Raw genomic sequence first — 230686 nt, 5'->3', positions numbered from 1 at the left:
CGTGAGTATCAAAAAATTGCATGGCATTTCTCCTATAAATAAAAACTTTCGAAGAACGTATGTTTTCGAAAGTACACGCAGCGAATCGGAAATATACCGATGTTATTGTTTCTATAAAGATACCACAGCTTTTGCGTGAAGTCAAACTATTTTTACGAACGTGTTGAGCGTACATTTGACCCGGATACGGCGCATTTTCCTTTCTGTGTATATCTGCACTTCACTTTTCCAAGAGCGATGCGAGCTGCTGGGCATATTTTTTTACCGCTCTTCGTCCGAGCGGGGTTGCGCTGTACAGTGTCACGGGCTTTCGATTTACGAACCGTTTTTCGACCGTCAGATAACCGGCGTTTTCCAATTTTTTGCAGTGAACGGTCAGATTGCCGTCGGTCGCATGTACCGTATCGCGCAGCGCGGTAAATTCGATTTTTTGGCAGCCGAGGAGAACGGACATAACCGCAAGGCGCAGGCGGGAAGACAGCTGCTCGTCGAGCAGGCGGTGATCGAAAAAATCGACTTGCCGATCAGCAGCGGTCATCGGACGACTTCTTTTTTCGCATGATGATGAGAGCGGCGAGGGCGGGGATTGCAAGCAAAACGAAAGTTGCCGCGCTTATGATGAGCGGAGCTGTGTGCGGCCCCACAAAGAGGCAGGGCAGTGCGGACAAGAGCCAGAGGACGCCTTCCGCGTACATGATAATCCTTGCGCGCCTTTGTATCAGCGTTCCGCTCGTAACACATCCGACCGCTATCAATATGCCGATGATGAAAAAAACGGCGGAAAAATCGAGCTTGCCGAAAAACGACAGTACAAAATTCAATACGATGACAAAACCGATACTGCCCCATAGAGCGGCAAAGATGCGGTCACTTGCCCTTTGTATTTTTTCCTGCCGTTGCCGGCGGAAATACAGCGGTAAAAAAAGCTGGCAAAATCCGATGACGAAAAGCCAAATGAGCCACACGTATTTTGCCGAACCGAAAAACAAACAACCGTACGTTGCACCCGTTCCGACGGGAATGGCAATGCCGTATACCGAAAACGGCACGAGCATCGATTCGAAACCCGCTTCGGCGTCTTCCGCCAATGCACCGATTAAAGACAGCTGTTCTTCTATCTCTTCGTCGTTCATACTGCAGTACCTTTTTGCAACATCCTCAGAATATAGAAAACGCCGATTAAAGTCGAGTGCACATCGGCGCTTTTATATTCGATTGTGTGTTTTATCGGTACATCGGGAGCGTGTAGCGCATACCGGCTTTTGCGTGAAAGCCGAATCCGCCGCCTCCGATTTCGGTAAAAAAGCTGAAGTTGACCGGCTTTTGGGTCATAAAGAATTCAAAGCCGAAAAATCCCTGACCCGTTATGGCAACCGTATACTCTTCGTCGAGGGGAAAACGTGCCATGGGCCCGCCGCCGCCGTACAAGCGGATATTTGCCGTTTGCATCAGATGTCCGCCCATTATCGAAAAATCGACGACAGGGTATCCGTATGTGTACTCGCTGTCGGGGAAATAGTATTCCGCATTTAGTCGGAACGCGAACGAATTGTCGAAAAACCACGGAGACGTGACGGCGGTCGATAGAGCGAAATCGCTTTTGAGACCGGACAGTGCGAAATCGAATCCCATGCCGGTTTCCGATTTTTCCCTTCCTTCTTTTGCAAACGTGCACGCGTATGCCGCACATAGAAGGCATATACCGCATAAAATCTTTTTCATAAAATACTTCCTTGTGTGTCTGAAAATCTTGCCGTCGAAGCCGGATAAAAAGCTGCAGTCTTTTATACTCGGTTTCGATTTCCGGAACAGTATAACTTATTTACTTTATTTTGTAAAGTGCTTTATAATTTTTTATGTCGAATTTCGAAGACGTCGATTGTCGGTCGGTGCATACAATCCCTTGCAGGTATTCTCGCGTGTCGGTCATTTCGGAAAAAGATATTGATTGACGTATTTGTAATGACGTATTACAATTACTTTGGGTCGGAAAAAGCAGCTGACTTTATTCTTTATGTTGATATTTTATACAATGAAGCATATTATATAACCATAAATAACTATGATGAAGATCGTATTCGAAAAAATCAAAAAAAACGGGAGACAAATTGCGGCTTCTCCCCTGACTTTCAGAGTGCTGTCCCTTGTCGTTCTTGCCGAACTTATGCTGTTTCCTTTCAGCATGAACCGAATGGATTTGTTTCATCCCGAACAAACTTCGCGCTTGCTTTTCCCGTTTACCGTATTGCTGTCGGGGACGGTAACGAAAAGTTTTAATTTTTTTTATATTTGCTGTCTTTCGTTTTTTCTTTTGCCGATAACGTTTATCATCACCGTGCTGTCGTTTTTTCGAAAAGAAATAACTAAGCCCATTGTGTATCTGTGTTTGCTTGTTTCGCTGATGTTTTATTTGGCGGCGTCGGTTTGCGGAATCATTTTATTTGCGGATACGGCCCGCTGGTTTTCCGCGCTGAGTCCACTCGCATATATTGCATTCTTTTCGGCTTTTATTTTGCATTCACGACTCATCACCGTCGGAATAATTTCCATAAAAGCGCAAAACGAATCGTATGTGGAATATAAAGAATTATTAAAAGAAGAAGAAAAAAAAGAAGCCGTCCTTAGGAAAAAGGCGGCGGAAAAATTGAAAAGACGAAAAAAAAACGGAGCCGATGCGCTTGAAAGTTTTGATACCGTAAAAGCGGTGTTAAAAGAATGGATGCATAGAGTAAGAACTTTTAAAATCAAAACGCGCATAAAAACGAAAATAACCGTCGTTATTCTTTTGACGATCCTTGTCATCCTTTCGACGTTTATCTACACCGATTTGAAAAATTATAAAATGCTTGTTTCGCAGACCGCTGATAATACGGGCAAAAATCTTGCGGAGCAGGTTGCCGCGATTTACGATTTTTCCGACGGGCTGCATACGAAGATAAGCGCGTTTCTCGAAGGCATAAAAAAAACAAATGCGTCTTCTCCTTTTCCTTGTCAAAGAGCGGATATTATTACGACAAGCAGTAAATCGAATGTCTTTCTCGACGAAATCGATTATTCTACGGAGCTGCCGGAATTCGACGTTTTTTCGTATACGACGGCTGCCGTGCAGATAAATCAAATTCCTGCGGAAGAAAAAAGGATTTTACCGTCGGAAGCCATTCAGTACATAACGCATTATCAAAATATAAATACGAGGGGTAAGCCGATTTGTAAGTCGGAAAAGGACACGTGCATCTACGTCTATCCGGTAACTTTTTCGCGCAGAGAGGGACAAAAGCTCGTGGGATTTTCGGTCGTTACGTATTTGAAAGAAGTCTTAAACCGGCCGTATTTTCAGGCGAAAGTTTTTATCCTTTCGATTTCGGTGATCTTTTTCTATGTTTCCATAATCGTCACGCTGTTTCTCGCGGACTTTATAGTAAATCCCGTTCTCTTTCTTTGCGGCAACATCAGAAAAACGGCGAACAGCCTCAGCGATATGCTTGCCGGAAACGCAAAGATCGAATCCGGTAAATTGATTTTTGAAGAAACCGTCCATACGAACGATGAGATAAAAAATCTTTCCGTCGAAATAAAAAATATCGTATCGCTTGTGCGCGGGATGCTTCCCTATGTGTCGTTTCACACGGTGCAAAACGCTGAAAAAAAAGCCGGCCGTTTGAGTACGACGCGGGAACTGTGCTTTTTGTTTACGGATATCCGCGGTTTTACGAGCCTTTGCGAAAAAGTACCGCCGAAAGAAGTTATACGGCTTTTAAATCATTACCTCGACATAGAAACGAAAATCATTTTCGATAACGACGGCGACGTCGATAAATATGTCGGCGACGAAATAATGGCGTTTTTTTCCGGTCCGAAAAAGGAAATCAATGCCTGTAAAGCCGCGATGGAAATTCGCAAAGCGATGTATCGCGAAAAACAGCTCGCGTTGGAAAAAGGTGCGGCCGCTATTGCCGTCGGTATCGGAATCAATTCCGGATCCGTCGTATTCGGCTCGGTCGGCTCGGAAACGCGCAAAGATTTTACATCGATCGGAGATACCGTAAATCTTGCAGCCCGGCTTGAAAGTGCGAATAAGGAATACGGTTCGAAATCGATTATCTCGGAAACCGTTTATAAAAAGCTCGGAAAAGACTTCGTGTGCCGCGAGCTCGACTATATAACGGTTAAAGGGAAAACGAAACCCGTGCGTATTTATGAAGTGCTGCAATCGAAAGAAGGAACGACCGATAAAATTCTCGATCTGAAACGGACGTTTGAAACCGGTTTGTCGTATTACCGAAAGAGAAAATGGCAGCATGCAAAAAAATATTTTTCCGAAAATGCGAAAAAATACAACGATGCACCGTCAAAAGTATTTTTAAAAAGAATTGAGCGCTATCAGGTATCGCCGCCGAAACAGGAATGGAAAGGCGTTTTTGTAATGACCGGGAAATAGCGAGATGATATGTTTTTAATTGACGGGGAATGATACTCTACATACTGCCGTACATTGCCGTTCGTTCGAGTGTCATTCTCATAAGGCGGTTGCACTCGCAATGAAGCCCATTTTATTACCTCCTTAAAGTGAAAAGGGCTTTCATTGCTCTATACTTTTATGATATCCGTTCATTCCGCCGCTTTGCGTGCCGTCCTGTTTTCCTTTCGTTGCCGGTTCGATCACTATCCTGCTTGACATATACCCCCTAGGGGTATTATATTGAAAACGTCTTTTACGGGGGAAACTATGGCAAAGGAAGGTAAGGAAAAGGCGGCGTCGAAAAAAACGTGTACACGCTGCCAATACAAACACACGCCGCGCGGGGAAGCATCCGTCCGTGCGCTTCATTCGCGCTTAAACCGGATCATCGGCCAGCTTAACGGGATCAAATCGATGCTCGATGAAAACCGCTACTGCGGAGACGTGCTCATTCAAGTTTCCGCCGCCGAAAGCGCGTTTCGTACCTTCGGCTACATGATTTTGCGCGACCACTTGGAAAGCTGCGTTACGGAAGAGATAAAAAAAGGCAATACGAAAATCATCGATGAAACGATGCGGCTAATAGAAAGACTTCAATAACGAGGCAATGTATATGGTAAAATTTTCGGTAAGCGGCATGACGTGCGCGGCGTGCAGCGCCCATGTCGAAAAAGCGGTCGCCGCAGTTCCCGGTGTCGAAAGCGTTTCGGTAAGTCTTTTGACGAATTCGATGAACGTCGATTTCGCATCCCCTGCAAGTGCCGAGGCGATCTGCATTGCAGTCGATAAAGCGGGTTATAATGCTTCCCTCGATACGAAAGATGTGCGCTCGGCGGATGCGGCGTCCAAACGCGCGTCGCTCGAAGACACGGAAACGCCGCGCCTCGTAAAGCGCCTTATTGCGTCTCTCGTTTTGCTTGTGCCGCTCATGTATGTGTCCATGGGACACATGATGTGGAAGTGGCCCGTCCCGCTCGCCGTGCACAACAATCCTGCATCGATCGCGCTCTATGAAATGCTGCTTGCGCTTTCCGTCATGCTTATCAACAGGCGATTTTTTACGAGCGGTTTTAAAAGCTTTGTACACGGAGCTCCGAATATGGACACGCTCGTCGCGCTCGGAAGCGGAGCTTCATTCGCATACAGCACGACCGTTTTATTTTTGATGACCTTTGCGATGGCTTCGGGCGATATGAAGAGCGCACATGCGTACCTGCACGATCTGTATTTCGAATCGTCGGCGATGATCCTTACGCTCATCACCGTCGGCAAAACGCTTGAATCCTACAGCAAAGGAAAAACGACGAATGCGATCAAATCGCTTATGGATTTGGCGCCGGAACAAGCGCACGTCATGCGTGATGGAAAGGAAGTAACGATTCCCGCGTCCGAAGTAAAAGTCGGTGATGTGTTTATCGTGCGGCCGGGAGAGCGCATTCCCGTAGACGGAACGGTGACCGAGGGAGCGAGCGCGGTAAACGAGTCCGCTCTTACCGGAGAAAGCCTCCCCGTCGATAAAGAGCGAGGAAGCGGCGTGAGCGCTGCGACATTGAATCAAAACGGATTTCTCACGTGTCGGGCAACCCGCGTCGGAAGAGACACTTCTTTAAGCAAAATTATCGATATGGTGGAAAACGCCGCCGCAACGAAAGCGCCCGCGGCAAAGCTCGCGGATAAAGTGTCGGGTATCTTCGTCCCCTCCGTCATTATTTTAGCGGTCGGTACGGGGATCGTGTGGCTCGCTGCGGGCGCGGAAGCAGGCTTTGCCCTTGCTCGTGCCGTGAGCGTGCTTGTCATCAGCTGCCCCTGTGCGTTAGGCCTTGCTACTCCCGTCGCTATCATGGTCGGAAGCGGACTCGGCGCAAAGCACGGCATTTTGTTTAAAACGGCCGCCGCACTCGAAGCCTGCGGTAAAACGGACGTCGTTGTGCTCGATAAAACGGGGACGCTGACGGAGGGGAAGCCGCGCGTTACTGACATATACACCGACGAGAGCGAAGAAAAATTATTAAAAATTGCCGGAAGCCTCGAAGCGAAGAGTGAACACCCGCTTTCACGCGCGGTTATGGAAGCCGTTGCGGAACGGCGCATTGCCTACGAAACCGCAGACGACTTTGCCGCACTTCCGGGATTCGGAGTGCGCGGAACGGTCGCGGGCAAGAGCGCGTTCGGCGGGAATGCGGCGCTTATGGAAGAGCATCATGTACTTTCGGCAAGCTTAAAAGAAAAGGGCGAAGCTTTTGCCGAAGAGGGGAAGACGCCGCTCTATTTTGCCGAAGACGAAAAAGCGCTCGGCATCATAGCCGTAGCCGATGTTGCAAAATCCGACAGCGCCGAAGCGGTCCGAACTCTGTACGATGAAGGCATAGCCGTTGTCATGCTTACGGGTGACAACCGCCGTACAGCGCGGGCGGTTGCAAAAACGGTCGGCATACGCTCGGTCGTGTCGGACGTACTTCCCGACGGAAAGGACGAAGTTGTTTCGCGTCTTCAAACATACGGGCGCGTCGCGATGGTCGGCGACGGCATAAACGATGCGCCTGCTTTGACGCGGGCGGATATCGGTATCGCGATCGGAGCCGGAACCGATGTCGCACTCGATTCGGCCGACGTCGTGCTCATGAAGTCGACGCTTACGGACGTAAGCGCGGCCGTAAACCTGTCGCGCGGCGTTTTGACGAACATCAAAGAAAATCTTTTTTGGGCGTTTTGCTACAACGTCATCGGCATTCCCGTCGCGGCGGGAGCGCTGTTCCCCGCGTTCGGCATCGCGTTGAATCCCATGCTCGGCGCGGCGGCGATGAGTTTGTCGAGTTTTTGCGTCGTCACAAACGCCCTGCGTTTGAATCTCTTCGACATATACAAAAAGCGGAAGACGAAAAAGCGGCCGGTCGAACTGCCGGACGAAGCGTTTACGGCGGACGGCAAAGCGGCAACTGCGCTTTCGCCTGCACCGGACGGCAAAGCGGCAAATACGTTTACAGCTGCAGACGGCGCTGTAAACAACGATATAACGGAGGAACCGAAAATGACAAAGACGATTGCAATCGACGGAATGATGTGCGACCACTGCCGCCGGCATGTCGAAAAAGCGCTTTCGGCGATCGACGGCGTGACGAAAGTAGACGTAAGTTTAAAAGACAAAAACGCGGTCGTTGCGCTTTCAAAAGATGTGGGTGAAAAAACGCTTTCCGATGCCGTAAGCGAAGCGGGCTATACGCCGCTCGGCGTCCGCTGACGGAGAAGCGATCGGTATACGTGTGTGACGGTGTACATTAAGTTGCATCCGTTGACGAAGGGCGGGACGCCGTCGTGCAAGGGTGCCGGCATACCGTAAAATGGGGCAAGGTAACCGCAGCGGAAAATATATTCTCCAAAAAACGTATACGCTCCGGTTGCCCGACACGGCGCAATGCGCTATGATAGCGTAAAGTCGTGCGCTGCTTGAACTTTACGCTCGTCGCGCAGGCGTGTGCATGATTGATTTTTTTTATAAGAGGTAAATATGAAATTGGTACTTATTCGGCACGGTGAAAGCGAATGGAACAAATTGAATCTTTTTACCGGCTGGACGGATGTGGAATTGTCCGAAAAGGGGCAGGAAGAAGCGAAACAAGCCGGAGTCACATTGAAAAAAGAAGGCTTCGATTTCGACATTTGCTACACGTCGTTTTTAAAACGCGCGATACACACGCTGAACTTTGCGCTCGCTTCGATGGATCGCGAATGGCTGCCCGTTATAAAAACGTGGAAGCTGAACGAACGGCACTACGGCGCGCTGCAGGGGATGAACAAAGCCGAGACCGCCGAAAAATACGGCGAAGATCAGGTAAAAATCTGGCGCCGCTCCTTCGACGTAACGCCTCCGGCTTTGACGGAAAACGACGAGCGCAGTCCCCGATTGCAGGAAGCATACCGCACGGTAAAAGACAAATCGGTGCTGCCCTTGACCGAAAGCCTTGCGACGACGATCGAACGCGCCGTTCCTTATTTTGAAAGCGAAATCAAACCGCACATGCAAAAAGGCGAGCGCGTGCTCATCGTTGCGCACGGCAATTCGCTTCGCGCCCTCGTAAAATATTTTGAAAACCTGACGAAAGAAGAGATTTTGGAAGTGAACATTCCGACCGGCGTTCCCCTCGTATACGAATTCGACGACAACTTCAAAGTGATCGGAAAAAAATACCTCGGCGACGAAAAAGCGATCGCCGAAAAAATGGCGGGCGTCGCGAATCAGGGCAAAAAGAAATAATCGCACTTCAACGGAACGGCGGATTTTGAAAACCTGAGTTTTTAAAGGTATCCGATAAAATGCGCGAATTTTTTAATCTCGTCGTAATTGCATTGACGCGCTCGCCGGCCGCTTGCACAAAAATTCGAAAATTAATAATACGGGCGTCTCCCGCCGCACTTCGTGCGGCGGGCCGCGTCTTTCAGGATTCCGCTTCCGTATGTTCCGATTCCGGTATGACGGAACCGTCGTTTTCCGCCTGCGGATCCTGTGTTTTTTTCATGTTTGCCGCTTTTTTATCGAGTTTGCGGATATACGTATACCGATTTTGTTTTCGCTTGCTGTATCTGCAGCCGAGCTCAAGCTGATATTGCCAAACAAAATCATAGGGTGCAATCGCACGGTTTGAACCGATATTGCCGTAATCGACGGCGAATATCCCGTTATTGATGACAGTCCATCGTTTTAAGACCGGCAATTCCAAGCCGAGAAGGACGGCGCCTCCGAGCTGTATATGATGATATTCATCCGACAGCTCATATAAAAAATGCGGTCCGAAAGAAAAATTGATATAGACGTATTTCCACATATCCGTTTGAAAAAACGGTCCGTAGTATACATCGAATGCATATAAAATCGGCTGAGTCGCTTTTTGATCCATGCCGTTGAAAGTATGCTTGAACGGGTAATACACGGCTATACGGAGCAGACTGTCAACGGGTTTTATATTTTCGGTTTGCGCTTCACAATACAATCCGACAAGATAATTTTGCCATACGAAATTGCTTCTGTTGTACTTGTCCTGCTTTATGAGGCGCGTTATCTGTGATACCGTTACGCCTTCGTTAAAAACGATAAACGGCTTTTCTTTGATCGCAGGAAATTTCGTTTTCGGGTTAAGCTCGACGGAATCGTCCTGTCCCACATCCTCTTGATCTGCGGAGAAAAGCGGAGACAACGATAACAGCGGAATGATCATCAACAGCAATATATATTTTTTCATAGGTATCCTATTTTGAAATATGAAAGAGCGTCAATGCCTGCGTTTCATTATTGTTGTCTACCCAGTTGAGATACAACATTGCGCCGCGAATATCCCATTCGGTATCAATTGTTCCGCCGGAATTTTTTGTCAAAATAAGCACATTATCGAAAACCGTCCACGATCCCTCATACAAGGTTTTTTGTCCCGTTTCGTCGATGATCGATGCGGAATACGATCCGTCGTTTACAAAGGTTATTCTGTTTCCTTTGTTATCTGCCCATGTCCCATACAGCGGAGAAGGCGTATAGCACGACAGTATGACAAACTGGATGCAGCAGATAATCGAAAAAAATAATAATTTTTTGCACCGTTTCATTTTTACGCCCCTTATGATTTATTCAAGACCGATCGCATAGCTTACGTTGCCTGCAGGAAATCCTTCAGGCGTTACAACATAATGGCCGCCGCCGGCATTACCGCCTTTTATTTCGATATTATCGTATACGATCGTTCCGGGATACATACCCGTACAGGTGACCGTTCCGTCCATGCTTCCGTTGGCACTTATGTTTGCGCTTGTGTTCGTATTTCCGGTAAGTGTAAAATAAATGCCGAGTTGTACACTGCCGCTTATGTAATAGTCGCAGTAGCCGTTGTAGTACATCGTTATGCGCGCACCGAGTCCGCTCATTTTCGCCTCGTATTGCACTTTGCCGCCGATATCGCCTTGTACCGTTTCGCTTCCCAGCGCGCTTGTTCCCGGTTTGTGCATCAAGGTAAGTTTTTGATGCGAACGTTTTATCGTTTTGTTGTATTCCCTAAAATATTGGTCGTAGGTGAGCGCACCGTATCCGCACACCGCATCGGTAAAATTTATTCCTTGCAGCAGACTGTTGAGCGAGAGCACTTTATAATAGTAATAGGTTCCCGTCTTTGCCGTATCGTTTTTATCGATATAGGACAATTCGGTTACCGGCGTTTCGGTGATCCGCCTGAAGCCGTTTGTCTTTTGTGTCGAACGATATATATAATAACCGCCGTCGGCTCCTTCATCGGGCGTATCCCACGTGATCCGTACGGGGTATACTCCTGAAGAGTTAGCGCTGCCGGCATCGCTAAAGCCCTCTATGGCTTTATGCCGTGTCGCCGTTACGTTCTTTGCTTCGTAAGGGGCGGGAGCCGCTACCGTGCTCGCTGCGCTTTGTTGGGTTCCGTTCACCGTTGCAACCGTAAAAAATTTATGGCTGCCGGGATCCGCTTCGACTTCGTAATAGCCGTTTATCGCCGCCGGCATAGATACCGGTATTTTCGTGCTGACGGTATCGGGCGTCGTGCCGCCGAACAAGCGATACGTATAGGTATTGTAATCGTGGTAGATATTCGAATTGGTAAGACATTCGGACGAGCCGAGCGCTGCCGGAAATTTAAACAGCACTTTTGCCGGGCTTGATCCGCGCACTTTCGACACTTCGAACGATGCCGGCGGACTGAGCAGATACGCTTCTGCGGGATGCGCATCCGTCGGCGACGACGCCGAAAACGGTCCTTTTGTAACAGTCGTCGTTCCGTCGCTGTTGACAACCGTTTTGACAGCCTGGACTTGATAATAATAGTACACGTTCGGCTTCAACGACTGGGTATCGGTATAGGATGTCTGTGTTACGGTGTTGCTGCACAGCAAGTACGCGCTGTCGACGGAACTCGTACGATATACCGCGTATGTGATATCGGTGCCGCTTGAGGGATCCCATGTAACGGTGATGTGATCTACGGCAGTGCCCCGTCCGTCCGTAACGCGTACGTTTTGTACTTTCGGAGGTGCGCCTGCTATGAGCGTAAAACCGAGCGCCGGTGCGCTCGCGACGCTTAGATTTCCCGCAGCGTTTTGTGCGTACACGGTATAATAATATTCTTTTCCCTGTTGGGAGGACGGAATAGTATCTTTGTATTGGTTTTGATTTGCCGCAACCCTGCCGAGATACAAACCGTTCGTTCCGTCTCGGTTTTCGCTTCGGTAGATCCGGTAATATGAAACGCTGTCGCTTTTTTCCCATGTAAACATGATGTAATTTTCCGAATCGCCGAGACTCGCACGAGGAGAGCGGGGCGGCGCAAACAGTGTACCCGCTGTAGATTCGGTAAATACGCTCGGATCGTATTTTTTGTATGCGTTTTCTGCGCTTACACGGTAAAAGAAGCCGTATGTATATTCTTTATCCGAATATTTTGCACTTTCGGAATTGAGGATGATATCGGTATAGGATGTTCCCGTAATATAACTCGATGTTATCGGGTTTGTACCGGACGCTTTGATGATTTCAAATTCGCTTTCGTCGGGACGGGTAAAAGTACCGTCGTCGTTTGCCTGTGCAACTGCCCGTTCAAGCCGGTACGACGCCGCTCCCGTTACCGCGCTCCATGTTATGTGAATTTTTACCGCATCCGCATTTTTGCCGTGCGAAACGAAAATCTGTGCCGGTTTATCGAGCTGCGTAATCGGTTTGGCATTCGACAAAAGATCCGTCAGCGTTGCGCTCCTGCCCTTTTGCGTCATGTCTATTTTGCCTTGAAAAAATTGATGGCATGACGTAAAGCCGAACGCAAGGGCGGACAAAACCATACATAATCGAATAGGTGTCGTATGTTTCATAGTATCATTTCCATTTGTTTTCCGTTGCAGACCAATCTAACGCTTCGGGAGGTTTAAGGTCGCCGTAGCTGAATATCGACGAAACGAATTCTCTGAAATTTTTACCGTTTTCTTCCGAACGGTATTTAACGGTATAGCTTCCGCCTCCGTTTTTCATAGACGTAATCGTCGCCGAGCCCGTGTATATGCTTTGCGATGCGAGCGTCAGCGTACAGGGATCGGGATCTCCGCCTCCTCCAAGATCACCCCAGTTTTTATTATCGTAGTGACCGTATTTTTTCGGCATTTTGGGGCCGACCGCGCTGGCATAACAGCGCAGCGTTCCTGATATCGTTTGGAAAAACGGCCCCTTATTTTTATTAAAATAAAAGATCCTTCTCGTCCACCACGTGCCTTCTTTGCTGTATTCGAGAAACTCCGTCGTTTCATTTTTCATGTCGCGGTACATTGCCGTAGCGAGCGACAGCGCCGAAACGAGGGCGAATTCTTTCGGTGTGATTTCACGGTATGCGAACGGATCTCCGTCCGAATACGATGCGGTGATATGCGTTCCGTCCGAAAGAGTTCTCGTTATTTCCATCTTTGCATAGTGTTTATAGTCGCGCAGCACTTGCAGCAAGCCCGAATGCGTGTCGTTTGTCAGTATGGGGATGATGCTCAAACTTTCGTTTGACGGTGTGATCGTCACCGCGTACTCCGATTTATTGTTTAGGGTAACGCTTCCGTCTTGCGAAACCGTTGCGATTTTATTCCAGTTCGCATTATAGTCGCTGTTTTTGATGTACAGCTCATACGTTTTTCCCGGATCGGGTCCGACCGCGCGTTCGTCGTAATTCCACAGCGTCCACCCGATCCGTTCTCCGAATCCCGCTGCGATGCCGTTTTTTATGTTATCCGCGGTACACGTGATCGCAAATGCATAGCCCTTGTTGAGCGGTTCCGACGGACTTTTCGGATCGGAGACGGAAAGCGATGTGAGGTATGTCGCGTGCGGCGCTTCGTCGCTGTAGACGACGGCATAGCCGTACGGAACGGTACGTTCGTTTCCCGTCGGAGCGACGACAAAGTTGCCGTGCGCATCGACAAGTTCCGTCGTTTTTTCCCATTGCGCCCCGCTTCCCGTCATGCGTTTTCGCCACAGTTTCGGTTCCTGCGTCGTTATTCCGTACGGCTTTTGCCATACAATCGTAACGGAATCGGGGCTTTCGGATTTTGTTGCGGTGACTGCAAAGCCGCAGCCGAGCGTGGAACCGGCAGCAAAAATCTTATCGACGTTTTGATAGACGACATCGCGTATCGTTACCTGTGTACGCTTTCCGTTTTCCGAAACGGCTGAAACGTCGTAGACATCGTCTGCGCTTTTCGCGGGGAATACGGTATAGCGATACGGGTATCCCCATGCGAGTTTATCCTGATTGTCTTGCCAAACGGTCATACCCGTTGCCGGAGATGCCGTATAGGTGTCGGTCAGCGTGATTGTATTGCCGGTTATGACGGCACTTGCACCGGAGATGATTTCTTTATTCGCTTGTATTTCATTTGTACTGCCGGTCGGAGTTGCCGGTACGAAATATACGTCGCTTGAAAGAATCTTGTCATTTAAAATATCGCATCGGTCGCGCAGTACGAAATAGCCTGCCGCACCTTGCACCGTATTCCATGTTGCCGTGATTCGATCGGCGGATTGTGCAAGGGTTGCCGTGACATTCGTTTCGGCAGGCCCGAGCGTACGCACTTGTATCGGAGCCGACGCTGCTGCGGCTTTACTGTTTGAAGCCGATACCGTACAGGTAAAAGGTTTTCCCGAAATCTGTGCGTCGGCATATCCTGCAGGTTTACCGATCGTGTAGATGATTTGACCGGTTTCGCCTATCGTATATGAAGTGTGTTCGGACGCCGTATATGAAGACCCCGTCGTATTTTTTTCGAGCGTGCCCGTTACCGTTATACTGCCGCAGGTCAACGTGACGGTATAGATATCCGCTTTTTGTACCGGCTTCCATGAAATCGTGATCGCGCTGTATGCCGGAGAATCGGCATCGAACGTTACGAAGGGAACGCCGAGCGTATACGCAGTTACGGGATCGGATAGAATGGTAATCGTGCCCGTCTTGTATTTTGCACACAGCACATAGATATATGCTTTTCCGTTTTCAAGCGTGGTATCGGTGTAGCTGCCCGTTGTACCGAGTGCCGCGTTATCGGTTTCTTTGAGCGTGCCTTCGATTTTGTATCCGTTTTCGTCGGCGGTATAGCGCTTAAGCGTATAGTCCGTTTCGCTGTCGTAATTCCACGAAATTACCGCTTTGTCCCCGTATCCGTCATCGACTGTGATAGACGCTTTCGGTAAATCGATTTCCGATGTAACAAGTGCGCTTTTTTGCGCCGGAGCGGAGTCGAGCGCATTGTGTACCGCGGTTTCAAGTTCGGCGGCGCCGTGAGGAAAAGTTTTTGAAACGATATACATCGTATACGTATAGTACCCGCAGTTTGTGCTTGCCGCATCTTGGGTGTCATAAGTAAGCACGGCGGCGTTTACGCCTGCGAGGGATTCGTACAGCATATATTTTGAGCCGCTGTAATTATCGGCAATATCGTTGTGATCTTCTTTGACGATAAATACGTAATCGCTTTCTTTACCGTGCGACGTCCAAGCCGCTTTAAATCGCACCGATGTTTTGATGTTCTTTGTCGGATGCGATTCGTTATCGGGAACGGACGTAATATTCGATAATTCGAACAGCGGAACGGCAGCTTCCCAACCTACCGCAAATGAAGATGATGAAGATGACGTCGTATTTTTTTTATAGATATACGATTGGATTTTATATTCGTATTTTATGCCGCGCACAAGATCCGATGTATCGATATACGTGACGGTAGCACCTTCCGTATATGCCGCATTATATGCTTCAAGGGAAGTCGGTTCCGTGTTTGTCCATTTATTTGTCGCTGACTGAGAATAATAAATTTTTTCTTCCAGCGGCATCCATGAATATTCCGTGCCGGTATCACCGGCTGCGATACGCCGGGCGATTTTGAAATATAGCGGATATTTGCTGTAGATTGACTGTTGACCGCCCGTACCCATATCCGTTGTCTGTTTGACATTCGCTTTTTCAGGAAGCGTAAACGACAGCGAAATCATATTTGTAAGAACGCCGCCCGTCGCATGCATATTATCCGGTGCGCTCGGTTTTAACGAAGCAGCCGTTTCCGCATCGACCGCATCGCTTGTTTCAACGGCTTCCTGTGCGGTTTTTAAAAACGCTTCGACCGTGTATTTGTATTTTGTATTTTGCTTCAGATTTGTAAACGTATACGACGTCGGTGCGGATATTCCGTTTGCTCCGCCCGCAATCGTTTCCGTCCGTATAACATCGGAATTGCCTCGGCACGTAATCGTATATTGCAGCGCATCGCAATAGGCATCGGTATTTTCCATATACCAAGAGATCGTTACGCTGTCAGTATTTTCGGTTTGCTGTATGTCGTTGATGACGGGTTGTGCGAGCGTTGTTCCGGAAACAGTTAAGCTCGGTTTCGATTCCGTGCCTGCGTAGGATACGGCCGTTACTTTAAAATACCGTGTCACGCCGGGCATAGCGTCATAAGTATACAAACGTGTGGATGTTTCTCCGACTTTCGGAAAATTACCGAAGGGTGTCGGAGAGGCATACACATAGTAACGCACGGCTTTATGTACTTCCGTCCAGCTCAGTGTGATGGTACGTTTTTCACCTTGTGAGGCGAAAAGGTTTTGCGGAGATGCGATAGTATTGTTTGTTCCTCCGCTCTGTGAACCGTCCAATGCCTGCATCGTCGGTGCGGTGACGAGTTCCGTACATGATAAAAAAATACCGGTTGAAGCCGCGAGCAGCAGAACTTTCAAATAGGAATTACATTGCATTCTCATATAAATTCTCTTCTAATTATATAATACCGATTTTCATTATACTTTCCAACCGTTTGTATTGATACGCGTTTACCGGATAACACCGAACACGCCCAAGCTCACGAGCGCCATGATGACGCCCGCCATGATGACGCCTGCGGTAACGGCGAGCACGGTTTCTTTAAAATCCATATCGAGGACGCTCGCGGCAAGCGTTCCCGTCCATGCGCCCGTTCCCGGAAGCGGTATGCCGACGAAGAGCATGAGCGCGACAAAAAGTCCCCGTCCCGCTTTTGCCTGCAGTTTTTTGCCCGCTTTTTTTCCTTTAATAAGAAAAAACGTACAGATGCTTCCGATGATTTTTTTGTCCGCGCCCCATTCGAGAAATTTTCTCGCAAAAAGGTAGATGATCGGCACGGGAAGCATATTACCCGCGATGCAGACGGCGTACGACTGTAAAAGCGGCAAGGGCGGCGTAAACGCCTGCGATACGGGAATTGCGCCGCGCAGTTCGATAAGCGGTATCATTGCAATAAAAAAAATCCACAGATAGTGAGAAAGCATGAGTATAAGTATAGCGTATTTTGCCGATCGATAGAAGCGCCCCGTAAAATGCTCGACTTAGTTTTTATAAAACGATATACTGCAAAATACATATCGAAATCGGAGACAATACGGCAGGATATGATGGAGCGCAGATATTTCGCCGAAGCGGCAAAAATCACTATTCCGGTTTTGTTCGGTTATACGGCGATCGGGATCCCCTTCGGTTTGATGATCGTAAACGCGGGCTATCCGGTGTGGATCGCGCCGGTTATGAGCATAACGATGTACGCGGGTGCGGGACAATACGTCGCCGTCGGCTTGTTTGCGTCGAGCGCGCCGCTCGGTGCGATCGCGTTCACGGAACTCCTCGTCAATATCCGCCACATCGTGTACGGTCTTTCGCTTATCACGCGTTTTAAAAACGTCGGTGCATGGAAACCGTATCTGATCTTTGCGCTGACCGACGAAACCTATTCGCTGCTTACGAACTGTACCGTACCGGAAGGCGCAAACGCAGGCGCGTTTTACGGCACGATCGCCCTGCTCGACCACCTGTATTGGATTTTGGGCGGCGTCATCGGAGCCGTTGCGGGGCAATTCATTCCGTTTTCGCTCGCGGGCGTGGACTTTGCACTCACCGCCCTCTTTATGGTGCTGCTCATCGAACAGCTTGCCAAATCGCGCGACGCCACGCCTCCGCTCATCGGAGCCCTTGCCGCGCTCGCCGCCGTTGTCCTTTCCCGCTGCGGTCTTTTTCCGTCGGGGCATATACTCATCGCTGCAATCGCCTTTGCGCTCGCCGCCCTCGTCGCAGTACGCGGCAAAAAATTCAAAACCGAAACGGAGACTCCCCTATGACCCCGCTTACTCTCGCTGCAGTGCTCATCGCGACCGGCATATCCGCGCTCATCGTCTTTGCGACGCGCGCCTTTCCGTTTATACTGTTTTCGTACCGCGATCCGCCGCGCATCATCACCTTTGTCGAAAAATATATCCCGCCGATGATCATAGCGATCCTCGTCGTATACTGCTTTAAAGACATCGAGTTTACGTCCCGCCCGTGGGGGCTTCCGTCCGTCATTGCGCTCGGAGCGACGGCGATTTTACACGTATGGAAACGGAACGCGATGGTGAGCATCTTCGGCGGCACACTGCTGTATATGGCGCTGTCTCGGCTGCCGTATTGACGAGGATTGGCGAGAGCCGTATTGACGCCGGAGATGTGATGATTTAAAATAATTATAATATGGATATGGTACTCTTTCGCGAAATATCGACAGACGATCTTTCGTTTAATCCCTTTTCGAAAGTTTTAAAACAATGGATGCTTATCTCCGCCGGAACCGAAAAAGACTGCAATACGATGACGGCGAGCTGGGGTATGTTCGGCGGCTTGTGGCGAAAAAACGTCGTGCAGATTTTTATCCGGCCGCAGCGCTTTACAAAAACTTTTATCGATTCGTACGATTTGGTAACGCTCTCTTTTTTGCCGGAACGATATCGGGAAGCGCTGAAAATCTGCGGTACGATTTCGGGCCGCGATACGGATAAGTGGAAAAAGGCGGGCATCAGTCCCTATCCGATAAACGGCACCGTCGCCGTAGCGGAAGCCGAACTCGTCATCGTCGGGAAAAAATTGTATTCGCAGTTTTTCGACCCGAAACTTTTTGTCGATAAAACCATCGACGCGGACTGCTATCCCGACAAAGATTACCACGAAGCGTACATATACGAAGTGTGCCGCGTTTTTGAAAAAGCTCGGTAGCGGCATATCGTTTGCGTCTTGTCTATAAAAACACCGTTTACTTCGGCAATTGTACGAATAAGCTCGAAAGCGTTGTTTTACCGAGTTCCGCCTCCATCGCGCCGAACGCGCTTTCCAATACCGGATCGAGGATACGGTGAATGTTTTTCCCTATCGGACATTTTTTATTCGGCTGCGGATGAAAAGCGAATACGTTTTGCGCTTCTCCGCTTTCGTTGATCGCTCGGTATACATCGAGCAGCGTGATCGCATTCGCATCTTTTGTAAGACGCGAGCCGCCGACGCCCGCAGCCGTTTCGACAAGTCCCGCCTTTTGCAGCTGCAATAAAATCTTTCGTATAATAACGGGATGCACGCCCGTACTCGACGCGATAAAATCCGAAGTAACGCGGCATTCGTTTTGAAAATACCGGATGCACAGCAGCGTGTGTATCGCCGCCGTAAAGCGAACACTGATTTTCATAGGCTGAATGTCTCCGGCGCCCTATACTGCAAACCCAAACGATTGAGACAAGCGGCGGCTTCTATAGTAAGCGTTTGATCTTTCATACTTCACACAGTATACCGAAAAACGCCGCAGGCAAAAAGCGCCCGCGGCGAACGGTAACACCGTGCATTAAGAAAGCTGCCCGAAAACCGGAGTGTTCTGACAGCTCCTATCTTCGTCGATCAAATTTATTTTGCGTAAAACATACCCGCGGTCATATCGAGGTAGTTGGGTCCGCCGTACGATCCGTATTTTTCTTGAACCGCTTTTTTAAACGCCGACGCATCCCTATTTTTCAGCGCGATATTTTTAAGGTCGCGAAGGTATGCGATCTTTTGCTTTGCGTCCGAAAGGTCTTCGATCGTGTAGTGCGACGTGAGAATAAAGCCGACACCGCGATTGATATAGTCTTCAAGCTGGGCGATAATCGCATCGGCGTGAGCACTGCCGGCGACAATCGAGTGTACGTCGTGACCGAGCATATGCGTATACACCGCATTGATTTCCGGCAGTTCGATATCGAAGGCATCTTGCGTACGAACGATTTTCAATTCGACGTCCGCGATTTTAAGCGTATCGCCCTCGATAAAGTTCGTCGTCTTATACAGCGATTTGTCGAAGGCTTTGCCGAAAGTCGCGGCAAAGTTGTTCACCAATGCTGCACCTCCGCCGGTATGACCGTACGCGTCCGCATTTTTTGTTGAATAAACAGGCTTTTCCGGCATAAAGCTTCCGCCTGCGGCATGGTAGGCGATGACGGTGCCGGCATAGTCCGCGCCGATATCCCCAATATACTTTGTCAGCTCGGCGATGTTGTCGAAAAAGCACGGAGATTCGATCATAAAAACCTTGCCGTTTTTTTCGATCAAAAAGCATTCGTCGCTCATCGGGTCATTCGTCTTAAACGCATGCAGCTTGATCGCGCCGAAATCGTACACATCCATCGTCCCTTTTGAAAGCTGAACCGTCTTGCAGTCGCGTTTTCCCATTTTCATAGTTTCCATCTTTTTCTCCTTCGGACTGTCCGCCGTCCGTCGCGCTTGCTGTTTCCGCGTACAGTGCGAAAACGAGTCAACCAACACTGCAGTGATGTTCTTTTGTTGTTACATTAAATAATATACGATAGTCTTATTGTAATGTCAATAGAACTTTAAATTTTTTTTATTGAACAAATGAAATCGCTAAGGGGAAAATGCTTTCGGAAATATACGGAATTTTTGTTAAAAACTGAGAAATTTCAATTGACAACCCGATAATCTGTGTTATACTGAATATATCTGATGACAGACATCAGATGCCATATGTCAACAAAGATGGATCGAAAAACTATCGAAGGAGGTTTTGTCATGGCAACAAACATATACTATGACAAGGATGCGGATTTGAAGCTGGTAGCCGATAAAACAATCGCGATAATCGGCTATGGAAATCAGGGACGTGCACAGGCACTGAATATGAGGGATTCGGGATGCAAGCACATCATCGTCGGAAGCAGGGAAGATAGTTCATATGAACAGGCAAAAAGCGACGGCTTTGAAGTATTTTCAATCGCCGAAGCATGTAAAAAAGCAGATATCATTTTTATTTTATTGCCGGATGAATTTGCCCCAGAGATTTTCAAAGAGCAAATTGCTCCCGGACTGAAAAAAGGCGATATCATTAATTTTGCATCTGCATACAATATAACGTTTCATAAAATTACTCCTCCCGAATTCGTCGATATCGTTATGGCAGCGCCGAGAATGATCGGCGACGGCGTACGGCAACTGTATTTACGCGGACAAGGATCACCGGCATTCGTCGGTGTCGCTCAGGACGCGTCGGGCAAAGCGCTTGAATACGGCAAAGCACTTTGCAAAGCGATCGGTGCAACAAAAAAAGGTGCAATCGAAGTTAAATTTATCGATGAAACGATGCTCGACTTGATGACCGAACAAGGTATTTGGCCGATTATCTACCACGTATTCGTAGAAGCATTTAAACTGCATGTCGCCGAAGGACATCCCGAAGAAGCTGTTCTGATGGAAGCGTATATGTCAAGAGAGCCTATGTATATGATGGAAAAGGCAGCGGAGATGGGAATGTTCAAGCAGCTCCCCTTTCATTCACATACGAGTCAATACGGACAACTTACGAATTACGAAAAATTTGATCCGACGCAAATCCGTAAATTTCTCAAAGAAAAATACGACAACATCAAGAACGGCAATTTTGCTGAAGAATGGGAAAAGGAACAAAGAGAAAAGGAATTGGCAACATTAAAATCACTGAGCGATAAAGCGCTCAATTGTGAATTAACAAAGGCGGAAGAAAGAACACTTAAAAAATTAAAGTGATTACCGCGATGTGCAATCGCACATTTGGAGGTTGTATGTCAGAAATTACCAAAATCATTCTGGTACTCGTTATTGCAATCACAGTAATATTGATTTCGATCGTAAAGCTAAAACTGAATCCGACGATCGCTTTGATTTTCGGATGTCTCGTAATGGGACTTGGCTGCGGTATGGGATTGATGGAAACCGTCGAATCGATCGGCAAAGGATTCGGAAATTTGATGGGTGCCATCGGTCTCCCTATCGGACTCGGATGCATTTTAGGAAAACTTCTTGAAGAGAGCGGCGGAGCACGTATCATCGCGGAAACGCTCATAAAAAAGACCGGACAAAAATATGCGCTATTTGCACTGGGCTTCGCAGCATTTTTACTTTCGATTCCCGTATTCTTTGATATCACATTTATCATTTTAATACCGCTCGCAATCGAAATGAGCAAAACGCTTAAAAAACCGTTGCCCTATGCGGTCGGAGCCGTCACAATCTGCGCGGCGGGCGCACATACGCTTATACCGCCGACGCCGAATCCTCTTGCAGCAGCATCCATACTCCATTTTGATTTAGGTATTATGCTTATCGCCGGTGCTGCGGTTTGTCTCGGTGCCTGTCTTTTCGGGCTGATTATCTACTTTAAAATGCTCGATCGAGGATTTTGGAATAAAGAAAAAGACGAAACGGGTATTATCACCGTTGAAAAGGGCGAACCGATTCCTCCGAACGCTCCATCTTTCGCAGCTGCACTTGTTCCGCTGGTACTTCCTGTCATCTGTATTATCTTAAATACCGTAAGCGGTGTGTTCGGCGTCAAATCGGTGTTCATTTCCTTTTTGAGCAACCGGGTGGTCGCCATGCTTTTGGGAACATTGGCGGCATATATTATCGCACATAAAGCATTAAAAAATCGGCTCGGTGATATTGTCGACAGTGCAGTCGCTTCATCCGGCATCGTATTGCTCATCACCGGTGCCGGCGGTTCATTCGGACAAGTGATCAGTCAGACAGGATTCGCAAAACTTGTCGCACAACAATTTACGACAGTCGGCGCATCTCCCGTCATAATCGTGCTGTTCGCATTCGGCATCGCCGTTTTATTCAGAGTAGCGCTCGGTTCCGGTACGGTAGCATCCATCACTACGATGAATATTATGGCCGGATTTACCGGACTTACAGCGCTGCATCCCGTATTCATTGCACTTGCCTGTCTCGCCGGGGGTATCAGTATCGGACATGTGAACGACAGCGGCTTTTGGGTTGTAACGAATATGTCGGGATATACCGTAAAAGGCGGTCTTAAATCGTATACTATCGCCGGTGTATTCCTCGCCGTCTTTACGATGATTGTAGTTCTCGTCGCAGCGATTATCGCATAGCATTTTTTCGAATACGGCCTTGCATGCGTACATAAAACCATGTGAGGCTGTTTAATAATTTATTTTTATAATAAGAAATGAACATACTGCATTCTTTTTCATTAGAAGGTAAGACGGCACTTGTTGTCGGAGGAAGCGGAGGTATCGGGAAGGGTATAGCAGAGGGACTCATCGACGCCGGTGCACGCGTTATCGTTGCCAGCAGAAATTATGCAATGTGTAAAAAAATCGTCAACGATATCGCTCAAAAGACAGGCGCACCTATATTTGCCGCAACACTTGATATAACGCATGTAAAAAAAATACAGCAAGCAATCGATACTATTATCAAACAAACAGGGCAAATTCACATTTTAGTAAATTGCGCCGGCATCAATATACGTAAACCTGCTTTGGAATATACGGCGGAAGATTGGGATATAGTACAGAACACGCAATTAAAAGGCGTTTTTTTTACTTGTCAGAGAATCGCAAAGCATATGATAGAAAATAAGACCCACGGAAAAATTATTAACATTGCCTCAATAAATGCAAAAACTATTGCCCGACCGCATATTGTTTCCTATGTAGCAGCAAAAGCTGCAGTTGTGCAATTAACAAAAGCACTCGCAGTCGAATGGTCGCAATACGGTATCAGGATTAACGCAATCGCACCGGGTTGGTTTGAAACAGAACTCACAAGTGTCTTATTCAAAGATTCAAAAATAAAGGAAGAGATACTTCGTCACATACCGATGAACCGTCTAGGTAATGCCGAAGCTGATATTGCAGGCATGGTAATCTATTATGCATCCAATGCATCCCCGTATACAACAGGACAAACAATATATATTGACGGCGGTTATACGATTATCTAAAATATAACCTATAACAGAGGACGTTGTCTTAATAAATTATCGATAAGTTTCTTCTCCCAAATCGTTTTTAAGATATAATGCATCTTTTCAAAGCATAATTTATTTTTCGAGAGAATAGATGTACCATTTATCAAGCGATTTTTCAATCGCATCTTTTATCGCCTGTTTATCGCGTGCAATCAACGCACCTAAGATCTTTTCATGATCCGCGATAACGGTTTCAGGATATTTTGTGTTTGATGTTATAAGCGTATTGTGAAATAATTCCATTATTGTTTTACCAATGTATGCGATAAAAGAATTATGCGTACTTTCATACATTATCATATGAAATCGTTTATCGAACTCAATCGTCGGTATTTTTTGTGCGAACGCATTTTTTGTAGCGTCTAAATTATTTTTTAACAATTCTATATCACTATCCACTGCATTGTCTATTGCAAGCATACTGCCGGATATTTCAAACATAATTCTAAATTCAAGAAGCTTCTGTCGACTCTCGGTGCTGTTAATAAGCAATAGTTGGAATACAAGCGGATTCAATACGGAAGAATCGATGGAGTCCACGATCTGACTGCCATATCCTTTTCTAATCTTAACGACTCCGAGCGCTTCAAGCATCTTGACCGCTTCTCTTACACTTGACTTTCCGACTCCGATCTTTTCGGACAATTCATTCTCCGATGGAAGAAAATCACCAGGATTTAAAGTTTTATTAATTATTCCTTCTTTGATTTTATCTACAACAAGTTTTGACAAATTCGCTTTTTGTATAGGTGCGAGCCAGCTAGGGGCAGCGTTTTTTTCATCGATTTCCTTTTGTCCCTGTTTTTCAATTTTCTCTTTCGTCGTCATTGTAACAAAAAATATAGCTGATGAAACGGCAAGGGTCAATAACCGGTGTTAGAAAATTATAAAATAAATATAGAGTCACAGGGAACTTCGTGCTAACGCGCTCGTTGCAAGTCCCGCACTGCTCGAAATCGCTCGAGGAAGTCGGGAGTCGAAAAACGGCCAAGCCGTTTTTCTTTTATAGGAGACGCTCGCGATTTCTCCGCACTGCTCGAAATCGCTCTGATAAGTCGGGAGTCGAAAAACGCTTGACGCGTTTTTCTCTCATAGGAGACGCTCGTAAATCCTGCGCACTGCTCGGATTTACTCTTTTTAACTCGAGAGTCGAAAAACGCCTGTAGCGTTTTTCTTTTATAGGAGACGCGCATAATTCCTCCGCACTGCTCGGAATTATGCGCTCTTGCATACCCTATTCCCTTTGTATATAATGTGCCTACATTTGAGCCGTTTTGAGCGCGGCTCTGTCATCCCATTATACCGAGGTTGCTTGAAGTGAAAGGGAGCCGGGTTACCATCGAGCATGTCTCGAAGAGATTCGATAACGATTTTATCGCTCTCGACGACATCAGCATTACAATCGAGCCGGGAGAATTCTTTTCCCTCCTCGGTCCTTCAGGCTGCGGCAAGACGACGCTGCTGCGCATCATAGCGGGCTTCGAATATCCCGACGAAGGCGCGGTACTGTTCGATGAAACGAACGTCGCCCCTCTTCCGCCGGATAAGCGCCATTCGAATACGGTTTTTCAAACCTACGCACTTTTTCCGCATCTTTCAATATACGAAAACGTCGCGTTTCCGCTGCGTTTAAAAAAAGTGCCGAAAGAAACGATCGATGAAAAAGTGAAGCATTACATCCACCTCGTACAGCTCGATCAGCACATCTATAAAAAACCGAATCAGCTGTCGGGCGGACAAAAGCAGCGGGTTGCGATTGCACGCGCGCTGATAAACGAGCCGAAAGTGCTCCTGCTCGACGAACCGCTTTCCGCACTCGACGCAAAGCTTCGCGCAAATCTCCTCATCGATCTCGACAATCTGCACGATAAAATCGGCATAACGTTCATCTACGTGACGCACGATCAAAGCGAAGCGCTTTCCGTATCCGATCACATCGCCGTTATGAATGCGGGGCACGTGCTGCAAGTCGGAACACCCTTCGAAATTTATGAAAGCCCTGCGACGCAATTCGTTGCACAGTTTATCGGCGAAACGAACCTCTTCGAAGCGCAGGTCGTCGATTGCGTGCCGCATCAAACGCCGGGAAAAGATCCCGACTACATGGTTACCTGTTCCGTTCCCGCGCTCGGTCATCAAGCGCCGCTTGCGAGCGATACCGAAGCGACGGCGAGCCTCGACCGCTATATGCAGGTAACCGACTACGGTCCGACGCAAAAGGGACAAAAGGTCGCTTTTACGATCCGCCCGGAAAAAATCCGCATCACGAAAGAACCGCCGGAAACGCACGGCCGCACCGACATCAACGTGTTCAAAGGTATCGTCGAAGAACCGGTGTATTCGGGATTTCAATCGAAGTTTTACGTGCGGCTCGAAAACGGCGCGCTCGTCAAAGTTTTCAAACAGCATACGATTTATTTCGATGACGGACCGGCCATCCAATGGAAAGACGACGTCTATATTTCGTGGGCGGCGGAAGACGGCTATATCGTCGAGGACATACAAAAATGAAAACGACGGATACGAAACCTTCCGCGGCAAAAGACGATACGATCAATCAGGGTACGGCATACGCATGGCCGATGGGCGTTTGGCTTTTTATATTTTTTATCGCGCCGCTGGTCATCATCTTCATCTATAGTTTTTTGAAAAAGGGATTGTACGGCGGCGTCGAAGGGCGGTTTTCGCTCAACGCATACCGTCAGATGTTCAACCCGAATTACGGCATACTCGTGCTGCGGACGCTCAAGATCACGATCGTTTCGACTGCGCTCACCGTACTCGTTTCGATCCCGTGCGGATACGCGATGGCGAGAAGCCGCCGGCAAACGCTTTTGCTTTTTTTAATAATCATTCCGTTTTGGACGAATTCGCTCATCCGCGTTTTCGCGTGGATGTCGATCCTCAACAACGACGGCATCTTAAATCAAATTCTCATATCTCTCGGCATCACAAAAGATTACATACAATTTTTGTACAATCAAAACGCGGTCATCCTCGTTTCCGTGTACATGTATTTGCCGTTCGCCATATTGCCGATCTTTACCGCAGTCGACCGCTTCGATTTTTCGCTGCTCGAAGCCGCGCGCGATTTGGGTGCGAACAAAGTGCAGGCAATGATAAAAGTGCTCATTCCCGGAATCAGAAGCGGCATCGTAACGGCCGTCATCTTTACGTTTATCCCGATTTTCGGCGCCTATGCCGTGCCTCTTTTAGTCGGCGGCAAAGATTCGTATATGCTCGGAAACGTCATCGTCGATCAAGTGCAAAAGACGCGCAACTGGCCGCTGTCCGCCGCTTTTTCCATGATCATAACGCTTATCAGCGTCGCAGGTATTTTATGGATCAGCCGCGCAAACAAACGCGACGCCAAACTCAAATCCTCGAATGTAAAAGATGAGGTCTATTCGGTAAACGGAAACGCTCACGGTTTTACGGGAGGGGTGACAAAATGACGAATATATTTTTTCTGTTATTTCCTGCGGTAAAAAAACGGCGGCAGTCCGAACCCGCGCGGCACGCGAAAAAATCGTGGAAAAAGCGCGCTGCAATATTTTCATTTGCAAATGTAATGCTCGCGCTCACGCTCGTTTTTTTGTTTTTGCCGCTCGTCGTTATCATCACGTATTCGTTCAACGACAGCAAGGGCGCCGACTTTACGCGCCTTTCGCTCAGATGGTACAAAGCGCTCATTTTCGATTCCCGATCATTGTGGGAGGCGCTTTTAAACAGCCTCATCGTCGCTTTTACGTCGGCCGCCGTTTCGACATTGCTCGGCTCGCTCGCAGCGATCGGCTGCAGCTGGTATAAGTTTCGCGGACGGAAATTTGTCGAGGGCGTTACGTATCTGCCGATGATTTTACCCGAAGTCATCGTCGGTATCTCCACGCTCATCTTTTTCAGCCGCGTGCACATACCGCTCGGACTCTTTACGATATTTGCGGCGCATACGACATTTTGTCTGCCCTTCGTCTATCTCATGGTAAAGGCACGGCTCGACGAATTCGATTTTTCGATCATCGAAGCGGCGCACGATTTGGGCGCGACGGAATTGCAGACGCTCGTCAAAGTCGTCGTTCCTTCTCTTTTGCCGGGCATCCTGTCGGGCTTTCTCATCGCGATCACGATGTCGCTCGAAGACTTCGTAATCACCTTTTTCGTGTCGGGACCGGGTTCGACGACGCTGCCGCTGTACGTCTATTCGATGATACGCTTCGGCGTCTCTCCCGTCATCAATTCGCTTTCGTGCGTAATGATCCTTGCAACCTGCCTTATCGCCTTCGCGCTTCGAAAGGGACTCAAAACGGTAGCGGCTTCTCATTAAATATTTTCTTTGCTGCAGCCGGCATTTCGTATCATAATGACAAACGGTACGGTGCATGATGCAAAGACGGCGCACCTTTCGCGGCGCTATTTTATTATTTTGAGGAAACTATGAAAAAAATCATCGACGGCATTTTGATTGCAGCGCTTGTATGCTGCGTTTTCGGTTTTGCATCCTGCTCGAAAGAAAGCGGCGGACGCAAACGATCGAACGTACTCTATCTTTTTACATGGACGTACTACGTGCCCGAAGCCGCACTCCGCCGATTCGAAAGCGAATACGACTGCCGGGTAAAAGTCGATACCTACGACTCAAACGAAGTGATGTATGCAAAGTTCATGGCCGGTGCGTCCGGCTACGATATCGCCTTTCCGTCGCAGGACTACGCGTCGATCATGCTCAAACAGGGTATGCTGAAAGAGATCGATTTGAATCGATTTGAAAATAAAAAATACATCAACCCGCTCGTTCTCGAAAAAGCCGTATACGACCCGACGATGAAGTTCTGCGTTCCGTACTATATGGGAGCGGCGGGCATCGCCGTAAACAAACTGTACTTTTCAAATTACGAGCGAAGTTGGAATATCTTTTCCGACGCGCGCATACGGGGTCATGCGTCCATGATGGACGATATGCGCGAAGTTATCGGAGATGCGCTCGCGTATCGGGGATATTCGGTCAATTCGACGGGCGATGCCGAACTCAAAAGCGCTGCGAATTTAATAATAAACGATTGGAAACCGAATCTTGTCAAATTCGATGCGGAAGGATTCGGCAAATCCTTTGCCGCCGGAGATTTTTGGGTATGCCAAGGGTACGCCGAAGTCGTATACGGGGAAGTCCCTGAAGATAAACAAGCCGACACGATCGACTTTTTTATACCGAAAGAAGGCGGCCCCATGTATATCGATTCGATGGTCATCTTAAAAGGCGCAAAGCATTACGACCTTGCGATGCAGTTTATCGATTTTATCCATCGGCCGGAAATCTATGCGCAATTCCTCGATTGGTTCCGTTTTCCCCCCTCGGTCAACACGGAAGCTGCGAAATATATGACGACGACGCCGATGTATACGACCGAAGAGACGGCACACTGCGAGCTGAAACTCGATATCGGCGAAAACCTTGAAAAGTACGACGAGCTGTGGCAGAAAATCCGCTTTTCGGCGAAATGATTCAGATTGAACGGCGGCTGCTCGGAAATTTTAAAAGCGCATCGATAGCTGCGGAATCTTTCACCCGTGCTGCGGTGCGCTTCCGTGGGGCATTTCAATCAGCCGTTTTTTTCGACGCCGCAGTCTCTAAAAATATGTCCTCTTTCCGCCGATAATGATAGCAACGTATCCCACCGGATGCGCAAAAGTTTTTATCGGAGTTGCCATGTCCTTTTTTTCGATCGATAAAAAAATCCGCTGCTTTATCTGGTGCGCCTTTATGTCCGGCGCGCTCTTGTTTCCGCAGGCGGCGGGAAGCAAAACTTCTGAAAACGAAACGCTTATCACGCAGAGCGTCCCGTCTGCAACTTTATCGTTTAAATATAAAAAAGGCGATTCATACCGCACGCTTTCAAAAGTCCACGAAGACGTTTTCGTCAACGGCAAAGAAAATCATCACGCGGAAATCGTAACGCGCATTTCCGCAAAGATCGTCGACGTACACAACGACGGAAGCGGCGTGTGCGAAGCGACGTTTATGTCTTCCGAAGATTCGACGAGCAGCGCAAACGGCGCGCATTTTTCGTGGGGCGATGAATACAAAAGCGTATTTACGCGAAGTGCGCGCGGCATATACTCGATGGACGATGTGTATTTTATGCCGGTCGTCCGCGATTGCCCGATCTTTCCCGAAACGCCCGTCAAGCCGGGCGACACGTGGAGCGCCGAAGGGCATGAAGCGCACGATCTTCGCCGTACTTTCGCTCTGCAAAAGCCGTTTAAAGTACCGTTTACGGCTTCATACCGTTATAAGGGAATTGTTAAAAATTCCGACGGCAGGATTTTCAACGTTATCGACGTCCGGTACAATCTGTATTTCGAAAGTCCGAAAATCAATGTACGGCAGGGAGATATTTCCGCTCGAACTGCGGAACTGCTCAATCGCCCGAAAATCACGATGGGTCATTCGCATCAAACGCTCTACTGGGACAACGAGCGCGGCGAAATCGATCACTATCATGAAAATTTCAAAATCGTCATCGAAACCTATTACGGCGACACGTTCACGTTTCAAGGGACAGCGGAAGCTGAAGTGACCGAATTCGAGCGCGTCAACGACGACAGCACGATGCAGAAAATTCAAGACAGCGTCGCGGAACTCGGACTCGAAGACGTGTCGGTAAAAAAAGGCGAAAAAGGATTGACGATCAGCCTCGAAAAAATTCAATTTCTTCCCGATTCGGCCGTTCTCCGTGCGAGTGAAAAACGAAAACTCGAAAAGATAGCCGACATCTTAAAAGCGTATAAAAACGATTTGCTCGTTACGGGGCACACGGCGCTGCGCGGAAGCGAAAAAGCGCGGCAAATACTTTCCGAAGAGCGCGCCCAATCCGTCGCCGATTATTTGATCGTCCTCGGGGTACGCGATTCGTATCACGTATTTACGCAGGGAAAAGGAGCGGCGGAACCGATTGCAACAAATCAAACCGAAGAAGGCAGGTCGCGAAATCGCCGCGTCGAAATCACCATCATGGACGAATAGCGCGCCGCTCGTTCGCAAATAATACGGAACGTTCGATCGGCGGGGCATCTCAGCTTACAAGCGTTTTTTCGTCGGCGAGCACATCGAGGATCGATGCGAAAACGAAAAAGCTTTCGGGAGTCAGCGTCCGCTCGGTATCGTTTTCCGTGTTTATCAGCTTCCACGTTTCAGGCACCATCGCCTGTAATTTTAATAATTTTTCTTTCTCTTCGGCATCGCTTTTTGCATCGACGGTATGATTGACAATGTAGTTTTCGAGCGATTTTTCTTTTATGAGCGCGGCGAAGTATTTATCCGCTTCGTCTTCCGGCAGCATCGTCACAGCGACGGCGGGAATGCCGCACGCGATAAAACCCGCATTGTCGCTGTATGCGAACGGAAGCGTAAGCCATCGCCGTGAAGTCGAACGGCGAAGCAGCGCTTCGGCTCTGTCTTCAAGTGCGCCAAAACGCGTCCGAAGGGTATAGGGTACGGCAAGCGGCAAAACCGTTTTGCGAAGGATCGGAATCGTGCCGCGCCCCATACAATCGAACACGTACACGTCATCGTTTGTGATGCCGAGCCGTTTAAAAAGGGAAGCGAGCGAAAACGCGCCTTGAGAAGCGACGCTGCCCGATGCGAACTCTTCACCGTCCGAAAAGAGGAGGCGGACATTGTGAAAATCGAAGCGGCTCGCAAGGCGCTCTGCCCAATCCATGAGACAAAAATTCGCCGCGCTGTTGTCGTTCGCTCCGGGACTTCCGGGGACGCGGTCGTAATGCGCGATCACCGTTTTTATTCGAAACTGAGGATTATACTGCGACGTTGGAAATTTAACATATACGTGATTTTTCCCCGCGACGGGCAATACGACGCTTTCAACGCCGCGCCGTGCAAGGTAGGATCGGATAAACGAACACCTGTCGCAGCCGTCGGTAACGTAATCGGAAAAACCTGAGGGAATACCGTTCATAAGACGGAGTATAGCATAAAAAAAGCCGGAATGCATCGCCGCAGCCGGCTTTCTAAAATCTTTTAAATGTAAAGCGCGGTGAACAACTACTGGCGCTCTGCGCCGTTATCGAATCTCGGGCGGCGTGGCGGGCGCTCTTCGGCGACATTGACGCGCACACGGCGGCCGTCGATCTCTTTGCCGTTCATGTCGGCAATCGCTTTGTCAGCCGCACCTTCGTCCGCCATTTCGATAAAGCCGAAACCTTTCGACTGATCCGTAAAGCGGTCTTTAATAATTACTGCTGAAGTGACTTCACCGAATGCGGCGAAGCTGTTTTTCAGAGTATCCTCCGTGGTGGCATAGTTAAGATTGCCGACGTAAATTTTTTTGGACATATACGATGTTCCTTTTGCCGAATACGGCATTTTTATTTGCTGATGCCAGCTGCAATCTGCGTTTTCTGAATACCGTAATCTGAAGAAACATACATTCATACGAAAGAAAGCTTTATCAGAACCGTCTTTAGAGAACCAGGATTATATTAAAATTAGTAGAAAAAATAAACCGTGTCAAGTATGCATGTATGCAATCGCGGAAATCGATTTTTGTGGAATAAAGGTAATAACTCATACGGATTATGAGAGCGCGGAATATAATGCCGTTCAAGAGGCATGCCCGAATGAGAATGAGCGTTTTTGCTTGCAATCGAATCGCCCTTTACGTTACAATAGAACGCTATGAAAGCTTCTCAAACGATTATTTCAACGCTGCGCGATTCTCCCGCCGATGCCGTCATCGAAAGCCACAAGCTTATGATGCGCGCGGGTCTTATCAGAAAATTGGCAAACGGATTATACGCGTATATGCCCCTCGGTTTGCGTGCGCTTCGAAAAGCGGAAGCGATCATCCGCGAAGAACTCGATGCCGCCGGCATGCTTGAAATAAAACCGCCGGTCATTCAACCTGGCGATTTGTGGAAAGAAAGCGGGCGCTGGCAGACGATGGGGCCGGAAATGCTGCGCGCAAAAACGAGAGGCGGACAGGACATGATCGTGAGTCCCACTGCCGAAGAAGCGTTTACGGCTCTCGTGCGCGACGGTCTTACGTCGTACAAACAGCTGCCGATTTTTATCTATCAAATCAATACGAAGTACCGCGACGAAATCAGACCTCGCTACGGCGTCATGCGCGGCCGCGAATTCATCATGATGGATGCGTATTCGTTCGATGCGGACGAACGTTCGCTCGATGAAAGCTACGAAACATGTTCGCGCGCATACCGCCGTATTTTTAAGCGTATGGGTATCAACGTGATTCGCGTACGAGCCGATGCCGGCGCTATAGGCGGAGACGTCTCGGAAGAGTTTATGGTCGAAAGTTCGGTCGGCGACAATACGCTCGTGCTCTGTCCTTCATGCGGTTATGCGGCAAACGTCGAAAAAGCTTCGTGCAAAGCCGATACCGCCCTCGACACCGCAGGTAAGGTGCAGGTTGCGGCCGAAAAACCGATCGAAAAAGTTTTGTGCCCCGGCGTCGAAACCATTGCCAAGATGGAAACGTTTTTTAAAATGAGCGCTTCGCAGTTTATCAAAGTGCTCATTTACAAAGCGTATAATTCCTCCCTCGATTTGACAAATGCGCCCGGAGGCGCCGTGTTCAAGCGCGAAATAGACGAAGGCGGAAACGAATATTATCCGGAATGTTTTTTTGCCGTTGCCATTCGCGGCGACCTCGACGTAAACGAAACGAAACTCGCTGCTGCCCTTAAAGCGAGCGGCGCCGAACTTGCAGGGGAAGAAGACGTCATAAAATATTCGGGGGCGCCGCACGGATTCGTCGGGCCGGTCGGATTGACGAAAGTGCCGCTCCTCGCCGACGAAAGCGTTATGGTAAAAAAGGACGACGGTTCGTACGACGTGCGTGTCCACGATACGGTAACCGGCGGCGGCGAAAAAGACATCGACAATATGCACGTCGAACCGCTGCGCGATTTTACGCCTTTTATGACGGCCGACGTGCGCACCGTAAAAGAAGGCGATGCGTGTGCGGTCTGCGGTAAAGCGCTCTATACGAAAAAAGGCAACGAGCTCGGCCATATCTTTAAGCTCGGCGTAAAATACACGAAGTCGATGAACGTTTCGTACCTTGACGTAAACGGCAAATCGCGTACTCCGCTCATGGGCTGCTACGGTATCGGCGTCGATCGTACGCTCGCGTCGATCATCGAAGAGCACCACGACGACAAAGGCATCATCTGGACGATGAGCACCGCGCCTTACCACGTCGCGATCGTGCCGATAAAATACGAAGGCCGCATGAAAGAAGTGTCCGACGATATTTACGATGCGCTTACGAAAGCGGGCATCGAAGTGCTGCTCGACGACAGAAGCGAGCGGCCGGGCGTCAAATTCGCCGACATGGATTTGATCGGCATTCCGGTGCGCATCGTCGTCGGTGAAAAAAATCTTCCGAACGTGGAGATAAAAGAACGTTCCGCAAGCGAAGCGTCCCTTGTTCCGGCCGGCGATGCGGCGCGGCAGGCGGAAAAGATCGTGCGGGATGCGCTCTCTGCGCTCAATGCGTGACGAACTACAAGGTTCGCAAGGTGCAAAAAGGGGAGATGATGCGGGAGCTCCTGCGCTCGCGTTCGGCATCCTCTGAAATCGATGTTTTATTCGACTGCCGAATCTTAAGGAACTGCAATGCAATCGATAAAAAAAATTAATAATTATTATAAGACGATCGCCTGTGCCGTAGTTTTTTTGTGTATACAGGCTGCACACGCGCTTCCCGGATTTACGCCGCATATCGAAGATGCGCCGGGCGAATACGTTTATTACGAAGATAAAACTTTTACGCGGAAATCCTATGTCGGCTTTTTGCGCTATGATAAAGCAACGTATGCCGCGCGCTATTATGCGCCGAAAACGGATAAAGACGCACCGCTTTCCGTAACGATTTTTGTAATGCTCGATCCCGCATCCGATCACATGGAGATCACCGGCGAAAAGCAGATTGTATCCGGCTCTCCGCGAGACGGCGAAATCGTCAATTATCTTGAAGACATGATGTACACGCTGAATGCGCACCGTATCAAAGCCGGCAGCATCGTCCGTGAAAGCGGGCGGATCGTGCCCGACGATATCATGCAGTTCGGCGGCAATGTCGTCGTCGAATACGATTACTTCGTCCCGCTTTTCAATCTGAAGCGCATCGCACGGGGAAGCGATATGACGATCCTCTTCGATGTCGTAAGCGTCGGAAAGCTTGCGTCTTCGAGCGACGGAGCGTTTTCGAATTTTACGGGTTTTCCCGGATCCTACGCGGACAAAAAAAAGCGCACACAGCGAAAAAAAACTGCGGCAAAAAAAACGACGCTTTCGTTTGACGGACAAAAACTTGACACCGACGAAGACTGGGTGCAAAAGATGGACAATATGTGGATGCTCGGAAACGATGCGGTTATTTCCATGGCCTCTCTTCCGAAGCCCGCGGGAGCTTTGCAGAACGCAGAAGCTCTCATGATTCGGCGCCTGCTCGAAGGGAGCGGCACTTCTTATGCGGATTGGAGGTGTGCTTCGGTGAAGGGCGCTGCGGGAACTTATGCGCTCGGTGCGGTCTTTTACGATGCCGAAAAAAAGCGGGCGACGCGAATCGTCAGAAAATTGACAAAAAAATCCGATGCTTCGTACGCGTTTTTTACGCTGAGCGTTTTCGAAGACGCATACGCGGCGGACAAATCGTATTTCGACCGCATCGTCGATTCTTATACCGTTTCGGCATTTTAAGCGGGAGCGAATCGGATCTGCCCGGATAATTTTTATTAATTAAATTGAGTTTCGCCGATTAATAAATCTTTATTGAAAGCTCGAACGCGACAGCGGAGAGCCTATCCACGTACCTTCGCTTCCGAGATAATCTTCGCGCTGCCCTTCGATGATAAACTGCACACTGTTGACGGTGCTGAACGAAGTCGCCGTGTAAACGATCTGCATGAGCTGTGCGAGGTACCCCTGCACGCCGACGCTGTTGAACGAAAAAGCTTCGCTGAAATTGAGCGTTGCGATGCCGTTGTTTACCGAAGCGCCGAGTAGCTTTGTGCCCGAAGGGATCAGCGTCATCGTATTGCGCGATTTTTCTTCCGCGCTGGGGCCGGCTAAAAGCGCGTTCAGCGTATCGGTGAGCGGAGAATCCGACTTCGGCAATTTGCGCGTTACGATTTGACGGCTTACCGACCCGTCGGATCCGATGACGACGAAGCAGAGCGGCACGTTTATGGTTGTCGCAGGCTGCGGTACGCTTTTCGGAGTTTGCGTTTTATCGGCGTTCCGTGTATCCGTTTTCGGTGTTTCCGCCGTCCGCGTTTCCTTGCCCTTTTCCGCTTTCGGTTTTTCAGCAGGTTTTGTTTCACCGCTTTTTTCGGCATTCGACCGATCGGCAGGTTTTTGTGCGTCGGGTGCCGATGTCGGTTTTTGTGCAATGCTTTCGTTTTGCTTTGCAAAGTTCGAGCGGTTATTTTCAATGACGGACGGCTCGGTCGAATTCGCTTCAGGTAAAATATCTATTTGAAATGCGTCGCCGCCGCTTTTCGGATTTTGTTTTTGTTCGTGGTTTTGGACGAATTCCGGTGTCTTTCCGAACACGCGGCCGAAAAAATCGGTGTTTTGCAGGTTTGAAAGTATGGTATCTTTTTTAACAAAAAAGAATACGAGCAGAATGAGCGCGACGAGCAGCCAGCACGCAAACGCAAATCCCGTATTCTTCTTTTTTGTATTCCGTTCAGCCATATCTATAGTATCGGCAGCGGATGCCCGCACTATTAGGGCGAATGCAGGGCAGCCGCACCGAAACTGTATTCTCTAAAAAATAACATATAACGAAAAAATCGGCAGCCCTCCCGGCAGCAGCCCTGCCGTTTCGTGTGATTCGTCAGCCGGCCAGATATTCGTTTATGCTCGCAGCCGCTTTTCTGCCTTCACCCATAGCGAGGATGACCGTTGCCGCTCCGAGCACGATGTCGCCGCCCGCCCACACTTTCGTTTTGCTTGTAGCCTGTTTGTCGTCGACGACGATGTGACCGTGTTTATCCGCATCGAGGCCGGGCGTCGTGCGCACGAGCAGGGGATTGCTGCCGTTGCCGAGGGCGACGATGACCGCATCGCACGGGATTTCGTGTTCGCTTCCCGGAATCGCGACGGGGCTCCGTCTGCCCGATGCGTCGGGTTCGCCGAGTTCGTATCGCAGCGCTTTGATACCGCGCACGCGGCCGTTCAGCGCTTTGTCTTCGCTTTCGATGCCGAGCACTTCGATCGGGTTTTCGAGGAAGCGGAATTCGACGCCCTCTTCTTCCGCGTGACCGACTTCTTCTTTTCGAGCGGGCATTTCATCGCGCGTTCTGCGGTACACGATGCTGACGTGTTCCGCGCCGAGCCTGAGCGCCATGCGTGCAGCGTCCATAGCGACGTTTCCGCCGCCCACGACGATGACGTTTTTCGCTTCGTAATACGGCGTATCGGCAGTACCCTTCATATACGCTTTCATCAAATTGGCACGCGAAAGGTATTCGTTTGCGCTGAATACGCCGATGAGATTTTCTCCCGGAATATTGAGAAATTTCGGAAGTCCTGCGCCCGTGCCGATAAAGGCGGCGTCGAAACCCTTTTCCGTCAAAAGCTGATCGAGCGTGTCGGTGCGTCCGACGAGAAAGTTCATTTCGAATTTGACGCCCATCTTTTTCAGATTTTCGACTTCCTTTGCGACGATGTCTTTCGGAAGACGGAATTCGGGAATACCGTAAAGCATGACGCCGCCGGCTTTGTGGAACGCGTCGAATACGGTAACGTCGTGACCCGCTCTCGCGCAGTCGGCCGCGACCGTAAGCCCCGCGGGACCCGATCCGACGACAGCGACTTTTTTGCCCGTCGCTTTTGCGACCGTCGGCAGCGTCGTTTTATTGTTCGTGCGTTCCCAATCCGCGACGAACCGTTCGAGCCGTCCGATCGAAACCGCTTTGTCGACCGTTTTATGAATCTTTCCGACCGTACATTCTTTTTGGCACTGCTTTTCCTGCGGGCACACGCGGCCGCAGATAGCCGGTAAAAGGTTCGTCAATTTAATCGTATCGACTGCAGATTTGAAATCCCCCTTTTGAATTTCTCCAATAAACTGCGGGATCGCGATGCCGACGGGGCAGCCCGCAACACAGGGTTCGTTTTTGCACTGGAGACAGCGATTCGCTTCGTTGATCGCCATCTCTTTTGTATAGCCGAGCGCTACTTCGCCCATTTCGCGCGCGCGTTTTTTCGGCTCCGCGACAGGCATTTCCTGAAGCGGAATCGCCATACGATCTTTCGGAGAAAGAGGTGCCGCTTTTATCTTCTGTTCGATTTCATCGAATTCTTTTTTCGCCTGCGCTTCCAATTCATTTGCTGAAATATATTCCGTCATGATATCGTCCTCTATAAAAACTTTTGCAGGAAATTATTAGGTTCAATTTCGACCTATTGAAAATTATGCTTGAGCTTTTTGCTCGATCACGCTTTCCAATTTGCATTTATGGAAATCTTCCTGTTCCTGCGCTTTGAACGTGCCCATGCGCATCATCATATTGTCCCAATCGACTTTATGCGCGTCGAAATCAGGCCCGTCCACGCACACGAATTTCGTTTCATCGCCGACCGTAACGCGGCAGCCGCCGCACATACCGGTACCGTCGATCATAATCGTGTTGAGCGAGACCACCGTCGGGATATTGTATTTTTCCGTCGTCTTTGCGGCGAACTTCATCATAATGGGAGGCCCGATCGCGATGACTTCCGCGGGCGGCGTTTCGGATTTGCAGAGCTCATCGAGCGGCACCGTGACAAGCCCCTGCCTGCCTGCGCTTCCGTCGTCGGTCATGACGATAACTTCGTCCGCAACCTTTTTCATCTCATCGACGAAAATGAGCAAATCCTTGTTTCTCGCGCCGATGATCATAATTACTTTATTGCCGACCGCTTTAAGCGCCTGCACGATCGGATAACACGGCGCAACTCCGAAACCGCCGCCTACGACGACGACCGGCCCGTCGCGCTTTTCGATAACCGACGGATTTCCGAGCGGGCCGAGCACCGCAGCGATGGAATCCCCCGTCTTTTTTTGCGCGAGTTTATACGTCGTCGCTCCGACCGCCTGAAAGACGAGCACGACCCAGCCTTCTTCCGCATTCGCATCCGCGATCGTCAGCGGAACGCGTTCTCCGTAATCCGTGTCGAGCTGCACGATGACGAATTGCCCCGCTTTGCGGTTGCGCGCAATTTCGGGAGCTTCGAATTTCATGTAGTAGACGCCGGCGGAAATTTCTCTCTTTTCAAGAATTTTGAACATAGCATACCTTCGATAGAATAGATATCCGTTATTGTATAGGAAAGGGGAAAAAAAGTAAATCGAATTAAAGTTTTTAAAAATTATTTATCGAGTAAGATCTTTTCGGGATTTAAGGGGGAAAGCCTTCCCCTCGCGCGCACTCCGTTGCGCGCTGCCCCTTCCGGCGGGGACACCCCGCAACGCCCCGAAACCCCGCTTCATCAATTTTTCAGCAGATCCGCAAAGGGATTGTACGTCATACCGTCGTTTCGCACGCCGCCCGTTTTTGCGCCTGAGCTTTGACGGTTTTTGCCGTCGTTCTTCTGCCGCGTGCCGTCCGCATTTTTCGAAAGCGCTTTTACGACGACCGCTCTCTTTGCGCTCCCGTTCGGTTTTTTTTCATGCGGTGTTTTTCCGTTTCCCTTATCGCCGGATTTCGCTTCCGGCGGATTGAGCGCGCGTGATGCTGCGTCGCTTTTCAGCGACAGGCTGATGCGTTTTCTGTCGGGATCGAGCGCAAGAATCGTAAATTCTTTGACGTCGCCGACCTTGACGATTTCCATCGGCTCTTTGACGAAATTGTCCGAAAGCTCGCTGATGTGGATGAGTCCCGTTTCGTGCAAACCGAGGTCGACGAAAGCGCCGAAGTCGACGACGTTTTTGATTTTTCCGGTAACTTTCATGCCCGGCTTCAAATCTTCGAACTGCACGACGCCTTTTTGCATGATCGGAGCGGGATAGTCGTCGCGCGGATCGCGGTTCGGCTTTTTCAATTCTTCTGCGATATCCGAAATCGTCGTTTCCCCGATGCCGTATTTTTCTTCGAGTTTCTTTTTCAATTCGGCGGAAACTTCGCCTCCCGATTTGATGACGGCAAAAAGCTCGCGCGCCGCTTCGTAGTTTTCGGGATGCACCCACGTGTTGTCGAGCGGCTCTCCGCTTTCGGGAATTTTTAAAAATCCCGCGCACTGCTCGAAAGTTTTCGGACCGAGTCCGCTCACTTTTTTCAAATCGTCGCGGCTTGTGATCTTTCCGTTCGCATCGCGGTATGCGACGATCTTTTTCGCCGTCGCAGGTGTAATGCCCGAAACGTATTTTAAAAGCGAACTGCTCGCCGTATTCAAATTGACGCCGACTTTGTTTACGACGGAACCCACCACTTCGTCGAGCATGTCGGAAAGTTTTTTTTGATTGACGTCGTGCTGATAAAGTCCGACGCCTATCGCTTTCGGATCGATTTTGACGAGTTCGGCAAGCGGATCCTGCAGCCGCCGCCCCATACTCACCGCTCCGCGGATCGTCAAATCCAAGTCGGGAAACTCTTCGCGCGCGATGTCGCTTGCGGAATACACCGATGCCCCGCTTTCGTCTACGACCGTATAGCGCACGTCGGGATAGTTTTCACTTATGACGCGGCTTACGAGTTCGCGCACTTCGGGACTTCCCGTTCCGTTTCCGACGGCGACGACTTGAATATCGTATTTTTTGATCGCAGCTTTAAGCGCTTCATAGGAACCCGAAACGTCGGCGACTTGCTTTATTAAAAAGCTTCCGAGATATTTTCCCGTTTCGTCGAGAGCGGCGCACTTCGTTCCGGTTCGTATGCCCGGATCGACGCCGAGCACGCGGCTGCCTTTGATCGGCTGCGTCATCAAAAGGTTTCTGAGGTTTTCGCTGAATATGCCGATACCGTGCTCGTCCGCTTTATCCGTTTCGTCGCTGCGGATTTCGCGCACGACAGCCGGTGAAAGAAGCCTCACGACGCCGTCTTTGATCGCGTCCGCGTGATACGCGTTGTTGATCGCTTGACGCTTTTGCAGCATATCTACGGCCGCATCGACGTCCACGTTTACGGTAACTTCGAGCGCTTCTTCCCGCTCTCCTCGGTTTATCGCGAGAATGCGGTGCGGCTTTATCTGATTGAGCGGCTCCGCGTAATCCCAATACATTTGATACGTCGACGTCTTTTGCTTTTCTTCGTCTCCTATACCTTTCGAAACGATCGAGCCGGTCGCCATATAGAGGTCGTACACCGCTTTGCGGTTTGCGCTGTCCTGAGCCGTCCTTTCCGCGATGATGTCTTTCGCACCCGCGATCGCATCCTCTGCAGTCGGAACCGAAAGTTCGGGGTTGTCGTCGTTTATGTTAATAAATTCTTCCGCCTTTTTTTCGACTGCCGTATCGTCGAGCGTGAGCATCGCATCCGCAAGCGCTTCGAGTCCGCGTTCGATCGCGATCATGCCGCGCGTTTTCTTTTTCTTTTTAAACGGCGCCCATAAGTCTTCAAGCGCCGTGAGCGTAAGCGCGTTCATTACCGCGTCGTACAGAGATTCGGTGAGTTTTCCTTGAGCAAAAATACCTCTCGCGATTTCGAGGCGGCGCTCTTCGAGATTTTTATGCGATTTGAACAGACGGTCGCAGTCGCGTATCTGCATTTCGTCTAGCGAACCGTGTTTTTCTTTTCGATAGCGCGCGATAAACGGAATTGTGCAGCCTTCATTTACGAGGTCGATGACGGCGCGCACCTGCGTTTCGCGGATGCCGATTTCCGCCGCAATTTTTTGTACGATGAGCGCTTCATCGATTGCGAGCGCGTCCATTGTGTCTTGAGTAAATTCCATAGGCGCTATTGTACGGAAAAGAGCGGCGCTTGGCAAGAAAGGCGACGATTATATAAGTTACGATCCGATCGCTTGACAAAGGAAATTATTAATATACAATTATCGGTATGAGGTTGACGTTTTCGAAAAACACGTTTTGTGTGTATGTTGAAAATTGCCGCTTTGAAGCGTTTTCAGATGCAGCAAAGCGGCTTTTTTATTTACTCATGCGTATGAATTGCCGTTATACAAGGAGGCTCGGATGAAAAACTTCATCAAAAATTGTATCGGTTTAAGTATCGCCGCTTTGGCGATTACGCTTATATCCTGTTCGCAGCCGGCCGGTGGGAATTCCGATACAGGGAACGGCGATACCGAACCGGCGCTGAAAACCCCTGTTGAAAAAGCGCTCAAAGAACTTTCGGTCAATCCGAAAAAAGTTTTCAAACAGACGAACAAAGTTATGCTCCAGACGACGACAAGCGTGTCGGGAGTCACGATCACGTGGACGGCAAGCCCGGAAGGCTATATCGAAACGGCAGGAACCGACATAGGTAAAATCAAAAAGCGCGATACGGAAGATAAAAGCATTACGCTGACCGCAACGGCTGTAAAAGACGGCGAAACCGGAACAAAAACTTTTACGGTTATCGTTTGCGCTGAAAATACCGAGCCTTCAGCGCAAGATTTTGCCGATGCCCTGATGATTTCCTCTTCCGTTTCAAGCGATATGCCGCTGCCGAAAACCGTAGACGGTTATACCGATGCGGCGATAACATGGGAAAGCGCCGACGAAGACATTATCAAAATCGAGACGGTAGGAGACGATGAAAAAGGCGTCATTACACAGGATATCGTCGACAGAAAAGTGAAGCTTACGGCGAAAGTGGAATATAAAAGCGAGACGGCGACAAAAGAATTTGATGTGAACGTAAACCATATCGCAGAGATAAGTTCCGAGACATCCCATTCAATTTATAAATACGAGTTTACCGGTACGGAATTTATATATACCGTAATTAATAAGGACGATAATAAAATAAGTTACGGTTATAAATACGGATATTCAGAAGTAGAACCGAAGTCGAAAAAAGCAGTATTTATACAAACCGCATCATATATGAACGGAAAGTGGATGACAAAGCAGGATTATGAATCGTTACTGAAACAAATGACAGTCGAACTGAATAGACTCGAACATAAAAATCCGCTTACGCTCGGAGATTTTAAAACGCTTGTTTCGATGATATCGGAAGAGATGAAAGACGCTACGGATGACAAAATCTTTGCATGGCTCGATACGTTGACCGATTTGTTAGGAGATAAAACCGATTTCGACAAATTATCGGAAACGGAAAAGACCGCAAAGCTTAAATCGTGTATTTCCGTTTTAAAAGAGCTTTTCCGTATGCAAGAGTTTTTGACAAGTGAGCAATTTTCTTCCGCTCGCTATACATACGATCTCATGAAAAAAGTCGACGGTACGTATGAAAAATTTTCTGCAAAAGCGCTCTATGACAGCGGCAAAAGTTGGTACGAGCAAAAAGGCGACTATAATTATGAAGGTGAATCCGAAACGATTAAATGGATTGAACTTCAGGGTTGTAAAATCGATTCGGGAATATTCTTGTCCCTGTCTCTTAGGAAAAACGACAACAAACGTTATGAAACCGGTAATGTGCCTGTTCCATTCAATGAAGGAACTTCGATAACGCTCACCGGTTCAGAAGGTTCTATTTCCGTTGTTATAACAAATATAACCGTTTCCTCCGCCGGTACGATGACCGCGGATATAGGTATTGACAGCGGCACGGCTCAATCTTATACATTGAATTTTGACGGCATGTCTCTTTAAGCGCAAGCTTAAAAAGCATCGCTCGGACAATATTCTGTAAAGCGGAGGCGGCATTGTATACGCCCCCGCCGTTTTCATACATCATATCCGTTTTCGAATTGCCCCATCCTTCCGTCGCCTTCCTTTACCTTTCCCGCACTCGCCTTTACATTTTTCTTAATTACTGTTAAAAATTTCACAGTAAATGTGGGTTTTCCGTCTTTTTTCGATTTTTCGGCTTCGAATCAAGGGAAAAGGCCGAATTTTCCGTTGACCGGAAAACCTGACATCCGTTACTATCGGGAGGATTGCAATGAACGAAATGCTTGCCGCGCGGCAAAAGCGCGTTTCCGAACCGTCGAAGAAGCGGCTCGTGCTCTTGGCAGAACTGCTTTCGCGCACGAACAAAGCGCGCATTACGTCGGTCGAGCTCGCATCTTTCGTGCATTGGAGCTCCGCGCTCATCAGGCACGATATAGCGTCGATCGGTTTTTGCGGCGGCGTTTCAAACGGCTACGACGTGCGCCGTCTCCGCGATGCGATTTTGCGTTTTTTCGAAATCGTTCCCGCATCGAGCAAAAAGAAGTGCTGCATCGTCGGTTTGGGGAGGCTCGGAACGGCGCTCCTCGACGAAGCGATATTCGACGGCACGGGCTATAAACTCGTCGCGGGATTCGATCCGAACGTAAACCGGACGGAAATCCTCCGATCGGCGTTTCCGCTCTATCCGGCATCGCGGATCGAAGCGGTCGTCGCTACCGAGTGCATCGAATACGCGATCCTCGCGTCGCGCAACGAAGACGCTCCGTCCCTTGCCGCCCGCCTTGCTTCTTGCGGCATACGCGGCATCGTCAATTACACCGATGCCGTGCTGGGATCGGCCGTATCGGCTCGGGTGGAAAACGCCTCTCCGGTGACGCTCCTCCGAACGCTTTCCGCCCGTACTTCGGGCGCTTGGAGAAAAGTTTTATGAAAAGAAGAGTTATTATATTATTTATTATAATTTTCACTATAATTGGAATAACATCTTGTAAAAACGGTGAAAAAGAATTATTTGAAAAAATAATCGAAACAGAAAAAAAATTACTTCAAAATAATATTTCCAAAATTCTTGATGAACTGGAATTTCAAGATAAATATTCGATTTCGATAATTTATCAAAAAACACAAGAATATTCCAAAAGAGCAGTTTCCGAACAAGTTATAACTAAAAGGGTTTTTGGCAAAGCTGATTTTTCGGAAAATAATAGTAATCCGGATACTGTTGATGGAATGTGGGAAGAAAAAGCATATACAGCCAATTATAATGACAAAAAAGAAAATGATGATTTAAAACACGGTTATTTTTCTGTAATAATTATTATTGATGAACCGGATAAAGAAAAGCGAGATAAAATAATGGCTTTAATGAATTACTCTGTTGCTAATTCAACTCGTGGTGATTTGATAAATGTAATATCAAAATCGGATTTTTCAAATAACAAATGAGGTATAACTCGGTAAGAAATATTTTTACATAACACGGTTTTCAAAACCGATACGCGGTCAAGCTACCTGCGGTTTGAAATAATGATAGGCCTATGCTCATATTGGGTAAGAATAAAGACTATGAATATGGTTGAAGTGGAAAAACTTTTATCGGAAGCTGAAAAAATAAAAAAAGATTCTCTTACAAATATACAAGATTTATTAAATATTTCTAAAGGATATTCATCACAAAAAGATAAAGTTATTAAAGAATATGATTTAAATCTTACAGATAAATTTAATATTTTTGAAACAATATCGGATTTATATAGAAGAGAAAAATTCCATAGTGATATTTTATATACCATTTTGAATCCGACTACTCCGCAAATCGGTAAAATCGCAAGCTTAACCTTTATTGATAATTTTGTAAAAATGCTGGATTTGGATTACGAATTTATTATAGATAATACCGTCAAAATTTCAAAAGAGGAATATAATTCTGTATGGGATGGAAGTGAAGAAAAAAAAGGTTATATTGACTTATTGATAACAAATAATCATAACCAGGCAATTATTATAGAAAACAAACTGAATGGCGCTCCTGACCAACCGAATCAAATTGTCAGGTATATGAAATATGTGCAGGAACAAAAATTTGGAAAAAACAGCAAAGTTGATATGACTGTGGTGTATCTTACGTTGATTCCCGGAAAGAAACCTGATATTGATAGTTATGATTCAGTATTTGAAGATTATACTAAACTTATCCGTGATACAAAGTATGGAGATGGAAAAGTTTTAAAATATCGTTCAGCTATTGACAGGGACAAAAACAAAGGAAGTTTAATCAAGTTCTTAAGAAATTGTCTGGAATCTCCTGAATTAAAAGATGTGACCAACTCAGAAGTCATGCTTACAAAAGTTTATTTGGAACAATATAAAATCTTGTTAGGACATTTAGGAGGCGATGAAGCCATGTTGGAGTATCAAAAAAAATTGCTTGAAAAGATTTATTCCTCTGAAGAGAATTACAAGGCTGCAAAAGATTTAGTTGCAGTTTTTGAACAGGACAAAAATGATGTATTAGGTTCAATTATCACTGATCAATTAAAAAATTTACTTGAGCCGCTAGGATTTTGTTTTGAAAGTTGGGAGTATAGCGACTGGGGCTGCTATATCTTTACAAAAGATACAAGTTCGGATTATTTATATATATCAGGTCTAGGCGGCCAATTACAACTCGGTTTTGGAACTCATAACAAAATTTCTAAGCAGAATCAGAAAATTTATCAAAACATTTTGGAAGATATTTATAAAGTAAAAACAGAAACTGAAGAGGATAAGTGGGTGTGGCTAGACATAGAACCGTTGGATGATAAAGAAAGCCTTAAGGAGTTTTTACAATTTTATACAAGCTTACTTCCTAACGTAAAAGAAAGATTTTTAACAATAAAATAGGCCTAACACGGTTTTCGTCGCCGACAAACGGGACGAGAGCGTTTGCGCTTACAATGTTTGCGGATCGATAACGCGAATTATCGAAAATATAGGAGTCACTTATGGGACGTGTGTACAATTTTTCGGCGGGACCGTCGTGTTTGCCGGAAGAAGTGTTGAGAGAGTGTGCCGATGAAATGCTCGATTACAAAGGCACGGGGCAGTCGGTCATGGAGATGAGCCATCGTTCGTCGGCATTTAAGCCGATCGTTGAAGACGCGGAAGACATGGTGAGGAAACTCATGCGCGTGCCCGACAACTACAAAATCGTGTTTTTGCAGGGCGGCGGTTCGACTCAGTTTGCAATGGTACCGCAAAACCTCGGCATACGTTCGGGCAAAGCGGTATACATCGATACCGGCGTGTGGTCGAGTAAAGCGATCAAAGAAGCGAAAAAATACGTTTCCGTCGATGTCGCCGCGTCGTCGAAAGACCGCAATTTTTGCTATATCCCGAAAATCGATAAAATCACGGGCGATTACGATTACGCGTATATCTGCCTCAACAACACGATTAAAGGCACGCACTGGAATTATATTCCCGATACGGGCAGCATTCCGCTCGTCGCCGATATCTCTTCGTGCATCCTGTCCGAGCCGCTCGACGTGAGCGCTTTCGGCCTCGTCTTTGCAGGCGCGCAAAAAAATCTCGGGCCTGCGGGCGTTACGCTCGTCATTATCAGGGACGACCTCATCACCGATTCTCCGCAAAAAGGTACTCCGACGATGCTCACGTATAAAACGCACACCGATGAAGATTCGCTGTACAATACGCCGCCGTGCTATGCGATCTACGTCGTCGGTAAAGTGCTTCATTGGATAGAAAAAAACGGCGGCGCGGAAGGCATGAAAGCGCGCAATTATGCAAAGGCCGGGCGCCTGTACGACTACCTCGATTCGAGCGCCGTCTATCGTGCAACCGCCGACAAAGACAGCCGTTCGATCATGAACGTGCCGTTTTTGACAAAAGAGGAAGACGAAGCGAAGGCCGACGCGATCAACAAAAAATTCACAGCCGAAGCGGCGAAAGCGGGGCTCGTAAACCTTGCGGGGCACCGTACCGTCGGCGGTATGCGCGCGTCCATATATAACGCCATGCCGATCGAAGGCGTCGAACGTCTTATCGAATTTATGGATAAATTTGCCGCTGAAAATTTTTAAGCGGACGAATGCCCGCCGAAAGCATATCGTTTTGATACGGCTTTCAAAACGCGGCATCCATATTAATAATTATTAAAATTGAGAGGCAATATGTTTAAAATTCAAACGCTCAACAAAATATCCTCTGCGGGGCTCGAACGATTTCCCCGCGACGATTACGAAATCGCATCTTCGATCAACGATCCCGACGCCATCCTCGTGCGCTCTCAAGATATGCACGGCATGACGATTCCCGATACGGTAAAAGCCGTCGCACGAGCGGGTGCGGGCGTCAACAATATCCCCGTGCAGGAACTGACCGAGCGCGGCATCGTCGTGTTCAATACGCCCGGTGCGAACGCGAACGCGGTAAAAGAACTCGTCATACTCGGCATGCTCATCGCAAACCGCCCCGCGATCGCCGCCGCCGAGTGGGTAAAAAGTCTTGCGGGCAAAGGAGATGCGATCCCCGACCTTGCGGAAAAAGGCAAATCCCAATTCGTCGGACCCGAACTGCAGGGAAAAACGCTCGGCGTCATCGGTCTCGGCGCCGTCGGAGCCCTCGTTGCAAACGCGGCCGTCGGTTTGGGTATGACCGTTGCGGGCTACGATCCGTTTATCTCCGTCAAAAACGCATGGCAGCTCGACACGCACATCAAACAGGCGGAAACCCTCGACGCGCTGCTTTCAAAATCGGACTACATCACGATCCACATGCCGCAGACAAACGACACGAAAGGCTTTATCAATGCCGACAGATTGAACGCGATGAAAACCGGCGTACGCATCGTAAACTTTGCACGCGGCGGACTCGTCAACAATGCCGACATGCTTCAGGCGATTGCGAACGGAAAGGTTTCAATGTTCGTCACCGATTTTGCGGCGGAAGAATTGCTTGCAAATCCGAAAGTCATCTGCTTTCCGCACCTCGGCGCATCGACACCCGAAGCCGAAGAAAACTGCGCCGTCATGGCCGTCGCAGAGCTCCGCGAATTTCTCGAACGAGGCACTATCGCCAATTCGGTCAACTTTCCGAAAATCGTTACCGAAAACGAAATCCCCTCCGGCGGTACGCGACTTTGCATTTCGAACAAAAACATTCCCGGCATGGTATCGAAGTTTTCGACGATTTTGGGTGAAGCCGAACTCAACATCGCGGGTATGATAAACCAAAACAGCGGCAACATCGCCTACAATATCATCGACGTCGAAGGCAATGTGAGCGACGATACGCTTGCAAAACTTTCCGCAATGGAAAACGTCACGCACGTGCGCGCGATCCCAGGGTGAGCGGGTATTACCGTAACTTTGGCAGCATTTGGAAATTCCTTGACTTTTGGAAAAACCGATGTATAATGCGCTTAAGGAGGCGTATATGAAAAAGGTAATAAGCGCAATAATGATTTCATTTTTTGTCGCAACAGGTATTTTCGCAATGGGTGCGAATGATTCAAATTCCGCCGACGGAAAAAAACATTACAAATTCGGCTTTACCTGTATGGATCAGTCAAATCCGTTCTTTGTGCTCATCGAAAAGACGATCCGGCAGGAGGTTGAAGCCCGCGGCGATCAGCTTATATCCGTCGACCCTGCGAATAACGTTACCCGCCAAATCCAACAGGTGGAAGATATCATCGCACAGAAAATCGACGGTATATTTTTGAACCCCGCTGAAGCGGAAGGGATCATCCCCGCGCTCGATCAGCTCAAAGCGGCCGGTATTCCGATCGTCAATTTCGATACGGAAGTTGCGGATATGAGCTATGTTGCGACATACACCGGTTCCGACAATTACAATGCCGGCAAAGTGTGCGGCGACGATCTCGTAAAAAAATGTCCGAACGGCGGCAATATTATCATACTCGATTCGCCGACGATGAACTCCGTTGTCGATCGTACAAACGGTTTTCTCGATGCGATTAAAGGGCACGGCTTTAAAATCGTCGGCCAGCAGGATGCAAAGGGCAATTTGCAGGTTTCGATGGGTATCGCGGAAGATTTGCTGCAAGCCCATCCCGAAGTCGTCGCCATTTTCGGCGGTAACGATCCGACGGCGCTCGGCGCGCTCGCGGCGGCAAACGCTGCAGGCATTAAAAAAGCGCTGATCTACGGCGTCGACGGTTCGCCCGATATAAAAAAAGAGATAGCGACGAAGGGTTCGTTGATCGAAGGATCGGGCGCTCAGTCTCCCGTCAATATCGCAAAAACATCGGTCGAACTTATGTATAAAATCATGTCCGGTGAAAAAGTCGACGCCCGCTATCCCGTTCCGACATTCCTCATCACAAGCGACAACGTAGCGAAATACGGTACGACAGGTTGGCAGTAATCGGATAAACGCAAAGCGCGTTTTGTCAAAAAAGCGTCGGATGAACTGTATATTTTGTGCTTCCTATTTCACGGTTAATGCGGCGACGGTACGGCAGCAGTGATGCTGCCGTACTGCTTGTTCTGCGTTGGTTCGACCGGCCGCTTTAAACGTCATACATCAAAATAGGTTCCGTCTCATGGATGAAAATTTATTGCTTCAAATGAAAAACATCCATAAACGCTTTCCGGGCGTTTATGCGTTGAACGGTGTCGATTTCGAATTGCGTGCGGGGGAAGTGCACGCGCTGATCGGCGAAAACGGCGCCGGTAAATCTACGCTTATAAAAGTTTTGGGAGGAATCATCAAAGCGGATGAAGGCGAGATGTACATCGACGGCAAAAAAGTCGATATCGATAACGTATTCGATTCCCAAAAAAACGGTATAGCGATTATCCATCAAGAGCTCGTGCTTGTGCCGCACATGACTGTTGCGGAAAACATCTATCTCGGCAGAGAACCGATGAAAGGCAAATTCATCGACAAAGCGGCGATGAATTCGGAAACCGATAAGCTGCTGCACCGGTACAATGCCAATTTTTCCGCGCAGACGCTCATCGTCAATTTAACGATCGCGCAGCAGCAGATGGTGGAAATAATAAAAGCGATTTCATTCAATTCCAAAATTCTCGTTATGGACGAACCGACTTCATCCATATCCGACAGAGAAGTCGAATTTTTGTTCGGTATCATGCGTACGCTTGTAAAGCGCGGCGTCGGAATCATCTATATTTCTCATAAGATGAGCGAGTTATGGGAAATCTGCGATAGGGTTACGGTGCTCCGCGACGGCTGTTTCGCAGGTATTTCGGACGTTGACAAAATAACGCGCGACGAGCTTATCGCGATGATGGTTGGACGGACGCTGGAACAGTATTATACGCGCGACTTTCAAACTGCCGGTGAAACGGTTTTGCGCGTCGAACATCTGTGCGATAACGACATGGTAAAGGATGTTTCGTTTGAGCTTCGGAAAGGCGAAATCCTCGGTTTTGCGGGGCTTATCGGAGCGGGCCGAAGCGAAGCGATGCAGGCCGTATTCGGGTTGAAGAAAAAATACGACGGTAACATAACGCTGTTCGAAAAAGCCGTTCATTTTACTTCTGCTGTAGACGCGCTCGACAGCGGTATGGCCTTTGTTCCCGAAGACAGAAAGCTTGAAGGCTTGTATCACGTACAAAGCGTAAAATACAATGCTACGATCGAAGTATTAAAAGAATTTATTAAAGGATTTGTTTTTAATAAAAAAAAAGAAACCGAGATTGCGGATAAATATACGGCGATGATGAAAACGAAAACGCCGTCGCTCGATCAGCGGATCGGAAACCTTTCCGGAGGAAATCAGCAAAAGGTAATGATCGGACGATGGCTTGCGGTAAATCCGTCGATTCTCATACTCGACGAGCCGACCAGAGGCGTCGATGTCGGAGCGAAAGCGGAAATCTATGCCATAATGAATGAGCTCGTCAAAGAAGGCATATCGATTATCATGATTTCTTCGGAATTGCCGGAAATCATCAATATGAGCGACCGTGTATATGTCATGGCAAACGGCAGGGTAAAAGCGTGTTTGCCGCATGCTGAAGTATCGCAGGAATCGATTATGCGGTTTGCTGCAGAATAAGGGATTGGGGGATTGCAATGAACAACGATACGGCAAAACAACTGGTAATGAAGCAGGGATTCGTACGATATTTCAAAGAAAATTTAGGTATCATCGCAGCGTTCATCGTTTTATTTTTGTTTTTGTCGCTGAATCCGAGCACGTCCCGTGCCTTTGTGACGCGGCAGAATATGTTCAATGTGCTTCGTCAAATTTCAACGAATATGTATTTGGCGTGCGGCATGACGATGGTCATCATCCTCGGCGGTATCGATCTGTCCGTCGGTTCGATTATCGCACTTTCGGGCTGCGTTGCGGCTGCGTGTGTCGCTCGCTACGAATTGGCGATCCCCGTTGCACTTATCATCGGAACCGTTATCGGTGTCGTATTCGGAATGTTTAACGGTTTTGTCATTTCAAAGACGACGATTCCTCCGTTTATCGTCACGCTCGCCACGATGAATATCGCGCGCGGTTTTGCCTATGTGTATACCGGCGGTTCTCCCGTACGCGTCGTGACAAAGGCGTGGCAGTTTATCGGAGCGGGATATATCGGTATATTTCCCGTTCCCGTTATTATAATGATCGTCGTGCTTATCATAACGGGCTTGCTTATGAATAATTCGAAGCTCGGCCGGCATATCTATGCGGTAGGCGGAAACGTACAAGCCGCCGTTTTTTCCGGTATTTCCGTAACCCGCGTAAAATTTTGGGTGTACGCATATTCCGGTTTAATGGCGGGTATTGCGGGTATTGTGCTCGCATCCCGCATGTATTCCGGCCAGCCGACGGCCGGCGACGGGGCGGAAATGGATGCGATCGCGGCCGTCGTTGTCGGCGGAACTTCCATGGCCGGCGGTTCCGGTAAAATCGGCGGTACGATAATCGGTGCGCTGATTATCGGATTTTTGAACAACGGTTTGAACTTGATGAACGTCAATTCGTTTTGGCAGTATGTCGTAAAGGGTTTGGTCATTTTGCTCGCCGTGTTCCTCGACTTTATCCGCAACAGAAACAAACGCTAATTATTAATTTTAAGATGATGGGGGTTGTATGCTTGTATCGCTGCATGATGTTATGAAAATCGCCGAACGCGATAAAATTGCAATCGGCGCCTTCAACGTTCCGAACTGGGAATCCGCTGCCGCGATTATCGGAGCGGCGGAAGAGACGGATATGCCGGTCGTTTTGCAATATGCGCCCGTTCATGCGCAGTTTTTGAGTATGGAAGACGCTGCGGAGATTATGCTATACTTTGCGAAAAAAACAAAAGTTCCCGTATGCGTACATCTCGATCACGGCGACGGTTTTGAACGCTGTATGCAGGCGATCCGGCTCGGCTTTACATCGGTTATGATAGACGCGTCGGCCTGTCCCTACGAAGAAAACGTCGCAACGACTGCAGAAGTCGTACGGGCATCTCATGCAGTAGGCGTTTCCGTAGAAGCGGAAGTCGGTCATATTTTCACATCCGTTACGGGGAGCGCCGAGGGGCCTGCAAAAATCGAAACGAAAGATTCGTTTGCCGACGTAGACGATGTATATACGCGTCCCGAAACCGCAAAAGATTTTAAAGAAAAAACGAACGTCGATGCACTCGCGATAGCGTTCGGCACTTCTCACGGTATTTATGTTGCAAAGCCGGTGCTCGATCTTGACAGAATCACCGCAATAAAAAAAGCGGTCGATATGCCCTTTGTCATGCACGGCGGATCCGGTTTGAGCAAAGAAGAATTCCAAACTGCAATACGCAACGGCATCAGAAAAATCAATTATTATACGTATATGACGATGAGCGGCGGAAAAGCGGTTAAAGCGCAAACGGATAGGATCAAAGCCGATGATCACGTCTTTTTTCACGACATTCCCGGTATTGCGACACAAGCGATGAAAGAAGACGTAAAGCAGGCGATACGTATTTTCAACAATACCTTATAAACGGGTGCACTATGCAAAAGGGTATCATCGTTGCGGGGCCGCTCATCCTCGATCGGCATTATGCGGTCGATACGTTTCCCGATGAAGGCCGGCTCGTAAGCGTACACGACATCCATGAGGACGTCGGCGGTACGGGCAATTTAATAATCGATTTGGCAAAAATCGACGCGGCGCTTCCGGTACGGGTGAGCACGGTTCTCGGCCGCGGCAGCGCGGGACGCAGCATTATTAAAGCGCTCGACGCATATCCGAACATCGACAAAAGCGGCATCGTAAAAAGCGATGAAGGGCATACGCCGCTGACGATCGTCATCGATGCGGACGATACGCATCAGCGCACGTTCTTTTATTATGCGGGCGTATCCGACACTTACGGCGAACGGCATATCGACTGGGATGCGCTTGAAGGCGATATCTTTCAGCTCGAATACCTTTTGCTTACAAAGGGTATTGATGCGCCCGACGGCGAATACGGCACGCATGCGGCGCGCATTCTCGCACAAGCGCGCCGGCGCGGCATGAAAACTTCCATCGATATCGTTTCCAGAAAAGGCGCATACGTTAAAGATATCGTTTGTGCATCGCTCAAATATACCGACTACTGCACAATCAACGAGCTTGAAGCGCAGGAAGTGACGGGGATCCCGCTCGAATCGGACGGAAAGATTATTAAAAATGCCATGCGTCCCGTTTTGGAAAAAATTGCCGAATACGGCGTGTCCCGATGGATCATCATCCATGCCGCTTCGTGCAGCTTCGGTATGGATTGTGCGACGGGTGCGTGTTTTACAATGCCGAGCCTTCGGTTTCCGCACGAAAAGATCAAAGGCAAAACGGGTGCCGGTGACGCATATTGCTCCGGCGTTTTATATGCGGCGTACCGAGGGCAATCGATCATCGATGCGATGAAGCTCGGTACCGCCTGTGCGACGTGTTCGCTTTCCGAAATAAACGGTACCGACGGCATGCGCGCATACGGCGAAGCGCTTGCCTTATACGATGCGTACAAATGCCCCGTCGAATTTGAAAAACTGTAAGTCGTTGCCGGCTTTTTGCAGAAAAATTATTAAGGGGGGGGGAAGTCTCCCCCTCGCGCGCACTTCGTTGCGCGCTGCCCCCTCTGCGGGGACACCCCGCAACGCCCCGTGCGGCACGCCGAATTCGCTTACCGGCTCTTTGCGGTTTTCGCGCTCTTCGTGTTTTTTTTCGCTTTTTTTGTTTCGGTCCGCCTATCGCTTTTGCCGTTCGTCTGCGTGTTGTCGCCGCTCTTTTGCTCTCTCGCCGAACCGTTTTGCTTTGCCGCCGTATCGTTTTGCTTTACCTCTTTTACGCCTTCTGCGGGAGCCGGAAATTTTTGCGGCGTGAGTAAAAACGCGAAGAGGCTTCCGCACAATCCTCCTGCTATGTGAGCGGCGACCGAAATACCGTTATGCTGCAGCGTGTCGAAATTAAAAAACTGTCCGCCGATATACAATATGAATACGAGGATAAACGACAGCGGTATTTCGTTTTTTGCAAACGACGTAAATGACGCGAGCATGATCATCATAAATACGACGTCGCTTGCACCCATTTCCGGATGTGTGATCAAGCACGCGTTGATGACGCCGGTGACGAACGCGGTTATCGTTATGACGAGCGCGAGGACGCGGGAACCGTAGCGGCTTTCGATGATCGGGCCGAGCAATATGACGAGCGACATATTCGAGATGAGGTGCTGCCAATCGGCATGCCCGAACACGTGCGAAAAGAGGCGGAAATAGTCGAGCGGCGCTTTCCAATCGAACGGATGGCTGCTGTACTTTCCGCCCGGTATGATAAAAAGCGCCGCCGCAAGGTGCCGGTCGAACACGTAACTGTCGAGCAGCATAATTACCGTACAGATGACGACAAAGGTAAGCGTAACGGGCGCGTTGTAGGTTACGCGGATTTTTCGACTCACTTCGGTATGTTCCTGCATGGCGACAGTATAGTGGAACGAACGTCGCGCCTCAAGCGATTTTTGCGTATATTTTTGCGTATATGGTAGGGTAGGGATACCGGAGACTTCGTGCACATAGCAAATGCCGCTGTTTCGCGTTCCGCTTCTTTTCCGCGTATGCATTTCCGCTGGATTCCCTATGTATGTAAAAATTTCACTTGCCGATACACGGAAACCGTGATATAATCGACGTATGGAAAGAGTGCGTATCGGCTGCAGGCAAAGCGAAAAATATTTAAAAAATTTGCCCAAATCGCTTGACAAAGATTGGGGCGCGCTTATAATTTCGCAACTCGCAACTCGCAACTCGCAACTCGCAACTCGCAACTCGCAACTCGCTTAGGCGTACTCCGTTCTCAATATTTTTTTCAAAACAATACAATCGCCGCTTGTACGCCGCACAGGGAATTTTTCTCTGCGCGGTTTTTATATTTGTCCTATCCATACCCGTGCGCTTTTGAAAAAATCTGCGGCGCAGAGTATACATAAGGTTTTAGACGAGGGTACGCGCGCGGCTTAGGCTGCATCGCTCACAGAGTACGCGGGTATCGCTGCCGGCATTGCCGGGGATACATATTTTGGGAATGAAAGTTCCTGCAATTACAAGTCTTTATACAGGAGGAAACGATGAAGACTACGATTTTTAACCGAAAAGCTCAGGCTTTTTTCGCAGCGGCGGCTGTGCTTGCCGCAGTATTCACAGCGGGTTGCAAAACCGAATCGGACGGAGATTCAGGACCGGGATACGTTAAGGTCGACTTCGGTACAAACGGCGACGGCTTAAAAGAATATCTTAAAACAAAGGCATCACCTGTCGAAGTGAATTACATCGAAATAACGGGCCTTGCGAAGGAGGACTTAAAAGGCACAACCTCCCCTAGTACGGCAAGCAGGCTCGGAAAAATATTGATCGACAACGATGCAATAGACGTCGCTCTTAAATTCGGAGAAATACCGGATCTTACCGATATGTCACGCTGTTTTTACGAGTGTAAAAATCTCGTAAAGGCTCCCGAAATACCTGAAAGCGTTACGGATCTGGATTTCTGTTTTTGCGGGTGCGAAAGGCTGATACGGGCGCCTTCGGTTATACCTAAAAACGTTCTGACTATGTATGGTTGTTTTTCCGAGTGTAAAAAACTCATGCAGGCTCCGGTAATATCCGAAGGCGTTACTGATATGAAAACCTGCTTTTCCCGCTGTGAAAGTTTGACAAAAGTTCCTGCGATCCCTGACAGTGTTAAAGAGATGGCTGTTTGCTTTTCCGGCTGCAAAAAGCTGGCGGAAGTTCCTGCGATCCCTAAAAACGTTGAATTCTTGAGGCAATGCTTTTATCAGTGCGGAAGCCTTAAAGCCGTTACGCTTAAGTGCGATTACAATCCTGCAACCATTCTTGGCAACCAGGCTTTTGCCGCCGCCTTTTACGGCTGTACAAGCTTAACGGCGGGCAGCATAAAGGTTCCGTCGGGACAGCTGGCAGCGTATAAGGCTGCCGCCGCCACAATGTCTGCGCAGGCGGAGTGGTTCGCAGCGGAATAAGCTGCAGCGCAGGCTGAAATTTTTAAAATCGAGTTTTCTTTTGAAAACTCGCTACTATACGCATGCGCTTGCGTACACTGATTGTACGGCTTCAAAATCTGAAGATTTAGTCGCCGTACAATTTTTTTTGAAAATAATGCGCAAACGAAAAACCGCGGCAATAATACGCGAAAAAACGCTGCATACGCGTCTTCCAAAATACGTTCGGCGCGCAATCATAATGCCCGAAGCGCAAGGAGAAGTGTGCAGTGCATCGTGCATAGACGACACGTCGTGCACGCCGCCGTTTAAAACGACGGAACGAACGTCGCGCCTCAAGCGATTTTTGCGTATTCGCGGCCATTAAGCGAAAATTTTCGGATTTGCACATATCCGTTTTCACAGTATTGATTTTTTGAAGTTTCTAAAGATATTGGACAAAAGCTATTGGATTAACGGCAAAAATTCTGTATATTATAAGCATGGCTGACAGCGATACGTTCGGAAGCGGCGAGTTTTCGATCGAAGCGGTCGATGCCGTCGATTACGATATTCCGCCGAACGGCCGCGTCGTTTTTTTTAACGACGACTATACGACGAAGGATTTTGTCGTCGACGTGCTTATGTCCGTTTTTCATAAATCGGAACACGACGCGTGTATTATCATGGAATCCGTACACAAAACGGGTACCGGTATTGTCGGCGTGTATGCGTTTGATATAGCGGCGACGCGGGCTTCGATAACGGTGCACCGTGCGCGAGAAGAGGGTTTTCCGCTGAAAGTTGAAGTGCAGGAAGTGTAGGCGATATCGATTAGCCGAAGATAAAATTAATCGATAAGCGACTTTATAGCGCTCGATGAAAATTGCATGCACGTGCGGTTTTTGTTCGGCTCCGAATTGTGCCGCGTACCGGAGCGGCCGGGAGTAGTGAGATATGGAAATAAGTCCGCAGCTGCGAAAGATATTATCGGTTTCGTTTTCCGATGCAAAATATGCCCGTCACGAATTTTTTACGCCGGAACACTTGCTCAGCTCTGCGCTCGCATTCGATTCGGTGCGCGAGCTGCTCGAATCGTGCGGGGCAGACGTCGCGACAATCCGCGATTGCGTCAACGAATACATTAAAAAAAATGTGCCGGTGTCCGCAGTGCAGGGAAACGGACAGAGCGCCGAGCCTGTCGAAACGCAGGGCTTTCAGGAAGTGATGAACCGCGCCGTCTTTCACTGCGCATCGAGCGACAAGCAGATCCTCGACATCACCGATGTACTCGTCAGCATGATAGAAGAAAAACGCAATTATTGTGCGTATTCGCTGCGCATGGGCGGCGTCGACAAGCTCCGCCTTATCGAAGAGATCGGCGCACAAAAGCTTACCGATGAAAATCAATTTTTTTTGGACGGTGCGGAAGCGCAGCAGAAATTCATGCCGGGTATGCAGACGGGAGACGACGCGCGCCAAGACAATTTGCGGAATACGAAACGGACGGCGCTCGAACGGTTTTGCGTCGATCTGACGGCGGAGGCAAAGCAGGGCAAAATCGATGCGCTCATCGGGCGGACGGATGAAATCGACCGTACGATCCAGATTCTGTGTCGACGGACGAAAAACAATCCGCTTTACGTCGGAGATGCGGGTGTCGGCAAAACGGCGATCGCAAACGGACTCGCGCTCAGAATCGCACAAAACGACGTGCCGGATGCGATTAATAATTTTTCCATCTATAGCCTCGATATGGGTTTGCTGCTCGCCGGTACGAAATTCCGCGGCGATTTTGAAGACCGTCTCAGAAAGATCACCGACGAACTGATGAAAAAGCGGCACGCGATTTTGTTTATCGATGAGATCCACATGATCATGGGCGCCGGTACGAGCGGCAACAGTACAATGGATGCGGCAAATTTGTTAAAACCGGTGCTGTCGTCGGGAAAGATCCGCTGCATCGGTTCGACGACGCACGAAGAGTATGCGAAAAATTTCGAAAAAGACAGGGCGCTCGCGCGCCGTTTCCAAAAGATCGATATCAAAGAACCGTCGCCGGAAGACACGCTGGCGATTTTAAAAGGACTCCGCGATAAATACGAAAGTTACCACGGAGTTACGTACAGCGATACGGCGCTGAAACTTGCAGTCGACTTGTCGGTGCAGTATCTGCCGGACAGGCGGCTTCCCGATAAAGCTATCGACGTCATCGACGAAGCGGGTTCGTACATGAAGATCAAAGCGAAGGGCGGATTCGCCCGCATGCGCAAAGCTCCCGCTCATACGCAGGAAGTCTCGCATACGAACGCGCTTATGAAGAAACCCATCGTGTCGACTTCCGTTATCAAAGCGGTGACGGCAAAGATGGCGCGGGTGCCGCTTGAATCGGTGACGAGCGGAGAAAAAGAAAAGCTCCGCGACCTTGCCGACACGATGCGCTCGGAAATCTTCGGACAGGATGAAGCGGTCGCTGCGGTGACAAAGGCGGTAAAAAGGGCGCGCGCGGGATTTAACAATCCCGAACGGCCGGAAGCGAGTTTTTTGTTCGTCGGTCCGACGGGCGTCGGTAAAACGGAACTCGCCCGTTCGCTTTCCCGTACGCTCGGTGAAACGCTCTTGCGTTATGATATGAGCGAATATCAGGAAGAGTATACGGTGAGCCGTCTCATCGGTTCGGCGCCCGGTTACGTCGGCTATGAAGAGGGCGGTCAGCTTACGGAAGACGTGCGCAAAAATCCGCATTCGATCGTGCTCTTCGACGAAATCGAAAAGGCGCATCCGAAAATTTACAATGTGCTGCTCCAAGTTATGGACTACGGATTTCTCACCGACAATCAGGGACGCAAAGCCGATTTCCGAAACTGCATCATCATCATGACGAGCAATGCCGGCGCGCGTGAAATGGAAAAGAGCAAAGTCGGTTTCGGCGCCGAAAACGCTTCGGACGAGGGAGATGCTCTCAGTGAAGCGGTTGAAAAAACTTTTTCGCCGGAATTCCGCAACAGGCTCGACGGCGTTATCGCGTTTTCTCATTTGGGAAAAGCGATCGTCGACGATATCGCAAAAAAAGAAATCGCAAAACTCGCCGCCCGCCTCGCGCAAAAAAAAGTCAAGCTGGAAACGACTCCGCGTGCGATTGCCTACCTTTCGGAAAAAGGCTATTCGCGCGAATTCGGAGCGCGGAATATGGCTCGTACCGTCGAAGAAGAAATCGCATCTCCGCTCACCGACGAAGTGCTGTTCGGAAAACTTTCCGCAGGCGGCGAAGTGCGCGTCGACGTATCTCGGGCAGACAGCAGTACGGAAATATTGACCTTCGACTATGGAAAACGTTGATTGGCAGGAAAAGCTCGGCGCAGAACGTTTCGGAAGCGGTTTTGAATACACACATTTTTTCGTATGCGACGCAAGTCGAAACGGTTTGCTCGGCTATACGGAGCACATAACGCCGGAGCTCGCGTTTTCGGCATATCTGCAGGGGATTTTCCCGTGGTATGACGAAGATTCGGGTGATCCCGTTTTGTGGTGGAGTCCCGATCCGCGTTTTGTGCTTCCCGTAAAAGAAATCCGCTTTCCGCGCAGTGCCGTAAGATTTTTAAAACACAGCCCGTATACGTATACCATCGATGTCGCCTTTTCCCGCGTGATCGAAAATTGTGCGCGCGTGCCCCGCGCGGGTCAGGACGGTACGTGGATAGGGGAGCGTATGATCGATATCTACTGCGCGCTGCACGAACGCGGTATCGCGCATTCGGTCGAAGCGTGGCACGGAGGCGAGCTTGCGGGCGGACTCTACGGAGTGCTCATCGGAAAAGTGTTTTGCGGCGAGTCGATGTTTACGCTTCAGTCGAACGCCGGCAAAAGCGCGTTTATGCTATTTGCAAAAGCCTTCGAAAGATGCGGCGGCGTTTTAATCGATTCGCAAGTATATACGGAAAACATCGCGCGATACGGCGGCCGCAATATAAGCCGCACTGCGTTTTTGCGCATGGAAAGCGAACTCTTATCGCAAAAACTTTCAGGCGACTTGCACAAAGTTTTTGCCGAAATCGCGGCGGAAACCGTGTGCGCTTTCGCGCACGAGTGCGGATAAAGTCGGTATCATCGCAAAAGTGAGCGGCTTTCTCGCCGAGCACAAAGTCGATAAAGTATGATTAATTATTTCATTTCGTTGCGGTAAATAAAAGAAAAACGCGTTACGAGTTTTTCAACTCTCGACTTAATCGGATATCATTGTAATATCAGCCGGTCGCTCGTAAGCGCCGTTTTCTTTATGGAGCGGAAGCGCTGCACGATATCGTCCATCGTCAAATTCTTTTTTTCGCTTCCGGCTATGTCGAAAATGATTTCGCCTTTGTCCATCATGATAAGACGATTGCCGTATTCGAGCGCGTGCTGCATATTGTGCGTCACCATCATCACGGTGAGATTGTAGGATTCCGCAAAGCGCTTTGTCAAATTCATAACGAGGGCGGCGTTCGAAGGATCGAGGGCGGCAGTATGTTCGTCGAGCAAAAGGAGAGCGGGACGCGACATAACCGCCATGAGCAGCGTCAAGGCCTGACGCTGTCCGCCGGAAAACTGTTCGACATTGTCGGAAAGGCGCTCTTCAAGTCCCATGTTCAGCTGTTTGAGTTCGCTTCGGAAATATGAGCGCGTGCGGGCGTTCAAACCGATCTTCAAACCCTTCCAGCCTTTTTTGCTGCATATCATCATATTGTCTTCAAGCGACATTTTCCCCGCAGTACCGAGCAGCGGATTTTGAAAGATGCGCCCGATGTACAGTGCCCGTTTGTATTCTTCGTCTTTCGTGATGTCGCGTATGGAGCCGTTCATCGAAAGCGAAATCGTTCCGGCAGTCGGAGAGAGCGTACCGGCGATGACATTGTACAGCGTCGACTTTCCCGCTCCGTTCGATCCGATCACCGTGATAAAGTCGCCCTTATTGATCGTCAAGTCGATATGTTTAAGGGCCGCATTTTCATCGGCAGTGCCGGGATTGAACGTTATCGCGATATTTTTCAATTCAATCATGCTTCGCCTCCCGCTTTCGCCGGCCGTAAAAGATGCGATTTAAAATTCGCCTTGCCTTTCAAATTGGATATGAGGAGGCACAGGATGATAAGCAAACCGGTGACGAGTTTCAGATCGTTGCTCGTCAAGCCGATCCGATAGCCGTAGCTTCTGCCTGCGAACATGAGCGCGCGGTATAAAATCGATCCGAGCAAAACGCGGAGCGTCTGCATCGAAATCTTATTTGAACGGATGATAAACTCTCCGAGCATGAGGGAGGCAAGCCCTCCGACGATGACGCCCGTACCGCTTCCCACATCCGCAAAGCCGTTGTACATTGCGGCAAAGGCACCCGAAAGGGCTGCAAGTCCGTCCCCGAAAGACACGCCGATGCCGCGGAGTATTTTCGGATCGACGCCCTGCGAAACGACCATCTGTTCATTCGCTCCGAGCGCACCCATCGTCAAGCCCATGTCGGTGTGAAAAAAGAGATCGAGGAGTCCTTTTAAGACGACGACGAAAATTATTAAAAACAAAAGGATGCCCGCTTCAGGAGGAAGTGCGGGAAAGACGCGTTCCGTCCATGCGGCGCTCTTTGAAAAAATCGTTTCGATGCGCAAAAACGATATGTTCGCACGGTTTGACATGATACGGAGATTGATCGAATAAAGCATCGTCATGACGAGGATGCCGGCGAGCAGATCGGGTATGCGAAAGCGCGTATAGATGAGTGTCGTGACGAGCCCTGCAAAAGCGCCGCCGAAAAATGCGAGCGAAAGCGCGAAAACGGGCGGGAGGCCGTGCAGCAAACACGCGGCAAGGATGCAGCCGCCGAGCGGAAAGGCTCCGTCGACCGTCATATCGCAAAAATTGATAACGCGGAAGGACACGAAGACACCGAGCACCATAATGCCGTATATCAAGCCTTCGATTAAAATACCGTAAATCATGCAGACTCCCCATAACCTTCTTGTAACTATTGATAGTAATATTTTTTTTCATTTATGTGAATAGGCGGCAAATCCGAAACGGCAAGCGCAGATGCGTATCCGTTTTAATACAATCGCCGCCGTTTGACAAAAGTTTTTATAGGGGTTTTTATGAAAATAAAACACATCGTGTATTCTGCAGTGCTTGCGTCTCTCGTATTCGCAGGATGTCAAACCGCATCTCAAAAGGGAGCGGCTCCTTACAAAATGACGACGGTTTCCGAAAAAAACGCCGTCTTCGAAGCGGAAATCGCCTATCCTCAGTTTGCGGGATTCGACGATCTCAATTCTCTTATCAAATCGCGCACGCTCGGCGCGTACGATGACTTCAAATCGTCCGCACAAAAAACGAGAAAGGAAATCGAAAGCGCGAAGAGCGCTTCCGCCGAAAAAATTCCGCCGTTCGAATATAAAGCCGTATGCGATTCGATCATCGTAAGCGACAACTATATTTCGATGCTCTTTACGGCGTACCGCTATGAAGGAGGCGCACACGGAGAAACGCTGCTCGACTCGATCACCTACGATAAAGCGCTGAAAAAAGAAGTGTCGATTACGGAAGCGTCCGGCTTATCGGTCAAAGATATCGCAACGCAATGCAAAGATTATTTTATGAAGCACTTAAACTACGGAGGAAACGAAGCGGAAGCGCAAAAAGCGCGCACGGACTGGATCGCCGAAGGCACCATACCGGAAGCGAGTAATTACCAGACGTTCACGTACGACGGCAAAAAACTCACCGTTTATTTCGAGCCTTATACGGTTGCGCCGTATTCCGAAGGCGTGCAAAAAGTCACGATTGCAGCTGTGAGATAAAATTGCCTGACGCAATTTTTTAATTAATAAATAATTTCGACCGCCGCGCACTGCGGCGGTTTTCTATATGACGCGCTTTCCTTTCCATTTGCCGCTTCGGAAGCGGTACACAAAGCACGACGAGCGCACGATCCAATCGAGTATCATCGCAAACCAGACGCCGAGGGCGCCGAAGGAAAGCGGCCAGCCGAATTGTGCCGTAAGACCGAACATCCCCGTCCACTTGAGTACATAGCTCATGCCGATGCGTACGACCCACATCGAAATCATAGAAACGATCATCGTAAACACGGCGTCTCCGGCGGCGCGGAGCGAGTTCGGAAACGTAAACGACACGGGCCAAATGAGCATCGCGCACACGCCGTGCAAAAGCGTCATATACCAGGCTAGGCGCGTCGTTTCGGTTGAAAGCGCATACAGGCTTAAGATCGAGCGCGAACACAAAAGGAACGGGATATTCAGAGCGGCAATCGAAACGAATGCGAGCGCGAGCAGTTTTTTCGTATAGTATTCGGCTTGTTCCATTTTTCCCGCTCCGATGCACTGGCCTACGACCGTGAGCATGGCAAGACTCATCGCCGAACCGGGCAGTGTTTCAAACGAAGCGAGCGTATTCGCCGCGGCGTTTGCGGCGATCGCCGTCGTACCGTACGTCGCGATGAGCGAAAGCACGAGTATCTTTCCGATTTGAAACATGCTGTTTTCAAGTCCGTTCGGCACTCCGATCGAGAGGATGCGTTTGACGATTCCTCCGTCGAATTCGAAACGGAATATGCCGCGTATCGAAACGGCCGGATGACCGTTGTATTCACCGCCTTTGTACAAAAGCGCAAGCAAAACGACGGCCGCCGCCGTGCGCGACACGAGCGTCGGAAACGCCACTCCTTCGACTCCTCGGTGAAAGCCGTAGAGGAGGATCGCATTGCCGCCGATATTCAAAACATTGATCAAAAGCGAGATGAGCATCGACACGCGGGAATTACCCTGAGCGCGGAACAGCGCCGCGCACGCGTTGTACAAACCGATCGAAGGGAGCGCAAAAATCGTAATAAAAAAATACGTGCGGGAAGCGTTCATAACGCCGTCGTCGATACTGCCGAACAAAAACGAAAGGAGCTGCCGGTTAAATACGAGACAGAGCGCCAAAACGGCAAGAGAGGCGGCGACGATCGTATAAAGAAGCTGCTTTGCGGTTTTGGATGCCATATCGTGAGCGCCGTGCCCGATATACTGAGAGGCAACGACGGCGCCTCCCGTGCCGAGAGCTGCAAAAAGCTGGACGAGCAATACGTTCAGGGAATCGACGAGAGAGACGCCCGACACCGCTTCTTCGCCGAGTGTCGACACCATAACGATATCGGCCATGCCGAGAAATATCGAAAGGAGCTGTTCAACGATGAGCGGCAAAATGAGGCGCCGCAAATCCTTCGGCGAAAATAACAAACCGGTCTCAGGCATAGGATTAATAATTTTTACAAAACCGATTTTAAAAACTGCTGCAGACGTTCGCACTTCGGCCGGTTGAAAATATCGTTCGGCGTTCCCGATTCCGCGATGACTCCTCCGTCCATAAAGAGCACGCGCGTGGCGACTTCCCGCGCAAATCCCATTTCGTGCGAAACGACAACCATCGTCATTCCTTCTTCGGCAAGCCCTTTCATGAGGCTGAGCACTTCGCCGACCATTTCGGGATCGAGCGCGCTCGTCGGTTCGTCAAAGAGCATCACGTCGGGGTTCATCGCGAGCGAGCGCACGATCGCTATGCGCTGCTTTTGTCCGCCGGACAATTTCGACGGATAAGTCGAAGCTTTATCGGCAAGGCCGATTCTCGCGAGGAGTTTCATCGCGTTCGATTCGGCCTCACTCTTCGTCCGGCGCTTGAGCGTGACGGGCGCGAGCGTGATATTCTGTAAAACGGTCAAGTGCGGAAAAAGATTGAAGTGCTGGAATACCATGCCCATCTTTGCGCGCAGTTCGTCGACGTTCGTCTTTTCGGCGGTTATATCGACTCCGTTAAAAAAAATGCTGCCGCCGTCCGGGCGTTCGAGGAGATTAAGACAGCGCAAAAACGTACTCTTGCCTGCACCTGAAGGCCCGATGATAACGATCTTTTCGCCTTTAACGATCGTTTCGGAGATATCGTTGAGAACCGCGTCTCCTCCGAATTTTTTTATTAAATTTTTAACTTCGATCACTGCGCGCCATCCTTCTCTCGAAAATCGAAAACAGTTTTGTCAATCCGACCGTCAGACAGAGATAGACCGCCGCACACGACAAAAGCGGAAGCCATGCGTTATACGTAGCGTTGCGGATATTGTCGCAGGCTTTTTGCAGATCGACTACCGCGATAAAACTTGCAACCGACGTTTCTTTGATAAGGGCGATAAACTCGCTCGTATACGTCGGAATGATGACGCGGAACGCCTGCGGCATAACGATTTTAACAAGCGTCTGCCGCCACGAAAGACCGAGCGAGCGGCCCGCTTCGGTCTGCCCCGCATCGACCCCCTGAATGCCTGCACGGAATATTTCCGTACAGTAGGCTCCGGAGTTGATGCCGAAGGCAATGATCGCGACGAGCACCGCATTGCTTATGCCGATCGGAGAGAAGATCACAAAATAAAAAATCATCAGCTGCGTCGCCATCGGTATGCCGCGTATAACCGTTGTATAGATCTGCGAAATCTTTTGCAGCACTTTATTTTTTGAAATTTTAAAAAGAGCGAAGGTACAGCCGAGCACCGAACCGATGAGGACGGCACAGATCGCAATGAGCAGCGTCGTGCCGAGCCCGTAAAATATGAGCTTCCATCGCATATTCGCAATCATCGTGTCATAGAATATTTGAAACACAATCCGCTCCTCGTAAATCGATTCGAGCCGAATGCGATATCCGGCTCAAAACGTTGCAATTAATTATTTTCGAACGATGATGACCTGATTCGACGAATAATACGGCTCGGAAAAATCGACGTTTTTTCTGCGCTCGTCGGTTGCAGTCATACCTGCAGCAATAAAATCGATCGCGTCCGATTGAAGAGCCGCGATCAGTCCGTCGAACGCCATATCGACGACTTGCAGCTTTTTTCCCAAGTCGCGCGCAATCATCTGGCTCATCGTTACGTCGAAGCCGACAGGATCCGTACCTTCGATATACTCGAATGGGGGAAAGGCGGCGTTCGTTCCCATTTTAATAATTTCGCTTCCGTTCGACGCAATCGCTTCGGGAACGACGATGGCGCCGTCGGCAGGCATAAACGCCTTTACGAGTTTTTCATAGGTTCCGTCCGTTTTCATCGCGGAAATCGTTTTGTTGATCGAATCGAGCAAAGCTGCGTTTCCTTTTTTTACGGCGATCGCGTATTCTTCGGTTGCAAAGCGGATATCGAGCACCCTTAAGTCGCGGTTTCGCTTTACGATTTCTTTTGCAGGCAGTTCGTCGAGAACTATCGCATCGATCGCGCCGTTTTTCAAATCGAGAGCCGCGTCCATGCCCGTCTTAAACGATTTCAGCGTTGCGTCTTTTACGTTGTCCTGAACATAGATTTCACCCGTCGTTCCCGCCTGACATCCGATTTTTTTGCCGTTCAAATCTTCCGCCGAAGCGATGTTCACCTGCGCTTTTTTCGAACACGAAATCAGACCGAATAAAGCTGCCGCAGCAAAAAGTGCAAACATAATTCTTTTCATACTGTTATGTCTCCTGTACAAAATGAAAAAAGGGACAAAAGACTGCATATGCAGTTTTGTCCGTTTACGAAAGTATAAAATTCGGTACCCAAAATGTCAATTATTAGCCGACGGTCTTTCAACGCTCGCGATGAAATAAACGCGTATGCCGTCCGCACCCGTTACACGTACGCCGCATTTCGATATAATGACGGCATGGCAAAAAAACGGATCGACCGCGATAAAATAATACAAGCCTTTCTCACGTGTGCGTTTGAAAAAAGCGCGGGCGCCGTCTCCCTTGCCGACATCGCCTCTCTCCTCGGCGTAAATAAAGCCTCTCTCTATAATCACTTTTCGAGCAGGGATGCGATCTGTGAAGCGGCGATCGATTTTTGCGCCGAGTATATGAGCGGCGTCCGCTTTATTCCCGAAAGCGCGGATTCACTCGTTTCGCTTCCGTTTTCCGACGCGCTCGCAAAAATCGTCAAACAGTATTTCCGTTCGTACGAAATCGAACCTCTCTTTCAAATGTACGCATTTATCCATTCGAGCAAATTCTTTTCATCCGAAGCCGCCCTGTCGGCGGAGCGGGAAACGCAAAAGATCGCGGACGATACGGCATCTCTCATTGCGCGATTCGCTGCTTGCGGAAAACTGCCGGGCACGGAAAGAAAAGCGGAACAAACGAGCGCGCTCGATGCGGGAAGCGCAGGGAATGCAAACCGTACGGGAAATATGCGGCAGACGGACGGCGTGCAGACTGCAGATGCAACGGAAAAAAATGAACGTCCTGCAAACGGTGAGCGCGGAACGGCAGGCGATGCAAACGATGCACCGCATACGCTGCAGACGGCGGCATCCGATACGTTCAAAGAACGCACCCTCTTTTTTGCGCGTGAGCTGAGTGCGGAGTTGGGTGCGTACATCGTCGAAAAAAAAGAAATGCTGAGGCGAAATCCCGAAAGCGGCGCGGGGAGCCTCTTTGCTCTTCCCCCCGACGATTCGGCGCTTGCAAAAATCATCGCGAGAGCCGAAGCGTATTGGACACGCTGACGGCTATTCGAACGTTACGGCAGGCGCTTCGAGCGAACCTTCAAGCGCTTTCGATGCGCTTACGCTTCCGTCCTCTTCGATAAATATGCCGAGCACTTGCGCGTGAAGCCCCGGAATCTCGGCAAGAGGCGTACCGGCCGACGACTGTATCCTGTGCAGCAGCTCCATACCGCTTTCTTTGCCGAGCACGAAAACGCTCGTCGAAAGCGCGTCCGCCGCCATGCTCGATTCGCATACGATCGTCGAAGAAAGCAAACCGCTGGCTGCAGGATATCCCGTCTTTACGTCAAGTATGTGATGATAGCGTACGCCGTTTTCCGTAAAAAAACGCTCATAGACGCCGCTCGTCACGATCGTCGAATTTGCCACATTCAAAACGATAGCCGGCACGCCTTCGGGATCGTTCGGATCTTTAATGCCGACACGCCACGGAGAGCCGTCCTTTTTTTTGCCGTACACGAAGATGTTGCCGCCCAAATCGACGATGGCGCGGCGTACTTTTCGCGCTTTTAAAATTTTCGTCAATTCGTCTGCAGCGTAGCCTTTGACGATGCCGCCCAAATCGAGCGCCATACCGCGCCGTTTGAGCATGACGGTATTGTCGTCCGCTGCGGAAACATCGCGCCAGTTTATCAAGGGCAGCACCGCATCGATTTCGCTTTTTTCGGGTACGCGCGCGTGATCGGTATTGATGCCCCAAATCTTTACGAGCGGGCCGACGGTCGGATCGAAGGCGCCGCCGGTGAGTTCCGCAAAGGCGAGAGCAGATCTAACGACGTAAGCCGTATCGGAAGAAACGGAAACGCTTCGTTCACCGGCAGCTTTATTTATCGCGGAGATTTCCGACGAGTCGATAGTGACGCTGAAGGTCTCGTCGATTTCATGCAGCCGCGCAAAGAGTTCGTCGTACAGCGATTTTGTGCCGTCGTCGTACGCGTTCACCGTGCACACCGTTCCCATAAGGGCTTCGGTACGCGGATCCGCAGTACGCTCGCAGGAAGTAAAGCAAATAGAAAAAATAATAATTAATAAGGCGAATATCGATTTTTGAAAATATTGTCTGAACAAAGGCACTCCGAAACAGCGTTTTATTAAAGCGCGATTTTCTCCGATCTTATTAAAACCGAAAACGTTTTTCATACGTCTTTTGCATCTTCCTTTTCGGTTACCGCGATGTGCAGTTCATCGAGCTGTATCCGCTCCACTTCGCTCGGACTCTCGTCCATCGGAGAAGCGGCCAAATTATTTTTCGGAAAGGCGATCACTTCGTGGATGCTCTCTTCCCCTTCCATGAGCATGATAAGGCGGTCGAGACCCGGTGCGATGCCGCCGTGCGGAGGAGCGCCGAATTGAAATGCGCGCACGAGAAAACCGAACGCTTTTTGCGCGCGCTCTTCGCTGTAACCGACGATTTTAAAAATGCGTTTTTGCAGTTCGGGATCGTTGATACGCATGGAACCGGATGCAAGCTCGTAGCCGTTGAGCACCAAATCGTAGAGATCGCCTTTGACGGCACCCGGCTCGCGCTCAAGCGTGTCCCAATATTTTTTTTGCGGAAGCGTAAACATGTGGTGTTCCGTTTCCCACTTGCTCTCGTCTTCGTTCCACGCAAAATATGGAAAATCGATAATCCACACAAAGTGAAACCGATCACGGGGATCATAGAGGCCGAGCTCTTTACCGAGCTGCTTGCGCACGGCACCGAGTGCGACGCAGGCGGTCTGCCATCTTTCGTCGCTTACAAACAAAAGCAAATCGTTTTTTTCGGCGCCGAGCTTTTCGCAAATCTCTTTTTCTTTGCCCGCGTAGAATTTAGAGATGCCGCCTTCGAACGCACCCGAACCGTCGACTTTCATCCACGCGAGCCCCTTCGCTTTATACGTCTTTGCAACCGCTTCGAGCGCTTCGATCATTTTCCGGCTGTACTTGTCGGCGACGTTTTTGACGACGAGCGCTTTTATCGCCGAGCGTTTGTGCCGTTCGATATCGCGCCCTGAGTTTGCAGCTCCCGCTTTGAACGCGTTGAAGTCCGAGAGTTCTGCCATAAAAGCCGCGTCCCGCATTTTCAAATCGAAGCGGAGATCGGGTTTATCCGAACCGTACAAATCGAACGCGTCCTCCCACGAAAGCCGGTCGAAGCGCAGAGGCAAATCGAAGTTCATCGTCTTTTTAAAAACCCAGCCCATCATGCCTTCGGTTACGCCGAGCACTTCTTCGCGGTCGGTAAAGCTCATCTCCATATCGATCTGCGTAAACTCAGGCTGCCGGTCGCCGCGCGCATCTTCGTCGCGGTAACATCGGGCGATCTGGAAATATTTATCGAAACCCGAAACCATCAAAAGCTGTTTGTACAGCTGCGGGCTTTGCGGCAGCGAATAAAATTTCCCCGCATGCACGCGCGAGGGCACGAGATAATCGCGGGCACCTTCCGGCGTCGATTTAATAAAAGTCGGCGTTTCGATTTCAAGAAAGCCCTGCTGTGTAAGATATTCGCGGACGGCAAAGGTCACTTGAGAGCGCAATATGATATGATGCTGCATCGGAGCGCGGCGCAAATCGAGATAGCGGTATTTTAAACGCAAATCTTCATTCGGCAATACGATACTTCCGTCTTTTTGGCGCACTTCGTCGATCGCAAAGGGCAGCGGATCGGAAGCCGTAAAGATTTCGATATCGCAGGCCGCGACTTCGATTTCACCCGTCGGCATATCGGCGTTGACGTCTTTATCGCCCCGCGCGGAAACGGTGCCGTGTACTGCAATGCAGTATTCGCTTTTGAGCGAAGCCGCAGTTTTTTTGACGCTTTCCGCTGCGCCGGGTCCGACGAGCACTTGCGTTATGCCGTAGCGGTCGCGCAAGCTGATAAAAAAGATGCCGCCCAAATCGCGAGTACGATGTACCCAGCCGTTTAAGACGACGGTTTTACCGACATCGCTTTTTCGGAGCTCTCCGCAGGTAACGCTTCGTTTTAAATTTTCCATAATGTCGCATTGTAATACATTGCGCTTGAAGTGGGAAGAGAATCGGCGGAGGCGTCACGCGAAAGAGTGTCCGCCGCATGATTATACCGCAGACAGCCTTGAAAAGTAGATAGGAAGAGCAAACTGACAGTAAAAGCAAGGGTAACTGCGGTAAAAATTCGGGGCTGAGAATGTACACGGATGTATAGTTTCAGCCGATTTATCCCTTCCCCTATGTGATTACACTTGAAAAACATCATTTCCTTATAAAAACATACCGAGATTTTTCTACGGAACTGAAATTGCTCAAGCCGGAGCAGGCGATGTACGCAAAGCTGTCCAACGACGTCTCGTGCCTTATTCCATCCGTTTTACACACCAAACTCGGCTAATTAATAATTTTAATGTACCGGTACGCTTTATTTTTCCGTACGTCCGCTTTCCGTATCGGTTTTCGGCAGCGCGTCGGAAACGGGCGGCTGAATGTCGTCTACGACTTCGACTTCATCGACGACGATCGGGCGATCGTGCCATTCGAATAATATATACCCCGCGCTTACCGCAAGCAGCAAAAGGCCGAGGATGCGCACGAGTATGAGACCGATTTGCTGCGGTACGATAAACAATACGATCGCGCCGACAAACGATATGATCACTTCGAGCATATAGCGCCGGCGCTCTATATTCGTATCGCGGAGTTTTGCGAGCATGTACAGTTCGAGAAAGGCCGATGCGAGGAGGTACGCTGCGAGTACATAGAGCATAATCGTCCACATCGCTTCGGCGAAGCGCAGCGGCAAAACGATCGCGAGGATGCCGATGACGATGCTGATAAGGCTCCGAACGAGGACGGTGAGCTGAAACGATTTGTCATCGACGAGCTGCCGTATTTTAATTAAATTGAATATGCCGTTTACGACGGCTTCGATACCAAGGGCGATAACGGCGACTTTTATACATTGTTCCGGCGCTATGATCATCATGAGCGCAACGACTGCAAGCAGTGCGCCGAGCATAAAATCTGTTTTTCTCATAATGTAAATATACTCGATTATGTGTAAATCAACAAGGTTTCGTTTGTCACGGTCGCAGAAATCGCCGATCTTATACTTGACACAAAAAGTGATAATTTGATATGCTGATACTACGTCTTTTGGAGCGATGTCCGAGCGGTCGATGGAGGTAGTCTTGAAAACTATTGAGGAGCAATCCTCCGGGGGTTCGAATCCCTCTCGCTCCGGACAGCAAAATCGCCTGTGATTTTTATCGCATCGGTTTTCAATGGGCATCGCTCGTGCATCGTTTACGGCGCCGTCGGACGAATCGGAAGCGTGGTAGAGCGGTAATACAACGGATTGCTAATCCGTCAGTTCCGTAAGGGCTGGGCAGGTTCGACTCCTGTCGCTTCCGTATTGTTAATTTTTTTTTGAGACTATAGCTCAGCTGGATTAGAGCACCACCCTGCGGAGGTGGGGGTCGCACGTTCGAATCGTGTTAGTCTCGTACGGCTTATAGCCGCGTAAGGAAAGATGCGAGAGTGGTCGATCCGGACGGTCTCGAAAACCGTTGAACCCTTTTGGGTTCCGGGGGTTCGAATCCCCCTCTTTCCGCTTAACGGGTGTTGTAAAAATCGTTAAGGGATTCGAACCGGAGCGAGCGCCGAGCAAAAATCGTTTTTATTATTCATCTTATTATTTTATGCTGGAAATATTTTAGGAAAGATGTCCGAGTGGTTTAAGGTACACGCTTGGAAGGCGTGCGTGCCCAAAAGGCACCGGGGGTTCGAATCCCCCTCTTTCCGTTATGCCCAGGTGCCATGCAGCCGAACGCCGGCAAACCCCGTCAGAGCAGGAATGCAGCAGCGGTAGTCGGATGTGCGGCGTGCCGTGGATTACCTGGGCTTTTTTGTTGTTTCGAATGCAGGGATTCATGTGCAATTTTCGGATAGCTGCGTTCCCATAATCAAAAAACGGTGTTCAACGCCGAAAAAAAGGCTGAAAGATGATGAAAAAGAATATCACACTGATTTTATTGCCGCTCGTATTGAGTGCATTCGTTTCCTGCGCGTCGAACCGAGCGGTAAAAAACACAGCGTACGTTACAGAACGGGCACGCATGTTTTGGCAAATCGACGGCGTTGACGCAGACGGCAAACCCTCCGTCGTATACATACAGGGGACGATTCACGTCGGAAACAAACGCTTGTATCCGCTTGCGCCTTCCGTCGTCGAAGCGTGGAATTCCGCGGACAGGATCGTCGGAGAGATTTCAACGGCCGATTGGGCGAAGTTTCAAAACGAACTGCAAAACCGCATACGCGAAAGCGTCCGCAGCGCGGGCGGGAGGCGTATCTCGGACGCGCTCACGAGCGAACAAAAACGTGCGCTCTATTCCGTACTCGGCAAAGCCGAAGCCGAACAAACGGATCTCTTCGAACCGTGGGTAACGAATCTTTCGCTTCAATCCCTCGTCTATACGAACTCCGGTCTTTCCGCAGAGCAGGGACTCGACGGTCAATTTATGCTTTTGTCTTATCGGCAAAACAGGGAGATGGAAGGTCTCGACGATTTGGAAACGCAGTTTGATGTGCTGGCATTCGGCACATACGATGAACAGCTGGTCATGCTGCAAGACGTACTCGACGATATCGCCGGAGCGAACGACATCGAGCAATTCGTCCGTAAGCTCTACGACGCGTACTTTACAGACGATGCCGCTTCTCTCGATGCGCTTCTAAAAGAATCGTATCGAACCGACGGCGAACCGGCCGCCAAAGCAGCGCTGTACAAAGCGTACTACGAAAAAACTTTTACCGAAAGGAACAGAGCATGGGCGAAAAAAATCGCGGTATGGCTTTCCGAAGGAGGGACGACTTTTATTTTTGCCGGAGCAGGACACTTTATCGGAGAGGATTCGGTCTTTTCCTATCTGCGGAAAAACGGAAAACTCTCTCACTGACATCGATTCGCCCGCTCTTATCCCGCATACGCGGCTTTTTCCCACTTCGTTGAGGCAAGCCGCACTAAAAAAATCGTACCGCGAAAACAGAGTTCGATGCCCATCGCGATCCACGCGCCGTACAATCCGAATCTCGGCACGAGTAAAATCGTCAGTACGATGCGCACTCCCCACAGACTTACGAGGTTCATGATGCCGGGAACGAGGGTATCGCCCGCTCCGCGAAGGGCGCCGGAGGCGACAATGGAGGCGGCGAAAAGCGGCTCGGCAAACAGCTCGATGCGCAAAACGCGTACTGCAAGCGTTCGCACGGCTGCGTCCGTCGTAAGAAAGGCAAACACGGCAGGGCAGATCGCGTACATGAGCGCACCCGTCGCCGTCATCACGATCATGCCGCTCGCCGTCGTGAGCCGGGCAAAACGTTTCGACAAATCGCTATGCCGGGCTCCGACGCTCTGCCCGACGAGGGTTACGGCCGCTTCCTTTATGCCGAAGCCGGGCATATAACACAGCGACTCGGCCGTTACGGCAAAGGAATTCGCCGCGAGGGAAACGGCACCGAGGGGTGCGATAAAACGCATCGATGCGACGACGGCTCCGCTCCACGCCGTCTGTTCGGCACCGACGGGTACGCCGATCTTCAGAGCGCGCTTAAAATCGCCTTTATCGATTTTCCACGTATCTTTTTCGATAAGCGCAAGTTCGGAAGATTTTCGAAGCGTGTAATACGAAATCAAAACGGCGGTCACAAGGGCTGCGCACACGGAACCGTACGCCGCACCCGCCGCTCCGAGATGCAGTATGACGATAAACAGATAATTGAATGCGACATCGAGAGCGCACATGAGCGCATTCAATACGCCCGGAGTTTTCATATCGCCGGATGCCTGCAGCATACCGCTCATCAAATACACGATTTGAAAAACCGGGAGCGCGAGCTGGAAGAGCGAAAAATAAAATGAAGCGTCGCCCCTGATCGCATCTTCGGCTCCGAGCCACGCGGGCAGCATGCCGCTTACCGAAACGCTCAGAGAGGCGACGACGCTCGAAAAAATCGTACACACGACGATCGCTTGGCGTAACAGGCGCTTTGCTCTCCGTCCGTCACCGGCACCGACCGCCTGTGCGGTCTGCACGGTAAAGCCGGTCGCAATCGAATGCGTCAATCCGCCGAACATCCACAGTGCCGGTGAAACGAGCCCTATCGAAGCCGCCGCTTGTGCACCCAATCGCCCGACCATCGCCGCGTCGATATACTGCATCAAAATGGAAGAAACTTGAGCGAGCATACCGGGTACGCTGAAACGCCACACATACGACAAAAGCCGAGCGCTCGGAACAGCGTTCCGTTCTTTTAATAATTTTGCAAGGGCGATCTGTCCCCGCGCTTCCTTCAATTTTCTTCCTGTGCGGCGTACCAGTCGATTTTGCGCGTCAGCACCATAAGCAGCGTAACGACGAAGAACAAACCGAGACTGCCGATCAAAAGCGCGTAATCTTCGGCTTGCAGCGTGCCGAACAAAAATATATACGACGTCATCTGTACGAGCGCAAAGCAGGCTCCCCATTTCGGTTTTTTGAAAATCGCGGATGCATAAAACAGCAAAAGAAAACTCACTGCAGCCGAACTGATCCAATAGGTCGTACCGAACGGAATGTGCTCTGAAACCGACAGGAGCAGCAGGTAAAAGATCACATCGGCGAGACCTATCAAACAATACTGTACCGGATGGATTTTTATATGTGTAAAAATTTCAAAGATAAATATCGTGATAAACGGAATTATTAAAAAGAGGAGCGCGTATTTTATACTCCGCTCGGTTTTTTGATAATTGTCGACCGGTGTTACGAAATCGATCTGCACGGTTTCCGCGTCGTCGCTGTCGTATGAATTGTACGCATATTTTTGATTGGACTTGCGCGACGAGGAAGGCGCGTCTTCTTTTTCGGATGCGATCCACTCTTTCGGAAAAGCGGTCGAAAGACCTGCGATATTCCACACTGCGGAAAAGCCCGCATCGGAAATGCTGCGCTCGGTCGGAAGCCAGCCGCCTGTAAAGCCGGGCGTCGGCCACGTCGATTCGACGGAAAACGTATTATCGCCGGCAAGCGGCATCGCGGCAAAATACTGCCCGCCTTGGATAGCCGTTTCCGCAGTAAAAGCAAAGCCTTTTTTGCAGTATTCGGCAGGTACGTTGTAAAACACCGTATTTGAAAACGGACTTGCCGCATCGGGCGACATAGGCGACATTTCGAGCGGTGTTCCGTCGGCCGTGACGGCGGGCAGTTTTGTTAAATTCTTTTTGTTTGAAATACCGAGCATCAAAACGCATTCGCTCCACACGATATCGCGCTCGTCTATTTTGTTATACGAATAGTCGGCTGCGGAAAATGCGCCGTCGGAATAGACCGTACCCGAAAACACCGGCGCTTTAAAAATGCCGCGTGTCAAGTATTCGGGTTTTGCGGAAAAGCGCATGTTCCACATTTCCGGTACGCATACGATGTGGCTCGTTTTCCGCTCCGTCCTCTTCGTCCCGTTTTCCCATACGTCGACTGTCTTTTTAAACGGTACGGCGAGCGCAAAGCCTTCGATGACCGGAGCGCCTCCCTTCGGTTCGAGTATGGAACGCACGGCGTCCCTTTGATACGATTTTCTATCGTCGACGAGAGAATCGAGCATGTGCAGCGGAATTAAAAACAGCAGTACGAGTATGAGGATGATAAACGGTTTGACGCCGATTTTTCCGACCGAATTTAATAATTTGTTTTTGTCCATAAAAAAACTCCGTAAAAGATATTTAAACATAGGAAAGCCTCAAAAAATTGAAGTTTTTCGAGACTCACTTTTATTTTTTTTGATATGCCGTGCGTATCGCTTCGGCAAACAATTTATTTTGATCGTGACGCTCCGGTACCGAAAACTGAGGTTTGCCGTCCTCTTCCGAAATGCGGTATATCTGCGTCGGGGGTACTGAATATGCGGGACTGTCGGGATTGTTGAGCCACCAGTCGAGCACGGCGACGATGCACAGCGTGTATTTTAATAAATTTGCATTTGTCGCATTTGTCGTCGCCGTCGTGTTTTGTGCGCCGAGCAAAACGTCGAGCCGCTTTGAAATTTCATTCGGAATATCGAAGCGATAATGCTCCCATGGATTGCGTATCGAATCGACGGTTCCGTGCACGTGCGCTACGGCGTCGCATGCGTTTGCGGCGCGGGTAAGGTATTTCCGCACAAAGTCGACACGCTTATACAATGGCGGATATTTGCTGTCGTTTGCGGGACGCTCGAGTACGAGCGGCTTGAATTTCAACTCGGGTAAAAACTGATACTGCGCCTGCCATAAAAGCGCCGTAATCGATTTTTTGCCGAACGACGAAGCTTCGAAATCGCTTTGAGAATATATTTGATTGGTGAAGTAGATGAGCGGTTCGGCATATAATTTATTAAAAACGTCTTCCCTGTATGCCGACCACGTATCGAGTACCGCATCGATCGAATCCGATTGAGCGCTGCCCGTTTCCTCTTTAACAAAAGAGATGTTACGGCATCCCTGAAAAAAATCTTCAATGATGCGAAGCAATACGATCGTCAGCTGTATCGGATTCGACGGCGATAAAATATTAAAGCCGTCATCGAATTTATAGAGCGGCTGAAAATACGGAAACAGATCGGGGTGCATATCGAGTTTTTGAAAACCGGCTTCGGGAAACAGCCGGTCGAGCAAGTTTAACCCCGTGTTGACGGTTTCATCGCGCTTGCCGCGCACTTCGTGTACGATGTTTTCTTTTCGTTCGGGTGCTTTGGCTTCTTTCGGTTTATCGGGAAGCAGTAAGTCGAATTTGTGAAGACCGATAAACTGCAGGATGTCCGCAACTTTTGCCGAAAAAAATACCGGATACGCTTCATAGGTATCGGAACACATGCGCATGAGCAGCGGATATAATTTCCTGATGATTTCCGTATCGATGTAGAGCCACTTGGTGATCGCTTCTTTTGCGAGCGATTGGAGCTTTTCTTTGTCGGTATCGGGATAGACGATTTCGTCGGCGTAAATCTCCTTAATAATTTTCGGTATCTTTGAACTGCCGTAATAATAAACCGTCATGAGCGGGCGATATACTGCGCGGATAAAAGGTATGAGATCGCATACGAGCAGCGGCTGCGGCAGCGCGAACAGATCGTCGTATGAGAATTTGATGTCTTGCATCGTCCATCCGGCAACCGTTCGCAGGAATTTGAATTTGATATCGGCACCGCCGGCGATCTTCGCTTTGTACGTATTCGGCGCCATCTGTATGAGCATCTTAATGACGGTGATAAAGGCTTCCATCTGATCGATGTAGAGCTTCAGCGTTACGTCGTAAAACGCCGGCAAAATTTTTTCCGTTCCGTCTTTTTGAAAGCGCCGGATAAAATTAAAGATACCGTAATTCGCTTTGATTTGATATTCGTCCGACATCATAAGCTTGTCGATTTCCGCGCAGAGTTTCGGAGGAAGCATCTGCAGATCGTTTTTTCTCCTGTGCTTTACGACCGTATGCTGCGAAGTTCGCGCATCGGATGGTTTTGCACGGTTTCCCGAAGATGTACCCGAAGCGCTGCGGGACGGAATAGGCGCGGGGCGGCGAGCGTGCGTTATTCCTTTCGAAGACGGATCGGTAAGAATCGAGCGTTCATTTAACACTTCGCCTCCGAGTTTTTTCGCCATCGTCGCCGCTTCTTGCGGATCGATATCACCTATAGCCTTTCTCGTTTTATCGAGCGTACCGGGCGCCCAATCAGCGGTTTTATTGAGAGATTCGTTGGCCATTCCCACACCTCCGTTGGAAAAAATCGCGACCTACCCGAATGAAGATCGATCGCTGCCCGCTTTGAAAATCTTCAGATACGCAGTCTGCTTTTTTTCACGATACCGGGAAAATTTTTCAGCGTAAGTTTTTCTCCGGTACCGGTGAGCAGTACGCCGTCGAAAGTACCGAAAATTGCGCTGTAATCGGTACGCATGACGAGGATGCTCAAAACGCGTTTGCTGATCGACACGGGCGTAAACGTTAAATCGACCATAGATTCGGTATCCTGCACGATCCACGTTTTGCCGCTGCCGAACGGATGCGTGATCGTCACGGCGGGCATCGGCGTCAACTTTCCGTCGAATACGACGACGTTTTCGTTGCAGTCGTCGGCTTCTTCGGAATCCATATTCGTCATCGTAAAGCGGAACAGCAATTTTCGTCCCTCATAGTCGCCCAGACCGCACATCATTTTGCTTTTTGAATGGTAACGGTAATACGTGCGGTTCATCACCATAAACGCGAGCCCCGACATATTCCGCATCGGAACGGCGGGCGTCTTTTTTCCCGCGAGGAGATTGAGCGAACCTTCCGTACACATCGCGGTGAGCCAAGAAGCCGAACAGCGCCTCGTTGTCGGAGCGGGTGCAACGACGACAAGCTCGGAGTGCAGCGGATCGCTGAAGTGAGACACGAACATACCCGTCGCCGCAGGACGAGAGGCATCGCCTTTTACGCTGAACACGAGCGATATGCGGTCGCGCTTGCGGTTCCACGAAATGCGGATATAGCGCGATTTTTTGTGATTGACGCAGGCGGCTTTATCGAGCCGTATCGGAACGAAGCGGAAGCGCGGGAGCATGAACGTATGATAGACGAATTTTTTGCCGGTGGATCGGTACCAAAATATTACTTCCGCGAGTCCGAACAGCTTATCGTCGAAAAATTCGACCATGCCGATATAATCGCCGATCGAAAACATATAAGCGAGCCGGCTTTTGATTCGGAAATTCGTTAAAAACGCAGGGATCGGAATACCGCCGAACGGAGCTTTAATCCCCTTGATGTCGAGCTTTTGCGGCGGATTTGAAAACGTACCGAACTGCGCGGTACCGTCGGCGACAATCGATTCGGGCGATTCGCTTACTGTCCTGGAATACAATCTCTACCTCTGAAACGGTAAACTTTTATACTCGGGGCTGTCCAAAAACTTCAGTTTTTAAAAACACCCATTCTATTATATATCAAAAATGCCGGTCCTGCAATTCCGCGCATTGGGTTTGCTTTTTACGTGAGTCGATACGTGAGGCGCGCATTTTTGAGCTGTACGCTTCGATTGCGCATTTTACTTGTTTCAGCTATGATACGCCTATGGTGCATTCCGTTTTCGGCGATCTGCTTGCGGCGGTTTTGCTTGCGTGCTCGAGCGCGCGGATTTTTTTTCTCAAATACGAACGCGTCGACACTGCAGCCGTTCTCGTACCGGTATCTCTTGCCGTCGTCGTTTTGCAGATTTTTTCATGGAATATCGATTGCATTTCTGCCGCTCTCTTCGTTCTTGCCGTGATCGCGCTTTTTACCAATGCCCGCGCGCTTTTCCGCTTTGCGTCGAAGCTCTACGTCGATCATTATTCTTTCGTCTTTATCGTTTTGTCGGTATGCATTTTCATCGCTTCTCTGGCGCTTGCAGGCGTTATCGTACGGTATATACCCGTCGCACTCGACCCCGCAGACTTCGGCGTCGCGGAAACGAAAACAAGGCTTGCCGGATCCTTTGCATCGGGCTTTACCGAAGCGGAATACTTTGAAAAGACTTCCGCAATGCTCTATATATACGAACCTGCAGGCGAAAAAAAATCGTCTCCCGTCGTTATCGTCGGAAGCGATAAGCGTGCCGATGCCGCTTCGTACCGGCCGTACATGGTACTGCTCGCCGCACAGGGCTATACGGTGCTCGCCTGCGATTTTTATGCTGCCGACGGACGCTGGTTCAATTCGTTTGCCGATCTGCGCATCTTCCGCAAATATTCGATGATCGCGTCCTATCTCCTGCAAGCGGAACGCTTTTCCCGCCAAAAGGATTTTTATACGTTCGGCATGATCCGCGAATTCGGCGCGATGCGGGATATCGCGAGACGAAAATTCGGAAGCGGCGTCGAATTGTTTATCGCATGCGACGGTATGGCCGACGGAGCAGCCGTCGATTTTATCAGGCAGACGAACGGAAACGTAACGGGGGCGCTTGCACTCGACAGCGTTCCCGAATACCGTACACCCGGTTTCGGCTGTATCGAACAGACCGATCCGCTGCTCGCTTCTTTTTTCGGCGTCGAACGCGATACGGCTTTGCGCGTTCCGCGCTCCCTCGTGTCGGAGACGGTTCGGCGCATTCGATAAGAGACTGCGGAAGCTGCTGTAAAAGCCGACCGGTTTTCGGCAGCTCCGTTTTAATAATCGGGAGGCGAAACTATGACGCTCGCAGAACTCGACAAATATTTTAATTCGTTTTTACACCCGGAAAATTTTCCGCACGACGTATCGCGAAACGGCATCCAAATTCAAAACAGCGATCCGGAGTACAAACCCGTCGATAAAATCGCATTTGCCGTCGATGCCTGCGAAGCTACTGCGCTCGAAGCGGCCTCTCTCGGCGCGCAGGTGCTTTTCGTGCATCACGGATTGTTTTGGGGCGACTGTACGGTTTTGACCGGCGTGCACTACAAACGCGTCGCCGCTTTTATTAAAAACGATATCGCGCTGTGTGCATATCACATTCCGCTCGATGCACACGAAAAGGTCGGAAACAACGCGGGACTCGCCGAACGCATCGGCCTGAAAAAAACGGAACCCTTCGGCGAGTGGCGGAATATGACGATCGGTGTAAAAGGCGTGCTTCGAAAACCGCTTACCGTCGACGAACTCGCTTCCCTCGTCATGCGTCCCGAAAAAAAAGCGTCCGTCTTTCCGTTCGGCGTGCGAGACATACGCACGGTCGGAATCGTTTCGGGAGGAGCGGGCGAAGACGTACAACAGGCGGCTGCCGCGAAGCTGGACGCATATATTACGGGAGCTTTCGAGCATGAAGATTATCACTATACAAAAGAAGCGGGGATCAACGTTATCGCCGGAGGGCATTACGAAACCGAAACCGTCGGAGTCAACCTCGTGCGCGCAAAGCTTGAAAAAGACCTGCACATAGAGACGGTTTTTATCGATATGCCGACGGAATTGTAAACGGCGGGACGCGCCGCTTCACTTTGAACACTCAAACAATGCGGGACTGTCTGCCACGGATGGCAGCAAACAATTGCGAACTTAAAGCCGTCTGTATGCGATGTGTGCACACGCAGACAACACCCGTTGTTATCTTCCGGCTATGTATTCATGCCAAAAGCCTTGTCGCTAAAAAAACGGATTACAGATTTTCCACCTCTTCTCTGGATAGACCAGTAGCTTGCGCTATGTTTTCAACCGACAAGCCTAAATCAAGTAAATTCTTTGCCGTTTCGAGTTTTGTTTGGTACGAACCGTCGGCAAAGCCTTGTTGTACGCCCTCTTCCCTCGCGTCCATCTCAAACCCCGACATAAAGCGGTATTCCTGCCGTGCCTGTTCATTATTCTTTACTGTCTGTATCATCGTTTCTATCCTCCCGGTATACTCCGTATTCACCGTTCCGGTTTTGACGTACTCCAAAAAACCTTTCAGTTCTTTGTCTTCGGCTTTTCTAAATGCTTGTGCGTTTATTATAACCTTTTTTGTCCCGTCGCGTAAGGGTGTGTGCTGGTCTTCAAGACAAATATTCTCAAATGTATAAATCGGTTTATTCTTTCCGATTGCATCGAACACGCACACAAAGATAATGTAGCTGTCGTTTAATGCTTTGTAGTGCTCGCCCTTGTCTAAGAATGCGATGTCGATTGCCGCTTGGTAGTATCGCATGCGTTTCGGAAGATTGTGTTCGTTGCTTACTTGCATTTCGATGTCGTAAGATTTCCCCGCCTCGTCTTTTACGAGCAAATCAAGACGCACCGATTTTGCTTCGATGCCGGTTGTCACGCTGTTTTGCGGCGACAGGTAGATGATTTTCCCGATTTGCCCTACCAAAATCATTTCAAGAAATTGCTTGCAAATGCCTTCGTCCTGCATGACTTTGCAAAACATAAAATCGTCGGCAATCGTTAAATCGTCAAAACTTTTTCTCATACATACCTCCGTACCTAATTATAGGCGCAGACGGTATAAAAACAGGAACAAAAGGGAAAAGTTTTTGCAATTATTTTTCCACTATAGTTGGCGTATAAAACCGGCAACGAACGAGGTGTCGAACACGAGGCGTTTTGGCATTGAGCTCATCCCTCGCACAAAAAAACAGCTTAAAAATGTACATCCAGAGTACATTTTTAAGCTGCGAGTTTTCTGTCGAAAACTCGACGGACTTTTCCCCGTATGGGCGTCCTGCCCACTTTTACTCCCTTAAAAAAAGCCGAAGTTTCTTTTAGGGGGAGAAAACACCCCGTTTAGGGCACAAATGGGAACCCATTCCGCAAAAAGGCTTCCGCGCTTCGCTTGTGCAGAATTTTTTGCGGGCTCGGAACCCCATCTGTGCCGCAACCATAGGTTTTCTCTTCCCCCAAATAAATCTTTTATCCGTTCCGACACGAGGTCGGGAACGCTGTACGTAATCGACGTTTTTGCAAAGCCGTCAGGATTTGCAAAAACTCGAGGTTTATCCCCGACACGGAAGCCGGGAATAAACCGAATTATAAATTAGCTAATCGATTCCACTTCTTCTTGAGTTAGACCGGTAGCTTGCATTATCTTTTTTACGGAATCCCCAAGCTGTTTTAAAATCCGTGCCGTTTCAAGAGCTTTTTGGTATGAACCGTCGGCAAAGGCTATTTGTCTTTCTTCAGCTCTCTGTACTGCAATGTCCGTATCATAATCATATTCGGCTACTAACATGTTTATTACCTCCCGTGATTTTCTCATTAAATATTCTTTTAAGATTCCTTTTTCTATACATATCTTTACCGCATTGGTAAAGCCGTTTTCTGGGTCTAGTTGGGTTTGCTTTCTTACCTCTTCTACAAAGAGGCTGTATTCTTCAAGCGGTTTGCAGGCCGTTAAAACTTTATTTGCTTTGTCCGTGTTGATGTTTAAAACCTGCACCGTCAGTTCCAGCGGGGCGTATTCAGGCTTTGTTATAAATGCATCGGACAGTTTTAAGGCTGTAGTTTCAGGATAGTCTTCCTTGCCGTTGTAAAAGACGTAGAATTCAGGCGTGGGGATTTTTGACAGCGTTCTTAAATACCTGTCTGTCGGTGCTTGCAGTTTTTCGTAGAGCCGAGATATGTATTCCAAAAAACGCAAAGGCATATTTTCGTTTATAGTTGATTGATGTTCAGCCAACACGATGATTTTACCATCGACAAGGCAGGAAACGTCATTGATTATGTTCATGTACATAACATTATCGAGTTTTATATTTTCGACCGGACAAGACATTGGTAGATTTGTACCGTGCAAAGCATTATAAAGCGACAAAAAATTCTCTTTTGCTTTTTCGTCTTCACTGAAAAGGTCGACAAAAACGGAGTCTTTATATTTTCTGTTTGAAGTACTCATAACTGCCCTCTCACTTGTCATATTATATCACAGATTAAAGGACTTTAAAAGGGAGCGATGTAAATTTAAAAGTAGAAAGCGCTTCCACGCACACAAAAAAACTGCTGAAAAATGTACATCCAGAGTACATTTTTCAGCTTAAAGTTTTAGTCTTCGTCTAAAACTTTCAAGTTTGTACCACCGCCATCCTGAGGCGGGGTACAAAACAATTACCAATTACCCATTACCAATTACACATTACCCATTGAAATTACGGCAGTGCCACAAACGGCTTTTTAAAGTCCTTCCAGAACGGGGCATTTTCGTAGGCGCTGACCGAGACGGCGGGCACTTTTAATGTTACGCCGGACAAGGTTACGCCCTCAAAAGCATAGTCACCCAATGCCGGAGGGGTTGCCCTCTTGCAGGTAACGCTTTGCAATGCCGTACATTCATAGCAGAATGACCAGTTCGTTGTACTAAGGGTAGACGGCACTTCAACCGTTTTAAGCCTATTGCACCTGTAAAGAAAGTCTCGAGACAGGTCGGTAATGCCTTCGGGAATCTTAACATCTTCCACCTTGCTGTAACCGAGGAATCTCAGCCCTATGGAAGTGAGCGTAGAAGGAAGGTTGATCGTTTGTAAATTCGGACAATAGTCCAAAGCAGAATCTTCCACCGTTGTAAGACCTGTCGGCAAAATAAGTGAAGTAAGATTGTCACTGTTGTAAAAAGAGTATTCTCCCAGCACCCTGACGCCGTCGGGCACCCTATAAGAGGTGCCGGTTTTACCGTTCGGATAGCGGATCAACTTTGTTTTAACCTTATCGAATAAAATGCCGCCGTCTACGCTTAAAAATGAACTTTCGCTGCTTAAGGCAAAGGCTTCTAATGAGGGGATTAACTCACCGAACTTAGTTATACAGGAGCCGCTGAAACCGGTGAGGGTGTAGGTAATACCCGAGTACTCAACCGTTACGTTGACGGTATAGACGGTGCCGCTAAAATCGTTTTCCCGCTTTGTCATTATTACCTGCTTTTGCGCCTTGTCGGTTACTTTATACTCTGCGCCGTTTGGGAGCGTAAAATTATCGGGAATAGTTACGGAAGACACAAAGGATACACTTATATCCGCCAGCTGTGTTACAGTGTGCTCGTAGGTGGTTGAGGTATTGCCCGGTACGGCTGTGCCGTTTACCGTCCATTTTTCCACCTTGTAGCTTGCTGAATCAGGAGAGGCCGTAAAGACGAGTACGGTGTTTTCGGCAACCGCAGTGCCGGAAGTAAAGGCTGTCCCGTCCGCCTTGTACTTTGCGCTTATGCTTCCGTTAGTGCCTGCAACGCCGAAGCTGACGGTATATGCGGTAGGAGGCTTTAACTTAAAGCTCACGGCAACCGTTACCGGCTCGGTTATTTTTACCATAGCCGTGCTGCTTCCAGGACTTCCGCCTGAAAGGACTTGTCCGCCCGTAATCGTCCACGCGTCCACCGTGTAGCTTGCTGAATCAGGAGAGGCGGTAAAGACGATAGTCGTGTCCTTATTTACCATACCGTCTGCAGGAAGGGCGGGTTCGGCACTTATGCTGCCGTTTGCACCGGCACTCATCGTTACCAAGTGCTTCGGAGTAAGCGTTTGCACTTTAAAGCTCACCTTTACGGTAAGATCGGCTTGAAGATTTACCTTCGCCGTGTTGTTTCCCGCAGTTCCCGTACCCGCTTCAAACGCCATTCCCGTGCCGAATATCTGCCACTCCTTTACCTCGTAGCCCGCAGCCGGAAAGGCCGTAAAGGTTACCGTTTTGCCTTTTTCGACATTTATGGGGCTCACATCCGTTTCGGGGACGCCGTCCGCCTTTGCTTTAAGCGTACCGTTTGCGCCTTCCACACTGAAAGTTACGGCGTACTGCGGAAGCGGCGTGCTGTTGCTTTCAAAGCTCACCTTAACCTCGGCCGCCTTGGTAACAGGAAATGAATAGGAACTGTTTGTGCCGTTTACGGCCTTGCCGTCAAGCGTCCAGCCCTTTACATGAAAGCCCGAATCAGGTGTTGCCGTAAAGACAATCGTTTTACCCTGTTCCACCTCAGCACCCGAACTGATTTCGGTTCCGCCGACTGCCGCTGTAAGCGTGCCGTTTGGCGTAGTGCTGTCCACGCTGAATGTTATGGCGTATTTAGTCGGCGGTATGGGCGGGGTGCCGCCTCCCGAATCGCTGCCGTTGGAGCAGCCTGTAAAAACGAGCGCTGCGGCAAAAAGCAAAACGCCGGCCGCTGCAATCGGTACTTTTTTTAAAAGGGCTTTACCGAGCTCCCCCCCCCCTATACAGATGTACAGGGTTCGATTTTACTTTGTTCATCATAAACCTCCTCTTCGACGGGATAAACCGCCGTTTATTATTATAACATATTCCGCTGATTTTCACAACTTTTATTAATTATTTATCAAGGACACGTGATATTTTCATTTTATTAATTATTGTTTTCAGGGCAGGTGCGCCGAATCGAGATATGACGAATTGTTACCGCGCGAGACGGCTCTGTTTACAACTGTTCGATTTCCGCTTCGGTGAGACCGGTCATCTGCATAATAAAATCAAGTTTGCAATGTGCCTGCTTCATCAGCTTTGCCGTTTCAAGCTTCGCTAGATACGAGCCTTCGGAAAGGCCTTTCGCTTCGCCTTCTTTCAAGGCAATTTCTCTTTCTTCCTCCCGCTGCACGGCTATGTCCACGTCGTAATCGTATTCGGCAATTAACATGTTCATCACTGCTCATTCTGAAAGATTTTCAATTTCTTCAGCAGAAAGGCCGGTCATCGTGCAGATTTCGGCAATCGGATAGTTGTGCGTTCGCATGAGCTTTGCCGTTTCAAGTGCTTTTTGATATGAGCCTTCCTGAAGTGCGATTTCTCTTTCTTCTTCCCGCTGCACGGCTATGTCGACATCGTAATCATATTCGGCAATTAACATGTTCATCACCTCCCGGCTTTTTCGCTGTAAGTATTCCCGTAAGATGTCGTTTTGTATGCACTCTTTGATCGCATTTTGGAAGCCGTTTTCACTGTCGAGTTTCGTGTGTTTCCGTACGGCATCTACGAACAGCGTGTACTCTTTCAGCGGTTTACATGTATGTAAGATTTCACTTCCCTTATTATAATTGATATTCGTCACGCTGACAACGACTTCGAGAGAGGGTTTTTCGGGTATCGTCATAAAGGCATCGGAAAGGCGTAATGTCGCGGTTTCGGGGTAATCTTCTTCCCCATTATAGAACACATAGAACTCCGGCGTAGGAATCTTTTTCAACCTGCGGAGATAGCGGTCGCGCGGGTTTTGAATGCGTTCATAGAGGCGTGCTGCGTACTGTAAAAAGCGGAGCGGCATGTTCGCATTGACAGTCGATTGATGCTCGACCAATACGATGATCTTTCCGTCGACGAGGCAGGCGACATCGTTGCGGAATGCCATATACATCACCTGTTCGAGACGGAGCGGCTTGAGCTCGACAGATATGTCGAGGTGAGTCCCGTGGAGCGCGTTGTAGAGGGCGAGGAAGTTCACTTTTGCGTTTTTGTCTTCGCCGAAAAAATCGACAAAGACGGAATCTTTATACCGACGATTGTGTATTGCCATAAAACCTCCGGGATAACATCTCTGCTATATATATCGCGGAGATATTGCGATTTCGGAGTTTTTTGAAGTAATTTCGGAGGAGAATTATTTCATCTTTATCTGTTTGAAAGATCCGTTCAACGCAGGCTTACCCGTATATACGTTCCATAACGTGTGCAGTGAAGACGGCAGTATTCTTTTTGCTGACAATCGTATAAGGTGTTTTATAATGTGAACGCCTACAGTAAAGAAGATGAGCCTGAATTATGTGCATTGCTGCAGTATCTTTGCGAGAGGCGGACGGCGAGCGGTTTTACGCAGCGGATCAATGCGTTTGTCGAAAAAGCGAAACGGAACGAAAAGTTCAGGAGCTTATATATGTCTTTTTTTATACAACGAATGACCGGCTTCTCGGAAGCCGAAATCAAAAAAATGTAATTGTATTTACCCTTTAAACTCGCCATTCGGCTTTTTCAGGTAAAAATTGATTTCCGTGTATCCTGTGTCGGAGTGCTAGCCGATTGCGTATTTTATCGATATACTTGTACTATTATGGATAATCGAACGAAGGCGGCAAAACTGTGGCCGCTCGTGTTGACGCTCGTCGTCGTCGCCGTCGACCAAATCACAAAATATGCAATCGTCAAAACGATATCGCCGTTTACGATCGGTTCATCGTTTTTCGGCGGCATACTGCGCATCGTGCACGTATCGAATACGGGCGTCGCATTCAGCGTCGGCGACAGCCTGCCCGATACGGCCAGGCGATTTTTGTTTGCGATCCTTCCGCTCGTCGTAATCGGCGTCGTGTTTGCCGTATACTTCAGAAACGATACGTTTACAAAGCTGCAGCGGTGGACGATCTGCGGCATCGTCGGAGGAGGGCTCGGAAATCTCATCGACCGATTTGCGCGAGCCGAAGGCGTCGTCGACTTTATCGATGTCGATATCCCGAATATCGCCGTGCCGGGATTGTTTTCGCTTGAACGGTGGCCGACGTTCAACGTTGCAGACGCATCGATCGTCGTTTGCTGTGCGATTCTTATCGTTTCATTTATGAAAACGGCCGGTGCGGAAAGCGGGAGGAAGCCCGATGGAATATAATAATTATTCCGATATCGATCGTATGGAAATCGAAGCTGAAAAAAAGCGGCGCGAAGAAATTATTAAAAAAAGCGAGCTGAAGCGCAATACGATTCTTTTTACGATCGCAAGCTGCATCGTTCAAGTGATCCTCATGCTCGTCTTGATGACGGTGCTGTACATCCTCGCCGCCGTCCTGTGCTATCGCGTTTTCAATTTGAAATCCGCGCTCCCGATTCAAATCGCCTCTCCGCTCGTATTTATCGGCGGAATGGTTTCCGGTTTTATCCTGCACAAAAAGATCATGACTGTGATTATCTATAAATTGAATCTGTACGACAAACTGCAAAAGGGACTCGGTGATTATTATCGTCCGCGCAAATCGCGGAATGAAAAGCAGGGCAATTCGTAAATCGGAGTATCCATGAAAAAGATCGGCATTATCGGAGCGATGGAAGTCGAAGTGCAAACGCTTGCATCTTCCATGACCGGAGCAGACGGAAAGGGTTCTCCGCAATTAATAAAATCGGCACACTTGTCGTTTTACGACGGTATGCTTTCCGGTGTCCGCGCGGTCGTCGTAAAAAGCGGCGTCGGTAAAGTAAACGCCGCTCTCTGTGCCGAGCGCCTCATATCGGAATTCGGCGTAACGCATATCGTAAATACCGGTATCGCGGGAGCGGCCGCTTCGTCTCTCGGCGTATTCGATGTCGTCGTTTCAACCGACGCGATGTATCATGATGTTGACGCAACTCTTTTCGGTTATAAACCCTGCGAAATCCCGCAGATGGATGCGTATTGTTTTCCGGCGGATAAAAATTTAATCAGGGCGGCCGAAAAGGCATTTGCAAAAACGGATGCGGCAAAAAAATATACATTAGTAAAAGGGCGCGTCGCTTCAGGCGACCGGTTTATCGCGGACGGAAAAGCAAAGCGGCGCATAAAAGAGCTGTGCAATCCCGCGTGTATCGAAATGGAAGGAGCCGCTATCGCGCATACGTGTTATTTGAACGATGTACCCTTTGTGATCATCCGCGCCATGTCGGATGCCGCCGACGACAACGGGGGAAAAGCGATTGCGTTCAACGAAAAAGCGGCCGCCGAAGAGAGCGCGGCCATCGTTATCGAAATGATGAAATTATTATAAGCGGAGTGTGTACTTAAGCATCTATGAACCTTTTGGAAAAATTTAAAGAGACGGCGTCGTCCGTTCTCCCCGTTATGGCCATCGTGCTCATACTCGGAGTCACTGCAGCTCCGCTCGGAAACGATCTGCTTTTGCGATTTTTTGTCGGCGGCATTTTGCTCATCACGGGCTTGACGATTTTTTTGCTCGGCGTCGATGTCGGCATTCTTCCGCTCGGAGCGCAGGGCGGTTCGGAGTTGACAAAGCGGAGGAACCTTCCGCTTTTGCTCGGCGCGTCTTTTCTCATCGGCTTTCTCGTCACCGCATCGGAGCCCGATATCCAAGTGCTCGCCGATCAAGTGCGGAGCGTTTTTCCGCTCGTAAACAAACTGATTTTTATCATGATGATTGCGCTCGGCGTCGGTCTGTACGTTATGCTCGGACTTTTGCGTACGGTTATGCGCCTGTCGCTGAAGATAATCCTTGCGATTTCCTACGTCGTTATTTTTATACTGGCCTTTGCAGCTCCGCAGAGTTTTGTCGGGATCGCCTTCGATTCGGGAGGAGCGACGACGGGGCCGATGACGGTGCCCTTTATCATGGCGCTCGGTATCGGCGTTTCATCCGCACGCTTGAGTTCGAAGGGCGGATCGAGCGATTCGCAAAGCGATAATTTTGGGCTTACGGGGATGGCGTCCGTCGGGCCGATTATGGCGGTGCTGTTCTACGGTTTGATGCTTTCGCATCATGCATCCGTCGTTTCCGAAACGGCTGCAGCGCTTGCGGGAGGAAAAGCGGTACAGGGGCTCCGCGCATTTACTGCGGTGCTGCCACATATCGTACAGGAAGCCGCTTTTTCGCTTCTTCCGGTTCTCGTGCTCTTTGTCGTATTTCAGTTTTTTTTGCTCCGCCTGCCGCCCAGGCAAGTTGCCCGTATGATTGTGGGTTTTATCTACAGTTATATCGGGCTCGTCGTTTTTCTCGTCGGCGTCAACGGCGGTTTTATGACAGCGGGGAGAAAGCTCGGTGAACTGCTCGGCATGCGCGCAGCACAAAGCGGCGGGCTTTGGACGGTGCTCCTTATCGGCACGGGGTTTTTGATCGGTGCAGTCGTCGTGTGCGCAGAACCCGCCGTATGGGTACTCACCGATCAGGTCGAATCGATTTCGGGCGGTACGATAAAGCGAAAAGCGCTGCTCGTTTTTTTGTCGGCGGGAGCGGCGATTGCGATAGGGCTTGCGATGATGCGTGCGCTCACCGGATTCAATATCATGTATATCCTCGTACCCGGCTATGCGACTGCTCTTATATTGATGATCTTTTGTCCGAAGCTCTTTACCGGCATCGCCTTCGATTCGGGGGGCGTCGCGTCTGGGCCCATAAGTTCGACCTTTGTGCTTTCGTTTGCTCTCGGCGCGTCTCAGGCGGCAGGAGGCAGTTTCGACGCATTCGGTGTTATCGCACTCATCGCGATGACGCCGCTTATTGCGATCCAAGTGCTCGGCCTTGTATTTCAGCATAAAAAAAGGGGAGGTGATAAAAAGTGATGACGGCATACGATTTAATAATCTGCATCGTTCCGCACGACGAAGGCGAGTTTATCACAAAAACTGCGGTGACTGCGGGTGCGGGCGGCGGGACTGTTATGATGGGGCGCGGCACGACGGCAAGCGGCGTGCTGCATGCGCTGGCCCTCGGCGATATGCCGAAAGACATCGTATACATACTCGTTCCCGCAGAAAAAAAATCGGACGTTGTCGGTGCGATTACCGCAGCATCGGAAGCGAAAAAGAAAAAATTCGGCGTACTCGTTACGGCCGAATCGGCAAAATTATTAAAAACCGGAACCGTTTCGGGAGGCGGAGATTATATGGCTCAAAAAACGACACATCAGATGATCACCGTGATCGCAAATAAAGGTTATGCGGACGATATTATGGCGGCAGCTCGGAAAGCGGGAGCCGGAGGGGGCACGATCATCAATGCACGGGGAACTGCGACGCCGGGAGATGCGAAATTTTTCGGTATGGAAATCGTCCCCGAAAAGGAGATGATTTTTATTATCATCGATTCCGAAAAGCTCGACGGCGTTTTTGAAGCCGTTCGTACGCTGCCCTGTCTTGCAGAGCCCGGAAGCGGCATCGCATTTTGTACTCCGGTCGGAGACTTTACCCTGCTCGGGAAAAAATCGTGAAAACCGCCGATGCCGTACTGTGCGCGCTTTCAAAGCCTGAGACGGCAGACGGTTTTATTTCAGGCGAAGCGCTTGCCGAAAGATCGGGTGTCTCTCGTCAGGCGGTGTGGAAAGCGGTAAGGCAGCTGCGCCTTATGGGTGCCCGAATCGAAGCCGTAACAAACAGGGGCTATCACCTTTTGGGTACGGGCGGCATCCTTTCGGAAGAAGCCGTCGCTTCGCTTATCGACGAAACCTTTCGTGCGTGCGTTTTCGTCTATCAAAAAATCGATTCGACGAATACCGAAGCGAAGCGGCGTTTGGCGGAAACTTCCGACGTGCGCTCCCTCAACAACACCGTGATTATCGCGTCTTCTCAAACGGCCGGCCGCGGAAGGCTCCGCCGTACGTTTTATTCGCCCGACGGTTCGGGTTTGTATCTTTCGATCATCTATGCGCCGAAGGAAAAAATCGAATCACCTGCGCTCCTGACCGCGACGGCGGCAGTCGGTGTGTGCCGCGCGCTTTTTTCGCTTTACGATGCCGATGCAAAGATCAAATGGGTAAACGATATTTTTATGCGCGGCAAAAAAGTGTGCGGCATCCTCACCGAAGGCCTTACCGATTTTGAGCGCGGCGGCATATCGTGCGCGGTCGTCGGCATCGGCGTAAATATCGCGCCGCAAAATTTTCCGCGCGACATCGCAGACATTGCAACTTCCGTGCTCGACGACAAAAAAGCGGATACGAAACGGAGCGCGCTTGCGGCGGCGATCGTAAACGAAGTGCTTTCGATTTACACATCCGGCAAAAAAGGTTTCGCCTGTGCGATGGAAGAATACCGTGAGCGCTCGCTTTTAACGGGAAAAACGGTAAGGGTACACCCCGTTGTAAACGGCGCGGGTTCCTACGATGCCCAAGTGCTCGGCGTCGGTGAAGATGCGAAATTGATCGTAAAAACCGAAGACGGAAAGGAGCGCTTTCTCGACAGCGGAGAAGTGACGCTTCATTCGAATTGAACGAAATACGGTTTTGATAACCTATAATTTTCGGCGCCGACGTTGCGATAATGCCGGCTGCATGGTATACTGTAATTGATATCAAAAAAACGGAGTGTGGCATGGACGAACAGGAATTGGATCCGTCAATCGCGGCGTTGCTTGCGGAAGCGGAACGGTCGCATCAAATCAGCGAAGCGGAATCGAATACGGCAGAGGCGGATGTACTGCCCGAAACGCAAACTGACGACGCCTCCGAACGGAGAGTGCCGAAAGGAATTCACGATGTCGATCTGGGCATCAAAGCTTTCGGACCGCAGGGAAAAATGTTGAACGATGCTCCGTCCGATGTTTTCGACGACCCGCAGTATTATAAAACGGCACTTTCCGGAGAAAACGAATCGGCGCAGCGCGTGCACGTGCAGCTTTCAAAATATCTTACGAGCCAGGATCCGAAAGATCGTTCGGTTTTTCGCCAAAATATTATTTCGGCGTATTGGGAATTGTTGCGCGGTATGTCGGAAAAATCGGGCAATATACGTTTACCCATGCCCAAACGTATGCTTATGCGTTTCGGCGTTTTGCTTCCGTCGCTTTTTAAGCCCGAACAAAAGGATTTTTTTTCGCGCATCATATTCGAAAATCTGACGAACGAACCGATCCTTTACATGGATGAATGGTTTAAAGAAGTCCTCTCCGGCCGTATGAATATTTCAATGACGGACGAGCCGCCGTCGTCGCGCAAGATCAGCAAAAATCCCGATGAAGCACAGATGCAGGAGCAGACGCGGCTCATGCAGCTGCAGTCGAAAAATTCCGGCAAACTGCAAAGCGCGGAAAGTATGCTCACGATGAAAGAGCACGAACGCGAGATGCTCGAAATCGAACTGAAGCGTCTAGTCAACGATATATGCGAACACCAGCCGTATTTCGGGCTCGAACCGCATCTCGCGCCGTATACCGAATCGCAAAAGCACGAGTTTTCCGAGATAAGCGACAAGCTGCGAAACCTTTCGCGCAACGACAAAGAGCTTTCAAAAAATTTGCGGGAGTTTGAAGAAGCGAAAGGTATTTTCGACAGCGTACAGGAAAAGCTCGATGCTGGACCGGAAATCGTCGAAATGAATACGGGCGATTTGAAAACCGAATTCGATACGGTGCGTCAGATGGCAAAGATGACGGTCGGTCGGCAGGGAAATCAGTTTCCGATTTTTACGCGCGAATTTTTTCACTGCACCGAAAAGGGAACGGGTACGCGCGAAAACGTGCTCGAAGTTATGCGCTGGATCGAATCGATCGACCCGGGTGCGTTTTGCCGCATTCACAAAAGCGTACCGAACAGAATCATTCCGTATACGCTGCTCGTGCCGACTTACGGCGACCGCGGTTTTTGTTGGCAGCCTTTCGACCGCTATAATCTCGTGACGAGCCGCGGGCGTATCGTTATTCCGATGTATCCGCGCGATCTGCACATAGCCGTGTTGACCGCAGTTGCAGACCTTCGTTGGCAGGTTGCAAAAGAAAAAGCGTCGTATTATTGGATGGAAGAAGGTCTTACCGGACAATATTATCAATACATCGATCGGCAAAAATTAAAAGGCGACCTCAAACAATTCTTTATCGAAGACTACATCTTGTGGATGACAAAAGAATCAACGGGCGTGCAGCGGCTCGATAAAGAAGTGCGCGGCATCTTTTGGCGCAATATGCCGTTCCCTCAAGCGCTCAAAGAAGAGCTTAGGAAGCGGAGCCTCGTGTACGACGAGTTGTGCATCAAAGATAACAACCGCGCGATGTCGGACGGATATTGATCGGCAGTCCGTGCGGCGTTTATCGCACGGTTACGATGACTTTATCGACTATCGTTTTCGCCGTCGTCAATTTTGAAACGTCCGTGTAAATCTTTCCGTCGCTGCCGTCTTCGGATCCCGTTCCCGTAAGTGAAAGCGCGATTTCACCGCCGGCACCCGAAGGAATCTTCGCTTCGTATACGACGGAAGGCTGGCCGTTGACGCCGGAATTTTTCTTCGTATAAAAATCGTTGTAGTCGAAACTCGTGTTGAACTCCGCTTTGATAACGTATGTTCCGTCGCCGATTTCGGCGGTGAACACGACACCTCCTTTCGGCGTTGCGGCCGTTACGGCGTCCACGTCGGAATTGCCCGGAGCGCCTTTCGCGCTTTCGTAGTGCGCCGCATGGTACCATACCGGAAGCGATTCCGGCCGGCCGGCTTTCGGACCGACGATCCAATTACGCTTGCTTGCGCGCTGCGTGACGTAAAGCGTGCGCACGTAGTTTCCGTTCGCATCTTCAAGCCAAACGGCGCATTGAGACGCCATCTTTTCTTTCCAATTTTTTCCGGCTCCGATACTGACGGTCGCTTCTCTTGCGAAAAGCGCCGTGCCCAAAAGCAGGATTCCCATAATTGCACATGCTTTTTTCATTATATACCTCCAAAAATTGCATTCATCCATATAGCGATAAAGCGATCCGTATATCGCTTTCCGTTATTCCAATATTTTTTATCGCATTTTTTTTAAGATGACCGATTCGATGCAGCCCCACAATCCCGAAACGAGCACACCCACGTCGAGGGCGGGATTCGCCGAACGCGCGATACCGCTTTGAACGCATTCTTTGAGCAGGGCGGTTCCGGTTCTGTTGCACACATAATACCGTTCTATAATTTTATCGTCCGCATCCGATGCCGATTCGATACCCTGCATGACCAGCAGCGCTCTCCGCGGATTTTCAAAGCACCATGTGCGGAACGCATCGATCGCGCCGTACAGCCGCTTTTTGCCGGGCCGCGAACCTTTCGCCCCGTCTGCGATTCGGGCGTTGAGCTCGTTTAAGCAATCGAGACTGATCGCTTGAAAGAGTTCGTCTTTGTCTTTGTAATAGTGGTAGATATTTGCCGCCGTAATTCCGCAATTCGAGGCAATATCGCGCATGGCGATCTCGTCGGGGTTTTTGTGCATGAGCAGTTCAAGCGTTTTCGTCTTTATCGCCGGAACGATTTCCGGATTCGCGTTCCGCATGTCGCCTCCTTGTAAGATTTTTGTAAACAATGATAATTTAACGCTGTTCAATTATTCTGTCAAGAGGTGCTGTAAAAAAACTGTGTTTTCGCGGGCGTTATCGCGCTGCCGCGAGAGCGGGGGCGGTGAAGGTTTTGATTGATGTTCGGAATATAGAGACTGCCGAAAAAGCCGAGTGCTTTTTCGGCAATGCTCAGTGCGCGGCAAAAAACGCGCCGAAAGATTTTACGATATCGGCTCCCGCGATAAAAGTGCCGGCAGAGCTTCCGAGTGTCGAAAGCAAAAACACGAGGAGCACGCGAAGGAGGCGGTTGCGGTACCAGCCTTTTATGCTTCCGGCATCGGTTTGAAGATTTTCCATATCGGACACTTTCGGTTTGCAAAAATACGTCTGCACGATGCCCGTGACGAGTCCGACGCCGATAACCGGTGTGAGAGACGTGACCGGAGCTCCTACGGCTGCGGCCGCAATCGTAATCGGGTGTCCGCCGGCCGCAAGCGTGCCGAGCGCCGCAAGAGAAGCGTTCCACAGTATCCAGCTTCCGATCATTTCGCTTCCGACGTGCTTTCCGCCGAGCGCAAAGCCGAGGGCGACGAGGGCGATTATCGCGAGCGGGATGAGCCAGCCGGCGTATTTTGCAATCCCCCTTTTCGGCGGCGCTTGGTCGATGTCGCTCGTGTCGGTCGTCTCGTCTCCGGCTGCGATTTTTTTGAGGTGCGCTTCTACGCCGGGAAGGTGCCCCGCACCGAGGACTGCAAGTACGTGGTCGCCGTTTGCTTCCCAAATGCGAGAAGCGAGGTAGCGGTCGCGCTCGTTTATGAGCACTTCCTTTACCGCGGGCAAATATTCTGCGAGCTCGGTCATCATCGAATCCATTTCATTCGATTTTTTCAAAGCTTCGATCTGTTCGGGCGATATTTTTTCTTTGTCGAATGCGCTTGCGATGAGTGCGGAAATCAATTTGCTTTTTCCCCACAGCGAATTTTTCGCCCATGCCCGACGGAGCGTTACGGCTATCGGCCGGTCGACCATGATCGACGGAATGCCGAGTTCGGAAGCTGTGTTCATTGCGGCGAGCATTTCGTCTCCCGGTTTTACGCCGACGTTTTCGCCGAGCCGCTTTTGAAAAGACGCGAGTACCAAATTTGCCAAAAGCAAAAAACCTTCTTTACGCTTTAGCACCGCGATGATATCGAGCTTACGGTAGCTTTCGGGATCGGTCATGGAACGGCTGCGCTTTTCGTCGAGCTCGATTGCGACGCAGTCGGGCTTTTGCTTTTTAATCGCGTCCGTCACTTCTTGTATACTTTCGTTTGAAACGTGCGCGGTTCCAAGCAGCGTAATCGTCCGTCCGTTCAGTAAAATCGTTTTTTGTGTATTGCTCACTTTCCGAGGCTCCATTCGGCAAGCCGGTATTCGAAAAACATCGGGGCTTGCATTTTAATAATTTTCGAATAATATTCGTTTGCGAGCTTTGCCGAACCTTTGAGCTCGTAGAACAATCCCATGTAGTACCACATCCTGCCGCGCTCGGACGGTTTGTCGATTTTATCGATTTTGAGCCTGAGCGAATTTTCCGCGTTGAATCCGCCCTGATCGTGATAGAGGCGCATCATTTCGTAGGCGAGCGATGTGCGATCAAAGCCGCGCATCGTCTGCGCTAAAAATTTTTTGCAGTCGATGACGTTTTTTTCTTTGAGATACGCGGCGGCTGTCATGAGCACATAGGAAAAATCGCTTTTGTTGTACGAATACGCTTTTTGAAACGCGGTGCGTGACGCCGCCCAATTCCCTTCATGCCATTCGAGCAGGCCGATATCTTTGTATGCGTAAAAATAGGCGGGATTCGTTTCGGCGACTTTATTAAAATCGGCGAGCGCTTCTTTATATTTTTTTTGTTCGTCGTAGAGCCCTGCCCGGTACACGTATGCAAGAAAATACGACGGATCGAGCGCGATTGCTCTTGTCCACGCAGCCTCCGCTTCTTCGAATTTGCCGCGGTAGCGAAGGTAGGTTCCCAAATCGAGGTAAAAGTCGTAATTCGAATCGTCGACTGCAATTGCCTTTTCTATGTATGCCGATGCTCGAAGATAATTATTATCGTCGGCTTCGATCTTCCCCAAATACGAGAGGGCAAGCGCATGGGAAGCGTCCTCTGCGAGGATCGTTTCGAAGGATTTTTTCGCTTCGGCTATGTTGCCGATATAAAACGCTGTCTGTCCGAAACCGAAGAGCGCGTCGATATTGCCGCTTTCGCTCTGCAGGGCTTTTTTGTATGCGGCGTTTGCAAGTTTGAATTTGTGCTTGAGCGCATATTGCTCGGCGAGCGCGATGTTTGCCGCCGCATTGTTCGGATCGGAAGCGAGAAGACGTTTGATAAATGCGTCCGCTTTTCTTTTGTCGCCCGATGCAAGTGCTGTCTGCATATTGAGTTCGAGCACGTCGATATTGTCCGCATCCCGTTCCAAAAGCGCCTCACCTGCGGCTTTCGCTTCTTCCGTGCGCCCTGCCGAAAGAAGGAGTGATGCGCGGAGGATTTCGATTTCCGTGTTTTCTTTGAGCGCATCGGGAAGATTTTCAAACGATGCGAGCGCGCCGTCCGTATCGTTTGCTGCAAGATACGATTGCAGGTGCCGAACGAATGCGACATCCGCAGGAACGACCGTCTCTTCGCTCTGTACGGCGGTCGGCTCTTCTGTAACGGAAGGAGAGGATGCTTTCACTTCGGTAATTTCGGCTTTGCTCTCCGTGCCGCCCGTTTCCGCATTAACCGTATCGGACGGCTTTTCCGTCTGCATCTCCGTTCCTTCGGAGGGAACGGCTTTCGTACTTTGCGGAGGAGAAAGCGCTTCTGCGCTTTTCTGCAGGCCGTTTGCGTTTTGCCCGCTTTTCGGCGTACTTGCGCACGATATAAACAATACGGTGAGTACGGCTGCGAATATGCCGCCTACGCGGCTGAGGGATTTTTTCATCGTGTATTCCTTACTGTTTTCTCATATATAATACATAAAAAAGAGCAAAATTACACCGGCGGTTGCAATTCCTTGCGCCATTGGGTACACTGTCGGCAATGTATAGGAATTTTGTCCGGAAGTCACTTGGGCTCCTTTTTGCGTATATCGTTATAATTGTCGGCATTTTTATCCTGCAATTTAGGAGTGATTCCGTCATATCGGAAAAGATCGGAAATCTTCGCATATCGCTTGCCGAAACGCGCGGAGACGACGGTATGGGTGTTTTGCGAAATCGGATGATCGTGTCGTTTAACGGCATTACGTTTACGGCCGACGATACGCATCCTTTGACACTTGCCGTGCGCGGCGAGCGGACGCCTCGAAACCTTGCGCTCGTATCGTGGAAAAAGCCGACCCCGCGTTCCTGTGAATTTTCGTTCAGCGACGGCGTTTTGCTTTCGTTTTCGGTGACCGGCAGCGCGGAAGCAGAGCGCTTGACCGTACACGCTTCCCTTCCGGAAAACGCCGCCGACCTGCGTCTGCACTACGAAATCGTTCCGGGAGCCGCGGTCGTTTCCGAGACGGATACGCACGTACAGCTCGATATCAGAAACAGCCGATGGGAATTTGAAGCGGCTGAAATCTCAGGCGGCGCGGTTGCATTTACCGACCGCGCATCCGTCGCGTCGTATTCGTATTACGATGCGACGAAAAAATTCTCGTTTGAAAACACATCTCGTTTTGCGTCTGCGGAGCGGAGCGCGTATTCGGCAACGATCGTCGCTTTAAAGCAAAATTTAATAGCGGCGTTTGCCGGTCAGCAGGATATCACCGAACAGGAAGCCGTTTCGTTTGTCGCGGCTATGTCCGAGCGCGGCCGTTACAATGAAGCGATCAACGCGGTGCCTTCCTCGTTCAGGCGCGGCGTACAGCGTACCTATCTTTCGTCTCCGTATTTCGATACGCTTGCGACGATGAACCGTTCGCTCGAACAGCAGATCGCACGTTACCGCGATATCGTTTCGCAAAATACGATCGACGCGTTTTCCGTTTCCGGCATCGTCGACTATATGTGTATGCATCCGGGATCGGACGCAGTCAGAACTCTGTTGGCGACCGCTGCCGATGCGAACTCGCTTACCGTCTCGCAGGCGGCATCGATTCTCGCGGCTTACGATTTGCTTCTTGCCAAAAACGCCGATTTGGCGGCAATCGTGCAGAGCGCCGCTCAAGTCTGCATCGATAAAATTACCGAGTCTTGTTCCGTTGAAAACGAGCGGATTACGATTTCCGAAAACGGCGCTTTCGTATCGGTCGTTCAAGCGGCGGAAATAGGAGATGCTCTTGTGCGTTATGGGCAGGCGTCCGGAGAGGCGGCGCTCGAGCGAGGCGGCTACGTGATATTAAATTCGTACCTTGCGGAAAGCGCCTCGTTCGATCTCCGTACGCTTGCCGCTTTGTATCCGATCGTCGTGCACGACAATCCGTACTATCCGCATTTTGCGCTGCTCGGTTTCGACGGCGGAGATGCGGTATGGGCATGGACGTGCGCTGCGAATATGACGTATCAAAACGACGGCAGGGGAACGGTTACGGTGACGATAGATTTTCCGCAGTCGTATACGCATTACGTTATCATAAACGGCATACGGCGATTCAGAACGATTTACATTTACGATATGGCATTCCGCACCGATCCTCGCTTCGAAACGTACAACTCGTCGGGCTACGTGTACAGAGCGGATACGAATACGCTGCTCTTGAAGTCGCGCCACAAATCGCAGATAGAGACGATACGCTTTATCTATTCCGATGCGGCGCGCGAAGCTGCCGAGCGCAGGACGATCACTGAAACCGATGCGGCCGGTAATGTCATAGCTCCTCCGCCCGAGCCGTCCGCTCCCGCAAGCGCGCTGCCCGAAGGCAATATCCCGATGTCGACCGGCAACGCGTCTCCCGAATCTGCAGAGTGACGGCGGTACCGAGCGGAAGTTTCGTGCGGATTTTAGCGAGGCGCTTTCGAAAACCCGATTGAAATTTTTAGAGGGTCGCATAATTATTTTGAATACGGAGGGCTTCTAATGCCGCAAAAAATCGCAAACAAGATTATGCTCATTACCTATGCCGACTGCATGGGAAACGATCTGAAAGACCTCCAATATGTGCTTGAGCGGTATTTGGACGGAGCGGTCGGAGGTCTCCATATTTTACCGTTTTTTCCATCGTCGGCCGACCGCGGGTTTGCACCCTTAACATACAAAGAGGTCGATCCGCGATTCGGCACGTGGGACGATATCGCCTCTCTCGGAAAAAAATATTATCTCATGTACGATTACATGATAAATCATCTTTCGTCGGCGAGCACGATGTATAAAGATTTTTTGGCAAAAAAAGACGCTTCGCGCTATCGTGATTTTTTTATCCGTTATAAAGATTTTTGGGCGAAGGGGGAGCCGACTGCCGAAGATATCGACAGGCTCTATAAACGCAAAAATATTCCGTATATCGAAGCCGAATTTGCCAACGGTTCGAAAGAAAAACTGTGGACGACGTTCAGCGATTATCAAATCGATATCAATCAATATTCCGAAGAAGCGAAAAAATTTTTAAAAGACAATCTCATCTTTCTTTCCGAACACGGCGCTTCGATCGTCCGCCTCGATGCGGTCGCGTATGCGTCCAAGCGCGAAGGTACGGATTGTTTTTTTGTCGAACCAGAGATTTGGCGGCTGCTCGGCGAATGCGATGAAATCCTTTCTCCGCGAGGAGTGGCCGTTCTTCCTGAAATTCACGAACACTATTTTATACAGAAAAAAACGGAAGCGCAAGGATACTATACCTACGATTTTCAACTGCCGATGCTCACGCTCAATGCGCTGTATTTCGGAAAATCGATGTATTTGAAAAATTGGCTCCTCGTCTGTCCGCGAAAACAGTTTACGACGCTCGACACGCACGACGGTATCGGCGTCGTCGATGCGCGCTATTTGATGAGCGACGAAGATCTTCTTGCGACGAGGCGGAAATGTTTCGAGCTGAATCCGGGAACTTTCGAACTCTATGAAAAATTCGGCATCCGTATGGATCTCGCTCGATTCGATACGTATCAAATCAACTGCACGTATTATTCGGCATGCGGTAATGATGATAACAAATATTTTATCGCACGCGCGCTGCAGTTTTTTGCGCCCGGTATTCCGCAAGTGTATTATGTCGGCGTGTGGGGCGCCAAAAACGATTTCGAGCTTTGCAATAAAACGGGCGTACATCGCGATATCAATCGCCATTATTATCCGCTCGATGAAATCGATCGCGTTTCGGCTTCTCCTCTTGCGCAAAAGCTCGTTGCGCTCATGAGATTTCGGAACTCTCATCCTGCGTTCGACGGCGAATTCCGTCTTTTGCCGTCTGATGAACACAGTTTGCGCATCCTCCGAAAAAACGGCGCCGACTATGCATACCTTTTTATCGATTTCCTCACATATTCCTGCGATATTGCATATTCGGAGGATGGCGGTGAACGCCGCTTTCCGTGCGGCTTTTAACGCGACGCTTTCGGTTGCCGTTTTGATCTGCGCGCTGCGTAGATCCGTCGTATGTACCGGCTACGGAAAATAAAAAAATCTCCGTTTTTATAAAAAATATTTTGCGTTTTTATAAAAATGTGGTATACTGGTAAAGACTACTTTCGTACAGCAGTTGCAGGAGTACCAGTGAATAAACACGATTTTCCGAAAATTCATTTTTACGATCAGGATTTTGTAGATATTTATAATAAAACGTGGTCGATGCTTGCAGATTTTTGGATCGACCCTGCGACGTCAAAAGAATCGCCGTCCGGTTGTTTTTTATATCCCGAAAGCGGAAAGTGCGTCATTGATCAATTCGAATCGATTTTTTCTTCTTTTTTTCTCGTGTATTCGAACCGTAATTTCAATGCGAGCCAAAACATCGATTATTTTTACGACAAGCAGGAAAAAAACGGTGCGATCCGTTGGCGTTACGATGCGAAAACAGGAAAACCCGTTCTGCCGCGCACGAATCCCGAAGGCGCCGGCATGCCGCTTTTTGCGTGGGCGGAGTTCAATCTCTACCACAAATCCGCAAACAAGCGGCGCATCAAAGAGATCATGCCGAAACTGCAAAAATACATGGCGTGGCTCGACGAAACGTTTAAACGGGAAAACGGCTTATATGCGGTCCCGTTTAGCGCGAGTACGATGTTCAACGCTCCGCGCGAAAAGAGCGTGTACCCCGTCGATTTCAATGCGGCTATGGCGATCAACGCGTCTCACATGTCGGCTCTCGGCGATATCCTCAACGATAAGGATTTGAGTTTCCAATACCGGCGCATGTACTTTTCGATTAAGACGCGGATCAATTCGCTTATGTGGGACGATGCGACGTACTTTTATCATGATCTCGACAAAGACGGAAAGCGTTTGAGCGAAAAAACGATCGCGGGGTTTTGGCCGCTTCTCGCCGAAATCCCGAACGCCGATAAAGCGGAGCTGCTCATCTCCCACTTGAACGATCCCGAAACTTTCGGTACCGATCATCCGTTTCCGACGCTTTCGGCCGACAGCAGATCGTTTAAAAAATCGGGTGAAGGATTTTGCGGCAGCGTATTTCCCGCATTCAATTTTATGGTCGTCAAAGGACTCGAAAAATACCGCCACTACGAACTTGCGCGCGAGTGCTCCATACGTCACCTCTACTATATCCTCGAAGGGCTCATGCCGAACAATCCGAAAGAAAAGGGTGACGTGTACGAAGCGTACCTGCCGACAAAAGAAGGCAAAGCGTCCATGGCAAAAGATTCGGGCTTTCCGCGTCCGCACTATCTCATCACCGTCGGCCTTTCGACGATTGCGCTGATGATAGAAAACGTCATCGGTCTTTCGATAAGTCTTCCGCGCAAAACGGTCGACTGGATTATCCCGAACCTCGAAATCATGGGTATCGAAAATCTGTCGCTCAAGCGCAACCTCATAACGATATTGAGCAATAAAAGCAGCCGCGGCTGGGAAATCCAAATGGAAAGCGAAAAGCTCTACTACTTTACGATCAATATTCTGGATCAAAAGAAAAAGACGCTGCCGATTCCGTCGGGCAAGTGTTCCATGCTCATCGACAAATTGTAAATCGGCCGAATCGGCAAAGGGAATAATCTCATAATGAAAGCATTGATTCAACGCGTAAGTTCCGCATCGGTATCGGTTGACGGTGAATGCTGCGCTTCGATTTCACGCGGCTTTCTCGTCTTTTTAGGCATTACGCACGGAGATACGGAAACGGCCGCCGAAAAACTCGCGGAAAAAATCCGAAAGCTTCGCATCTTTGAAGACGAAAACGGCAAGACGAATTTGTCGATCGAAGACGTTGCGGGCGAACTTTTAGTCGTATCGCAGTTTACGCTGTACGCCGACTGCAGGGGCGGCAATCGGCCGGGCTTTGAAAACGCGGCGAAGGGCGATTATGCGGAGCGCATGTACGAGTATTTTTTATCGTACTGCGAGAGCCGATTCCGCTCTGTCGGGCACGGCATTTTCGGAGCCGATATGAAAGTTTCGCTCGTAAACGACGGTCCCTTTACGATCATGCTTGAAATCGCCTAATTGCACATCGCCTAATTGTACGCTTGAAGTTGCGCGGCGAATTATATTATACTGACGAAAGATGCCGAAAGTTCAATTTATTTTTTGAGGTTTTTTGTTAATGAAAGAAAATTGCATCGACTGCATTTTACGCACGGATACCGACATAACGCCCGAACAGCTTTTTTTTATGACGCGTTATGTTCCCTATCGCGTCGTAAAAATGATGGGCGAATCGCCCTGTTGCTTTTTCGAACGGACGATAGAAAAATTCCAGGGCGTCATGGTATACCTCGATATCATCGGCTTTACGAAAATCGTCGACGGCTATATGAAAACCGGGCGCGATGTCGCTGATTTGACGAATACGCTGTCCGATTACTATTCGGTCGTCATAGAAACCGTTCGCGGATTCGGCGGCTCCGTATTTCAATTTGCAGGCGATTCGATCCTCATCTGCTTCGACAGATTAAAAGACGAAAGCGACGAAAACAATTTACGGCGCGCGCTTGCAGCGATGATGCTCATCATCGATCTGAGCAACAATTACAATACTGTTTCCGAAGAATTTGTTAATTTTACGCTGAAGCCGAAAATCGGTATGGGGCAGGGGGAAATCTTTCAGATATTTCTCGGCGATACGGAATATTCGATGACGCCGGTGCTTACCGGAGCAGCCGTCATCCAAGCGATCAAAATGGAAGAAGCGTGCACGACGCAGGAGATCGTCGTGAGTATTCCCGTGTGGAATCTTGCGTGCAAAATGGGACTTGAGCGCTGCTTTGCCGAGCAGGAAGGGTTTTATCACCTGACTGATATTCCCGAAGATTTCGCCTCGTCGGTCGAACGCCCCGAATATATCGACGTGGAAACGTGGTTTACAAATCCGCGTTTTTACAACCGCCTCTATTCATTTATAAATCCGATCATCTTCAGTCAGATAAAAAACAACGTGCAGGGTTTCGACGGCGAATACCGCAACGTAACGTGCTGCATGGTTCGCTTCGACGGCGTCTTTCAACAGGCTGTCAGCGAAGCGTCGATCGCGGAAGGTTATGCGAGTCTTAATAAAATTTATAAAGATCTGCAGGACATCGCAAACCGCTTCAGCGGCTATTGCGGCAAGCCCGATTTAAGCGACAAGGGCATCGTGTTTCCCGTCTTTTTCGGTATGCCCGTCGCGATCGAATACAAAGAGCGCATGGCGATGCTGTTCGCCAATAAATTGATCGAAGAAGAGCAAAAAGAGGGCGGTAAGATCATCGTCAACGTCGGTATTGCGACGGGCGTCGTCTACGCCGGAGAATTCGGTGCGAACATGCGCAAGGATTTTACGATCGTCGGCAATGCGATCAACTTTGCCGCGCGCCTCATGATGAACGCGACGAACCACGGAGCTTTTACCGTCTTTATCGATGAAGCGACAAAGGTGAAAACCGAAACGATAAGCGAAACGGAAACGATGCCCGGCATCATGCTCAAAGGCTTTTCCGAAATGCAAACCGTGTATCACCTTTTGACGATCAGAAAGGATACGGGAAAAGTACATCATAAAACCGAGCTGTTCGGGCGGAGCGGAGAACTTGCGGCGATCGCATCGTTGTATGAAAGGAGCAGGGCGGGGGAGTTGTGTTTTGCTCCGATCATCGGCGATATCGGCATCGGAAAATCCTATCTCGTTGAGCGATTTGCATCCGACGTTATGACAGCGTATGCCGATACCGTCGTTATGTACGGCCGGGCGTATTCGTATGAAGCTTCGACGCCGTTTTTTTTATGGCGCGATATCATAAAGCGCGTCGTCGGTATAACCGATTCGATGCAGGGCGAAATGCTTTTGCTGCACGTCCTAAATAAATTTGCGCGGGATCTCCCGTCCGATAAAAATTGGGTATCGTATTTTTTGACGACGCTCGGTTACAACTTTGCGGAAAATCCTGTGACGGCGCGTCTCGATGCGGCAACAAAGCAACAGCACTTTTTTGCCCTCGTGTATACGCTGCTTGTGAATTATGCGGAAAATCACCCGCTTGTCATCGTACTTGAAAATTTGCAGTGGAGCGATAATCTTTCGCTGCATCTGCTTTCGTACTTGTTTCGAAAACCGAAGACCGCGCCGATTCTCATCGTACCCGTATCGCGCGAATCGAAAACGATCAAGCGTCTCTATTCTTTAAACAATATGAAAGTGCTGCGCCTTGCGCATTTGCGCGATGCGACAGCCGCTCAGCTTGCGGCAAAATTACTCGATTTTAAAACGCCCGATAAATTGCTCATCGCGAAGATAATCGCGGCGTCCGGCGGTAATCCGATGTACATCGAAGTTATCGTCGAAAGCCTTAAATCGAGTAATAAAATCGGCAAAGATAAAAGCGGACATTATTGCCTTATCGATCACGTAAACGATATAAAGATTCCCTATACGATCGAAAATGTGATCCTCGTACAGCTGAATGCGCTGTCTTACGAAGCGCAGGTTATATGCAAAAACGCTTCCGTTATCGGCAGGACGTTTTCACTCGATGTGCTGGAAGCCCTTGTCTCCGAAACGATTCCGCACAGTGTCGTCGAACACTCTCTTGCCGAACTCGAAGAGAGCGGTTTTATACTCTGCGACAACGCAAAGCGAACGCTCTTTACGTTTAAAGATGCGACGATGCGCAGCGTTATCTATAAGACGATTATCGAATCGACGCGGAAGAGTTTGAATACCGCGATCATCAATTATTTTGAAGAAAAATACAAAGACAATATCCGGCCGGCCGCCGGCAAACTGCTCTACTATGCGGCGGAAGCGAAGGACGACGATGCGCTCGCAAAGTATACGAAACTTGCTGCGGAGAGCCAATGCAATGCGTGAAATTATTTTTGTGAATCCCGTTTTAAAAGAGACGGTGTGGGGCGGTAAGCGCCTCGCAGAATACGGCTATGAACTTCCGAGCGGTCATGTCGGAGAAGCGTGGGCTATCGGTGCGCATCCGAACGGCGACTGCACGGTTGCAGGCGGTGCTTTCGCCGGTATGCACCTTTCGGAGCTTTGGAAAAATCATCGCGAGCTTTTCGGCGGATCGGCGGGAGAGCGTTTTCCGCTTTTGACGAAGATCATCGATGCGGAGCGCGACTTGTCCATCCAAGTGCATCCCGACGATGCGTACGCAAAGCTGCACGAAAACGGCTCTCTCGGCAAAACGGAATGCTGGTACATCCTCGATGCCGCGCCCGGTACGAAGATCGTCATAGGGCACAATGCGAAAGACCGCGGTGAAGTGCGCGATATGATCGAACAAAAGCGCTGGAACGAGTTTATCCGCGAAGTGCCGGTGCACAAAGGCGACTTTTTCTTTATTGCGCCGGGAACGGTTCACGCGATAAAGGGGGGCACGCTTTTGCTTGAAACGCAGCAAAACAGCGACGTCACTTACCGCGTCTACGATTACGATAGACCGGGAAGCGACGGGAAGCCGCGCGCGCTTCATATTGCCGAGAGCATCGATGTTATAAAGGCGCCGTTTGAAGAGAGTCTGCCGCAAAAGAATCCGCATAAAACGATCAATAAAAACCTCGTCGAACTCGTAAGCTGTCCGTATTTTTCCGTGTGGACGCTCGGCGTGCACGGGAGGGCGGAAATCGTGCAGGATCAAAAGTTTATGCTCGCATCTGTCGTCGAAGGCGCAGGGACGGTTGACGGAAAAACCGTTCGGAAAGGAAGCCATTTTATGCTTCCGTATGAGTACGGGCGGGCGGTATTCGAAGGCGATATGCAGCTCGTCATATCCGCAGTGTAAGCGCGGGACGTATGCAGTTGACGGCGCACGATACGGAAAGCGCGATGTGTCATACAGAATCCGCGATGAACGCCGGAGGAGTCGAATGCGCTCGATCCGATGAAGATCGCTTTTCACGCACGAGGATGCTCGTCGGAGAGGACGGCATCGAAACGCTGCAAAAAAGCCGCGTCATCGTGTTCGGTATCGGAGGAGTCGGAGGCTTTGTCGTAGAAGCGCTTTCGCGTGCGGGTATCGGTTCTCTCGATATCGTCGATAACGATACCGTTTCCGCTTCAAACATAAACCGGCAGATATACGCGCTTGACAGCACGGTCGGCGCGTATAAAGTCGATGTCGCTGCCGCGCGTATCCGCGACATCAATCCCGAATGCACCGTAACGGCTCATCGCTGTTTTTTTATTCCCGACACGGCCGATCGCTTTGACTTTTCCCGCTGGGATTACGTCGTCGATGCCGTCGACACCGTCGCGGCAAAGATCGAAATCATCAAAAGAGCGAAAGATGCGGGTACGCGGATCATAAGCGCTATGGGTACGGGAAACAAACTCGATGCATCGCGTTTTCGCATTGCCGATATAGCGGAGACGAGCGTGTGTCCGCTTGCGCGCGTCGTGCGGCGGGAATTGAAAAAGAAAGGCATAGAAAAAGTTCCGGTGCTCTATTCGACGGAGCTGCCGTCCGTCAGCGGAAAGGTACCCGCAAGCATTTCATTTGTGCCTGCGGCCGCGGGGCTTTTGATCGCGCAAAAAGTCGTGTGCGATTTGCTTGAAAAAGCGTAACAGTTAGGGCTTACGCATGAGAATCTATATTCCAAAAAAATAACGGTTACCCTAAAAAATAGGCTGCACTCCCGGCAGCAGCCCTGCCGTTTGCGCGGGGAACTTCGCGCTTCGCGCTCGTTGCAAATGTCGCGGCCGCCGTGTCGTAAAGGGTCTGCTTTCGACGGTGCTTTTACACCGTCAGCCTACGCCCGCGCGGAGCGGTGCCGAAGGCAGACGCCGGAGCGAGCGCAAGCGAGGGACGCGGCCGAGCGTGAGCGAGCCGCGGAGGGCGGGTTCTTCCGACCGTTTCGTCCCGATTTTTATTTTATTAATCCTGCAGGGTTATCCACAACGATAACTTTTCCCGATTTGATAGCTTCGAATGCTTCGGTTGCGCGTTTTTGGGCTTCCGCCGAGAGGTTCGGGTTTTTCAAGGGGATGCCGACGCCGTCGTTATTCGCCGTGAACTCGAGTTCTTTGCCGCCGGGGAATTGGCCCGCGAGTTCGGCTTTGATCATGTCGTACGAAGCGCGGTCGAGGAATTTCATAGCGGATGTGAGCACGGCGCTCTTTTTGTTCGGCATCATGCCTTCGTTGTATTGATCGACGTCGACGCCGACGACCCATACGTCTTTGCCGGTAGAGCGCCTCGTTTTCGCTTCGTTGATGACGCCGACGCCGACACCGCCTGCGGCAGCGTGGATGACTTTGACGCCTTTATCGAACATGGAAGCTGCAAGCTGCTGACCTGCCGCGACGTCGCTGAAAGTTCCCTGATAGATGACGTTTTCGGCTTTGATCGTTATCTTCGTGCCGAAGTTTTCGTTCGCGTATTTGATGCCCTGCTGCCATCCCCAGTTGAATTTTTGAACGGCGGGGATTTCCATGCCGCCGATAAAGCCGAAGCTGCCTTCTTTGACCTGCACCGCCGCCGCGACGCCCGCGATAAATGCCGACTGCTGTTCAAGCCACGAAATGGCCGCGACGTTCGGCGCCGTTTTGAATACGGAATAATCGGCATTGTGCGGTTTTCCGTCGAGGATGACGAATTTGACTTTCGGGTATTTGTCTTGCGCTGCGAAAACGGCGGTTTCGAATTTGAAGCCCGGGCAGACGATCATCTGATAGCCCGCATCCGCGAGGTTTCCGATTTCTTTGAGATAATCGGCTTCCGTCGTTCCCGCAGGTTTCAGATATTTACATTCGATGCCCATATCTTTTTGTGCACGGAGAATGCCTTCCCACGTGCCTTGGTTGAATGATTTGTCGTCGATGGTTCCGGCATCGGTTACCATGCCGACGCGGAGCGATTTTTTTCCGGCTGCCGAAGAATCGGCGTCTCCCATTGCAAAGACTGCACCGGCTGCAAGCAGTGCGCACAGAACTGCGATTGTTTTTTTCATTGTGTTCTCCCATAAAAACTTTTGCAGGAAATATCAATTTCCGAAAAAGTTTTTAGCCGTGCGCGTATGCGCACACGTTCAATAGTCGAGTTTGCAAAATAAAGTGTATCGTATTCATGCGATTTTTATCGAAACGACACGTATACACGTCTTCTGCAAACATCCAAGCAAACTCGAAATAAAAAGTGTCGGCGATATTTCAGACGACATTTTTTATCGTACCTCCTTGATATGTTTTATTACGAATAAGCAAGTATCGTGAAAATAGTATACCGAGCGAAAGCGTTAGTCAAGGGAGCGCATTGTATCGCCCGGCTTTGAAAACGGTGCCGGGCGATGATTTTACTTTGTCACAATGCATCCGCATTCCGATACTTTTTACAATACCTTCATATTCGACGACTTTTACGCTATTTTTTCAGAATAATAAAGCTCTTGGCAGCAACTTCCGAAGGAATCGTCGAAGACTCCGTTACGGAACCGGAACTCACATCAATAAGTTTTGTATAGCCTTCATGGCTAATAGATTGTTTTTCTGCGGTAGCATTAAAGTACACCAGGAAATCTTTCGTTGCATACTTCGTCAAGCCTGCCTTAAGCGTTTGTGCAGTTGCAGAAGAATTAGCGCCGAATGCGTCATGATTTCCCTTTCTTAAAGCGATTAAACCTTTGTACATATTATATACATCGGAGTAGGTGGTTTTAAAACCGAGATCGATAGCATTTATCGCATCGGGTTTATTGTAACTGTTTTCATCTCCTTGCTTTGTACGCAGGAATTCTTGTCCTCCGTTTATAAACGGCGTACCTTGAGCCAAGAATACGTATGCCGCAGCAAGCATGTCTTGCTTTTTAACGTCCTTCAGACCCTCCGCACCGATTTTGCCGAACAAATCGACGGGAGCTTTAGGCGGCGTTGTATAAGAACGAGAAATTGCCAGTTTATCAAACAGAGTATAGTTATCGTGACATTCGACATAATTGATAAAACGACCGATGACATCTACATCATACTTTGAGCCCAGCAAACCTTTTATTACAGCAGAGTCGGCAAATGTCCCTTGAACATGACCGAGCTTAAATCCGCCGAATTCGGCACCTTTAATGGCGTTGCGGAAATCGTCATCGAAGCAGGCAACTCCGTTGTTCGAATAAGTCTCATCAGCACACTCGTCTATACTGCCCTTTGTTCCTGCCGTGATTCCGTTTTTCACGCCGCTGGTGCCGCCCGTCCACGGTTCTCCGTACACCATAACGTTTTTATCGATGGCTGAAAGTTCTTTATAAATTTCTTTCATAGTCGATTTCTCTATGCAGCCCATTAAATCGAAACGGAATCCGTTCATGTGATAATCAAGCATCCAATGTTTTAACGATTCGATTATATACTTTTTGGACATAGGAGCAGCCGTATCGATTTCATTTCCGCAGCCGCTGCCGTTTATATAAGTTCCGTCCGCCGCCATATTGTAGTAATAGTAGGGAGCGGTCATATCATAAAGAGAATCCGTTCCCGTTCCGCTTGTGTGGTTGTATACGACATCCATAATCACGGCAATACCGGCTTCATGAAGTTTGTTTATCAAAGTACGCAGTTCAAGGACTGCTTGCGTTCCGTCCGTGTAACTGGCCGAAACATAGCGTCCTTCAGGGACATTATAGTGATACGGATTGTATCCCCAGTTGTAGTCGGTATTTGAATTCTTTTCCGCATAGTCAAAAACGGGAAGAAGCTGAACGTGGGTAACTCCTAAATCTCGAAGATGCGCAATAACTTTAGTCCCGTTTGCAATTTCAAGATATTTTCCGGTAGTGGCTGCATTTTCCACTTTTGACCAGTCGCGGATATGCATTTCGTAAATCACCGCATCCGTATAAGATTTTGTCTGTGTACCGTTATTGCCGAACGGGTTTTTGTAGTTTTCCTTTGTGCCGTAGTGCGCACCGGAAGGAATCGCAGATGTATCCGAATTTATATCTGCAATCTGCGCCGCAACGGAGTCCGCACCGGCAACTTTGGCATAAATATCACATACATCGTTTGATACGCCGCCGTTTGTAATTCTAAACTTATAATACTTGTAAGATGCAACGTTTACATTTGAAGCGGCCCATATTCCATTGCCGTCTTTTGTCATAGGTTGAATATGAGCGGGTGTTTCAAGTGAATTTGAATTATTAAAAAGTAAAAGTGTAACATCGCTTGCTAAAGGAGCCCAAGTTTTGAATGAAGCCGTAGACCCGTTCAGCGTAAGTCCCAAATCGGTTCCGGGATATTCATAATCGCCGTACTGGGCTTTCGTTGCAGCCGTCATTTCGACTTCCAGCCCTGTCGACGGTTTAAACTTGGGATGGCTTATAAACCACTTTTTGGAAGGATCAAGATTTCCGCCGGCTTTTATGTACAACGTATCGGCAAAATTGTTGCTGCGATCGGAACTTGACTTGTAATCATAGTTTTTTACGTCAACAACGGAGATTTCTCCCCCATTATCGGATTTCAAAACAAAACCGTTGGAAGCCGCACTTGTTTCAAGTCCGAACTTAACGGAAAGTTTCAGTTTTATGATATTTACATCTTCTGTCGCAGCGGAAACCAAACAGGGGTCAAAAGTCGGTTTAACGGAATACACGGAAGGATCCTTATTTATAACCATAAAATGTTTACCGTCGGTCAAAGACATAAAACGGTCGCCATCAACGTCCTTAATCCAATCTGCATTACGAACAATAAAATTCAACTTATCCTTAGTTGCAATAACATTTTGTATGTCGGTCAAACTTGAAGTCAGTGTACTGATATCCCAATAGGCAACAGTTTTTCCGTCAATAGTGCGTGAAACGGCTTTGCCCTTAGTCGCCTCATATCCCGGCCCTCCTTCGCCGCCTTCTTTCCAGAGCCACAGTCCCCAGTCTGCATATGTACCGTCAGGACGATAGTAGAAAAGAATTACTTTACTATCGGCAGGATCGATTTCCTGCGCCAATTTCGATGCGGCGAAAAGAGATTCGGGCGGCTGTCCTATGGTACCCGGTTCAACGGCTTGCGCTATTTTATTGCCGTCATCGGGACTTCCTGCACAGCCCGCAAAGAAGATGGCCGATACAAAAAGCACGGCAGCTCCGAATTTTAAAAACATGTTCTTCATAGAAACCTCCTGAGGAAACGCTGATTAACAGCTCATCTTTTTGATATTTTTCTCAAACCTGTTTTTCGTTGCATACTACTTCTCATAATTATGATTTTTGCGTACTTCGTCTCGGGGCAAAGTGTGCATATATACAAAACGCTCCGATACGGACTGACCGCACGGAGCGCTGTTTGAGATTGGAAAAGCGTTGTGCCGGCGTTACCGTACATAGGTCCCTCGTCATACACAATCGGACTGATCAAACTGTCCGCTATAGATATTATAATCCGTTTTCGCGCAGATTGCAATGCGCCGGCTTGCGAGATATCAAATAATGCGCTACACTCGTTTTATGAATGCAATTATCACCGTCGTCGGCTCGGATAAGGTCGGCATCATCGCAAAAGTGAGCGGCTTTCTCGCCGAGCACAAAGTCAATATAGCCGATATTTCGCAGACGATCCTTTCCGGTAATTTCGTTATGATGATGATGGTAGATCTCGACGGCGCCGATATTTCTATAGAAAACCTCCGCGCTGAAATGGATAAAACCGCAGACGCTATGGGCGTCGAAATCAACATCATGAGCGAAAAAGTGTTTTCCGCGATGCACCGGATTTGATCGTACCCGCAGGCGGATTTTGCGCCGAAAAAAAACGGATATTTGTCTTGACATATCGATTGAGATGATTATACATTTTATATGAGAGCTTCATGCAGTTTGAATGGGATGAAAAGAAAAATAATGAAAATATAAAAAAACACGGCATTTCATTCCTGCGTGCGGCACAGATTTTCTTTGATCCGAAGATGATCGATATGCCCGACATAGCACATTCGAATGAAAGCGAAGAACGATGGAACGGTATCGGTATGTGCGGGAGAGTTCTTTTTGTAGTGTATACGGAAAGAAATAATAAAATACGGATTATTTCAGCGAGAAAAGCGAATGAAAAGGAAAGAATCGAATACTACCGTAATTATGACCTCAGATGAAATCAAGAATCTTCCGCCGATGTCGAAAAAAGAACTTAAAGCGCTCGACGATGCAAATATAGTGTACGATGAAGATTGTCCCGAACTTACGGACGAACAGCTTCGACAGTTTAAGCCGCGATACGTAAATCATCCCGCTTCCGTACACGAAAAGCGGAAAGACGGAAAAATCTGTATCCCTATTGATTCCGATATTTTAAAGGCTTTGAAGTCGCCGCAAAAAGATTACGAAAAACGGATAAATACTATTTTGCGCCGCGTCGTATTGGGGTGATAAAAGCGCACTCGTTTTCCGATAAAAAAATACGGGCGATTCGAACCGCGTGATTCCATAGTGCGCACAGCCCGTCCGCCCGTACAAACGATTTTTCGAATTGATTTACGCGCCGCCGACACCCTTGTCGATCGAAGCGCCGGTCGCTTTATTTACGGTAAAATTGATAAGCAATACGAGTACGATGATCATGAGGTTGATCGCGTTGCCGTACTGCGTATAGCCTTTTTCGTTGAACTGCATGAGCATCGTCGTAAGCACTTTGTTTTGCGGCGTGACGAGGAGTGCGAACAGCGAAAGCTCTCTCATGCACGAAATAAACGGCAGCAAAAATCCCGACAGAAACGTCGCCTTTTGAATCGGAACGATGATGTGTGACATGCGCTTTATCCACGGCACGCCGACGATGACGGCGGCTTCTTCGATTTCGTTTGAAAGCTGCAGCATGGCGTTGACGCCGCTTCTCGATGCGAAGGGCAGATATTTTACCGAACCGATGAGCGCGAGGATAAAAAACGAACCGTATAAAAAAGGGATCTTCGTCGCAATCGAAAGGTAGATCGCGCCGAACGCCATCGACGGCATGAGGTACGGGAAAAACGCGAGGTTGTTGACGAAAGTTGCTAATTTCGATCCGCGACGTTTTCCGATCGCATAGCCGATAAGGATGCCGCTTGTGCCGGCGACGACGGAACACACGACCGACAGGCGGAGGCTGTTCCACAGCGTACGCCACACGTCGGCGCTCATGAGAATGCCCGCGTCCATGCCGTTTTCGAGGGCGGATTCGCCGCGTCCGATCCAAAAGTCGAGCGTAAAATTTTTCAGCGAATAATCGCCGGGCAGGAGAAGCATGGACTCAAGGGCAAAGGTGATGAGCGGCACGATCGCGATAAAGCACAAGAGGACGACGAGGACGGCAGAAAGCGGCGTCCTTGCGCCGCGAAGGTTCACGAGCGAAATCTGCGAAGATTTTCCGGTGATCGTCGTAAACGATTTTCGCCTGCCGGTAAACCATTGATTCAATCCCAATATGCCGATACCGAATAAAATCATCGTAAACGCGATGATGTATCCCTGCCCTTGGAAATTGCCGTTCATCATCGTGTACATCTTTGTCGTGAGCACCCAAAAGCGCACGGGCGATCCGAGAAAAACCGGAACGGCGTATGCGCTCATCGCGGAGGCGAACACGAGCAGAAAAGTCGAAAGAAGGGCGGGCATGACGATCGGCAGCGTAATTTTCCGCATGATCTTTGCGCGGCTCGCTTTTAAAATCGTCGCGGCTTCTTCGAGGTTTGCGTCCATATTGCGGAGGATGCCGCCGATGAGGATGTAGGCGAACGGCGAATAGTGAAGCCCGAGTACGACCGAGCAGGGAAAGATTCCGTAGACGAACCATTCCGGCATTGCGATGCCCGTAAGCGCCGTAAAGATGCCCGTGATACCCATACCGACGTTCGCATTTCTGAAAAAGTTCGTCCAAAACATCGCAAGCGTCCACGACGGCATGATATACGGAAAGACGAATACGAATGAAATGAATTTTTTATATTTGAGATTCGTTCTCGTAATGAGCCACGCGACCGATCCGCCGAAAAAAATCGCAATGACGGACGCGATGATCGCCATGAACACCGTGTTCAGCAGCGGACGATAAAAATTATTAACGGAATATTCGCCGCCGGTGAGCAGTCTCTTCCAGTGGTACGGAGTGAGTGCGCCGATCGGTTTGCGTATGAGCTGCATTTCCATCGGATGAACGCTGTAGGTTTCCAATACGAGCGAAAGCAGCGGATACAACGTCAGCGCCGCGAGCAAAACGAAAAATACGACAAGGATGACGTTCGCGGGGTTTTGAAAAAATGTCTTTATATGATTCGCCGCTTTTTTTGACATGACAGCTCCCATCAGGCTATTTGGTCAGATTTTTTGAAATGAATTCGAAAACGTCCGCGTACGCTTCATTGATGTATTCGGGGTCTTCCATGACGAGACGCGTTTTCCAATACGAAAGCGGCTGATCGCCTTTGTTTACCGGAATACTCGTATTTGAAGAATATGCGCCGATGTCTTTGCCCCACGGAGCGAATCCCGCAGACGATACCAAATGTTCGACAAAGAGCATGGACGTGTAGGGCATCGTCGTTGTTTTGACGATCTGGGCATAAAGCGGATACATAAAGCCTGCAAAGGGCTCAACCGTCGTATTTTTGCCGTCCGCATAGTACGAAGCGACTTCGAGATTTTCGGTACGCACGGTTTTCGAACGGAGCTTGCTCAAAACGAAAAGACCGATTTTTCCCGACGCTTCGGCATTTGAAATCTGTTCGGCCATCGTCGTATCCGAATTGCCGAAGGAGCAGTTGTGCAGGAATTCCGCGATCCATTTATAGCCGGCGTTTTTATAACTGCCGAGCTGAATGTCTTTTCCGTATAAGTTTTTATACGCTTTTGCAAGCTTGTCCGACCATGTTTTATTCGTCAGCATGATAAGAAAATTTTCGTTTACCTTTTCCGTTTCGGGGCTCTTAAAAAATACCCTGCCTTTCATCGCGGGTTCGGTCAGCTGCCATACGTTCGTGATTGCCGGAACGTTCGAACCGACGGTGTTGAAGATAAACAATTTATCGATGTATTGCTGTACGAGCGGCATTCTGTCCGAAGCGTCGATATTTGAAGCGACGGAAGAAGGTACATAATTCAAAAGATTGCCCGTATCGACCATCTGTACTTTCATAACCGCCCCGTTTTGCGTCAGCACGACGTCCGCACCGTCGATTTTGCCGCTGATTTCAGCCTGCAGTTTCGTATAGATTTCACTGTCTTTGACGTTCGTCGTTTCGACGTCGATGCCGTATAATTCGGTAAAGGCTTTTGCCGCCCTTGCGATGCGCGAACTCGTTCCGTACGCTTTGAATACGGTACCGGCAGATTTTGCCGCCGCCGCTTCTTCTTTCGCTTTTGCGACGAGTTCATCGTGCGACATGTTTTTTGCCGCGTCGATCGTTTGCTTGACGTTCATCTTTTGCGCATTTTTTGAACAGGAAGCGAGTACGCACAGCGATGCGCATAAAACGATTCCGGTCAGTATTTTTTTCATAGAAATCCTCCAAATAAATTTCATAACGATTTGATTTTTTTATATGGCGGGCTGAAATTACCGTTCAGCCGACAATATTTCATTGTACTACGGATTTTTGTTATGTGTCAAATATTTCATTTTTTAAAATGTGATGATCTCTTCATACACTTGAATTGCGAACTGATCGGTCATACCGGAAATATATTCGATGACGCATTTTTGGTACGACTCGTTGTCGTTTATATCGAAGACGTCGGCGGTATTGCAACGGAGAATCCGTTTTTTATCCGGGTGCCCGAGCGGCGCATAGTTTGCATATTTGACGAGCCAGTCTTCATAGGTTATGCACAGAGAGGGATAATAGCGCAGCGCTTGTCCCGCACGCCCGTTTTGCGCATAGGGTTGTACGCGCATGAGCACTTCGTACAGCGTTTTGATGATATTCGACGCGTAGTGCATGAATTCTTCTATGCGCCAGTGCGCATAGATCCGCCGGTAATTGAATTTTTTCAGTTCGATGATAAAACGGAAATACTCGTCCGAAAAACGCAAGCCGCCTTCGGGACTCGACTGCGTACACAAGTCGACGATTAAATCGTTTATCAACACGGTCGTATTGACCGCTTTACCGCTTCGGAACGCACCCTTCGCTTTGCCGTCGATGCCGAGCGTCGTCGCGACGATTTCGCGCAGTTCGCGGTACGACGTCATATCGAGCATGTGGTATGTCCGCGCGTCTTCGATGTCGCGTCCCAAATACGCGATCTTGTCGGCGATCTTTACGACGCAGCCTTCCCACGTGTACGGCTGTACGATGCCCGGCCGCTTTATCGAATAGAGATCGATCGCTTCAGTCCGCGGCACGATGCCCTGCTGATCGATTTCGCCGCAGTGGCAGATAAGCCCGTCTCGCACCGCATACGTCAAATTGAGCGGCTGTTCTATCCCGTCGGGATCGGCAAGCGTTTCGATATAGTCTGCAAAAAAAAGACTGTTCCGCTCATGCCAAAATTTTTTCGGCGCGTTCACGCCCGTTTTTTGTTCAAGCAGCGAATTGAGGCAATTTTCTCCGTGATGACCGAAAGGCGCATGTCCGATATCGTGACCGATCGCGATTGCAGCGGCAAGCTTTTCGTTCAAGCCGAGATATTTTGCGATTTCGGATGCGACCGAAGCGACGTGCAGTACGTGTTCCATGCGCGTACAGGTGTGATCGTTGTGCGGCGCAAAAAAAACCTGCGTTTTATGCTTTAAGCGGCTGAACGCGCGGGAGTGCAAAAGCCGTGTATAATCGCGCTCGAAGTCGGATCGGATTTCGTTGCCTCTTCCGTACAACGGCACTTCGCGTTTTATACATTCCGCCCAATTTTTGCTTTCGGGACAGCATCGCACATCTTTAAAAGAATCTTTCATACAGCGGTTATTATATCACGGAAAAAGAACGGGAGTAAGTGCGCGGTTAAAAAAATAAGGCCACTGTTAAAAGGAGGAAAAACAGTGACCTTTGCGTTTGCATATAATGCTTACATTCTATAAACGACGGATACGGAAAATAGTTACAACCGAAAGAAATTTTATGAAAATTACAAAGCGTAAGGTCGATAAATCTGCGGCACGTAGGTTCGCAATACAATCGTGTGATTTACCTGCGGCTTTTTTTTCTGTATACTTTTTTAACTATGGAAATGAAATGGGTCGTGCTCGCGCTTGCCGTTATGATGTATGCGCTCGTCATCATCGTGCAGCATAAAAAAATCGTATTTACATCGGCGGCGGCGCTCGTCATCCTGCTGCTGGGTGCGATATTTCCGGAAAGCATTTTTTCTTCCGGCGGAGTTCCGCTTCGCGCCTATCCTTTCATACACGCGTTCACATCCCTTGTCAACTGGAACGTGCTCATGATCTATGTGGGGAGCATGATAATAGCCGCGCTCTTTATCTATTCGCGGATGCCCGCGTATATTGCGGACATCATGGTGGAAAAAGCGCCGAACACCGGAATCGCAATCGTGCTCATCCTCGCGATGACAGGGATTATTTCGATCTTCGTCGAAAACGTTGCGACAGTGCTCGTCATGGCGCCGATAGCGCTTGCGCTGTGCAAAAAGCTTAAAATCGATCCGACGTATTTTATGATAGGACTTGCCGTCATGTCGAATCTTGAAGGAACCGCGACGCTCGTCGGAGATCCGCAGTCGATGATCTTTGCAAGTTACGCGGGGTATACGTTCAACGATTTTTTCGTACACGCGGCAAAGCCGTCGATTTTTTTCTTTATCCAAACGGGTATGATTACCGGCTGCCTGTATTTTTATCTGTTCTTTGCAAAGCAAAAAGAAAAACCCGATTTGGATAAAAGCGAAGTGATTTCGCCTCTTCCGTTCTTTCTCCTGCTCGCGATGATCTTCGGTCTGGCCGCAATTTCGTTTTTGCATTTCGATTGCGAATTTTTGTCGGGACTGTACGTGCTTGCACTCGGCATTGCGGGTGTGCTGTGGTTCCGATTTGTACAGCGTCGGTCGCTGCGAGAAACGTGGCTGCTTATCAAAGGACTCGATTGGGAAACGATCGCGTTTTTGATCGGCATATTTATCGTCGTCGGCGCCATTTCGGAAACGGGGCTGCTCTCCGATTTTGCTCATACCCTTGCGCGCATTACCGGAGGCAATGTCTTCGTCGGCTTTATGCTGATCCTTACCGTATCGGTTGTGATTTCCGGCTTTGTCGACAATGTACCGTATATTATCGTCATGCTGCCTGTCGCGCAGACGCTCGCTTCCCGGATGGATCTCGCCGCCGAATTGTATATGTTTGCACTCCTCATCGGTTCCTGTCTCGGCGGCAATTTGACACCTTTCGGAGCGAGTGCAAACGTCGTTGCGATGGGTATTCTCAAACGAGAAGGGTATCCGGTCGATTTTGCCGGTTGGCTTAAAACAGGAGCGCCCTTTACGATTTTGACGACGGCAGCTGCAGCCGCGGCACTGTGGTTTGTGTGGACCTAGCGTACATTGGGATATTGCAAAATGTGTATAAGCTTTGTGTCCCGTGTGACGGTAACGTACTTCTCGCTTTGCGTCTTGTGTGTGTAATCAAACGTCACGATACGGGGCATCGAAACGCAGCAGACGGATTTTCGCCGAAAGCATAGAGGCTGTCTCAAAAGTCGGTTACTTTTTCGACAGCTCTTTTCGAAGCTCGGCTTATTAATTTTTATTTTTTAAGATATCGCGGATTTCTTCGAGCAGCACGATATCGGCGGGTTTGGCGACAGGTGCTTCTTCTTTCTCTTCCTTTTTCTTAAAGCGCTCGAAGATTCTGACGACGACAAAGATACAGATTGCGACGATTAAAAAATCGACGACGGTTTGAATGAAATTGCCGTATGCGACCGTCGCTTCGCCGATCTTTACGCTTAAGCTCGTAAAATCGATGCCGCCGATCAACAGACCGATAAGCGGCATGATCATATCGTTGACGAGGCTCGAAATGATTTTGCCGAACGCGCCGCCGATGATGACGCCGACCGCCATATCGACGACATTGCCGCGCGAAATGAATTTTTTAAAAGCCGTCGCTTCTTTCGAAGCTGCGGAAAAACCGCCTTTCAAATTGAACTTGTTTTCCGAATTGTTTTCACTCATGAGATACTCCTCTTGCTTGCTTAATACGATAGTGTCAGAATATGCTTTGTTCGACGTTCTGTCAATGAGGGATCTGTATAAAGAGGCAAGCGGAATATCTGATCGGCGTCCTGTTCATATATTGATCAAAACTAGGCCTTTGTGATACTATTGTTGACAATTCGGGCCATTAGCTCAGTCGGTTAGAGCAGAGGACTCATAATCCTTTGGTCCCCGGTTCAAGTCCAGGATGGCCCAAAAAAATTAACAAAAAACCCGCAAGGTAATCCTTGCGGGTTTTTTGTTAAAACGGTGTACACTATTTCAATACTTTTGAAATGATGTATTTGGAAACGTTCATGCCGGCTTTTTCAGCAAGCTTTTGGATTTTCTCCCATTTTACATCATCGCATGAAATAGAGTGCGATTTTGACGCTTCGGCAGGATTCTTTGCTTTGCGTGGCGTTTTTACGACCGCTTTTTTTACGGCTGTCTTTGTTGTTGCTTTCATATTAATAAATATACCCTAACGCGAAAAATAAATCAATACGGAAAAGAAAAATAACAAATTATTAATATTAACGAATTTGAGGCGCGCTTGCATCGCCGCGCTTAAAACAAGTATAATGTACCGTGCACGATTATCCCGATCTTGTTAAGCAGCTGCCGATCGCTCCGTATCTGGACGATATCTGCGTCTCTCTTAAATCTTCCGGTTCTCATTCTCTCATACTTACGGCGGAAACGGGTGCGGGAAAATCGACTGCGCTTCCGCTCGCGCTTCTCAATCACTTTTCGGGGAAAATTATTATGCTCGAACCGCGGAGGATCGCATCTCTTTCCGTCGCATCTCGTGTTTCGACGCTGCTCGGAGAGGAGATCGGGAAAACCGCAGGTTATGTGATGCGCCTCGAATCGAGAGTATCGGAGGTTACGCGCTTTACCGTTATGACGGAAGCCGTTTTGACGCGCATGCTGCAGGATGATTTGCTTTTGGACGGCGTTTCCGTCGTCGTCCTCGATGAATTTCACGAGCGATCCGTGCAGGCCGATCTCGCGCTTGCGTTTTTAAAAGAGACAATGTCACTTCGCGGCGATTTATACGTCGTCGTCATGTCGGCGACGATCGATACGGCATCGCTGTCGTCGTATCTCGCAGCCGGAGGTGAAGCTGTACCGGTGTTTGCCGTACCCGGCCGTCAATTTCCGGTCGACGTCGAATACGCAGGTGCCCTGCTTCCGTCGGATGCGGTGATGCGGGAATTGAGGAAGCGGGATAGGGGAAGCATCCTCGTATTTCTTCCGGGTATAGCCGATATTCGAAAAACCGCGGCGGAACTCGAACGCGAAAGTGTCGACGCGGATATTTTGCTTTTGCACAGTTCGATCGATTTCGATGAACAAAAAAAAGTGCTCTCTCCTCCGAATGACTTTTCTCGCCGCCGCGTTATTTTATCGTCGTCGATCGCAGAGACGTCTCTTTCCGTTCCCGGCGTAAGCGTCGTCATCGATTCTGGTTTGGCAAGAATCAATCGCATGAACGTCGCCGCCGGTATGGAGATGCTCGTCACCGAAACCGAAAGCGTCTTTTCGGCGGAGCAGCGGAAGGGCAGAGCGGGACGCATGAGAAGCGGCCGGTGCGTGCGCTTGTGGTGCGAAAACGACGTACGCGTTGCAGAGACGACTTCCGAAATACTTCGCACCGATTTAACCGAACTCGTACTCGAATGTGCCGAACGGGGCGTTTACAGGCGCGATGCGCTTTCATGGCTCACACCTCCGAGTGCTGCCGCTTGGAAGAGCGCACAAAAATTATTAATTGCGCTCGGCTGTTTGACTGCGGAAGACAAGACGGATGCGGAAAATTCCGTGCGTATCACTTCACTCGGCAAAGCCGCTCTCACACTCGGTCTGCACCCGCGCCTTGCCTGCGTTGCGCTTTCGGTACTCAGCTTCGGAAACGTCGGCGAAAGTGCAGATAAAAAAAGCGGGATATCCAAAAAAGAGCGCGGCGGCCTTGCGCCCTGTGTCGAAGCGGCGCTTCAATGCGTGCTCGCGTATTCTCCTTATGCGGATTCTCCGGCCGCCTTGCAAAAACGTTTTTTTTCCGATCTTGTAAAGCGGCTTGCAAAATGCGCATACCGTTTTCCCGATCTGTGCGGAAATTCCGGCTCGGAGGACTCGAGCGATGTTACCGCCGCCGTTTTGCTGCTTGCAGGATTTCCCGACCGCATTGCGCATTTGGAAGGGGACGGTACGTATCGATTTCCGTCAGGCCGCGTCGCATCCCTTCCTAAAAAGGATCGTGACGCTTTTCGCGTGTTTTCCGAGTGGATCGTTGCGCCCGTCGTGGATGCGGGAGAAAAGGAAGGCCGTATCTATCGATGGGAAGCGCTCTCTGCGGAAGAAGCGGAAGCATGGCTTTCGGTGCGGAGCGAAACGTATACGGAAACGGAATTTGCGGAAGGAACTCATTCGCTTCGAAAAACCGAATACACTTGTTTCGGAAAAATCGTATTGGCGGAAAGACGCGTCGCCGTGCAGGATGGAGATTTTGCATACGCCGTGTGCCGTGCAGTCGAAAAGAACGGCATTACAAGGCTTCCGTTCGGTGAAAAGACGAAAGCGTTTTTAGCGCGTGTGCGTTTTTATGAAGCTCATACGAGAGCCTTCCGCACAGTCGACGACGGCTCTCCGGTAAGCGTTGTCGGTACGTATACGATCGCAAAGTCGTCCGAAGAAAATTTAATAAAAACCGTACGCGAATGGCTCCCGCCTTTTTTGACGGGAACTACGCTCCGCGAAAACGCGGTATACGATGCGCTTTATTATTATCTTGACGGAGCGAAGGTCGATAAAAATGTGCCGCAAACGATTGTGCTCGCGAATGGAAAATCCTGTACGCTTTTATACGATACGGCCGCGGAAGGAATTATTCGACCGACGATCGAAATAATCGTCCAGAAGATTTTCGGCTGTTTTGAAACACCCCGCGTTATGGGTGTGCCGGTGCTTTTCAAACTGCTTTCTCCCGCGAGACGCCCGCTTCAAATTACCGACGATCTTGCAGGTTTTTGGAGCGGCGCGTGGCCGGAAATCTGCAAAGAGATGAAAGGCCGATATCCGAAACACAACTGGGATTACCGCGCCGCCGAGAGGGAATAACTCCGATCGGATTCTATTTGTGCATCAGGCTACGTTGATTAAGTTTGCCGCTCATCTGATAGACGATGCCGGTTTTTCGAGATACTCCATTATAAATTTTTGATTTCCGCTTCCGAGAGGCCGGTCGCTTTTGCTATCGCTTCAAGACTCATCTGCATACCCGATAAAATTTTTGCCGTCTCTCGCTTTGCTTGATAAGCTCCCGCAGCAATGCCGTCGCGTCGACCTTGTAAGAGTCCGTCTCTCCTGCCTTTGCGTATTCCCGTAGCAACGCCCCGCTCAAAGCCGATCTTTTCACCCAGCTGTAAACTTTCTCTGCGTAAGTCATCTTCATGAATATTCAACGACATATACCAGCTCCTGAACTTTTCGTTCCGTTTCGCTTTTTCGACAAGCGCATCGATCTGCTGCGTAAAACCGCTCGTCGCCCGCCTCTCGCAAAGATACTGCAACAAGGCGCTCAATTCAGCTTCTCTCTCTTTACCGTAGGCACCCACATTATAAAATACTTTATACGATTTGTCATCAAGAAAAAGAGTGCCGTCGGCGGTACAGATATTGCGGAATTCGTAGACAGGTAAGCTTTTGCCGAAGGGATCCTGCGTACAGATAAAAATGACGTAGCTCTCTTTTAATTCCGCATAGCTTTGTCCGCGTAAGAGGTTATCGACATCCATAAGGCTTTGGTAATAGCGTGTGCGTTTGGGAAGAAAAGGCGGAATCGACGTTTGAATTTCGATATCAAATACACGCTCCGAGTCGGAAACATAAACGTCGAGGCGGATGCCCTTGCTTTCGTAAAACGGAGTGATCGTTTTTTGCAGCGAGGGATATTCGATTTTACCGACTTTGATGTGTAATAAGCGCTCCAATACGCCTTTACAAATTCCTTTGTTTTTCATGACCGTACCGAACATAAAGTCGTCGGTAAAGGTGAGTTCTTCGACGGGTTTATGGGTATATTCCATAGCTGCACCTTCGGTTATTGAGATAGCGCGGCAAGGGAGCCGCTGATCTATATATCGCCGATAAAGTGATAAATTACGCGGTTTTTTATGAAAAATATACGGAAATATTCCGAACGGCGGTTCCGTAGCTCCTTCTCTAAAAGTGCTTCAAAAAACTCCGAAATCGCAACATCTCCGCGATATATATAGCGGAGGTTTTATGGTAAAACACAATCGCCGATATAAAGATTCGGTGTTCGTCGACTTTTTCGGCGAAGACAAAAACGCAAAGGCAAACTTCCTCGCTCTCTACAACGCATTGCATGGGACAGAACTTGACGCATCGACTGAATTGGAACCGCTGCGGCTCGAACAGGTGATGTATATGGCGTTCCGCAACGATGTCGCCTGCCTCGTCGACGGAAAGATCATCATATTGGTCGAACACCAATCGACTGTCAACGCGAACATGCCGTTGCGCTTTTTGCAATACGCAGCCCGTCTCTACGAACGTATCCAAAATCCGCGCGACCGCTATCTCCGCAGATTGAAAAAGATCCCGACGCCCGAATTCTACGTGTTCTATAACGGGGAAGAAGATTACCCCGAAACCGTGACATTACGCCTCTCCGATGCCTTTATGACGATGCCTGAAAAACCTGCTCTCGAAGTCGTTGTCAGTGTGACGAATATCAATTATAATAAGGGAAGTGAAATCTTACATACGTGCAAACCGTTAAAAGAGTACACGCTGTTCGTAGAAGCCGTGAGAAGACATACGAAGCTCGACAGTGAAAACGGCTTTCAGAACGCGATCAAAGAGTGCATACAAAACGACATCTTACGGGAATACTTACAGCGGAAGTCAAAGGAGGTGATGAACATGTTAATTGCCGAATACGATTACGATGTCGACATTGCCGTGCAGCGGGAAGAAGAAAGAGAAATTGCACTGAAAGAAGGCATTGCACAGGGTGAAGCGAAAGGCTCACATCAAAAAGCGCTTGAAACGGCAAAGTTGATGAAGCAGGCACATTGCAAACTTGATTTTATTACGCAAATTACCGGCCTCACCGAAGCGGAAATCGAACAACTGTAAGCCGAGCCGTCCCGCGCGGCAGCAATTCGTCACATCTCCGATTCGGCGTGCCCGCTCTGAAAACAATAATTGATAAAACGAAAATATCACGTGTCCTTGATAAATAATTAATAAAAGTTGTGAAAATCAGCGGAATATGTTATAATAATCATAAGATAGTGGAAAGGTTCGGCATCGGAAGACGTGCATCTTACAAAAGTTTTCAGAGGAGGTTTATGATGACTGTAAACAAGATGAACCCTGTACATCTGTATAGGGGGGGGGGAGCTCGGTAAAGCCCTTTTAAAAAAAGTACCGATTATAGCGGGCGCCTTGCTTTTTGCCGCAGCGCTCATTTTTACAGGCTGTTCGAACGACAGCGGTTCGGACGGAGGCGGAACCCCGCCCACGTCGTTCGCCGTAACCTTCGGTGTAGACGGGGGGAACGGCACGCTCAAAGCAGAAGTCGGGGGCACCGAAATCAATTCGGGTGATGCAGTCGAAAAGGGCAAAATCGTAACCTTTACGGCAAAGAAGAATGACGATTTTGTCGTAGACAAGTGGTCGGTTTCACACGGCAGCTTTGAAAGCGGTACCGGTACGGAAGGTAACAATACTGCAAAAGTGACAGTAACGGCAGCCGTAACGGTAAAGGTGAGTTTTAAGGCCAAGCCTGCAGGAACCGTTAAGTATACCGTAGAGCACCATAAGCAAAACGTTACGGGCGATGAGTATACTAAGGCGGAAGAAGAAACCAAGTACGGCAAGCCGGCTGAAAACACTCAAGCAGAGGCCAAAACCTATGAAGGCTTTAATGCAAAACCCATAATTCAAAAAACGATAGCCGAAGACGGCACAACAGTAGTAAAAGTTTATTACGACAGAAAAGAAATCAGTCTTAGTCTTAATTTGGACGGAGGCGGCACGAGTACACCTCTTACTGACGGCAAACTTAAAGGCAGGTTTGAAGCACCTGTAACGGTAGCGGACCCGACAAAAGCAGGCTATGCCTTTGACGGCTGGACACCGCCTCTTCCCGCAACGTTCCCTGCCGAAGACGGCACACACACTGCACAGTGGAAAGCGCTTACTAAAATTACTTTCAGCGTAGAAGGCGGGAACGGCACGCTTAAAGCGAAGGCGGACGGAGGCACGGAAACGGAGACGAGTCCCATAAGCGTCGAAAAGGGCAAAACGGTAACCTTTACGGCAAATCCCGACTCCGGTTACAAAGTAAAGGAATGGAAGGCAGACGGCGTTGCCGTTCCGGGCAACACGACGAATTCTTATGCCTTCACCGTTACCAAAGCGGCCGACGTAAAGGTGAGCTTTGAAGCGCTTCCGCCCGGCGAAGCTTCGTATACGGTAAAGCACTATCAGGAAGGAACGGACGGGAACTATCCTGCAGAGCCGACGGAAAGCGAAAATAAAAGCGGCACATCGGGAGACCCCGTCGTATACACGCCGAAAACCGGCGGAGCCTACGAGGGCTTTACCTACAATTCCGCTCTCACCAAAGTAAACGGAATCGTACAGACAGCCGGCACGATAGCCGCCGACGGCAGTACCGTTGTAAAACTCTATTACGAGCGCAATACGGTGAACGTAACCTTTAAACTTGCAGGCGGTAACATTGCAGGCAATGCGACCGATGTCGTAAAATCCGGCAAATACGGCACAGCTTTGGAAGTTCCCGCCGATCCCGTAAAAGCGGATTCCGTTTTTAAAGGATGGACACCCGCACTGCCTTCACCTTTAGTCTTCCCCGCTGCAAATGCGGAATATACCGCAAACTGGGCGCTGCTTTATACTATCAATTTCAGCGTGGACGGCGGAAACGGCACGCTCACGGCAAAAGTTGACGGCAGCGGAATCAGTTCGGGCGATACGGTCGAACAGGGTAAAACCGTCGTCTTTACCGCGACGCCCGCCAACACCAACTTTGCCGTAGACAAGTGGACAAACGGCGGCAGCGACATACCCGAAGCGGGAGCGAACGAAACGTACAACCACACGGTAACGGCGGATGCAAACATCAAAGTAAAGTTCAAATATACGGGAGCCGATCTCGCGCTGAGCGATCAGGAGTTTACCAAGGAGATGGGGCAAAGCTTTACCTATAAGCTGGTAACGGCAGGCTCGGGCAGTTACACGGCAACGCCTGAAACGGCGGGTATCATCTCGCTCGGTACGGCAAACTTGAACAGTCATGGCAACATCACGGTAACGTGCATCAACGCCGGTACAACGAAAATACGGATAACCGATACGTCAAGCGGACAAACCGCCCTTTCAGGTACCATTACCGTAACGCCCGCCGTCGTCATACCAGACTACTTTGCAGAAGCCGGCGTGCGCTACCACGTAACGGATAAAACGCCCGGCCAGAGAAAGGTGAGCGTAACTGCCAAGACAGGTCCCGGAACTCATCCGCCGTACACGGGAACTACGCTTTTCATACCGAAAGAGGTTATACACAACAGCGTAACCTACACGGTAACGGGCGTAGAGGAACTTGGCTACTGGGGAACTACCCTGCAAAGTGTAACGGTCGCACCCGATAATGCTTACCTTTCTTCCCAAGACGGCGTGCTCTTTAACAATGATAATAACAATAAAACCGTACTCCTTTGGTATCCGCGCGCTAAAACGGATGCTTCTTACTCCGTTCCTCCAGGCGTAATAAAGTTGGAAAGAGGGTCTTTTAGAGATGTTCCCGCACTGCAAACCATAACGCTGCCCGGCAGCTTAAAGCGTATTGAAGCCTATGTATTTACCGGCTGCCCAAACATTGCAACGCTTGTGCTGCCGACCTCGTTGGAATTTATCGGCGACAATTCAATGAACGGCTTAAAAGTGACTTCGATGGTTGTGCCGGAAAACGTAAAAGCTCTTGACGGCTACTGTCTTTCGAGCTGTAATAATTTGGCATCAGTCGAACTGCCTTCAACACTTAAACAGATAACCTGGTATTCCTTTTCTCACTGTCCTGCCCTGACAACGGTAACGTGCAGAGCGGCAACCCCGCCGGATATTGCAGCGGGCGGTAATGTGTTTGGCGGAAGCACGCCCATCGCATCCGCAACGCTTAAAGTGCCTTCCGGCACCGAAAGCGCCTACCGAACCGCAGAAGGCTGGAAAGACTTCGGCACGATTGTGGCAATAACGCCGTGAGGAACGGGTAATGGTTTTAATTGGTAATGTATAATTGTTAATTCAATTACACATTGAAAAACGGATTGACCGCTCTCAAGTCGGAAAAAGCTTCGGCTTGAGGGCGGTTTTTTGTGTGTGAGGGGGCAATTGCCGGCCGGCGGCTTTATTGTTTTGCATCGGGGTATGTTTATTAAAAAATCGAAGTCTTAATAAGTTTTATATTGGCGGCTCTGCCGACGGAAAGCGTCGCCGTTTTTTTTGTCGCTTCGATACGCACGGTCGTTTCCGCATCTCCGCTCGCTTTTGAAAGCGAAAGCGGCGTACACAAAATCGTTTCGAGTTTTGCCGAACCGTCAGCTTTCGGCATACGCACTTCGATCATGTCGCCGGATGCGATCGCGCTTTCAACGAGACGCACTTTGCCGAGAAAATCCATGCCGCCCGCTTCGGCACCTTCGGAGCGAACGGTATCTTTGCCGAGCTGTTCCGCCGACAAAATGATTTTATTGTTTATTCGGGCTGAAAGATTTTCTTTTTGCACTTTGGAAAGATCGAGCGAAGCGAGCGTGCGGTGCAGATCCGAAAGCAGTTTGTCGCGCTGTTTTTTTTCGGGGCGGGCGGCGTTCTTTTTCCGAATGTTTTTGAATCGGTTTTCACCACTTCCGATCGGTGGAAATGACGGTGGCGTACGGTCGGCTGTGTCGCTTTTCGTTCGTGCGGATGATTCGATACTTCGTTGCTCTGCGTCGAGATTATTGATTTTTCCGATGCAATCGAAGCCCGCCTCTTTACCGAATGCCGCCGCATCTTCATCGTTCCGAATGTTCAAGAGATAGATTCCCTCCGCCAATTTTGTTTGAATAAAGCGTGCCGCCTTAGGATTTTTTTCGATGAGCTTCGAATTCTTTTCGTCGAGTTTTAAAACGTAGCCCGTATACAAAATCGCCGACGAATAGAGCTGCTGCCAGTCTTCGATGCTGACGCGGAGATTTTGAGGAATGCCGTGCGAGGCGTATTTTTCGAGCAGCGAGCAGATCGTCTCGGCCGTGTATCCGAAATCGAAGGCTCGGATCACCGACGCTTTATCGATTTCGAATTCGACCGTCGTATCGAAATTGACGATGCGCAAAAAAATCGACAGCGGCAAAAGCGTTTTGAGCGGGAGCCCCGGCAAAAGCCTGACCGTAAAGCCCGAATTGATCGAAACGAATCGTGCGCTCGTATTCGTTTTTTCTTCATCCGAAAGCGCTTTTCCGACGCGGTAAATCGCATCTCCTTCTTTCGTCTTTCCGGCGACGGAAAAGAGACCGAACGTTTCCGCAGCATCGACGATGCGTTCAAAAGGCGGCCGCGCATCGCTTCCGTCGTCGTTTTTGCCGTGCGACCGATCGATGAGCGCACGGAAACGGCTTTGCGTCCGTTCGGAACTTCCGAGCAGCGACATACATCTGAGGAGGGTGCGTTTCGTAACGCCTGAACCGGGAAGGGATGCAGCAAGGTCGAGAACGAGTTCGGCGTACGAGCGAAGTCCTTCCCGATCGAGCGAAGCGCTTGATGCAGCCGCAAGGTATGCGTATTGCTTTTTCGGAAAAAGATCCGCGAACGAAAGCAATCGCGCGTAATCGACGGATATGCCGTTTTCGTTTCGTTTGACGAGCGACAAATTCAATAATGCGGTAATGAGCGTTTGAACGGGGGCGGTTCCGCAGGCGAACACTGTTTTCAAGTGCGCCGCATTGATTTTTTTTAAACTGCCGTCCGCTTTGCAAAGGTCCGGCTTTTCGGCAATATAGCAAACGACGGAGGCGATAAATTCGGGCGAAATCGAAAAGCTTCCGCCTTCCGTGCGGGATGCGTACTGCGCTTCGGGGATAATGCGCGCGATATCGATACGAGGAGCAAGCAAATCTTCAAGCAGCGGATTTATGTACAGACGTTCGGAGCAGTCTTTGTCCGATTCGTCTTTATAAATTATTAATCTGTCGGTGAGATTTGAAATCCGTGCGGCAATTTCCGAAGAAACGTATTCTCCGGAAAAAAAATCCGAAAGTTTTTTTTGCGGCGCTTCGGGGATGAGGATGAGGGCAGTGATGATTTTTTCGTCGAAGTCGTCGAGCAGGGCGAGGAGATTTTTTCTGTTTTGCTCCCTGCAAAAAAAAGAAGACAGCTGTTCGATGAGGTTTTGTTTGTTGTACGGCGTTTTTATTTTTCCGAGATAAGCGCGCAGTATATCGAAAAAGCGGCTGTCGGGGAGCATCGCAAGAGAGGCTTGCCATAAAGCCGTGCGCCGTTTTTTATCGGATTCGTTCAGCATAAGCCCTCTTCCGTAATTTCATCGAAATCGCTTTCGTCGCGATATCTTACAATGCGGTACGAATATCCCTGCTCCGCGAGAAATTTCTGCCGGTTCGCACCGAAGTCTTCTTCGACCGTGTTCCGCGTGATGAGCGTAAAAAAACGCGCCGTGCGTTCTTTCGGTCTGAGTATGCGCCCGAGCCGCTGTGCTTCTTCCTGACGGCTTCCGAAAGTGCCCGACACTTGAATCGCGAGCGATGCGTCCGGCAGGTCGATCGCAAAGTTTGCGACTTTCGACACTACGAGTACGTGCAGCTTGCCGCTTCGGAACTCGCCGTAAATCGCATCGCGTTCGGATACGGGCGTCTTTCCGGTGATGATCGGAGCGTGCAGCATACGCGCGAGCTTTTCGAGCTGGTCGATGTACTGTCCGATAACGAGGATTTTATCCTTCGGAAAACGATCGATAATTTCCCGTACGACCCGATCCTTTATCGGATTTTCGCTTGCGATGCGATGCTTCGTGCGCGCGTTTGCGACGGCGTATCGGATCTCTTCATCGGCATCCAAATCGAGACGCACTTCGATGCACTCCGCAGAGGCGATCCAGCCGGACTGTTCGAGTTCTTTCCACGGAACGTCGTAACGCTTCGGCCCGACGAGGCTGAACACATAGCTTTCGCAGCCGTCTTCCCGCACGAGCGTCGCCGTCAGCCCCACGCGGCGCACCGCCTGCAATTCCGCAACGACGCGGAAAACGGGAGCGGGCAGCATGTGCACTTCGTCGTAGAGTATCAACCCCCACGCTCGTTTTCGAAACAGAGAAAAGTGCGGATACGGTCCGTCTTTTTCCGGCCGCCACGTCAATATCTGATACGTCGCGACAGTCACCGGCTTAATCGATTTTTCTGCGCCCGTGTATTCGGCGATATCGTCCGCAGTGAGATTCGTTTTGTCGATGAGTTCCGCGATCCACTGATGGACGGCCGTAATATTCGTCGTAACGATGAGCGTACTCGTTTTGAGCATATCCATGATCTGCATGCCGACGATCGTTTTGCCGGCACCGCACGGAAGCACGATCGTGCCGAATCCCGTGCCGGGGCCTTTGTCCCCGACGAGCGCTTTCGCCGCTTCAATCTGGTATTCGCGGACGATAAGCGGAGAGCCGTTCGACGTCGTTTTCTGCAGGCGGATATCGAGCGCTTCTCCGTCTGCAAGCGGCACTTCGTCTTTTACCGGCCAGCCCGTCTTTATCAATTCCTGCTTTACCGTGCCGCGGTCGGTGAGGCGGACACGAAAGCAACGGCCGCCGTCTTCATCGATTGATAAATATTTTGCAAGCGATCGGTTTGCGCACAGTTCGCGGTAGATGCGCTCTGAATCCGTTTCGAGTTTGAGATATTCTTCCGCGTCCGAAGAAGGAGAAGCGACGAGCCTCAACTTTCCGAAACGCTCCGCCGTTTCGCGCATCCACGCAATAACCGATTGCGGTACGTCGAAGCGGCTGTACCTTTTCAAAACCGCCGCGATATCGTCAGCCGTAAAACCCGCACTCGCCGCATTCCACAGCGACAGCGGCGTCAAACGGTACGTATGCAAATATTCGGGCGAACGCTCAAGCTCCGCGAACGGAATCAAATCGTTCCGGCATTCGTCGGCTTTCGGCGCGTGAACGTCGAGCAGGAGAGTTTTATCGCTTTGAACGATGAGCGGCTTATCGTTTTGCATAACAGTATATTATATACCGAAAGGGTATATCGCGCAACGCAAATGAAAAATAAATGAAAACAAAAATAAATCGGAGATATATCATCAGTGTCGTAAGTACAACAGCGAGAGGTAAAGACCTATTAAAATTATTATTAATAACAGCCGAAAATCGACGGCAACAATAAGGAAGTTATCATAAAAAGAAAATTGTAACATACACCGTAGATACAGGGTTTATGTAATCGGTAATGAGTAATTACATATTAAACGGAAAAAACAACGTTTTGGAGAAGTATAATAAAAATGAAAACGATTTTCTTTGCCGTTTCGGCGCTTGCCCTGTTCGTAATGACTGCGTGTAAAGATCCGAGCGACGGTACGGGAACACTACCCGAAGCTCCCTTTGTCGAAGGCGGCGTCTCATTCATCTTAAGTCCCGATAAGCGTACCATCACGGTTAAGGTAAAAACCGCCGGCGGTAATGTTACGGTAGAAGGCTGCGAAGAAACGACGCTTACAAGCGATACCGAAGCCGAACTGCATGCACAAGGCACAAGGGTAACGCTGAAAGGCGATATCACCGAGCTGAAATGCGACAACAATCAACTCATCTCTCTTAACGTGCAGGGCTTAACCGCTTTGAAAAGTTTGGAGTGTGTCAACAATCGGCTTACCGCTCTTAACGTGCAGGGCTTGCCGGCTTTGCAAGAGCTGGAATGTCGCAACAATGAGCTTACCTCTCTTAACCTGCGAGGCATGACCGCTTTGCAAGGTCTGTGGTGCAGCGGCAATAAGCTTACCGCTCTTAACGTGCAAAGCTTAACCGCTTTACAAACGCTGCGGTGTAACGACAACCTGTTTACCGAGCTTGACGTGCACGGCTTAAAGACTTTGCAAAATCTGTCCTGTAAAAACAATAAACTTGTCGCGCTCAACGTGCAAGGCTGTACCGCTTTGGAGGAACTGGAATGCGATGCCAATCAGCTTACCGAGCTTAAGGTACAAGGTTTAAGGGCTTTGCAAACGCTGCGCTGTTACGACAACCGTCTTACTTCTCTTGACGTGCACGGCTTAGGGGCTTTGAAAGAGCTGGAGTGTTACGGCAATCTGCTTACCGCTCTTAACGCGCAAGACTGTACAGCTTTGGAAAAGCTGCACTGCCGTAAAAATCAGCTTACTGTTCTTAACGTGCAAGGCTGTACCGCTTTGAGAGGGGTAGACTGTTTGAGTAATAAGCTTGACGCACAAGCATTTACAAAGCTCTTTAGCGATTTACCGCAGTCGATCATTTATGCGTACTGCTATCTGTACACCGAAGAAAAAGGTGTTTCAGAAGGCAACTGCAAAGATTTTACAAATTCTCCGGACTTGAAAGCAGCCTTTGAAAAAGCAAAAGATGAAAAAAAGTGGACGATGTATAAGATTGATACAGACAAAAGTATGGTTGAGATTTAATGTAATTAATGTGTAATGGGTACGTACAAAGTTCGGGGCCGCGTGAATCGGAGATGCGAGCGGCGATGTACGGTTTTTTCGGCACGGAGGATAAAAAAATGAATACGCGAAACGCCCTTTGTATCGCGGCGCTTGCATTTATCTTGAGCACGCTTGGCTGTGTACCGCCTTCCGATTCTTCAGCGTCTCATATTACGATTACCGTACGCGGAGGAGAACACGTACGTATTATAAAAAATTCTTTTACCGTACCGGCGGGTCTTACATGGGCAGGTATTCTTGCAGATGCGGATGGGTGCGTAAATTATGACGATAGCTGGGAGTTTAGTCTTTGGCGGATCGGGAACGAAACGGGACCGGAATTAAACGGTTATTATCAAGATATCTCCGTTGATGAGGATACGACCGTCTATGTCCAAGCGCAGGAAGCCGCACAGGAAATCGAAGACGGCATTTCGCTCATCCTGCATTCCGATGTATTGGCCGATCCCGATAAGCCGAGGGGAATTAAAATTAAAGTGATAACCGCCGATAAATCTCCTATAAAACTGGAAGGCTTCAAATGGAAAAAACAACTGACGGCAGAAGAAGCGGCAGCGGAAGAATTGTATCTGTATCCGAAAAGCACAAAGGTTACGCTTCGGGTAAAAAACATTACGGAATTCTATGTCGGACGCTGGAACATTGAATGGCAGTGCGGCGATTATTATCCTAATCATATTACCGGCATCAATGTACGGGGCTGTCCTTCTTTGAAAAAACTTGACTGCAGTTGTAATCTGCTTACCTCTCTCGACGTACAGGGTCTGAAAGATTTGGAGGAACTGCATTGTCAGGAAAATAACCTCACGTCTTTGGACGTGCAGGGGTTGTCCAAGCTCCGGGTTCTCGGCTGTACTCGGAATCGGATCAGAGCGCTCGATGTACAGGGATTGCGTTCTTTAAAGCAGCTCGACTGCAACGGTAATCGGATTAAAGCGCTCAACGTGCGGGGCTTGCCTTTGGAACTTCTCTATTGCGCTTCCAACGGCATCGATTCCCTTGACGTGCAGGGGTTGCCGCTCAAAAAGTTCTACTGTCCGGGAAACGATCTTACCGTACTCGACGCGCAGGGTTTGCGCTCTTTGGACTACTTGGCGTGCGACGGAAATAAGCTCACGCAGCTCAATGTGCAGGGCTGCACTTCTTTACAGCAGCTCATTTGCCGTGACAATCGACTTACTTCGCTCAACGTCCAAGGCTTACGCGCATTGAAATACATGGACTGCAAAAGAAATCCGCTTACGTCCCTCAATGTGAGAGACCTCGGTGTTTTGAAGACTCTTGACTGCAGTGAGAGCCGGCTTGCGTTTTTGAATGTGGAAAATTGCGCTGCGTTGGAAGAACTGCATTGTGAAGACAACCGCTTAGCTTCGCTCGATGCAAGCGGATTGAGTTCTTTGAAAAAGCTCCATTGCTACAGCAACTTCTTAAATGCGGACGCTTTTATAAAAATCTTTACCGCGCTGCCGGAACGGACTGCAGCCGATAACGGGGAATGCGAACTCTTTACCGAACGCCCCGGTGTCACCGAAGGCAACTGCAGGAATTTTACTTCCCCCCAGGCATTAAAAGACGCGTTTGTTGCGGCAAAAGATAAAAAGCATTGGAAGATGTATAAATACAATAAAAACGGAAATCTGGACTCCGCGGGTTAAGGGAGTCTGCGTTTGTTCGGCAGAAATTAATATTTTCCGCCGGTTCGGCGTTGCGCACCGGCGCGTCCTCTGCTATAATGGCGCTATGACACGGGAAGATAACGCTGCGTCGCGCGCCGTACGCCGTTCGACGCTTAAATCGATCAACGCAAAAAAGAAAGAGCGCATCAGACAGATAAAAGCGAATTACGATTCGGAAATCCGCGAAATAAATATCAAATACGCAAAGGATCCCGAACGGCTGCGCGCAAAATACGCCGCCGACGACTATGCGAAAAGCGCACGGGCGAAGCGTCGCGCCGAACGCAGAATAGCGCAGGAAAAACGCCGCATCGAACTGCGCGGAAAGGAACGGCATTTTTCGCTCGGTGAAGAGATCTCCAGCGCGATCGTACAGGGACTCGGCGCGCTCGTATCGGTTGCGGCGACCGCGGTCCTTGCCGACCGCGCTCTAACCCATGCGAACGGCGCGCTCCGCGTGCTCTACGTTTCCACATTTGTCTGCAGTACGGGATTGATGATCGTCATGTATATCATGTCAACGCTGCACCACGCGCTCGTGCCGGAGGGTGCAAAAGAAGTGTTCGATCGTCTCGCTCACTGTTTTGTCTTTCTCGTGCTCGGAAGCGCATACACGTCGTTTATATTGATTTTCGCGCGCAGCGTCGGAGGCTGGGTGCTGTTCGGTCTCGTGTGGGGAACTGCGATCGTCGGTATCGTGCTGTATGCGGTATGGGGCAGCGAGTTAAAAATTGTCAATATCGTATTTTATTTTGTCATCGGCTGGACAGGGCTCTTTCTCATGCGACGGTTTTACCTCGAACAAGCGCTGCGGAGCTTTGTCTACCTCGTCGTTTCGGGTCTTTTATACAGTTTGGGATGTACCTTTTTTCTCTTACGTAAAGTCAAATACATGCATGCCGCCGGCAACGCCCTTATGCTCTTGGGGACGCTGTACCTGTACGCGTCGCTGTTCTTTTCCGTCGCATGAGTTTTGCCGATAACGTGTGTGAAGTTTCGCTCGATCGCACTATTGCCATATCTTCAAACGGCGCAGTTTTTCGTTCGGCCTACGCCGGACAGGAGCACCGCGAAGCGTTCCGTTCGCTTCCTTTTGCGAAAGCCGCCTCAAGTGCGGATACTGCGAACGGAACGAGCGTGAGCGAGGGGCGGATGGCCGGATCGCAAAACCGCTCCGTCCGAAAAAGGATTTTTCGATAAAAATATCTGCAATAAAATAAACATTATTTTATTTACTATCATCAAATGATAGAATGAATACGCTATGACTACGATACAAGCTGTTTTTTAAACGCTTACTATAACCGTCGGTTCGGCGATCCGATGTCGCTCCCGTTGCATTCGGTTACAGTCCTGCCTTTTTCGCGTCGTTCCAAAACGCATCTTCGTCTTGCAGGTGATCGCCGTCCATCGGAATGCCGGCTTTTGTCATCCGCTCTTCGACGTAAGCAAAACGCCTGTAAAACTTGCGGTTCGCCCTGTCCATCGCGGTTTCGGGATCGACACCTGAGTGCCGCATATAATTGACGACGGCAAAGAGGAGATCGCCGAATTCTTCTTCGAGGTGTAGCGCCGCGCGTTCGGCCTGGCTCATGCGAGCGGGCGGTGCGCTTTGCGGCGGGGATGCCGTATGTGTACCGGCTGCCGCCTGTGAGCCGGATGTGTCGTCCGCAGATTTTGCATCCTGCAGCGCTTGGGATGCTTCCCGCACTTCTTCAAGTTCTTCGTACACTTTTGCCGAGACACTTTCGATCGATTGCCAATCGAAGCCTTTTTTTGCCGCTTTTTTTTGCATCTTATACGCGCGGAGGAGGGGAGGAAAGCCTTCGGGCACTTCGTCGAGGATCGTTTTCACGCTCTTTCTTCCTTCGACATTTTCTTTGATCCTGTCCCATTGATTTAAAACCTCCTCGCCTGTCGTCACTTTTTCCGTCACTTCCGACATGCCTTCGCTCTGCGGGAAAACGTGCGGATGCCGCCGTATCAATTTATCGGTGAGTTCATCCAAAGCTTCCGCGACGGAAAAATCGTTTTGCTGTTCGTACATATACGCGATCATCGATGCGTTGAGTATGACGTCTCCGAGCTCTTCTTTTGCATGCGCCGCATCCCCTGTCGAAACGGCGTCGACGGCTTCGAAAGTCTCTTCGATCAGATCGCGCCGCATCGTGAGCGGCGTCTGCTCTCTGTCCCACGGACAGCCGCCCGGTGCGCGAAGCGTTCGTATCGTTTCGTACAGCCGCTTGTACGCCGCAGCCGTTTTGTCTGCGCTTGTATCGTTTTGTATATCGCTCATAGTATAATCCTTAACAATTATTAAGTCAAATGTCGAGTTTTGAAAATATTAGCAAAAGATATGCTTTCGGCGAAAATGACCGGCATACAATCTTTGTAGACGCATGTGAACGCGGCTCTCACAGCGGAATCCCCGCTTACGCTCCGGTTGTGCTTTTAAAGCAAAACTTGCGCAAGCTGAACGCACAAAGTCGCACGCGTGTCTCCCGCTGTTACGCCGCATCCCGCACACGTCAAGCAGTTCTGGTATACGGTCGCAACTTCGCTGTAAGCATAATTTTATTTATTTTCAAAACTCGCCATCCATAGATACATGAAACAGTTGGAAAATTTCGAGTTTTAGAAAACTCGAAATTGAATCTATTAATGTATTGCCGGTGAGGGTACGGAGCGATACCGCGCCTCCGCCCGTGTCAGTCGGCGGACACTTTTTTCTTACCCCACGCCGCGACGAGTTTTACCGGATCGTTTGAAAGAATTGCTTCGGTAAACGGGATCGCCGCTGCGCTAAACGTTTGCGCCATCGTTATGCGCTCGTCGCTTGTAAAAGGCGAGAGCACGTAATCGGCTACGTCGGGATTATCCGGCCGCCCGATGCCGAAGCGGAATCGCCAAAAATCCGCCGTATTTAAAACGGCTTTTGTCGAACGGAGCCCGTTGTGCCCGCCGAGTCCGCCTCCTTTCTTTAAGCTGATCGTGCCTGCCGGAAGTTCAAGCTCGTCGTGCACGACGAGTATGTGATCCGCCGTGAGTTTGTAAAAGTTTGCGAGTTCACCGATGCTTTCGCCCGACGCGTTCATATAAGTTTCGGGCTTTAAAAAATATATCGCGTCGGAAGCGGTTTGGGCGTTTGAAGTGCCGAGGTGATATTCCTCCGCCCAAGAAGCGAGGCGGGATGCATCGAGCGAACAAAAAGCGCCTTTGAATTTATGCTGCCACGAAAGACGATGTGCAAAGGGCAATGAATCCGCAAAAAGCCACGCGGCGTTGTGGCGCGTATTTTCGTATGTGCGCCCGTAATTTCCGAGAAAAGCGACAAGCCGAATCATAGACGGAGTATAGCACAAAAACGGCGGAGTGGGAAATCGGCCTCATCACCCTCGCTTTTTCCACAGCATGACGCGCATCGAATTCGCTACGGCGAGGAGAGCTACACCCGTATCGCCGAAAACGGCAGTCCACATATTTGCGATACCGAACGCGCCGAGCGCCATGATGCCGATCTTTACGATGAGCGAAACGACGATATTCTCGGTGACGATGCGTACGGTTTTCCGTGAAATCGAAATCGCGTCCGCTATCTTTGCCGGTTCGTCGGTCATGATGACGGCGTCCGCCGATTCTATCGCAGCATCGCTTCCGAGTCCGCCCATCGCGATCCCCGTGTCGGCCCGCGCGAGCACCGGCGCATCGTTGATGCCGTCGCCGGCAAAGAGGAGCGTCGAACGCCGCGGTTTTTTGCCGAGCTCTGCAAGCAGCGCTTCCACTTTATCGACTTTATCTTGGGGAAGGAGTTCCGAAAAAACGGTATCGACTCCGATTTCGGATGCGACTTCTTCCGCCGTTTCTCTGTTGTCGCCGGTGAGCATGACGATTTTTTTGACGCCGAGTTTTCGGAGCTTTTTGACGGCGAAGGCCGCGTCGTCTTTCGTTTGATCGGCTATGACGATGTGTCCCGCATACAGTCCGTCCACTGCGACGTGTACGACCGTTCCGAAATCGTTTAAGCTGCACGGAACGATGCCTTCTACCGCGTGCGATTCCATGAGTTTCATATTGCCGGCAAGTACGCGCTTTCCGTCGAGGACGACGCTGATGCCCTCTCCGCTTATCTCTTCCGCATCGGCGATCTTTACGAGATTGCAGCATGCTCCGGAATGCGCCGCTTTGATCGAATTCGATATCGGATGATTCGAATAGGTTTCCGCATGCGCCGCGATTGCGATGAGTTCGTCTGCCGGTATGCGCTCTTCGTCCGTCGGGTGAACTCCCGTGACGGCGAATACGCCTTTTGTTAAAGTTCCCGTTTTATCGAATACCGCCGTCTGTGTCCGCGCAAGCGTTTCGACGCATTCGCTTCCTTTGATAAGGATGCCGTTTTTGCTCGCCGTTCCGATGCCGCTGAAAAATCCGAGCGGCACCGATATGACGAGCGCACAGGGGCAGGAAACGACGAGAAAGATGAGCGCGCGGTACACCCACGTGTGCGCATCACCCGTGATGAGGGACGGAATGAGCGCAAGCAAAACCGCCGCTACGCACACGATAGGCGTATACGCTTTTGAAAACCGCGTGATAAAGCGTTCCGATTTCGCTTTTTTTTCCTGCGCTTTTTCGACCAGTTCGATGATGCGCGCGGCGGCCGATTCTCCGGCGATCTTCGTCGTTTCGATTTCGATCACGCTGTCCGTATTGATCGCGCCCGCCATAACGTCGCTTCCGACGAATACGCGTCGCGGCACCGCTTCTCCGGTAAGGGCGGACGTATCGAGAAACGATTTTCCCTGTACGACCGTGCCGTCGATCGGAATGCGCTCTCCGGGCTTCACGAGTATGGTTTCGCCGACGTTCACATCGTCGGGCGATACTTCGATTATTTTATCGCCGCGTTTTACGAATGCTTTGTCCGGCCTGATTTCCATGAGCGATTGAATCGAATCGCGCGATTTGTCGACCGCTTTGTCCTGTGCGTATTCCCCGATTTGATAGAGCAGCATGACGCCGACCGCTTCGGGATATTGACCGACTGCGACGGCTCCGAGAGACGCAACGCTCATCAGGAATTTTTCATCGAAGAAATTTCCTTTAATAATATTCTTTACCGCGTCGATGACGACGCTCCTGCCGCACACGAGGTATGCTGCGAGCAAAAGTACGATTGAAACGAGTTCATCCGCCGACGCGAATTTACCGAGCGAAACATCGATCGCCCTGAAAGGATGCGCGTGTTCGACGATTAAACCGAGTGCGAACAGCACCGCCGCAATGACGATTTCACGGACGCTTAATTCGCTCTCTTCTTCATGTTCATGTCCGTGTGTATGTCCATGCTCGTGTTCGCTTTTGCAGCATGCATGACAGTGACATTCGTGACACATAGCTCCTCCTAATAAAAACTTTTGCGGGAAATATCAATTTCCGAAAAAGTTTTTAGCCGTGCGCGCTTCTCGCAACGAGGAGCTTCGCTCCGACGTTTCAAGCGAGCGCACACGTTTAATAACCCGAGTTTGTTGAAAACAAACTCGTACGAAAGAAGTGCGGTGCAATTTCAGCCGTGCTTCTTTCGCTCCTCCTAATAATAAATTTTATTCGCTTATGTGTTCGATGCCTTGGCTTAAAATCGTCGTTACGTGGGCGTCGGCAAGGGAATAGATAAGCGATTTTCCGTTTCGCGTATATTTTACGAGCCCGTTCGTTTTTAAAATGCGCAGCTGATGGCTTATCGCCGATTGCGTCATTTTGAGAACGCTTGCGATGTCGTTTACCGCCATATCCGATTCGAGCAGTACGAACAAAATCTTTACGCGCGTCGAGTCTCCGAAAATCTTAAACAGCTCCGCCAAATCGAACAGTTCGTCTTCCTCCGGCAGTTTGTTTAAAATATCCTGAAAGCGCTTGTCGCTTTGTCCGCCTTCGATCTTTTTTTTCGTCACGCCGATTCTCCATACGCGATTTGTTTTATTATAAAACAAATGAACAACTGTTCATATATTAGCAGTAAAAATGCTGTTTGTCAAGTAAAAAAATAGTCACGACGGTTTGGATATGATTTCTTGACAAATTCTATTTTGTTATTTATAATAAATTATATACTGGATACTGTATCCAATAAAGAGGATTTTATATGAATACTTTTAAAATCAGGCCGATCAATACGGGTTTTGTAACTATGGTTCCAAAATTGTATTTATATCATCATTCTACGGTAAAATATTATCCGAACGCTTCAGATAAGTTAGAGGAATTCCCAGTATTTGCATATCTTCTCTCTGATGGCGATAAACTTATTCTTGTAGATACTGGAATGTCAGACACAAAACGCGCAAATGAGTATCATCACCCCGGTTCATATCAACCGAAGGGAATGTCAATAATTGAACAATTGAAAAAACTAAATTATGCGCCCACAGATATAAATATAGTTATATTTACGCATTTGCATTGGGACCACTGTTTTTATATGGAACAGTTTACAAACGCAAGATTTTTTGTCCATCATAAGGAATACGAATTTGCCATAAATCCTATTCCGCTGTATTACAAATCTTATGAAGCACCGCAGCTTGGGATTACAGCACCATTTACCGGAATAAAAATGGAACTTGTTGAAGGCGAACAAGAAATAATACCAGGAATTCGTGTATTTGAAACGCCGGGACATTCTGTAGGGCATCAGGGAATTGAAGTTGACACCGAAAATGGAAAATATCTTATCTGTGGAGATGCCGTATTTATTATGGACAATCTTAAAGCCATACCCGAGATTCATTATGATATTACTCCGCCTAATAGGTTCGCAAATATCGTCGAAACATGGAAAAGTATTGAAATAATAAAGAATCGGGCAGAAAGCATGGATAAAATTCTTATTTGTCATGATCGGACGATGCTGGAAAGAGTGAAAAACGAACCTATTATCGGACTAAAATAAAATCAAGGAGTAAAATTGTGTCTGTAATTGCCGTTATTGCCTGCTTAGATACTAAATATCACGAAACGGTATTTGTGCATCAGAAAATAAAAGAATTTGGGTGTAAGACGCTGCTTATAGACATAAGTACAGGAGTTAATCCTCCTGTAGTTGAACTTATTCCCGACATTTCTCGTAACGAGATAATAATAAATGCAGGATCATCATGGGATGAATTTTGTCAGCTTGAAAAAGGAGTCGCCATACAGATAATGGCATCTTATGCCTCACTCATGGTACAAGAGCTTTACAAAAAAGGAAAAATTGACGGAATTATAGGCATGGGAGGACTCCAGAATACAGTTATATGTTCGGCCGCCTTTAGGGTACTTCCGATAGGATTTCCTAAGGTAATATGTTCTACCATAGCGTGTGGAGCGAGGACATTTGATACTGTAGTGGGAGATAAAGATATTGCCGTATTACCGTCGATTGTGGATTTTGCCGGAATAAATCCTATCAGTGAAGTTATTCTAACGAATGCGGTTGCCGCTGTGGTCGGTATGGTAAAATATGGACTTCATAAAATCGATACACACGGCCGGCAACTGATTGGGACAACTTTAATGGGGATTACAAATGATACGGTAATGAAAGCTGCCGATGTTCTTACAGCAAATGGACGGCATGTAATAAGTTTCCATTCGACCGGTATAGGCGGTAAAGTGATGGAATCTCTTATACGACAGGGAGTCATTACGGCTGTTATGGACTTATGTCTTCACGAAATGACTGCCGAATATCTTGGCGGTAGAGGATATAGTAAGGGAGCCGATAATCGCCTGTGCGCTGCTTCAGAAATGGGTATTCCTATTTTGGTATGCCCCGGCGGTATTGATTTTGCTTGTCTGAGCAAAGAAGATTTTTTCCCGGATCAAGAAGATCGCGGATATGTCTGGCATACCAAAGATTATCTCACCCATACTCGGCTTTGGGAGAATGAAATTCTTGATATTACACAGATTATTGTTGAAAGGCTTAATAGGGCAAAGGGACCGGTACGGGTTATTCTTCCGCTTGGAGGGCTTCGAACTATGAGCCGCGTAGGTGAATTCTTTTATAAACCGGCGACGATAAAAAAGATGTGTAAAATTTTCAAAGATAATCTTAAGCCCTCAATAATATTTAAAGCTTTTGAACTTAATTTTGATGATGACGAATTCAGTACTATATGTGCACGGGAAATGTTGGAACTATTAGATCAATACAAAGGATCTAAAAGATGATAGATCGATATAAAGAACTTACTGATTCTATTGTTTTAGCTGCAAAAAAGATGTATGCACTTCGCTATGAGATGAGCAATGGCGGTAATATAAGCATTAGAATACCGGATAGCGATCTGATGATAATAAAGGGTACAGATGTTGCTTTTGATGAAATTACTATTTCCAATCTTGTTATTGCCGATTTTAAGGGGCACGTAATTGAGGGAAATATAAAACCTTCGAAAGAAAGCCTTTTGCATGGAGCGATGTATTATTCGCTCCATGATATAGGTGCGATTATGCATTGTCATTCCCCTTATGCAACAGCTTGGGCGGCATACCATGACGATTTGGAATTTGCGACACATCATGCTAAATTGAAATTAGGTTTTTGTCCGGTTTTTGATACGCATTCTTATGCAGTACCAGAAGAATATTTTCCTATGATCGTACGTACCTTTCATCAAGAACCGAAAATGAAAGCTTTTATATTACGTGCGCACGGGCAAGTCACGGTAGGGCGAACTATACGGGAGGCGTCATATTTAGCTGAGCTTGTTGAGGAAACGGCACAAATAGCAATACTTGCGCATTCTAGCATAAATAAGGACCCGGTAAAAAAAAGTATCTAATATGGGTACTTTTTTATAATAATTTTAGTTGGAAAATCATCATTGTATCCCCGTCTATTCTCTGTTATGTGTAAAACAAAAATATTGGAATTATAACCGCTTTGCTTTATGTTTTGTAATGCTTTTTAAATTTTTCATTTCCGTATTTCGATAATCTAAATATGTGATATACAGCTTTCTTTTTATTTAAATATGTATTATTCTGAAATTAAGGTTAGATATTATGGAACAAATAAAAATTAATTATACTACCGTATCCGAATCCGTATATCTGTGGATAAAGAATGCCATCATCAATGGCGATTTGAAAGCCGGTGAAAGGCTGGTGCAAGAAGATCTTACACAGAATTTAGGTGTCAGCAGGACACCGGTTAGAGATGCTTTTAAAAGGTTGGAATCGGAAGGTCTCGTGGTCAATCGTCCTCGTTATGGTGCCGTTGTTTTCCAGCCGTCAAAAGAGCAGCTTGTTGAGATATATAAAATCCGTACGCTCATAGAACAGTATTGTGTAGAAAACACTTGTAAATTGGCATCGGATAAGGAACTGGACAATATCAATAAAATCAACAAACAGATGGGAAAGATACCGCCTGTAGCAAATGAATATATGCTTTTGGATTTTCGATTTCATAAAAAGATATGCGAACTTTCCGGTTGTACCAGCGTAACGATGGAAATACTGGAAGGTCTTTGGAATAAGTGTAGCAGCTTCAAATCGCTCTATTTCTCTTTGCTCGGTAAGCCGCTCGATACTATGAAAATGCACGGTAAAATTGTAGAACATCTTATCAAAAGAGATGCAGCAAGAGCGAAAATTGCAGTTGCCGAGCATTATGAAGATGTAGTACGCAGTATAGAAAATTCACTATTTCTCAAATAACGAATACACAATATATTTTTATAACAGCAATGTTTTCCTGTGATATGCCTTTAAAAACTGCGGTTTTAGAGATTCTTAAAGGTATATACAACGTGTCAAAAATATTTTACCTTTGTGATTAGTATTACTGATTTTGGAGGTCATTAAAACAATCGATAGAATGATAAAATTTTCTTGACAAGTTGGCAGATTGGCTTTACTATATACTAAGTAATGTATCCAAAATCCAGTATTCATAATCTGGAAAAATAAACCAGCAAGGAGAATGTCATGATGAAAAAAGCGATAGCAGTTTTCTGTACAGTTGTTTTATGTTGTGCCGCTCTGCTTGCAAACGGCCAGACAGAATCTTTAGGATCGGGATTTTCCGGGGGAAGTAAAAAACAAAAAATAACGCTCAGAATAGGTTCCGGACATTCGGAATCGAACCCTTGGATAACTGCCCTTGAAGATTATTTTGTAAAGAATGTTTCGGAACGTGTAAGTAAAGAAACCGCTTATGAGATCAATTGGGTAAAAAACTATGGCGGCTCTGTTATCTCTTTGGGAAATGAATTACAGGGTGTTCAGGACGGATTGGTAGATATCGGTTGTACGATACTCGTTTTTGAGGCTTCCCGTCTGCCCCTTGTCGACATGGTATATAGTATGCCGTTTTCGTGCTCTGACCCTTTGATTGTTGCGGATATTATTAAAGTAATGTATGCCGAATATCCTGAATTTACTGATGTTTATGAAAAACAATACAATCAACATTTTTTAGGTATAGGCGTTTCTGACCCTTATGGTTTCTTTTCTACAAAACAAGTAAAGTCCCTGACAGATCTTGCCGGTATGAAGATTGGGGCTGCAGGCATAAATCTTGCTTGGATAGAGGGATCCGGGGCTGCCGGTGTACAGACTTCTTTGAACGATACCTATCAGAATCTTCAAACTAATGTGTGTCAGGCTACTATTCAACCGACACATTCATGTATAAATCTTAAAGTTTACGAAGTTGCGCCGTATTATCTTGATGCGAATTTCAACGTTGTTCCGTTCAATTCGATTACGGTAAATAAACAGACTTGGGATAAGCTGCCTGTAGAAATACGGAAGATACTGACCGAAGTCGGCGCCGGTTACCTTGATTACGAAGCTAACTATATCAATAAAATACATGAACAGGATCTGAAGACAATAAAAAACCTTAAGGGAACCGTGATAGATCTGAGCAGGGAAGAACAGGAAAAGTGGGCTGCTTCATTACCTGATATAGTAAATCAATTGGTAAAAAGATTGAATACCGGAGGATTTAAAGGTTCGGAGATTGTGGAACGGTATTATCAGCTTCTTGAAGAGAGAGGGGTAAAACGCGTTCGAAAATGGAATACTAAAGGTTAATTTTAGAAGCATCGCTGGATCAGATTTTACGAGAAGCGTCTATGCAATTTTGAAGATATCGGCGATGCTTTTAAGCTGTATTTCTTTGTAAAAGTCCTTTATCGTAAGGAAGGCGTATATGTCTCGCATCTTAAAAAAAATAATTAAAGGGAGCAGAACCTTTATGACATGGATGGATGGAATTGCCTCCATATCCATTGGTTTTATTATGGTACTGATAACCGTAGATGTTCTTTGCCGTATTCTTTTGAATAAACCGCTCGTCGGCATAGCCGAGGTTGTCAGCAGCATTATAATTATTATATGTTTTTTAGAGATTCCTTATGTCTCCATAAGAAAGGCACATGTCAGAACAACAATTTTGTATGATAAAGTCGGTTATACGGGTAAGCGGATTATTAATCTTATCGCCGCAATCTTAGGTATATTTGTTTATATTTGCATTATACACGCGAGTTTTCCCGGCTTCTTAAATGCACTTAAGATCAATGAAGCTGAAATTGCAGGTTCTACGCGTATTACAACGATTCCTGGAAGATCGGCTATAATTTTCGGTTCCATTTTCATGATCATTGAGTTTATAAATCAAGTCTTCAGTATTGTATATGAATTAATTTTGTGTTCTCCTGCCGGATCCGATGTATAAATGTCTTGCTTTAAGGAGGAGTAAGTAAATGAGTCCCTTGTTTATTGCAATTTTTTCTGTAGTACTTTTATTAACTTTAATTTTTTGTGGAATACATTTAAGCACCTCTCTTATGTTTACAAGTGTAGTGACTGTATTTCTTTTTACTGGAAGATTTAAGGTTGCTATGAATGTTTTGGCGCAATCTGCTTGGGGTGCAGTCAGGCAATACATGTTTGGTGTTATCCCTCTCTTTGTCTTGATGGGTATGTTTGCAAATCTTTCCGGTACAAGTAAAGATTTATATGATTCCACTTCATTACTCTTAAAAAAAGTCCGCGGTGGTGTCGGGATAGCGACGGTTATTGCAAATGCTATTTTCGCAGCTATAACCGGAGTGACCGTTGCTTCTGCCGCTATTTTTACAAAGATTGCATTACCGCAGATGCTCCGATTGAACTATAATAAAAAATTTGCATTAGGAACTATAGCAGGTTCCGCAATTTTGGGAATGCTTATTCCGCCAAGCTTGCTTATGATAGTGTACGGCTCACAAGCAGATGTTTCGATCGGTAAATTGTTCGTAGCGGCTATCATGCCGGGAATAATAATGACGATTGCATTTATTATTGTAATCATGCTTGTCGGAAAAATAAAACCGCAATATATTCCTGAAGTTGAAGAACTTACGGAAGAAGAGAAGAAAAATTTTTGGAAAATCGTTTTTAAACCGTGGCCGATTGTTGTATTGATCATCATCACCCTCGGCGGTATTTGGGGAGGATTCTTTACTCCTACAGAAGCCGGTGGTGTAGGAGCGTTTGGTTCTCTTTTAATTGTTTTATTCAAAAAAGGATTTAAACCGGTGGAGATATGGGAAACTTTATTGGCAGCCGGTTCCACTTCTGGAAGCGTGTTGATTCTTCTTATTTCCGCTTCGACTTATTCCAAGACTTTGTCGATGTGTGGAATTATAAATACACTTAATTCCTTTGTAAACGGAATCAATGTTCCATCCATTGGAATTATCCTTATTTTCATACTGATTCTTATGGTATTAGGATGTATTCTCGATTCTACATCCATACTGCTTTTGACAACACCGCTTATGTGCCCGATTGTTCGCGATATGGGATACGATATGGTATGGTTCGGTCTTGTAATGATCATTGCTATTGAAACAGGCATGATTACTCCTCCTTTTGGGATGAATGTGTTTACCGTCAAATCGTCCTTGCATGGGATCAAAGGAAACGAAGATGTTACTGTTAATGATATTTTTGCCGGATCTTTATGGTTTTTGATCGCGATTGTCATTGTAGATTTAATCTGCATATTTTTTCCGATCGTTGTAACTTATTTGCCTAACCATATGTAATCAATAATTTATATTAGGAGGATATTTGTATGAATGAATTAAAGATTCCGAAAGAAAAAACCGCAATCGTATTAATCGAACCGCAGAATGATTTTTTGTCTCCGGGTGGAACCATGTATGCTTATATTAAAGAGCAACTTAAGGAACGTAATGTTATAGCGAATCTTCAGTATCTGCTTGACCATGCGAGAGGGAAAGTTGCTAAGATCTTTTATTGTCCATTCCATCCTTTTGACGATGGTTTCCCGGAACTCAAAAAAGGTGGTCCGGCGTATGAAGGACTTCGTGGTCTGGAAATAAATATGAAAGCCGACTGGGGTACAGGCGCGTGGTTGCGCGGAACACCCGGGCCGGAGATTATAAAAGAACTGACTCCTAAAAAGGGCGATGTGATTGTCGAAGGTAAAAAGACATTGGATGCATTTCATTCTACAGCATTAGATTATTATCTTAGAGCTAATGAAATTGAGTATGTAGCCTTTACGGGATTTCATACTGATTGGTGTGTGGAATCTTCCGCCCGTTCCGCTTACGATAAAGGATATCGTGTTATAGTTATAAGCGATTGTACCGCAACCGATACTCAAGAAGAACAGAATTTTTGTGAAAAGTGGATATTCCCCAAAATAGGCAAAGTATTAGATCACAAAGAGTTTTTAATGACTTTGGTGTGAGAAGCATGGACGGTGTTTGCTATGCGTACATCTATGTACTTTTTGCACACAGAGTTATTATATACACATAGGTGTACGCATATTTTCTATTACTACTTTTACTGCTTTGCGCTTATATCTGCTGCAGTTTTAAGGTATTTTCCCGCGGAGTAGAGAGAGAGAGCAAATTTGTACGGCGTTTCGCTGCACGTGCCGTAGTATTTCGCATCGTCGCCGGCACCTTCTTTATAGACGCTTACGGTAATCGCTTTGCCGCCGGCCGTGATGACGGTGATCGATTCGCTTGCCGACGGAAGCACAAAACCGTCGTCGAGCCACGAGTCCGCATTCAGTGTTGCAAGCGACGCCGCCCAATTCGAAGCCTTTTCCGCATCGACGCTTGCAGCGCCGCCGGTTGCAGCCCACGAAGCGGGATCGCCCGATTTTGCAATCGCCAATACCGTGCTCCCCATGCTTTCGGAAACGGCGGTAAGCTCGCTCGAATCGACGGAGTACACCGATTTGCTGCGCAGGGCGTCGGCGTCTTTTTTAAACGTGTCGCGGAGCGTTCCCGATACGAGGTAGATATCTTTTTTGCCGTCGAGCGTAACGTATGACTGCGAACCCGTCGACGACGCTTTTCCTACCGTGAGCGTGCGCACGAGATCGCTTCCCTTATATGCGTTTACGACGATCGCATTCGCCTTGTCGATTTCATAGCGTTCGTCGACCGCATCGCTTCCGGCTTGGGCAACGGTGTCGAGAACGCGTATGTTTTTTACCGCATTGACAAGTGCATCGACGGTATTCGTATCCGCCTTGTATCGCCTCTCTCCGACCGTCCAGCCGTCATCCGATTTTGCAAGTTCGATTACGGCGCTCGCGTTTTCGATTGTAAGCTTATCGGGATCCGCGCCGAGCGTTTTATTTTTTACCGAGCTTCGCAGAGAAGAGGCGATTTGCGCGATATATACGCCGAGCAAAAGCACGCATGCAGTCAAAAGCATTATTTTTCGTTTACTCATTTTGTATCACCTTCCTTCGATTTCGTATCGATGATGCGCGCATCGTTCGGATTGTATTTTGCGCGGATGCGTTCTCGGCGTTTGTTGCGCATGCGCCACATTATAAATCCCGCGATGACGACGATGACCGCAAGTCCGAATTCGTTGAAGTACTGTACGGCAAATGCGAGCGGACTCCCGGCGTTATGCAGCGTATTGAGCGAAAGCCCCTTTGTGCGCATTGCACAAAAATCACCGTTGCCGTTCATATAGTCGATGACGTTGCGCGTAAAAAGCGCGACCGGCTCCGAACTGTTTTCTTCGATGAGTTGAGGACCGGTGATTTCCGATGTTCCCGCGACGAAGATTTTTCCGCTCTGCACGTTTTCCGACAAGTGCGCTTTTTCCGTAAGCGCTCCTTCTGCGGCTGCGGCGGGATCGGAATCGAAAGCGCTTTTGAATTTTCCTTCGGCGAGCGCTGCAAGCGTTTCCGCTTTTTCGACCGACTTGTCGTATGGCGGCTGCATCATCGGGTTCAGCTGGATATTGTCCGAAAGCAGCCACGATTTCGGAGACGACTGCACGAGCTTTGTCACTTTGACATCGGCGTTGCTTTCGGCGCCGCTCGTGTCGATTGCGGACGTTTGCAAAAAAAGGATCCTTGAGAGGTTGTCGGTGATCACGTTCTTTTTTGCAAGCTGTTCGGCGGGGATAACCGGCGCCCACCACAAGGATACGTTTCCGTAATTTTGCTGACGCGGTTTGTAGCAATTTTCGTCGAGCACGTAATTCGTTTCCGGCTTGATGCCGTACGCGTCGAATAATTTATTAAGATTCGTCGAAAGCGGCGCAAAGGACGGCGCCTGATAATAGCCTGCCGACTGCGAATCGAAGGGGTCGACGAAAAAGAGCGCGTTGCCGCCGCGCATGATAAACTGATCGATTTTGTACAGCTCTTCGTCGGAGAATTCCGTTTTCGATCCGTTGATGATGATCGAAGCGACGTTTGCGGGAATCGCGTCTTTCGAAAGATCGATTTCATCAAGCTCGTACATATCGCTTGTAAGCGATATGAGCGGTGAAGTTCCCGCCTGCGAATAGAGGGGTGTTTCTCCGTGCCCCGTTACGTAACCGATTTTCGTCGCTTTTAAAAGCAGGCTCTGAAGGCTGTCCGAAAGCGATTGTTCGAGTTCGCCCAGCCCCGCGATGACATAGCCGAGGAGCGAGCGCTGCATCGAAAGCGGGATGAGACGGAACGCGTCTCCGTGTTCCAGCACGAGACCGATCGCACCCGAGCCCGTCGATCCGTTTTCCGCCGTCCAATTGATGAGCGGAATGCCGAAACGCGACTGCAGCGTGTTCAAATCGGATGCGGACGGATTTATTTTTTCATAATCGATTCTGCCCATACTTTGCTTGTTGACGCTTTCATAGGCGTCGCGTACTGTCTTTTCGATGTCGTCGAATCCTCGTATGTCGAACTGTTTGAGCGCGTCGGTTACGTAGAGCGTCAGTTTGATGCGGTCGTCTTTCGGAAGGCCCGAAAGCACGTTCGCCGCCGAAATCATTTTGCCGATCTTCGTCGTAAGCTTGTATTCGAATCCGTCGGACGATGTAACGCCGTCGAGCGTTTCGACCGCGTCCGCGTAGGAGATGACGAGCCCCATATATGCCTGCTTGAAGCCGACTTCGTTGTTCGCGACCTGTTGGATCTGGACTTGCTGCAAGCCGTACTGTTGCGCGAGCGTTTCATTTTCCGCTTTGCTCATATCGACGATCGAATAGGAAAAGTTGCGGTTTGCCGCTCCCTTGTATTCGACGAGGATGTCGCGCACGTACTGCGCGGTCGTGCTGTACGGGGCGGGCAAATTACCGCTGAAAAACGCGCGAACCGACAGCGGTTCGTCAAGCGTTTTGACGAGCTGTCTGCTCGCTTCCGACAGCGAATAGGATTTCGGCCGCGTCAAATCGAAACGCAAAAACGCTCTGCGTCCGACGAGGTTCGCGAGAATTAATAAAACGACGAGGAGCGCAAAATCGCTCGAAGAGGAGCGAAACCAGTTGATGATTTTTTTCATTTTTACTTCCTTTCATTTTGCTGAACGATCACCGTAAGGTAAAAGAAAAATACGGTGAGCGAAGCGAAGTACAAGAGGTCGCGCGTGTCGATGATGCCGCGTGCGATCGATGAAAAATGCGACGACGCGGAAATATACGACAATGCGGCGACGATTCGGGCGGGCAGGAAAATCAAAAACGAATCGATCAGCGTCAGCGAAATGCAGATGATAAAGGCCGCAAAAAACGCGATGATTTGATTTTTCGTAATCGCCGACGCGAATACGCCGATCGCCGAAAACGCCGCGCACAAAAAGAAGGCGCCTAAAAACCCTCCGATGACGGGCCCCATATCGGGAGAGCCGAATATGAAAAGCGGAATGACGTACAGCAGTGTCGGAGCGATCATTGCGGCCGCGCTTAAAAACGCTGCGAGCCATTTGCCTGCGGCGACATCGTTTTCGGTGACGGGGAGCGTCATAAGCGTTTCGATCGAGCCGCTCCGTCTTTCTTCGGCAAACAGCCGCATCGTCAGCGCCGGAATAAAAAACGAAAGCAAAATCGGAAGGAGCGAAAAATAATTTCTCAGTTCCGCTCTGTCCTGAAAAAAGAAAAAGACGAAAAAGGTGATGCCCGTGATGACGAGAAAGAGCGCCGTGACGATGTACGCGACGGGACTCGTAAAGTACGCGGCGAGTTCCCGTTTCATGATAACGACGGCGGGAGAATGTTTTTTGTTAATCGTGTCGGTCATTTTTGCGCCTCCGCTGTAGTGAGTTCGTGGAACACGTCTTCAAGACTGTTCCGCTGCATCGCAAGCTCGTACAGCCAGCCGCCCTTCGCCGCGATCGCTTTGAAAAGGGCGGGCCGGACTTCGGCCGTTTCCGAAACCGAAACGAGGAGCGAAAACGCATTCGCATCTCCGTTTACGGCTTCTCCGTTTGTCGCCGAAACGTTTTCGACTCCGGCAATCGCTTTGAGTTCGGTCGTGATATCGGCTTCCGAGCATCCGCCTGCGGTGAGCTTGAGAGCGGCTTTATGGCCGTAGCGTTCGCGCAGTTCATCGGTCGGACTGTCGGCGACGAGTTTGCCGTTTGCGATGATGATGACGCGGCTGCACAGCGTTTCCACTTCGCCGAGTATGTGCGTCGAAACGATAACCGTGCGCGTCTTTCCGATTTCGCGGATCAAGTTTCGCACTTCGCCGATTTGATTCGGATCGAGTCCGCTCGTCGGTTCGTCCAAAATCAATATTTCAGGATCGTGCATGAGCGCGTGCGCGAGCCCGACACGCTGCCTGTAGCCGCGCGAAAGCTCGGAGATATTTTTATCCATCACTTCTTTGAGGCCGCACTCTTCGCACAGGCGGGGAATTTTTTCATCGGCATTTTCGCCCTGCATGTCCGCGATATAGCGCAGGTAATCTTCGACAATCATATCGCCGTAGAGAGGCGCGGCTTCGGGCATATAGCCGATCTTTCGTTTCGATGCGACGCTTGCATCTTCGATGTTCGTACCGTCGATCGAAATCGTACCTCCGGACGGTTTTAAAAAACCGGTGATCATGCGCATCGTCGTCGTTTTGCCCGCGCCGTTCGGGCCGAGCAGACCGACGATTTGCCCCGTCGGGATCGAAAAGCTTACATCGTTTACCGCACGGAATGTCCCGTAATTTCGGGACAAGTGCGAAACTTCTATCATATATCCTCCATAAAAACTTTTGCAGGTACTAGCAGCGAAGCTTCAAGCAAAGTTTTGGCATCCGAAAAAAAATCAGTCGTACGCGTATTTCGCAGAAAGCGCGTCGGCGTATTTTAAAAACAGTTTGTACTATATCCATTAAAAAAAATTATGACAAGCGCAGGTTACGGGAAAATCCGGAAGTGCCGCACAGGAAGGTACGGAACCGTATTTTTTATGAGGTATTTTGTATCATTGAAGATACCGATTAAACGGTAATAAATAAAAAGATTATGTTATTTAATCCTTTGCACTAATTCGAACGATACCGTTCAATTTTAATGATGTATCGACCGTGTTTCTTCATCGGTTGGAGACATCAATTTTTATTCCGTGATTTTTTACTTTAAAAGTTCTTCTAATTTTTCTTTTGTTTTTCTGGTTTCGATTTTATTCGGAATTACGACAATCAAAATCCCGAAAACAAGCATTAGATAAGGGATTAAAGCGGACGGCATAGGAAAGCCGGCAAAAGGAAATATCAGACATGCGGCGATTACTCCTCCAAACCAAACAGATGAAAAAAACGTTACGAAAGTCGCCATCCGCATTTTTATTTTTATTGTTGAACCGTAATCATTTTCTTCAATAGTTCCGATTATCAAAGGCAAAAATGAATTTTTGTAATGTATATGCCTGAAAATTTTAAATGAATTTTCAGATACTTTTCCTGCAAAATATTTATCACCTTTCGAAAAATCAAATATGGAAGTTGTTATATAAGTGTTGTTTCGTATGATTTGAAGAATCTCATCTTTTGATTTTTTCGTTTCGATTATAAAATTCATTTTTCTTTCCGCCGATTCACGGAATCGTCCGCCTGCCCTGCAGCCGAACTGCCGTGCCGGCTTCGGGCGTACCGTTTCTAATCTTTTACGCTTATTTTGAATGTTACCGTTTTGCCTGCCATGTATTCGGGTTTTACATACGTATACGTGACCGTTTTTGAATCGCAATCCGTTACTTCAAGGATAATTTTTGAATCGGCTTTATAATCGATTTTTAAAAATTCCTCTTTTGATGAAATCGTATTTGTTTCATAAAGATAGACGGTGCCTTTTTTGAAGGTAAAATCCGTTACAAATCCTCTAAAACCTTTTTGCGTTGTATTTGATTTTTTATCTTGCAATTCATATTTCATGTGAGGTAAAGATGTTAATATATACTCATCATTTTCTTCGATAACCGTTTTATCGGTTCCTTCCATAGTCGGATTTAACACTGCATTTATAAACTGTGAAATAATATTTTTCGTTTTTCCTTGCAGAGAGTTCATATCAAGCAAAACCGACTCGGCTGTTTGTACATCGATAATATCATATACGACATTATTTTTATTTATATTGTATATGATTTTATATTCTTTATGCGCTTCAAATTTTGCTATCAGCACTTTTGAAAAACTTGTAAAGAGGTTTCCGCTGTTAAATCTCACACTGATGGAATGTACGCCTTCGTTAATCGCAAATTCCTGTATTTGGCCGGGCTTTGATTTTTTCGACCACCCTTTAACACCGAATGCCGCTATGCCGCTTGATGTATCGATTCCGGTGATTTCAAGATTTTTATCTACCGTAATTTTCGCTGTCGATCCCTGTACGGCACCGTCCGAATAATAACCGTGATCCAACACGGGCGTTGAAGCGCAAGAGTTAATAATTATTAATCCGACCAGCGAGCATAAAATCGAAATAATTTTTTTCATTTTTTTCTCCTTGCACCGAAGGCGGTGCCTTGACATTATAGTAAACCGCGAATCGGCAGCGCGTATCCGACTAACCGCTTTTCTCCGTACCTGCCGCAATCCGCCGATCTCATTCGCGCAGACTTTACCAGCCGCCGGAAGCGCCGCCTCCGCCGAAGCCGCCGCCCCCGCCCGAAAAGCCTCCGGAAGAACCGCCGCTTGAAAAGCCTCCGCCTGAACTCGACGAAAAAAAATCGTTTCCGAATGCCGATCGGTATATCCTGCTTGAAGGATATCGCCTGTTGTGACGGGCGCTTATCATCGCGAACAGCACATTGATGAGAAAAAAGACGATAAACGCGACGATGGGAATGACGTCTGTGGGGACGGCTTCGTTTGTGACGCGCTTTGAAACGAGGTCGGCGTCGTCTGCAACGATTCCGACCATATTTTTTACGCCAGCGGTAATGCCTTCACCGTAGTCGCCGTTTTGAAAATGCGGCGCGATAACGTTCCGTATGATAAGGCCGCATTTCATATCGGTGAGTTTGTCTTCGAGACCGTAGCCGACTTCGATGCGTATTTTTCGTTCGGCAAGCGCAACGATGAGGATCGCGCCGTTGTCTTCGTCTTTTTGTCCGAGTTTCCATGTATCGGCGACTCTGATGCCGAACGATTCGAGCGAATCGCCTGCAAGCGTTGCGACGGTCAAAACCGCGATTTGCGCGCCTGTCGCCTCTTCGAGCGATTCGAGGAGAGATGTAAGCGCTTCCGTTTCCGAAGCGTTTAAGAGATTCGCATTGTCGACGACGCGCTCGGTGAGCGGGGGAACGTCGAGCGCCGAAAGCGGAAAAGCCGCGATCAGCAAAAGCGGACAGAGCAGCGCCGTCACACGGAAAAATTTTATCAACGAAGATGACGGCGCGCTTTTCGAAATCCGAAATGTTCCGGCCTCAGTTCGATTCAATACCATTCCGCGTCCTCCAGTACGATAAGGCCGTCCGCGAGTTCGTTCGGGTTTTCTTCATGTGCGGGAAAGTGTTCGGCGAGGAGTTCTCCGCATTTTTCGATCGCGCCGATAAAAGCGTCTGCCGCATTTCCGGATTTTATCTCCGCCGCGAGTTCATCCGAAATGATGCGCCACAGGTCGTGCGATATTTTTTTTGAAATGCCCGAGTCGGCGACGATGCGTACTTGTCGTTCCAAATACGAAATGAAAATCAAAATGCCCGAATGCTCGGCCGTATCGTAAACGCCGCATTCGACGAAGAGTCGGAATGCACGCCGCGTAACGCTTGCAATCCGAACGCTTTTCGGCACAACGATGCGGTCGAGCGCAGGTATATTAAAAAGTCTGAATGCCGCGGCTATGCTTACAAAGCACACAAAACCGTACAAGCCCGGCAGCATCCACGTCCGCTCCGTCCACGCAAAGAGACCGTACGTATCGGTTATTTTTCCGGCAAAGGGCAAGAGAAAAGCAAAGACGACGGCTGAAGTGCATACGGCGGCAAGCAGTTCCCAAAACGCATAGTGCGCGCTTTCCGGCGCGAGTACGATTTTGATTTCACCTGTCGTCTTCGATTCGGCTTTTGCAACCGCTTCCGCGATTCTATCGAATTCGGTGTTCGAGAGCTTGAGCCTTTTGTGCATTGTCTGAGTTTTCATATATCATTCACTATGCCTGCGGCGGCTTTTAAAACTGCACTTTCGGAGCCGACTGTGCTTCACTGTCCGCGCTGAAATATTGCTTTGCGGCAAATCTGCCGAAGGACGCGATAAAATTGTTCGGAAGCCTTCTGATATACGAGTTGAACTCTTGCGCCGCTTCGTTATAACGCTGTCGCGCGACGGCGATGCGGTTTTCGGTTCCTTCGAGCTGATCCTGCAGTGCGAGAAAATTGGTGTTCGCTTTGAGTTCGGGATAATTTTCCGCGACGGCCAAAAGCCGCTGCAAACTTCCGGAAAGGCTGCTTTGAATTTGCTGGTAACGCGCAAAGGCTTCCGGATTCGTTAAAATCGATTCGTCGACATTGACGACACCGCCGGCGCGCGACCTCGCTTCCGCAACCTGCGTGAGTACGTCGCTTTCGTGACTCGCGTATCCTTTGACGGTCGAAACGAGATTCGGAATCAAATCATACCTGCGCTGATATTGATTTTGCACTTCCGCCCATCGGCTCGTGACGCTCTCGTCCATCGTCACCATATTGTTGTAAACGCCGCATCCGCGCGATGCGAACAAAAAAACGATTGCCGCGGCTGCGATGAGCGCCGTCAGTCCCTTTGATAATTTTGCCATGATCATTCCTCTGTAAAAATAATGTATATGCGTTTATACTATACCGCTTTTTCGCTGCAGAAATCTATACGCCATATTGAAAAAAAAAGCTATTATCTATAATATAAAACAATAAGAGGCGTAAAATATGGCAGATGAAAAATATGATTTTACGATTGAAACGCTCGGACAGTGTAAAATCTCTTCTCCGATCCAGCTTTCCAATGTCATTGGAGATTTCCGTGCAAACTATGTCAAAGACGATTCGTTCGTGCGTTACCGTGTAAACGTATTTCACGGCGGCGAAGAAGACGATCAGACATCGGCAAACCTCATGCAAAAAGCGGGTCCTCGTCAATATATCTATTTCGATCCGAATCACGTAAAGGCGGGCATCTGCACGTGCGGCGGACTCTGCCCCGGTCTCAACGATGTTATCAGAGCGATCGTGCGCAGTTTGTACTACCGTTACGGCGTGCGCCGCATACTCGGTTTTCAATACGGCTTCAAAGGTTTTTTTCCCGATCAGGGATTCGAAACGATCGAGCTGACACCCGATAAAGTCGACGAGATTCATAAAATCGGCGGTTCCGTACTCGGTACGAGCAGAGGCGGCGGCGACCGCGTTTCGGACGTAGTCGACTGTATCGAAAAGCTCGGCATAAGCATGATGTTTATCATCGGCGGCGACGGAACGCAGCGCGGCGCGCTCGATATCGCAAACGAAATAGAACGGCGCGGATTAAAGGTCGCGGTCATCGGTATTCCGAAAACGGTCGACAACGATCTTTTGTTTATCGACCGGTCGTTCGGTTTTGAAACGGCGGTGCAGCAGGCAAAGGAAGCCGTCGCGTCGATCCACATGGAAGCGCATTCGCAGATCAACGGCATCGGCTTGGTAAAACTCATGGGGCGGGAATCGGGATTTATCGCTGCCGAAACGGCGCTCGCGTGCCACGAAGCGAATTTCTGTCTCATACCCGAAGTTCCGTTCGATATGGACGGACCGAACGGATTCCTTTCGTACCTCGAACAGCGCTTAAAAGAGCGTCACCACGCCGTCGTTATCGTTGCAGAAGGTGCGGGACAGGAACTGCTCACAAAGACGAACGAAACGGACGCTTCAGGCAATATCAAACTTGCGGATATCGGCGTATACCTTCGCGACGAAATCACGAAGTATTTTAAAAACAAGCACTTTCATATCAATCTAAAATACATCGATCCGGGTTATCAAATCCGAGCGGCCGTTACGACGGCGAACGATTCCATCTACTGCGAGCGCCTCGGCAACAACGCCGTCCACGCGGCGATGGCCGGCAAAACGAAGATGGTCGTCGGTCTCGTGCACGATAAATTCGTCCACATTCCCATAAGCGAAGTGACGCGCCATCGCAACGTCGTCGACACCGAAGGCGCGCTGTGGCGCGATGCGCTCGAAGCGACCGATCAGCCGATCCTCATGGTAAACAATATGGAATCCGCACGCGAGCGTACGGCAAAGGCCGCCTGCGACAGCAGAAAAAAACCGAGCGAAAAATAACATGAAACCGTTTTCCCTCTCCGAAACGTTAAAACAAAACGAATATCCCGGCCGCGGCATCGTACTCGGAAAATCCGAAGACGGCTCTGCCGCAGTTGCCGCGTATTTTATTATGGGCAGAAGCGAAAACAGCAGGAACCGCATTTTCGTTTCCGACGGTGAGGGGATCCGTACCGAAGCTTTCGACGCTTCTAAAATGGAAGATCCGAGTTTAATAATTTACGCTCCGGTGCGCGTGCTCGGTCAAAATACGATCGTTACGAACGGAGACCAAACCGATACGCTGTACGAAGGCTTGTCAAATGGGCTGACATTCGAACAGGCGCTCCGCTCCCGCACATTCGAACCGGACGAGCCGAACTACACGCCGCGCATTTCCGGCCTGTTGCACGTCGAAAACGGATTCTGCGACTACGCGCTTTCGATCCTCAAAAGTGACAACGGAAATCCTGAAAGTGCGTGCCGCTTTACATTCGCATACGACAATCCGCAGGACGGCGTCGGACGCTTTATACACACGTACCGCGGGAACGGAAATCCGCTTCCGAGCTTTGAAGGAGAACCCATGCCCGTCGTCATCCGCGGCGATATCGACGTCTTTACGAATCGAATATGGGAAAGCCTCAATGAGGACAATAAAGTGTCGCTCTTTACACGTTTTATAAAAATAGAAACCAGCGAATGCGAAACGCGCATCGTCAATAAAAACGCTTAATCGGCCGAGTCCGGCATATCCGCGTTATTCGATTTCGTAGCTTTCGCCGTATTTTACGATTGTCACGTTCGGGTAGCCGTGTTCGGCGAGGTAGCCTTTGAAAAACGCCTGAGCGTCTTTTTCGCCGTGCACCATAAAGATCTGTTTGAGGCGGCTCGTGTCGACAGCGTTGAGCCACGCCGTGATTTCCGTATAATCGGCGTGAGCGCTGAACGCGTCTATCTGTTCGACGGACGCACGCACCTCATAAAAGTCGTTCATTATCTTCACTTCTTTGTCGCCGTCGAGGATTCTGCGTCCGAGCGTGTTTTCCGCCATATAACCGACCGCGAGAATGATATTGCGTTCGTCGCCGATATTGTTTGCGAGGTGATGGAGTACGCGCCCGGCTTCGCACATACCGTCCGCGCTGATGATGATCATGGGGCCGTCTTTTTTGTTGAGCGCTTTGGATTCGTCGACGCTCGCCGTAAAGGTGAGCGAGCTGAAGCCGAAGGGATTTTTGTGATGTTTTAAAAACGCTTCGTTCGTCTCTTCGTCGTAACATTCGGGATGCACTTTGAACACGCTCGTTGCGTTCGTCGCCATCGGAGAATCGACGTAGATCGGGATGTTCGGTATTTTTTTTGCATCGACGAGCAAGTGCAGGTAAAACACCAATTCCTGCGCGCGTTCGATCGCAAACGAGGGGATGATGATTTTTCCGCCGCGGCGAACCGCTTCGTTGACGACGCGTTCGAGTTCGTGCATAGCGAACTCTTTTTCGGCGTGCTTGCGGTTGCCGTATGTGCTTTCGATATAGATGTAGTCGGGCGCGGGCACCTTCGTTTCGGGATCGCGGATGATCGGCTGGTTGCGTCTTCCCAAATCGCCGGTATACAAAATGCGCGTTTCGTTTTCGCCAGCGTGTCCCGGATGCGGCGCGTTGATTTTTCCGTGCAAGCCTTTTATCGTAACGCTTGCAAACGCCGAACCGAGGATGTGCCCCGCATCGAAAAATTCGAGCTCGACGTCGGGCGCGATGTACATTTTTCGGTTGTACGAAAGCGAGACGATTTGATTCGCGGTTGCGATGCAGTCGCGTTCCGAAAACAGCGGCTGCCACGTAAATCTTTCGCCGCGCCTATCGGCTTTCTTTTTTAAAAATTCGGCGTCTTTCGCCTGGATGCGCGCGCTGTCCATCATGACGATGTTCGCTATGTCGCGAGTTGCCGGCGTCGCATAGATATTGCCGGTAAATCCCTTTCGCACGAGTACGGGAAGCTGTCCGCAGTGGTCGAGGTGTCCGTGCGTCAAAATCACCGCTTCGACTTTATCCGCTGCGATCGTAAAATTGCGGTTTTTTTCGTCGGACGTTTTCCGCTTGCCCTGAAACGCGCCGCAGTCCACCATAAATGTACGCCCGTCGATTTCAAATATGTGTTTCGAACCGGTTACTTCTTCGGCCGCTCCGAGCGAATACAGCTTGATCCCCATCGTACAACTCCTTGCATACGTATACTATTGCAATTTACCGCATTGCTCAAGTAAACGAATACGACACGCAATGAGAGTATGCGATAAAAGTATTTCCCTTTTTTTTAATATATGGTATACTTTGTTAATCAATATTTTAAACCGATTTTCTATCGGTAATTCGGAGATATCATGGCTGTACAAAAAATGGCAGTCGATCTTGAAAAGATCAAAATGGCGATTCATTCGGGCATCCCGCTTTCGATCACGACATATACGTTGCCGCGCGAGATGGAAACGTACATGGGCGACATACTCAGCGCATTTTTGACCGAGTTGGATCAGCAGCAGATGATTCAATATTTGAGTTATTGCTTGAGCGAGCTTATGACGAATGCGAAAAAGGCGAATACAAAGCGCGTCTATTTTGCGGAAAAAAAGCTCAACATCATGGATCCGGGCGATTATAAAGCCGGTATGACGACGTTTAAAGTCGACACGCTTAACAATATCGAACATTATCTGCAGCTGCAAAAAGAAGCGCGTTTATACGTAAAGCTTTTCCTGCAAGTCCGCGCAAATAAAATAAAAATCGAAGTACATAACAACTGTCCGCTCACTGTTTTCGAATACAAGCGCATTCACGACAAACTTACACGGGCGCAGCAGTACGCATCGATGGAAGAAGCGCTTTCGCAGATTCTCGACGATTCCGAAGGCGCGGGACTCGGCCTCATCATTATGATTTTGATGCTCGAAAAGATCGGATTAACTGAAGAAAATTTTCAAACGGTTTCGGAAAACGGCGAAACGATCACGCGCATCATATTGCCGGTCAGCGAAAAGACAAAGCGCGAACTTTCGATCGTCGCGCTGGAATTTATTAAAACCATAAACGATTTGCCGCAGTTCCCCGACAATATCGTGCGGCTCAACAGACTTTTAAACGATCCCGATTCGAAGATGTCGGACATAGCGATGCAGATCAGCAACGATGCGACGCTTACCGGTGAATTATTAAAACTCGTCAACTCCGCGGCTTTTGCGCTTGCAAATCCGTGTGCGAATATAGCAGATGCGGTAAAGCTCGTCGGCATCCGCGGTATCAGAAACTTGCTGTACAGTATCGGATCGATTAGAACGTTCGAAAGGGTTCCGGGCAGCAAAAAAGGATTGTGGGCGCACGCGTATCAAGTTGCATTCTATTCGTACAATATGGCGCGCAATTTTTGTGCGAACGAACGCGCGGTCATCGACGACGCGTACATCTGCGGACTTTTGCACGATATGGGAAAGATCATCTTTGAAACGGCGCATCCCGATTTGCTCGAACGGGTTATGACGGTTTGCAGCAGTAAAGGCATCGCAAAAGAAACCTTCGAAAAATTGATATCGGGCGTAAACCACGGCGAAATCGGTGCTCGTGTTGCGGAAAAGTGGAATTTTCCGGAAACAATTTCAAACGTCATCCGCTATCACCACGAACCGGAAGAAGCGCCGAAGGATATCAGAAAGCTCGTATCTCTCGTATACCTTGCGGATGCGACCGTGCACTATCAAAAAGAAGACATCGATTTTTATCAAATCGATCCCGCGGTGCTCTCGCTTTTCAATATCACGTCGGAAGCGCAGCTGAAATCCATCGCCGACAGACTGTACATCGCATTTAAGCGCGACCGAATATAAATTAATAATTAATTAAATCGCTCTGCCTTGTGCGACGGATTGCGTCCATGAGGCGAGGAGCACGCCGAAGGCGACGCCGACGTTGAGCGATGCTTTGAGTCCCTTCATCGGAATCGATACGCGCCCGTACTCGGCGCAATCGAGGGCTTGGGGGCTGAGGCCGAGTTCTTCCGAACCGATGAGGCAGATGCCGCGCTTGGGGAAAGCGAATTCGAAAATCGGCGTGCCGCCCGTTTCGAGCGCGAAGATCGGAAGTTCGTGCGGTAAATCGGCAAGCGCTTTTCGTTCCCATCCGAGCGTTTCGATGCAGCCCATACCGCTTCGAAGCGCGCGCGTTTGGCGGGGATCGGCGCAAAACGGCGACAGATACACCGTATCGACGCCGAAGGCTTCCGCGCTTCTGAAAATCGAACCGAGATTGAACGGCGAGCGTATGTCTTCCGCATAGACGCACATACCGGGGTAAAAGCCGCGCTGCCTGACGGTGCCGTTATTATCGAACGGAAAAGCGTGCGGTGCTATGACCAAATCCCATTCGGCAGGAAAAGTTCCGATGATCGCAAGGAGATGGTTGCGCGCGCAATTGCATACGCGCCGCTCGTCAAACGGTTCGGCATCGATGAGCGAACGAAGTTCCGCCGCCGCAGGGGAGGGGAGAGCGGGATCGCGCAGCACGATTTCCGCAAGACGCTTCGTGTATGCCGCTCTTGTCATGGACGGAAAATCGTATGACGAACCTTTTTCCGCGATGCCTGCGATGTCGCGTTCGAGTGCTCCGAACGTAAGCGCGAGCTTCCGCCTGCGCTGTCCGCCTTCAAGCTGAAACAGTTTTCCCGGCTCGATCATAGCGATGCTGCGAATGCGCGAGCCTCAGTACGCCAGTTTGATGAAGTCGAACAGATCGTCCGATGTCATGCTGCGCGGCAGCGTATTTACGAGTTCGAGCCGACCCGCGTCTTCGGCGGCGAGCGCGAGCTGTTCGATCGAAATCGACAATTCTTTTAAGCGCGAAGGAAGATTCGCTTTGGCGAACAGCTGCCGGATGTACTCCGCAAAACGGGCGGCCGCTTCTTCACCGTGTACGTCGGAAGGAACGATGCGGGAAATGTGTGCGAGTTTTTCGACGCGCTCGATTTTAAATTTGCCGGCGTCTTCAATGATGCTTGGAAATAAAATCGATGCGATGAGCGAACGCGAAACGGCAAAACGGGAATTGATACACAGCGAAAGGAGTGTGCCGAGACCCGGTGCGCTTGCGGCGGCGGCGAGAGACGCCATGCAGCCGGCCTGCGATTTTAAGATCTCTTCCGGCGTCGTGATTTCGAGCGTCGGAGAACCGCCGATCGCGTAGCCCATGAGCTCGACTGATTTTTCGACGAGCATATCGCTGAAAAACGTCGCCTTTTGTGAAAGGTATGCTTCAAGGGCGAGACACATCGTTTCAAGCGCCATTGCCGTATTTTGGTTGTCGGTGAGCGTCAGTGTCAAATTCGGATCGATGACGGCGAGCTTACACAACCCGTTCTGCGCTTTGAGCAGTTTTATTTGACGTGAGCGCGAATCGACGATCGGAGTGACGGATGCGTAGATAAAGGGTTCTCGGATCGTCGTCGGCACGCAGACGAGCGGCAATGCTCCCGTCGTCGGAACGGCTCCGTCGACGTAATCGTAGAGGTCGTGGTTTTCGTTGTAGAGCGAAGCGATCGCGCAGCCGACACCGAGCACTTTCGAACCGCCTGAGGCGATGATGCCGTGGATGTGTCCGTCGCGCGCGAGAGCGAGTACACGTTCGATTGTCTTCGTGTCCGCGTTTTCGCCGAATTCGTTGAAAACAAAGTAGTCGATTTTGCGTTCGGAAAGCGGCTCGAGCAGTTTATCGGCGAGATTCACTTCTTTCAAAATCGGATCCATGACGATGAGAAAACGCGAACCGTATTCGCGCACATATTGGCCGATGCGGCTCAGCGTATACGGTCCCAACACGATATTCGGTGAAATACGGAAAATAAAATCAGCCATATTGCTCCATTATAACGGCCGGTACAAATAAAAAAAGACGGAACGATACTTCCGCCTTTTTTACATCGATTATTTTTTTATCGTCCAATGCGTATGCGCCGGGATAATCAAAGTCCGAAGCTCGTCATAATGCGATCCGCTGCGGAATCGATTACGGCATTATTCAGATAAGACGGATCTTTAATCTTTTCTTTTACGGCTGCGACGCGGTCGGAGCGGACATCCGGCGTTTCAGCCGAAACTTTGTTCATGTAGTACAAAGCCGCCATGCGTTTCGCTTCGTCGGAAACGCTGATCGAATCGTTGCCGACTTTCGGTGCTCCCTGTTCGTTTATCCGGTGAGCGTTCTGTACATTGTTAAGAGGATTTACTCCCCCGATTTTGTCTATCATCATTCCGTCCTGCCCCTCTACCGATTAATTATCGGCAGATTTATCAGAAAGTTTAATTTTTTTTACACCCGAAACGAAAACCGCACATTCGCCTTTTATCGACTCTCGGGACGCAAAGTCGTCGCGCAACGCCTGCGCCGTTCCTCCGATAATCTCTTCGTGCAGTTTTGTCAGCTCCCGTCCGATCACGATACGGCGCTCACTATCAATATCGGCTAAATCGTCGAGCAACTTGAGGATTCTGTACGGCGATTCGTACAAAATAACGGCATCGCCCGAAGAGAGCAGCTCTTTCAGGCGGCGTCGGCGTTTCCCCGGAGAAGGCGATAAAAACCCTTCGAAGACGAGGGTTTTTCCGCCCGCTCCCGCGACGCTTACGAGCGCGGTAAGCGCCGAAGGGCCGGGCACGGGTACGACGGCAAAGCCCGCATCCCGTACGATACCCGCCAAGAGGGCTCCCGGATCGCTTATGCCCGGAGTACCCGCATCGCTCGCGTAGGCGACGGTTTTGCCGCTTTTCAGCAAGTCGACGATTTTTTCGGCCGACTTTTCTTCGTTTTGCGCCCTGCACGACACGAGCGGCTTGCGTATGCCGAAATGCGTGAGCAGCTCAAGCGTGTGCCGCGTATCTTCGCATGCGATGACATCCGCCGTTTTGAACGTTTCGAGTGCGCGGAGCGTGATGTCGCCGAGATTGCCGATCGGCGTTCCTACGATATATAACGAGGCCACGATGGAATCAGTATAAACCTTCAAACGCAATTTTGCAAGAAGACAAAATCGATTACCGTGCAAAAAAAACGGCGAACATTTGACAAACAAAATAAGCGATGATACACTGAAAAACATATTCTATTTCAAGGAGGATTTCAAATTATGAAAAAAACAATGTTCGCCGCCGTTTTTGTTGCTTTAACCGCATCGGTATTCGGGCTCGGATCAAATGATTCCGCTTCCGGAAAGGCGCAGCATCTTACCATTTATTCCGCGGTATACGACGACGAAACTCAGGCCATCTGCAAAAAATTTCAGGAAAAAACCGGCATTAAAACGGACTGCGTCGTCCTCGGAGGCGGAGAAATCCTTGCCCGCGTAAAAGCGGAACAGCACAATGCGACGGCATCCGTCTGGTTCGGAGGTCCGTGCGATTCCTTTATCACGGCAAAAGAACAGGGTTTACTCGCGCAGTACACGTCGCCGAATGCCGCATCGATCGACGCAAAATACAAAGATCCCGATAATTACTGGACGGGCATTTACATCGGCTATGTCGGTTTTGTAAGCAATAACAACCGTCTGGCTGAACTCGGAATAAAAGCGCCGACGACGTGGAAAGAATTGCTCAACCCGAAACTCAAAGGCGAAATCATGATGGCATCTCCTGCCGCTTCTTCGACGGGCTACGTTATTTTAGCGTCCGTACTGCAGCTTATGGGAAACGACACCGGATTTGCCTATATGACAGACCTCAATAAAAACGTTTTGCAGTACACGGAACGCGGATCGGGATGTATTGCTTCGGTCATCTCCGGAGAAATCGCAGTCGGCGTCTGCTTCGCCCACGATGCGATCAAAAACCAGCTTTCCGGCTATCAAAAGCTTTTAACCGTTACGGTTCCGGCGGAAGGTACGGGCTATGAAACGGGCGCCATCGCCGTCATCAAAAACGGTCCCGACCAGGAAGCCGCCCGCGTTTTTTACGATTGGGCTTTGACCGCGGAATGCCAGGATATGTACCAGCAATACGGCGCATTCCAATTCCTTACGGCAAAGGACGGTCACAATCCCGAAGCGACGAAATCGCTCGCAAAGGCGAAGACGATCAACTACGATACGGCATGGGCAGGCGCAACCCGCTCCGCCAATACCGCAAAATGGGCTCAGTTGACCGGCAATTGACGGTTGCATTTTCTAAAAAACTCAGTTCACATTAAGATGAATGTCGGAGCCGCACGCAATCAACAGAGCGCAAGGGTATTGAACCCTCCGGACGAATAAAGAATACGTTTTCGACGAAAATTTCGTCCGCACTACGCGCGGCTGAACCCTGACATTCTATCGCTGCATAAAAAGGGAGGCGCAGATCTGCCCTCCCTTTGTTACGGAGCTTTCATGGAAAAAAACGCCGCCGTTTCCGATAAAAAGAATTTACTGCAGGAACCGATTGTCTTTTTCGGTATCGTCTTCGTCATCGTCGTCCTCTTCTTTTTCATTCTGCTTCCGCTTATTTCCATCATGCGGGGAAGTTTTTTGGATGACAATAACAGCATATCGTTTTCATCTTACGTACGGCTGTTTCACAATAAACAATTTTTGACGACGCTTTCCAACACCCTCAAGCTCGGTTTTATCGTCGGTTTTTTTTCTACCGTCGTCGGCTTTATGTTCGCATACGTAAAGCAATGGGTCAAAAGCCCGTTCAAAAAATTATTCAGCGTTATCGAAATCATGCCTATCATCACGCCGCCCTTTGTTCTCGCGCTGTCGGCAATCACGCTGCTCGGACGGCGCGGTCTCATCACTTATTCATTGCTGCACATTTCGAATTTCGATATCTACGGATTAAAAGGATTGGTCGTCGTACAGACGATGACGTTTTTTCCGATCGCCGCTCTTACACTCGACGGTATGCTCGCAAACTTCGACGGCACGCTTGAAGAAGCCGCTCGCAACATGGGTGCGGGCCGCTTAAAAGTTTTCGTTTCGATCACGCTGCCGATGCTCGCATCGGGTCTCGCAAACGTATTTTTGCTCTCGTTTATCGAATCCGTCACCGACTTTTCGAATCCGATGATTTTGGGCGGCGGATACAAAACGCTCGCTTCGCAAATCTATATTCAAGCGATAGCGAACTACGATATGCGGGCGGGAACCACGATCGCAGTCGTTTTATTTTCGGTAACCCTGCTCATCTTTTGCATTCAAAAAATTCTGCTCGATAAGCGGAGCTATGTCACGCTTACCGGCAAAGCGAGCCGCGTCCGTGAAATGATCGAAGATAAAAGCATCGTCATCCCTGCAAATATCATCTGCCTGTTCATATCGTTTTGGGTGCTGCTGTTCTACGTGTTCCTCGTGTTCGGAGCGTTTTTTAAAACGTGGGGAGCGGATTTTACTTTGGTCACGGATAATTTCAAATACGTATTCCGCTACAGCATGAAGCCGGTAAAAGATACGCTGCTCATCGCCATCCTCGCATCTCCGATCTGCGGCGTCTTTTCGATGATCATCGCGTATCTCGTCGTTCGCAAAAATTTTATCGGGAGACGCTTTATGGAATACGTTTCCATGTTCGGTATGGCGGTTCCCGGTACGGTTTTCGGACTCGGATACATCCTCACGTTCAACACGAAACCTTTCGTCCTTACCAACACGCTGTGGATTCTCGTCATCGTCCTTGTGATGACGAGGCTTCCCGTCGGCGTGAGATCCGGCATGGCTTCCCTGCGGCAAATCGACGGAAGCATCGAAGAGGCTGCGACGAATCTCGGCGCCGGTACGGCAAAAGTATTTACGTCCGTTACGCTGCCGCTCATCCGCCCGGCATTTTTTACCGGTCTCGTATTCAGCTTTATCAAAAGTATGACGGCAATAAGCGCGGTCATCTTCCTCGTCTCCGCAAATTACAATCTGCTTACGGTGCGCGTCATGCAGCACGTCGATAAAGGTCAGTTCGGCTACGCATCCGCACTGTCGGTAATTCTCATGGCAATCGTTTTCGTCGCAGTCGGAATCATGAACGCCGTATTGAGCCGGCTCGGTCAAAGCGTCGATAAAAATTATATGTAACGATTAAACAGAAAGAGGAAAAACGATGGGTTCAAAAAGCGTCACTTTACAAAATTTATCAAAAATATACACGGACAGGGGAACGGGCGGAAAAAAATTTGTCGCCGTCGACGATATCTCCCTTACGATACAGCCGGGTGAATTCGTCACTCTGCTCGGCCCGTCGGGCTGCGGCAAAACGACGACGCTCAGAATGATTGCGGGCTTCGATAAGCCGAGCGGCGGAGACATCCTCCTCGACGGCAAATCGATAAAAAATCTGCCGCCGAATAAACGCAATACCGCTATGGTGTTCCAAACCTACGCGCTCTTTCCGAACTACAACGTGTACGATAACATCGCATACGGATTGCGCATCAAGGGGCTCGCAAACGATGTCATCGCACAAAAGGTCGGCTCTATTTTAAAGATGATCGGCTTGACCGGATTGGAAAACAGGCACACGAACGAGCTCTCCGGCGGTCAGCAGCAGCGTATCGCTCTCGCGCGCGCTCTTGTCATGGAACCCGACGTTCTGCTCTTCGACGAACCGCTTTCGAATCTCGACGCAAAGCTCCGTATTCAAATGCGCACCGAAATCAGAAAGATTCAGCGTACCGTCGGCATTACGGCGATCTATGTTACCCACGATCAAGCCGAAGCGATGAGTATGTCGGATAAGATCGTGATTCTCAATAACGGAAAAATCGAACAGGTGGGTAATCCGCGCGAAATCTATTATCACCCGAACAGCGAATTTACGGCAAATTTTATCGGAACGGCGAATATCCTCCGCGCGACGGTACAAAGCGTCTCCGAAGACGGAACCGTTTCCGTCGTTCTTTACGGAAAGCGGCTCGACCGCATTCCGACGCATAAGCGATATTCGCCGGGAGACACCTGTACGCTCATCGTACGGCCCGAAGCGTGTTCGGTGCGCGACAGCGGCACCTTTGAAGCGGAGGTCACCGTGTCGATGTTTATGGGAGAATATCAGCTGTACGAGTTGAACCTCGCGGGGCAGAATTTCATCGTACACGAAAACAATCCGAAAAATAAAAATATCAAAGATGCCGGCGAAAAAGCCTGTCTATCGATCGACACGACCGACATTCATGCGATTTGATTGAGGGAGATATTATGAATACGACAACATACATCGCCGATTATATCGCACTGGAAAAGAAGACGCTCGAAGATTTGAGCGTCGGCGACATAGAGCGCGTACTCGATCTGTTTATGGAAGCGTATAAGTCCGAAGGAACGATTTACGTATTCGGCAACGGCGGCAGCGCGAGCACCGCTTCACACATGGCGAACGATTTTAATAAGGGCATCTCAGAATATGTCGAAAAAAAATTCCGCGTGATCTGTCTCAACGACAATATCGCGACGCTCATGGCGATCGCAAACGATATCGGCTACGACGAAGTATTTCGCTTTCAGCTTACAAACAAACTCAAACCGAATGACCTCGTCGTCGGCATCAGCGGCAGCGGCAACAGCAAAAATGTTTTATATGCGATCGAATACGCAAAAGAGCGGCACGTCAAAACGCTCGGCATCTGCGGTTACGACGGCGGAAAACTCAAACAAACGGCGGACGCGGTCTTTCACGTCGCCGTGCCCAATATGCAGATCGTCGAAGACGTGCACATGATACTCAATCATCTGTTGATGAACGTCATAAACCGCGTGCTCGGCATCACGGACAAGTGCTGATGGCGCCCTTTATCCTCATCGTCACCGGCCCGCCGGGATGCGGCAAAACGCATTTTGCAGCGCGCGTCAAAGATTATTTTCCTTCACTCACGGTGCTCTCATACGACACGATAAAAGAGCGTTACTTCGACGAATACGGTTTCGACAACATGGAAGAAAAGCTGCGCATCAACGATATGTCGATCGCGGCGTTTTATGCGCTTTTGGAAGACACGATGCGGGCGAAAAAGAATATCCTCATCGAATATCCGTTTAATAAAATTCACGAACAAAAGCTTTGCGATATCGTTTCATCGCACGGATACAAAGCGGCGACGATCCGCCTTACGGGCGACTGGCGCGCGCTGTACGAACGCGCCGTGCACCGCGACGTACATGAACCGCGGAATCCGGGACACCTTTTACGCGCGTACCACAAAGGCGTTCCTCCCAAACCGGAAGACGTCATTCCCGAACCCGATTTTGAAAGTTTTGTTGCAAGCTGCGAGCGGAAAAATTACAGCATCGAAATCGGGGACGCGTTTACCGTCGACGTAACCGATTACGACGCCGTCGATTGCAATTCGCTTTTTGCCGAAATCGAAAAAGCGGTGACGGCGGAATCATAAGCGCCGGAGCCATCAGAAAACTTCAGTTTTGGATGGCTGCCTTGATTTTAATTCCACGGTTTTATTCGCAGATAGGTTTCGTTCCTGTCTTGCCCGACGGATACAATCCCGACGGGCGTTTCGCAAAACGCTTCGATAAATTCCACATAAGCCTTCGCGTTCGCCGGCATCTTTTCATACGAACCGCACCGGCGGAGGTCGCTTTTCCAGCCGTTGAATTTTTTGAGCACGGGACGTGCCGCGTTGAGTGCGGGAATGCTCGCCGGAAAATCCGTAACCGTTTTCCCGCCGATATCGTATGCGATGCAGGCTTCAATCGATTCCATTTCATCGTAGATGTCGAGGTGCGTCAAAACGAGTGAATCGATCGAATTGACGCGGCATGCATAGCGGAGCGCAACCAAATCGAGATAACCGCACCTGCGCGGCCGCCCTGTCGTGACTCCGAATTCGTTTCCGGTCGTGCGTACATAATTGCAGAGTTCACTTTCGGTGTCGTTGTTAAATTCGCTCGGCATGGGACCGTTCCCGACGCGCGTTTCATAAGCTTTAAAAACGCCGTACACCCTGTCGATCGCGCGCGGCCCGATTCCCGAACCTAAAGCCGCTCCCGCCGAGCACGACGCTCCGGAACTCACGTAGGGGTAGGTTCCGCTGTCCAAATCGAGCAGTGCTCCTTGAGCACCTTCGAACAAAATATTTTCGCTTCGGTATTCCCACAACTTTGAAGCGATATCGACGCGCATCGCCATGAGGCGGGATGCGTACGTATCGATAAATTGCCTGTCTTCGGTATCGAGGTCGGTCATCTTTTCTTTCCAATCCAGATCGGCAAGCCTGATTCCGTCGCGTTCGGATTTTTGAGAATATGAAGTTCCGATGCCCCTTCCCGTTGTTCCGATCGGGCGCTTGCGGGCAGCATCGCGCTCTTTGTCCATCCTGCGGTACGCGGGCAAAACGATGTGCGCGCGGTCTGAGATGAACACGCGGTCCTTCCACGAAATGCCGTTGTCGGTGAGCATCTGCAGTTCCGCAAAGAGCGCTTCGGGGTCGATTACCATACCCGAGCCGAGAAATACCGATTTATCGGGATATAAAATGCCCGAGGGCACTTGGTGCAGCGCATACTTTTTTCCGTCGGCGACAATCGTATGGCCTGCATTTGCACCGCCGGCAAAGCGCACGATGTATTTCGCGTCCTGCGCAAGAAAATCGACTATCTTTCCCTTTCCTTCATCGCCCCACTGTGCACCCATAACAACAATGTTCATCGCTTCCTCCACGTGTATCGCCGGCAGTATATATCGCCGATTGCATCAGTATAGCGTAAGATTCCGATTCGTACAACTTCAATGTTGACGGCTCAATGTGCTCTTATAAGTCTGAAATCGAAAAACGGGCAAGCCGTTTTTTCTTTAAAAGATATGAAAGCCGACTGCAATTCCTTATGAGGACACAAAGCACGGCGTCTACGGCACACTTTGTGATAGGAGACGCGCATAATTCCTGCGCGGGGAACTTCGCGCTCACGCGCTCGTTGCAAGTCGCGCACTGCTCGGAATTATGCGCTCTTGCCGTGTATGCGGAGAAGCGCTATACTCTTTAGTACAGATGTTACGTTTGTGATAGCCTACAGCCGAATCCCTTGCGGCGGCATTACCGGCGCCCACGGCGCGCCGCGTATCAGCATCGACAAAGTATATCAATTACCGAAATTATTATTTTCCTCGAGGTGTTCTATGAACAAGTACTTTAAACGGTATGTCGTCGATGCGTTCGGCGGAATGTCGCTCGGCCTTTTTTCCACGCTCATCATCGGATTGATTATAAAGCAGATCGGCGGATTCTTTCCGTCGGCAGTCGGTTCGGGAGGTACAGGCGCCGCATCTACAAGCGTCTATACATCTCTCGCGTATGCGGGAAGATTTTTTATGCTCACGGGGCAGGTGCTCACCGTACTCACCGGGGCCGGAATCGCGTGCGGAGTTGCGCATTCGCTCGGCGCGCCGAAGCTCGCTTTGTACGGAAGCATCCTCACCGGTACGATCGGCGCGTATTCCGTAAAATGCGCCGCATACTTGAGCGCAGGGCAGGCGGCCTTTATCGCGGAAAACGGCAGCGTGCTTTTTGCGGGGCCGGGAGATCCGCTCGGCGCTTTTGCCGCGGCTTTAGTCGGCGCCGAATGCGGAAGGCTCGTTGCGGGAAAGACTAAAATCGATATCGTCGTCGTGCCCGCCGTAACCGTCATCGCAGGCGCCGCCGCCGCATTGCTCTTCGGGCCCGCCCTTGCATCCGCATCGGCAGCTCTCGGAAGCGGTATACAGAGGGCGACGGAACTCGAGCCGTTTTGGATGGGCATTGTGCTCTCCGTCGTCATGGGGATGATTTTAACGCTGCCCATAAGTTCCGCGGCTATCGCGATCATACTCGGCATGACGGGGATCGCGGGAGGAGCTGCGACTGCCGGCTGCTGCGCGCAGATGATAGGCTTTGCCGTCATCAGCTTCCGCGACAACGGCTTTAACGGTTTTTTCGCGCAGGGACTCGGAACGTCTATGCTGCAGATTCCGAATATCTGCAAAAACCCTTTTATATGGATTCCGCCGACTCTCGCTTCGGCGATCACCGGTCCCCTCGCTTCGTGCCTCTTTAAGATGCGCACGCTTCCTGCGGGAGCGGGTATGGGAACGAGCGGTTTGGTCGGGCCGATTATGACGTTTCAAGCGATGCAGGGAAGCGAAAGCGCTTTCCTTATCATCGCAAAGATAATCGCAGTCGATGTGTTTTTTCCGGCCGTACTCGCATACGTTTTTTATGCGGCGCTTCGCGCTCGGAGTTTAATCCGTGACGGGGATATGAAACTTGCCGCATAACGGAAATCCCTACGGCAAGACATAAAGAAGCGAATATGCTAAAATAGACCATTCTGTCATATCCGGTTGGAGGATTATAATGACCAGTTTCGGTATGTGGGGCATCATCCCCCCGCTTTTAACAATCGTGCTTGCCTTCGTCACTAAAGACGTGATCGTATCGCTCTTTTTCGGCATTTTGTCGGGCACGCTTATCGTCACGGGGGGTAATCCCGCCCTTGCGCTTATACATCTCACCGATGCGCTCGCTTCTTCGCTTGCCGACGGATGGAATATCCGCATTTTCCTTTTTTGCGCGCTGCTTGGAGGCCTTGTCGGTATGCTTTCGAAAACGGGAGCCGCAGGCGCCTTCGGCAGATGGGCGTCGCTGAAATTGAAGACGGGCAAAGGATCGCTTCTCATGTCGTTTATTTTCGGATTGATAATCTTTATCGACGATTATTTCAATTCGCTCACCGTCGGAACGATCATGCGCCCGATCTGCGATAAGACGAAAGTCGCGCGCGCAAAACTTGCCTACGTGCTCGATTCGACCGCCGCTCCCGTGTGTATCATCGCGCCGATTTCGAGCTGGGTCGTCACCGTCATGTCGATCGTAAAGGGTGCGGAAGGCTTCGATGCGATGCAGATGACGCCGTTCGAATTTTTTATCCGCTCCATACCGTACAACCTTTATGCGCTCGGCACGCTCGTCTTCGTACTCGTCATCATTTTAACAAAACGCGATTTCGGACCGATGAAGTCTTCCGAAGCGCGTGCGGCACAGGGAAAACTCTTTTATGAAAGAAAGTACGGAGCCGTTGCCGGCGAAGTCGAAAACACCGTAAACGATTCGGCGAAGCCTGCCGACATGCTTTTTCCGATCATCGTTCTCATCGTGACGGCGCTGATCTTTTTTCCGGTGACGACGTGGATGAGTGCGGTCGACGGGGAGTCGATTGCATCGTTTCTTGACGCCGCACGCTCGATTCCGCTCGGAGACGCATTTAAAGATACCGACGCATCGGTTGCGCTTTTTTACGCTATCATCTTTACGATATTCGCTACGTATATTTATTATATTGCGCGGAAATTGTTGAACTTGAGCGGAGCGGGTGAAGCGCTCCGCGACGGCATCAAATCGATGATACCGGCACTGATCATTTTGTCGATGGCGTGGACAATCGGAACGATTATTAAATCTTCGCCTTCCGACGGAGGACTCGGACTCGGCGTCTACCTTTCGGAAATCGTCGTCAAGCAGCGCTTTCCGCTCGAACTCATTCCCGTCATCGTCTTTGCGCTTTCGGCTCTCATTTCGTTTGCGACCGGCACGAGCTGGGGCACGTTCGGCATTATGATTCCGCTTGTCATGCCGATCGCGACGGGACTTGCGCAGGCGAAGGGCTTGCCGCAAGAGGCATTCGTCAACGCGTGCATGATCTGTATCGCTGCCGTCGTCGGAGGCGCCGTATTCGGCGATCACGCATCTCCCATTTCCGATACGACAATCCTTTCGTCTACGGGAGCGGGCTGTCCGCACCTCGAACACGTTGCGACCCAGATGCCGTACGCGGTGTTTATCGCGCTTTGTTCGGCGATCGGTTTTATCGCAGGCGGTTTTTCGGAAAATATAATTGCCGCGTGGCTTTCGTTCGCGCTTGTCCTCGTTATCGGCATCGTGTTTTTGCCCAAAACGGTAAAATCGAAAACGGACTGAAAACGACCGGCGTGCTTTTCCGTGTAAGCGATACGAGTGCGGCGGACGTTTATGCGGTTTTTACGGCGCCGAGCACTTTTCCGATCGAATCACGGATGACGAGCGTTGCGATCGCATCGCCTCCCGTCGCGGTTTTATTGATAACGACGAGCTTGTTCCCGCGGTAATAGTTGACGAGGCTTGCCGCGGGGTAGACGACGAGAGAGGTGCCGCCGATGATGAGCATGTCCGCGTTCCGTATCGCGCGGACTGCGCCTTCGATGCAGGCTCCGTCGAGACCTTCTTCGTAAAGTACGACATCGGGTTTAACGATGCCGCCGCACTTTGTGCAGTGCGGTATGCCGTCGGGAGCGTTTGCGCTTTCGGCGATAAAATCGATATCGTAGGGAGAGCCGCATTTCATACAGTAATTGCGCAGCGTGCTTCCGTGCAGTTCGAATACGTTTTTGCTTCCCGCCGCCTGATGCAGTCCGTCGATGTTTTGCGTGACGACGGCGCTGAGCTTTCCCGCCTTTTCGAGTTCCGCAAGTTTTTTATGCGCCGCGTTCGGCTTTACGCCTTTGACGATGAGCTTTTCGCGGTAAAAGCGGTAAAACTCCGCGGGTTTCGCGTCGAAAAAACTCCTGCTGAGCATTTGCTCGGGAGGATATTTCCATTTTTGGTGATACAGTCCGTCCGTGCTTCTGAAGTCGGGGATACCGCTTTCCGTCGAAACGCCTGCTCCGCCGAAAAATACGATAGAGCGGCTTTCGTCTATCATGCGCTGCAGTTTTGCAATCGCTTTATCGAAATCGTTATCGTTCATAGCATACAGTATACCGCATTTTGCGGCGCGATGTTATAGGGCTGTGTTCCTTGAGTTCAGCACTTGTAACATTTGTCCGAAACGGCTATTTTATAACTGATGGAACAGGATTTGTATGCGGTGCTCGGAATCGCAAAAACGGCAAGCACCGATGAAATTAAAAAAGCGTACCGCACTCTCGCATTCAAATATCACCCCGACAGAAACCCGGGTGATAAAAGCGCGGAAGAAAAATTCAAAGCGATAAACGCCGCTTACGATGTACTCGGAGACGAAACGAAGCGTTCTCAATACGACCGTTTCGGAAGCGCGGAGACCTCATACGCGGGGCGGCAGGATACGCAGTATGCATACGGCTCTTATTCCGGTACCGGTTTTAGCGACGAAGATATGTTTTGGCAATGGTTCGGCAGTAATTACGGAGGCAGACAAAACGGCGAGCGGCGCTATACCTATACGTGGACAAACGAAAAGAGACGTGATACGCGAGAAGCGCTCCGCTCTCAGCTCTATTCAAAATTGGGACAGGCGTTTTTCGGCATAATCGCGAGCAGCATATTCGGCTTTTTCCCGCTGTTCGGGCTCCTGTGTCTCTTTATCACGATCAACGGCGTCATCGGTGCGGTAAAATCCGCCGTGGCGCTTATTAAATTGGGAAGGCAAAAATAAAGCGGCTGACTGCAGTGCTTGCCGATCGGTACATCGGCGAAAATCGGGTTATCGTTGGCGGAAGATGATTCGGCCGCGGTTCAAATCGTACGGTGAAAGCGCGACTTTGACCGTATCGCCCGGCACGATTCTGATATAGTGTTTTCGCATCTTTCCGGACAGCGTCGCCAGGATGAGATGTCCGTTTTGCAATTCGATTCTGAACGTTGTATTGGGAAGCGCTTCTTTTACGACGCCTTCCACTTCGATAGCTTCTTCTTTTGCCACAGTTCCTCCGCTGCGTGACCGAATAACAAGAGTTCCTTAAAGTTAAATTGAACGTCTGAAACAGCGCCGTTCAATATTAACCTTGTTTTTATTCCGATTTGGTCGTATACTCTTCAGTATGTACAAAATTTCCGCGCTTGTCAACACGGGTGCGGGTTCATTGCACGGAGTTCATCTATTATGGATAAAAAATTTATTGAAAGCATGAAAAACGATTTGCTCGCGCGCCGGCAGACTATTCTTGCCTCGCTTGCGGAACAGAGCGATGATATGAAAAAATTGGTAAAGACCGTTGCCGCAGGCGACGTTATAGATGTCGCATCCGATGCGATTGATCGCACGCTGCTCGATTCGCTCGGCTCTCAGGATGCCGCCCGATTGCAGCTTGTGGATAACGCGCTCGACCGCATCCGTCAGGGAAAATACGGGAAGTGTGTCAAATGCGGCAAAGACATTCCGCAGCAACGTTTAAAGGCACTGCCGTATGCACTTATGTGTGTGACCTGCGCATCCGAAGAAGAACGCAAGCGCCGCTGAATGCGTGACGCTCCGCTGCGAGGCTGCGTCGGGGTTGTTGATTCGTGCGGATGGTTAATACCCCCGCACTTTGCATTTTTTTTCAAGCGCCGCGATATACCTTGAGTTTGTCGGGTAAACTTGATAGTTGGATCCTACGCTTCTTTTTCGTGTGTACATTGCCCGCACGGTTGTCTCGCTTTCGTTTTGTCCCGCCGTATTGCTCTTTGCTGAAAATCTTTTCAAAAAACTCCGAAATCGCAACATTTCCGCGATATATATAGCAGACATTTCTCGGAGGTTTTTATGGCAAAGTATAATCGTCGTTATAAAGATTCGGTCTTCGTCGATTTCTTCGGCGAAGATAAAAATGCAAAGGCGAACTTCCTCGCTCTCTACAACGCGCTCCACGGGACTCACCTCGACATATCTGTCGAGCTCGAGCCGCTCCGTCTCGAACAGGTGATGTATATGGCGTTCCGGAACGATGTCGCCTGCCTCGTCGACGGGAAAATCATTGTATTGGTCGAACATCAATCGACTGTCAACGCGAACATGCCGCTGCGATTTTTACAGTACACCGCACGCCTCTACGAACGTATCCAAAATCCACGCGACCGCTATCTCCGCAGGTTGAAAAAGATCCCTACGCCGGAGTTCTATGTGTTCTATAACGGCGAAGATGATTATCCTGAAACCGCAATGCTCCGACTTTCCGATGCCTTTATAACAGTGCCCGAAAAACCCTCTCTCGAAGTCGTTGTCAGCGTGACGAATATCAATTATAATAAGGGAAGTGAAATCTTACATACGTGCAAACCGCTGAAAGAGTATACGCTGTTCGTAGATGCCGTGAGAAGACACACGAAGTTCGACAACGAAAACGGCTTTCGGAACGCGATCAAAGAGTGCATACAAAACGACATCCTGCGGGAATATTTGCAGCGAAAAAGCCGGGAGGTGATGAATATGCTCATAGCTGAATACGATTACGACGTCGACATTGCCGTGCAGCGGGAGGAAGCATTACAAGAAGGCGAAGCGAAAGGTTTTTCGATAGGTATTGCACAAGGCGAAGCGAAGGGTTTTTCAGAAGGCATTTCCGAAGGCTCACATCAGAAAGCGCTTGAAACGGCAAAAACCATGCTCGCTCTGCACTATCCGCTTGAAGACATTTGCAAGATTACCGGCCTCACCGAAGCGGAAATCGAACGGCTGTAAACCGAACCTTCTCCCGCGACAACAATTCGTCGTACATCCGATCCGGTGCAACCGCTCTGAAAACAATGATTAATAAAAGTTGTGAAAATCAGCGGAATATGTTATAATAATCATAAGATAACGGAAGTGTTCGACATCGGAAGACGTGCATCCTGCAAAAGTTTTCAGAGGAGGTTTATGATGAACAAAGTAAAATCGAACCCTGTACATCCGTATAGGGGGGGGGGGTACTCGGTAAAGCCCTTTTAAAAAAGATACCGATTGCCGCGGGCGCTTTGCTGTTTACCGCAGCGCTCGTTTTTACAGGCTGCTCCAACGGCAGCGATACGAGCGGTGGAGGAGGCGGAACCCCGCCTACGCCGCCCGTGCCCGGATCGTTCGCGGTAAATTTCAGCGTGGACGGCGGAAACGGCACGCTTAAAGCAAAGGCGGACGGCATACCGGAAACGGATGTAAGCCCTATAACTGTCGAACAGGGTAAAACCGTAACCTTTACGGCGGTGCCTGCTGCAAATTACAAGGTAAAGGAATGGAAGGTAGACGGCGCCGTTGTTGCAGGCAACACGTCAAGCTCTTATATCCATACCGTTACCAAAGCGGCCGAGGTTAAGGTGAGCTTCGAAGCGCTTCCGCCCGGCGAAGCCTCGTATACGGTAAAACACTATCGGGAAAAAACGGACGGCACCTATCCTGCAGAACCGACGGATAGCGAAACCTTAAACGGCACGGCGGGTGATTCTGTTGCATTCATGCCGAAAACCGGCGGAGACTACGAAGGCTTTACCTATAATTCTGCTCTTACCATGGTAAACGGCGCTATACAGACAAGCGGTCCGATACAAGCCGACGGCAGTACCGTCGTAGAACTCTATTACGAGCGCAAAACGGTGAATGTAACCTTTAAGCTTGCAGGCGGCAATGTCGCAGGCGATATAGCCGATGTTGTAAAAACGGGCAAATACGGAACAGCCTTGAGTGCTCCCGTTCCCGTACAAACGGGCTTCTCTTTTACCGGATGGCATCCCGTACTGCCTGCAACTCCGGTCTTCCCCGCTTCCGATAAGACATACACCGCACAGTGGGCGCAGTTTCAATTCAAAATCGATTTCGGCGTAGACGGCGGACACGGCACGCTCAAGGCCGAAGTCGGCGGCAGCGCAATCCATTCGGGCGATATGGTCGAACACGGCGAAACCGTCATCTTTATCGCAGTGCCTGCCGATACCAACTATGCCGTAGACAAGTGGACAAACAACGGCACAGTCATTGCAGGAGCGGGCGCAAACATAAACTATCACCACACCGTAACGGCGGATGCAAACATCAAAGTAAAGTTTACATATTCGGGACCCGCCTTAGCAGTAAATCAGCAAACCTTTACGGGCACGGTGGGCGACACGCTTCCCGTTTATAAACTCGTAACGGCAGGCTCGGGCGACTACACGGCAAGGCCTGAAAACCCCTCCGTCATAAGCGTAAACCTTAACAATACGACGGGCAACGTAACCGTGCAGTGCATAGGAGAAGGTAGTTCCCGCATAAAGGTAAAAGACAATATGAGCGGGCTGGAAGCGTATTCGGGTACCGTTACCGTACAAGCCCTTGTTACCATCCCTGACGATTTTATCGCAGACGGCATCCACTACGAGGTCGTCGATAAAACGAATAAGCACGTGCATATCCACTATAAAGCGGGCGGTTTTGGAGCGAATGTGCACATTCCGGCAACGGTTACCTTTAACGGCGAAACCTATACGATAACCGGCTGTACCGTTTCCTGCTTGCAGGTGAACTTTGAGGAGACAACGGCGTTTACGGTGGACAGCGCAAACGCTTTTTTATGCGCGGATGACGGAGTGCTATTCAATAAGGATAAAACCCGCCTTATAAAGTACCCCAAAAAGAAAACGGATGCCTCCTACACGGTACCCGACTCGGTAAAAACCATAGGACGCTATGCCTTTTACATGATTGAAAATAATCTTACAACGCTGAACCTGCCCGAAGGTAAAGCGCTTACAACAGTCGAGGATCAAGGTATTTCTTACTGCACGCTGCTTGCAGACGTCAACATTCCGTCCACGCTGCGGAATTTGGGGGAAGAATTTCTTTACTGGACAGGGATAACGGGCGCGGTTGTTATCCCCGAAGGTATCGAATCTCTGAAAGCGTACAGCTTTGCATGGTGCCCCAATCTTACACGTGTGGAACTTCCGGCAAGCTTTAAATCTTCAGCTGATATTTTTTTCAACTGCCCCGCTTTAACCGAAGTTACGTGCAAAGCGGTAACACCGCCGTCAGTACATGGTTTTGATGCCGGCACGCCGGCTGCAAGCTGCACGCTCAAAGTGCCTGCAGGTTCGATCAGCAAGTACGAAACCGCCCCGATATGGAAGAACTTCAAAAAGCCGTTCGTGGGGCTTTGACGGTGCCGTAAGCGCCCTCCTGTGCGGGAATTAAACTAATCTGACCGCTCTCAACTCGGACAAAGTTCCGGCTTGGGGGCGGTTTTTTTGTGTGCGGGATGAGCCAATGCCAAAACGCTTCGTGTTCGACACCTCGTTCGTTGCCGGTTTTATACGCCAACTATGGGGGAAAAATAATTGCAAAAACTTTTCCCTTTTGTTCCTGTTTTTGTACCGTCTGCGCCTATAATTAGGTACGGAGGTACGTATGAGAAAAAGTTTTGACGATTTAACGATTGCTGACGATTTTATGTTCTGCAAAGTCATGCAGAACGAAGACATTTGTAAACAATTCCTTGAAATGATCTTGGCAAACGAAATCGGGAAGATTGCCTACCTGTCGCCGCAAAACAGTGTCGCGCCCGGCATTGAAGCAAAATCGGTGCGCCTTGATATTCTCGTAAAAGACGAAACCGGTAAATCTTACGACATCGAAATGCAGGTAAGCAATGAACACAATCTTCCGAAACGCATGCGCTATTATCAAGCGGCAATCGACATCGCATTCTTAGACAAGGGTACTCACTACAAAGCATTAAACGACAGCTATATCATTTTCGTGTGCTTGTTTGACGCGATAGGAAAAGGCAAACCGATCTACACGTTTGAAAATATTTGTATCGAAGACGGACAAACGCCCTTACGCGACGGGCAAAAAAGGTTATAATAAATGCGGAAGCTTTTAGGAAAGCCGAGAATAAGGAACTCAAAGGCTTTTTGGAGTACGTTAAAACCGGAACGGTGAATACGGAGTATACCGGGAGGATAGAAACGATGATACAGGCAGTAAAACACAACGAACAGGCACGCAAAGAATACCGCTTTATGTCGGGCTTTGAAATGGACGCACGGGAAGAGGGTATACAACAAGGTAAATCCCTCGGTCTTGCTGAAGGTTCCCGTCAAGCAAAGCTCGAAACGGCGCGGATTTTAAAACATCTCGGCGATTCCGTAAAAAAGATAATGCAAGCTACCGGACTTTCCAAAGAAGAAGTGGAATCGATTAATTAATTGGTAATGGATAATTGGTAATTGCCTGCTTAATTACAAATTACACATTACCAATTATTTATTCAGCCTAAATTTTCCTGTGCTTTATAAGGCCCGCATCCAAAAACGAAACTTCCGTATAGCCCGCTTTTTTTGCCGCCGCTTCGGCTCTGTCGAAGGCGCAGTCGATGTCTTCCGCTCGGTGCGCGTCGGAGTTGATCATGACGGGAATGCCCGACGCATGGAGCAGCGAAAGAAAATCCGCGGACGGATAGACGTCGTCGATCGCGCCGCGGGCAATGCCGCCCGTGTTGATTTCGGCGATGATGCCGGCATGCTTTGCCGAGTTTGCCGTCGCGACGAGTTCGCTGCGGTACCAGCTTTCGCTTTCGTCGAAAAAATGCAGGATGCCGTTGCGCTTTCTGATAACGTCGGGATGTCCCCAGATGAGAAAATCGCCCTTTTGCAGCATTTCGCGCTGCAGTGCAAAATACATACACACCGCTTCTTTTGCATTTCCTTTGAAAAAACGTTCGAGTCCCTCTTTGACTTTTTCTGTTTTATCGTCGACGGAAAAAGTACCGTTTTCCGTTATGAGATAGTGCACCGAGCCGATGAGATAGTCCGGCTGAAAAGCGGCATAATCGCTCATGCGCGGAACTGAAAGGCCGGGCATATATTCGACTTCGAAGCCGAGCAGTATCTGCATGCGTCCCTCGTATGCTTTTGCCGCGTTCCGCACCGTGCTTACGTAATTGTTAAATTCGCGCGGCGCTATGTGGCAGTCGCCCGCAAAGGGGTACATGCTGTGGCTTGAAAAGCCGATTATGTCGAATCGCTTTTCGAATGCAGCCAGAGCCATCGCTTCGACCGTATCGCTCCCGTCGCAAAATGTCGTGTGCATGTGGTAATTCGTTTTCATCACATTCCTCGCCGTACTATGTGCGCCGTGTTTTTGCGTGCTCGCGCTGCCATATATCCGAATCGACTTCGAAAACGGCCAATTCGTCTTTTAATGCCGCAAAGCCGCTTCGTATGTTTTCGATGTCGTGTTTTTTTGCGTCTGCTTCGATGCGCGCCCCCCGCTTTGCGAGTGCCTTTGCGGAAATCGCGGCGGAGCTGCCTTTGATTTTGTGGCCGATGCAGCGCAGTTCATCGAAGTCTTTTTCGGCGACGGCTTTTTCCGCGTCGTGCAAAAGGGAGGCAAGCTGTTTACGGTATTCGGCGATGAGCTCCCGACCGAGGATACTGTCGCCTCCGATCGTGTCTTCAAAATCCTTTTGATTCCATGCGGCATCCGCAGATGTTATCATGCTGTCGAGCATCGTGATTTTCGGCGCGACAGGCAGTTCTATGACCGCATGCCATTTTTCTATAAGCGTTTTTATGTCATCCCGCTTAAACGGTTTGACAAGGATATCGTTCATGCCGATTTTTCGATACAGTTCGAAATCGTCTTCATCATTGTTTGCCGTACATGCGACGATGATGCCGGTATAACCGCTCGCTCTGATATTTTTTGACGCTTCGATGCCGTCCATGATCGGCATTTGGATATCCATAAATATCATGTTGATCGCGCGATTTTTTTCGACGGCTTCGACGGCTTGTTTTCCGTTTTCCGCTTCGATGACCGGTACGCCCAATTTTGTCAAAAACGTTATGATCAGTTTTCTGTTGAGCGGATGATCTTCGGCGACGAGTACCGTCATGCCTTCCGTGACGCTTGTCCCGTTTTCGGCAACCGCCGCTTCGTTCGCTTTCGACTGCTTTGCGTCGAGCGTTTCGAGATCGGTCGGTACGTCGTATATGTCATTGAGCAGCGATTGCACAAGATGGCGCTTCACCGGTTTGTAGAGGTAACCGTTGAAGAGGTTGATGAGCTTCATCTTCGCTTCGGCGCCCATCTGGCCTTCGGGAACGAGCAGGTACAGTTTTGCATTGTTAAAATTGCATTCTTTAATTTCCCACGCGAGGTGCCAGCCGTCCACTTTCGGCAGACTCATATCGATAAAAACGAGCGAAAAAGGTTTTCCGAGATGGTTTGCGTTTTTCATTTTCAGCAGCGCTTCAGCCGCATCTTTCGCATAAGAGATATTGTACAAGCCGAACGAATTGAATTTTCGGCGCATGCTGTTTACCGCGAGGAGACTGTCGTCGACGATGAGGATGCGCGTATTCGGAGGGATGGCCGCTACGGTGCTCGGCGCCGGCAGATTTTGCGCCGCGACGAAAGGGACGGTAAACCAAAAAACGGATCCGCCGTCGGGATTTGTGCGTACGCCTATTTCGCCGTTCATCGCCGAAACGAGCCCCTTGCATATCGCCAGCCCCAAACCCGTCCCGCCGTATTTGCGCGTCGTCGACGTTTCCGCTTGATAATAATCGGTAAAGAGCTGCCCTTGCTTTTCTTTCGGAATGCCGATACCGGTATCCGCTGTTTCGAAAAGCAGCGTTTTTTTATCTTTACACGTAAGCGCGACGTGAATATAGCCCGACTGCGTAAACTTGACGGCATTTTTAATAATATTGAGAAGCACTTGCTGAATTCGCGTCGGATCTCCGATGACAAGCTGCGGCAGCTCGTAGTCGGAATCGACGACGAGCTCTATGCCCTTGCCGAACGCTTCCATACTGACGAGGTCGACGACCTGTTCGGTGAGCGCGACGACGTCGTACGGTATCGATTCGAGCGTGATTTGCCGTGATTTGATTTTCGTAAAATCGAGGATGTCGTTGACGAGCGAGAGCAGTACGTTTGTGCTGAATTGAATCTGGCGCACGTATTCCTGTTGTTCGTTGTTGAGCTTCGTATCGGAAAGCAGTTCGAGCGTGCCGATAATCGTCTGCACCGGCGTGCGGATTTCGTGCACGGTATTTGCAAGAAACGTTAATCGCTGATCGGGATCGATGTTAGATTTTTCCATGAAGCAGCTCTATCGCCTTTTGTACGATAACTTCGGGTTTTTGCGGTTTGACGAGATAGTGCTTTGCGCCGAGGCTGAGCGCTCGTATGACATCTTCGCGTTTCGTCGTCTGCGAATAGATGATGATAGGAACGGCCTGTGCACTGTTGCCGAGCCGCGCCAAAATATCGAAGCCGGAAATGCCGGGCATCAATATGTCCACGACGGCGAGATCGTAGCGGTGTTTGTTGATACCCGTTAAAAATTCCGCCCCGCTGGAATACAGATCGCAGGTCGCGCTTACGGATTTAAATGCGCTTTCCAAAAGCTTTAAAATAACGCTGTCGTCGTCGACGAGTGCGATGCGCAAAACGTTTCCGACGGTTTCGGCGTCGTCCTGTTTGACGCCCAAGTCGGAATAAAACCGCGTGTCGATCGAATCCTGCGTTTGCTCTCTCGCCGGCGTCAAAAGCTTTTCCGCGACCAATTCGGAAACGCTCGAAGCGGTACTGCTGTCGATGAGCGAATTGAGCACGTGCGAAAGCTCCGTTACGACTTCGATGCCGTCGTATTGGGGATGACCTGCGATCAGATCGCGGATAAAAGAATTGAACGAGAGCACTTTAACGTTTTTTGTTAAAACTTTCGGATCGGCAAGCACGTTGTCCAGCAGCAATTCGATATTTGCGCCGTCGACGAACGTGAGATCGAGATTTGTCATCATCAGGATTATCTTCGGAGCATCCAGCTGCCCCGCGTCGATCATCTCCGTCAGTTTATATTTGAGCAGCGCGAGCTTTTCCCGATTCAAACCTTCGGCTATTTCTACGAAAATGATATCGCCGTTTCGGTGGATATCGAGTACGCATTGCGTCGTATCCATGGAAAACGCGAGAGAGAGGATTTGCCCGACGGATTCGAAAAAGATATCGAATTTTATGGGCTTGGTAAAATATTTGGTGACGCCGAACTGTGCAAACTGCGAAAGCTTTGAACGGTCGGCGACGGGACCCGAAACGATCATCGGAATGCGGACGGCATTCGGATTCGAGTGCTTTTTTTCCAAAAAGCGAAACAGTTCGGTAAAATCGTCCTGTATTTCATAGATAACGAGATCGGGCAGGATCGAAATCATTTTAATAAACGCGTCGCGTTTTCCCTGCGTTACCGTAACCGAAACTTTTTCTGCAGAAAGTTTGTCCTTCAAAAACTCTCTAAAAAGCGGGGATGCATCTATCAGCAGAACGTTCTTCATAATTATATTATTCTATACGCAAATATATAAATTGACAAGCTTTTTTTCGGCAGGTACTGTATCGCGGGCGCAAACTCGCTGAACCCGCTTATGCGGAAAAATCAATCGCGCGGTTTTTTCGTGTACAGGATGTATGTGTAGGGCAGGGTATCGCCGGTTATCTTTTTGATAATTTTTTTATCGAAGAGCGCTTCGTCGAATTCCGGAAAAAATGCGTCGCCGTCGACGTATGCGTCGATCTCCGTTATGTAGAGCGCGCTGCAAAGCGGCAGCGCTTCGGCGTAAACCGCTTCGCCGCCTGCGAAAAAAATGTCGGCGGGAGGATCGCTTTTTACCGCAAGCGTTTCGGCGAGTGAAAGCGCTTCTTGCATATTCCGCGCTCCGTAGAGCTTTGCGTCCGCAGGCTGTTTTTCGGAAAATCGTTTGCTTTTCGAAAGGACGATAGTCGTTCTCTTTGCAAGCGGCTTACCTATGGACTCGAACGTTTTTCGCCCCATGATTACGATATTGCCTGCGGTCACATCGCGGAAATGATGCAGTTCGTTTGTTAATTTCCACGGGAGCTTTCCGTCTTTTCCGATCGCGCGGTTTTTTGCGTAGGCCGCGATGAGTGCGATCATGCCCTCTTATGCCTGCACTTCGACGAAGCTGCCGATGCTTTGCTTTTGCGCGTACACGCTCCTGTTGCCGCGGTAGGGATTTTTTATACGGTTCATCTGCGTTTTGATATTTGCGATGTGGACGCGAAGCATGCTGCGGTTTTTTTCGTTTTGGGCGAGGACTTGCGATTGCAAGTGTGCGAGGTCTTTTTGAATCGATTCGAGCACGAGGGTTTCGTTTGCAGGAGCGGAGCTCCTGATCGCCGAATACATTTCCGACATCGGTACAATCACTTTTTGCAGACCGGCGATATTCGAAACGACTTGCTGTTCGAGCTCCGTATGCGCGATGAGAGCGTCGGTGTTTTCTTCTTCAATCGACGTTTGCTGTTTTTCGAGCACCGAAAGATATTCGCGGAATTTATCGCGCTGCTGTACGAGCAGCGTTTTAAATCGTTTGAGTACGGCTACCCGTTCGTCTATTTCGTTTTGTGAAAGTTTCTGCATGATTACCCCTCGATTCAGCCTTCTATATTCAGCGAGTTTGCGACCGTCGCTGCCGGTGCATTTGCCGTGCTGCTTGCCGCCTGCCGCCATGCGTCGGAAAGTTCCGTCATCATCGACAGCACAAAATCGACTTTTTTTTTGTCGCGGTTGATGTTGGCCGACATGAGTTCGTTGTTGAAATATATGTAGAGCGACATGAGATTTTTTGCAATTTCTCCGCCCCTGTCCATATCGAGCGACACTTGCAGCTCCGTGATGATTGCCTGCGTTTTTTGCAGACAATCGTTGAACTTTTCGATATCGTGCGCTTTTATGGCGTTCGCCGAATCGAACATATCGGCTGCACTTGAGAGCTGCCGCACCGCTCCTTCATAGAGCAAAACGACGAGATGCCCCTGGCTCGCCGTGCGGATATTCGTATTTTTATATGCATTATACGCCTGATTGTAGCCCATGTTCAGCCTCCGTGTACCCATCGGCAAGATATTCCGTCGGGATAACAGTCATCCGTATATCAGTATCGGTATTTGAAATAAATTCTTAAATCGTATCTTGCAGCTTTAAAATGAGGGCGGTGTTACGGCAAAAATAACCTGTACTTTCATATCGGTTTTATTGTGCCATACATGTTTTGCCTGTGCCGGAATACGGATACTGTCGCCGGGATGCAGTTCAAAAAAAGTACCCTCTACGTCCAAATCGACTTTTTCGCCCGAATACATAAATGCGGTTTCTTCTCCCAAATGACTTTGCCTATCGGTATTTGAACTCGTGTACGGAGGGATAATCATCATACAAAATTCTATATTGCCCTTCGTATCTGCGGTAAGCAATTCGTATACGACATCCGGTTTATCTTTACGGCCTATTGTCTTTCTTGTAGCAGGGGTAACCAGCGGTTCGGGACGAAATTCTTCCCTAAAAAAACAATATAAAGGTGTTTCCAGAACTTCAGCGATACTTCGCAAAGTGTTAATCGAAGGATTTACCTGTCCGTTTTCTATTTGGCTCAGCATGGATGCGGTGATATCCGCTTTTAAAGCCAATTTCCGCATCGTAAATCCTTTTTGTAGTCTCAATTCTTGTATCTTTTTACCTATATTTAATTCTTCCAACGGAATATTCTCCTGATAAAATTGCATAAAAGTATATCATATTTTATTTGAAAATAAAAGCGTACGATTATGCCTATAGTGTTTATCTCAATTTGTGTTAAATTTTATTTAAACAAGTTAAATAAAACTTGACAGCTGGATATAGTGGATGTAAAATATAATTGTATTTTAATTGATTTGTTTAGTATATATTAATTTTCTTGCAAGCTATTTTGTAAAGAGGAGGTTCTATATGTTAGACGTATTGATCAAAAATGCAAAAATCATCGACGGAAGCGGGCGGCCTGCGTTTACCGGATGTGTCGGGATTAAAGACGGAAAGATTGCCGTCGTAAGAGAAACGGAAAAAGCGGCCGACGTAATCGATGCTGCCGGCAGATACGTTGTACCAGGCTTTATCGATGCGCATTCACACGGCGATTTGATTTTAGGTTCCGAAGATGCCCGGTTATTTAAAACAACGCAAGGCGTTACAACGGAGATAACCGGTCAGTGCGGTCTTTCTATGACACCGATCGCTCCCGAAAATTTGACGGCTATTCAAAATATGCTATCTATGGGAACAACGTATTTTCCGCCGGATATGAAAAATTGGACATCCTTTTCGGAATATCTGAAATATGCCGACAAACAGCAGCTTACGGCAAATGCGAAAATGTATATAGGACACAGCAGCCTCCGCATAGCCGTCATGGGTATGGAAAATCGGCCGGCAAAGAAAAATGAATTGGATGCCATGAAAGGTATTTTACGCGAAGCGATGGAAGCGGGTGCCGCCGGTTTTTCAACGGGATTGATTTATACGCCGAGTTGTTATGCGACGGAAGAAGAGATCATAGAACTTGCAAAAGTTATTGCGCCTTTTAACGGTATCTATGCAAGCCATATGCGTAACGAAAGCGATAAAATCGTCGATGCCGTAAAAGAAACTATCAATGTCGGTTTGCAAGCGGGAGTACGGGTCGACATCTCCCATCATAAAATGCTGGGAAAACCGAACTGGGGAAAGCAAAAAGAAACGCTGAAACTTATTCATGAAGCGAGAGAAAAAGGCGTTCCCGTCATATGCGATCAGTATCCCTATACATGCAATATGACTACGTTAAATGCGTGTATGCCGCCGTGGTATTTCCAAGACGGTTTTCATGCGATGACGGACAAACTGAAAGATACGGATTTTCGAAAAAAACTTAAAGCCGAGATGGAAGATCCCGCAACCGCATACGATAATTACTATTTGAACGCAGGCGGTTGGAACGGCGTATATGTATATTCGTCTCCGAAAACGCCTGCTGCCGAGGGGCGTTTTATCAGCGAGTATGCCGAATCGCTGCATCAAGATCCGTGGGATGTTTTTTTCGACTTGTGCGTTGCCAATAATTGTGAAACGGGCGGCGTATACAGCAGTATGTGTGAAGAAGATATTTGCGAGATTATCCGCGATCCTTATTGTGTTGTCGGAAGCGACGGATTGACCAGAACATGGAAAGAAAAAGGCCACCCTCGTGCGAGCGGTACGTTTCCGCATGTTATCACCTATTTCGTCAAGGAAAAAGGAATTTTGTCGCTTGAAGAAGCCGTCCGAAAGATGACCGGATTAACCGCCGAATATTTACTCGTAAAAAATAAAGGTTTTATAAAAGACGGATATGATGCCGATTTGGTTATTTTCGATTATGACCGTTTGCAAGATACGGCTACGTACAGCAATTCAAACAGTATCACCGAAGGTATCGATTATGTTTTTGTGAACGGCAGTCTGGTCTATAAAGATAAGCAATTTACCGGTGCTACGCCCGGTCGAATGCTGCGTCATAATGCGTGATAATAATTGATAAAACGGAGGAATTGTATGAACGTATTGCTTGCTTTTGTCATTACGATGGCGGTTTTATTGGTATCGCTTATCGCGTTTAAAGTCAGCCCCGGCGTTTCGCTTTTTGCTTGCGCCGTTTTAATGGCATTGTTGTGCGGGCTGCCTTTACATGATATTCTCTCTTACATTACGAGCGGATTCGGAAATATCATGACCGCGATAGGTTTGTTGATTTTATTCGGCGGAATATTCGGTATGATGCTCGGAGATTCGGGAGGAATGGAAGAATTGGCCAAAGGTCTGCTTCGGACTTTCGGCAAAAAAAACGATATGCTTGCGCTCAACTTGGCGGGCTTTATCGTATCCATTCCGGTATATTTCGGTTCGGCATATATAACGCTTAATCCCTTGGTAAACAGCTTACAAAAACTTACTAAAAAAAATACGGGCGCTTATGTTGCGGCTTTGTTTACGGGATTGCTTTTAACGCACTGTATCGTAGCTCCTACGCCCGGCCCCTTAGCCGTTGCGGGGCAATTGGGTGCCAATATAGGGTGGTTTATCGTTTACGGTATTGTCGTTTCGCTTCCCGCAAGCTTGCTGTGCGGATGGCAATATGCGAATATGCTCAACAGGCGGACATTACCCGAAAATAAAGAAGCGCTGAAGCAAGAAGCCGCGATATTGTCGAAGAATGAAGAATTGCTCAAAGCCGATAAAACAAAGCCTTCTGCAGGTTTGACGCTCGCGTTGATTGCGTTTCCCATTGTCTTAATAATTATTAATTCGGTTTTTAAGGCAGTATTGCCGGCAGAACTCCCACTCGTCGTTTTTTTCGGATTTGTCGGAAACAACAATGTGGCGCTCTTTATCGCTATGTTGGTCACGGGCATCGTACTGCGTAAATATTTGGTTCCCGCCAATGCAGCTTCGCTTTGGAATTATATAGACAGAGTGTCGGATAAAATGGGAAATATTTTAATGGTCATCGGCTGCGGTAATTGTTTCGGTACCATATTGCAAAAAAGCAAACTCGATACGGCTTTAATCGATCTGCTTTCACGGATGAATATTCCCGTTTTATTGTTGGCATTTATGCTCGCTATGATTATCCGCGCTGCCGTCGGTTCCGCAACGGTGGCAATGCTCACGGCGGTCGCTATTGTAGGCCCGTCGGCCGTCGAAATGGGATATTCCCCGATTATCATAGGTTTGGCAATTTGTACGGGAACGGTCGGACTTACTTTGCCGACAGATGCCGCCTTTTGGCTGCCGGCGCGTTACAGCAATATAACGGTAAAAGAAGCCTTCGCGGCTACAACATGGCCGACGACTTTTGCGAGTTTAACCGGATTTGCAATTCTATTGCTGCTCAATGCATTTGCGCATGTCTTACCGGGAATACTGTAATTTTTAATAATTCGGTATAGGGGAATTTAAAGCCGTATGCTTTGAGTTCCCCGGCATTAAATTTAATACATCTACGGAAATATACAGAGGAAATCGTATGTGTGTATCGGATCGACAAATTTGCGGAAAAACGATACGGGAATGGCAGCAGGAATACCCGATTGTAAAAGATATATGCGCCTGCAGAGAAACGGTTTGGTGTAATCCGCACAAAGAGCCTTTTGAAAAAGCCGCATCATCATGCCCGTTTTCCGTAATCGATGTTGAAGAGGCCGAAGCGAGATTGGAACGTTTTGCGCCGTATTTTAAATCGGCCTTTCCGGAAACGAAAAGCACAAACGGTATCCTCGAATCTCCGATACGGGAAATACCGAATATGAAAGCGTTATTGGAAAGCGAAGAAGATATTAAAATTCCCGGAAAGCTGTACATCAAATTGGACAGCCATTTGCCCATATCGGGTTCGATTAAAGCCCGCGGCGGTATTTACGAAGTGTTAAAAATTGCGGAGGATATTGCGCTGGAAAACGGGTTTATACGTGAAAGCGACGATTATACGCGGTTCGATACCGATGCGTTTCGCAAACTTTTTTCCCAATACACTATTGCAGTCGGATCGACCGGTAATTTGGGACTTTCTATCGGTATCATGAGCGCAAAACTCGGTTTCAAAGCGGCGGTACATATGTCGGCCGATGCCAGACAATGGAAAAAAAATATGCTCCGTAAAGCAGGCGTCGAAGTTATTGAATACGAATCGGATTACGGTATTGCGGTTGCCGAAGGGCGAAAAGCCGCACAGCACGATCCCTGCTGCCGTTTTATCGACGATGAAAATTCTCAAACACTCTTTTTGGGATATGCCGTAGCGGGACTGCGTTTAAAGAAACAATTGGAAGAACGGAAAATACCGGTTGATGCCGAACATCCGCTGTTTGTCTACTTACCTTGCGGGGTGGGCGGGGGACCGGGAGGAGTCGCCTTCGGCTTAAAAACGGTTTTCGGCGATGCCGTTCATTGTTTTTTTGCCGAGCCGACGCATTCTTGTTGTATGCTGCTCGGTATGGCGACGGGTGAAAACAACCGTATCAGCGTACAGGATTTCGGATTGGACAATCGTACTGCGGCAGACGGTTTGGCTGTCGGCAGGGCTTCGGGATTCGTCGGTGCATTGATGCTTCCTTTTATAAGCGGTTGTTATTCCCTTGAAGATAAGCGTCTGTTTCATATGCTTACGGCTCTTGCCGATACGGAGGATATATATTTGGAGCCGAGCGCTTTGGCGGGTATGTACGGTCCCGTATTGACGGAAAAATCTCCGCAATTTCGCAGCTATGTCGAGAAAGAAAATTTGCGCGCGTTAATGATCCAAGGTACGCATATGGTTTGGGCAACGGGCGGCAGTATGGTTCCGAAAAATGAAATGGCGTCTTATTATAAACAAGGACAAAATTCCTAAAACAGTGTACAGTCCCAATAGTAATTGATTTTGGTGAATTCTCGAAAATTTACTCGACTAAATCGATGGAAATGTTTATATTTAAGAGAGTACCGATTTAGTGTTTCGATATTTTTATGAATGGGGCTGTCATGAGCGATGAAATCAAAGATAAAAAAGACGACAATAAAGACGATCCGTACAATTTTTTTAAATTTGCAGGGCCGGACAACAACGATAAAAAGAAAAAAGACGATGACAATAACCGCTCGCGGTTTCCGCTGTGGGCGCTTATGCTCCTCGTGCTCGCAGTCCTCGCGCTGGTCAATATGTTCGTCATGTCCAAGCCCGACAACCTCGTGGATTTTTCCGAATTCCGCCGCCTTATCGAAGACGGAAAGATCGTTTCGGTCGAACTCGGCGAAACCTATTTTACCGGTTACGGTCCCGAGCGCGCAGTTTCTTCGGAGCAGAGCGCGAAAGGCTATATGCTTTTTCCCGTTCAAACGCGCAGCCGGCAGGAATACAAAACGCTCTGCGTACTGGGCCTAAGCGAAGGACTCATCGAACTGATGAACGAAAAGGGCGTCGATTATAAATTCGTGCTTCGGCAAAACAATTACCTGCTTCCGATCCTTGTTAATTTGATACCGATCGTTTTTATTTTTATCATGTATTTTTTAGTGCTTCGAAAGATGGGGAGCGGCATGGGCGGCGGTATGGGAAGCATTTTCGGCGCGGGGCAGTCGCGCGCGAAAGCCGTCGAAGAGGGGAAAGTGAAAACGCGCTTTTCCGACGTCGCGGGAGTGGACGAAGCGAAAGACGAGCTTATCGAAGTCGTCGATTTTTTAAAGCAGCCGAAAAAATATACCGACATCGGCGGTAAGATCCCGAAGGGCGTGCTGCTCGTCGGACCTCCGGGTACGGGTAAAACGCTCCTTGCGCGCGCTGTCGCGGGAGAAGCGGGCGTGCCCTTTTTCCGCATTTCCGGTTCGGACTTCGTCGAAATGTTCGTCGGCGTCGGTGCGAGCCGCGTGCGCGACCTCTTCCGCCAAGCGCGGGAAAAAGCGCCGTGCATCATCTTTATCGACGAACTCGATGCGATCGGCAAAAGCCGCATGAACAATCTCGGCGGCAACGACGAACGCGAACAGACGCTCAACCAGCTCCTCGTCGAAATGGACGGCTTCGATAACGAAAAAGGATTGATCATTTTAGCGGCGACGAACCGCCCCGACATACTCGATCCCGCGCTTTTGCGTCCCGGCCGCTTTGACCGCCAAGTGCCCGTCGAACGTCCCGACGTCAAGGGCAGGGAAGAGATTTTGCGCATCCATGCAAAAAATGTCAAGCTCGATTCCGACGTTGATTTCGAATCTCTTGCGCACGGTACGATAGGTTTTGCGGGGGCCGACCTCGCGAACGTCGTAAACGAAGCGGCTCTCCTCGCCGTACGCAACGGGCACGCAAAAGTGACTATGTCCGATTTTAACGACGCGATCGACAAAGTGAGCATCGGTCTCAAAAAAAAGACACGCAAGGAAAACGAAAAAGAGCGGCGCATCGTCGCGTTCCACGAAACGGGGCACGCGCTCGTCGGCGCTTTTACGCCCGACTATCCTCCGGTCAACAAGATCACCGTCGTTCCGCGCTCTCACGGTATCGGCGGCTTTACGCAGTATCGCGAAGAAGAAGAAAAGACGCTGGAGACGAAACGCGATTTGATCAACGAAGTCGACGTGCTCCTCGGCGGACGAGCTGCCGAACAGGTTATCTTCGACGAGATTTCGACGGGAGCCGCAAACGATATCCAGCGTGCAACCGATACGATCCGCAAAATGATCACTGCTTACGGCATGAGCGACCGATTTAAAAACGTTACGCTCGGAAAATCGGGGCAGGGATACGGGGCTGCCGAACCGCAGCTCGTGCGCGAGTATTCGGAAGAAACGCAAAAATATATCGACGAAGAGATAGCCCGCATTATGGCCGAGCGCTACAAATCCGTCGTCGCTCTTTTGAAAAAGCACCGCGAGCTGCTCGAATACATCGCAAAGTATCTGCTCGAAAAAGAGACGATGGACGGCAAAGAATTCGAAGAGATCGTCAAAGCCGAAGCTCACGCAAAAGCGATCGAAGACGCGTCGAAACCCGCCGCGAAAAAATCGGCAAAACGCGTGTAGACTCGGCGGTGGGGTGCGACGCTTTTGCAGGCTGTGTGCGATCCGCCAAAAGCGCATTCCGTGTACAAAGAATTTTTTGTAAGCGGCATTCGAGCGCGTTAATGTCCGCCGTTCCCGGATACGGCTGCCCGTGTTTGGAAAGGGGCTGTCCTTTCTTTTTGGACAGCCCCTTTTGCCGCTGCCGTTTTGAAGCAGCGGCACGAGCGGAAAAGCTTTGTTGTTATAGACTGCTGCTGTCGCCCTTAAAATCAAGCGTATAGGTGTTGCTTTCGACTGTTATTGAAACGGTGCCGTTACCCTTGTCGGTGATGTTTACAGTAATCGTTCCGCTTCCCGAACCCTGTTCCGTGCTGGTAAAGAGAGTCCCTTCCGCGTTTATTGTTCCGCGGTAGGATTTATGGTTATACCAAAAATAATAGTCCGAGTCCTTTTTTCTTATCTGTATATCTTCATTCTTGTTCCAGTAGATCCCGCGTTGTTCAAACCATTTTTTCGAACTATCGTACGTCTCCTCTAGACGAAATCCGTATGTTTTTTCGGTCGTGTCATACTCAATGTCGTAGATACAGATCCTGGGTGTTGTATTCGAATTTACGTATTCCGCATAGGCGGCATCAGGTACTCCTTGCTTCATTGCTAAAGCTTTATGTGCGGCGCTGCCGATTTCGTACCACTTTCCGTTCAGCATGTCATGCGTTTGCCATAGTTTAAGGGTTTTTGCCGTCATATTGAGGTCTTGATATCCAAATTTTTTGCCGAGCGTATTCGTGTTTGAGGCCGAAGTCTCGGTATCTGTATACCATATTTCGCTATCGGTAAAAGTCAAGTTTCTAGTAGTGGTTTTGCCGTCCTCGGTGACAGGTTTCGATATTTCCCTAATGCGCTTTAAGGCGACGGTAAAGTCTTTCGGTACTGTATCGCTATTATAACTAAGCGTCGCCGTAAGTTTTACGGGTATATCGCGCAAGTCTCGCTCAGCAGGAGTTATTTTGCCGTCGGCGGCTATTAAAGAAGGTTTATCCGAAGTCCACGTTATGCTTGCACCGGGAACATCCGAAAAAGAAGTAGGAAGGTTTATGTCGGTTTCCGTTTCCGAAGGCAGGTTGATGCTTTTTATAAGATCGGCAGCCGTCAACGTCGACGAGTTTTTCTGCACGACTACGGTAAACTTCCTTTCTTTTAAAAAGGCGCCCTTTTCAGCCTTTGCCGTTAAGGTTACGTCGGTCTTTTCTTCAGGCGGTGTAACGTCGTATGCTCCGGAAGGTGAGCCGGTGACGTTTATGACCGCGGTTTTATCGGACGTCCAGGTCAGGCCGTCGCCTGAAAGTGTAATCTTTTTTCCCGTGCCTACGATGAATGTAGGAGCCGCACCCGCTTTACTTATGGCCTCATTAACCCATTGTTCATCGGGATGTATCGTCGGGATCGTTATTCCGCTTCCGCCGGTGTCCGAGGATCCGTTCGCGCAGCTTGTCACCGATACGACAGCCAGTACGGCACCGAAAAATAAAATTGTTAATTTTAAAAAGAGAGCTTTACCGAATACCCCCCCTATACAAATGTATAGATTTTGCTTTGCTCATTGTATACCTCCATCATAAAAATAATTTTGAATATTCATATCAAAACTGCCGCTTTCTTGATCGGAATTTTAAAATAAAATATTCATAACTATTATTATATTATATATTTTGTAATATGTAAATCACGTTGATGCAGAAAATTTAAATCGAAGTCCGAGTATGACGAATGCAGCAGCCGAACTCGGCTTTGGGACGAGTGTCCGTGCGCAGCGAAACGCACTTTCGGCACGCTTGACAGACTTCAGTATTTTTGAATATATTTACTCATATTTAAGATCATACCCCGGAGGTATTCGATATGAAAATGCTCGGTAAATGTGCAGGTTTTGTGCTTGCTGCGGTTTTGGCGCTTTTTGCGTCGGGCTGTTCCAAAAGTGAAAGCGATACGATTAACATAGGCGGTATCTTTCCGCTGTCGGGCGACGTCGCCGTATACGGTGTCGAATGCAAAAAAGGCATCGACCTTGCGATCGGTGAAATCAACGAAGCGGGCGGCGTAAACGGTAAAAAAATCGTTCTCATCGGAGAAGACGATGAAGGCAAACCCGATAAAAGCGTCAACGCGTTCAAAAAATTGACGACAAAAGATAAAGTGAAATTCATCGTCGGCTCGCTTACGTCAGGCTGCGTGCAGGCCGTAACGACGCTCGCTCAGGCAAGCCGCGTCATCCAAATCGCGCCGGCGGCTACGTCTCCCGCAATCACCGATGCGGGCGATTATATTTTCCGTGCGTGCTTTATCGATCCCTTTCAGGGAACGGTCGGCGGTAAATTCGCAACGGAAACGCTCGGTGCAAAACGCGCCGCCGTTTTGTACGACATTCAAAACGATTATTCCGTCGGGCTCGAAGAAAATTTCGTCAAAGCATTTGAAGCCGGCGGCGGAACGGTCGTCGCGCGCGAATCGTATTCGACCGGCGATAAGGATTTCAACGCGCAGCTTACGAAAATTAAAAACGCGTCACCCGATGTCGTTTATATTCCCGATTACTACGGTACGGTTGCGCTCATCGCGCGCCAGCTCCGCATGCAGGGCATAACGACGCCGATCGTCGGCGGGGACGGATGGGACGGACTGTCCGGAAACGCAGGTGACGAAGTGCTCAACGGATTTTATTCGAATCACTATGCGGTCGATTCGGAGGTTCCTGCAGTGCAGAAATTCGTTTCGGCCTTTAAGACAAAATACAATTCCGCGCCCAACGCGTTTGCGGCTCTCGGCTACGACAGCGTGTACATGCTGCGCGATGCGATCGTAAAAGCCGGAACCCTCGACGTCGCTTCCGTCCGCTCGGCTCTTGAGCAGACGGACGGCGATTACGTTACGGGGCATTTGACTTTCGATGCCCGGCACAATCCCGTCAAGTCCGCGGTCATGCTCGAACTCGTGCGCGGAGCGGACGGAAAATTGACGAGCGTGTATAAGACGACGGTCAATCCCTAAGGCTTTTTTTGTACGGCAAGAGGCGCCCCTTCCTTTGCGAAGCCGGCGCCTTTTTTTGTACGCGGTATGCAAATTATTAATGCAGGCAACCGTCCTGGAAATGCGTGCATATAAAAATAGTGTACAGACAGATAAAAAAGGCGGAACGCGAGGCAGCGGCAGTGCCGCCGAACCGCTCTGACCGATGGCAAGCAATCTTTTTGTTAAAAAAGATTGCGCAGTCCGATTCCGATTACGGTCAGCCGCGGTGAACGGCAGGGCTGCTGCCGGGAGAGCAGCCGATTTTTACATTGCACGCTATCTTTTAAAAGGCATAGTTTCCGGGACGGTTGCCATGAATTATTAATGAGCGTTTTATTGAATAATCGGCGCGGATATGGTACTGTAAAACTTACCGTTTAATACAGGAAATGAAAAGGTTGGAAAAGGTTTAGGAATCGGCTATGAATAACGGTTTACTGTTTTTACAGCAGCTCATCAACGGGCTTTCGCTCGGCAGCATCTACGCGCTCATCGCGCTCGGCTATACGATGGTTTACGGCATTGTAAAACTTATCAATTTTGCTCACGGAGACGTCGTCATGATGGGAGCGTACGCGGGCTATTTCGTGCTTGTCGCGCTCGGATCTGCGCCTTCGGTCGCAGCAAGCGTCACTCCGGTAAGCCTCGTGCTCGCATTCGCCGCGGCTATGGTCGTTTGCGCCATGCTTTCGCTTGTCATCGAGCGCTTTGCCTACCGTCCGCTCCGCTCGGCTCCGCGCCTAAATTCTCTCATCACGGCGATCGCGGTCGAACTCATCTTGCAAAATACGATGCGCGTGCTGCCCTTCGTCGGGCCCGATCCTCGCCAGTTTCCGACGATTGCGGTAAAAAACTTTTTATTCGGCTCTCTTGCCGTATCGAACATCCAGTGTATCGTCATCGCATCGAGTGCGTTTTTGATGATCGTTTTAAATTATATCGTAAACAGGACGAAGACGGGCAAAGCGATGCAAGCCGTTTCGTTCGATATGCAGGCCGCTTCGCTCATGGGGATCAGCGTCAACCGCATCATCGCGGTCACTTTCGTTATCGGCTCGATCCTCGCAGGTGCGGGCGGCGTTTTGTATGCGACCGCTTATCCGCAAGTCGATCCGATGATGGGGTATATGCCCGGTCTCAAAGCCTTTATCGCGGCGGTTCTCGGCGGCATCGGTTCGATCCCCGGTGCGATGTTCGGCGGTATCCTTCTCGGCATCGCGGAAACGCTCACGAAGGGCTTTCTCTCTTCGCAGTACGCGGATGCGATTTCGTTTTCGATTTTAATAATCGTCCTTTTGGTAAAGCCGTCGGGCATATTCGGAAAAAGCCGCACGGTAAAAGTGTGATGCGCCAAGCGTAGGAATACGGCTTTCGTATCGCATAGGAGTTATTATTAATTATGAAAAATACACTGCTGAAAAATATGCTTGTTCCGGGTGTGTGCGCACTGCTCGCCGTCGCGCTTCCCGCCCTTCTCATACGCTTGGAAATCATCGATGCGTATACCGCGCAGATACTCACGCTGTCGGCGGTCAACGCGATCATGGCGCTCAGCGTCAATATGATCTGCGGCATCACGGGGCAGCTGTCGCTCGGACAGGCGGGCTTTATGGCGATCGGCGCGTATGCGACGATTTTGCTTTCGACGAACGCGCACGTGCCGCTGCCCCTTTCGATTCTTGCCGCCGGTATCCTTACGTCGTTTTTCGGATTTCTCATCGGTTTTCCGACGCTCAAACTCGAAGGCGATTACCTTGCGATCGTAACGCTCGGCTTCGGTGAAATAATCCGCGTCGTACTTGTAAATCTCAAACGATGGACGGGAGGCCCCAACGGTAAACAGTTTCCGACGGTGCTGACACTTGATCCCGCGCTCGCGTATACGGTCATCGTCGGAACTCTCGTCGCCCTCATTATTCTGCTTCAGAACTTTATACGCTCGACTTACGGACGTGCAATCCTCGCCGTACGCGAAGACGAAATTGCCGCAAACGCTGCGGGCATCGATGTGTTTAAATATAAGATGCTCGGTTTCGTCGTCGCCTCTTTTGTCGCGGGTATAGGAGGGGCGCTCTACGCGCCTTTTATCGGATTCGTAAAACCCGACCAGGCGTCGTTTACGAAGAGCATCGATTATCTCATCTTCGTCGTGCTCGGCGGCATGGGTTCGACGACCGGAAGCGTGCTCGCGGCCTTTGTGCTCACTTATGTGCAGGAGTTTTTGCGTTTTTTGCAAAACTATCGCCTGCTCATTTATCCTGTTATCCTCATTATCGTGATGATATTCCGCCCGCAGGGACTTATGGGTATGAAAGAATTTTCGTTCGTCCGCACCTTTGATAAAATCGCTTCGGCGCTCTGTCGCGGCAAAAAAACGGAGGCGCGCAATGGCTGATGAAAAAAAACTCGTGCTCGAAGCGAGCGACGTTTCGATTATCTTCGGCGGCTTGTGTGCGGTGAGCGAATTTTCGTGCGAACTGCGTGAAGGAAGGCTCTACGGTTTGATCGGCCCGAACGGCGCGGGAAAGACGACGCTGTTCAATATGATCAGCGGTATCTATACGCCGACTTCCGGACAGCTTTCGTTTTGGGATAAAAACGGCAAAGTCCGCATCATCAATAAAATGAAGCCCGCCGGGCTCAACGCGATCGGCATCGCGCGCACCTTTCAAAACATTAGGCTTTTCGGAAATCTTTCGGTGTCCGATAACGTGCGCATCGCGCTGCATTCGTCGCGTACGGTTTCCCCTCTCGACGTACTGCTGCGTACTCCGAAGTTCCGGCGCGACGAAAAAATGATGAGCGAACGGGCGATGCATCTTTTGCAGCTGTTTAAAATCGACGGCAAAAAAGACTCACTTGCGCGCAATCTGCCGTACGGCGAACAGCGCAAACTTGAAATCGCACGCGCCCTTGCATCGAAGCCGAAACTCCTCTTGCTCGACGAACCTGCTGCCGGAATGAATCCGCAGGAAACGGCGGAACTCATGCGCATGATCGATTTTATCAGAAAGGAATTCGATTTGGCGATTTTGCTCATCGAGCACGATATGAAGCTCGTCATGGGAATTTGCGAACACATCATGGTGCTCGATTACGGCCGCATCATAGCTGAAGGAAAACCGGAAGAGATTCGGACGAATCCGCAGGTCATCAAAGCCTATCTCGGTCGGGACGCGTCGTAAACGAGAATCGATTCTTATTAATTTTTGTAAGGAGGTACGATGAGTACGCTGCTCGAAGTTAAAAACCTTACCGTCTCATACGGCGCGATCAAAGCGTTGCACGATATTTCCTTTTCGGTCGAAGACAAAGAAGTCATCACGCTGATAGGATCGAACGGCGCGGGAAAAACGACGACGCTGCACGCCGTTTCGAATATTTTGAAAAAGGATGCGGGAAGCGTTTTTTTCGACGGAGAGGCCATCACCGATTGCCCACCCGACAAAATCGTCGAGCGCCGTTTGATTCAGGTGCCGGAAGGCCGGCGTATTTTCCAAAACCTTTCGGTGCGCGAAAACCTCGAACTCGGCGCCTATTTGCGGCGCGACAAGGCGGAAATCCGGCGCGATACGGAAAAAGTGTTCGAGCTTTTTCCGCGTTTAAAAGAACGCGTAAAGCAAAATGCGGGAACGCTTTCCGGAGGCGAGCAGCAGATGCTCGCGATGGGCCGCGCCCTCATGGCTTCTCCGAAACTGCTTTTGCTCGACGAACCTTCTATGGGGCTTGCGCCGATCCTCGTCGACGAAATCTTTTCTATTGTAAAAAAAATCAGTGCGGAAGGGACGACGATCCTGCTCGTCGAACAAAATGCGTATAAAGCGCTTTCCGTTGCTGACCGCGCGTACATCCTCGAAACGGGCGCAATATCGAAGAGCGGAAAGGCGGCCGACCTCGCTGCCGATCCCGCCGTAAAAGCGGCTTACCTCGGCGGCTGAAATCATCACGCGCGGACGACGGTTGCTGCGTATGTTGCGGATTTTTTTTGCGGTACCGGAGTACAGCGACCGATAAAAAAACGCAGCATAGCGGTAAAATCGTGCGGAATGTGTTATAATACTAAGCAGGTGCAGGAGGATTTGTATGATTGTAAAAGATGTGATGACGCGAAACCCGGTGTACGTTTCTCCGGAAACGACGCTCACGGAAGCGAAAGCGCTTATGATGAAAAAGACCATCAGTAAGCTGCCCGTTATCGATAAAAACGACAGACTCGCCGGCATCATCACAAAAAATGATTTGGCAAAAGCCGGTCCCTCCGATGCGACCACGCTCGATATGTATGAAATCGGCTATCTGCTTTCGAAGCTCACCGTCGAAAAAATCATGACAAAAAAAGTCGTGACGGTTTCGGAAAACGAAATCGTCGAAGAAGCGGCGCGCATCATGGTCGACAATCAAATCGGATGTCTTCCCGTTATGAAAGACGATATCCTCATCGGCATCGTAACGGAAAGCGATCTCTTTCACTTGTTTACGAATATGTTCGGTGCCCGCCACGAAGGAGTGCGCGTGACGATAAGCAGCGCCGACAAGCCCGGTCAGCTCGCAAAGATCGCCGAAAAGATCGCGGCGCTCAACGGCAATATCGTTTCCGTCGTTACCGACGAGCTGAAAGAGCCCGGCGTGCGCCGTCTCACGGTAAAAGCGACCGACATAACGCTCGAAGCGATGCAGTCGGTGCTTTCGGACTGCGGCGTTTCCGTAGAAGATATCCGCGTCGTGTGACCGAGTTTTTGAAAATACCTATTTGCTTTTGCGGCGGACTGTCAGTATTTTATAAACGATGAAAGCACAGACAAAAACGCTTATCGACAGATTTCTCAGAACCTACCGCGAAGTTTTTTCCGATAAGGATTTTGCGCGCATACTCGGCAAAATGGGCGTGCGCGCGACGCGCACGATATGTGAAGAATACCTCGCTTCAAGCGATTGCGTTTTTGCGCTGGACGACGGATTCTACATTACGCGGGCGGGCGCGTTTTCGAACCGCTTTTTCAGCTTTAAACCGACGAGAGCGGAAGTCGAACACAACTGTTTTGCGGCGGGGGGAAGGTGCATGCCCTTCGTCGATCCCGAAATGCTTCCGTCTTCGCTCACCTTTACGTACAAAGGCGAAGCGCTTTCACAAAAGGTCGTAACCTTTGCCGGCGCGGATGCGGCTGATCTTTTTGCCCTCTACGGTGCGGAATTCGCTTCTCAATATATTGCAGCCGACCCTGCGAATAAAGGGATGGATTTGGCATCTCAGGATTTTGAGCTGCCGCCCGAAGTGCATCTTACGGTCAATTCACTCGAGCCGCTCGTCAAATACTGCTCTTTCAAATACGGCGACCGCATTTTGTGTCGCGTCGTCGATTGGGATTTCGGCCGGATCGAAGTCGTACCGGTAAAGCGCGATGAAAACCCGATGCGCATGCAAACCGACGATCTCGAACGGCAAAATTGGTATGCGAGGCTCGAATCCGATCTCCTTGAAAGTTTCGCCGTTGTGGGGCCCTGTGCGTCGATCGAAGAGCAGCTCGCCTGCGTTTTTTTTGACGACGTAAAAGCGCTGTGTACGGCGCATTGCGGTTCGGTCGAAGAGTTCCTCCAGCAAAGCCGCAAAGTCGCCTACGAGCCTTTCGGAGTTGAAACGCGCTTGTGGAAAGCCGGTGAAGAAGTTCCCGCCGTCGGTACGTGGAATAATTTTTTGAACGTCGATGCTGATTCGTGTGACCGGATATTCGAAGATCTGGCTGCTCCGGATTTTGTTTTCGACGCGTATATTGAAGATCAGCTTTTCGAAAAAAAATACGATCCCGATCTCGTCCTCGATCGGATTTTGCCGGACGGCGTTCATTTAAAACCCGAAGAGCGGAAAATTCTTTTATTGCATATCGATTCGTGCCACGCTATAATAAAAAAGGATTACAACTGGTTTGCCGATTTTCATATCGGACCGCTGCGCCGCCGCGCCCTTGCGCTGTATCGGAAGGCGAATCAGCTCGTGTTGGAAATCGATCGATCCGCGGTAAACCTTGAGCGCTATCCGCAGCAGGAGCTCGTCATCCTGTCGCAGATATTCAATCATGTTTTGCACGTACTGGAGATAATCGAATGCGAGCCCGCCGCTGCGACCGAAGATGCCGATGAGATCGCGGCGTCCCTCGACGGCATGGAATGTAATTTTGAAGATATCAGCGGCGAACTTACCGATGCCGTCAAATCGGAAAAAAGAAACGGCTTTATCGTCGTAAAATAACGGCGAATACATTGCACTGTTTTTAATTTCAGGATTGCCGTTTTTTCATCGTACGATTTTTATAAATTATTTTATTAAATAATAATTATTAATTATTTTTGATAGGAGCGATTATGGACGAAAAAGCGATTAAAGCGGTTGCTGCGAGCGTACGCGGTCTTTCGATGGATGCCATTCAAAAGGCGAATTCGGGGCATCCGGGTATTCCGCTCGGAGCTGCGGAATTGGCGGCCGTTCTCTACGGCGACATATTAAAACACAATCCCGCCGACTCGAAATGGGCAGACCGCGACCGTTTTTTGATTTCCGCGGGACACGGCTCTATGTGGCTGTATGCGATTTTGCACCTTGCCGGCTACAAAGTGACGCTCGACGACATAAAGAGTTTCCGCCAAGTCGGTTCGAAGTGTCCGGGGCACCCCGAATACGGCGCGACGGACGGAGTCGAAAACACGAGCGGCCCGCTCGGACAGGGTGTGGCCATGGCGGTGGGCTCGGCAATTGCCGAGACGATGCTTGCCGCGCGATTCAATACGGCTTCTCGTAAAATCGTCGATCACTATACGTATTCGCTCGTCGGCGAAGGCTGCCTCCAAGAAGGCGTCGCCTCCGAAGCGTCGAGTCTTGCGGGGCACTTGAAGCTCGGAAAGCTCATCGTATTCTACGACGAAAATAAAATCAGCATAGACGGTTCGACCGATATCGCTTTTACCGACGATATCGCAAAGCGCTACGAAGCGTACGGCTGGCAGGTTTTGAAAGGTTCGATGTACGAACCTGAAAAAATTATTAAATTGACTGAAGAAGCGAAACAATGCACCGACAAACCGACGCTCATCATGCTTACGTCGGTCATCGGAAAATACGCGCCGAAGCAGGGCACGCCCGACGTACACGGCGCTCCCCTCGGAGAAGCAGGCGTAAAGGCTGCGAAAGAAGCGATCGGTTTGCCTTCCGACAAAGACTTTTACGTGCTCCCCGAAGCCTACGATTATTTTGCCGCAAAAAAAGCGGCGTATGCGGAACGCGAAGCGGAATGGAAAAAAGAATTCGAAGCGTGGTCTGAAGAAAATCCCGAACTTCGAAAAGAGTGGGACGCTTTCCATACCGACTCTCCCACGAACGACGTTCCCGACGTTTCATTCAAAGTCGGAGATTCCCTTGCAACGCGCGATGCGAGCGGCAAAGCGATCGTCATGATCGCAAAGCGTTACGGAAATTTCGTCGGCGGTTCTGCGGATTTGACAGGGCCGAATAAAACGAAGATCGACGATTTGGACGGAGTTTATTCGCCCGAAAATCGAAAAGGGCGCATGATCGAATTCGGCATCCGCGAGTTTGCGATGTCGGCGATCAGCGCAGGTATCAGTCTGCACGGAGGTCTTCGCCCGTTCTGTGCGACCTTCCTCGTGTTCAGCGATTACCTCCGTCCGTCGCTGCGCGTCGTATCTCTTATGAAGCAGCCGGTCATATACGTTTTTACGCACGATTCTATTTACGTCGGCGAAGACGGACCGACGCACCAGCCGGTCGAAACGCTCGCTTCTCTCCGTGCGATTCCCGGCGTACAAGTGCTCCGTCCGGGTGATGCCGAAGAGACGGTCGAAGCGTGGAAGATGGCCTACGAAAGCAAAGATCATCCGGTTTGCCTTGCGCTGACGCGGCAAAAACTTGCCGTATACGAAAAAGCCGACAAAGACTGGAAAAAGACGATCCGCACGGGCGCCTACGTCGTGCAGGAAGGAAGCGCCTCTCCGGATATTACCGTTCTCGCATCGGGTTCCGAAGTGAATACGGCGCTTGAAGCGGCGAAGCTCGTTCCCGAAAAAAAGATCCGCATCGTATCGGTTATCGATTTGAAGCGATTTTCCGAAGCGGACGATGCGGCGCGAAATAAAATCATCGGAAGTGCAAAGCGCATCGTCGCCGCAGAAGCGGGTATCGGTACGGAGTGGTTCCGCTTCGTAAAAGATCGCAGCGATATCTTCAGCATCGAAACCTTCGGCGAATCGGGGCCGGCGGAAAAAGTCGCAGAGCATTTGCACTTTACCGCTTCCGATCTCGCAAAGGTTCTGAAGCGCTGAGCGCCGTATCGCAGGTGAAAGCGCAGCCGCTTACGCTGAAAGCGCAAAGTAAAAATTGCGGGGCGGAATGAACGCAAACTTTGATTTGATTAATAAAAATTATTAAACCGGCTGTCCAAAAACTTCAGTTTTTGGACAGCTTCCTTGATTTTATATGCGATGTTTAAAATTAAGTCCTTGCAATATAAAGACTTAATTTTAAACTCGACGGGCTGTCGAAAAAGTAACCAACTTTTGAGACAGCCCCTTTTTTCTTTCAAACGGCTTGCTTCCGGAGTACGGCGGTATCGGGTAATGTGTTCGATATTCGGTCGATACTGTTTCGGACGGCGCATATCGGAAGAACCCGCCTTCCGCACTTCGCTCTCGCTCATCCGCGCTCGTGCGCGGACGCTTCGCGGTGCTCCACGCGGGCGTAGGCACATTTTGCAGCGCGCGGAATTTTCGAAAATGCCGCATTCGTGTGCTTTTTGCGCACACGTATATCCGCGAGTTTTCGGAAGAAAACTCGAAGTTAAATTGAACGGCGCTATTTCAGACGTTCAATTTAAACCTTCGATTTCCGACTCGGTGAGACCGGTCATCCGCTGTATAAAATCGGTAGGACAATTTTCACGCTGCATTAACTTTGCCGTTTCCCGTGCTTTTTGATACGACCCCGCGGCAATACCGTCGCGTCGACCTTGTAAGAGTCCGTCTCTTCTGCCTTTGCGTATCCCCCGCTCAAAACCGATCTTTTCACCTGCCATGCGTAAGTCATCTTCCCGTATATTTAACGACATATATACGCTCCTGAACTTTTCGTTCCGTTTCGCTTTTTCGACAAGCGCATCGATCTGCTGTGTAAAACCGCTCGTCGCCCGCCTCTCGCAAAGATACTGCAGCAAGGCGCTCAATTCAGGTTCGTCTTCTTTACCGTAGGCACCCACATTATAAAACACCTTAACGCTTTTGTCATCAAGAAAAAGCGTACCGTCGGCGGTACAGATATTGCAAAACTCGTGTACGGGTAACCCCACTCCGAAGGGATCCTGCGTACAGATAAAGATGACGTAGCTCTCTTTTAATTCTGCATAACTCTGGCCCCGCAAGAGGTTATCGACATCCATAAGGCTTTGGTAATAGCGTGTACGCTTGGGAAGAGAGGGCGGGATCGACGTTTGAATTTCGATATCGAATACACGCTCCGAGTCGGAAACATAGACGTCAAGGTGTATGCCCTTGCTTTCGTAAAACGGAGTGATCGTTTTTTGCAGCGAGGGATATTCGATTTTACCGACTTTGATATGCAAGAGCCGTTCGATGACGCCTTTGCAGATTGTTCTTTAAAATTGTACAGCGAGTAAATCTTCCGATTTAGGAGCTGTACAATTAGTGCGCGAGAGCGCACAGGTATATCCGCGAGTTTTCAAAAGAAAACTCGAAGTTAAACGAGACGCGCTATTTCAGCGTCTCGTTTAAACGCTTTGTTTTTCATGACCGTACCGAACATAAAGTCGTCGGTAAAGGAGAGTTCTTCGACGGGTTTATGGGTATATTCCATAGCTGCACCTTCGGTTATTGAGATTGTGCGGCAAGGAAGCCGCTGACCTATATATCGCCGATAAAGCAGTAAATTACGCGGTTTTTTATGAAAAATACATGGAAAACACCGATTAAACGTTCTTGTAGTTGTAATCGACTCTTGTCCTGAATTAATAATTAATAAATATTGTGAAAAGCGGCGGAATATGTTATAATAACAGTAAGATGTCGATTCGAAGTCCGCGAAAGCGGACACGTAGAATCGGTTCTTTGCAGAACGAGCCGGAGGCTCTAATATCCTGCAAAAGTTTTCAGAGGAGGTTTATGATGAACAAAGTAAAATCGACCCCTGTACGTTTGTATAGGGGGGGGGGGGAGCTCGGTAAAGCCCTTTTAAAAAAAGTACCGATTGCAGCGGCCGGCATTTTGCTGTTTGCCGCGACGTCGGTTTTTGTAAGTTGCGCGAACGGTAGCGATTCAGGCAACAACACCCCGCCCACACCGCCGACTAAGCACGCCGTAACGTTCAGCGTAGACGGCGGGGACGGTACGATCAAAGCGGAAGTTGACGGCCGCGAAATCCACACGGGCGACGCAGTGGAACAGGGCAAAATCGTCGAGTTTACCGCAACACCTGACAACCCCGCAACGCACAACGTTGATTTTTGGACGGTAAGCGCGGGCACCTTTGAAGCGGGAACCGGAGCAAGCGAGAGCACGATCGCAAAACTAAAGGTGGTGCAGCCGGCAACCGTAACGGTAAAGTTCAAACTTACAAGCGTACCGCCGACAAAGGTTAACGTAACTTTCGCCGTAAACGGCACGGGCGGCACGCTCAAAGCGGAAGTTGAAGGCGTCGAAATCAGTTCGCCCTATCAAGCGGAACGGAATAAGGTGATTGTCTTTACCGCAGCACCCGCAAACGAATACTACGCGGTGGAAAAATGGACAAACGGCGGAACCGACATCGCAGGAGAAACGAACGCAACATACAATCACACGGTAACGGCGGATGCAAACATCGCCGTGCACTTTAAACCCGCCCCCGTTGACGTATACGTAAGCGTAACAAGCAACAATAAAGCCTACGTGTACAAAAACGGCGTGCCCACGCAATTGAGTGCGCACGAAGCTGCCCCCGACGAGGTATGTCCGTATGCAGTGCGCTCCCGGGGAAAGGACGTATACATTGCAGGCGAGGAAATAAAGTACGGCACTGCCAGGCCGCTCGTGTGGGAAAAAGACGGCAGCCTGCACTGGATCGGCAATAACCAGTGGAGTAATGCGTATGACATCGCCTTTTATAAGGGAAAAACCCTTGTTGCAGGGAAAACGTATGACGGTACCGACAGCGGTGCAAGCATTACCGACATCAGCGACCCCGGCAACCCTGTCGTAACCTTTTTGTATAAAAAAACGCCCCCGACAGACTATGCGGAAGCCCACGCGCTGTGCGCAAGTACCGATACGCTATACGCGGCAGGTTATAAACAGCAAGGTTCCACCGAAAAAGCGTTTTTGTGGACACTTCCTGACGGCGGTACGATGCGCGAAACGGAATTGGGACTTCAAGGCTCTGGCATTCATAGCAGCGTCGTTCCCTACAGCCTGTGTACGGCAGGCTCTTCGGTCTATGTTGCAGCAGGCAATTTGTGGAAGGTAGAAGGCGGAACCGTTACCCAGATTAGCGTTTCCGGCACCAATGGAGTCTATGCCCTGTGTGTGCACGACGGCACCGTCTATGCCGCAGGATGGACGAACACCGGCAGAGCCGCTGTATGGAAAATCGAAGGGACAAGCGCTTCGCTGTATAAAGAGCTTTCAACCGTTTCTGTCGTAGTGTATGCGCTGTGCGCTGCCGGAGGCAACCTGTATGCCGCAGGCTCTTATCAAGACACCGACTACAAAGAGAAACCCGTGTGGTGGCACATTGCAGCAGACGGCACCGTTACCGAGAACAAACTCGGCACCGAAAAAGGCGAAGCGCGCGGTATTTGCGTTACGGCGCAGGAATAATGGGTAATTATTAATTGATAATTTCAATGGTTAATGTGTAATTGGTAATGGATAATTTAATTACAAATTACACATTACAAATTAACAATTGAATCGGCCGCTCTCAAGTCGGAAAAGTTCCGGCATTGGGGGGCGGTTTTTTTTGTGTGCGGGTGTAAGCGATTTTTACTCTTAAATAGTTACATCGCTCCCTTTTAAAGTCATTTAATCTGTGATATAATATGACAAGTGAGGGGGCGGCTATGAGTACTTCAAACAGAAAATATAAGGACTCGGTGTTCGTCGATTTATTCAGTGAAGACGAAAAAGCAAAAGAAAACTTTTTGTCGCTTTATAATGCTCTGCACGGTACCAAACTTACGGCTATAGAAAAGTTAAAAAACATCCGCCTTGATCAAGTCTTGTATATGACATTCTATAATGATGTATCATACCTCGTTGATAATAAAATAATAGTCCTTGCTGAACATCAGTCAACAATCAACCCGAATATGCCTCTGCGTTGCCTTGAATACATCAGCCGCCTGTATGAAACACTCTTTGAATCAAAAGAAAAATACAGCCGTAAACTCTTAAATATTCCGACTCCCGAGTTTTATGTCTTTTATAACGGTGAGGAACCATATCCTTCCGATAAAACTCTGAAACTATCGGAGGCCTTTATAGAAAGAGGAACGGAAACTAATCTTGAGTTGACCGTTAAAGTAATAAACATAAACCGGCAAAACCGTCATCCGGTATTGGAAAATTGCCGGACAATGCATGAATACAGTATATTTGTGGAAACGGTGCGCAAGTGGAAAGAGATAGATAGTCAAAACGGTTTTGAAAAAGCCGTTGAAGAATGTATAGAAAATAATATTTTGCGTGAGTATCTAAAGCGCAAGACTAAGGAGGTCGTTAATATGTTATTAGCTGAATATGATTATGAAACCGATATAGCCGTACAGCGTGCCGAAGAACGGGAAATAGCCTTTGCCGAAGGAATTGAACAGGGCTTTTCCGAAGGTTCATACCAAACAAAGCTTGAAACGGCAAAAAATTTACTTGAAATGGGGTTTGCCATAGAAGCTATCGTAAGAGCTACCGGCCTTAGCCAAGAAGAGGTTGAAAACGTTTGACAACGGAACCGCCGTGTTCCCGGTGCAAATTTTGCAAACGAAGCTTATCGCTTACAGTATCTTATCCTTTCCGATTTTTTTTCGCGTAACAATAAGAAACTACGGCGAAGACGATACTTGAGAGCATCATCAAAAAGCAAAGGATTTGCCCCGTTGAAAAATTGAGAAGCGAAGCGTTCATATAGACGGGAGATGCCGTATCCTTTCCGATGCGGAAACCCAAATCGGCATCCGGCTCCCGAAAATATTCGATGACGAAGCGGAATGCGCCGTACCCGAAAACGTATGCAGCCGAAAGCATGCCGTCCCACCTTTTACGTTTTCTGATAAACCACAATATGCCGAACAGTACGACACCTTCGAAAAACGCTTCGTATAATTGGCTCGGATGGCGCGGAAGGTTTACGGTGGCTCCCATAATTTCCATGTATATCTTTGCCGCAAAATCCTGCACCCATTTTAAGCTCGCCGAAAATTTTTCCGCTTGCGGAAAGACGATTCCCCACGGCATTGTCGTAATCCTTCCGTAGAGTTCTCCGTTTAAAAAATTGCCGAGCCTGCCGAATGTGTAGCCCGCGGGAATCGCGACCGCTATCGCATCCATCCATTGGAGCGTGTTTTTTTTGTGCCGCCTGCACCACAGGATCGTACCGATAAGGCCTCCGATAAGGCCTCCGTGATACGACATACCCGCAAGACCTGTGAATTTATGCGTTACCGTGTCGAATGGCCAAAAGATAAGCCACGGCCGCTCGCGGTACATACCGCTCGTGTCGTAGACGAGGGTCGAAAAGATGCGTGCGCCGATGAGCAAAAACACGATCCCCGTAGCGATAAAACCGAATATGTCGTCTTCGGTCGCTTTGTAATTTTTGCCGTCGAGCGCACCTTCTTTCATCTCTTTTTTCAGCACGAAAAACGCCGTACCGAACGCGAATATGTACATGAGCCCGTACCAGCGTAAAAGGCCGAGCACGGGAACGCCCGGAAAAATTTCGGGATGGATCCACGACGGGTAATTGCAATACAAGGGTAAAAACATCGCTTATACCTTAAAGCCTTGGGCTGCAGCCTGCACCAATTTCGATTTTAACAATATGTTTTCTTTTTTCAGCTGTGTCAGTTCGAACTGCTGCGTTTTGATCGTCTCGGCGAGTTCTCCGACCGTGAGCGTGCCGCTTCCGACCAAATCGTCGATGACTGACAGTTTGTAGTCGTAATCTTCGTTCGCTTCTTCTTCCGCCGTTTGGAACGTCGCACCTCCGTCCGTGTCGGGAGAATAGGCGTCATCGAAGGTATGCGTTTCCGATGCGAGCACTTTTTCTGCGATGCGGTATATCGCCTGCGAAAGCACCGCCTGCGGTTTATACACGATGATCGGCAGCTGCGATTCGAGCGCTTTTTCCTGGAGCGAATCGCGGTACATGATACCCAAGTATTCGATATCGAGTCCGAGATATTGATTGCACGAACGGCGTATGCGCTGCGCTTTGTCCGCATCTTTCGGATCGTCGATGAGATTCATGATGAGGCGCGGACGAAACGATTTCATGCGCGACAAAAAGAGCGCGGTGTTTTCCGGGTCGGCTTTATCGAGGGTTTCAAGCAATTTGGGGATATAGAGCCGCTGGAGCGACGTCGAATCTTTGCGCAGCGCTTCGAGCCTGTCGTATCCGGCGGTTCCTTTTTTAAACGTCGTGTACATGAGGCGGAAGACGGCGTTTTTGAGGAAGAGGTAGCCGTTGAGCGTCGCAGTGACCGTCGGGGCGGTTACGATAATTCCTTGCGCGGAAAGCAAAAACATATCGAGAATGATCTGGTGCGTTCCCGCTCCCAAGTCGAGGATGAGGTAATCGGCGTCGATGCTTTGAAAACTGCGCACGAGCTTTGTCTTTTGAAAAGGCTTGAGAGAGGTGAGTCCGGGGATTTGACTGTCGCCCGCGATAAAACTCACGTTTTCATAATCGGTCGGTACGATGATGTCTTCGAATTCGCCTTTGTCGGTGAGCCACGCGCCGAGGCTTGCCGCCGGATCCACGTGCTGACCGATCGCGAGATGCAGATTCGACGCGCCTAAATCCAAATCCGCAAGCACTGTTTTTTTGCCGGCCTGACCGAGCGCAATCGAAAGGTTTGCCGACAAAAGGCTTTTGCCGACGCCGCCCTTTCCGCTCGCAACGGGAATGATTTGCATACATCGATTATAACACACGTGCGCTTTTGTGCATAGTTGCGATCGCACACGCTGCAAGTGTCACGGGAAACGAAATGAAGGCAGCACGCTTCCGTACATTTCCGCAGGTTTACAAAAAGCGGTATTCGCAGTATACCGTGAGTCTATGACATATACCGAAAAATTTTTGAGCGATATAGCGCGGGCGGCAAAGCGCGAGCGGGCGGAAAACGGCAGCCGCTACGATGCGAAAAAAACGTGCGAAAAAATTGCGCGTTCCCTCGAAAACGCGATCCGCGGTCTCGGCGGCCTTCCCCGTGCGGTTGGGGACTATTGGCTTACCGAGTACATCGATTCGTCTTCCGATGCGGAAAATGAGCCGACGAGGGAGCACGCCGAAAAACTCGGTGCGATGCTTTCGTTTTTGCGCGGTGAGGACGACACGGCTTCGCTTTCGCCCGACGATTGGAAAAACCTTGCCGAGCTCGTGCAAAGTGAAGCCGAAACGCTTCCGATTGAATCGCTCTCGTCTCTCATGTCCTCTCTCGTCGAACAAAAAGCGGTGTAGTCCTATGTCCTTTCCCTTTCGGACGGAGCGGCTCGAAGATCCCGCTTTGCAGGGTTCCGCTCCGCTTCATTGCTCCGCTTCGCTTCGCAACGGCGTTCCGCCGCCCTTACAATCGGGCGTAGGCGCTTATGCTCCGTGTATGCAGTGTCCCAGAAAATGCGCTGTCGACAGAAAAGCCGTACACGGATTGTGTGGAGAAGGAGATACCGTCCGCATCGCGTCCGCGTGTCTGCACTTCGGCGAAGAGCCGCCGGTCACCGTGTTCGGCGGCAGCGGTACGATTTTTTTTACGGGCTGTACGCTCCGCTGCGTGTTTTGCCAAAATTATCAAATTTCGCAAAACGGTATGGGGCGTACCGTCGATGCAGCAGAATTCGTTAAAATCTGCCGGACGCTCGAAAACGCGGGTGCGGAAAACATAAACCTCGTGACGGGAAGTCACGCGATTCCGAGAATCGCTTCGTACCTCAAGCGCGCTCGGGAAGAAGGCGTGTCGATTCCGTTTTGCTGGAATTCGTCCGCGTACGAATCGGTCGAAACGCTTGAACTGCTCGAAGACCTCGTGTCCGTATGGCTGCCCGATCTGAAAACGCTTTCGCCCGAACTTGCGAAGAACCTCTTCGGCGCGGAAGATTACCCCGAAGCTGCCGCGCGCGTCGTCGGCTGGATGATCGAGCGTTTTCCGCTTGTGCTCGCAGAAAAGACACGGGACGGCATCGAAAAAGAAAAAATCGAGCGCGGCGTCATCGTGCGTCATCTCTTTTTGCCGGGACGTTTTTCCGAAACTGCCGATACGCTTGAATGGCTCAAGCACCATGCCGACGGCAAAGCGCTCATTTCGCTCATGTCGCAGTATACGCCCGTACCTTTTGCGGAAAGCGAAAACGAGTGTGCAAAACGGAAGCGCGCGCTCGAAGCGATCGAAAATCGCCTCGTAAGCAAAACCGAAGACCGCGATCTCCGCGACCTCATCGATGCGTACGGTTTCGAATACCTTTTTTATCAAGAGCTTTCCGATGATACGAGCTGGCTCCCCGATTTTAACCGCACGCAGCCCTTTTCAAACACGCTTGCAAAACCCGTGTGGCATTGGAAAACGGGTTTTGCGGTATAGTACGGCGCGTATGTTCCTGCATACGGCTGTGCTGCGGCCGGTTCCGACTGCCGCATCGATATCTTTTAACTTCGGAGCTGTCCGAAAACTAATCGAGTTTTGAGACGGCCCCGTTTATTAAATCGTGCGCAAAGAGCGCACTGGTAGCACAGAAGCTGTTTCAAAAGATATAATGACGGCTATACGTATCGGATTTATCCGGTACGAAAATGTTCTATAATTTAAGGGAGATTTTCCGCTTCGAGGATATCATAATGGCGAATACGACTATACTTCATTTTACCGGTATCGGTTCGGCGTTCAATGCGCCGCTTGGAAACACGAACGCATATTTTATCAACGGTACGACGCTTGTCATGTTTGACTGCGGCGAAAGCGTGTATCCGCGCATCATACGGCTGTTAAAATCAAAGCGTATTCGGCGCCTGGTCATATTGATTACGCATCTGCACAGCGATCATATCGGGAGTTTGGGAACCGTACTTTCGTTTTGCGATCACATCGTGCCGAAACCGGTCGATATATTTTATCCGACGAAAGCGCTCGAACGGTTTTTGAGATGTATCGGTATCGGCGCCGACAAATATACGCACTACCTGAGTGCGCCGTATGCGTGGGATCTGACTATCGTGCCGCACCGTGTCGTTCATTCCGATATGATTGCATGCTTCGGCTACGAAGTTGTGTTCGGCACCGCATCGTTTTATTACAGCGGAGATGCGCATGATATTCCAGACATCGTGCTGAAAAAATTTCTCGACAATAAAATCGAACTGCTTTTTCATGAAGCGACGCTCGATAAAAATGCGGCGGGGCATTGCTGCTACACGACGCTTGAACGAAAAATCCCGCTGTCGGAAAGAAGCCGCGTGTACTGTATGCATCTCGGAAGCGATAAGCTCATCGCCTTGCTGCGAAAAAAAGGCTTTCAAATTCCGAATATAGAGGTGCCGTAAATTGAGAGGAGACGATGTTTGCCGATACGTTCGCGGATGTAGGACGACGTCATCGCAGAAAATTCCAAACGTATACGAAAGGGTAGGCGAGCAGCTCAGGCAGCGTATAATCCGTGACGGCGGGCAGCACGAAATTCCGCACGATTGTATTGTACACAATGAGGTATCCCGAAACGGATCCGATAAATATGATGATGCGGGATTTGAGCGCATTCCACACGTGTTCGGTCATAGCACGCTTTCTCGGTATCCATGCGGGCAGTTTGCCTTCGTTCCACGCGCGGAATAAAAACGCATAGAACGATTTTTTTGCCGGCGATCCGCAGGGGACGCTTTCGGCTGTTGCAGTGTAAATTGCTTCGGCAAGCATTTCCCGTGCGTGCAATTTTTTGCAGCACGGATTTGCAAGCGCATTTTGCGCTTCCCTCGTGCGGATTTGTTTGAGCGCCGGAAAAAAATTATTAAGAAATTTAAAACATGAGATGCACGAGGCGGCTGCGGAGAGGACAAACCACAGGCTCGCGCTTATGAGCAGAACGGACGCTGCGATTATACCCGGCGTCCGTGCGGGTTTTGAAAGGGCAAGGAGCAGCATCGATGCGGCAAAAAGGGCGAGTTTCAGAAGCGAGTTGAAAAAAAATCGCGTGCAGTATCGTTGAAACTGTTTTCCGACCGTAGCGGAAACGGCGTCTTCGGTGATGCGCCGTATCTGCTCGGATGCCGCGTCTCCTATGCCGCGGATACCGCTTTTTACCTGTTCGGACACTTTCGGAATCGTCTCGATGATGAGCTCTTTGCACTGCGCGTAGACGAATGCGATAACCGCGGCGTCGTCGAGCAAACCTCCGGGCAGTAAAAAATCGGGCACGATATCGAAAGGACTGACGAGGTAGACGAGCGCGCCGATTATCATGACTTTTGTTTCGATAGGAATTTCCGGCGATTTAAAGCCCGCCCACAGCGCTTCGACGATATGCCACAGATCCGCGATCGGGCCGCGCTTCATTTTTTCCAAGTGCAATCCGACTTTTTTTACGTCGCGTTTTCCGGCGGCTTTGCCGAGTTCGTCCGCTTTTTTTATCGCCTTTTTGTCGATTTTTTGAAAGTTCATCGCGCACCGCACTCAAGTATGCAGCGATACGCCGCTGTAAGCGCATCGAGCGGCCAGCGGCCGCGGTTTGCGCTGCTTGTCGACGGGAGGCATACGGCGCGTATGTGTGTCGCCTCTTCGCACAGCTTTGTGTAGAGCTTATACGCAGTCTGCCCCGTGCAATATATGCGTTCGATATGCGACGATGCAAGCAGCGTTGAAAAATCGTTCGCGATGGGATTTTGTATGCTCGTGTCGGCCGCTCCCCTTATATCACACGAAGCGAGCACGTCCCACAGCGCGATGCCGTGCCGGAGCACAAGCGTTCTCCGCTCGTCGACGGCTTTGATTCCTTCGTCGTTCGCATAGCCGAGTCTTTCTCCCGTAATGGCCGCGATAACCGGCCAAAACCTGTTTTGTCCGTGCATATAGTAAAAACCCGCCGTCCGGGAACGCGGAGAAGGCATCGTGCCGAGAACGAGGACGCGGCTTTTCGAATCGTATACCGGCGCAAAGGGATGATCGATTCGGGAAGCGGAGGACGAATTTTCAGTGTACATGTTTATATAGTAATAACAAGCGTTCCGCGCGTCAAGAAAATCAATATAATGATCGAAAAATCGATCGCGCAGGAATCCTCATAAAGGAATCGCAGTCGGCTTTCGCGGTGCATCCGTTTATTTTTACAAAAAACCGCGTAATTTATCACTTTGCAGGCGATATATATTGCAGCGGCTCTCTTGCCGCACTATCTCAACAATCGAAGGTATCCTCATGCAATATACCCATAAACCCGTCGACGAACTCTCCTTTACCGACGACTTTATGTTCGGCACGGTCATGAAAAACAAAATAATTTGCAAAGGCATCATCGAGCGTCTTTTGCACATCAAAGTCGGTAAAATCGAATATCCCTCCCTGCAAAAAACGATAGCACCGTTTTACGAAAGCAAGGGCATCCGCCTCGACGTCTATGTCTCAGATCCCGAGCGCATCTTCGACATAGAAATACAAACGTCGGTTCCACCTTCTCTTCCCAAGCGTACGCGTTATTACCAAAGCCTTATGGATGTCGACAATCTCTTGCGCGGTCAAAGCTATGCGGAATTAAAAGAGAGCTATGTCATCTTTATCTGTACGCAGGATCCTTTCGGAGAGGGCTTGCCCGTTTATACATTCCGCAGTGTGTGCAGTGAGAACGGCAGTATTCTTCTTGATGACAAATCGTATAAAGTATTTTATAATGTGGGTGCCTACGGTAAAGAAGACGAACCTGAATTGAGTGCATTGTTGGAGTATCTTTGCGAGAGGCGGGCGACGAGCGGTTTTACACAGCACATCGATGAGCTTGTCGAAAAAGCGAAACGGAACGAAAAGTTCAGGAGCTGGTATATGTCGTTGAATATTCATGAAGATGACTTACGTAGAGAAAGTTTACAGCTGGGGGAAAAGATCGGCTTTGAACGGGGGCGACGCGACGGTATCGCCGCGGGTTCATATCAAGCAAAGCGAGAAACGGCAAAGCTGATGCAGCGAGAAAGCTGTTCTACCGATTTTATACAGCGGATGACCGGCCTTTCGGAAACGGAAATCGAAAAATTATAAGCGCTCGCGATTTCGAGCAGTGCGGAGAAATCGCGAGCGTCTTGATAAAAGAAAAACGGCTTGGTCGTTTTTTTACTCCCGACTTACCAGAGCAGATCCGAGCAGTGGTCGTTCGCTCAGCATCCGTGCCGTGCGTCGAGCAAAGCTTCCCGCGCCGCACGATTACGCAAAATCAATTTAAAAAACGTGTCAAAATGATACGATTTCAGCGTATTTTTACGAGTGTGAGTAAATTCGACATAAATTTACTTAAAATCCTGCCGAAAGTCAAGAAAAATCGATTGCAATTCGTACTGCCAAAAAATCATCCGTTTTTTAATTTATTGTATTATAAAGAATTAATATGGCGTTGCAAATCTAACGAAATATTATCGTAACGATTTTCCCGCTTCCTCGTTATTGGCATAGATATTGCAATAATTTACGTATACGGTTTTGTGCCGCTTGGAGGTGTATCTATGACAAACGACGAAAACATCCTTTCAATGTATTTGAAAGATATCAATAAAGTTTCTTTGCTTTCACGCGAAGAGGAAATCGATTTGGCGCTGAAAGCGAAAGCGGGCGACAAGGCTGCGAAAGACAAAATCGTCAGCGCAAATCTGCGCTTCGTCGTCAACGTAGCGAAAAAGTATCAAAATCACGGACTCGATTTGCCCGATTTGATCAGCGAAGGCAATATCGGCCTTTTGACGGCGATCGAGCGGTTCGACGTATCGAAAGGCTATCATTTCATTTCGTATGCGGTATGGTGGATCCGTCAGGCGATTTTGAAAGCGATCTGCGAAAAGAGCCGCGCCATTCGACTGCCGCTCAACCGTGCGAACGAACTCGTGCAGATCGAACACGCGCGAAAGCTTATGGCGGGCGATAAAACCGAAGAGCAGGAATTCGCCGAAGTTGCGCGCATGTTAAAGATGGACAAGCAGCACGTGCGCGAAATGGTGAACATTTCCCGTGATATGATTTCCCTCGACGCGCAGGTCGCTTCGAGCGATAACGACCGCACGTCCGTGAGCGATTTTATCGAAGACGATCGCTACGACAATCCCGACGAAGAAGCGATTTCGAATGCGATGAAGCGCGATATCGGAGACGTGCTGAATACGCTGAAGCCGAACGAAGCGAAAGTGTTGTCGCTGCGCTACGGTTTGAACGGTACCCGCCCGATGTCTCTGAAAGAAGTCGGCGATACGTGTAATCTTACCAAAGAGCGTATCCGTCAAATCGAAAAGCACGCCATCGTGCGCATGCGCCATCCGAGACGCATGCAGCGCCTCGAAGCTTACATCGCATAGGCGTTTTGCCTGAATCGTGCCGGCGTTTCGCTCGATGTGCGGCCGGCGTTTTTCCCGTTTGCACGGTAAGCTTAAGGCGTCAGCGCAAAACGCTTCGCATATATTCGAACGCGTCGTTTCTCGCTTCGACGAGGATTTCCCCGTCGCGGCTGATGTCCGCGATGCCGAGTTCGAGATCTCCCGATTGTGCGGTTCCGGTTACTTCGCCGGGGCCGCGCAGTTTTAAATCCCGTTCCGCAATAAAGAATCCGTCGGTGCTTTCACGTAAAACTTTCATCCGCTCGATCCCCGTTTCCGTGATATTTTTTCCGTAGATCAAAAAGCAATACGACTGCGCATCTCCGCGTCCGACCCTGCCTCTGAGCTGATGCAGCTGCGCGAGACCGAAACGATCGGCCTGTTCGATGACGATACACGTCGCGTTCGGCACGTCCACTCCGACTTCGATGACGGTCGTCGCAGCGAGCACTTGTATGCGCCCCTTTTGAAAATCGTGGAGAATGCGCACTTGCTCGTCTTCATCGACGCGCGAATGGATGAGTGCACATTCGAATTCGGGATACACTCGCTCGGATAAAAACGCGAACATCTCTTCCGCCGCCTTTGCCGCGGATTTTTCTTTTGCATACAAAAGCGGAAACTGCGCGTTCCGCGTCCGCTTTGCACCTGCCGCTTTTGCCTCCGCCCCCGATCCCACATACGCCGATCCGACGGATTCCATGTTGTCGCCGTTTCCGTCCGCTCCGTCCGTTTGCCGGCCGTCGCTTTCTATTGCGGGATAGACGAAATACGCCTGATGTCCCGCTTCGAGTTCTTTACGCACCGCTTCGTACGCGTTCGCTTCGTTTCCTTCCCGCACGAGATATGTTTTCACCGCCTTTCTTCCTTCGGGCTGCGTGCGCAAAAGCGAAACGTCCAAGTCGCCGAAAGCGGTGAGTGCGAGCGTCTGCGGAATCGGCGTCGCGCTCATCATCAAAAGATGGAGCGTGTAGGACGAAGTACCTGCAATTTTTCTGCCTTTTTCGATTATCGCTTGACGCTGCAAAACGCCGAAGCGGTGCTGTTCGTCTATGACGGCGAGCTGGAGGTCGTTGTACTGTACGGCTTCGGAAAAAAGCGCGTGCGTACCGATCACGATGTCGATATTGCCCGCTTTAAGCTGTTTTAACAATTCCGCCCTGCCGCTTGCTTTTACGTTTCCGGTGAGAAATGCGACGCGTATGCCGAGCGGCGCGAGCATGCGCGAAGCGTTTTCCGTGTGCTGCCTGGCGAGCAGTTCCGTCGGAGCCATAAACGCGCACTGTCCTTTCCAGCTGATGACGCGAAGGCATGCGAAAAAAGCGGCGAGCGTTTTGCCCGAGCCGACGTCTCCCTGCAAAAGCCGCGCCATCGTAAACACCGGAGACCGCTCGTTTTCCGCGCGTTTTGCCGGATCCTTTTTTTCATCGTTTGCGACGAGTTCGCGCTCCCGATAGCCCCTGTCGAGGTCGTCATCCATTTCCATGACGACGTTCATCTGATCGAGCGTGAGGCGGAACGGGAGGCGGTCGTAAAGCGCTCTTTGGAGCGGAGAAAGCGAATCGATGAATATCTGCCGCGTTGCGTCGTATATGCCGCCGTCTGCACCGTCGGGCGCGCCGCTTTGAGCGACGGTGCCTTGCGCTCTTCCGTTTGCAGCGCCGCTTTCATCCGTGCCGGCGGCAGGGCTTTTGCCGCTTCCGCTTTTCATACCGCGTTCTTCCGTACTTTCAAACGGAGAGAGCGAAAGCGATGCGTCGGGGACTGCGCCCCTGTGTTCCCACGCGCGTTTTGCTATGACGCATTGAAAATGAAAGAGCTCTTCGTAGATGAGCGTTCGCCGCGCTTTTTCGGCCTGCAAAAGGCTTTCGGGCGCGTGCACCGCCCGGATCGCATCGCGCTTTGAAAGGAGTTTGTGCTTTTCCATGATGTAATCGGGCAGTTCGTTTTCGATTCCCGCGCTGTATTCGCGGAGAGCGGCGAGGATCGTTTTCCGCACGTTTTTTTGATTGAGTCCTTCGGTGAGCGGATAGACGGGAAGGACGCGGGAGTCGGGAAGCGTCGTCTTTTTATAATCGTAAAGATCGCCGCGTTCGCTCAATTTAATAATTTCGAATGAAGTGCTTTGGAGTTTGCCGTATTTTACATCGAAAGCGCCCGTTACGGCGATGATCGTTCCGACGGGAAATTGTTTTTCCAAAAACGGCCGATTGAACGCGACGAGTTCCGCTTCCGCCTCTCCGTCGGAGATGATGAGCTTCAGCGTTTTCATCCTGCCGTAGCCGAACCATTCGTGGGAAACGACAAGGGCGGCGCAGTGCACTTTCGATGAGCGGAACGCGGAAAGCGGGATACGCTTCGTGCGGTCGTCGTATTGTTTCGGATACAGCGTAAGCAAATCGGCGACGGAAAATACGTTGAGCTTTGCGAACAGCTTTGCCGCCGCCGGCCCGACGCCCGGAAGAGTCGTTATCGAATTGCGTATATCGCCGAGTTTCATTATTTAAAACGGCAATTGCTGTACGATTTTTATAAGCCATTTGAAAAGGTAATGGCCGCCCGCCAAAATACCGATGAGTGCGGCGATCGTGATGCCGAGAGAGGTTTTATAGCCGACGAATTTATTTCCCGTAAATATGCGGGAAATACGGTGTACAAAGGGTTCGAGCGCGTAATCGAGCTGCGACCAAAGCGAGCCGTAGTAGTTCGCCCGCTTTTGCGAAAGGATGACGATAAATCTGATGATGAGCAAAACGAGCAAAAACAATGCGAGCGAATTAACGATAGACCAGGCCATACCGATAATGATCGCGAGAACGGCACCGAGATACAGACGTCCGGTCATCAAAATATTCTGTAAAATATACGAAAGCGCATACAAAAGTCCGATCGAAATTGCGGGGGAAAAATCGAGCGAGCCGATCTGCATCCACCTCGTACCGCGGAATATATTTAAAAACGGATCGCACAGCGCCGACAAAATCCTGCCCGGCGCCGAATACTGTGCGCCCGGAATCCACGTGAGAATTATCCGTATAAAACATAAAAACGAATAGATATTGATGAGCCGTATAAGCGTCGCGATAACATATCTTACCATGTGCATCCTCTTATAATTTTTATGCGGTCCACACGTCTTTGACGAAGGGCAGCTCTTTTAATTCGGCGATAAGGGCGGAATCCGACGATACGGTGAGCTGCGAATTCGCTTTGACGATGTACGGGCCTTTGCCGGTATCTATATGAAAATATACAAAACATTGCCCCGATTTGCCAAATAAAAAATCTTTCAGCGGGTTGATTTCGGCGGCATCCGCAAAACCGTCTTCGACGGCGATGTGTACTTCGCTGACGGCGCGCGCTTCGAGAGAGGCGGGATCTTCAAGCGAATCGACGATAAAGGATGCCGCGTCGTTATTCACATCGACTTTGCCGCGGAACGCATAGATGCCGTCTTCGAAAATCCGCGATTTTATCGTTTCCCACGTGCGCGGAAATATCGTAATGTCGATCGCGCCTCCGTAATCCTGCAGCTTTGCAAAGGCCATTTCGTCGCCTTTTTTCGTACGGATAGTCCGCACATCGGTGAGCATACCGAGCGCGACGTGTTCCCGTCCGGAGTTCCGCGTCTGCCACGACGACGCTCCGTTTGCGATGCGGGCGGTTTTTATAGCCTGCGCGTCTTTTGCTTCCCGTTCGATATTTTGCGAATTGAGCGTCACCGCATTTTTTACCGCGGTTTTATAATCGTCGAGCGGGTGGCCGCTGACATAGCTTCCGATGAGCTGCTTTTCTTCGTTGAGCTTTTCGGTTTTCGACATATCTTCGACTTTTTCGAATACGAAATCGGCGAATGTTTTTTCGTCGGTGCTGCCGAATAAATCTTCCTGTCCGTTTGCCGCATCCCGCTTTTTCGCTTCCGCATACGATACGGCGTTTTCGAGATTTTTCAACAGCGTCGGCCTGTTTTGACCGAGTTTATCGAAAGCGCCCGTTTTGATGAGCGCTTCGAGTGCGCGTTTGTTTACCGTGCGCAGATCGACGCGGTCGAGAAAATCGATAAAGCTTTTATACGCACCGTTTTTGTTTCGTTCATCGACGATGCACTGTGCCGCGGCTTCTCCCATGCCTTTGATGCCTTTCAGTCCGAATACGATGTGTCCGTCCACGACGTCGAACACGATGTCCGAACGGTTGACGTCGGGCGCGTCGACCGCGATGCCCATGTGCCGCACTTCTTCGATGTATTCGGGCAGTTTGTCGGTCGATGTGATTTCGTTCGTCAAATTCGCCGCCATGAATTCCGCGGGGTAGTGGCATTTGAGCCAGCCCGTGCGGTATGCGACTACCGAATACGCGGCCGCGTGCGATTTGTTAAAACCGTAGCCGGCGAAGGGCACCATGATTTCGAATATGCGGTCGGCCTTTTGTTCGGAAAATCCGTTTTTGACGGCGCCTGCGATGAATTTTTCTTTTTGCGCCATGAGGACGTCTTTTTTCTTTTTGCCCATAGCGCGGCGCAGCATGTCCGCCTGTCTGAGCGTAAAGCCCGCGATCCGCTGCGCCACCTGCATAACCTGTTCCTGATACACCATGACGCCGTAGGTTTCTTCGAGGATGTCTTTCAGGCAGTCGTCGGGATAAGTGATCGTTTCCGGATGAAAGCGGCCTTGGATAAACTGCGGAATAAACTGCATGGGTCCCGGCCGGTAGAGCGCGTTCAATGCGACGAGGTCTTCGAGTTTTGTCGGCTGCGCTTGACGCAAAACCTTTTGCATACCCGGCGATTCGAATTGAAAGATGGCCGCGGTATCGCCCCGCTGAAAGAGCTCGTAGGTTTTTTTATCGGCTTCATCGACGCTTTCCGTGCGGAACTCGCTCTCTCCCGGTTTTCGGTGCTTGTTGATGATCGTCTCGGCGTAGCGGATAAGCGAAAGCGTTTTTAATCCGAGGTAATCCATTTTGACCAAGCCGCAGGGTTCGATGATGTCCATCGTATACTGCACGCCGACTTCGCCCGTTTTCGGATCTTTGAAAACCGGCGCCCAGTCGGGAAGGGGCGTCAGTGAAATCACCATGCCCGATGCGTGAAGACTCGTGTTGCGGTTCATATTTTCAAGCTTAAAACACAACTCGAAAAGCTTTTCGTAGCGCGGATCGTCTTTGAATCGGATGAGCTGCCCGTTTTCGGGATGGCTTTCATCGGGAGGCGTGAAAGCGTCTTTTAAACGGAACTTGGGATTGTTCGGAATGCACTTCGTAAGCGCCGTCACTTCCGCAAGCGGAACGCCCAGTACGCGCCCGACGTCTTTGATGACGGCTTTCGCTTTCAGCGTACCGAAAGTGACGATGTGTCCGACTTGCGGATCTCCGTAAACTTCCCGCGTGTGCCGGATAACTTCCTGCCGGAAATCGTAATCCATGTCCACGTCGAAGTCCGGCATCGAAATGCGTTCGGGATTTAAAAACCGCTCGAACAGCAGCTTAAAGCGGAAGGGATCGATGTCGGTGATTTCCATCGCGTATGCGACGAGGGAACCGGCGCCCGAACCGCGGCCCGGCCCGATCGGAATATTGTTTTTTTTCGACCAGTTGATGAATTCCCACACGACGAGAAAGTAGCCGGAAAAACCCATCTTAAAGATGATGGAAAGTTCGTGTTCGGCGCGTTCGGTCATTTCGGGGCTTATCGTTTTGTAGCGTTTTCGCAAACCCGTTTCGACTAAGTGGCGCACGTATTCGTCTTCGCTTTTAAACGGTTCGGGAATATGCACGTGCGGCAGGCAGGTGCGAAGTTCGGCCGTATCGTATTGGTGAATCGTCAGGTTGCACATATCGGCGATTTTGAGCGTGTTCGCCATGAGTTCGGGATAATCCGGAAAAAGGGAGCGCATTTCCCCTTCGCTTTTAAAATACCACTCGGCTCTGCCGTCTCCCATCGTTTGGTGCGGTTCGGAAAGCTTTGTCTGAAAGCCGATGCAGCGCAGCACGTCCTGCGCTTCAGCGTCTTCTTTCATACAATAGTGTACGTCGTTCGTCAGCACCGCCGGTATATTGAGTTTTTTTGCGAGCGCGATGAGGCGCGGGGCGACGCGCTTTTGCTCTTCGACTCCGTGATCCTGCACTTCGATATAATAGCGGTCGGGGCCGAAAAGTTCGGCATAGCGCCTTGCGGTTTCTTCCGCATGCGCTTCGTCTCCGTGGAGCAACGCCTGCGGCACTTCGCCCTGCAGACAGGCCGACAGACAGATAAGCCCTTCGTGATATTTTTCGAGCAGTTTGAAATCGATACGCGGTTTATAGTAAAAGCCTTCCGTATAAGCGATGCTCGAAAGCCACGACATATTGCGGTAGCCTTTTTCGTTTTCACACAGCAAAATAAGGTGATAGTATTTTCCGCCGTAGCGCGTCTTTTCCTGCGTACGGCAGTCGTTTTCCGCGACGTAGAATTCTTCGCCGACGATCGGATTGATGCCGTTCGTATGGCAGAGTTTTTCGAAATTGAGTACGCCGAACATAGTACCGTGATCGGTGAGCGCGAGCGCTTTCATATTGAACTCTTTTGCGCGCTTTACGAGCGATTCTATCTTTACCGCGCCGTCGAGCAGCGAATAATCGGAGTGCACGTGAAGATGTACGAACTGCGAAGGGGGAGTGCCTTCCGGCGCTTCGGGGAATTTGGGATAATCTGCCATACCGTCAGTATAGATGATTTCCCTCGTAAGGGAAAGGTATGCGGACATTCTCTCATAGACTACGGGAAATTCTTAAAAAATAATTGCTTTTGCACTACCTTATCGTCT

191 protein-coding genes, 6 tRNA genes, 1 other RNA gene and 1 pseudogene (1 of these 199 running past the window's edge) are annotated in these 230686 nt (G+C 49.3%); 111 read left to right on the top strand and 88 right to left on the bottom strand.

The window, feature by feature from the left end:
• The 4 genes from IZU26_RS09500 to IZU26_RS09485 all read right to left on the bottom strand — a co-directional run.
• A protein-coding gene (locus tag IZU26_RS09500; protein WP_021330397.1) for a TatD family hydrolase crosses the window boundary here: on the bottom strand, nt 1-22 show its beginning. It extends 761 nt beyond the left edge of the window; 22 of the gene's 783 nt are visible here — the first part of the coding sequence; it begins with the start codon at nt 20-22; its stop codon lies off the left edge, out of view.
• A gap of 198 nt (nt 23-220) precedes the next feature.
• A complete protein-coding gene (locus IZU26_RS09495) occupies nt 221-538 on the bottom strand; it encodes a winged helix-turn-helix domain-containing protein (RefSeq protein ID WP_021330393.1) in 318 nt (105 codons plus the stop codon).
• On the bottom strand, nt 525-1133 hold the full coding sequence (locus IZU26_RS09490) for a hypothetical protein (protein ID WP_021330401.1): 609 nt from the start codon (nt 1131-1133) through the stop codon (nt 525-527). Before IZU26_RS09490 ends, IZU26_RS09495 begins: the two co-directional genes overlap by 14 nt.
• Nucleotides 1134-1224: 91 nt before the next feature.
• Nucleotides 1225-1722, bottom strand: coding sequence for a hypothetical protein (locus IZU26_RS09485; protein WP_433278594.1), 498 nt, complete (start codon nt 1720-1722; stop codon nt 1225-1227).
• A gap of 340 nt (nt 1723-2062) precedes the next feature.
• On the opposite strand from IZU26_RS09485, the gene IZU26_RS09480 reads away from it, so the two are divergent.
• From IZU26_RS09480 to gpmA, 4 genes are all read left to right on the top strand, one after another.
• Entirely contained in the window at nt 2063-4438 is a 2376-nt protein-coding gene (locus IZU26_RS09480) for an adenylate/guanylate cyclase domain-containing protein (protein WP_433278592.1), read from the top strand.
• 288 nt (nt 4439-4726) lie between these two features.
• A complete protein-coding gene (locus tag IZU26_RS09475; protein WP_038081088.1) occupies nt 4727-5059 on the top strand; it encodes a metal-sensing transcriptional repressor in 333 nt (110 codons plus the stop codon).
• A gap of 13 nt (nt 5060-5072) precedes the next feature.
• Nucleotides 5073-7697, top strand: coding sequence for a heavy metal translocating P-type ATPase (locus IZU26_RS09470; RefSeq protein ID WP_433278589.1), 2625 nt, complete (start codon nt 5073-5075; stop codon nt 7695-7697).
• A 267-nt stretch (nt 7698-7964) separates the two neighbouring features.
• A complete protein-coding gene (gene gpmA / locus IZU26_RS09465) occupies nt 7965-8711 on the top strand; it encodes a 2,3-diphosphoglycerate-dependent phosphoglycerate mutase (RefSeq protein WP_021330399.1) in 747 nt (248 codons plus the stop codon).
• Nucleotides 8712-8892: 181 nt separating this feature from the next.
• Here the strand turns inward: gpmA and IZU26_RS09460 are convergent, their stop codons facing one another.
• From IZU26_RS09460 to IZU26_RS09440, 5 genes are all read right to left on the bottom strand, one after another.
• On the bottom strand, nt 8893-9693 hold the full coding sequence (locus IZU26_RS09460) for a hypothetical protein (protein WP_021495751.1): 801 nt from the start codon (nt 9691-9693) through the stop codon (nt 8893-8895).
• A gap of 7 nt (nt 9694-9700) precedes the next feature.
• Nucleotides 9701-10051, bottom strand: coding sequence for a hypothetical protein (locus IZU26_RS09455; RefSeq protein ID WP_021330338.1), 351 nt, complete (start codon nt 10049-10051; stop codon nt 9701-9703).
• 18 nt (nt 10052-10069) lie between these two features.
• The gene (locus IZU26_RS09450) at nt 10070-12325 is read right to left on the bottom strand and encodes a hypothetical protein (protein ID WP_433278586.1); all 2256 of its coding nucleotides are present in this window, start codon (nt 12323-12325) and stop codon (nt 10070-10072) included.
• 4 nt (nt 12326-12329) lie between these two features.
• Nucleotides 12330-16217, bottom strand: coding sequence for a fibronectin type III domain-containing protein (locus IZU26_RS09445; protein WP_433278584.1), 3888 nt, complete (start codon nt 16215-16217; stop codon nt 12330-12332).
• A gap of 93 nt (nt 16218-16310) precedes the next feature.
• Nucleotides 16311-16784 carry a COG2426 family protein gene (locus IZU26_RS09440; protein ID WP_310822207.1) on the bottom strand — a complete coding sequence of 158 codons (474 nt, stop codon included), beginning with the start codon at nt 16782-16784 and terminating at the stop codon, nt 16311-16313.
• 120 nt (nt 16785-16904) lie between these two features.
• Here IZU26_RS09440 and IZU26_RS09435 point away from each other — a divergent pair, with 120 nt between their 5' ends.
• The 3 genes from IZU26_RS09435 (at nt 16905) to IZU26_RS09425 (ending at nt 18531) form a co-directional block, all read left to right on the top strand.
• Nucleotides 16905-17624 carry an AzlC family ABC transporter permease gene (locus IZU26_RS09435; RefSeq protein ID WP_433278582.1) on the top strand — a complete coding sequence of 240 codons (720 nt, stop codon included), beginning with the start codon at nt 16905-16907 and terminating at the stop codon, nt 17622-17624.
• Complete coding sequence (locus tag IZU26_RS09430) at nt 17621-17953, top strand: branched-chain amino acid transporter permease (protein ID WP_433278580.1); 333 nt, start codon at nt 17621-17623, stop codon at nt 17951-17953. The genes IZU26_RS09435 and IZU26_RS09430 overlap by 4 nt, the downstream gene beginning before the upstream one ends.
• Nucleotides 17954-18018: 65 nt before the next feature.
• Nucleotides 18019-18531, top strand: a complete 513-nt coding sequence (locus IZU26_RS09425; RefSeq protein ID WP_239447026.1) for a flavin reductase — start codon at nt 18019-18021, stop codon at nt 18529-18531.
• A 37-nt stretch (nt 18532-18568) separates the two neighbouring features.
• On the opposite strand, the gene IZU26_RS09420 is transcribed toward IZU26_RS09425, so the two are convergent.
• Together IZU26_RS09420 and IZU26_RS09415 are read right to left on the bottom strand one after the other, a co-directional pair.
• Entirely contained in the window at nt 18569-18994 is a 426-nt protein-coding gene (locus IZU26_RS09420; RefSeq protein WP_310822203.1) for an Rrf2 family transcriptional regulator, read from the bottom strand.
• Between the two features lie 212 nt (nt 18995-19206).
• Nucleotides 19207-20022, bottom strand: a complete 816-nt coding sequence (locus tag IZU26_RS09415) for a hypothetical protein (RefSeq protein ID WP_433278577.1) — start codon at nt 20020-20022, stop codon at nt 19207-19209.
• A 342-nt stretch (nt 20023-20364) separates the two neighbouring features.
• Here IZU26_RS09415 and ilvC point away from each other — a divergent pair, with 342 nt between their 5' ends.
• From ilvC to IZU26_RS09400, 3 genes are all read left to right on the top strand, one after another.
• Nucleotides 20365-21354, top strand: a complete 990-nt coding sequence (gene ilvC / locus IZU26_RS09410) for a ketol-acid reductoisomerase (protein ID WP_038080996.1) — start codon at nt 20365-20367, stop codon at nt 21352-21354.
• A 35-nt stretch (nt 21355-21389) separates the two neighbouring features.
• Nucleotides 21390-22724 carry a GntP family permease gene (locus IZU26_RS09405; RefSeq protein WP_433278575.1) on the top strand — a complete coding sequence of 445 codons (1335 nt, stop codon included), beginning with the start codon at nt 21390-21392 and terminating at the stop codon, nt 22722-22724.
• A 77-nt stretch (nt 22725-22801) separates the two neighbouring features.
• Nucleotides 22802-23581, top strand: coding sequence for an SDR family NAD(P)-dependent oxidoreductase (locus IZU26_RS09400; RefSeq protein WP_433278573.1), 780 nt, complete (start codon nt 22802-22804; stop codon nt 23579-23581).
• A 99-nt stretch (nt 23582-23680) separates the two neighbouring features.
• Here the strand turns inward: IZU26_RS09400 and IZU26_RS09395 are convergent, their stop codons facing one another.
• Nucleotides 23681-24436 (bottom strand): FadR/GntR family transcriptional regulator, encoded by a 756-nt coding sequence (locus IZU26_RS09395; protein WP_433278571.1) that lies wholly within the window; start codon nt 24434-24436, stop codon nt 23681-23683.
• 489 nt (nt 24437-24925) lie between these two features.
• On the opposite strand from IZU26_RS09395, the gene IZU26_RS09390 reads away from it, so the two are divergent.
• The 5 genes from IZU26_RS09390 (at nt 24926) to IZU26_RS09370 (ending at nt 30629) form a co-directional block, all read left to right on the top strand.
• On the top strand, nt 24926-26119 hold the full coding sequence (locus tag IZU26_RS09390) for an ABC transporter ATP-binding protein (RefSeq protein ID WP_021330313.1): 1194 nt from the start codon (nt 24926-24928) through the stop codon (nt 26117-26119).
• Entirely contained in the window at nt 26116-27063 is a 948-nt protein-coding gene (locus IZU26_RS09385; RefSeq protein ID WP_433278569.1) for an ABC transporter permease, read from the top strand. Before IZU26_RS09390 ends, IZU26_RS09385 begins: the two co-directional genes overlap by 4 nt.
• On the top strand, nt 27060-27932 hold the full coding sequence (locus IZU26_RS09380; protein WP_310822198.1) for an ABC transporter permease: 873 nt from the start codon (nt 27060-27062) through the stop codon (nt 27930-27932). The genes IZU26_RS09385 and IZU26_RS09380 overlap by 4 nt, the downstream gene beginning before the upstream one ends.
• A 110-nt stretch (nt 27933-28042) precedes the next feature.
• Nucleotides 28043-29107: an extracellular solute-binding protein gene (locus IZU26_RS09375; RefSeq protein WP_433278567.1), complete on the top strand. Its 1065-nt coding sequence runs from the start codon at nt 28043-28045 to the stop codon at nt 29105-29107.
• A 205-nt stretch (nt 29108-29312) separates the two neighbouring features.
• A complete protein-coding gene (locus IZU26_RS09370) occupies nt 29313-30629 on the top strand; it encodes an OmpA family protein (protein ID WP_433278565.1) in 1317 nt (438 codons plus the stop codon).
• A 49-nt stretch (nt 30630-30678) separates the two neighbouring features.
• Here IZU26_RS09370 and IZU26_RS09365 read toward each other — a convergent pair whose 3' ends face one another.
• Both IZU26_RS09365 and IZU26_RS09360 read right to left on the bottom strand, forming a co-directional pair.
• The gene (locus IZU26_RS09365; RefSeq protein ID WP_433278563.1) at nt 30679-31581 is read right to left on the bottom strand and encodes a M28 family peptidase; all 903 of its coding nucleotides are present in this window, start codon (nt 31579-31581) and stop codon (nt 30679-30681) included.
• Nucleotides 31582-31667: 86 nt separating this feature from the next.
• Nucleotides 31668-31958, bottom strand: a complete 291-nt coding sequence (locus tag IZU26_RS09360; protein WP_038081031.1) for an RNA recognition motif domain-containing protein — start codon at nt 31956-31958, stop codon at nt 31668-31670.
• Nucleotides 31959-32300: 342 nt separating this feature from the next.
• Between IZU26_RS09360 and IZU26_RS09355 the strand changes: the two genes are divergently transcribed.
• Together IZU26_RS09355 and IZU26_RS09350 are read left to right on the top strand one after the other, a co-directional pair.
• Nucleotides 32301-34148 carry a proline--tRNA ligase gene (locus IZU26_RS09355; protein WP_433278561.1) on the top strand — a complete coding sequence of 616 codons (1848 nt, stop codon included), beginning with the start codon at nt 32301-32303 and terminating at the stop codon, nt 34146-34148.
• Nucleotides 34149-34265: 117 nt separating this feature from the next.
• Complete coding sequence (locus tag IZU26_RS09350) at nt 34266-35351, top strand: hypothetical protein (RefSeq protein WP_433278559.1); 1086 nt, start codon at nt 34266-34268, stop codon at nt 35349-35351.
• 69 nt (nt 35352-35420) lie between these two features.
• On the opposite strand, the gene IZU26_RS09345 is transcribed toward IZU26_RS09350, so the two are convergent.
• The 4 genes from IZU26_RS09345 to IZU26_RS09330 all read right to left on the bottom strand — a co-directional run bounded on the left by IZU26_RS09345 (nt 35421) and on the right by IZU26_RS09330 (nt 41531).
• Nucleotides 35421-36350 carry a GerMN domain-containing protein gene (locus tag IZU26_RS09345; RefSeq protein WP_433278556.1) on the bottom strand — a complete coding sequence of 310 codons (930 nt, stop codon included), beginning with the start codon at nt 36348-36350 and terminating at the stop codon, nt 35421-35423.
• Between the two features lie 142 nt (nt 36351-36492).
• Nucleotides 36493-38010: an NADPH-dependent glutamate synthase gene (gene gltA, locus IZU26_RS09340; RefSeq protein WP_187385356.1), complete on the bottom strand. Its 1518-nt coding sequence runs from the start codon at nt 38008-38010 to the stop codon at nt 36493-36495.
• Between the two features lie 63 nt (nt 38011-38073).
• Nucleotides 38074-38931 (bottom strand): sulfide/dihydroorotate dehydrogenase-like FAD/NAD-binding protein, encoded by an 858-nt coding sequence (locus tag IZU26_RS09335; protein ID WP_310822189.1) that lies wholly within the window; start codon nt 38929-38931, stop codon nt 38074-38076.
• Nucleotides 38932-39131: 200 nt separating this feature from the next.
• Entirely contained in the window at nt 39132-41531 is a 2400-nt protein-coding gene (locus IZU26_RS09330) for a helix-hairpin-helix domain-containing protein (protein WP_433278553.1), read from the bottom strand.
• Nucleotides 41532-41772: 241 nt separating this feature from the next.
• Between IZU26_RS09330 and IZU26_RS09325 the strand changes: the two genes are divergently transcribed.
• The 11 genes from IZU26_RS09325 to IZU26_RS09275 all read left to right on the top strand — a co-directional run bounded on the left by IZU26_RS09325 (nt 41773) and on the right by IZU26_RS09275 (nt 54396).
• Entirely contained in the window at nt 41773-43365 is a 1593-nt protein-coding gene (locus IZU26_RS09325) for an immunoglobulin-like domain-containing protein (protein WP_433278551.1), read from the top strand.
• A gap of 292 nt (nt 43366-43657) precedes the next feature.
• On the top strand, nt 43658-44317 hold the full coding sequence (locus tag IZU26_RS09320; RefSeq protein ID WP_433278550.1) for a CoA-binding protein: 660 nt from the start codon (nt 43658-43660) through the stop codon (nt 44315-44317).
• Nucleotides 44314-44832: a hypothetical protein gene (locus IZU26_RS09315; protein WP_433278549.1), complete on the top strand. Its 519-nt coding sequence runs from the start codon at nt 44314-44316 to the stop codon at nt 44830-44832. The genes IZU26_RS09320 and IZU26_RS09315 overlap by 4 nt, the downstream gene beginning before the upstream one ends.
• A gap of 120 nt (nt 44833-44952) precedes the next feature.
• Entirely contained in the window at nt 44953-46272 is a 1320-nt protein-coding gene (locus IZU26_RS09310; RefSeq protein ID WP_433278547.1) for a PD-(D/E)XK nuclease family protein, read from the top strand.
• Nucleotides 46273-46373: 101 nt separating this feature from the next.
• Nucleotides 46374-47471, top strand: coding sequence for a 3-phosphoserine/phosphohydroxythreonine transaminase (gene serC / locus IZU26_RS09305; protein WP_433278545.1), 1098 nt, complete (start codon nt 46374-46376; stop codon nt 47469-47471).
• Nucleotides 47472-47561: 90 nt separating this feature from the next.
• Nucleotides 47562-48740 (top strand): phosphoglycerate dehydrogenase, encoded by a 1179-nt coding sequence (locus tag IZU26_RS09300; protein ID WP_433278544.1) that lies wholly within the window; start codon nt 47562-47564, stop codon nt 48738-48740.
• Nucleotides 48741-48825: 85 nt separating this feature from the next.
• Entirely contained in the window at nt 48826-49779 is a 954-nt protein-coding gene (locus IZU26_RS09295) for a sugar ABC transporter substrate-binding protein (protein WP_433278542.1), read from the top strand.
• 202 nt (nt 49780-49981) lie between these two features.
• The gene (locus IZU26_RS09290) at nt 49982-51442 is read left to right on the top strand and encodes a sugar ABC transporter ATP-binding protein (protein ID WP_433278540.1); all 1461 of its coding nucleotides are present in this window, start codon (nt 49982-49984) and stop codon (nt 51440-51442) included.
• 17 nt (nt 51443-51459) lie between these two features.
• Nucleotides 51460-52446 (top strand): ABC transporter permease, encoded by a 987-nt coding sequence (locus IZU26_RS09285; RefSeq protein WP_021330367.1) that lies wholly within the window; start codon nt 51460-51462, stop codon nt 52444-52446.
• Between the two features lie 28 nt (nt 52447-52474).
• The gene (locus tag IZU26_RS09280; RefSeq protein ID WP_021330358.1) at nt 52475-53359 is read left to right on the top strand and encodes a class II fructose-bisphosphate aldolase; all 885 of its coding nucleotides are present in this window, start codon (nt 52475-52477) and stop codon (nt 53357-53359) included.
• Between the two features lie 11 nt (nt 53360-53370).
• Nucleotides 53371-54396 (top strand): carbohydrate kinase family protein, encoded by a 1026-nt coding sequence (locus IZU26_RS09275; protein ID WP_433278538.1) that lies wholly within the window; start codon nt 53371-53373, stop codon nt 54394-54396.
• Nucleotides 54397-54524: 128 nt separating this feature from the next.
• Here the strand turns inward: IZU26_RS09275 and IZU26_RS09270 are convergent, their stop codons facing one another.
• Nucleotides 54525-55319, bottom strand: coding sequence for a rhomboid family intramembrane serine protease (locus tag IZU26_RS09270; protein WP_433278536.1), 795 nt, complete (start codon nt 55317-55319; stop codon nt 54525-54527).
• A gap of 648 nt (nt 55320-55967) precedes the next feature.
• Between IZU26_RS09270 and IZU26_RS09265 the strand changes: the two genes are divergently transcribed.
• The 4 genes from IZU26_RS09265 (at nt 55968) to aat (ending at nt 60933) form a co-directional block, all read left to right on the top strand.
• Nucleotides 55968-56879, top strand: a complete 912-nt coding sequence (locus tag IZU26_RS09265; RefSeq protein WP_433278534.1) for a leucine-rich repeat protein — start codon at nt 55968-55970, stop codon at nt 56877-56879.
• Nucleotides 56880-57340: 461 nt separating this feature from the next.
• The gene (locus IZU26_RS09260; RefSeq protein ID WP_433278532.1) at nt 57341-57661 is read left to right on the top strand and encodes an ATP-dependent Clp protease adaptor ClpS; all 321 of its coding nucleotides are present in this window, start codon (nt 57341-57343) and stop codon (nt 57659-57661) included.
• A 133-nt stretch (nt 57662-57794) separates the two neighbouring features.
• Nucleotides 57795-60176, top strand: a complete 2382-nt coding sequence (gene clpA / locus IZU26_RS09255) for an ATP-dependent Clp protease ATP-binding subunit ClpA (RefSeq protein ID WP_433278530.1) — start codon at nt 57795-57797, stop codon at nt 60174-60176.
• On the top strand, nt 60163-60933 hold the full coding sequence (aat, locus tag IZU26_RS09250) for a leucyl/phenylalanyl-tRNA--protein transferase (protein WP_433278528.1): 771 nt from the start codon (nt 60163-60165) through the stop codon (nt 60931-60933). The genes clpA and aat overlap by 14 nt, the downstream gene beginning before the upstream one ends.
• Nucleotides 60934-61070: 137 nt before the next feature.
• On the opposite strand, the gene IZU26_RS09245 is transcribed toward aat, so the two are convergent.
• Entirely contained in the window at nt 61071-61874 is an 804-nt protein-coding gene (locus tag IZU26_RS09245; protein WP_433278526.1) for an ABC transporter ATP-binding protein, read from the bottom strand.
• Entirely contained in the window at nt 61871-62803 is a 933-nt protein-coding gene (locus tag IZU26_RS09240) for an ABC transporter permease (RefSeq protein ID WP_310824943.1), read from the bottom strand. Before IZU26_RS09240 ends, IZU26_RS09245 begins: the two co-directional genes overlap by 4 nt.
• Nucleotides 62804-62953: 150 nt before the next feature.
• Between IZU26_RS09240 and IZU26_RS09235 the strand changes: the two genes are divergently transcribed.
• On the top strand, nt 62954-63658 hold the full coding sequence (locus tag IZU26_RS09235) for a PdaC/SigV domain-containing protein (RefSeq protein WP_433278524.1): 705 nt from the start codon (nt 62954-62956) through the stop codon (nt 63656-63658).
• Nucleotides 63659-63721: 63 nt separating this feature from the next.
• Here the strand turns inward: IZU26_RS09235 and IZU26_RS09230 are convergent, their stop codons facing one another.
• The 4 genes from IZU26_RS09230 to IZU26_RS09215 form a co-directional block, all read right to left on the bottom strand.
• Nucleotides 63722-65116, bottom strand: a complete 1395-nt coding sequence (locus IZU26_RS09230) for an MATE family efflux transporter (RefSeq protein ID WP_433278522.1) — start codon at nt 65114-65116, stop codon at nt 63722-63724.
• Between the two features lie 14 nt (nt 65117-65130).
• On the bottom strand, nt 65131-65853 hold the full coding sequence (locus IZU26_RS09225) for an amino acid ABC transporter ATP-binding protein (RefSeq protein WP_433278520.1): 723 nt from the start codon (nt 65851-65853) through the stop codon (nt 65131-65133).
• A complete protein-coding gene (locus IZU26_RS09220; RefSeq protein WP_433278518.1) occupies nt 65840-66511 on the bottom strand; it encodes an amino acid ABC transporter permease in 672 nt (223 codons plus the stop codon). The genes IZU26_RS09225 and IZU26_RS09220 overlap by 14 nt, the downstream gene beginning before the upstream one ends.
• Before the next feature lie 63 nt (nt 66512-66574).
• The gene (locus IZU26_RS09215; RefSeq protein WP_433278516.1) at nt 66575-67348 is read right to left on the bottom strand and encodes a transporter substrate-binding domain-containing protein; all 774 of its coding nucleotides are present in this window, start codon (nt 67346-67348) and stop codon (nt 66575-66577) included.
• Nucleotides 67349-67543: 195 nt separating this feature from the next.
• Between IZU26_RS09215 and IZU26_RS09210 the strand changes: the two genes are divergently transcribed.
• Nucleotides 67544-68383 (top strand): TetR/AcrR family transcriptional regulator, encoded by an 840-nt coding sequence (locus IZU26_RS09210; protein WP_433278514.1) that lies wholly within the window; start codon nt 67544-67546, stop codon nt 68381-68383.
• Nucleotides 68384-68386: 3 nt separating this feature from the next.
• Here IZU26_RS09210 and IZU26_RS09205 read toward each other — a convergent pair whose 3' ends face one another.
• From IZU26_RS09205 to IZU26_RS09195, 3 genes are all read right to left on the bottom strand, one after another.
• A complete protein-coding gene (locus IZU26_RS09205; protein WP_433278512.1) occupies nt 68387-69523 on the bottom strand; it encodes an FAD:protein FMN transferase in 1137 nt (378 codons plus the stop codon).
• Complete coding sequence (gene aspS / locus IZU26_RS09200) at nt 69520-71364, bottom strand: aspartate--tRNA ligase (protein ID WP_433278510.1); 1845 nt, start codon at nt 71362-71364, stop codon at nt 69520-69522. The genes IZU26_RS09205 and aspS overlap by 4 nt, the downstream gene beginning before the upstream one ends.
• Nucleotides 71365-71762: 398 nt before the next feature.
• The gene (locus tag IZU26_RS09195) at nt 71763-72377 is read right to left on the bottom strand and encodes a DUF308 domain-containing protein (protein ID WP_021495444.1); all 615 of its coding nucleotides are present in this window, start codon (nt 72375-72377) and stop codon (nt 71763-71765) included.
• A 121-nt stretch (nt 72378-72498) separates the two neighbouring features.
• Here IZU26_RS09195 and IZU26_RS09190 point away from each other — a divergent pair.
• The 7 genes from IZU26_RS09190 (at nt 72499) to IZU26_RS09160 (ending at nt 74301) form a co-directional block, all read left to right on the top strand.
• Nucleotides 72499-72583 (top strand) — tRNA-Ser (locus IZU26_RS09190).
• An 85-nt stretch (nt 72584-72668) separates the two neighbouring features.
• A tRNA-Ser gene (locus tag IZU26_RS09185) sits at nt 72669-72753 on the top strand.
• Between the two features lie 18 nt (nt 72754-72771).
• Nucleotides 72772-72846: transfer RNA gene (locus tag IZU26_RS09180), tRNA-Arg, on the top strand.
• Between the two features lie 20 nt (nt 72847-72866).
• A tRNA-Ser gene (locus IZU26_RS09175) sits at nt 72867-72953 on the top strand.
• Nucleotides 72954-73058: 105 nt separating this feature from the next.
• Nucleotides 73059-73144 (top strand) — tRNA-Ser (locus IZU26_RS09170).
• 4 nt (nt 73145-73148) lie between these two features.
• An RNA gene (gene ffs / locus IZU26_RS09165) (signal recognition particle sRNA small type) lies at nt 73149-73247 on the top strand.
• A gap of 97 nt (nt 73248-73344) precedes the next feature.
• Nucleotides 73345-74301, top strand: a complete 957-nt coding sequence (locus IZU26_RS09160; RefSeq protein WP_433278508.1) for a TraB/GumN family protein — start codon at nt 73345-73347, stop codon at nt 74299-74301.
• A gap of 17 nt (nt 74302-74318) precedes the next feature.
• Here the strand turns inward: IZU26_RS09160 and IZU26_RS09155 are convergent, their stop codons facing one another.
• The 4 genes from IZU26_RS09155 to IZU26_RS09140 all read right to left on the bottom strand — a co-directional run bounded on the left by IZU26_RS09155 (nt 74319) and on the right by IZU26_RS09140 (nt 80260).
• A complete protein-coding gene (locus IZU26_RS09155; protein WP_433278506.1) occupies nt 74319-75698 on the bottom strand; it encodes an MATE family efflux transporter in 1380 nt (459 codons plus the stop codon).
• Nucleotides 75695-77080 carry a cell envelope integrity protein CreD gene (gene creD, locus IZU26_RS09150; RefSeq protein ID WP_433278504.1) on the bottom strand — a complete coding sequence of 462 codons (1386 nt, stop codon included), beginning with the start codon at nt 77078-77080 and terminating at the stop codon, nt 75695-75697. The genes IZU26_RS09155 and creD overlap by 4 nt, the downstream gene beginning before the upstream one ends.
• 70 nt (nt 77081-77150) lie before the next feature.
• Entirely contained in the window at nt 77151-79118 is a 1968-nt protein-coding gene (locus tag IZU26_RS09145; protein WP_433278502.1) for a hypothetical protein, read from the bottom strand.
• A gap of 71 nt (nt 79119-79189) precedes the next feature.
• Nucleotides 79190-80260 (bottom strand): hypothetical protein, encoded by a 1071-nt coding sequence (locus tag IZU26_RS09140; protein ID WP_433278500.1) that lies wholly within the window; start codon nt 80258-80260, stop codon nt 79190-79192.
• 209 nt (nt 80261-80469) lie between these two features.
• On the opposite strand from IZU26_RS09140, the gene IZU26_RS09135 reads away from it, so the two are divergent.
• On the top strand, nt 80470-81495 hold the full coding sequence (locus IZU26_RS09135) for a hypothetical protein (RefSeq protein WP_433278498.1): 1026 nt from the start codon (nt 80470-80472) through the stop codon (nt 81493-81495).
• Nucleotides 81496-81567: 72 nt separating this feature from the next.
• On the top strand, nt 81568-82332 hold the full coding sequence (locus tag IZU26_RS09130; RefSeq protein ID WP_433278496.1) for a Nif3-like dinuclear metal center hexameric protein: 765 nt from the start codon (nt 81568-81570) through the stop codon (nt 82330-82332).
• 181 nt (nt 82333-82513) lie between these two features.
• On the opposite strand, the gene IZU26_RS09125 is transcribed toward IZU26_RS09130, so the two are convergent.
• From IZU26_RS09125 to IZU26_RS09105, 5 genes are all read right to left on the bottom strand, one after another.
• On the bottom strand, nt 82514-83302 hold the full coding sequence (locus IZU26_RS09125) for an Rpn family recombination-promoting nuclease/putative transposase (protein WP_433278494.1): 789 nt from the start codon (nt 83300-83302) through the stop codon (nt 82514-82516).
• 564 nt (nt 83303-83866) lie between these two features.
• Nucleotides 83867-84724 carry an Rpn family recombination-promoting nuclease/putative transposase gene (locus IZU26_RS09120; protein ID WP_433278492.1) on the bottom strand — a complete coding sequence of 286 codons (858 nt, stop codon included), beginning with the start codon at nt 84722-84724 and terminating at the stop codon, nt 83867-83869.
• Between the two features lie 250 nt (nt 84725-84974).
• Nucleotides 84975-86960 carry a leucine-rich repeat protein gene (locus IZU26_RS09115; RefSeq protein ID WP_433278490.1) on the bottom strand — a complete coding sequence of 662 codons (1986 nt, stop codon included), beginning with the start codon at nt 86958-86960 and terminating at the stop codon, nt 84975-84977.
• A 281-nt stretch (nt 86961-87241) separates the two neighbouring features.
• On the bottom strand, nt 87242-87463 hold the full coding sequence (locus IZU26_RS09110) for a hypothetical protein (protein ID WP_433278488.1): 222 nt from the start codon (nt 87461-87463) through the stop codon (nt 87242-87244).
• A 6-nt stretch (nt 87464-87469) separates the two neighbouring features.
• The gene (locus IZU26_RS09105) at nt 87470-88330 is read right to left on the bottom strand and encodes an Rpn family recombination-promoting nuclease/putative transposase (protein ID WP_433278486.1); all 861 of its coding nucleotides are present in this window, start codon (nt 88328-88330) and stop codon (nt 87470-87472) included.
• A gap of 210 nt (nt 88331-88540) precedes the next feature.
• On the opposite strand from IZU26_RS09105, the gene IZU26_RS09100 reads away from it, so the two are divergent.
• The 8 genes from IZU26_RS09100 to IZU26_RS09065 all read left to right on the top strand — a co-directional run bounded on the left by IZU26_RS09100 (nt 88541) and on the right by IZU26_RS09065 (nt 95500).
• Complete coding sequence (locus IZU26_RS09100) at nt 88541-88747, top strand: hypothetical protein (protein ID WP_433278484.1); 207 nt, start codon at nt 88541-88543, stop codon at nt 88745-88747.
• A gap of 114 nt (nt 88748-88861) precedes the next feature.
• Nucleotides 88862-89413, top strand: coding sequence for a signal peptidase II (lspA, locus tag IZU26_RS09095; protein ID WP_433278482.1), 552 nt, complete (start codon nt 88862-88864; stop codon nt 89411-89413).
• On the top strand, nt 89403-89804 hold the full coding sequence (locus tag IZU26_RS09090) for a hypothetical protein (RefSeq protein WP_433278480.1): 402 nt from the start codon (nt 89403-89405) through the stop codon (nt 89802-89804). The genes lspA and IZU26_RS09090 overlap by 11 nt, the downstream gene beginning before the upstream one ends.
• A 12-nt stretch (nt 89805-89816) precedes the next feature.
• Nucleotides 89817-90539, top strand: coding sequence for a 5'-methylthioadenosine/adenosylhomocysteine nucleosidase (locus IZU26_RS09085; protein ID WP_433278477.1), 723 nt, complete (start codon nt 89817-89819; stop codon nt 90537-90539).
• Nucleotides 90540-90562: 23 nt separating this feature from the next.
• Nucleotides 90563-92065: a DUF1538 domain-containing protein gene (locus IZU26_RS09080; RefSeq protein WP_433278475.1), complete on the top strand. Its 1503-nt coding sequence runs from the start codon at nt 90563-90565 to the stop codon at nt 92063-92065.
• On the top strand, nt 92065-92712 hold the full coding sequence (locus IZU26_RS09075) for a P-II family nitrogen regulator (protein WP_433278473.1): 648 nt from the start codon (nt 92065-92067) through the stop codon (nt 92710-92712). The genes IZU26_RS09080 and IZU26_RS09075 overlap by 1 nt, the downstream gene beginning before the upstream one ends.
• Nucleotides 92709-93710 carry a biotin--[acetyl-CoA-carboxylase] ligase gene (locus IZU26_RS09070; protein ID WP_433278471.1) on the top strand — a complete coding sequence of 334 codons (1002 nt, stop codon included), beginning with the start codon at nt 92709-92711 and terminating at the stop codon, nt 93708-93710. Before IZU26_RS09075 ends, IZU26_RS09070 begins: the two co-directional genes overlap by 4 nt.
• Nucleotides 93711-93811: 101 nt before the next feature.
• Nucleotides 93812-95500: a hypothetical protein gene (locus IZU26_RS09065; protein WP_433278469.1), complete on the top strand. Its 1689-nt coding sequence runs from the start codon at nt 93812-93814 to the stop codon at nt 95498-95500.
• 19 nt (nt 95501-95519) lie between these two features.
• Here IZU26_RS09065 and IZU26_RS09060 read toward each other — a convergent pair whose 3' ends face one another.
• The 4 genes from IZU26_RS09060 to IZU26_RS09045 all read right to left on the bottom strand — a co-directional run bounded on the left by IZU26_RS09060 (nt 95520) and on the right by IZU26_RS09045 (nt 99704).
• On the bottom strand, nt 95520-96134 hold the full coding sequence (locus tag IZU26_RS09060; protein ID WP_433278467.1) for a DUF2271 domain-containing protein: 615 nt from the start codon (nt 96132-96134) through the stop codon (nt 95520-95522).
• A 78-nt stretch (nt 96135-96212) separates the two neighbouring features.
• A complete protein-coding gene (locus tag IZU26_RS09055; RefSeq protein ID WP_433278465.1) occupies nt 96213-96731 on the bottom strand; it encodes a TetR/AcrR family transcriptional regulator in 519 nt (172 codons plus the stop codon).
• Nucleotides 96732-96924: 193 nt separating this feature from the next.
• The gene (locus tag IZU26_RS09050; protein WP_433278463.1) at nt 96925-98118 is read right to left on the bottom strand and encodes a TraB/GumN family protein; all 1194 of its coding nucleotides are present in this window, start codon (nt 98116-98118) and stop codon (nt 96925-96927) included.
• Nucleotides 98115-99704: a tetratricopeptide repeat protein gene (locus IZU26_RS09045; protein WP_433278461.1), complete on the bottom strand. Its 1590-nt coding sequence runs from the start codon at nt 99702-99704 to the stop codon at nt 98115-98117. The genes IZU26_RS09050 and IZU26_RS09045 overlap by 4 nt, the downstream gene beginning before the upstream one ends.
• 257 nt (nt 99705-99961) lie before the next feature.
• Between IZU26_RS09045 and IZU26_RS09040 the strand changes: the two genes are divergently transcribed.
• The 7 genes from IZU26_RS09040 to IZU26_RS09010 all read left to right on the top strand — a co-directional run bounded on the left by IZU26_RS09040 (nt 99962) and on the right by IZU26_RS09010 (nt 109850).
• Nucleotides 99962-101659, top strand: coding sequence for a hypothetical protein (locus tag IZU26_RS09040; RefSeq protein WP_433278459.1), 1698 nt, complete (start codon nt 99962-99964; stop codon nt 101657-101659).
• A gap of 108 nt (nt 101660-101767) precedes the next feature.
• A complete protein-coding gene (gene gtfA, locus IZU26_RS09035; RefSeq protein WP_433278457.1) occupies nt 101768-103231 on the top strand; it encodes a sucrose phosphorylase in 1464 nt (487 codons plus the stop codon).
• Between the two features lie 168 nt (nt 103232-103399).
• The gene (locus IZU26_RS09030; protein WP_021330303.1) at nt 103400-104830 is read left to right on the top strand and encodes an MGH1-like glycoside hydrolase domain-containing protein; all 1431 of its coding nucleotides are present in this window, start codon (nt 103400-103402) and stop codon (nt 104828-104830) included.
• 33 nt (nt 104831-104863) lie between these two features.
• A complete protein-coding gene (dtd, locus tag IZU26_RS09025) occupies nt 104864-105304 on the top strand; it encodes a D-aminoacyl-tRNA deacylase (RefSeq protein ID WP_433278454.1) in 441 nt (146 codons plus the stop codon).
• Between the two features lie 100 nt (nt 105305-105404).
• Nucleotides 105405-108143, top strand: a complete 2739-nt coding sequence (locus IZU26_RS09020; RefSeq protein WP_433278452.1) for an AAA family ATPase — start codon at nt 105405-105407, stop codon at nt 108141-108143.
• On the top strand, nt 108136-109068 hold the full coding sequence (locus IZU26_RS09015) for a type I phosphomannose isomerase catalytic subunit (protein WP_433278451.1): 933 nt from the start codon (nt 108136-108138) through the stop codon (nt 109066-109068). The genes IZU26_RS09020 and IZU26_RS09015 overlap by 8 nt, the downstream gene beginning before the upstream one ends.
• Before the next feature lie 44 nt (nt 109069-109112).
• A complete protein-coding gene (locus IZU26_RS09010; RefSeq protein WP_433278449.1) occupies nt 109113-109850 on the top strand; it encodes a tRNA threonylcarbamoyladenosine dehydratase in 738 nt (245 codons plus the stop codon).
• Between the two features lie 302 nt (nt 109851-110152).
• Here the strand turns inward: IZU26_RS09010 and IZU26_RS09005 are convergent, their stop codons facing one another.
• Nucleotides 110153-111235 (bottom strand): BMP family lipoprotein, encoded by a 1083-nt coding sequence (locus IZU26_RS09005; RefSeq protein ID WP_433278447.1) that lies wholly within the window; start codon nt 111233-111235, stop codon nt 110153-110155.
• Between the two features lie 410 nt (nt 111236-111645).
• Nucleotides 111646-114384: a pullulanase-associated domain-containing protein gene (locus IZU26_RS09000; protein WP_433278445.1), complete on the bottom strand. Its 2739-nt coding sequence runs from the start codon at nt 114382-114384 to the stop codon at nt 111646-111648.
• A 334-nt stretch (nt 114385-114718) separates the two neighbouring features.
• On the opposite strand from IZU26_RS09000, the gene IZU26_RS08995 reads away from it, so the two are divergent.
• The 3 genes from IZU26_RS08995 (at nt 114719) to IZU26_RS08985 (ending at nt 115636) form a co-directional block, all read left to right on the top strand.
• Complete coding sequence (locus IZU26_RS08995) at nt 114719-114988, top strand: ACT domain-containing protein (protein WP_433278443.1); 270 nt, start codon at nt 114719-114721, stop codon at nt 114986-114988.
• Between the two features lie 92 nt (nt 114989-115080).
• Complete coding sequence (locus tag IZU26_RS08990; protein ID WP_021330327.1) at nt 115081-115362, top strand: BrnT family toxin; 282 nt, start codon at nt 115081-115083, stop codon at nt 115360-115362.
• On the top strand, nt 115349-115636 hold the full coding sequence (locus tag IZU26_RS08985; protein WP_021330287.1) for a BrnA antitoxin family protein: 288 nt from the start codon (nt 115349-115351) through the stop codon (nt 115634-115636). Before IZU26_RS08990 ends, IZU26_RS08985 begins: the two co-directional genes overlap by 14 nt.
• A gap of 105 nt (nt 115637-115741) precedes the next feature.
• On the opposite strand, the gene IZU26_RS08980 is transcribed toward IZU26_RS08985, so the two are convergent.
• The 3 genes from IZU26_RS08980 to IZU26_RS08970 all read right to left on the bottom strand — a co-directional run bounded on the left by IZU26_RS08980 (nt 115742) and on the right by IZU26_RS08970 (nt 120134).
• Nucleotides 115742-117535, bottom strand: coding sequence for an ABC transporter permease (locus IZU26_RS08980; RefSeq protein ID WP_021330354.1), 1794 nt, complete (start codon nt 117533-117535; stop codon nt 115742-115744).
• A 16-nt stretch (nt 117536-117551) separates the two neighbouring features.
• Entirely contained in the window at nt 117552-118739 is a 1188-nt protein-coding gene (locus IZU26_RS08975; protein WP_433278440.1) for an ABC transporter substrate-binding protein, read from the bottom strand.
• Between the two features lie 123 nt (nt 118740-118862).
• Nucleotides 118863-120134, bottom strand: coding sequence for a deoxyguanosinetriphosphate triphosphohydrolase family protein (locus IZU26_RS08970; RefSeq protein ID WP_021330289.1), 1272 nt, complete (start codon nt 120132-120134; stop codon nt 118863-118865).
• 266 nt (nt 120135-120400) lie between these two features.
• On the opposite strand from IZU26_RS08970, the gene IZU26_RS08965 reads away from it, so the two are divergent.
• Nucleotides 120401-121726 carry an SLC13 family permease gene (locus IZU26_RS08965; protein ID WP_433278438.1) on the top strand — a complete coding sequence of 442 codons (1326 nt, stop codon included), beginning with the start codon at nt 120401-120403 and terminating at the stop codon, nt 121724-121726.
• Nucleotides 121727-121927: 201 nt separating this feature from the next.
• Here IZU26_RS08965 and mscL read toward each other — a convergent pair whose 3' ends face one another.
• Nucleotides 121928-122365: a large-conductance mechanosensitive channel protein MscL gene (mscL, locus tag IZU26_RS08960; protein WP_433278436.1), complete on the bottom strand. Its 438-nt coding sequence runs from the start codon at nt 122363-122365 to the stop codon at nt 121928-121930.
• Between the two features lie 163 nt (nt 122366-122528).
• Here mscL and IZU26_RS08955 point away from each other — a divergent pair.
• Nucleotides 122529-122602: transfer RNA gene (locus IZU26_RS08955), tRNA-Ile, on the top strand.
• Nucleotides 122603-122663: 61 nt separating this feature from the next.
• Here the strand turns inward: IZU26_RS08955 and IZU26_RS08950 are convergent.
• Nucleotides 122664-122855, bottom strand: a complete 192-nt coding sequence (locus IZU26_RS08950; protein ID WP_021330334.1) for a hypothetical protein — start codon at nt 122853-122855, stop codon at nt 122664-122666.
• Nucleotides 122856-122977: 122 nt separating this feature from the next.
• Here IZU26_RS08950 and hrpB point away from each other — a divergent pair, with 122 nt between their 5' ends.
• A complete protein-coding gene (gene hrpB, locus IZU26_RS08945; protein ID WP_433278434.1) occupies nt 122978-125509 on the top strand; it encodes an ATP-dependent helicase HrpB in 2532 nt (843 codons plus the stop codon).
• An 89-nt stretch (nt 125510-125598) separates the two neighbouring features.
• Here the strand turns inward: hrpB and IZU26_RS08940 are convergent, their stop codons facing one another.
• On the bottom strand, nt 125599-126477 hold the full coding sequence (locus IZU26_RS08940) for an Rpn family recombination-promoting nuclease/putative transposase (protein WP_433278432.1): 879 nt from the start codon (nt 126475-126477) through the stop codon (nt 125599-125601).
• 199 nt (nt 126478-126676) lie between these two features.
• Between IZU26_RS08940 and IZU26_RS08935 the strand changes: the two genes are divergently transcribed.
• Both IZU26_RS08935 and IZU26_RS08930 read left to right on the top strand, forming a co-directional pair.
• Nucleotides 126677-127555, top strand: a complete 879-nt coding sequence (locus IZU26_RS08935; protein WP_433278430.1) for an Rpn family recombination-promoting nuclease/putative transposase — start codon at nt 126677-126679, stop codon at nt 127553-127555.
• Between the two features lie 312 nt (nt 127556-127867).
• Complete coding sequence (locus tag IZU26_RS08930) at nt 127868-130708, top strand: leucine-rich repeat protein (RefSeq protein WP_433278428.1); 2841 nt, start codon at nt 127868-127870, stop codon at nt 130706-130708.
• 172 nt (nt 130709-130880) lie between these two features.
• On the opposite strand, the gene IZU26_RS08925 is transcribed toward IZU26_RS08930, so the two are convergent.
• Nucleotides 130881-133004, bottom strand: coding sequence for a helicase-associated domain-containing protein (locus IZU26_RS08925; protein ID WP_433278425.1), 2124 nt, complete (start codon nt 133002-133004; stop codon nt 130881-130883).
• Nucleotides 132998-134716, bottom strand: coding sequence for a DNA repair helicase XPB (locus IZU26_RS08920; RefSeq protein WP_433278423.1), 1719 nt, complete (start codon nt 134714-134716; stop codon nt 132998-133000). The genes IZU26_RS08925 and IZU26_RS08920 overlap by 7 nt, the downstream gene beginning before the upstream one ends.
• A gap of 285 nt (nt 134717-135001) precedes the next feature.
• Here IZU26_RS08920 and IZU26_RS08915 point away from each other — a divergent pair, with 285 nt between their 5' ends.
• The 3 genes from IZU26_RS08915 (at nt 135002) to trhA (ending at nt 138841) form a co-directional block, all read left to right on the top strand.
• On the top strand, nt 135002-136153 hold the full coding sequence (locus IZU26_RS08915) for a leucine-rich repeat domain-containing protein (protein ID WP_433278421.1): 1152 nt from the start codon (nt 135002-135004) through the stop codon (nt 136151-136153).
• A 98-nt stretch (nt 136154-136251) separates the two neighbouring features.
• Nucleotides 136252-137850: a leucine-rich repeat domain-containing protein gene (locus IZU26_RS08910; RefSeq protein ID WP_433278419.1), complete on the top strand. Its 1599-nt coding sequence runs from the start codon at nt 136252-136254 to the stop codon at nt 137848-137850.
• 85 nt (nt 137851-137935) lie between these two features.
• Nucleotides 137936-138841, top strand: a complete 906-nt coding sequence (trhA, locus tag IZU26_RS08905) for a PAQR family membrane homeostasis protein TrhA (protein WP_433278417.1) — start codon at nt 137936-137938, stop codon at nt 138839-138841.
• 375 nt (nt 138842-139216) lie between these two features.
• On the opposite strand, the gene mazG is transcribed toward trhA, so the two are convergent.
• The 4 genes from mazG to IZU26_RS08885 all read right to left on the bottom strand — a co-directional run bounded on the left by mazG (nt 139217) and on the right by IZU26_RS08885 (nt 143819).
• On the bottom strand, nt 139217-140167 hold the full coding sequence (gene mazG / locus IZU26_RS08900) for a nucleoside triphosphate pyrophosphohydrolase (protein WP_433278415.1): 951 nt from the start codon (nt 140165-140167) through the stop codon (nt 139217-139219).
• Nucleotides 140168-140579: 412 nt separating this feature from the next.
• Nucleotides 140580-141215 carry an aminoacyl-tRNA hydrolase gene (pth, locus tag IZU26_RS08895; RefSeq protein ID WP_433278413.1) on the bottom strand — a complete coding sequence of 212 codons (636 nt, stop codon included), beginning with the start codon at nt 141213-141215 and terminating at the stop codon, nt 140580-140582.
• A gap of 45 nt (nt 141216-141260) precedes the next feature.
• A complete protein-coding gene (locus IZU26_RS08890) occupies nt 141261-143264 on the bottom strand; it encodes a heavy metal translocating P-type ATPase (RefSeq protein ID WP_433278411.1) in 2004 nt (667 codons plus the stop codon).
• 207 nt (nt 143265-143471) lie between these two features.
• On the bottom strand, nt 143472-143819 hold the full coding sequence (locus IZU26_RS08885; protein WP_433278408.1) for an ArsR/SmtB family transcription factor: 348 nt from the start codon (nt 143817-143819) through the stop codon (nt 143472-143474).
• 191 nt (nt 143820-144010) lie between these two features.
• Here IZU26_RS08885 and IZU26_RS08880 point away from each other — a divergent pair, with 191 nt between their 5' ends.
• The 8 genes from IZU26_RS08880 to IZU26_RS08845 all read left to right on the top strand — a co-directional run bounded on the left by IZU26_RS08880 (nt 144011) and on the right by IZU26_RS08845 (nt 151636).
• Nucleotides 144011-144817, top strand: coding sequence for an N-acyl homoserine lactonase family protein (locus IZU26_RS08880; RefSeq protein ID WP_433278406.1), 807 nt, complete (start codon nt 144011-144013; stop codon nt 144815-144817).
• A gap of 17 nt (nt 144818-144834) precedes the next feature.
• Nucleotides 144835-146082 carry a Tm-1-like ATP-binding domain-containing protein gene (locus IZU26_RS08875; RefSeq protein ID WP_433278404.1) on the top strand — a complete coding sequence of 416 codons (1248 nt, stop codon included), beginning with the start codon at nt 144835-144837 and terminating at the stop codon, nt 146080-146082.
• Nucleotides 146079-146696: a class II aldolase/adducin family protein gene (locus tag IZU26_RS08870; protein ID WP_433006228.1), complete on the top strand. Its 618-nt coding sequence runs from the start codon at nt 146079-146081 to the stop codon at nt 146694-146696. The genes IZU26_RS08875 and IZU26_RS08870 overlap by 4 nt, the downstream gene beginning before the upstream one ends.
• A gap of 223 nt (nt 146697-146919) precedes the next feature.
• Nucleotides 146920-147576: a GntR family transcriptional regulator gene (locus IZU26_RS08865; protein ID WP_433278402.1), complete on the top strand. Its 657-nt coding sequence runs from the start codon at nt 146920-146922 to the stop codon at nt 147574-147576.
• Between the two features lie 270 nt (nt 147577-147846).
• The gene (locus IZU26_RS08860) at nt 147847-148959 is read left to right on the top strand and encodes a C4-dicarboxylate TRAP transporter substrate-binding protein (protein ID WP_432898601.1); all 1113 of its coding nucleotides are present in this window, start codon (nt 147847-147849) and stop codon (nt 148957-148959) included.
• Nucleotides 148960-149122: 163 nt separating this feature from the next.
• On the top strand, nt 149123-149605 hold the full coding sequence (locus IZU26_RS08855; RefSeq protein WP_432898604.1) for a TRAP transporter small permease subunit: 483 nt from the start codon (nt 149123-149125) through the stop codon (nt 149603-149605).
• Nucleotides 149606-149633: 28 nt separating this feature from the next.
• Complete coding sequence (locus tag IZU26_RS08850; protein WP_433278400.1) at nt 149634-150962, top strand: TRAP transporter large permease; 1329 nt, start codon at nt 149634-149636, stop codon at nt 150960-150962.
• 29 nt (nt 150963-150991) lie between these two features.
• Nucleotides 150992-151636, top strand: coding sequence for a cysteine hydrolase family protein (locus IZU26_RS08845; RefSeq protein WP_433278398.1), 645 nt, complete (start codon nt 150992-150994; stop codon nt 151634-151636).
• A gap of 98 nt (nt 151637-151734) precedes the next feature.
• On the opposite strand, the gene IZU26_RS08840 is transcribed toward IZU26_RS08845, so the two are convergent.
• The 9 genes from IZU26_RS08840 to IZU26_RS08800 all read right to left on the bottom strand — a co-directional run bounded on the left by IZU26_RS08840 (nt 151735) and on the right by IZU26_RS08800 (nt 160403).
• Nucleotides 151735-152640 (bottom strand): DUF4340 domain-containing protein, encoded by a 906-nt coding sequence (locus tag IZU26_RS08840; protein ID WP_433278397.1) that lies wholly within the window; start codon nt 152638-152640, stop codon nt 151735-151737.
• Nucleotides 152637-154697 carry a GldG family protein gene (locus IZU26_RS08835; RefSeq protein ID WP_433278394.1) on the bottom strand — a complete coding sequence of 687 codons (2061 nt, stop codon included), beginning with the start codon at nt 154695-154697 and terminating at the stop codon, nt 152637-152639. Before IZU26_RS08835 ends, IZU26_RS08840 begins: the two co-directional genes overlap by 4 nt.
• Nucleotides 154698-154699: 2 nt before the next feature.
• Nucleotides 154700-155431 (bottom strand): ABC transporter permease subunit, encoded by a 732-nt coding sequence (locus IZU26_RS08830; RefSeq protein ID WP_433278392.1) that lies wholly within the window; start codon nt 155429-155431, stop codon nt 154700-154702.
• A complete protein-coding gene (locus IZU26_RS08825; RefSeq protein WP_433278390.1) occupies nt 155428-156378 on the bottom strand; it encodes an ABC transporter ATP-binding protein in 951 nt (316 codons plus the stop codon). Before IZU26_RS08825 ends, IZU26_RS08830 begins: the two co-directional genes overlap by 4 nt.
• Before the next feature lie 380 nt (nt 156379-156758).
• A complete protein-coding gene (locus IZU26_RS08820) occupies nt 156759-157205 on the bottom strand; it encodes a hypothetical protein (RefSeq protein WP_433278388.1) in 447 nt (148 codons plus the stop codon).
• 77 nt (nt 157206-157282) lie between these two features.
• Entirely contained in the window at nt 157283-158122 is an 840-nt protein-coding gene (locus tag IZU26_RS08815; protein ID WP_433278386.1) for a hypothetical protein, read from the bottom strand.
• A gap of 124 nt (nt 158123-158246) precedes the next feature.
• Nucleotides 158247-159074, bottom strand: coding sequence for a TPM domain-containing protein (locus tag IZU26_RS08810; RefSeq protein ID WP_433278385.1), 828 nt, complete (start codon nt 159072-159074; stop codon nt 158247-158249).
• Nucleotides 159065-159769 (bottom strand): TPM domain-containing protein, encoded by a 705-nt coding sequence (locus tag IZU26_RS08805; protein WP_433278383.1) that lies wholly within the window; start codon nt 159767-159769, stop codon nt 159065-159067. Before IZU26_RS08805 ends, IZU26_RS08810 begins: the two co-directional genes overlap by 10 nt.
• A gap of 28 nt (nt 159770-159797) precedes the next feature.
• Entirely contained in the window at nt 159798-160403 is a 606-nt protein-coding gene (locus IZU26_RS08800; RefSeq protein WP_433278381.1) for a LemA family protein, read from the bottom strand.
• A 127-nt stretch (nt 160404-160530) separates the two neighbouring features.
• Between IZU26_RS08800 and IZU26_RS08795 the strand changes: the two genes are divergently transcribed.
• The gene (locus IZU26_RS08795) at nt 160531-161925 is read left to right on the top strand and encodes an ATP-dependent 6-phosphofructokinase (RefSeq protein ID WP_433278379.1); all 1395 of its coding nucleotides are present in this window, start codon (nt 160531-160533) and stop codon (nt 161923-161925) included.
• Nucleotide 161926: 1 nt separating this feature from the next.
• Nucleotides 161927-162640 (top strand): IMP cyclohydrolase, encoded by a 714-nt coding sequence (locus tag IZU26_RS08790; protein WP_433278376.1) that lies wholly within the window; start codon nt 161927-161929, stop codon nt 162638-162640.
• A 24-nt stretch (nt 162641-162664) separates the two neighbouring features.
• On the opposite strand, the gene IZU26_RS08785 is transcribed toward IZU26_RS08790, so the two are convergent.
• Nucleotides 162665-164116 carry an MBL fold metallo-hydrolase RNA specificity domain-containing protein gene (locus tag IZU26_RS08785; protein ID WP_433278374.1) on the bottom strand — a complete coding sequence of 484 codons (1452 nt, stop codon included), beginning with the start codon at nt 164114-164116 and terminating at the stop codon, nt 162665-162667.
• 171 nt (nt 164117-164287) lie between these two features.
• Between IZU26_RS08785 and IZU26_RS08780 the strand changes: the two genes are divergently transcribed.
• Nucleotides 164288-165781 carry an HDOD domain-containing protein gene (locus tag IZU26_RS08780; RefSeq protein WP_433278373.1) on the top strand — a complete coding sequence of 498 codons (1494 nt, stop codon included), beginning with the start codon at nt 164288-164290 and terminating at the stop codon, nt 165779-165781.
• Nucleotides 165782-165793: 12 nt separating this feature from the next.
• On the opposite strand, the gene IZU26_RS08775 is transcribed toward IZU26_RS08780, so the two are convergent.
• The 4 genes from IZU26_RS08775 to rsmI form a co-directional block, all read right to left on the bottom strand.
• Nucleotides 165794-166627, bottom strand: a complete 834-nt coding sequence (locus IZU26_RS08775; protein WP_433278371.1) for a TrmH family RNA methyltransferase — start codon at nt 166625-166627, stop codon at nt 165794-165796.
• Nucleotides 166628-166651: 24 nt separating this feature from the next.
• The gene (locus IZU26_RS08770) at nt 166652-167800 is read right to left on the bottom strand and encodes an iron-containing alcohol dehydrogenase (protein ID WP_021329294.1); all 1149 of its coding nucleotides are present in this window, start codon (nt 167798-167800) and stop codon (nt 166652-166654) included.
• A 107-nt stretch (nt 167801-167907) separates the two neighbouring features.
• Nucleotides 167908-168195: a flagellar biosynthesis anti-sigma factor FlgM gene (locus tag IZU26_RS08765; protein ID WP_021329260.1), complete on the bottom strand. Its 288-nt coding sequence runs from the start codon at nt 168193-168195 to the stop codon at nt 167908-167910.
• Nucleotides 168196-168216: 21 nt separating this feature from the next.
• On the bottom strand, nt 168217-168924 hold the full coding sequence (gene rsmI, locus IZU26_RS08760) for a 16S rRNA (cytidine(1402)-2'-O)-methyltransferase (RefSeq protein ID WP_433278369.1): 708 nt from the start codon (nt 168922-168924) through the stop codon (nt 168217-168219).
• 144 nt (nt 168925-169068) lie between these two features.
• Here rsmI and IZU26_RS08755 point away from each other — a divergent pair, with 144 nt between their 5' ends.
• The 5 genes from IZU26_RS08755 (at nt 169069) to IZU26_RS08735 (ending at nt 174290) form a co-directional block, all read left to right on the top strand.
• On the top strand, nt 169069-170091 hold the full coding sequence (locus IZU26_RS08755; protein WP_310824544.1) for an ABC transporter substrate-binding protein: 1023 nt from the start codon (nt 169069-169071) through the stop codon (nt 170089-170091).
• Between the two features lie 213 nt (nt 170092-170304).
• The gene (locus tag IZU26_RS08750; RefSeq protein ID WP_021329329.1) at nt 170305-171981 is read left to right on the top strand and encodes an ABC transporter permease; all 1677 of its coding nucleotides are present in this window, start codon (nt 170305-170307) and stop codon (nt 171979-171981) included.
• A 25-nt stretch (nt 171982-172006) separates the two neighbouring features.
• Nucleotides 172007-173086 (top strand): ABC transporter ATP-binding protein, encoded by a 1080-nt coding sequence (locus IZU26_RS08745; RefSeq protein ID WP_433278366.1) that lies wholly within the window; start codon nt 172007-172009, stop codon nt 173084-173086.
• A 14-nt stretch (nt 173087-173100) separates the two neighbouring features.
• On the top strand, nt 173101-173682 hold the full coding sequence (locus IZU26_RS08740) for an SIS domain-containing protein (RefSeq protein WP_433278364.1): 582 nt from the start codon (nt 173101-173103) through the stop codon (nt 173680-173682).
• Entirely contained in the window at nt 173682-174290 is a 609-nt protein-coding gene (locus tag IZU26_RS08735) for an AAA family ATPase (protein WP_433278362.1), read from the top strand. The genes IZU26_RS08740 and IZU26_RS08735 overlap by 1 nt, the downstream gene beginning before the upstream one ends.
• Before the next feature lie 47 nt (nt 174291-174337).
• Here IZU26_RS08735 and purA read toward each other — a convergent pair whose 3' ends face one another.
• Complete coding sequence (purA, locus tag IZU26_RS08730) at nt 174338-175561, bottom strand: adenylosuccinate synthase (RefSeq protein WP_038080343.1); 1224 nt, start codon at nt 175559-175561, stop codon at nt 174338-174340.
• Between the two features lie 468 nt (nt 175562-176029).
• Here purA and IZU26_RS08725 point away from each other — a divergent pair, with 468 nt between their 5' ends.
• Nucleotides 176030-177163 carry a PTS transporter subunit IIC gene (locus IZU26_RS08725; protein ID WP_433278360.1) on the top strand — a complete coding sequence of 378 codons (1134 nt, stop codon included), beginning with the start codon at nt 176030-176032 and terminating at the stop codon, nt 177161-177163.
• Between the two features lie 79 nt (nt 177164-177242).
• Complete coding sequence (locus IZU26_RS08720) at nt 177243-178862, top strand: Na+/H+ antiporter NhaC family protein (RefSeq protein WP_433278358.1); 1620 nt, start codon at nt 177243-177245, stop codon at nt 178860-178862.
• A 49-nt stretch (nt 178863-178911) separates the two neighbouring features.
• Here the strand turns inward: IZU26_RS08720 and IZU26_RS08715 are convergent, their stop codons facing one another.
• Entirely contained in the window at nt 178912-179667 is a 756-nt protein-coding gene (locus tag IZU26_RS08715) for an NAD-dependent protein deacylase (protein WP_433278356.1), read from the bottom strand.
• A 99-nt stretch (nt 179668-179766) separates the two neighbouring features.
• On the opposite strand from IZU26_RS08715, the gene IZU26_RS08710 reads away from it, so the two are divergent.
• The gene (locus tag IZU26_RS08710) at nt 179767-180336 is read left to right on the top strand and encodes a DnaJ domain-containing protein (protein ID WP_433278354.1); all 570 of its coding nucleotides are present in this window, start codon (nt 179767-179769) and stop codon (nt 180334-180336) included.
• Between the two features lie 48 nt (nt 180337-180384).
• On the opposite strand, the gene infA is transcribed toward IZU26_RS08710, so the two are convergent.
• Complete coding sequence (gene infA / locus IZU26_RS08705; RefSeq protein ID WP_016521760.1) at nt 180385-180603, bottom strand: translation initiation factor IF-1; 219 nt, start codon at nt 180601-180603, stop codon at nt 180385-180387.
• A gap of 180 nt (nt 180604-180783) precedes the next feature.
• Here infA and IZU26_RS08700 point away from each other — a divergent pair, with 180 nt between their 5' ends.
• The 4 genes and pseudogenes from IZU26_RS08700 to IZU26_RS08685 all read left to right on the top strand — a co-directional run bounded on the left by IZU26_RS08700 (nt 180784) and on the right by IZU26_RS08685 (nt 185816).
• Nucleotides 180784-181140, top strand: a complete 357-nt coding sequence (locus IZU26_RS08700; protein ID WP_021329277.1) for a TraR/DksA family transcriptional regulator — start codon at nt 180784-180786, stop codon at nt 181138-181140.
• 285 nt (nt 181141-181425) lie between these two features.
• On the top strand, nt 181426-182340 hold the full coding sequence (locus tag IZU26_RS08695) for an Rpn family recombination-promoting nuclease/putative transposase (RefSeq protein ID WP_433278352.1): 915 nt from the start codon (nt 181426-181428) through the stop codon (nt 182338-182340).
• A 275-nt stretch (nt 182341-182615) separates the two neighbouring features.
• Entirely contained in the window at nt 182616-184766 is a 2151-nt protein-coding gene (locus IZU26_RS08690) for a leucine-rich repeat domain-containing protein (RefSeq protein ID WP_433278350.1), read from the top strand.
• Between the two features lie 247 nt (nt 184767-185013).
• Nucleotides 185014-185816, top strand: a pseudogene (locus IZU26_RS08685) (Rpn family recombination-promoting nuclease/putative transposase).
• Nucleotides 185817-185883: 67 nt separating this feature from the next.
• On the opposite strand, the gene IZU26_RS08680 reads toward IZU26_RS08685, so the two are convergent.
• The 7 genes from IZU26_RS08680 to IZU26_RS08650 all read right to left on the bottom strand — a co-directional run bounded on the left by IZU26_RS08680 (nt 185884) and on the right by IZU26_RS08650 (nt 192177).
• The gene (locus IZU26_RS08680) at nt 185884-186717 is read right to left on the bottom strand and encodes a histidinol-phosphatase (RefSeq protein ID WP_433278348.1); all 834 of its coding nucleotides are present in this window, start codon (nt 186715-186717) and stop codon (nt 185884-185886) included.
• A 16-nt stretch (nt 186718-186733) separates the two neighbouring features.
• The gene (locus IZU26_RS08675; RefSeq protein ID WP_433278346.1) at nt 186734-188722 is read right to left on the bottom strand and encodes a response regulator; all 1989 of its coding nucleotides are present in this window, start codon (nt 188720-188722) and stop codon (nt 186734-186736) included.
• On the bottom strand, nt 188709-189956 hold the full coding sequence (locus tag IZU26_RS08670; protein WP_433278345.1) for a response regulator: 1248 nt from the start codon (nt 189954-189956) through the stop codon (nt 188709-188711). The genes IZU26_RS08675 and IZU26_RS08670 overlap by 14 nt, the downstream gene beginning before the upstream one ends.
• A gap of 101 nt (nt 189957-190057) precedes the next feature.
• Nucleotides 190058-190576 carry a dihydrofolate reductase gene (locus IZU26_RS08665; protein WP_433278343.1) on the bottom strand — a complete coding sequence of 173 codons (519 nt, stop codon included), beginning with the start codon at nt 190574-190576 and terminating at the stop codon, nt 190058-190060.
• 6 nt (nt 190577-190582) lie between these two features.
• On the bottom strand, nt 190583-191062 hold the full coding sequence (locus IZU26_RS08660; protein ID WP_433278341.1) for a flagellar biosynthesis protein FlgN: 480 nt from the start codon (nt 191060-191062) through the stop codon (nt 190583-190585).
• A gap of 14 nt (nt 191063-191076) precedes the next feature.
• Nucleotides 191077-191517, bottom strand: a complete 441-nt coding sequence (gene fliS, locus IZU26_RS08655) for a flagellar export chaperone FliS (protein WP_310824595.1) — start codon at nt 191515-191517, stop codon at nt 191077-191079.
• A gap of 105 nt (nt 191518-191622) precedes the next feature.
• Nucleotides 191623-192177, bottom strand: a complete 555-nt coding sequence (locus IZU26_RS08650; RefSeq protein ID WP_433278339.1) for a helix-turn-helix domain-containing protein — start codon at nt 192175-192177, stop codon at nt 191623-191625.
• A 232-nt stretch (nt 192178-192409) separates the two neighbouring features.
• On the opposite strand from IZU26_RS08650, the gene IZU26_RS08645 reads away from it, so the two are divergent.
• From IZU26_RS08645 to ftsH, 4 genes are all read left to right on the top strand, one after another.
• Nucleotides 192410-194002, top strand: a complete 1593-nt coding sequence (locus IZU26_RS08645) for an N-acyl-D-amino-acid deacylase family protein (protein ID WP_433278337.1) — start codon at nt 192410-192412, stop codon at nt 194000-194002.
• A gap of 27 nt (nt 194003-194029) precedes the next feature.
• The gene (locus IZU26_RS08640) at nt 194030-195403 is read left to right on the top strand and encodes a GntP family permease (protein WP_433278335.1); all 1374 of its coding nucleotides are present in this window, start codon (nt 194030-194032) and stop codon (nt 195401-195403) included.
• Between the two features lie 97 nt (nt 195404-195500).
• Nucleotides 195501-196862, top strand: coding sequence for a D-serine ammonia-lyase (locus IZU26_RS08635; RefSeq protein ID WP_433278333.1), 1362 nt, complete (start codon nt 195501-195503; stop codon nt 196860-196862).
• A 131-nt stretch (nt 196863-196993) separates the two neighbouring features.
• A complete protein-coding gene (gene ftsH, locus IZU26_RS08630) occupies nt 196994-199024 on the top strand; it encodes an ATP-dependent zinc metalloprotease FtsH (protein ID WP_433278605.1) in 2031 nt (676 codons plus the stop codon).
• A 220-nt stretch (nt 199025-199244) separates the two neighbouring features.
• Here ftsH and IZU26_RS08625 read toward each other — a convergent pair whose 3' ends face one another.
• Nucleotides 199245-200501 (bottom strand): immunoglobulin-like domain-containing protein, encoded by a 1257-nt coding sequence (locus IZU26_RS08625; protein ID WP_433278331.1) that lies wholly within the window; start codon nt 200499-200501, stop codon nt 199245-199247.
• A gap of 404 nt (nt 200502-200905) precedes the next feature.
• Between IZU26_RS08625 and IZU26_RS08620 the strand changes: the two genes are divergently transcribed.
• From IZU26_RS08620 to tkt, 8 genes are all read left to right on the top strand, one after another.
• Entirely contained in the window at nt 200906-202051 is a 1146-nt protein-coding gene (locus IZU26_RS08620; protein WP_433278329.1) for an ABC transporter substrate-binding protein, read from the top strand.
• A 443-nt stretch (nt 202052-202494) separates the two neighbouring features.
• Nucleotides 202495-203418, top strand: coding sequence for a branched-chain amino acid ABC transporter permease (locus IZU26_RS08615; protein ID WP_431725849.1), 924 nt, complete (start codon nt 202495-202497; stop codon nt 203416-203418).
• A gap of 53 nt (nt 203419-203471) precedes the next feature.
• Complete coding sequence (locus IZU26_RS08610) at nt 203472-204467, top strand: branched-chain amino acid ABC transporter permease (protein ID WP_433278327.1); 996 nt, start codon at nt 203472-203474, stop codon at nt 204465-204467.
• The gene (locus IZU26_RS08605; protein ID WP_433278325.1) at nt 204460-205257 is read left to right on the top strand and encodes an ABC transporter ATP-binding protein; all 798 of its coding nucleotides are present in this window, start codon (nt 204460-204462) and stop codon (nt 205255-205257) included. The genes IZU26_RS08610 and IZU26_RS08605 overlap by 8 nt, the downstream gene beginning before the upstream one ends.
• A 48-nt stretch (nt 205258-205305) precedes the next feature.
• Entirely contained in the window at nt 205306-206010 is a 705-nt protein-coding gene (locus IZU26_RS08600; protein WP_433278603.1) for an ABC transporter ATP-binding protein, read from the top strand.
• Nucleotides 206011-206155: 145 nt separating this feature from the next.
• Complete coding sequence (locus IZU26_RS08595) at nt 206156-206800, top strand: CBS domain-containing protein (protein WP_433278323.1); 645 nt, start codon at nt 206156-206158, stop codon at nt 206798-206800.
• Nucleotides 206801-206858: 58 nt separating this feature from the next.
• Nucleotides 206859-208316: a hypothetical protein gene (locus tag IZU26_RS08590; RefSeq protein WP_433278320.1), complete on the top strand. Its 1458-nt coding sequence runs from the start codon at nt 206859-206861 to the stop codon at nt 208314-208316.
• 113 nt (nt 208317-208429) lie between these two features.
• Nucleotides 208430-210400, top strand: a complete 1971-nt coding sequence (gene tkt, locus IZU26_RS08585) for a transketolase (RefSeq protein ID WP_433278318.1) — start codon at nt 208430-208432, stop codon at nt 210398-210400.
• A gap of 542 nt (nt 210401-210942) precedes the next feature.
• Here the strand turns inward: tkt and IZU26_RS08580 are convergent.
• Nucleotides 210943-211692 (bottom strand): Rpn family recombination-promoting nuclease/putative transposase, encoded by a 750-nt coding sequence (locus IZU26_RS08580; protein WP_433278316.1) that lies wholly within the window; start codon nt 211690-211692, stop codon nt 210943-210945.
• 559 nt (nt 211693-212251) lie between these two features.
• On the opposite strand from IZU26_RS08580, the gene IZU26_RS08575 reads away from it, so the two are divergent.
• A complete protein-coding gene (locus IZU26_RS08575) occupies nt 212252-213940 on the top strand; it encodes a hypothetical protein (RefSeq protein WP_433278314.1) in 1689 nt (562 codons plus the stop codon).
• A 242-nt stretch (nt 213941-214182) separates the two neighbouring features.
• Nucleotides 214183-215061: an Rpn family recombination-promoting nuclease/putative transposase gene (locus tag IZU26_RS08570; protein ID WP_433278312.1), complete on the top strand. Its 879-nt coding sequence runs from the start codon at nt 214183-214185 to the stop codon at nt 215059-215061.
• A gap of 61 nt (nt 215062-215122) precedes the next feature.
• Here the strand turns inward: IZU26_RS08570 and lgt are convergent, their stop codons facing one another.
• Both lgt and IZU26_RS08560 read right to left on the bottom strand, forming a co-directional pair.
• A complete protein-coding gene (gene lgt, locus IZU26_RS08565) occupies nt 215123-216103 on the bottom strand; it encodes a prolipoprotein diacylglyceryl transferase (RefSeq protein WP_433278309.1) in 981 nt (326 codons plus the stop codon).
• Nucleotides 216104-216106: 3 nt separating this feature from the next.
• Nucleotides 216107-217255: a P-loop NTPase gene (locus IZU26_RS08560; RefSeq protein WP_433278307.1), complete on the bottom strand. Its 1149-nt coding sequence runs from the start codon at nt 217253-217255 to the stop codon at nt 216107-216109.
• A gap of 145 nt (nt 217256-217400) precedes the next feature.
• Here IZU26_RS08560 and IZU26_RS08555 point away from each other — a divergent pair, with 145 nt between their 5' ends.
• From IZU26_RS08555 to IZU26_RS08545, 3 genes are all read left to right on the top strand, one after another.
• Nucleotides 217401-217802, top strand: a complete 402-nt coding sequence (locus IZU26_RS08555; RefSeq protein WP_021330496.1) for a hypothetical protein — start codon at nt 217401-217403, stop codon at nt 217800-217802.
• 4 nt (nt 217803-217806) lie between these two features.
• On the top strand, nt 217807-218916 hold the full coding sequence (locus IZU26_RS08550; RefSeq protein ID WP_433278305.1) for a radical SAM protein: 1110 nt from the start codon (nt 217807-217809) through the stop codon (nt 218914-218916).
• A 254-nt stretch (nt 218917-219170) separates the two neighbouring features.
• Entirely contained in the window at nt 219171-219872 is a 702-nt protein-coding gene (locus tag IZU26_RS08545; RefSeq protein ID WP_433278303.1) for an MBL fold metallo-hydrolase, read from the top strand.
• Nucleotides 219873-219921: 49 nt separating this feature from the next.
• Here IZU26_RS08545 and IZU26_RS08540 read toward each other — a convergent pair whose 3' ends face one another.
• On the bottom strand, nt 219922-220983 hold the full coding sequence (locus tag IZU26_RS08540; protein ID WP_433278301.1) for a YkvA family protein: 1062 nt from the start codon (nt 220981-220983) through the stop codon (nt 219922-219924).
• Nucleotides 220980-221522, bottom strand: coding sequence for a DNA-deoxyinosine glycosylase (locus IZU26_RS08535; protein ID WP_433278299.1), 543 nt, complete (start codon nt 221520-221522; stop codon nt 220980-220982). Before IZU26_RS08535 ends, IZU26_RS08540 begins: the two co-directional genes overlap by 4 nt.
• A gap of 214 nt (nt 221523-221736) precedes the next feature.
• On the opposite strand from IZU26_RS08535, the gene IZU26_RS08530 reads away from it, so the two are divergent.
• Together IZU26_RS08530 and IZU26_RS08525 are read left to right on the top strand one after the other, a co-directional pair.
• A complete protein-coding gene (locus tag IZU26_RS08530; RefSeq protein WP_433278297.1) occupies nt 221737-222567 on the top strand; it encodes an Rpn family recombination-promoting nuclease/putative transposase in 831 nt (276 codons plus the stop codon).
• Between the two features lie 458 nt (nt 222568-223025).
• Nucleotides 223026-223865 (top strand): sigma-70 family RNA polymerase sigma factor, encoded by an 840-nt coding sequence (locus IZU26_RS08525; RefSeq protein WP_433278295.1) that lies wholly within the window; start codon nt 223026-223028, stop codon nt 223863-223865.
• 79 nt (nt 223866-223944) lie between these two features.
• Here IZU26_RS08525 and IZU26_RS08520 read toward each other — a convergent pair whose 3' ends face one another.
• The 3 genes from IZU26_RS08520 to dnaE are packed head-to-tail and all read right to left on the bottom strand — an operon-like array spanning nt 223945 to nt 230578.
• A complete protein-coding gene (locus tag IZU26_RS08520) occupies nt 223945-226383 on the bottom strand; it encodes an ATP-dependent DNA helicase RecG (RefSeq protein WP_433278293.1) in 2439 nt (812 codons plus the stop codon).
• 3 nt (nt 226384-226386) lie between these two features.
• The gene (locus IZU26_RS08515; protein ID WP_433278291.1) at nt 226387-226983 is read right to left on the bottom strand and encodes a YggT family protein; all 597 of its coding nucleotides are present in this window, start codon (nt 226981-226983) and stop codon (nt 226387-226389) included.
• A gap of 19 nt (nt 226984-227002) precedes the next feature.
• Entirely contained in the window at nt 227003-230578 is a 3576-nt protein-coding gene (gene dnaE / locus IZU26_RS08510; RefSeq protein WP_433278289.1) for a DNA polymerase III subunit alpha, read from the bottom strand.
• Between the last annotated feature and the right edge of the window lie 108 nt (nt 230579-230686).

This window comes from Treponema sp. SP13 (genome assembly GCF_050938355.1).
GTDB classification, from domain to species: Bacteria; Spirochaetota; Spirochaetia; order Treponematales; family Treponemataceae; genus Treponema_D; species Treponema_D socranskii.
Note: the sequence above shows the minus strand (reverse complement) of the source record. Positions and strands in the feature narration are given on the sequence as shown.

Bases quoted from the DNA above. Each gene is read 5' to 3' on its own strand.
- IZU26_RS08575 (WP_433278314.1), top strand. From the start codon at position 212,252: ATGAACAAAGTAAAATCGACCCCTGTACGTTTGTATAGGGGGGGGGGG.
- IZU26_RS08590 (WP_433278320.1), top strand. From the start codon at position 206,859: ATGAAAGCACAGACAAAAACGCTTATCGACAGATTTCTCAGAACCTAC.
- IZU26_RS08995 (WP_433278443.1), top strand. From the start codon at position 114,719: ATGAATGCAATTATCACCGTCGTCGGCTCGGATAAGGTCGGCATCATC.
- IZU26_RS09240 (WP_310824943.1), bottom strand. From the start codon at position 62,803: ATGATTTACGGTATTTTAATCGAAGGCTTGATATACGGCATTATGGTG.
- IZU26_RS09310 (WP_433278547.1), top strand. From the start codon at position 44,953: ATGAATATGGTTGAAGTGGAAAAACTTTTATCGGAAGCTGAAAAAATA.
- IZU26_RS09475 (WP_038081088.1), top strand. From the start codon at position 4,727: ATGGCAAAGGAAGGTAAGGAAAAGGCGGCGTCGAAAAAAACGTGTACA.
- IZU26_RS09160 (WP_433278508.1), top strand. From the start codon at position 73,345: ATGATGAAAAAGAATATCACACTGATTTTATTGCCGCTCGTATTGAGT.
- IZU26_RS08695 (WP_433278352.1), top strand. From the start codon at position 181,426: ATGGCAAAGTATAATCGTCGTTATAAAGATTCGGTCTTCGTCGATTTC.
- IZU26_RS09320 (WP_433278550.1), top strand. From the start codon at position 43,658: ATGAACGAAATGCTTGCCGCGCGGCAAAAGCGCGTTTCCGAACCGTCG.
- IZU26_RS08780 (WP_433278373.1), top strand. From the start codon at position 164,288: ATGGCTGTACAAAAAATGGCAGTCGATCTTGAAAAGATCAAAATGGCG.
- IZU26_RS08805 (WP_433278383.1), bottom strand. From the start codon at position 159,769: ATGAAAACTCAGACAATGCACAAAAGGCTCAAGCTCTCGAACACCGAA.
- clpA (WP_433278530.1), top strand. From the start codon at position 57,795: ATGGAAATAAGTCCGCAGCTGCGAAAGATATTATCGGTTTCGTTTTCC.
- IZU26_RS08775 (WP_433278371.1), bottom strand. From the start codon at position 166,627: ATGATCGAGCCGGGAAAACTGTTTCAGCTTGAAGGCGGACAGCGCAGG.
- IZU26_RS08820 (WP_433278388.1), bottom strand. From the start codon at position 157,205: ATGAATTTTATAATCGAAACGAAAAAATCAAAAGATGAGATTCTTCAA.
- IZU26_RS09470 (WP_433278589.1), top strand. From the start codon at position 5,073: ATGGTAAAATTTTCGGTAAGCGGCATGACGTGCGCGGCGTGCAGCGCC.
- IZU26_RS09120 (WP_433278492.1), bottom strand. From the start codon at position 84,724: ATGAGTACTTCAAACAGAAAATATAAAGACTCCGTTTTTGTCGACCTT.
- IZU26_RS09125 (WP_433278494.1), bottom strand. From the start codon at position 83,302: ATGAGAAAAAGTTTTGACGATTTAACGATTGCCGACGATTTTATGTTT.
- IZU26_RS09405 (WP_433278575.1), top strand. From the start codon at position 21,390: ATGTCAGAAATTACCAAAATCATTCTGGTACTCGTTATTGCAATCACA.
- IZU26_RS08620 (WP_433278329.1), top strand. From the start codon at position 200,906: ATGAAAATGCTCGGTAAATGTGCAGGTTTTGTGCTTGCTGCGGTTTTG.
- IZU26_RS09010 (WP_433278449.1), top strand. From the start codon at position 109,113: ATGTGTCATACAGAATCCGCGATGAACGCCGGAGGAGTCGAATGCGCT.
- IZU26_RS09215 (WP_433278516.1), bottom strand. From the start codon at position 67,348: ATGAAAAGAATTATGTTTGCACTTTTTGCTGCGGCAGCTTTATTCGGT.
- IZU26_RS08550 (WP_433278305.1), top strand. From the start codon at position 217,807: ATGTCCTTTCCCTTTCGGACGGAGCGGCTCGAAGATCCCGCTTTGCAG.
- IZU26_RS08515 (WP_433278291.1), bottom strand. From the start codon at position 226,983: ATGGTAAGATATGTTATCGCGACGCTTATACGGCTCATCAATATCTAT.
- IZU26_RS09450 (WP_433278586.1), bottom strand. From the start codon at position 12,325: ATGAAACATACGACACCTATTCGATTATGTATGGTTTTGTCCGCCCTT.
- IZU26_RS08965 (WP_433278438.1), top strand. From the start codon at position 120,401: ATGGAAATGAAATGGGTCGTGCTCGCGCTTGCCGTTATGATGTATGCG.
- IZU26_RS09230 (WP_433278522.1), bottom strand. From the start codon at position 65,116: ATGCCTGAGACCGGTTTGTTATTTTCGCCGAAGGATTTGCGGCGCCTC.
- IZU26_RS09045 (WP_433278461.1), bottom strand. From the start codon at position 99,704: ATGAAAAAATCCCTCAGCCGCGTAGGCGGCATATTCGCAGCCGTACTC.
- lspA (WP_433278482.1), top strand. From the start codon at position 88,862: ATGGATAATCGAACGAAGGCGGCAAAACTGTGGCCGCTCGTGTTGACG.
- IZU26_RS09490 (WP_021330401.1), bottom strand. From the start codon at position 1,133: ATGAACGACGAAGAGATAGAAGAACAGCTGTCTTTAATCGGTGCATTG.
- IZU26_RS08670 (WP_433278345.1), bottom strand. From the start codon at position 189,956: ATGAAGAACGTTCTGCTGATAGATGCATCCCCGCTTTTTAGAGAGTTT.
- IZU26_RS08835 (WP_433278394.1), bottom strand. From the start codon at position 154,697: ATGAAAAAAATCATCAACTGGTTTCGCTCCTCTTCGAGCGATTTTGCG.
- IZU26_RS09430 (WP_433278580.1), top strand. From the start codon at position 17,621: ATGACCCCGCTTACTCTCGCTGCAGTGCTCATCGCGACCGGCATATCC.
- IZU26_RS08865 (WP_433278402.1), top strand. From the start codon at position 146,920: ATGGAACAAATAAAAATTAATTATACTACCGTATCCGAATCCGTATAT.
- IZU26_RS09055 (WP_433278465.1), bottom strand. From the start codon at position 96,731: ATGCGGAACGCGAATCCGGAAATCGTTCCGGCGATAAAGACGAAAACG.
- IZU26_RS08815 (WP_433278386.1), bottom strand. From the start codon at position 158,122: ATGAAAAAAATTATTTCGATTTTATGCTCGCTGGTCGGATTAATAATT.
- dnaE (WP_433278289.1), bottom strand. From the start codon at position 230,578: ATGGCAGATTATCCCAAATTCCCCGAAGCGCCGGAAGGCACTCCCCCT.
- IZU26_RS09020 (WP_433278452.1), top strand. From the start codon at position 105,405: ATGAAAGAAAATTGCATCGACTGCATTTTACGCACGGATACCGACATA.
- IZU26_RS09440 (WP_310822207.1), bottom strand. From the start codon at position 16,784: ATGCTTTCTCACTATCTGTGGATTTTTTTTATTGCAATGATACCGCTT.
- IZU26_RS09300 (WP_433278544.1), top strand. From the start codon at position 47,562: ATGTTTAAAATTCAAACGCTCAACAAAATATCCTCTGCGGGGCTCGAA.
- IZU26_RS08910 (WP_433278419.1), top strand. From the start codon at position 136,252: ATGAATACGCGAAACGCCCTTTGTATCGCGGCGCTTGCATTTATCTTG.
- IZU26_RS08645 (WP_433278337.1), top strand. From the start codon at position 192,410: ATGTTAGACGTATTGATCAAAAATGCAAAAATCATCGACGGAAGCGGG.
- IZU26_RS09285 (WP_021330367.1), top strand. From the start codon at position 51,460: ATGAACAACGATACGGCAAAACAACTGGTAATGAAGCAGGGATTCGTA.
- IZU26_RS08555 (WP_021330496.1), top strand. From the start codon at position 217,401: ATGACATATACCGAAAAATTTTTGAGCGATATAGCGCGGGCGGCAAAG.
- gtfA (WP_433278457.1), top strand. From the start codon at position 101,768: ATGCCGCAAAAAATCGCAAACAAGATTATGCTCATTACCTATGCCGAC.
- IZU26_RS08810 (WP_433278385.1), bottom strand. From the start codon at position 159,074: ATGGTATTGAATCGAACTGAGGCCGGAACATTTCGGATTTCGAAAAGC.
- IZU26_RS09145 (WP_433278502.1), bottom strand. From the start codon at position 79,118: ATGGCCAACGAATCTCTCAATAAAACCGCTGATTGGGCGCCCGGTACG.
- IZU26_RS09330 (WP_433278553.1), bottom strand. From the start codon at position 41,531: ATGGAATTTACTCAAGACACAATGGACGCGCTCGCAATCGATGAAGCG.
- IZU26_RS08595 (WP_433278323.1), top strand. From the start codon at position 206,156: ATGATTGTAAAAGATGTGATGACGCGAAACCCGGTGTACGTTTCTCCG.
- IZU26_RS09485 (WP_433278594.1), bottom strand. From the start codon at position 1,722: ATGAAAAAGATTTTATGCGGTATATGCCTTCTATGTGCGGCATACGCG.
- IZU26_RS08530 (WP_433278297.1), top strand. From the start codon at position 221,737: ATGCAATATACCCATAAACCCGTCGACGAACTCTCCTTTACCGACGAC.
- trhA (WP_433278417.1), top strand. From the start codon at position 137,936: ATGACACGGGAAGATAACGCTGCGTCGCGCGCCGTACGCCGTTCGACG.
- IZU26_RS09325 (WP_433278551.1), top strand. From the start codon at position 41,773: ATGAAAAACTTCATCAAAAATTGTATCGGTTTAAGTATCGCCGCTTTG.
- IZU26_RS08830 (WP_433278392.1), bottom strand. From the start codon at position 155,431: ATGACCGACACGATTAACAAAAAACATTCTCCCGCCGTCGTTATCATG.
- IZU26_RS09210 (WP_433278514.1), top strand. From the start codon at position 67,544: ATGGCAAAAAAACGGATCGACCGCGATAAAATAATACAAGCCTTTCTC.
- IZU26_RS08890 (WP_433278411.1), bottom strand. From the start codon at position 143,264: ATGTGTCACGAATGTCACTGTCATGCATGCTGCAAAAGCGAACACGAG.
- IZU26_RS09265 (WP_433278534.1), top strand. From the start codon at position 55,968: ATGAAGACTACGATTTTTAACCGAAAAGCTCAGGCTTTTTTCGCAGCG.
- IZU26_RS08850 (WP_433278400.1), top strand. From the start codon at position 149,634: ATGAGTCCCTTGTTTATTGCAATTTTTTCTGTAGTACTTTTATTAACT.
- IZU26_RS08855 (WP_432898604.1), top strand. From the start codon at position 149,123: ATGACATGGATGGATGGAATTGCCTCCATATCCATTGGTTTTATTATG.
- creD (WP_433278504.1), bottom strand. From the start codon at position 77,080: ATGGACAAAAACAAATTATTAAATTCGGTCGGAAAAATCGGCGTCAAA.
- IZU26_RS09060 (WP_433278467.1), bottom strand. From the start codon at position 96,134: ATGAAAAAAGCATGTGCAATTATGGGAATCCTGCTTTTGGGCACGGCG.
- IZU26_RS09205 (WP_433278512.1), bottom strand. From the start codon at position 69,523: ATGAAAAACGTTTTCGGTTTTAATAAGATCGGAGAAAATCGCGCTTTA.
- IZU26_RS08920 (WP_433278423.1), bottom strand. From the start codon at position 134,716: ATGCAAAACGATAAGCCGCTCATCGTTCAAAGCGATAAAACTCTCCTG.
- serC (WP_433278545.1), top strand. From the start codon at position 46,374: ATGGGACGTGTGTACAATTTTTCGGCGGGACCGTCGTGTTTGCCGGAA.
- IZU26_RS09455 (WP_021330338.1), bottom strand. From the start codon at position 10,051: ATGAAACGGTGCAAAAAATTATTATTTTTTTCGATTATCTGCTGCATC.
- IZU26_RS08940 (WP_433278432.1), bottom strand. From the start codon at position 126,477: ATGGAATATACCCATAAACCCGTCGAAGAACTCACCTTTACCGACGAC.
- IZU26_RS09270 (WP_433278536.1), bottom strand. From the start codon at position 55,319: ATGCAGGAACATACCGAAGTGAGTCGAAAAATCCGCGTAACCTACAAC.
- IZU26_RS08770 (WP_021329294.1), bottom strand. From the start codon at position 167,800: ATGGCTGATTTTATTTTCCGTATTTCACCGAATATCGTGTTGGGACCG.
- IZU26_RS09235 (WP_433278524.1), top strand. From the start codon at position 62,954: ATGAAAATAAAACACATCGTGTATTCTGCAGTGCTTGCGTCTCTCGTA.
- IZU26_RS08700 (WP_021329277.1), top strand. From the start codon at position 180,784: ATGGATAAAAAATTTATTGAAAGCATGAAAAACGATTTGCTCGCGCGC.
- IZU26_RS08560 (WP_433278307.1), bottom strand. From the start codon at position 217,255: ATGCAAATCATTCCCGTTGCGAGCGGAAAGGGCGGCGTCGGCAAAAGC.
- IZU26_RS09420 (WP_310822203.1), bottom strand. From the start codon at position 18,994: ATGAAAATCAGTGTTCGCTTTACGGCGGCGATACACACGCTGCTGTGC.
- fliS (WP_310824595.1), bottom strand. From the start codon at position 191,517: ATGGGCTACAATCAGGCGTATAATGCATATAAAAATACGAATATCCGC.
- IZU26_RS09000 (WP_433278445.1), bottom strand. From the start codon at position 114,384: ATGAAGAACATGTTTTTAAAATTCGGAGCTGCCGTGCTTTTTGTATCG.
- IZU26_RS08710 (WP_433278354.1), top strand. From the start codon at position 179,767: ATGGAACAGGATTTGTATGCGGTGCTCGGAATCGCAAAAACGGCAAGC.
- IZU26_RS09290 (WP_433278540.1), top strand. From the start codon at position 49,982: ATGAAAAACATCCATAAACGCTTTCCGGGCGTTTATGCGTTGAACGGT.
- IZU26_RS08795 (WP_433278379.1), top strand. From the start codon at position 160,531: ATGGCAGATGAAAAATATGATTTTACGATTGAAACGCTCGGACAGTGT.
- tkt (WP_433278318.1), top strand. From the start codon at position 208,430: ATGGACGAAAAAGCGATTAAAGCGGTTGCTGCGAGCGTACGCGGTCTT.
- IZU26_RS08735 (WP_433278362.1), top strand. From the start codon at position 173,682: ATGGCGCCCTTTATCCTCATCGTCACCGGCCCGCCGGGATGCGGCAAA.
- IZU26_RS09110 (WP_433278488.1), bottom strand. From the start codon at position 87,463: ATGAACATGTTAATTGCCGAATACGATTACGACGTGGACATAGCCGTG.
- IZU26_RS08640 (WP_433278335.1), top strand. From the start codon at position 194,030: ATGAACGTATTGCTTGCTTTTGTCATTACGATGGCGGTTTTATTGGTA.
- IZU26_RS09415 (WP_433278577.1), bottom strand. From the start codon at position 20,022: ATGGAAACTATGAAAATGGGAAAACGCGACTGCAAGACGGTTCAGCTT.
- IZU26_RS08660 (WP_433278341.1), bottom strand. From the start codon at position 191,062: ATGCAGAAACTTTCACAAAACGAAATAGACGAACGGGTAGCCGTACTC.
- IZU26_RS08755 (WP_310824544.1), top strand. From the start codon at position 169,069: ATGAAAAAAACAATGTTCGCCGCCGTTTTTGTTGCTTTAACCGCATCG.
- aat (WP_433278528.1), top strand. From the start codon at position 60,163: ATGGAAAACGTTGATTGGCAGGAAAAGCTCGGCGCAGAACGTTTCGGA.
- IZU26_RS09280 (WP_021330358.1), top strand. From the start codon at position 52,475: ATGCTTGTATCGCTGCATGATGTTATGAAAATCGCCGAACGCGATAAA.
- purA (WP_038080343.1), bottom strand. From the start codon at position 175,561: ATGAACATTGTTGTTATGGGTGCACAGTGGGGCGATGAAGGAAAGGGA.
- IZU26_RS09425 (WP_239447026.1), top strand. From the start codon at position 18,019: ATGGTACTCTTTCGCGAAATATCGACAGACGATCTTTCGTTTAATCCC.
- IZU26_RS09375 (WP_433278567.1), top strand. From the start codon at position 28,043: ATGAAAAAAATCATCGACGGCATTTTGATTGCAGCGCTTGTATGCTGC.
- IZU26_RS09275 (WP_433278538.1), top strand. From the start codon at position 53,371: ATGCAAAAGGGTATCATCGTTGCGGGGCCGCTCATCCTCGATCGGCAT.
- IZU26_RS08615 (WP_431725849.1), top strand. From the start codon at position 202,495: ATGAATAACGGTTTACTGTTTTTACAGCAGCTCATCAACGGGCTTTCG.
- dtd (WP_433278454.1), top strand. From the start codon at position 104,864: ATGAAAGCATTGATTCAACGCGTAAGTTCCGCATCGGTATCGGTTGAC.
- IZU26_RS08845 (WP_433278398.1), top strand. From the start codon at position 150,992: ATGAATGAATTAAAGATTCCGAAAGAAAAAACCGCAATCGTATTAATC.
- IZU26_RS08610 (WP_433278327.1), top strand. From the start codon at position 203,472: ATGAAAAATACACTGCTGAAAAATATGCTTGTTCCGGGTGTGTGCGCA.
- IZU26_RS09370 (WP_433278565.1), top strand. From the start codon at position 29,313: ATGTCCTTTTTTTCGATCGATAAAAAAATCCGCTGCTTTATCTGGTGC.
- IZU26_RS09345 (WP_433278556.1), bottom strand. From the start codon at position 36,350: ATGGCTGAACGGAATACAAAAAAGAAGAATACGGGATTTGCGTTTGCG.
- IZU26_RS08740 (WP_433278364.1), top strand. From the start codon at position 173,101: ATGAATACGACAACATACATCGCCGATTATATCGCACTGGAAAAGAAG.
- mscL (WP_433278436.1), bottom strand. From the start codon at position 122,365: ATGAGTGAAAACAATTCGGAAAACAAGTTCAATTTGAAAGGCGGTTTT.
- gltA (WP_187385356.1), bottom strand. From the start codon at position 38,010: ATGACGGAATATATTTCAGCAAATGAATTGGAAGCGCAGGCGAAAAAA.
- IZU26_RS09365 (WP_433278563.1), bottom strand. From the start codon at position 31,581: ATGAACGGTATTCCCTCAGGTTTTTCCGATTACGTTACCGACGGCTGC.
- IZU26_RS08665 (WP_433278343.1), bottom strand. From the start codon at position 190,576: ATGATCGCACTCATCGCGGCCTACGCAAAAAACCGCGCGATCGGAAAA.
- IZU26_RS08935 (WP_433278430.1), top strand. From the start codon at position 126,677: ATGGTAAAACACAATCGCCGATATAAAGATTCGGTGTTCGTCGACTTT.
- IZU26_RS09135 (WP_433278498.1), top strand. From the start codon at position 80,470: ATGGTGCATTCCGTTTTCGGCGATCTGCTTGCGGCGGTTTTGCTTGCG.
- IZU26_RS08800 (WP_433278381.1), bottom strand. From the start codon at position 160,403: ATGGCAAAATTATCAAAGGGACTGACGGCGCTCATCGCAGCCGCGGCA.
- IZU26_RS08970 (WP_021330289.1), bottom strand. From the start codon at position 120,134: ATGAAAGATTCTTTTAAAGATGTGCGATGCTGTCCCGAAAGCAAAAAT.
- IZU26_RS08750 (WP_021329329.1), top strand. From the start codon at position 170,305: ATGGAAAAAAACGCCGCCGTTTCCGATAAAAAGAATTTACTGCAGGAA.
- IZU26_RS09040 (WP_433278459.1), top strand. From the start codon at position 99,962: ATGGGTGTTTTGCGAAATCGGATGATCGTGTCGTTTAACGGCATTACG.
- IZU26_RS08980 (WP_021330354.1), bottom strand. From the start codon at position 117,535: ATGTCAAAAAAAGCGGCGAATCATATAAAGACATTTTTTCAAAACCCC.
- IZU26_RS08720 (WP_433278358.1), top strand. From the start codon at position 177,243: ATGACCAGTTTCGGTATGTGGGGCATCATCCCCCCGCTTTTAACAATC.
- IZU26_RS08745 (WP_433278366.1), top strand. From the start codon at position 172,007: ATGGGTTCAAAAAGCGTCACTTTACAAAATTTATCAAAAATATACACG.
- IZU26_RS09090 (WP_433278480.1), top strand. From the start codon at position 89,403: ATGGAATATAATAATTATTCCGATATCGATCGTATGGAAATCGAAGCT.
- IZU26_RS09245 (WP_433278526.1), bottom strand. From the start codon at position 61,874: ATGATTGAATTGAAAAATATCGCGATAACGTTCAATCCCGGCACTGCC.
- aspS (WP_433278510.1), bottom strand. From the start codon at position 71,364: ATGGAAAATTTAAAACGAAGCGTTACCTGCGGAGAGCTCCGAAAAAGC.
- IZU26_RS09295 (WP_433278542.1), top strand. From the start codon at position 48,826: ATGAAAAAGGTAATAAGCGCAATAATGATTTCATTTTTTGTCGCAACA.
- IZU26_RS08860 (WP_432898601.1), top strand. From the start codon at position 147,847: ATGATGAAAAAAGCGATAGCAGTTTTCTGTACAGTTGTTTTATGTTGT.
- IZU26_RS09350 (WP_433278559.1), top strand. From the start codon at position 34,266: ATGCAATCGATAAAAAAAATTAATAATTATTATAAGACGATCGCCTGT.
- IZU26_RS09080 (WP_433278475.1), top strand. From the start codon at position 90,563: ATGAACCTTTTGGAAAAATTTAAAGAGACGGCGTCGTCCGTTCTCCCC.
- IZU26_RS08870 (WP_433006228.1), top strand. From the start codon at position 146,079: ATGATAGATCGATATAAAGAACTTACTGATTCTATTGTTTTAGCTGCA.
- IZU26_RS08990 (WP_021330327.1), top strand. From the start codon at position 115,081: ATGCAGTTTGAATGGGATGAAAAGAAAAATAATGAAAATATAAAAAAA.
- pth (WP_433278413.1), bottom strand. From the start codon at position 141,215: ATGATTCGGCTTGTCGCTTTTCTCGGAAATTACGGGCGCACATACGAA.
- IZU26_RS08880 (WP_433278406.1), top strand. From the start codon at position 144,011: ATGAATACTTTTAAAATCAGGCCGATCAATACGGGTTTTGTAACTATG.
- IZU26_RS08535 (WP_433278299.1), bottom strand. From the start codon at position 221,522: ATGTACACTGAAAATTCGTCCTCCGCTTCCCGAATCGATCATCCCTTT.
- IZU26_RS09380 (WP_310822198.1), top strand. From the start codon at position 27,060: ATGACGAATATATTTTTTCTGTTATTTCCTGCGGTAAAAAAACGGCGG.
- IZU26_RS08790 (WP_433278376.1), top strand. From the start codon at position 161,927: ATGAAACCGTTTTCCCTCTCCGAAACGTTAAAACAAAACGAATATCCC.
- IZU26_RS09195 (WP_021495444.1), bottom strand. From the start codon at position 72,377: ATGAGAAAAACAGATTTTATGCTCGGCGCACTGCTTGCAGTCGTTGCG.
- IZU26_RS09355 (WP_433278561.1), top strand. From the start codon at position 32,301: ATGAAAGCTTCTCAAACGATTATTTCAACGCTGCGCGATTCTCCCGCC.
- IZU26_RS08570 (WP_433278312.1), top strand. From the start codon at position 214,183: ATGAGTACTTCAAACAGAAAATATAAGGACTCGGTGTTCGTCGATTTA.
- IZU26_RS08715 (WP_433278356.1), bottom strand. From the start codon at position 179,667: ATGAACGATAACGATTTCGATAAAGCGATTGCAAAACTGCAGCGCATG.
- IZU26_RS08540 (WP_433278301.1), bottom strand. From the start codon at position 220,983: ATGAACTTTCAAAAAATCGACAAAAAGGCGATAAAAAAAGCGGACGAA.
- IZU26_RS09065 (WP_433278469.1), top strand. From the start codon at position 93,812: ATGGACGAACAGGAATTGGATCCGTCAATCGCGGCGTTGCTTGCGGAA.
- IZU26_RS09075 (WP_433278473.1), top strand. From the start codon at position 92,065: ATGACGGCATACGATTTAATAATCTGCATCGTTCCGCACGACGAAGGC.
- IZU26_RS09260 (WP_433278532.1), top strand. From the start codon at position 57,341: ATGGCTGACAGCGATACGTTCGGAAGCGGCGAGTTTTCGATCGAAGCG.
- IZU26_RS08520 (WP_433278293.1), bottom strand. From the start codon at position 226,383: ATGAAACTCGGCGATATACGCAATTCGATAACGACTCTTCCGGGCGTC.
- lgt (WP_433278309.1), bottom strand. From the start codon at position 216,103: ATGTTTTTACCCTTGTATTGCAATTACCCGTCGTGGATCCATCCCGAA.
- IZU26_RS09360 (WP_038081031.1), bottom strand. From the start codon at position 31,958: ATGTCCAAAAAAATTTACGTCGGCAATCTTAACTATGCCACCACGGAG.
- IZU26_RS09480 (WP_433278592.1), top strand. From the start codon at position 2,063: ATGATGAAGATCGTATTCGAAAAAATCAAAAAAAACGGGAGACAAATT.
- IZU26_RS09400 (WP_433278573.1), top strand. From the start codon at position 22,802: ATGAACATACTGCATTCTTTTTCATTAGAAGGTAAGACGGCACTTGTT.
- IZU26_RS08545 (WP_433278303.1), top strand. From the start codon at position 219,171: ATGGCGAATACGACTATACTTCATTTTACCGGTATCGGTTCGGCGTTC.
- IZU26_RS08765 (WP_021329260.1), bottom strand. From the start codon at position 168,195: ATGATGATAGACAAAATCGGGGGAGTAAATCCTCTTAACAATGTACAG.
- IZU26_RS08925 (WP_433278425.1), bottom strand. From the start codon at position 133,004: ATGCTGAACGAATCCGATAAAAAACGGCGCACGGCTTTATGGCAAGCC.
- IZU26_RS08950 (WP_021330334.1), bottom strand. From the start codon at position 122,855: ATGAAAGCAACAACAAAGACAGCCGTAAAAAAAGCGGTCGTAAAAACG.
- IZU26_RS09385 (WP_433278569.1), top strand. From the start codon at position 26,116: ATGAAAACGACGGATACGAAACCTTCCGCGGCAAAAGACGATACGATC.
- IZU26_RS08975 (WP_433278440.1), bottom strand. From the start codon at position 118,739: ATGAAAAAAATACTGACCGGAATCGTTTTATGCGCATCGCTGTGCGTA.
- IZU26_RS08675 (WP_433278346.1), bottom strand. From the start codon at position 188,722: ATGGAAAAATCTAACATCGATCCCGATCAGCGATTAACGTTTCTTGCA.
- mazG (WP_433278415.1), bottom strand. From the start codon at position 140,167: ATGAGCGATATACAAAACGATACAAGCGCAGACAAAACGGCTGCGGCG.
- IZU26_RS09460 (WP_021495751.1), bottom strand. From the start codon at position 9,693: ATGAAAAAATATATATTGCTGTTGATGATCATTCCGCTGTTATCGTTG.
- gpmA (WP_021330399.1), top strand. From the start codon at position 7,965: ATGAAATTGGTACTTATTCGGCACGGTGAAAGCGAATGGAACAAATTG.
- IZU26_RS09130 (WP_433278496.1), top strand. From the start codon at position 81,568: ATGACGCTCGCAGAACTCGACAAATATTTTAATTCGTTTTTACACCCG.
- IZU26_RS09015 (WP_433278451.1), top strand. From the start codon at position 108,136: ATGCGTGAAATTATTTTTGTGAATCCCGTTTTAAAAGAGACGGTGTGG.
- IZU26_RS09315 (WP_433278549.1), top strand. From the start codon at position 44,314: ATGAAAAGAAGAGTTATTATATTATTTATTATAATTTTCACTATAATT.
- IZU26_RS08985 (WP_021330287.1), top strand. From the start codon at position 115,349: ATGACCTCAGATGAAATCAAGAATCTTCCGCCGATGTCGAAAAAAGAA.
- IZU26_RS09495 (WP_021330393.1), bottom strand. From the start codon at position 538: ATGACCGCTGCTGATCGGCAAGTCGATTTTTTCGATCACCGCCTGCTC.
- IZU26_RS08680 (WP_433278348.1), bottom strand. From the start codon at position 186,717: ATGAAAACGAATTACCACATGCACACGACATTTTGCGACGGGAGCGAT.
- IZU26_RS08915 (WP_433278421.1), top strand. From the start codon at position 135,002: ATGAAAACGATTTTCTTTGCCGTTTCGGCGCTTGCCCTGTTCGTAATG.
- IZU26_RS09335 (WP_310822189.1), bottom strand. From the start codon at position 38,931: ATGTTCAAAATTCTTGAAAAGAGAGAAATTTCCGCCGGCGTCTACTAC.
- IZU26_RS08725 (WP_433278360.1), top strand. From the start codon at position 176,030: ATGAACAAGTACTTTAAACGGTATGTCGTCGATGCGTTCGGCGGAATG.
- IZU26_RS08605 (WP_433278325.1), top strand. From the start codon at position 204,460: ATGGCTGATGAAAAAAAACTCGTGCTCGAAGCGAGCGACGTTTCGATT.
- IZU26_RS08840 (WP_433278397.1), bottom strand. From the start codon at position 152,640: ATGAGTAAACGAAAAATAATGCTTTTGACTGCATGCGTGCTTTTGCTC.
- IZU26_RS08825 (WP_433278390.1), bottom strand. From the start codon at position 156,378: ATGATAGAAGTTTCGCACTTGTCCCGAAATTACGGGACATTCCGTGCG.
- IZU26_RS09435 (WP_433278582.1), top strand. From the start codon at position 16,905: ATGATGGAGCGCAGATATTTCGCCGAAGCGGCAAAAATCACTATTCCG.
- IZU26_RS08635 (WP_433278333.1), top strand. From the start codon at position 195,501: ATGTGTGTATCGGATCGACAAATTTGCGGAAAAACGATACGGGAATGG.
- IZU26_RS09105 (WP_433278486.1), bottom strand. From the start codon at position 88,330: ATGGCAATACACAATCGTCGGTATAAAGATTCCGTCTTTGTCGATTTT.
- ilvC (WP_038080996.1), top strand. From the start codon at position 20,365: ATGGCAACAAACATATACTATGACAAGGATGCGGATTTGAAGCTGGTA.
- ftsH (WP_433278605.1), top strand. From the start codon at position 196,994: ATGAGCGATGAAATCAAAGATAAAAAAGACGACAATAAAGACGATCCG.
- IZU26_RS09085 (WP_433278477.1), top strand. From the start codon at position 89,817: ATGAAAAAGATCGGCATTATCGGAGCGATGGAAGTCGAAGTGCAAACG.
- IZU26_RS08525 (WP_433278295.1), top strand. From the start codon at position 223,026: ATGACAAACGACGAAAACATCCTTTCAATGTATTTGAAAGATATCAAT.
- IZU26_RS09005 (WP_433278447.1), bottom strand. From the start codon at position 111,235: ATGAAAAAAACAATCGCAGTTCTGTGCGCACTGCTTGCAGCCGGTGCA.
- IZU26_RS09395 (WP_433278571.1), bottom strand. From the start codon at position 24,436: ATGACGACGAAAGAGAAAATTGAAAAACAGGGACAAAAGGAAATCGAT.
- IZU26_RS08785 (WP_433278374.1), bottom strand. From the start codon at position 164,116: ATGGGGATCAAGCTGTATTCGCTCGGAGCGGCCGAAGAAGTAACCGGT.